The following is a 230,686-nucleotide window of genomic DNA, read 5'->3' on the forward strand; positions in this document are numbered from 1 at the left end:
CTGCTTTTCATGTGCCTGAGCAAACGATTGACTACTTCCCGCTGTTCGGGGGCAAAGAAACGATACACGTTGTACCGAAAGCCGGCGGGCATGGCGGTGGCGATCCGCTTATTTTGGAGGATTTATTCCTGGGACCTGATCCGCTGCGTCAATATGACATTATGGCGGGTGCAGAGGCAGGGGCGCTTGCGGTGTTAACTGGCGAAGCCGTTTGGAAATCTGCGGCTGCCAATCAACCTATACGTTTATCCGATCTGTTGATCGAGTCAGAGCTGGCAGAAGTGTCAAGAGGAGGAGGATCTCATCGTGTTTGAAAAGTTTGAAAATGTTCAAATCGCCCATTTTGATGTGAAAAGCCAGCTGCCAAGGTGGATTTACGAATCCGCCATGCGTGCAGCGGAGAGGGGCGAGCTTGCGCGTGGATCGATCGCAAATAAAGCCGATCTTATGCAGCGCCAGAAGGAGATCCGTGAAGGCATCCTCACGTGTATCGGTGGATTGCCTGCTTCGGACACACCGTTAAATCCACAAATAACCGGAACAATTTCAGGGAATGGCTTTCATGTAGAGAAAGTGATTTTCGAACCCAGACCGCTCGTTTATGCAACGGCAAATTTATATATACCAGATGGCGTAACCGAGCCACGTGGCGCAGTCCTTGTGTTGTGCGGACATCGCGAGCAGGCCAAACACTGCGATGAATATCAGACGGTATGCCACTATTTGGTTCATGCGGGTCTAATCGTATTGTCGCTTGATCCGGTAGGTCAAGGGGAGCGCTTCGGCTTCTATGATCCTGAAACAGGGCAAGCGCCAATGACGAGCGTAACCGAGCATGAAAATGTAGGGCGGCAATGCATGCCGGTTGGCGACAGCTTGGCGCGTTATATGCTGCACGATGCTATGCGAGCCATTGACTATTTGTGCACGAGAAAAGAAGTGGATTCGCAAAGGATCGGAGTGACGGGGCATTCAGGCGGCGGCACCCAAACATCGCTGCTTATGATGGCCGACGAGCGCATCGCTGCTGCAGCCCCGGGCGGATTTATCATGAACAGGCCGTATTTTCTCCTGACCGGCAAAGCGCAAGATGCCGAACAGAAGTGGCCTGGCTTCTCAGCGCTAGGCTTTGATCACGAAGATATCGTGCTGGCGATGGCGCCACGCCCTGTACGTGTGCTCGCTACGACGTATGATTCCGTCCCAATTGAAGCTCCACGCCATAACGTAGCGGTTAACCGTAGATTCTGGGACATGTATGACAAAGGGGAGCTGCTGGACATTTTTGAAGATGAAAATGCTCATCGCTTTTCGATCCCGCTCGCCCGTGCGGCAGCAGAGTTTTTTTCAGAACAACTGTTGGGTCGTAAGGTTACTCCGCAGGATGATGTTATTCAATTGCTGCCTGCGGATCAGCTTCACTGCACGCAGAGCGGGCAGGTGATCGGCGAATGTCCGAGTGCCCGCAATACACACGACGAGAACAACGAACGGCTGGCACAGCTGGAGAAGGCGCGCAATGAGCTGCCGGAAGATCTGCGCAAGAAGCAGGCGTTGAAGTGGCTGCGAAATGCCGTGTACTTCAATCGCAAGCCATGCGACCTGAATCCGCGTCTTTCCGGAGGCGGTGAGGTGGAGAATCTGTGGGCGCTTAGGACGGTATGGTGGAGCCAACGAGGTTTGCTCAATAATGCTTTGCAATTTTTCCCGGCTGAAGCAGCGGGCCGCAAGCTGCCGGTTACCATTGCTGTATGGGATGGCGGGACCAAACAAACGAATGCGCATGCCAAATGGATTGAGGAGACCTGCGCAGCCGGACGTATTGCCCTGGTGCTCAATCCAGTGGGCATCGGCTCGCTTTTGCCGCACGTAAACTCGCCAGAGGAAAGACCTTACAAACGTTTCGGCATGATGGACCGCTACACGGATGAGTTAATGTGGCTGGGCGATAGTATGGCGGCCGTACGAACCTACGATGTATTGAGAGCCATTGAATTAGCAGGAACGCTGAAAAATATCGATGCAGATGATATTGAACTTTACGGCAGTGGAAAGTATGCCATCTATGCGGAGTTAGCCGCATTGCTCGATTCACGCGTCCAACGCGTATGCTTGGAAAACCGAATGAGCAGTCTTGCGCAGTGGATTAGAGAACCATTTTATGATGAGAATGATTCTTTAAGTTTTATCTTGCCAGGAATGCTTCGCTATTTCGATATCCCAGATGCAGACAACTGGCTTGAGCAAGAAGGCAGACTGGGAACAGCCATCAAGTATAGGAATAACACCGCAAGCTAAAGGAGGAGAAGGCATGGCTACAGTTGTTGCTGTTTACACGGGTCAAGGGCTATCGGAACGTATTGGGCCGCTGTTTCGGGAGGAATTGCCGGGCTGCCGCCTCGTCAACATTATCGACGACAGTTTGATTGCCGATGTGATTCAGGCGGGTGGAGTGACTACAGCGGTAGTTCGCCGCTTGGTACAGTATTATCGACATGCCGAAGATATCGGCGCTGATGTCATCCTCAATACTTGCTCATCGGTAGGTGAAGCTGCGGACCGGGTACGATCATTGTTCAACATTCCGATCGTTAAAATCGATGATGACATGGCACGTCAGGTCACCAAAAATTTTAATAATATTGGTGTACTTGCTACATTACCTACTACACTCGAGCCGACCAGGCAGTTGCTGCAAAGAGAAGCGGACCTTCAAAACCGAAATGTCCGTGTTGTTGACGCCTTGGCGGAGGGGGCTTATCAAGCCTTAATTTCCGGTCAGCCTGAGGAGCATGATCGTTTGATCTATGAAGCGGCCAAATCAGTAGCCAAACAGGCGGATGTACTTGTGCTGGCACAGGGGTCCATGGCTAGAATGGAAAAAGCGTTAAGCGAGGAAACCGGTTTGCCCGTGTATGCTAGTCCGCGTCTAGGCATCATGGCTGTGCGCGCCGAATTGGAGAAACAGGGGAAATATCCATGTTGAAGAACGACCAAGTCATTGCCACTTATTGGCTCGAAACCGCATTTTCCTTAGAAAAGGCTTGTGAAATTATCGTCAGTGAGCAGTCTACGGGAACGTTCCTCCCGCTGCCAAACGAAACGGATAGTCTGAAGCAAAAACATCGCGCGCAGATTTTATCTATTCAAGAGTTGGAAAGCTCGCCTTTCCCTTCGCTCCCAGGCGCTAAGGTGCCTGCGGGCAGCAAAGGTGAATTCCGACGTGGCATTGTGAAGATTGCATTCCCTTATACGAATATTGGTCCATCGATTCCAAATTTGCTTGCAACAGTTGCAGGTAATCTGTATGAGCTGGAAGAGCTGTCAGGGCTTCGGCTGCTGGATCTGGATATACCGTTGGCGTTTCAAGAACGGTATGAAGGCCCGCAGTTCGGTATTTCCGGTACCAGGGAATTGACCGGTGTGCATGGGCGGCCAATCATCGGAACGATTATTAAGCCAAACATCGGATTGCCGACGGAACAGCTGCGGTTGATCGTGCGTGAATTGGCCTTGTCTGGCATTGATTTTATCAAGGATGACGAGGTGCATGGGAACCCGCTGTATGCTCCGATTGCCGAGCGCATCAAGGCGGTTATGGAAGAAATAGAACGTGCTGCGGACCGAACAGGCAAAAAGACGATGTACGCTTTTAATATTACCGATGATATCGATCCTATGAAACGTCATCTTGAAACCGTCGTGAAGGCCGGAGGCAGCTGTGTGATGGTCAGCATCAACAGTATCGGATTTGCTGGGCTAGCGCACCTCAGAAAGAATGCCTCCGTATGCATACACGGACACCGCAATCAATGGGGGATGATGTCACGTTATCCGTATCTTGGCATGTCTTTTGCAGCCTATCAAAAATTGTGCCGTCTGGCTGGCGTAGATCATCTTCATGTGAATGGGCTCAACAACAAGTTCTATGAAGACAATGCCTCCGTCGTTGATAGCGTGCGTGCTTGTATGACGCCAATGTTTGACCAATCGGACACTGTGCTTCCCGTGCTGTCATCGAAGCAATGGGCGGGGGCGGCGCCGGAAACGTACAGCACACTCGGCACCGTCGATCTGATGAATATTGCCGGCGGCGGTATTCATGGGCATCCGGGCGGACCCGGGGCAGGATTCCGCAGTCTCGTGCAAGGGTGGGAGGCAGCCTTGGAGGGAATTCCTCTGCATCTGCATGCCGATAAACATCCTGAGTTGAAGCAAGCTTTGGCAGCATTTGGTTAAAGCCGGTCTCGAAGGGATGGAAGGGAGATGATAACGAATGCGCATCTGTTTTTACGGCGATGACTTCACTGGTTCCACGGATGTGTTAGAGGCGCTCGCGACCGGCGGTTTGCGAATGATTTTATTTATGGATATGCCAGACGTATCGACTTGGCAGGAGACATTCAGCCAGTATGACGGATTTGGCGTGGCGGGCGTAAGCCGGACGATGAGTCCGGAAGAGATGGAGATTACGCTTCATCCCGCACTTACTGCCCTCAAGGCATTTCAAGCGCCAATCGTGCATTACAAAATTTGTTCCACCTTCGATTCCTCTCCGTTAACGGGCAGCATTGGTAAGGTTATTGACATCGGACGGCGTGTGTTTCCGAAACAACGATTCACACCTCTTCTCGCAGGCTCGCCCGCGTTAAAAAGGTATACGGTGTTTGGGAACCATTTTGCCGGGAAAGGGACGGAAATGCTGCGTTTGGATCGGCATCCCAACATGATGTTGCACCCGGTTACGCCGATGAGGGAAGCGGATCTGCGGGTTCATTTGGCTGAGCAGACGTCTTGCACGATCGGTCTGATGAGCGTTTTGGATTTGGAGCATCATGGAACGATGCTGAGAGAGCGATTGGATGAGAAGCTCAATCAAGCATCTGATGTTTTGCTGTTTGATGTGTTAACGGACGATCATCTTACCAAAATCGGTGAATTATTTGCGGAAGAGAGCAAGCATGAACCGATATTCGTCATTGGTTCTTCAGGGGTGGAATACGCGTTAGTCTCCCATTGGCAGCAGCGAGGCGCATTGCCCGCAGTGTCTGAGCAGAGGAGGGCAGAGCCTGCAGACCGGCTCTTGGTCCTATCAAGCAGTTGTTCGCCAGCGACTTGTGCGCAAATCGAATGGGCAATGGCGCACGGCTATGCGGGTATTCGCGTGCCAGCGCCTCTTTTTTTCGCAGAGGATTCGGAAGCGAAATCAGCACAGGCTTTGCTGCTTAGTGAAGCGGAACGCTTGCTGCAGTCTGGCAAGAACGTTATTTTATATACAGCGCTAGGTCCGAATGACGAATCTATTCCGGAAACTCAGCATCTGATGCGTTTGAACGGGCACAATCTGGCCGGAAGCGGTGAGCGAATTGGCGGACGCTTGGGTGAAATGGCGAGTGCGCTGGTTCAGTCTACAGGAGTCCGGAGAGTTGTTTTGGCTGGAGGGGATACCTCAGGTTTTGCCGTAAAACGAATGAATATGTACGCGCTGGAAATGATAGCTCCTGTTGTTCCTGGAGGGCCGCTTTGTCGGGCATTTTCGCAGGATGAATGGATGGACGGTTTAGAAATCGTTTTGAAAGGCGGTCAAGTTGGACCACCGGATTTCTTCGATCGGGTGCTTCGCGGGTTATCTTGACTGCCGATCCACGGAAAGAAAGAAGGTTTGATATGCAGAAGGACACAAAATCCCATCTCATACGACGTTATTTTAAGTTTCTAAAACCGTACCGGTACATGATCATGACCATTGTTGGGCTCGGTATTTTGCAATTTATCGTCCCCATGACGGTACCTTGGATGACCAAAGTTCTGATTGACGAAGTGCTTCCGCGTAAAGAAAGCTCATGGACTTTATCCAAGGTGATTGGGGTACTGGGAGGCGTTTACGTTTTCGGAACAGCGATCAATTATGTGCGTCAATGGGTGATGGCCAAAATGGGAAATTCCATGGTCATCGATATCCGCTTTCAGCTGTATGAACATATGCAAAAGCTTTCTCAGCGGTTTTACGACAGCCGTCAGGTCGGAAGCATCGTCTCCAGAATACTGAACGATGTGAACGGCGCTCAGAATCTGGTCGGCTCTGGCGTCATTAATCTGGCGATTGACTTCTTCCTGGTGCTGTTCGCCGGATTTATGCTGTTTCATATGGATTGGAAACTGGCGTTGTTGTCGCTGTGGCTGCTTCCTGTCTATTATTTAACGTTTACGAACATTAATGTGCATATTCGCTACGCATGGCGCTCTGTCCATCGGCAGATGGAACGAATGTCAGGCGTCCTTGTCGAGCGTATTGCCGGGATGAAGGTTGTGCAGGCGTTTAGCCGGGAACGCATGGAGCTGAACCGCTTCAAGAAGCAAGCATCCGCTCATTTTGGCTACGCGATGACGGCTCAATTTCTATCCAACACGCTTGGCCGCATTAGTCAAACCTTTCAGGATTTCGGCGGGCTGATCATTTGGTTCGTTGGGGGAACAATGGTCATTCGGGGCAACATGTCGGTAGGGGAATTAATTGCCTTCCAGGCTTATTTATCCCAGATGTATGGCCCAATTCAGCGTTTTTCTGATGTGAATGTTACGATTCAGAATTCACTTGCCAACGTGGAACGAATTTTTGAAGTGTTCGATATTGAACCGGAAATTCAGAACAATGACAATCCCTTGCCGCTGAAAACGTGTAAAGGCGACATCCAATTTGACCAAGTCGGGTTCGATTATGTGATTGAAAGGCCTGAAAAGCAGCAAGTTGAGGTCGATCAGAAGGATAAAGATTTGGTCGAGCGTCAAAGACCTGCCAAACGCTTTTATTGGATTCCGCCGAAAATGAGACCGGATCCGCCTCTCATGGTGTTGGAGACAAGAGCAGCTCTTAAAGGGATAAGCTTTAAAGCTTGCAGCGGGGATGTGATAGCGCTTGTGGGACCAAGTGGCGCAGGCAAGTCTACCATCATTAATTTGCTGCTTCGTTTTTATGATCCGGACGAAGGTTCCATTTTGCTGGACGGGGTTGACTTGCGAAATTATGATCTGCATGACCTGCGCAGCCACATGGCGCTTGTGCTTCAGGATAATATTCTGTTTTCCGGAACCGTTTATGAGAATATTGCTTATGGCAATCCGAAAGCTGCAAAAGAGCAAATTATCGCTGCGGCACAAGCGGCGAACGCGCATGAATTCATCGAAGAGTGGGAGCTCGGATATGAAACGATGATTGGAGAACGCGGCGTCAGGCTATCAGGCGGACAAAAACAACGTATCGCTATTGCCCGAGCGCTGCTTAAGAGTCCCCGGATCCTAATTTTGGATGAGGCCACGTCGGCACTGGATGCAGAATCTGAACATCTGGTCACGGAAGCGCTGGAGCGGTTAATGCAGGGACGTACGACGTTCGTCATCGCTCACCGTTTGGCAACTGTCGTCAGAGCCGATCAAATTCTTGTTATCGACCGGGGACGGATCGTTGAAAGAGGCAAACATCAGGTACTGCTAGCGCAACACGGGTTATATCGTGAATTATATGAAAAGCAGTTAAAAGCGATGCGGCCGGATGAGCTGATCGGCTTGGATGCATTGAAACACGAAGCGTAGAAAGGAAACTGCCGATGACCAGAATTTGTAAACGTTTCCCCAACCTCATGGCTTTGGCGATAGCCGTTTTCATTAGCCTGATGTTCCTGCCGGTATCCGCATTCGCAGATGGCGGTAAGCCAGATGATACCAGTACCGCATTCGAGCGAATCCCACTTGGCGGTAATTCTTATGCTGAGATCAAGCAGCTAAAACTTCTATCCGATCACACCGGTAATATCGTTACGTTCAGCCTGCATATTTCGAACGAAAGCTCAGAGAGTCTATCGCTGACTGATTATTGGATACGCTTGCTAGGTAAGAATGGGGATTCATTCATCGCCAAAATAATGCCACAGGACAAAGAAAAAACAAAAATTGCGGCAGGTTCCTCGCAAGAGTTCCTCTACTATGCCCTGGTTAATGAAGCTGCCTCGTTGCATGATTTAAAGTTTCTTTTCGGGAAATGGGATTTCTCCCGCAGTCCATTCGAACGTCAAATTGGCGAAATCTCAGTGCCGGATGATTTTACACAAGTGGCACCAGCAGGAAACTCTCAAGAGATCAAGATGTCAGGCACGATCGTGGAGGCTGAACTCTCCGATTTTAACCTTGGAAAAAATGAAAAAAACAGCTTGCCTAACGTAATCCTGAAACTGAAAAATTTGGGGAAATACAGTGTAACCGTGCCCGATTACCAGTTTAACGTTCGCACGTCGGAGGGATATACGTATCCGTTAATCGCAAAAGGGTTAACCGACCTCCTCATCAACTCGCAGGAAACGAAGGAAATTACGCTGACGGGAAGTGTCCCGGCGAACGTTTCAACCGAAGGCTGGGAGATTGTTGTTACACAATACATGCCCGATTTGAAGTTGAATGTGCCAATCGCTGACTTGGAGCTGCCGAAAGAATCGGAGCAAGAGGTGAGAAGCTCAGGCGAGGAAGTTGCGTTTACGGACGAAAATGGCTTGTACACGACAAGGATGAACGGGATGTACCGGTTACCCTGGGAAGACACGGACATTTTGACTGCAGACTTCATGCTGATGAATAAAGGCTCGGATTCGCTGCCAATTCCACAGTTGTCTGGTTACTTTTTATTGGATGGAAAAGTGAAGGTAGAGGCGAAAGTCATCATTCCGGCGAAAGTGCTGGGGCTTCCGAAAGACAGCTCCGTCGGTATGCAGATGGTGGATAAAGTGCCATATACGTATGCATTTTCAAATATAGAGCTCGTGCTGCAGGAAAAAACGTCCGATGGGAAAATCATCGACGTGTTGGATTTCGAGTCGCAGGCTGATCTCCTGCATGTGCCGATCCTTGATGCGGCTTCTTCCTTTGAATTGACGGATGTGGGCTATCAATCCAAGTTTTCCATTCAAAACGTGGTGAGCTATCAAGCGCAATCCACGGAACAATATACCGTGCGGGTGCTGATTGAGAATCAGGAGAAGAGATTCACGAACTTGGCGAAGCTGGTTGCCAGCTTTCGAGCGGCGAACGGAACCGTTTATCCGGCAAATGTGCTGGATGTGGAAGAGAAAGTGGGTCCCGGAGGGAAAGCACTGCTCATCGTTTCAAGCATGCTTCCTAAGGGCGTTGATAAGAACGGGATGAATCTTCTGCTTGGGGAGGCCGTTAAAGACGGCAAACTGCTAACGGAAGAACCTGCAAACGATGACGACGACGATGATAGCGAAGACTCAGGCGACGCTGACATGTATGTGAAGCCATTTGCCTTCTGGCTCCCGCAAGAGAAGTCGGAAGTGGGGACACCACTGAAGGGGGTATCCCTTGCCCCATATACGCTCTCCATGGATCATGTCAGCACGGCACTGGATAATAACGAACTATCTTTGAAGTTTAACTACGAGATTATCAAAGATATGAGCACGAGCGTAAATACGGAGGGACGTAAAATCGTCTTTCAGATTAACGACACGAACGGCTTGAGGGCGATTGAATGGTCGGCGGATTTGAGCAGTTTCGAGACCCGCGCCAATGAAACGCCAGAGACGCCGCAATCCAAGCTGAAAGTTGGTAAGCATAAGGATTTCAAAATCAGTTTGGCCAACGGAGACTTACTTTACAAGTTGTCCTTCCTGAAGACGTATGATTTTAACATTTACGAAGAGTATCAGGGCCATCGGCGCTTGGTGGGGAGCATGAAAAATGATTGGTTCGTCACTTCGGAGTGATACTTTGTTCAATGATCAAAGCCTGACGGATGAAACGCCGTCAGGCTTTAGTTTTAGCTACAAGATCTTTATTACTGCGTCAAAGCCAGCTCAGCAACATTTGAAATCACTTGCTTGCTGGCAAGCTCATCCCATACAAAGGCCTTCAGCTTATAACCGGCCGCATCTTCGGGCAGCTGGAAGTTTGCCGTTAGCGTTCTTATCCCTTGGCCTTCGACCAAGTCGCTGGTATAGGAATAGTTGACGATATTGCCGTCAGCATCATATAGCGCGATGACGAGTACGCCATTTTTATCAAGCTCGGAACGATTGCTAAATTGCACACTGACGGAAGGATCACCGTCATTCTCATTCAGCTGCAAATTCCCGGTGGTGAAGACTGCTCCCGTGATGTTATCTGTCCGCAGCTTCGTATTCCCAAATAGGGAGGAATTATAGTAATTAAAATTGTTCGTACTCTTCGTCGCATCGACGGCCATCCCGATATAAGCATGGTCCGGCAGATCCAGCGTGACAGAACCGACCACTTCCCAGTTAGCTCCGCCATCAATGGAAATCAAACCTTTGACTTCATTCCCATATCTGGAAATTTTCAAGAGTGCCGGCAATTCTACATTTGGCTTGGCTGTAGTTACAACCAAATCCCCTCGGGAAGATCTGCTCATAAAATGGATCCGTGTCCCGTAATATTCTTCCTTCATCACCGTAATCATGGCAAAAGGAGAATCGGCCGTCAGATCCTGACGGATCATAAGCCCTGATTTTACACCATTATCGTACTCGGAAGGATTCTGAAAGTTAATCGTAGAGCTTAACTCCATATCACCTGAAATATCACGGTATGTGTATTGAAACGCATCTTTCGATTGGATGCCATCGCTCGTTGCGCCAATTTTGCCGGTACCTTTTACGATGAAAGAACTGTTCTCAGCTCCTGATACGCTTGAAGTTCCCGGTATTGTCACGCTGCCGACGTCTGCGGATGTCCATGCTCCAATCCCGCCTGATCCATTAACATGAATAACAACCATACTTGAAAGTGTTTGAGTTCCTGAGTCGTCAGTTGCCTTGGCATACAAATAATGAGTTCCTTCCGGAGCGTTTGTCCATGTATACGAATAAGGTGCGGATGTAACCGTTCCTAATGGAATTAGTTTCATCGCTTGCGTATCGTAGTAGGAGAATTCAACCTTGGATACGGTGCCATCACTGTCAGAAGCTGTGGCATCAATGACAATATCTTGATTCGCTTGCAGCATCTCGTTCGTAGAAGGGCTTGTGATCGCTACAACTGGATTGTTGGACCCATTGCCAAGCAGTGAGTTCAAATATTTCTCTAAATAGGTAAAACCGTCACCGCTATCCGCTTTACCATCAGCTGTGTTACTGGCATCAAGACCGTGGGCTTCTTCCCAGCTGTTCGGGATGCCATCGTGATCACTGTCATAATCGGCTGACAAAGTCGTCTCTGTTAAAGCCGGAAACCCTCCGTCCCCATCCGGGGTATTGGCGAATTTCCCTAAGCCGTTTCTGACATCGTTCACGATACGCGCATCGAGAGAATCTCTTTTTGGTAAAATGGCTCCTGCGTGCTCAAGGACTTTGCTGTAAGTATCTGTCGCCGAGTCCGTTGTTACGGAAGTGTCGACAGTGGTGCCATCGGTATTCTTATAAGTAATAGGTACAGGGCTTTGCAGGCGATTGACCGTTCCTAAGCCATACTCGGGTTGAACGCCGCCGGCCCAGTTATTTGCGCTGATTTCCGGATAGCCGTCCACATAGTTGCCTTCAATATAGTAGTTTCCGGGCTGCTCGGACCAAGGATTGAAAATCCGGTTTTTCACATCATCAAAGGTAGCGGGACCCGCTTTATAGTAGTTGTTTACGACGTTGACGCCAGTCGCATTTTCACCGCCATATCCGCTGTTGGCTCCCCAGTTATAGAAGACGTTGTTTCTCAAGTCGAACAGCAGAGGTGCGTCTTTTTCAAGTCTAAAGTCACGGTCTAATCGAGGATTTCGGCTATTGTTGTTGGCAATTAAATTGTGGTGAAACGTCATATTGGTGCCGCCCCAAATACCGCCGTACCCGTGGGCGCCCTTGTCGTGAATCGACATGTTCAGAGAATCGCTGATGATTGACCATTGCACGGTGATGCTGCTCTTATCTTTGGATGAAAGGACCTCGTCGGTGCTCCAGCTAAAAGAGCAGTGATCAATCATCATTTTCGGAGCATTGGGTGAAAAGGTGTCGTCCAGCTCGGCAAAGCCTCCGCGGAAGCGAAGATAACGGAGGATGATATTGGATCCTCCCAAGGATACTGAATAGTTGCCGATGGCGATGCCGTCTCCAGGCGAGGTCTGTCCGGCAATCGTCAGATTGTAGACATTCGTTTTAATTTTCTCCTTCAAATGAATGGTGCCGGAAACCCGAAAGACAATAACGGTCGATTTGGAAGTGCTGTTCGCCACTTTAACAAGCCCGTAGCGCAGCGTTCCGGGGATCGGGGTCTCTGAGGACGTGTAATCATCGAGACTGGTGACCTCGTAAACATCCCCTCCGCGTCCCCCTGTTATATACATAGCGGCGCCTTCCGCTCCGGGAAAGGCAGTGATAGGTTCTGCTGCCGCCGCAAGCGAAGGGACCAGACTTGCTGCAATAAACAGGAATGATAGCATAGCAATTATCTTTTTCATCGTTGCCTCCTCGTGCCTACTGAATCGATATACTGTTCGACAATGGTTTCATGGTGATCAAGCTGTCCCAGATAAAAGCTTTGGCGTGATAGCCGGATAGGTTCTGTGGAACCTTAAATCCGGTATTTAATGTCCGTTTTTGCCCGGCGTGCGCCGTTACAGATGCGGACGTATACGTAACCAAGCGTTGATTGGCGTCGTATAATGCACAGATCACTACAAAGGATCGTTCCTCGGCGGTGTTATTCGTGACCTCGACTTTGGCGGTTGCGTTAATCCCCGGCGTTAATGCGGATAGCTTGTTGCCGTTCCAATCGATAAACTCAAAAGAGTTCAGTTGGATAGAACGCCCCCTAACGAGGATAAAATAGCCGTTGCTATCGGATTGCGCGATTTTGTTCAGAGTAACCTGCGAATTGGCCGCAAAGCTTTTCTTGTACAAATCGAATACCTTGGCGCCTCCGTCAAGCTCGATGGTATCCGCTGTTTTGGTCCAGGTTGACAGCCAAGCCAAGTTGGCTTCCATCGTTTCACGGCTTACAGCGACAAAAACATCCGTATCATTCGTTACCGCAAAAGTGGTGAGCACATCACTTGCTGTATAAGCACCTGATGCGTTCGACGTGCGAATCCAATCAATCCCTGTATAATTTGAAGAGAGTTTCGTTATGGTGCTTTCCGAATCGCCATAAGGTGTACTGCCTACAGCGAGATCGCTTTGCACGGACCAACCTGACATGTTTTTGGTATCGTTTACATACACGTTTTGGATGATGCTCGTCGTGGTGGATTCCAATGCTTGTCTAGGATTAGGCGTAACAGCAACGGCTTGAGACAAGGAGAGAGGGCTTTCTACTTCCGTGTCGGTGCCTTTGGACAGCAGCCTGGTGTTTTGTGTGATTTTAACATAATAGGTTTTCCCGTTCTCAAGCAGCGGGCTGGTGGAGGAGGTCCCAAGCTTTGTGATCGATACGTAATCGCTTGGCACAAACTTTTTATTATATTTGTCCATGACCTTCACATACTCTGAATCAGCAGCGTCGGGTTTGGTGGCCACGTAGACATTGTTCGATCTGGCGCTTGGTGAAGGTGCCCATTCGACATAGATTTCTTTATCCCTTGGATAGGCTGTAAGTCCAGCAGGTGCTTCCGGCGTGTTGGCAGGCGGCTTTGCAGAGACCTTGATTCGGGATACGTAGAAAGAGTTAATCGGATTAGGTGATTCGCCAGCTGTAAGCAATTCAATCATGGCAATGTTTTGCTTTATTTTCTCACTCGTCGTGGTACCGGCGCTCCGAACCTCAACCGTAGGCTGCTTGGAGAAACACAGGTTACCGTCCACATAAACCATCACTTGATCATTGACGATGTCGACAATAACCTTGATGTTATACCAGCGATTCGGCTCATACGGATACATGTTGTCCGGACCGGTTTTGGCGTCGAACACGAACTTTGCCTGGGAAGGATCTGCTGTGATTCTGGCGATGTAGTCGCCATTGCTGCTTAATAGATTCAAAACCTTCGCTCTTTCGCGCTGCGGCCCGGGCTGCATGAAAGAAACCTCGGCTACGACCACACCTTCCTGCTTTTCAAACGTTTTGACAATTCTCGTCGTGTTGCGATAGGCAACTTTGCTGACGGAATTATGGTCGTCGTAAACATAGAGGCTGTTGCCTGCTTTACCGGGAGCTTTGGCTACATAAGCGTCACCTTTAAGGCCGCCGGCGTTCCCTTCCTCAAGCAAGGGCTTGTATACATCATAGCCTTGATCCTCTGCTTTTGTGCCGAGCGAGTCGTTTTCAAAATTGTCGTCAACGAGCACTTGCCATCCATCGCCAACGGGTGTTTCTGCCGCCATCGCTTTTGTATCAATTGGATTGTTTCCGTAAACCCCGCTAATGAGCAGTAAAGCGAGTGTGAGGCGGAGTATCATCTGTCTGAACTTCTTATTCAAAATAACACCTCCGAAAGATCGTTACTTCGTTTTGCCGGATTGGTCATGAGGTACGGTTACCGTTGCGGTAGCCGTAGAACGATTTCCTGCTTTATCGGTCGCCGTGTAAGTGATGGTATATACGCGTTCGGAATGCTCTTTGGATTTCTCTGCACGAAGAGCAAAGGTCTTGTCCAAAGTGCCAAACTGCGCGTCTTGAACATCATCCGGTTGGATGGAATCATTACAAGTAATAGAAGTAAGGACAATGTTATCGATTTGCGAGATGGCGTCAGTTGCATACACATCGGCGGTCACAGTAACCATTTTCTTATTTGGCGGCCAGATGGTGTCCTGATCCAAAGTTACTTGGATGGAAGGCGCCTCTTTGTCCAGACGTAGAGTTAGGGATTGGACAACCTCTTCATTTCCGGCTTGATCAATACTTTTGTATTCAAATAAATAAATACCATCAGTTTCAGGTAATGTAACCGGCTGGACATATGGGCTCCAAGCGCCTCCATTCAATCGGTAGGTGGTTTGGGTGACCGATATGTTGTCTGTTGCGGAAAGTGTGATAGTCGGTGCGGAAACATACCAGCCATTGCTGCCGTCAACCGGGCTTGCTACGGCGGTTGTTACTGGCGCTGTCGTATCCAGCGAATTTACGGTAAAGGCCGTTTGGGAAACAGCGATATCGGCATCACCTGCGACGGAAACGGCATAGGTACCAGCAAATCTTGTATTCACAGTAAAATGAAACAGGTAGTCACCGTTTGCGCTGCTTTGGCCCTGATCCAAATAGGCAAGACGATTGTGTGGATCACGGACTTGCACCGTAATGAGGTGTTCTCCCGTCAATCCCGAGTTGCCGGAAACCGTTACAATACCTGTAGCTGAGTCTAACGATGCTGTTACTTCCGCGGGGGATGCCGATGCGATCTGCAGCGATAGGCTGAAGAACATTAGGAGCGACAGCAAGAATAAGGTCCATTTTCTCAAGTTACTTCCTCCTCTGGTTTGTTATCGAGTGGATAAGCCTAAGTCATTCATCCCCTTTCGGATTTTTGGTCAAAAAAAGTGAAATCGTTTTCAATGAAGCGAGTGGAAAAAAATAGCGTGAAAATAGCTATGCTAGTTAACTTTAATACATATTCCTCCAGGCATATTAGGGGAATGAGTTCATTTTTATAGGTTATTTCTTTCATTTAGGTGCATTCAATGAAGCAAGGTAGGGCATTACGTCACAAGGTTAATGTTTTTGCCCTATAAACTGTTATCGAACCCCCCATATCGGAGCAGGTTTATCCTTCTATAATACAAACTAGTACGATCTTAACTTAAGGGGGATAACAGTGAGCCTATCCATTATTGAATGTTTAACGGAGTATGCGAATAACCCGCTTGGGCTTGATGTCAGGCGGCCTCGTTTGTTTTGGAGGCTGGAGTCGAACGATCGGTCTGCTGCTCAAGCGTATTATCAAGTGTTGGTTGCTTCGTCAGAAGAGCGGTTGGATCAAGGTATGGCTGATCAGTGGGACAGCGGCAAAGTGGCGTCCGATCAATCGATTCACATTGCATATGCGGGAGATACGCTGATCTCTGAGCAAACGTATTATTGGAAAGTACGAGTGTGGGATTCGCAGGGAGAAGCGTCTGCCTGGAGTCAAACGGCTTATTGGTCGATGGGGCTGCTGTCACGCGCGGATTGGAAGGCCAAGTGGATCGGCCGCAAAGCAGAAAAAGGCGTTGATATGCAGCCTCCTCCATACTTGCGGAAAAGCTTTCAGCTTGCCAAGCAGGTGAAAAGAGCTTTTGTTTATGCAACTGCGCTTGGTTTGTATGATCTTCGGCTTAATGGAAGCAGGATTGGAGCGCTCTTTGCACCTGGCTGGACTGACTATGAGACACGCGTGCAAGTGCAAGCCTATGAGATTACGGACCAATTAACCGTAGGCGAAAATGTTTTTGGAGCCATTTTAGGTGATGGCTGGTACGCGGGTACGGTCGGTTTTCTCGGGAAAAATGTGTATGGGGAAAGGCCGTTTTTACTGCTTCAGGCACGGATTGAATACCACGATGGCACGAGTGAGCTCATCATGTCGGACTCGTCTTGGCAGGCAGCCAAGGGAGCGATTCTTTATTCGGATCTTATCAAAGGTGAAGCCTACGATGCTCGTCTGGAGCCGACCGGATGGGATCAAGCCGGCTATCAAGCAGCCGCCTTGTGGGAGGTTCCGGATGTTCGAACGGGCTATAATGGATTGCTCGTGGCAACGATTGAACCGCCGGTTCGCATTATGCAAGTACGTAAACCCGTCTCTTTCCGCCGCACGGAAGAAGGGACTTTCATTTATGATATGGGACAAAACATGGTGGGCTGGACAGAGTTCAAAGTTAGCGGGGCAGCAGGCCACCAAGTCACCGTCAGCCATGCCGAGATGCTGAATCCAGATGGCAGCCTATATTTGGACAACTTGCGGGTCGCCGTTCAGCAGGATCATTATGTGTTAAAAGGGACCGGGGAAGAAAAATATGAACCGCATTTTACATTTCACGGATTCCGCTACGTTGAACTGATTGGTTACCCAGGCGAACCAGATTTGGATACAATTGTTGGAAAAGTCGTTCACTCCGAAATGGCCGAGACGGGGCGTCTGGAGACAAATGATGAGATGGTGAACCGGCTGTATGCCAACATTACGTGGGGACAAAGGGGGAATTTCCTCTCGGTGCCGACGGATTGTCCGCAGCGCGACGAGCGGTTGGGCTGGACCGGTGATGCGCAAATTTTTGCCCGCACGGCCGCTTACAATATGAATGTATCTCGCTTCTTTACGAAATATATGCAGGATATGATCGACAGTCAGCTGCCGTCGGGGGCTTTCACAGATGTGGCGCCTGACGCCGGTTGGATTCGCCACAAAATGTGGAATGTCAATCTGAATTGGTTCGCACCCGATAATGCGGGATGGGGAGATGCCGGGATTATCATTCCATGGACCTTGTATCTCATGTATGGGGATATTCGCATATTGGAAAATAACTACCAATCGATGGCGAACTGGGTGAGTTATCTTCGGGACAACACGGAAGATCTCGTGCGTCCGGATTATGCCAACTATGGCGATTGGTTATCCATTGATGCGGATACGCCGAAAGAAGTGTTGGCTACGGCTTATTTTGCTTACAGCACTCAACTATTGGCTAAGATCGCCGGCGTTTTGGGACGCGAGCAAGATCAGACGCAATATGAGAACTTGTTTGTCTCGATTGCCCAAGCCTTCCGGGACGCGTTTGTCAGCAGTGACGGCCGAATTCACGGGGAGACGCAGGCGGTGTATGTCCTTGCGCTGCAATTCAACTTGTTGACCGAAGAATTGAATAGGATGGCTATCGAGCATCTGACAGCGGATATTTCCGCGCGTGGAGATCGGTTATCAACGGGCTTTCTCGGAGTCGGCTACTTACTGCCTGCATTAACGGATCATCAAAAGCTGGATGTTGCCTATACGCTGCTTACTCAGGAGGAGTTCCCTTCCTGGATGTATTCGATTAAACATGGGGCAACGACTATTTGGGAACGGTGGGATGGCTGGACTGAACACAAAGGGTTCCAAACACCGTCTATGAACTCCTTTAATCACTATTCCCTTGGCTCAGTAGGGGAGTGGATGTTCCGATATATGGCCGGTATCGAGGCTGATCCTGCGGCGCCAGGGTTTAAACACGCAATCATACGGCCAAGGCCAGGAGGAAAATTGGACCGGGTCAAAGCAAGCTACGATTCCTTGTACGGAACCATCGAGGTGGCTTGGCATTTATCCGCGTTGTCACAAGTATTCCGAATCGAAGTGTCGATTCCCGTTAATACGACGGCTACGATTTATGTACCTGGCCGGGTTAGTGCCATCGATGGGGTCGAAAAAACGTCAGGAACATGGGAGATCGAAGGCTGCCAGCCGCTTGACAGTACCGATGACGTAAGTTGCTTCAAGCTTGGAGCGGGTCGATACACGTTTGAAAGCGAATTGCTAGCCATCAAGGCATCCGTGTAGAATCGGTTTTTATAATTTATATAAAAAGGGTGAAAGACATGACGACGAGGAAAAAGTACGTATTGGTTGGCGCCGGCGGGCGAGCGCGGTTTTTTTATTCCGCCATGGCGGAGAACTTCCGGGAAACGACGGAGTTGCTGGCCTTATGCGACATTAACCAGACGCGCATGGATTATGCGAAGCAGCAATTGCAGATGAAGTTTGACCATCCGGAGGTGCGCACCTACAAACCGGAAGCGTTCGACCGGATGATCGAAATTGAGAAGCCGGATGTGGTTATCGTCACGAGTGTTGACCGTACGCACCATACGTACATCATTCGTGCGATGGAATTAGGCTGCGATGTGATAACAGAGAAGCCGATGACAATTGACGAGGAGAAGTGCCGTCAAATTCTTGAAACGGTGGAGAAGACAGGACAGAACGTGCGCGTTACGTTCAATTACCGCTACGCACCTCATCATACGAAAGTGCGAGAGTTGATTGAAGAAGGCGTAATTGGACAGGTTAACTCCGTTCATTTCGAGTGGCTGTTGAATACTAAACACGGCGCTGATTATTTCCGTAGATGGCATCGTGACAAGAAAAACAGCGGAGGACTGCTGGTGCACAAATCGACGCATCACTTCGATCTCGTCAGCTTCTGGATCGGGTCAGAGCCGGATACGGTGTTTGCTCTTGGCGATCTGCTTTTCTATGGCCGTGAAAACGCTGAAAAACGCGGAGTAACTCAATTTTACGATAGAGCAACGGGAAATCCGCTTGCTGAAGATGATCCTTTTGCACTCCATTTGGATCGTAATGGGCGATTGAAGGCATTGTATTTAGACGCTGAGCATGAGGATGGCTATCTTCGCGATCAGAATGTTTTCGGAGATGGCATCAGCATTGAGGACACAATGGGCGTTATGGTTCGGTATCAAAACAAAGCGATATTAACCTATTCGCTAAATGCCTATTCCCCTTGGGAAGGATACCGGATAGCTTTTAATGGAACGAAAGGCCGGCTGGAGATGACGATTATGGAGCAATCCTATGTCAACTCTGGTGGTGATAAAGCGCTCGAAGGAGCGATAAAAAATAAAGAGATCCGCGTCTTTCCGATGTTTGACCGGCCTTATGAGGTGAACGTAGAGACCGGTGTTGGCGGCCATGGCGGTGGAGATCCTGTGCTGCTGAACGATATCTTTGGTGAGCCGGCTGAGGATCGCTTTAAGAGGGCTGCGAATCATATGGACGGAGCCCGGTCCATTCTGGTCGGCATTGCCGCGAATCGCGCGATCCGGACAGGACAACCCGTCAGAGTTGCTGATTTGTTAAGATAAAAGATTACCCGCCCCTAGGAATCTCGGGGGAGGGTGGTGGCGGAGGGAACTACAGAGCGCTATTTCATGGGTAGCAGCCATTTAGGCAAACGAAATGGGAACCAGCAGCCGTTATTTTCTCGTTGTGAGCTGGAATGTGCTCAAAAGCCCTGAAATAAGACCCTGTAGTTCCGTCCCGACCGTCAAAACCCGTCAGTTTCGCGGAATAGCGGCTTGTAGTTCCTCTAAATTGCCGAGCCAAGCCAAGCCAAGTGGTGACCTCTTATCGGTTTATCCGAAAGTGCGAGGGACTTTTGCCCATAACGGTTTTAAACGCCCGGCTGAACGTATGAATGTTCGCAAACCCCAGCTGCTCAGCAATTTGACTTAGAGGTGTGTTGGAAAATTGAATGCTATTTTTAGCTCTTTCCATGCGAATGTATTGGTGGTATTGAATGGGAGTCATTTGAAACATCGTTTTGAATAGATGAATGAGATGAAATTTACTGACATGAAACTTCTCGGATAACTCCTCGAGTGTCACGTTCTGATTGACGTGGCGGTCAATATAAGTACGAATTTCGGATAGGAATTCAACCTGACCCTCTTTGTTTGTTTTGCCGCCATAATATTGTTCCCGCAGAAGGATCGCAAGCAGATCAAGCATAGCGCTTTTGACCCGGAACTCGTAATAGGGTGGTTTGGTTTCATGCTCACGGATGAGATCGAACAGCACCCGTTCCAAGTGAGTGGAATCCCGTGGACGAAAATGATTCGGAATGAAATACGGAGATTTGGAGAGCAGGTCCGTTCGAAACCATTCTTTTTCCTTCTCACTCATCTGCTCCATGGACTTGAACGATACGGTAACATCCGGGCTATCCGGCAAAACGTTAAGATCGAAATGGACATGTGGCTGGCGAATCGTTTGTGCCCCTTTTGATTGAATGGCGTGTCGCTCTCCCGGTTTAAAAAAGAAAACATCCCCTGGACGGCCTTCGTAAACTCGCTCTTCCACCCTCACTTCCAACTGACCTTCCATCAGAAACAGCAGCTCATAATCCCAAATCATACGTTCTTCAATCGTCCATGGTGTTTCGATCACACTATCCATCGCAACACGGATATAAGGGGAAATTTGACTTAATTCCATCATGGCACCTCAGCAATATATGGTAAGTAAATCGGCAATCTATGCTAAATAAATGGGGATAAAACGCTTTATAATGGAGGTAGGTACAACAATATATGATACAGAGGTGATGGACATGCTGCAACTGCATGGTTTGGGAAATGGCTTATCTACGGCTCCTCTCGTGACAAACGGGCGGACACGTTCCATTACGGCGGAAAATCCAATGGGAGAGAAAGGGGAGGGAGGCAAAGCCGCCAGCAATCTGGGAACGGCCAGAAAAGGGCGCCCTTGCATCGATGTAAAACAAGGCGAAACGGTTACGCTCGCACATATACAGGGCACTGGCGTGCTTCAGCACTTTTGGATCACGGTGACCGATAAAACAAGTGCCAAAGGACATCAAGCACAGTACGTACTTCGTGACCTCGTGCTCAGAATGTATTGGGATGACGAAGAAACGCCATCCGTTGAAGTACCGCTTGGCGACTTCTTTTGCAATGGTTTCGCCAGACGCAGCAACGTCAATTCCCTTCCGATTTCCGTTAACCCGACCGGCGGGATGAATTGCTATTTCGCCATGCCGTTCCGCACCTCTGCGAAAATTACGATTGAAAACCAACATGCCTATGACATTGGCGGATTTTTCTATACATTCAACTATACGCTTGTTGATGAACTGCCAGATAACGCGGCTTATTTTCATGCGCAATGGCGTCGAGAGCGCTTAACCGAGACTGGTAAAGACTACACCATATTAGACAATGTCAAAGGGGCCGGGCAATATGTGGGTACCTATTTGGCATGGGCAGCGCTGGAAAGGAACTGGTGGGGAGAAGGCGAGATGAAGTTTTATATGGATGGTGATGACGAGTTGCCGACGATTTGCGGGACGGGGACCGAGGATTATGTCGGGGGTGCTTGGTGCTTCTCCAATTTGAAGACCAATGAGCCGGAATCTTATTCAACGCCTTATTTAGGATATACGTACTACAAAGACACGACCGAGATTGATCCATGGTCCGGTCATCAGGTGCCGATGCATGGGATGTATCGCTGGCATCTGCCCGATCCTATCCGATTTGAAAGTGATTTGAAAGTAACGATTCAGCAAATTGGCCACGATCATTCGCGATTATTTGAAAGATCCGATGATCTTTCTTCCGTCGCTTACTGGTATCAAATGGAGCCTCATGCAGATTTTCCGGCGCTGCTGCCGGTGCAGCAAAGATGGCCTAGATAAAATCGCAGCAGGCACTTATTTTGAGCCGCGTTACTTGGTAGTTTTTTAATAAACGCTATAAGGTTGTCTCTGAAGGTCTTCATGGCCAAGGGGAGAACCTTTTTTGCGTATGACAAAAATCTTCATACCCAATTTAGTACATTGGTTTTATATTTATTGAGCAGAGAACTATGGTATAATTTACTAAAACAGGATTGAAATCAAGATCTGAATCAATGCCGTACCGAATGATGAGTGAAAATTGAGGAGAATCATATGGAACTATGGATCGAAGAATCCCGCCAAAGGTGCTTGCAGCAAGGTTTAGACCCTACCAAAATACCTCTACCAGGTTTTCAATTGACGGCCAAACAGCTTCAAGAAGAGAAGCATAAGTATCGAAAGATTCTAGTGGTAACTAATTATTTTGCAGAAAAATTATTAGCCTTCTTGTCAGGGACACCTCATCTCATAGTCGTAACGAATGATACAGGTTATATCCTGGATAATTATGGCGATGAGACCATGAAGACAACCATTAATCGGTTGGGCATTCAAGAAGGCATCAAGTGTGATGAAGAATTTATGGGGACGAATGTGGTAGCGCTTGCGCTCCTTGAACAAAAACCGATTCAGATTGTTGGGAAAGAGCATTATCATATGATGTTGGAGGATAGCGCCTGTTATTGCGTCCCCTTCCACTTTTCCAATTTCCACAACTTATCAGGTGCGATTTCCATTATGACGTCTGTTGAACATCACCATCCTACGTATCTAGCTTTGCTAGCGAACATGGTAGATTCTATCGAACGGGAACTGTCGCTGCGTCTTGTTAATCATAATCAGAACCTGATTCAGCAGCTTGTGGTGAATAATATGCGTAATGGGATCATTATGACGGATGAACGGGGAATCATCACCGAATTTAATGCGTATGCGGAGAAAATTACGGGAAGAAACCGGAAGAGTGTGACAGGCACGCCGGTATTTCCTTTTGAACATTTTGGCAGCTATTTCTATCAAGCTCTGAAGTATCGCAAGCAAAGTGAGAATATTGAGCTTACTTTCCGCTATTCTTTGGATCAAGAGAGTGTGTGTCTCTTTGATGTGCTGCCCATCCTGAATGAGCATGGCGAACTGCTAGGTGCCTTCGCACAGTTTCGTGATATTACCGATCGTGTAATTCTGGAGCGGCAGTGGATTAATTCGGAGAAATTCTCGGCCATCGGCAAGCTGGCGGCAGGTTTAGCGCATGAGATCAGGAATCCTCTTACGGCCATCATTGGTTTTTTTCAGCTGAGTAAGCAGTCCAACGACCCTACCAAACTATGGAGTTACGTGCATTTAATCGAAACAGAGCTTGAAAGCATGAAGCAGCTTGTATCCGATTTCGTCGTGATGGCCAAGCCTAGCACACCGGAACGAAGAGCTGTGAACATGCAGGAATTTCTGAAAGACATTGTACGATTTATGGATAGTCAGGCTATTCTAAAAAACACATCGATTACGGCGATAACGGATAATGCCCTATTGATTGCCATGATTGACCCTTCTCAAATCAAACAAGTCCTCATTAACCTTCTCCAAAATGCTATCGAATCAATAGGGAAAAATGGCATCATTCAGTTGTGCGCAGAATTGGCGCATGACAATCAAAGCTTCAAAATCAGCATTGAAGATAATGGCATTGGCATGACCAAGGAAGAATTGGATCAAATTCTGAATCCCTTTTTTACAACCAAAGAGAATGGATTAGGACTTGGCTTATCGATTTGTTACCGAATTATTGAGAATCATAAAGGAACCATAACGGCAACCTCTCGCAAAGGCTACGGGACGCGGTTTGAGGTTACGTTACCTTTAGAATGACGGCTCGATAACCGGGAAATAGGCACGCTCACTTCACGTTGAAGTGAGTTTTTTGTTTCCGCGATACGACCCTGTGTGTGCATGAAAAGGGAAATATGTATGGTCATCTCCCTAATTGTACCCTAGGCGATAATGTTCTGATTTTATATAATGAGTTGGGGAGTAAGCGCTCTCATAGAAGGGGGAGTAACCAGTGCCCAAGTTCTCAGGCGTGTTTCGTAAGTTTCTTTTTTCCTACATTCTTATTTTAATCATTCCTAGCATTGCGGGGTATATGTCATACCGCACCTCCATTGCTGTCACGCAGTCCATTTCCATTGAGAACAATGTGACACAACTGCAGAAGAGTCAGGAAATATTGGAGCGCAGGATGGCTGAGGTGGAAAGTTTCACCAGGCAGTTGGCTCTGAATCAAGATTTAAGTGTGCTATTAAATGAAAGCGTAGTGGATCAGAAAACGAATGTGTATGGGATTTGGAAAATCTCAAGGGACATTAAGGCTTATAGTCAGACCAATGATTTTTTGAAGCACTTTTTTATTTATTTCACCAACTTTAATGTGCTTGTAACGCCTGGCAACGCCTATTTTCGACCGGAACATTATTATGAGGCTTCACATTACAACAATCTTTCATTCGATGAATGGAAAAAGACGATTTTAGATAAAACGCACAGCAGTGAGATCCTGCCGTTGAGTCCTTTCGTTACAGGTGGTAACCAAACCTCCGTCATCACTTATATGCAATCGCTTCCATTGGATAGCTTCAGTGATTCATCTCCGGCAACCGTTGTCACGATTATAGATGAAAAAACGATCAACAGCGTGTTATCAGGCTTGCGGAATGAATCGGGCAGCTGGATGTATATCAGTGATGCACAAGGACATACCATTAGTTTGCAAGGCATTACCCAGCAGGAAATTGATCAGCTCTCGGTGGATCCGAAGTTTGATAAAACGTCCGTCAGCCAATTTTATAAAGATGATCTCGTGATCAAAATTCGCTCCAAAACAACGGGCTGGGTTTACAGTACGGGGATTCCAAGACATGTTTTAATGGAAAATGCGAATAAGATCAAATACATTACCTGGTCGGTGACAGGTGCGGCGCTGCTGATTGGTCTTCTTGTTGGCTACTTGCTTTCATACCGCAATACGCTTCCAATTACTCGGCTGCTTCAAGTTATGAAAGAGCATTTTGGCAAGGAAGCGGCGCTGGCGCGTAATGAATATGATTTTATACAGGGGAATATTTCCAATATTTTGATGAATAGCAAGCACCTAGAATCTGAGCTCAAACGACAGCTTCCCTTGATTCGGGATGCTTTCTATAAGCGGCTGATTGCAGGTGAGTTTCAAACCAGGGAAGAGATCATGTCTGCGGCTGCTCAGGCGGGCACGGGTGTTAGCTTTAACGCCGGCTACACAGGTATTTTGCAAATCAACGGGTATTCAGACATGGAAAGCGTTGAAATTTTGAACGAGCTGAGCGCTGCCCGATTGATTCTGAAGCAAATTGTGATCGAAGATGAAAGTCGCGTCTTTGTTCATATGACCGATTTGGGCTCGGATCGCGTGGTTCTCCTCTTTACCTCCGGGGATCCAGAAGCTGGGGAGCAAGTCAATAAAGATGAGGTTGAGCAGCTCGTGAACAGGCTAGTTAATCTGGCTTTTGGTGAGTATCGCATTACGATAACGGCAGGGTTAAGCGACCCCTTCAACTCCGTTATGGAGGTTAGCCGATCCTACGAGCAAGCAAGGCAGGCCTTGGAAAACGCTATTTATATGAACAAAAAAGGAGTCGTATGGTTAGGCGATACACGAATTGAGAGCAATACGTATTATTATCCGATCGACTTGGAGCTGCGATTAATTAGTACAATTAGAGCAGGTGATGAAGAGGAAGCAAGGCGTATCGTCAAATCGATGATTGAGCAAAACACGGAAAATCGCGAGCTTTCTATGGAGATGAAGCACCAGTTCATCGGGGAGTTGAAGGGAACGCTGCTCAAACTGCTCGATCAGAAGGCGATTATGGAATCCACATCATTCGAGAAAATCAAAAATCGGATCATTGCTATTGTGACCAGCGAATCCATTGAAATTATTTCCCAAGAAATAAATGGAATTATTGCGGACATGTGCGGCCTGATTACGAGTAAAAAGAACGATGCTCACTCTCGAACAGTGAAACAAATTAATGAATTTATCGCAGCCAGATATGCAGATCCGGACCTTAACTTATACCGGATTGCAGAACATGTCGAAAGGCCGGAGAAGTACATCTCCCAGCTGTATAAAGAGGTGACGGGGACGAATTTATCCGACCAACTGGAGAAAGTAAGAATGGATCACGCGGCGAGTCTTCTGAAAAGAAACCAGTACAACGTCGATGAAATTGCTTCGCATGTCGGCTATAACAGTTCGCATTCTTTTCGCCGAGCATTTAAGCGCGTAATGGGTGTTTCGCCAAGCTCGTTCCGACAATCTGTCGAGGAATAATATGCAAGAGGCTATTCTTCCGTCATTTTCATGATGCATGGGAGAAAGCCTCTTTTTTTGTCTGCACAGGTGATGAGGGTTAAATGGATGTTTAATAAGGCAATTGCCCGGCCTGATTCGGGCTTTATGTTCGGAATTTGACGCAAATGTACCTATACGATGGCCGTGGCAACAACCTATAATCAGCCATATAGAAAGCGCTATCACATTTTATCGGATTGTAGGAGGGAGCATGTGAAAAAGAGTTTTATCAAACATTGGCAGCTGTATCTGATCGTGATTCCACCATCGTTATTTTTTCTTATTTTCAAATATTATCCAATGCTGAATGCCGTCCTTGCCTTCAAGGATTACAACGTGACCAAAGGGATCTGGGGAAGTCCTTGGGTAGGTTTTAAGCATTTTGAGCTGTTTTTCGAGAATCCGATTTTCTGGACTCTAATGAAAAACACGCTGCTTATCAGCGGTTATTTGCTTCTCGCCGGCTTCCCGATTCCTATTCTATTGGCGCTGGCGCTGAATGAAATACGTAATGGCAAGTTCAAGCGGTTCGTGCAACTAGTTTCGTTTGCCCCATATTTTATTTCCACCGTTGTCATGGTTTCCATCATCATGCTGTTTCTGGCACCTCGACTGGGTTTTGTGAATGTGGCCATGAATTATTTCGGGATGGATTCGATTAATTTTCTCGGGCAACCGGGGATGTTTCGCTCGATCTACGTGTGGTCGGATATTTGGCAGACCGCCGGTTATTCCGCCGTTATTTTTCTGGCTGCGCTGGCCGGTGTCGATCCTTCGCTGTATGAAGCAGCCAAAGTGGACGGAGCATCGCGGTTTCAGAAGATCCGCCATATTGATCTGCCAGGCATCCTGCCGACGATCACGATCATTTTTATCTTGAATGTGGGCAGTGTCATGTCATTAGGATTTGAAAAAATTTATTTGCTGCAAAACCCGCTGAACAAAATAAATTCAGAAATAATAGCAACTTATGTGTATCAAATCGGCCTCTTAAACGCGAACTATAGCTTTGCTACAGCGGTCGGCTTATTTAATTCCTGTATCAACTTAATTCTGCTCGTAGTCGTTAATCGGGTTGCGAAACGGCTCTCGAATACGAGTATTTGGTGAGAATGGAGGAACCAATGCGATGAACACCGTGAAAACAACGATCCGAGAATCGGCGGGCGATAAAATATTTGTAATTTGCCTCTATGTGATCTTGAGTCTTCTGCTAGTGATCGTTTTATACCCGCTGATTTATATTGTAAGCTCCTCTTTCAGTTCACCGGCGGCTGTGACGTCGGGACGTGTGTGGTTATGGCCGGTGGAGTTTACCCTGAAGGGATACGCCCAGCTCATGGATAATCCGAAAATCATGACCGGCTATGCGAACTCTTTGTTTTATACGGCGGCAGGGACCTTGATCTCAGTAACGCTTACGATCATGATCGCATATCCGCTATCACGTAAAACATTTAAGGGCCGAAACCTCCTCATGATGTTAGTCACCTTCACGTTGTTATTTACCGGCGGACTTATTCCAACATATTTAGTTGTGAAACAGATGGGCCTCATCGATACCAGATGGGCTTTAATAATTCCCAATGCCATCTGGGTCTGGCAAGTTATCATCGCCCGAACCTTCTTTCAAACATCAATACCTGATGAACTTATTGACTCCAGTGAGCTTGATGGCTGCAGTGACCTCAGATTTATGTGGAGCGTCGTGATCCCGTTATCCAAACCCATCATCGCTGTTTTATTCCTCATGTACGCAGTGGGTCAGTGGAATGCTTACTTCGATGCGCTTATTTATCTCAAAACCGCCCAGCTGTTTCCGCTGCAGCTTATTTTGCGGAGCATTATTATTCTGAATAACAGCTCGAATGCGACGGATGCCCTGAAACTGGTTGAAAGACAGCAGCTGGCAGAACTTCTGAAATACTCGCTGATTGTTGTTGCGACGATTCCAGTGCTTATCATCTACCCGTTTGTACAGCGCTATTTTGTACAGGGAATGTTAGTGGGATCTGTGAAAGGGTAACGGAAAAAGGGATATGGCAGGGAACTGAAGAAATGAAAGGGGTGATCGACGAGAACTTGCAGGTTATAGATCAACCTATAAGTCAGCTTTTCAAATCAGTAAAGGGAGCGGATTTCATTGAAAAGAAGATCGGTCAGCGTTTTGATTTTTATTATCATGTGCAGTTTGGTTGTTGCCGCATGCACGAGTACACAAGAGGCATCGCCATCGTCAAAACCTACTACAGATACAGTCTCGCCAAGTGCTGGGCAAACAGGCAAACCTGTACAAATCAGCGTTTTTGCACAGCAGGCGAATGATATTGATTTAAATACGAATCTGTTCACGAAGCATTTGGAAAGTAAATTTAATGCGAAATTCAAGTTCGATGTGATTCCCTATGACGGTGCCAAAGAAAAGCGCCAAATCTCGTTAGCGAGCGGCGATTATCCGGAAGCGTACATGTTAACGGCTTATATCGACCAGTTCTCGCAAGCGGATCTTTTGAAATTCGGCAAACAAGGTGTCTTGCTGCCGCTGAATGACTTGATTAACCAATACGCGCCTAACATCAAAGCGGCCATGGAGAAGGATGCCACGTTCAAAAGCTTTATTACAGCGCCAGACGGTAAGATCTATGGGCTTGGTTCCTATACGCAATGCTTTCACTGCTCGTACCCGAACAAAATGTGGATCAACACAAACTGGCTGAAAAAATTGAACCTGGAGATGCCGAAAACGACGGAAGATTTCAGGAAAGTGCTGCAAGCTTTCAAAAAAAATGATCCGAATGGCAACGGCAAGGCGGATGAGGTGCCACTTAGTGGTTCAACCGAGGACTTCGGAGTACGTGTGATCCCGTTCCTGATGAACGGCTTCATCTATGATGACGACCGGAATTATTTGAATCTGGTTAATGGGAAAGCGGATACTGTGGCGAATAAACCGGAGTGGAAAGAAGGACTTACGTATATTAAATCCTTATATGACGAGGGTTTGATCGATCCCGGTGCGTTTACTCAAAATGCGGAAGCTTTTAAGAAAATTGGGGAGAACGGTTCAGGGCAGATTCTTGGCGCAGGCGCGGGCATGCATCCAGCCATCTTCGTTAATATTGATAAAGGCAATAAAAACTCAGCCGATTATAACCCGGTTCCGCCTCTTACAGGACCACACGGCTCTCTGTCAACGCATGATGGAGGCGGCTTGATTCCTGGGGCGAAGTTTGTCATCACCAATAAAGCGAGTCAAGAAGCGCAAGTTACTTTAATCAAAATGGTCGATTACATGTTCACGATGGAAGGTCAAACGAATGCAGCATCCGGTATGGAAGGCATTGACTGGAGAAAGCCGAAGGAAGGCGAAGTGGCGCTGGGCAAAGGGGTTACACCACAAATCGCGACGATTCCAGCGATTGATGGGCAGCCGCCTCGCAATGCGGGATGGAGCGGCATGGGCCATTTTTACCAGCCGAAAGAATATCGCGACAGCATCGTACAAGGCACGGATGTTTATGATTCCGCCAATTACGAACGCAGATTGTATGACGCGACACTGCTGTATCAAGGGCATGAACCGAAAGAGCTGTTCCCGATGTGGGCGATTTGGATCGATCCGGCGCTGACTGATGAGGCGAGCATTCTTCAAACCAACATCAAAAACTATATCGAGCAAAGCGCGCTCCAGTTTATTACGGGGAATAAAGATTTGAACAAGGATTGGGACGCATATGTGAAAGGGCTCGACAATCTGAAGCTAGGCAGATATCTTGAAATTCTTCAAAAAGCGTACGATGCGGCAGCAATTAAAAAATAAGACGTAGCGTGGGGCTGTCGAGATAGGTCAGGAATGATCTGTCGGATGGCCTCATTTTTGAATTGCGTCATCGGGGGGGATTTTAAATGACGGAAGACAAGAGAATCCTATTTCTGGGAGATAGCATAACGGCTGATGGAACGTTTATTGCTTTTTTGGAGGCAATTTTGTTTCAACACTCCCCTGGTCAGGGGTTCACATTAATCAACATAGGTGTGCCTAGTGAGACAGCTTCAGGTTTAACAGAGGGGGATCATCCATTTCCGCGGCCTTGTGTCCATGAACGGATTGAACGTGCGCTGCTAATAACTAAGCCCGATTGGGTCGTATTAGGTTACGGCATGAATGACGGGATCTATTCGCCTTTTTCCCAGGAAAGATTTTCAGCTTATCAAAAAGGGCTGCTTGAAGCCATACGGATCGTGCGTTTAATCGGTGCCAAGGCGATCGTGATGACGCCTCCGCCATTTGATTCATCCGCAATTAGACAAGAAACACTTCTGGCTGATAGCCATCATGAACATGCATACAGCTACTTAACTCCCTATGAACATTACAACGATGTACTCAAAACGTACGCGCGCTGGCTGCTTTGGCAGGAAGGGATCGCTGATGAAGTGGTGAATATTTATGATCCGCTGCTGCAAGCCAGGGAAAAAGCGCAAATGAACGATCCTGACTACCGCTCTGGAGACGGAATTCATCCACACGCTGACGGCCATTGGGTTATCGCCGAAACGCTTCTCCGCCATTTATTTCAAATAAGTTGTAAAGCAACTCCACGGTTCGTCGGGCAACCGGAGAGCTCGCCTTTCTTTCAGCTTGTTTGGCAGCGCCAAAAAGTGTTAAGTGCAGCCTGGAAGGAACATATTGGACATTCCAATCCGAACAAAGCAACAGCTTTACCTCTGGATGATGCATTGCTAGTAGGCGATAAGCTGGCAGAGCAAATTAAAAACCACCTTTCTATGTACTAGAGGGTGGTTTTATTTAGTTGCTTGACAAAAGTAAGTCTATAACGATATTATACGAACATAAAGTTCAATACTTTAAAAAAGTTAGCTTTGGAAGGGGAAGTATTTGAAGTGAAGAATTATCAGCAATTGGGGGCATTACTATTAAGAGTGCTGCTCGGAATTATCTTTTTATCCCATGGTGTTGCCAAATTCCAAGGAGGAATCGGCAATATTGCAGGTTGGTTTGAAAGCATCGGCATTCCCGGATCTTTGGCCTATGTCGTGGCTACCATCGAATTGGTAGGCGGGATTGCTCTGATTCTAGGACTAGGTACACGTATTGTGTCCGCAATATTGGCAATTATGCTGCTGATTGCGACGTTCAAAGTGAAGCTGGCTGTCGGTTTTCTCGGAAATGGGCAAATGGCAGGATACGAGCTTGATCTCGCTTTAATCGGTATGGCTGTTTATTTGCTAATCAACGGAAGCCAAAGGCTTGCCATAGATTCGCTCTTTAATAAAGGTCAAACATCAGCGCTATAAGCAATTAACTTTAAAACGGAGGATCCTATGATTCAGATTTATGCGGCAGAGAACCGTTATCAAGTCAATTTAGGATGGCTTCAGAGCCGATTAAGTTTCTCTTTCGGAGAGTATTATGACCCGAATAATACCGACTTTGGCGTTATGCGTGTATGTAACGATGATGTTGTAGCGCCGGGCCGAGGATTTGGCGCGCATCCTCACAGTGACATGGAAATTGTGACGATTGTGCTTGAAGGAGCAGTACAGCACTCGGATAATCTCGGAAACTCGGAGATTACTTCTGCAGGCGAAGTGCAGCGGATGAGCGCTGGCACGGGAATCGTGCATGCAGAATTTAATGCATCCAAAACAAAGTCGACCCGGTTTCTGCAGCTTTGGTTTGAGCCGAATGAGCTTGGGCTGTTTCCAACGTACGAAACCCGGCGCTACGATGCTGAGCAATTGCGAAACGCGCTCCTGCCCGTTGTGACGCCAGAAGGATCTGAGCAAGCGGTGATGATCAATCAAGACTTAAAGCTTTACTTAAGTCGGCTTGATCAAGGAAGTACGCTGTCTTTTGAGCAAAAGGAAGGGCGTCGTGCATTTATGTTTGCCATTGAGGGGCAAGTTACGGTGAGCGGAAAACAGCTTAGTGCAGGAGATACGGCTCGCATTGAGTCCGAATCCAATCTCATGATTGAGGCAGAGAAAGATGCCTTTTTCATGCTGATCGACCTTCCATAATGGTGCTGAGGAGGGATGTAATGAAAGAAGTACTCATTGTTAAACATGCCGTAGGAGGCCGTACCTTTATTCATTCGGAAACAGATGCGCTTCGTTATGAAGTCGTTCCGGATGGTGATGGCTGGCGAATCACGGTATCTACACCGAAGAGCGCGGCTGTCGAGGAGCTGCTGAAGTGGAAGCGTGAGCTTAATGTTTTTCTTTTTCAGGAGTTTGACGATCAACCGACACGGAAGATTTGGTTTTACGTCAAAGAGGGGCCGGTAGAATATGTAGACGGTCTTGAGCAACTGACGATCAAGGCTCAGTCCCGAATCGATTATGTGCCTGATGAGTTTGATATGTGAAAAGTAAAACCATATATATAGAAGAAAGCTGTCGCAAAGGTAGAATTTTCTGCTTTTGTGACAGCTTTTTTTGATTTATCAAGAGAACCCCAATTGTCATTTGAAAATGTTGATCGTATTGGACGAAATCCAACGAAACCCCCAATGGGGCACCTAAATTGCTGATCTCATTGGACGAAATCCAAGCTAACTGCCATTTCCGACGCTTTAGCGCCGCGATTAACGTATTCCATTGGAATTCATCCAATAGGATAGGTAATAAAGCCTTCAAAGCAATGGTTTCATTGGATTTCATCCACTGGAACCATTCCTATAGCGCCCCAAGAGCAGCTACTCTTGAGTTAATGAAGCGAGATCCTCGTAGCGATGCATGCCTTTAAACGTGTAAGGCGTGTAGCCGACATGCTTTTTGAACAGCTGGCAAAAGTAGGAGAAATTGCCCAGCCCGACGGCTTCCCCAATGTCTTGAACAGACATGTCGGTTGTTTTGAGCAGCCAGCAAGCCTGGCGAATGCGTCTGGCGGTCAAGTACTCGGTAATCGTACTGCCGATCGATTGCCGGAAGGTTGCCGACACGTGGTTCGGAGTTAGATGAACGGCCTGCGCTAGGTCCTCCAGCTTGAACGGCTTGCTGTAATTCTCTTCGATCCAAGAGAGCATGCGTTCAGCCGTTGTTGAGCTTTTGCGCGGATGCACCTGTGGAAGGTCTGTTTGAGAGGTGATGGTCGTCTCAAACCCTGTGCGCACTTGGTGGATAAATGCCGTTAGGAAAAGCAGCTGCTCTTCAAGCAGCCTTTCTGTGCCTTGATCAATAGCAGCCTCGATTCTAGGCGCATAAAGGCGGAATAATTGTTCGAGTGCCGTAAGATCCGAACACTGGAAGGATTGCGGAGATAACGGATCTTTCCACAATTTGCGCAAAAATTCTTGCAGCGAAGGAAAGGCGGCAAGCGCTGCCTCTAGGACCGCCGGCTCAAGCACGAAAAGAGAGCGGACGTAACTTTCCTGCGGAAGGTTATACATACGAAGACGATGCAGCTGAAACGGTCGAAAGCAAAAAATAGCCCCTGGCGTCATTTCAACGATTTGTTGCTCAATTATGGCGATGCCTCTGCCTTCATGGACGATAAGAAGTTCCATCCCCTGGTGAGCGTGAAAGATTTCCTCAAACTCATGCGTTCTATTTTTAAAAAACGATAGTTGCACCGGATGAACATTTAAATTCATGTAGTTCATTAGCTTCATAACGAAAACTCCTCATCGTAATCTAACAACATTTTATCATAAGAGGGCTACACATTATTCGCTTTTTTTTTGGTACGATGAAGATAGGTAATGGAGCAGCTAGAGGAGGAACGACTCGTTCATGAAAAAGCGCAGGTTAAACGAAAATTGGGAGCATTACCGTGGATCCTTAGGAGGTGCTTGGGAGGTTTGGCGGTCAGATAAGCTGCAAAATCACTATAATGTGCCATGGGAAACAGTCACGCTTCCCCACACCTACAATGGGTATGATGTAATGGACCCGGACAGCAAGTATTATCAAGGACAAGGCTGGTACCGAAGCCGGTTAAAAGTCGATAACCCGTATCCGAAGGGGAGGACTTTGCTGCATTTTGAAGGTGCCGGGCAGCGTACGGATGTTTATGTGTACACAGAGAAAGTAGATTCGCATCTGGGCGGTTACGATGAATTTACCGTTGACATTACGGAGGCTGTGAAGCGGGCTCAGGGAATAGAACGTTACGCAGGGCAAGTTCCATTGGCAATTGCGTGCGATAACAGCAGGGAGTTAGAGACGATTCCTTCTGATGCAAGCGATTTCAATCTGTATGGCGGGGTGTACCGCTATTTGAACCTTGTGTATGTGCCGCAGATTTCCTTGTCCAGCGTACATGTTCAGACTGATTTGGGTGCGATTGTTGGTGGAAAAGCGGATAACGGGAAAATCAAAGTGCGGGCGAAACTCTATAATCCGGATGCAATAGCCGGAAATGTTACTTTAACGATTAAGGTAACGCAGCAGGATGGTTTGGTTATCGGGCAGTCCGAAGTGACTTTACCGGCATGGCAGGGGGAGAAAGAGCTCGCAGCTTTGGAAGTACCCGGGCCGAAGCTATGGTCGGTGTCCGAGCCGAATCTATATCACTGTTCGGTGGCGCTGGTTTGTGAAGATGGCGAAACGGTGTTGACGGAGCAATTTGGTTTCCGCAGTTTTGAGTTTGTCAAACGGGGACCGTTTAAACTTAATGGCGAACGGCTTCTGCTGCGGGGAACGCATCGCCATGAGGATCATGCGGGCGTAGGCGCAGCGATGAGCGAGGACTTGATTCGTGAAGAAATGCAGTTGATCAAGGACATGGGCGCTAATTTTATTCGCCTCGGCCACTATCAACAGTCACGAATCGTGCTTGACTTATGCGATGAGCTTGGGCTCCTCGTCTGGGAAGAAATTCCTTGGTGCCGCGGAGGCCTTGGCGGACCGGAATACCGTCAGCAGTGTACCGACATGCTCACAGCAATGATTGAACAGCATTACAACCATCCTTCGATTATCCTATGGGGTCTTGGGAATGAGAATGATTGGGAATGCGATTTCGATTACTTCGATCAGCAGGAAATTCGCGCCTTCATGAAGGAATTGCATGAACTCTCGCATAAGCTCGACCCAAGCCGATTAACGTCGATTCGCCGCTGTGAATTTTGCAAGGATATCGTTGATGTTTATTCGCCTTCGATTTGGGCCGGTTGGTACCGCGGTGTCTATACGGACTATGAGACAAGCAGTAAAACAGCTTTCGAGAATGTGGACTCCTTCTTCCATATGGAATGGGGCGCAGATAATTTACCGACCCGGCATGTTGAGGAAACCTACACGGGCTTTACTTTCATGAAGCAATCCGAAGGGGCAACAGACGAGCGGGACGGGGATTACTTGCTGACCGGCGGTGAGCCGCGTGTATCTCGTGACGGCGACTGGTCAGAGACCTATTTCTGCGAAATGATCGATTGGTACTTGAAATCGCAAGAGAATATGAGCTGGTTGACGGGAGCGGCGCAGTGGTCGTTTAAGGATTTCTCCACGCCGGTGCGGCCGGATTCGCCAATTCCTTATTTGAATATGAAAGGGATTGTTGAGCGGGATCTGACGCCGAAAGAGGCTTATTATGTTTTCCAATCCTATTGGTCTGAGAAACCGATGGTGCGCTTATATGGTCATACCATGCCGGTACGCTGGGGAGCCGAAGGCGAGCAGAAGATGATCAAGGTGTATTCCAATGCGGAGGAAGTGGAGTTGTTCCTCAATGGCGAAAGCCTTGGCGTGAAGCGCCGCGACTCGCAAAATTTCCCATGCGCAGGCTTGCGTTGGGAGACGGCATTGCGTGTTGGTGAAAACCACCTGCGCGCAGAAGCGGTTCGTGGCGGGGTTACCGTGAGCGACGAGCTGAGTTTCCATTATCAAACGGAGACATGGGGCGAGCCGGCGCAGCTGGAGCTGACGACAACAACACTGGAAGACGGCAGGGTATATGCAGAAGTACTCGCTTATGATGCGGCAGGTGTATTTTGCCCGGATGCAGCGTCCTTTGTCCGATTTGGATTAGCTGGTGACGGCAAACTGCTGGACAATCTAGGCACGATTCGTGGCTCGAGGCTTACACAATTAGCATCAGGCCGTGCGGGGATTTATGTAGATCCGTATGGCGGTTTGCCGGCTGGGATTACGGTGACGGATTTTGTAAGTGCTGGTGGCCCGGCTTCGTCTTTGATTTCAAAGTCCGGTCGTGATGGGCAGCGCCCGTATACATCTGTTATCAGCGCGGCTTGTGAGGGAATGCCTACCGTTACTCAGGTAGTTGTAGTGAAGGGTTGAACGGTTGAAGAGTTGAAACCAATTACTAGGAGGTTATAACGATGAGTGTGAACCAAACAGCAACATGGAATAGTGCCCAAAAGTTTGAAGAAATTTTACCCCAAGTCTGGGAAGCGCTGCAGGTAAAAGTCGATCGTATGATCGAGCAGCTTGGAGACAAATCACCGCATGTAGCCAAAGAAGATGGACAGTACGATGACATGCGGATCGATTGGTGGACATCCGGCTTCTGGCCGGGAATTCTTTGGATTCTTCATGATCTGACAGGGAAAGAACATTATAAGGAAGCCGCATGGCGCTGGGATGAAAAGCTGGAGCAAGCTAGCATTCGGACCAACAATTTTCATCATGATGTTGGCTTTCAATATTTGCCGACAGCGGTTATTAAGCATAAATTGACTGGCGACAGCGATGGATTGCGCCGTGGCTTGCAGGCGGCTAATTTCCTGGCAGGCCGGTTTAACCTGGCGGGCAGCTTCCTTCGTGCATGGAATCAGGAGAAAATCGGCTGGTCCATTGTCGACTCCACCATGAACTTATCCATCCTGTTCTGGGCAGCGGAAATGACGGGCGACCCGCGTTTTGAGCAAATCGGCAGAGCCCATGCGGATACGGTTGTTGACAAATTTATCCGCGAAGACGGTTCGGTGAATCATATCCTTAGCTTCAATCCGAAGACGGGAGAGCTGATTGAATCCTTAGGCGGCCAAGGGGCAGGTCCGCAGTCAGCCTGGAGCCGCGGAGCCTCCTGGGCGCTGAATGGTCTCGCGAACGTCTACCGTTACACGGGAGAAGTGCGTTACTTGCGTGCGGCACAGCGTGTAGCGAATTATTTCCTGGCGTGCCTGCCGGAAGATCATGTGGCGCATTGGGATTTCCGCGCGGCAGAATCGCTGGATGCTGAGCCTAGGGATACATCGGCTGCTACTTGCGCCGCATCAGGGTTGATTGAGCTGGCGGACTTCTTGCCGGCCGTTGAAGGCAATGTATACCGCCGCGCTGCGGAGCGCATCCTGCTGTCGCTTACACAGAATTACGGGACATGGGATCAGCCGGAACATCAGGCTATTTTGCTAGAAGGCACTGGCAACAAACCGGCCGGGCAAAACATTAATGTATCACTTATCTACGGCGACTACTATTACGTTGAGGCAATCGCCAAGCTGCTGGGTTGGAAGCAGCGGATTTTCTAGGGGATATCATCTCCCCAGGCATGAATACAGCGACCGTTAGGGATGTTCCCTGACGGTTTTTTAATGCACTCCCTTCGCCAAGTGTCTCAGCAACACGGATTGTTCTCCATCCCGAAAATTCGCTCGCACCGGGCTCTTAACAAGCTAAAATGCGTAGGAGAAGTTAACTCCTCCCACAGGTATCTGAATTCAAGATATTTCACATCATCATTCTGTATTATGCAGAAGAGCAATAATCAAAGTATCATGGTTACGCGATCCAAAACTAACAAAGGAGGAACGCGTAATGAAAAGAAACACGCTTATTGTTCTTATAGGAGGCATTGCGGCAATGATGGTAGCAATGGGAATCGGAAGATTCGCCTTTACTCCGATCCTGCCGATGATGATGGAAAACCATTTATTCTCACCAGCGGGAGCGGGTTATCTGGCTTCAAGCAATTATTTGGGGTATTTGATTGGCGCGTTTCTTCTGACCCTGGTTCAAGTGAACAACCGTTCAAGGCTGCTGCTTGCAGGGCTAATCGCCAGTATTGTGACGACTTGGGGAATGGGGGGAATTCCACAGTCTTGAGATCTGGCTTTTGCTCCGGTTTTTGTCGGGTTTTGCCAGTGCGGTCGTGTTTGTCATCGCCTCCAGCATGATCATGGATCGCTTATCGCAGCTCCAAGCCGGCATATTTTATGGTGGCGTGGGAGCGGGCATACTGTTGACCGGAGTCTCGGTTCCGCTGCTTGCAAAGACCGGCGATTGGATCGAAGTATGGAAGGGATTGGGCTTGATCAGTCTACTACTTGGTTTGACAGCCTGGTATTTGCTGCGGGACAAGGACAAGCATTCCGGAGCGAAGACGGCTCAGTCGCCTCGCAACGAGCAAACTTCAGGGGTTCGTCGGATATTGATTTGGTTGACGATTGCCTATGGATTGGAAGGCTTGGGCTATATTGTTACGGGAACTTACCTTGTAGCGTACGCTAAGACGGTTTCCAGCCTCCCGAACATCGCATCGCTAAGCTGGATCTTGGTTGGTATCGCTGGAGCGCCTTCGTGCATCTTGTGGTCGAAGCTGGCTTCTCAATGGGGGAAAAAGTGGACATTGACTTTCTCTATGATCTTACAATCCGTTGGCATCGCGATTCCGGTGCTTATTCATTCTTCAACGGCCGTATTTGTTGGCGCATTTCTGTTCGGGGCAACTTTTATGGGGATCACGATGTTGACCGTTTCTTTTGCCAAGGATTTGTATCCGCAGAGTAATCGCAAAATAATTGGGCTGTTGACCACTTTCTTCGGGTTGGGGCAAATCATAGGACCACTCATTGCCGGTCATCTGATCTCGGGAAATGGCAGCTACTTGTCCGCTTTAATTGGAGCTGCACTTATCGTCCTCTTGGGCGCGGTAATCCTGCCGCTAGGTATTGGCAGCGCTGATCGGAAAAGGCTCAAACTGATTCGGTAATGTGAAAATGAAATGAGAAATGAGTGACCACTCCGCTCTGTATGGCTGCCTTGTGTCCACTATACTCCTCTGCAGACCTCACCTAGCGGAGGACACTCGCGCAATGTTTTGGTTGCACTTTCTACAATATATAACGGCTTTAAACCCTACCACCCAGTTCTTCATTGTATGAAATACACTGAGTTCATTCAAAATAACGTGAAAACCGCTCCATCCTGTTTTCTTCGCTGTACTTTTTACAGCGTAGAAGGCGGCAGCGGCCGAAATGAGGCTTCTATGTTGCACAGAGTACAGCATAGCTAGAGAAGGCATTGGCCATTATTGAAGGCTGCCATTACATGAATTCTAACGGAGCCCCTTAGCTATATGTATTTGAGATACTCGGTATCACGATTCTATATTATTCAGGATATCCGTCTTGTTATATGATGAAGGAGTAGATCAGCTCAGCAGATCTTATTTTTATAAATAACACCTACCTTTTAATAGGTATATAAAGGAGAATATAATCATGAATTTTCAAAACAAAACAGTAGTCATTACAGGTGGAAGCAGCGGTATTGGGAAAGCAGCAGCAATGGAATTTGTTAAACGAGGGGCTAACGTCGTCATCAATGGGCGCCGCGAACAAGAGCTGGCAGAAACAGCAAGAGAGGTTGATCCAACGGGGGCAAAAATCGGATATGTGGCTGGCGACATTTCAGATCCTCAAACAGCTGAACGTTTAATCAGCGAAACGCTTGCTCGCTTTGGACGTATCGACACACTCGTAAATAACGCAGGTATCTTTATTGCGAAGCCATTCACGGAAATTACGGAAGACGAATTTGGAGCGGTTCTAGCGACCAATGTGGAAGGATTTTTCCATGTTACCCAACGCGCGCTCTCAGTAATGCAGAAAGCAGGTTCCGGCCATATCGTCAACATTACGGCAAGCGGAGCAGCCGAGCAGCCGATTAAAGCCGTACCGTCCGTGCTTGCTGCACTTTCCAAAGGAGGCATGAACGCTGCCACGAAATCGCTGGCGATTGAGTATGCGGACAAGGGGATTCGCGTGAATGCTGTCGCTCCAGGGGTTACGAAAACGCCGATGCATGCGGTTGAGACCCATGATTATTTGGCTCAATTGCACCCTGTAGGCCGAATGGGCGAGGCTCAGGATATTGTTGACGCTATTATTTATCTAGAAACAGCACAATTCGTAACAGGTGAGATTCTTCATGTCGATGGCGGCCAAAATGCTGGGCAGTGGTAAGCTGTAAATAATTTTCTGCATCCGGACAAATACTGAATGATATAGGGGGATGGGTTTATGCTATATGAACTACGGATCTACGATGTGACTCCCGGGAAAATGGAAGCTATTTTGAATCGGTTTCGGGATGGTACGATTAGCATTTTTGCTAAACATGAGATGAAGGTAACGAATTTCTGGGTGGACGTAGACGATTCCAAAGAGCGGTTGTATTATGTGCTGGAGCATGCGGACATGGCTTCCCGTGAACGGAACTTCCAAGCCTTTTTCGAAGATTCGGAGTGGCTGGAGCTTAAGTCAAAATCTGAAGTAAACGGACCGCTGCATGAGAAAATAGAAGTCGTCTACATGAAAAAAGCGTCTTTCTTCGAGTAAAAGAAATCCATGGCAAAACATGAAATCATAGGTCAACCAGGATGTCTGGTTGACCTTTTCTGCGTTCGTCCATCCCTCATCCAATGATGGAAATCAACCAAAGAAATGGTAACATTTATGTACATGTTTACTGTTATTTCTTATGCTAAAATTCCAATTTTTTCATCCGCATACTCTGAAATGGAGCCCTCTTAACATTGTGCTTGATTTTAAACCGCACTCGGTCTTAATATGAAATAAATAGAATATATTGGTTTTAATCTAGTGTCGAAACTGAATCTCATATCATTTTCACCTGTCAGTATTCCTAGCATACGATGTAGGAAGGTGGTGGTGAAAAGTGATATTAACAGTTGCGGGCTGGATGATTTACACATTATGGGCCATATTCGGGCTAATGATTATCCATTTTCTAATTTCCTTCTTCAAAATGTTCTGGGAAGGAGCATTCGATGTTACATTCGTACTAGGTTATTTAAAAGATGTCCTCTATTATGTTTTACCTTTGAATGTGCTTGTAAATTTAGTTTCAATCGATCCCACAGGTTGGATTCTTGTGATCTTTTATTTCATCTGTGGGGTCGCTGTCATTCTCAAATATTTATTGGATATCAAAAGAATTTTCCAATAAATAACTAGCGGGCCTTCTTTAAGTTGGTCCCAGGAAAGGAAGTGAAGCCATGAGGAGATATCAATGGATTAGGTGGCGAAAATTCATCCTCTGGCTAGCAGCCCTCGTAATCATCGGTTTAGTTTTGTTCGTTGGAGGGCCGACCTATTGGAATGCCGCGTTAACCATCGCCAGCTTGTTATTTCAGTTGTTATTCGCAGTACTATTCATGATCATCCAGTTCGTAGCACTCTTCTGGTTTCTTGCCAGGGGACGCACCTACTGGATATTGCCAGGCGAGACCGGCGCAACCTGGGACGATTATCGGGGGAACCCCGAAATTGTTGAGAATGCGAAGCGGATTGTGACCCTGCTCAAAGGGGTCAAGGAGTTCAAGGAGATGGGTGGGGAGGCAATCCGTGGATTGCTGTTATGCGGGCCTCCCGGCACCGGAAAATCTTACTTGGCTCAGGTAATTGCCAATGAAGCGCAAGTGCCTTTCGCTTATGCTTCAGCTCCGAGCTTTCAGAACATGTTCTTCGGCGTAGGGAACCTGAAAGTAATGGGTATCTTCCGGAAGGCGCGGAAGCTCGCGAGAGTGTACGGCGCCTGCATTATCTTCATTGACGAGATCGATGCGATCGGCATGAGCCGTCAAGGAGGCGCTGGAGCAGGCATGATGGGTATGATGGGCATGGGCGGAGGCTCCGGTCTGCTCAATGAGCTTCTCTTGCAGATGGACCCGCCGAATATCGACAATTCCAAAATCGCCAAGCTGCTCCGTTCGTTGGGGCTGCGCCGCAAAAAGGCGGAGCGTCCAGCGGTATTGACGGTTGCGGCAACAAATTTGCCTGACGTCCTGGACTCTGCCTTGCTGCGGCCAGGTCGATTCGATCGGCAGCTGTGGGTCGATGTTCCCGACTATGACGGGCGGGTAGACATCTTCCGGTACTACTTGAAAAAAGTGAAAACGGACGCTTCGCTTACTGCGGAAGCAGCGGGACTTGACTCCATCGGATACAGCCCGGCGCAGATCAAGCATATCGTGAACGAAGCCGTAGTCATCGCGCATCAACGTGGCGCCCAAGTGGCCAGTTACGAAGACTTCCGAGCTGCGATGGAGACCTACGAGTGGGGTCTCAAACAGCCGCTTCGTTCGATGAGAGACGATGAGAAGCGGAATGTGGCTTACCACGAGGCGGGCCATGCGGTAGCGCAGTTCCTGCTCAAGCCGCATGAACGCGTGTGGAAGGTGACGATTATTCGCCGTGGCGGTGCGCTCGGACTCGCTGCAACTAAACCGACGCATGAGCGTTATAACCGAAGCGACAGCGAGATTTTAGCGGAAATTCAAGTCTGTCTGGCTGCTCGTGCCGTGGAAGAGGAATTCCTGAACAAGAAATTGAACGGAGTAACTTCGGATCTCCAGCAGGCAACATTGCTGGCAGGATCATACTTGGGCATGGTTGGGATGGGCGATGAACTGTTCAGTTTTCTCGCTATCGGCTCCCCTGCTGAAGGTTTGAAGGCGCTCCGACCTAAGATTAATGAACTGCTGAAAGATCAAATGCTCGAAGTGAAGAAGCTAGTCAAGGAATACGACGGTTTCGTTCACGCCATTGCGGAAGAGCTTCTGCAGCGCGGTGATCTGACCGGAGATGAAATTGAAGAAATCTTCGTGAAGTTGTATGGGCAAAGTCGGCCTATTCTACCTGATGTGAAGCCGCCGGTACTCGATGCTCCGAGCAAAGAGGTACCGGGATTCAGAATAGATGAGATGTCCTAGCGGATACCGCTGGGGCATTTTTTTTTCCTCCCTGGCAAAGAGGAACTACAGGGCGCTATTTCATCGAAATAGGCTCTTTTTCACGTGGAGAGGAACTGTGGGCTGCTATTTGTCCGTTTTCTATAAGAAATCGGGATTATGCGGTCAAATAACGCCCTGTAGTTCCGTTTGAACGCGGAAACGAGCTGAGTTTGCTAGTATAGCGGCCTGTAGTTCCACAAAAGTTGTATCGTTGATTAACTTAACTCATGCCACACCACACCTATATACATAATCACGCAAGAGAGGTAGCATGAAGAGGAAACCTGTCGATCTGGAGAGGATGTCATAAAATGAATGTTTTCACGAAACGCAAAAGAGAACTGGAACAATACGCTCCAGCACCAACGCTCGATAGGAACAGCATCGATACTTTTTGGAGCAGCACACTCGAAGCGGCATCCCGGCAGCCGTTATCGATCCGAAGGGAGCAGCAATCCCCGTTTTTTCCTTCTGTACGGATGGACAAGCTGACCTATCTCGGTCATGACGGCACGCCAATTCACGCGTGGTTTCTCGTCCCTGATAGTCCGAGTGCGAACCAGAAGCCGCCTTGTGTCGTCATGTTCCCCGGTTACACCGGAGACAGAGGCCTCCCTGAGCGGTACGCCGTCTGGCTGCTGCTCGGCTATGCTGTTCTGGCCGTTGACGCCAGAGGCCAAACAGGAGAAACAGGCAATCTCCTTCAGGATGATACTGGTTCGGCAAAAGGCTGGGTTTCGCAGAACCTGCTCACCAAGGAGCGCAGCTATTATTTGGCGCTTGCGCTGGATGTCGTTCGCGCCGTGGAAGCCGCACGGCAGCAGCCCGAAATCGACGCTAGCCGGATCGCAGTTGTCGGCGCAAGCCAGGGCGGCGGCATGGCGCTGCTCGCCGGAGCACTCAGCACTCATGTCAAGGCAGTCGTTGCCGACATTCCGAATATGTGCCATTTGGATTATGGCATTCTGCATTCCACAGGTTCCCTAACGGAGATCGCCAACTATTTGAAGCGCCATCCGGATAAGCTGGGACAAGCTCTGGAGTCATTGGCTTATTTCGACATTGTGAACCTTGCTCATCGTATTCAGGCTCTTGTGCTGATGTCGGTCGGTTGGAAGGACACCGTCTGCATGCCGGAGACGATATATGCTGCGTATAACCGGTTGACTTGTTCAAAACTTATCTACGATTACCCATTTTCGGGACATGAAACGAGTGAAGAGCATCACAGAAAAGTTATTCGCTTTTTGCAAGAATGCTTTAGTGAGTGAGTTGGAGGCGAAAATAATGACGGTTAACAGCCATTTACGATTAGATGTTCAACAATCCTGGTGGGCGATGTCGGGACTAGGAAACGGTGAGACCGAATGGTCCATGGAACAGAAATTTGAGAAGCTGGCGGAGGCCGGATTTACCGGTATTTTAGGAAGACTGCCACAAGGGGAAGAAGCGGATAAATGGCATCGTTTGCTGCAGGAGTATGGTTTTAGTTTTGGGGTGCAAATGGTTCCCTTCCCGCGTGCAGGAGAGGATATCAGGGTATTCCTGCAGGCGGCCAAACAATTCGGAGCCCGGTATATCAACGCGCAAGTGTTGGATCAATATACGGTCGGTGTCGAAGCCATCACCGGGTTGAATGGGCTCATTCAGCAAGCCGAGGAAGTAGGCATCCCTTTCTTCGTTGAAACACACCGCGGACGTGTGACCCAAGATCTGATTCGGACAGCAGAATATGTTGAGGCGCTTCCGAAACTGCGACTAACGAACGATCTGTCTCACTACATCGTCGGTTCAGCCATCAGCGAAGAAGGGGTTGACCCGGTGACAGAAGGCTTATTCGCCAAACTGCTCCAGCACACTTCAAGCATTCATGCCCGAGTATCGAACGGCAATCAAGTTCAGGTGGATATCGGGGAGCGTGGCGAGCATCCCATGGTGCAACATTTTGCCGGGTGGTGGCGTGAAGGGATGAGACATTGGGCGCAAACAGCTGCCGAAGGGGATTTTTTCCCGTTTGTGTGTGAGCTGGGACCGGCTTCCTACGCGATGGTCAGAGAAGATGGGAAGGAAATCTCCAATCGGTGGGAGCAAGCGCTCGTTTTCAAAAAAATTGCAGAGGAATTATGGCATGCCGTCCATTCGAATTGAACTGTTCATTCACGCACCGGCAGAAGTCATCTTTGACTTGGCCAGAAGCATCGATATCCATGCGAAGTCAACCGCTCAGACCAGGGAAAGACCGATCGCAGGCCGCACAAGCGGACTGATCGAACTGGGGGAGACCGTGACTTGGGAAGCGATCCATTTTGGGATCAAACAGAAGCTGACCGCGAAAATAACGGAAATGGAACGCCCATCTTATTTTGTTGATGAACAGGTTCGCGGTGCTTTCAAAAGTTTCAAGCACACCCACGAGTTTATCCCAGCCGAAGGCGGAAGAACACGGATGATTGATATTTTTGAGTACTGTTCACCGATGGGGATTTTGGGGAAATTAGCGGACAAATGGTTTTTGGAAGCCTATATGCGTGACTTTTTATTGCAGAGGAACCTGTATATCAAGTCTGAAGCTGAGAAAGCAATGAAGGAGAAATAAAAGGGAATCCCGCAAGCCGCGATAAGGGGCTGGGGATTCCCTTTTACTTTTTTTTGCAGATATCTTGACAGTTATATTGAGAAACATTATCATTTGATATATTAAGTGAAATTGAAAATCATTATCAATTAGTTCGAGCTATCAACCACATCACGGGGGTGTCCCATACATATGATTAACGCAAATGAAGTCGGAATGGGCATGGGAACCATGCAAGTGCTTGCTGATTATCAACTGGAGCGTTGGATTCGGAGCCATACGCAAGTGATCAGCAAGGGCCGGCCGGATGAACCGGATTGGAAACAGCTTACACAATATGCCGCCTATCACGCGATTAACGAATGGTACTCGCTGCCGCTCAAATCTCGGACGTTCCTGACCTTAACGAACTTATTTGAGCGTCGCTGGACGAATAAATTTCGCAAGTTTGATTCACTTGGTTTCTACGTGGATGTTAAGCGAAGCGTACTTATGCATTTGTACAAAGCGCTTACCGGGCCAAATGCTGTGGAATGCCCGCTGATGCTTTTTGAAAGCAGCAAGGTGTGGGTGGAAGAACTTAACTTGGGTTTGTCGATGATTATGCAAGTCATGGAGCCGACGAAAGCTTCGTTCGTCATTCATAAATATATGATGGAAGAAAACGAGGCAGCGGTGCAGATGTTTTTCCATATGACGGTCGTATATTGCTACAAAGCATTTGGTAAATTGCCGGAGCGTCTGCAAGTGTGGAATTTGATGAATGGCAAGCAATACCGGATGAACCCGGAGGATATGGATTTAAGCAGCTCCATGGACTATTTAAAACTTGTTTCAGAAGTCTATATGCAAAATGATAACTGTCCGTGCTGCTCCGGCCGGTTAGTCATGTAAAAAGTAGGGGGAGCTTCATGGATAGCAACCGATTTTGGCAGTCCAGCAATGATTTATTGCCGCTGCGTTTCACAACATTGACCACTTCAAATGAAGGGATTCTGTACGCGGGAACAGATGGAAAGGGTGTCTTTCAATTCACGCCTCTCCGCTCCTGGGAGAATGCTTCCCAAGGTTTGCCTGATCATCTGCATATTCACCGCTTGGACTGGGTGGATTCTCAATTATACGCTTCTACGAATTGTGGTTTATATGTGCTGGAAGATGAGGTTTGGAAACAAACCACTGTCGTCGATCCCTGCTACCGGGTGATCGGCTGGGGGGATCGTTTTGTGCTGACCTCCAAAGGGCTCCTTTGCGGCAACGAAGGCAAGTGGCAGCCACTTGCCTACCACAACAAGAAAACGTTCGACATGTTGGTAACTCCTCACTTTCTATTCCTTGGATATGAAGATGGCGTCGCGTTCTATGATTTATTGACAGGGGAATGGTGCGACCTTCACCTGAATCAAGCGGTGACCAGTTTGGCTGTCTTCAACCAAAAGTTGATAGGCACAACATCTCGTGGAGGTTTGGTGATGGGCAATAAGATGGGAGGTTTCCATCAAATACGTTTTGAAGGGATGCATTTGAACCGGTTAGTCTCGTATCAAGGAGATGTGTACGTATGTGCCAATACAGGGATCTATAAGTTGATAGATTTAAAAGGGCGCATCCTGCTGCATTCCTATAATGTGCAAGCTGAAGTGACCGATTTGCTGATTTGGAGAGGTATCATGATGATCTCCACGCTTCAATCCGGGATTAAATATAAAAATGAACATAAATCGGCATTTCAGACCATTTTATAGGGAGATAGGGGAGTATAGTGATGCGCAAGGTTGTTTTAAGGATTCATTTAATCCTTAGTTTAGTATTGGGGCTCTTCATTGTCACAACCTGCACGACGGGTAGTCTGATCATAGTTGAGCCTGAGGTGGAAAGCTGGATGTATCCAATCGGCCAATCGCCTACACCGAGTGACATGATGCCCCTTTTCCTGATGATTACGGGAATCGTCATTTGGCAGCTTAAGGCGCGCGGACGCAAACGTAATAAAAAGCAGCAAACCGCGGCTACGGCGGCGGCATAACACGACCTACATACAAATCCCCCTCTCAACGTTTCAGTTGGCAGGGGGATTTCTCATTGATGCAGGAGCAATTTACGATAGGCGCTTGGGGTTAGGCCGGTGTGCCTTTTGAACAGCCGGTTAAAATAATCGGCATTCTGAAAGCCTGAAGCGTGCATCACTTCATAGATTTTCATATCCGGAGATGCCAGAAGGCGGCAGCTATGCGTTATTCTTTGCTTTTGAACGAATCGCATGTAGCTGGTTCCCAGATGCCGGTGGCAGATCCGCAGAATCTGGCGCTCGCTCAGCTGGAATTTCTCAGTTAACATCGGTAACGTATAGTCATCGGGCATCGCATGAGTAAGAAAATCAAGGAATTGTTCAACGTTGCGGTTTGAGCTTCTAGTTGGGAGAAGGGTGAATGGCTCCTTTTTGGCGTCACTGATGTTCGCCAAGATAGGGGCAAACCGCCATTCGCTGCAGCGAATTAACAATACGAGCAGTTCAGTCACCAAGGCCATGGCCTGCGTTAAATAAGCAGCATCTCGTTTGGCCAGAATGTCCTGCATGCTTTCACTAATCCTGCGAATGGCGCCCAGGTGATCGGTTGCTTTGGCCCAGCGCTGCAGGGAGTCGGTGTGCTCCCCCTTACCAATCAGCCAATCGATCATTTGCTTGATAGATAAATCGGGAAGGCAAGCCTTCAGATGCTCGAGCCATTCCGAGCGAATGATGATATTGCGGACGATCAGTGGGGCGGCACGCTTGGCCGGCGAAGGACGAAAAACGTGAGAAACACCGATGGGCAGGGCGAAGACATCCCCCTCCTGAACGTGCATAGGCTGGCTATCGATATATTGGATGCCTTTGCCATCAAGCACAACAACGATCTCTATGAAATCGTGAACATGCTCTAGCAGCCATTGGGTTTCTTTCACTTCATTCACATAGAGAAATCCGTTCTCTTCGATGTATTCGGCGGCAGAATAGGAACCCAGCTTTCTTGGCATGGTCATTCAGTTCCCTCATTTCTTGGGACGATGTCCGAAATGGTGGTAGGCAGGTCTGTTTTGTAAGTGGTTGCAAGATTACTTCAATTATACAATATAGACAGGTTTCGAAAATATAGGATGGTCTATGAGGTGAGCGAAAAAATGGCAACTTATGAAGCAGCAGCCTATTATTTTCCCAATTACCATCGGGATAAGCGAAATGATGCATGGCACGGAGAAGGCTGGACGGAATGGGAGCTTGTGAAACGTGCGGAGCCTAAATTCCCCGGCCATCAACAGCCGAAAGTGCCTTTATGGGGTTACGAGGATGAAGCGGATCCGGCTGTCATGGCTCGTAAAATAGCAGCGGCGGCCGATCATGGCCTTACCGCATTCATCTTTGATTGGTACTGGTATGAGGATGGCCCCTTCCTGCAGCGAGCGCTGGATGAAGGATTCCTGCAAGCTCCGAATAATGACCGGTTGAAATTTTCCATTATGTGGGCGAATCATGATTGGGTCGACATTCATCCCGCTCAGCGCAGCCGACCTTACAATGTGCAGGCCGAGGGCCATATCAGTGAGAAGTGCTTCGTTGAAGCGACGGACCATATGATTCAGAACTACTTTTCACATCCTTCCTATTGGTGTGTAAATGAAGGGCTTTATGTCTCGTTCTACGAAATTCACAGTCTGATTCGTGGTTTAGGCGGAATTGCAGAAACGGCGCGAATTTTACAAGAGTTCCGTGAAAGAGTGCGGGCGGCCGGATTAGGGGAGCTGCACCTAAACGTCGTCGTTTGGGGGCTGCAAATTCTGCCTACGGAGCAAAAGATTGCGAATATCCATGAGGTGCTGGAGCAGCTTGGTCTGGACAGTATTTCTTCGTATGTATGGATTCATCATCAGCCTCTGGATCTGTTCCCGGAGACTGATTATGGAGCCATTCGTGAGAAGTCGCAGCTTGATTATGAGAAGTTCACGGCAGACTATAAGCTGCCTTATTATCCGAATGTGACGATGGGCTGGGATTCCTCTCCGCGAACGGTGCAGTCGGAATCCTTTGAAGATTTGGGGTATCCGTACATGGCTACCCTCGCAGGGAATACACCTCAAGCGTTTAAGCTGGCCTTGGAGGGTGTCAAAGCATTTCTCGATCGCGGCATGACGCAACCTCCCATCTTCACTATTAATGCGTGGAACGAATGGACGGAAGGCAGCTATTTGGAGCCGGATACGATCAATGGAATGGCCTATTTGGAAGCGATCCGAGATGTATTCGGCGGCAGGGCGCAAGAGGGAGAAGGAGCCTCTACGAAAAAAACACTTGAACGCTAAGTGGACTTGTCGTACAGTTTTAATAACCTTAAGTCGGAGCTGGCCCTTCATCTTGGAGGGCTGGTTATTCATATTTCTAGAAGGAAAGAAGGGGCTTACAACGAGACTTTACGCATTTATGTTGTTTTACGCAGTTATTTATATGGGGAATGCGGTATACGGCACATTTTTACCGGTCTACCTGTATAACGTCAAATTTTCTCAGGAGCAAATCGGCATGCTGCTCAGCCTTGGACCGCTCGTTGCCATGTTAGGTCAACCGATCTGGGGAGCGCTTGGTGATCGTTCCAAAACCAAAAATAGTGTGCTTGCTTTACTTTTAATCGGGAGCGGCATTTCCATTATGTTTTTCCCGCTTTCACATCAGTTCATTTATTTGCTTATATTAATTTGCGTGTTTATGTTTTTCCAAACGTCTATTTTCGCGTTAAGCGATGCAATAACATTGGAAGAATTGGATCGGCGTCCCAAATGGAATTTTGGTTGGATTCGCCTTGGTGGTACCATCGGTTTCGCCACGATGTCGCTGGTGTTCGGGATCGTCGCCAAATCGCATATTAACTCCATGTTCCCTGTCTATGCAGGAACGATGCTTGCGGGGTTGCTGCTGCTATGGTGTTTTCCGCCAGCGGCGAGCCGTCAGACCAACGTAACCGGCAAACGGTTTCGCGAGCTTTTCCGCAATGGCAAGCTGATGTTTTATTTGGGCATTAATTTCATTGTACAAGTTACACTGGGCTATTATTATGCCTTTTTCCCCATTTACTTCAAGGAAATGGGGGCCGATAGCTTGCTGCTCGGCTGGTCGATGGTCATTTCTTCGATGAGCGAGCTGCCGTTCCTGCTGTTTTCCGGCTGGATCTTCAAGCGCGTTTCGATCTCGATGATTCTGATCATTGCCGCACTTGCGTCTGGCATCCGGTGGTTCTTATTTTCCATCATTGATCAACCGCATTGGATTTTGCCGGTACAGGCGCTGCATGGTGTGATTTTCATCGTATTGTCTGTGACCTTGGCGACATTCATTAACCGTGAAGTGCCTGCCGAGTGGAAAGCCAGCGGTCAGACGCTGAATGGCTTGCTCAGCCTTGGAGCCGCCCGTATCATCGGCAGCTTCTTCGGTGGAATCATGAGCGCTGCTTACGGCATGAGACAAGTTTTTCTATACAGCTCATGGGTGTCTATGGCGACTGTGGTTGTATTCGGGCTCGTCGTTTGGCTGCGGAGGAAGCAGAATGTGCCGAGCCCATCGTTGACGAAGTGAGCTTGCTAACACCGAACCCTGATGGATTTGATCCGTCAGGGTTTTTCTTGACCAAGGTAAAAATCGTGCACAAATAAGTAAAAATAATGCTTGATTTTGTGTGTTCACTTGCTTCCGCTTGGATAGTCGCGCATTTATTGCGACAGATCGACAAAATCATACAAATTAGACTCCTTTCCGATACAAGTAAAGACTTGTATAATATTAGGAAATGAAGCATCCATAGCTGTGGCCGGATTCCTGACATGATCGGAAATCCGTTTTTTTATGTAGAGACAGGGGTGTATACGATGTATAAAATCGTGATCGTTGATGACGAAGTGGAAGTCAGAGAAGGCATCAAAGAGAGCATCGATTGGGAGCGGCACGGCTTTGAATGTATTGGAGACTACCGAAATGGCAGTGAAGCGTTGGAAGCCATTGCAGAACTTCGGCCTGATCTCGTTTTGTCGGATATCTGCATGCCTTTTATGGACGGAATTGAATTAACCAGGCAGATCCACTTGAATTATCCTTATATTAAGGTGATTATTCTAACGGGTCATGACGAATTCGATTATGCCCAGAAAGCACTGCGCTTGAAGGTGCATGATTATATCGTCAAACCAATAACGGCAAACGAGCTTCGCCAACTGCTGGATAAAGTCAAAGATGAGATGGATAAGGAAGCTGAAAACCGTGAGAATCTTTCACTTCTGAAGATGCAGCTTCATCAAAGTTTGCCTTTGTTAAGAGAGCGGTTTCTTGAGCAGTTAGTGGGCGGTACAATGCGGGATGACCGGGTACAAGAGAGGTTCGCGTATTTCAGCTTGCCGCCTATTGCCCCGCCATATCTGGTTGTTGCGATTGACATCGACGACTTTGACGATATCAAGAAAGAGAAATGGCAAAACGATCCGGAGCTTTTCCGATCCGCAGCCTTCAATATTGTGCAAGAAGTGACGGAGGGGAAAAACGCCATCGTCTTTCGGACGAGGGAGGAGCGAATGGTTGTCATTTTCTCCGGCGAAGCGGAAGAAGGGACTTATGAAACTGCGCTTCATGTATCGGAAGTGATCCGTTTCTGCATGGAGAAATATTTGAAATTCACTGTGACGGTCGGTGTAGGCACGTTGTGCGGATCTTTCCATGAGCTCCCGCAATCTTATAACGGAGCGATTTCTGCACTGGATTACCGGTTTTTGCATGGGAAAAATAAGGTCATTTCCATCCAGGACATGGAAGGTGCCAAGAAACCGACACAGCAGCTGGATATCGAGTGGAATCGCAGGTTTGCAACGCTAATCAAAACGGGGACGCTAGAGGAAGCTCACCTATTGACGGGGCAGTTAATAAGCAATTTAAAGGCATCTTTGATGCCGATAGGAGCTTGTTATCTCCAAATTCAGGCGATTATTATTGCCATAATGACCACCATTCACGAGCTTGCTGGACATGACAGTGCGCATTTTCAAGGCCATGATATTGTGATCAAAGATATTAATCGGTTTAAAACGCTGGATGAGATTGAAACTTGGCTGAAGTCGATTTGCAGGGAAGCCATTTCGTATATTTCGGAGCAAAGAAACGATCAGACGAAAATGCAAGTTCGGAGTGTGACCGAATATATCGACGAGCACTATTCCGACGAGAACCTCACGGTCGATGACCTCTGCCGCCATGTGCATTTGAGCCGAAGCTATTTCAGCACCGTTTTCAAGCAGCACAAAGAGCAGACGATCATGGAATATGTAACGCGGGTTCGCATTGAAAAAGCAAAGGATTTACTGCAGCATACGGTGCTGAGATCCTATGAAGTCGGGGCGAAAGTAGGTTATTCCGATCCGCAATACTTTAGTGTGTTGTTCAAGAAAAACACGGGAACATCCCCTAAGGAGTACCGAGAAAAGCTGTTAAGGGAGAAAATCCAATGAGAAAAGAAAAGGATGTCGGCATGTTTCTTTTTAAATTTAGAAGCATCCAATCCAGTATTTCTGTCGTCTTTTCTTGCTTGATTTTATTTTTGATAACGATTACAAGTTATATTTCCTATCAACTCTCGGCTGACGCGGTAGAAATGAATTCCAAGCACTACATCGCTGAAATTATTCAACAGGTTAATATCAACATTCAATCCTACATAACCAACATGGAAGATATCTCTATGCTGGCCTCCACGAATAAAGATGTGAAGTATTATATTACGGGAAACGGCTTCATTAGCGAAGAGGAACGCAGACCGTATGAGAAACGAATCTCGGATTTATTTCAATCCATTTTAATTACACGGAAAGATATTGCCTCGATCATGGTTTTTGGCTATAACAACCGTTTTGTTTCTGACCGCAGGATTACAAGTTTGAATACGAACTCCGGGTTCGAGGAGCAGCCGTGGTATAAAAACGCGAAAGCGGAAGGAGGCAAATCTGTTATCTCTGCACCGCATGTCCAGAACCTTATCCAAAACGAGTATCGTTGGGTGGTATCACTCAGCCGGGAGTTAAAAAGTGCAGACGGTATAACGGGAGAAGGTATTTTCCTTGTTGATCTCAATTTGAGTGTTTTGAATGAAATATGCAGCCATATTAACTTGGGCAAAAGAGGTTATGTATTCATCATCGATAAGGATGGAAGCCTCGTGTACCACCCCCAGCAGAAGCTGATTAACAGCAATCTCAAGACAGAGATGATCGATCAGGTGAAGCAGTCCGGCAGCGGCAGCTTTGTTACGGGGGAAGGGAACAAGAAACGGATCTATACGATTCAAGAAACACATTTCGGCTGGAAAATCGTAGGGGTCGCCTATGCCAGTGAGCTGATCGCCAACCAGAATCAAATTAATCTGTCTTATTTTTTATGGACGATTCTAGCCTTAGTCATCGCGTTATACCTCTCCTTTTTCATTTCTCGTCATCTATCCAGACCCATCAAACTTCTTCAGAGCAGCATGAAACAAGTGGAAAAAGGAGATTTCAGCATCCGTTCGGAATTTCGGAGCGGCAATGAAATCGGACAATTGGGTCAGACCTTCAATATCATGGTTGGCCGGATCAAAGATTTAATGAATCAAATCATTCAAAACGAAGAAAGCAAACGCAAAAGCGAAATGAAGCTGCTGGAAGCGCAAATTAATCCTCATTTTTTATACAATACACTGGATTCGATTATCTGGATGGCAGAGCGAAAAAAACACGAGGAGGTCGTTCTGATGACTTCATCGTTAGCTAAGCTATTTCGCGCGATTATTAATAAAAACAATGAAACCGTGCCCGTTCGAGTGGAAATTGAACATATCACCAACTATTTGTTGATTCAAACGTTACGGTACAAAGATAAGCTTGATTTTCAAATCGACGTAGATCCCGGGATTCTTGATATTCATATCCCCAAAATTATCTTGCAGCCCATTGTTGAAAATGCGATCTATCATGGCATCAAAAATAGCTTGGAGCCTGGTTTGGTTCACATAACGGGGAAAGAAGACGGGGATACGATTGTTTTTGTAGTTGCGGATAACGGGGTCGGCATGGAGCCGGAGAAGCTGGATCAGATTTTGAAAATGAAAGATGGCATCGTCCGAGGGATTGGGGTTAGCAATGTTCATGAACGCATTAAACTTTTTGGCCATGAGTTCGGTTTAAGTTTTCACAGTGAGAAGTGGGAGGGGACGGAGGTTACGATTGTGCTTCCCAAATGTGTCCAGAAAGGAGCGCTAGATGGTTCTTAAAAAGCCCGTGTTTTTGGCCGTGCTGCTCGTCATTGTGATTGGCTTCTTAGTGGTCTACAGTGTGGAGATGCTGCGCATTACGAATCAGAGAAAGTTTGAGATCGCCGTCGTATTGAAAACGAACAATATTCGCTCGGATTACTGGCAGATGGTGAGTTCAGGGGTAAAGGCGGCAGCCAAGGAGTTGGCTGTCAACATTGATATTACGGGGCCGTTATCTGAGACGGACACAGCTGGCCAAATTCGTAATTTGGACGAGGCTCTTGCAAAGAAACCTGATGCGATTATTTTGGCAGCGACCGATTACGAAAGACTTACACCAACGGTAGATAAAATAAGAGCGGCCGGCATCAAGGTGATTCTGATTGACTCTCCGATTCAAACGCACGTAGAAGCAAGTCTTATTGCTACTGACAATATCGAAGCGGGAAGAAAGGCTGGCAAGATATTGGCCGGTGGGCAGAACGGAAGCTTATACCGTGTTATGACACTCAGCAGCAGGAAAGGCTCCATCGTCGAAAAGGATCGCGAGGACGGCTTTAAAGACACGATCGCTGACTTTCCGGGAGTTGAATACGCTGGCAATTATGCATTTGACGGGACGGAAGATGGTGCTTATGACAGTGTGAAAGATCTGCTTGCACAGTATCCGGACATCCGAGGGATTGCTGGCTTGAGTGAAACAGCCGCTCTGGGAGCAGCCAGGGCTGTGAAGGAGAAGCAAAGATTAAATCAAATTAACATCGTCGGCTTCGACAGCTCCATTTACCAGATCAAACTATTGGAGGAAGGCAGTTTACAGGCAACGATCGTTCAAAAGCCATTTAATATGGGGTATTTGTCCCTGGAAACGGCTGTACAAGCTTTAAACGGGATTAAAGTGAATCCAAAGGTGAATATTGATGCTGTTGTTATCACGAAAGAAAACATGTATACGCAGGAAAATCAAGAGCTTCTCTTTCCATTGGTAGAAAAATAGGGGTAGAACGGAAGGGTGAGTCGAACCGGTGAGAAACTTACATAGACGTACAAAAGTATCTTTGCTAATACTCCTTCAAATGACGACCACGCTGTTAACGGGATGTATGTGGAGAGATGCGCGCCTTCCAGTCTCCACCGATCATGAGGCTCAAGCGACTATTTCGTTTGTGGCCCCTGAATATAGCGCGTCTACAAGACCTTATTTTGAAAATGTCGTGAAGGAATTCGAAGTCAAGTATCCCACTATCAAGGTGGAGCTGCAGGTCATCAATTGGGACATTCTGGACAGTGCCTACAATACAATGATTAGCCGCAATCAACCTCCGGATTTACTGCTCACGAACATTTACGCACATTTCGCGAAAGATGGACTTCTCAACAACATGGATGAACTTATCTCCCCGGGATTGAAGGAAAAATTTTACCCCTATCTGATGGACAGCAGCAAGATGAATGGCGTGCAATATACGGTTCCTTATGTAACAACACTCCGGGAATTGTATTATAACAAAGATATTTTCAATGATGTCGGTCTGACGGAGCCTCCTACAACATGGACGGGTCTAGAAGAAGGAGCACGCCTCATCAAAGATAAGAAGCAAGTGGACGGTTTCGGCGTCGATCTGACGGATAATGAAATATGGGCTTACCTCTCCTATTTCTTCTACGGTGCAGGAGGGGGCTGGATGAAGGATGGCGAATGGACGATCAATTCTCGTGAAAATGTGGAAGGATTGACGTTCCTCAAGAGCTTGTATGACAAGGGCTTAACGGATCCAGAGCCGGCGATTACGACGCGTGATGAAAAACAGCGAATTCTAGGGAACGGCAAACTCGGCATGCTGATCTCGGGTAATTATTTCGAGGCTGTCGTACCGCAGGAGTTCCCGGGTTTAAAATGGGCCAAAGGGCCGATCCCCGTAAAAGAAGGCCAGACGCCTATGGTGCTTGGCGTACAGGATGTGTGGATGTCGTTCAAATCCGATCATACCAATAAGGACGCGTTGTCTAAATTTCTTGATTTTATTTATGAAGACGCCCGGTATGAAGAATTTGTTCTCAGGGAGGGATTTCTGCCTACGATTCGGACAGTGGGGGATAAAATGGCGGCAGATGATACCTTGATAAAACAAAATTTAAATGCGATTAAAAATGCGAAGTTCTACCCAATTAATCATCCGGCATGGTCTGCGGTCCTTAACGCAACTAGAAATATGGGGCAGACGGTGCTACTTGGTCAAATGACGCCCAAACAGGCACTTGACAGGCTGCAGCATATTGCGTTGGAGAAGAGTCGCTAATTTTATATATGTTGCACAAAAGTCAGGAAATAATTCCTGACTTTTGTTTCGTCGTCCAAAAAACAAAGAAAAGACAGTACATTTTCACCTATTTACAGTACTAAATTCAATGGTTGTATAGGCGGGAAATTACTATGATTAAAGTGTGTAAAGGAATTGCAAATACCAGAAGCGGACGCTTTCCTGCACGTTGGCTCCGCAAAAATCTTGGGAGGTCTATACGATGATGAAGCCAAAAAAAGCAATGACATGGGGTATGGTGTTATCGACGGTGCTGCTGATAACGGCCTGCGGAAGTAATAACGCGAATACGACTACGGCATCTGTGAAGCCAGCTGAAAGCGTAAATCCGGTGGAAAGCGCGAAACCGGCTGACAGCGCCAAACCGGTGGGAACGAAACTTGCCGGTGACTTTGAAATTCAATATTTTGTCGGCGGCTATGGCGACGCTTGGTGGAAACAAGCCATTGCCGATTTCCAAAAACAAAATCCGGACTTGAAGATTAAAGAATCCGCAGGAGCGAAAATTAATGATCAAATGAAGCCCCGTTGGCTGCAAGGCAACCCGCCCGATTTTGTTTACATCGACGGAGCTGGCTCTAACACAAGGCAAATGGTAACGGACGATCAGCTTATGGATATTACGGACTGGCTGAAGGATGCCAAAAACGTAGATGGTAAAAAGATTCTCGATCTATTGATCGCTCAGCCGGAAGAGTATAAACCAGGCAAAGCCTTTGCTGTACCGCTTGTTTTTGGATCATGGGGCACGTTCTACGATAAAGCATTATTCAAAAGCAAGGGCTGGCAAGCGCCTGCTGACTTCGAAAGCTTCATGGCTTTAGGAGAGAAAATTAAAGCAGACGGTCAAATGAGCGATTACATTCATACAGGGGTGTACCCTTACTACATCAATGGGGGATTATTGGACCCGACGATTATCGCTATGAACAACTACGATACTTCAATCTTCAAGAAAATTAATGGTCTTGAAAAAGGGGTTTGGAAGAGCGAACCGGTCATGAAGTCACTCGCCAAAATCGTGGAAATGAGAGACAAAGGGCTTATCGACAAAGGGTCTCCGGCGCTGAATCACACGGATTCCCAGTCCCAATGGCTGCAGCATAAAGCAGCGTTCATCCCGACAGGCATCTGGGTTGAAAGCGAAATGGCCAAGGATATTCCAGCTGGATTCGAGTTCGGATTCCTGCCATCCATCGGCCAAGACAAAGGCGGCAAGTTCGTAGCGAACCCTTACACTTCCACAGTGGCGATTGCGAAGAAAGCGAAAAATCCTGATGCAGCCAAAGCCTTCATGCAATTTATTTTCACTGAAAAGCAAAGCAAGGCATGGGCAGAGCTTTCCAAAGCTCCTTCCAACATTAAAGCAGATCTGGAAGGTACGAATGCACCGGCTTTAACCAAAGAAGCAGCCAAGTTCTATAACTCTCCGAACACCGTTGTTGCACCTGAAATCGTGATCCCAGAAGAACTGGTAACAGCGAGAAACAATGCGACGATCGCGCTTACCAAAGGTGAAATTACGCCTCAGCAGTGGGCGGATCGCATGGAAGAAGCGACAGACAAAATCCGTTCGAAAGAAAAGAAATAAGTCACCATAAGGAGCTGGCTGATAAACAGGGAAGATTGTCTGCTTCCCCCTTATCAGCCGGAATTTTAGATAGGAGGGAAGTATGAAAGAGAGAAAGACAGCGGCAGCTGGCCCAATGGATCGGAAAATGAGTGGTAGAACCGGAACTGCGAAGATGAAGCGGAATATGTTCATTCTTTCCTTTATCCTTCCAACTTTGCTTCTTTATCTCGTATTTACCGTCTACCCGATGTTCAAAGGTATTTATCTAAGTTTGTTTGATTGGTCGGGCGGTTCGGAAACCTATAATTTTATTGGTCTCGGCAATTTTAATGATATGTTCCATGACAGTGTGATCTTGAAAACCATTCGAAACGACTACATTCTCGTCATCGGTAAAGTCATTGGCTTTATGGTTTTGTCCATGTTCTTCGCGGTAGCGCTTACTCGGCTCAACATCAGAGGTTCTGGCTTCTATCGGATCATTTTCTTTTTGCCCAATGTGCTCTCCGTAGTTGTCGTAGGGGTTCTCTGGCGGTATGTGTATAATCCGAACCTTGGATTTCTGAATTCCTTTATCTCTTTATTTACGGACAAAAAGTTCGATTTCGCTTGGTTAGGCGATAAATGGTCGATATTCGCGCTTCTGCCGCCTTCCATCTGGGCAGGGATCGGATTTACCATCATTTTGCTCGTCGCAGGCATTCTTAGCATTCCGTCTTCCTTATTTGAATCCGCTGACATCGACGGCGCCTCACAGTGGGAGCAATTTTGGCTCATTACTCTTCCTCTTTCGTGGGAGCAGATCAAGACATCCGTGGTCTGGATTGTGATGACGACACTGAATGGCTCATTCGTCATCGTGACAATCATGACCTTTGAAGGCGGAGTGGATAATGCCACACAGGTTATGGGCTCCTATTTGTACTTGAATGCCTTCAAATTCGGCAAATTCAGCTATGCGTCTGCGATTGGCGTTCTCATTCTGGTTCTTTCTTTGATCACGACAGCAACCCTGCAGAGACTAATGAAGAGAGAAACCATTGAATTAACGTAGAGGAGTAATGGTTATGAGTCAACGTATGATGAATCCGGCATTTCGCGTGTTTTTCAAAGTGTGTCTGATCGCTTGGTCCATTTGCATTTTGTATCCGCTGCTCTGGACCATTTTTAGTTCCTTGAAAGATAATCAGCAGTTCTTTATTGGCAAACCGTGGGACTTGCCAAACTTCCCTTTACTCTGGTCGAATTTTTCGTTCGTGTGGGGAAAATATCATTTTGGCCAAAATTTTATGAACTCTCTTGTTGTGACAGTAGTCAGCACTGTCCTGGGTGTGCTCTTGTCGGCTACGACCGCTTACGTCATTGCTCGGTTTACTTTTCGAGGAAACGGTTTACTGTACTATTCGTACCTTTCCTACATGATGATACCAACGTTTCTGGGGATCATTCCCTTGTTCTTTTTGCTGAATGATCTTCATCTAACGAACAATTTATTCGGTCTCATGTTAGTCTACATGGTTACTGCCGTGCCGTTTGCCGTTTTTGTTCTCGTCAGTTTTTTTAAATCGCTGCCAAGTGAACTTGAAGAAGCGGCTTCGATTGACGGGGCTTCTCATTATGGCATCTTCTTCCGGATCATGCTTCCGCTTGCCAAACCGGGATTGATGTCCGTAGCGATCATTACGGTGCTGAATATTTGGAATGAATACGTGTTCGCGCTTGTACTGATCAATGATCCAACCAAATATACGATCCCGGTAGCCATTGCGGTTATGCAGGGGGAAATGCAGTACAGAACGGAGTGGGGCCCCCTCTTTGCAGCCCTGATTATCTCCATGGGGCCGACCATTGTATTCTATAGCATTTTTCAAAAGCAGATTACAGGAGGAATTACGGCTGGGGCATTAAAGGGTTAGCGGCAACATGGTATCCCTCGGTCGTTTTGCCATATGAGGTTGAAAATGAAGAGGAGAGTGTAGGAAGTGAAGACGCTTAAACACGCATTCGGTTTTGTTTTTTGCCTGATGTTCGTCGTAGCCATCATCTTCTTGGGCGGGACCACGACACATGCGGCAGCGGTTGGCGACATCACGAACTTCGAGAAGACGGACGCGAAGACGTTCACCATCACATCGGGCTCCGATAAGGTGAAGGTCATTTTTAATCGCGACGACATGGTTCGAATCTGGCTTGGTGTAGGCGGGAATTTTCAAACGCTAGCGGGCAGAAGCTCGTCGGCACCGAAAGAGCCAATCGTGGTTAAGGAGGATTTCGGTCCGGTCGCTGTGGATTGGACAGATGAGGGCAGCTACTACAAAATGACAACAGGCAAATTCGTTTTACGTGCTTACAAAAGTCCGATGAAATTCGCGATGTACAAAAGCGACAACGCGACCGTTGTTTGGCAAGAGGAGTCGCCGTTAAACTACAGCTCATCCTCTACAACTCAGAAGCTTGTCAGAGGTACTGATGAGTACTACTACGGCGGCGGCATGCAAAATGGATTTTTCTCTCACCGGGATAAGACGATCAAGATCGCCAAAAACTTTGGCGATTGGGGCAGCGGTACGGTCTCCAATCCATCTCCGTTTTACTTGAGCACGGCTGGTTATGGCGTACTGCGGAATACGTTCCAAGACGGTACCTACGATTTCGGCAGTCCCGCACAATTGACGCACAATGAAAATCGTTTTGATGCGTACTATTTTTACGGCGATACCATGAAGGATATCTTGAACGGTTATACAGATTTGACAGGCAAACCTTCGCTGATTCCTAGATGGGGGATGAGCATGGGGGATGCGGATTGTTACAACACAAGCAACACCGGCGCCAACAAGCCGAATAAGCTGACGACACCGGATGTTCTGAAGGTGGCGCAAGGCTTCCGCGACAATGACATGCCGGGCGGTTGGCTGCTGCCGAACGACGGTTATGGCTGCGGGTATGTGCAGCTGCCGAGCACCGTAGCGCAGCTTCATGATTTGGGCTTTTACACTGGTTTGTGGACGCAAAACGGTCTTGCGAATATCGCCACTGAAGTAGGCGTGGCCGGAACTCGTTTGAATAAGCTGGACGTAGCGTGGGTCGGACCTGGATACGACTTTGCGCTGGATGCAACGAAGCAGGCGCATCAAGGCGTTGAGAGCAACTCCGACTCTCGCGGATTTGTATGGTCCGTTGGCGGATGGGCAGGCACACAGCGCTATTCAACCGTTTGGTCCGGCGATCAATCCGGGAACTGGGAATACATCCGCTTCCACATTCCTTCAATGATCGGCGCCGGTTTGTCAGGCATGACCTACGCAACCGGTGACGTGGATGGGATCTTTGGCGGCAGCGCGCAAACCTATGTCCGCGATTTACAATGGAAAGCGTTTACACCAATTCTGATGAGCATGTCCGGTTGGGCATCCGTAGATAAACAGCCATGGCGCTATGGGGAGCCTTATACAAGCTATAACCGTGATATTTTAAAACTTAGACAGCGCTTAACGCCTTATTTTTACACCTATCTGAATGAAGCTTATGAATCGGGAGCCCCGTTCACGAGAGGGATGGTCTATGAATTCCCGAACGATCCGAATACGAAAAATACATTAACACAGTATCAATTCATGTCTGGGCAGTCCCTGCTCGTAGCACCGGTTTACAAAGATACGACCGTTAGAAATGGTATTTACTTGCCAAAAGGCAAATGGATCGACTACTGGACGGGTGCGGAGCATTACGGTTCCAAAATGCTGGACGAATACAGCGCTCCGCTGAGCCGTGTGCCGCTGCTTGTCAAAGCCGGCGCCATTATCCCGATGTATCCGGAAACGCTTTATGACGGCCAAGTGCCGCCTAATCCGATTACGTACGATATCTATCCTTACAAAACGTCATCTTTCACAATGTACGAGGATGATGGGGTAACGAGAGAGCACCGCAATGGCAAATTTGCGAAAACGTTAATTACTTCCATCGCTCCGGAAGCTGGAACAGGCGATTTGAAGGTTCAAGTAGGAGCAAGCGTTGGTGATTACAACGGCAAGCTGGCGGCACGCACCAATCAATTCCAAATTCACATGCACGTGAAACCGGCTAGTGTGGCTGTTGGCGGTTCCGCTTATACGGAGCGTGCAAGTAAAACGGAGTTGGCGGCTTCAGCAAGCGGCTGGTATTATGATGCGGCAGATAAAGGCGGTATCCTCTATGTGAAAACGCCGGATATGCCGTCGAATCAAGGATTTGAATTGAAAGTAGCCGGTTTTGAAGCGGATACTACGCCATTGACCGATGCAGCGGTTATTACACTGCCGGAACCGGATAATGATCCAACGAAAATCCCGCAAGGAGACATTGTGGCAACAGCAACAAGTACAGATGCGACTTCTCCTTTGGCGAATGCACTTGACGGAAGCACGGAAACGGTGTGGAGTACGAAGCTGGATGGCAGCGCACCATTGCCACAGTCCATTACACTGAATTTAGGCACGAAATTCTCTGTGAATAAACTGAAGTACCTGCCAAGACAGTATCTGGGCACGGATGGCATTATTACAGCTTATAACATCTATGTGAGTACAGATGGAACCAATTATACGAAGGTAACCAGCGGCACATGGACGGCGGATAAGCAGGAGAAAACCGTGACGTTCCCTACTGCCGAAGCGCAATACGTAAGATTGGAAGCAACAGCTGGCGTTAATGGTTTTGCGGCAGCGGCTGAGCTGAATGTGTACCGGGATGGGACCGTGCCTGTACCTCTGGCGATTCCGAAAACTCAGCTGAAGGCTTCAGCGTTAAGCTTCCAGCCGGGCAGCGAAGCGTCCAAAGCCATTGATGGCGACGCCAACTCCGTCTGGCACACGAAATGGGATGGCTCTGACAAATTACCGCAATCGATTATTGTTGATTTGGGCAAGGTGCGCACCATTAGCCAGTTCCGTTATGCACCGCGTACGGACGCTGGGAATGGCACGATTCAAACCTATAATTTGTATGTCAGCACCGACGGCACAAATTATACAAAAATTAGTTCGGGTTCTTGGACTCGAAATAATATCAAAAAGTATGTTCAATTCGAAGCGGTTGACGCCCGCTATGTGAAGTTAGAGGCTGTAGTCGCCGTAGGCGGGTTCGCCTCAGCATCTGAACTTGATGTGTATGAAACGCCGCAAGCACCACCAACCTTGGGAGATATTTTGAAAGGTAAACCGGCATCGGCAGACAGCTCAGATCCATCCTTCGCGGCAAGTAACGCCAACGATGGCCAAATGGATACGATGTGGGTGGCGGGTGATACGAACGCTAACCACGTATGGTCCGCTGATTTGGGCAGCATGCATGCCATTCAAGGGCTGGAGATCGCGTTCGGACAAAGCGATAAAGTGTACAAATACAAGCTGGAAGTCCGTGAAGCGGGCAGCAGCAATTGGATTCAAGTACTAAACCGTATGAACAATACGGAAGCAGCACCAGTCCTCAAAGATACATTTGGCAGCCAAGGGCGTTATGTGAGAATCACAATTACAGGACTGCCTGATGCGAATACGAAGGCTAGCATTGCGGACGTGAAGCTGATCGGCTTGCCGATTGTCGGAACGGCGCCGGTAACGGGCATTACGCTTGATCGTTCGGCGATGACGATGAATGTACTTGATGCGCCGATTGCCTTGGAAGCGACTGTGATGCCTCTGAATGCAGCCAACACAGGCGTGACTTGGAGCACAAGCAACCCTGCGATTGCCATGGTAAATGAGAACGGTGTCGTATCTGCAAAAGGCACAGGAACAGCTACGATTACCGCAACTACGGCAGAAGGCGGCTATAAAGCTACGGTAGAGGTTACGGTAACGGGACAAACCGGTTTGGTGAAAATTCCGCAAACGCAAATGACGGCGACGGCTGCAAGCTTTCAGGCCGGTAACGAGCCGAACTTGGCGATTGACGGAGATCCGAGCACTTGGTGGCACATCAAATGGTTTAACGTTGATCCGCTGCCACAATCGATCGTTTTGAATTTAGGCGGAACTTACAAAATCAGCAAATTGGAATACACGCCTCGTCAGGATGCAGCTAATGGTACAATTACTGGTTACAACGTATATGTCAGCGACGACGGCAATCAGTATACGAAAGTAGCGAGTGGAGCATGGCTGCAAAATAACAGCCTGAAAGAAGTGAATTTTGCACCTGTTCATGCTGCATTCATCAAGCTTGAAGCAACGGCTGGCGCAGGCAACTTCGCTTCTGCTTCAGAGCTGAATGTGTATAAGGTGGATGTAGTACCGGTGCCTACTTTGCAAACGATTGCTTTTGATGCAGCAAGCTATGAAGTGCAGCAAGGGCAATCCATACCTGTTAAGGTTACTGCACAGTATTCGGACGGAACTAATCAAGATGTGACAACTGCATCCGTGTTGGAGAGTGGCAATTCGCTGCTGGCTACGATAGCAAACGGTACGATCACGGGTGTTTCCCAAGGGGAAACGGTCGTTACGGCAACGTATGGCGGGAAGCAAGCATCTGCACCTATCAAAGTGACAGTAGTTGCACCACAAGCTCCATATACAACACTAACGGGAAGTAGTTCCAGCATTCAAGGCGGACAGCCGCTCCAAGTCGCTTATGGCGTAAATAATGTGGCGCAGCAAGCTTATGCGGAAGATATCACATTAACCTATGATCCGAATGTCATGGAATTCGTATCGGTGGAGCCGGTGTATCCAAACCTGAGCATTGTTAAAAAAGTGATTGATGGATCGGGTAAAATCCGCTTGATTACCGCTAGCGAAGGCGCAGGTCACGCCGTAACAGGCAATGCGCAATTGTTAAAGCTTACTTTTAACTCCAAAGTGACTTCTACGGCTATTACGACGTTCATTGAAGTAACGGACACTACGCTTGGGAATGAGCTGGGCAACGAGTTCAAAGCATTAAATTCCTCCCTAAGCGTTCAAGTAACACCAATTCCTGCTGGCACTCCTGGTGATTTGAACAACGACGGAAGAGTGTCGATCGGCGATTTGGGCATGCTGGCAGCTAACTACGGTAAAAATACGTCAAGTCCAGATTGGGCGAGCATTAAACACTTGGATTTCAACAATGACGGAGAGATTGAAATTTCAGATCTGGCCTTCATTGCTTCGAAAATCATGGAATAGTATCTAAGTTAAAAGGAGGGACTCTTGAACTGCCGGTTCGAGAGGTTCCTCCTCTTCCACTTAACTGACAATGAAAAGGAGTAAATTCCAGATGCATGCCAAGTCATTTGCAAAAATCCGGAAATCAGCCGTAGGTTTACTCGTAATCGGCGCTTTGACACTTAACAGTTTGCCGGGGAAAACAAACGGAGTAGCAAGAGCTGAAAGCATCGATTTGCCAGGGGTCAGCCAAACGGTAAATAGTGCAACGCTATCAGCCTCCGTGACCGATGACGTCTATACACCACGCAAGCGTTCCGACGGAAACTATCTCGTTTTTCCCGTTATTAGCGATTTGCAGATGGGCAACCGCGCGACAGACGCTCCCAAGTTCGAGCAAGCGATGGATCAGCTTCGAACGTTGGTGCCTGACTATGACGCCATCGCCATTGCAGGCGACCTGACGGAGCACGGGGCCATTTCCGAATACGATTCGGTCATGAACATCTTCAATCGAAAAAAAGTGCCCTCAGCCGCCAATTTGTTCGTCATCGGCAATCACGAGTACATCAATGGCCTGACGCCTCAGCTTGCGCAAGACCGCTTTGAACAAAAGACGGGCACAGAAAACTATTATTACGATAAATGGATTAACGGTTTTCATTTTATTATGTTAGGAACGGAAGATTCTACGAGAGACGGCAAAATGTCAGATGCCCAGATCGCCTGGCTGGAGCAAAAGCTGGCCGAAAATGCGGATCCGAACAAGCCGATTTTCGTCTTTCATCACCAGCACATCAAGGACACCGTTTACGGCAGCGATCTTTGGGGTTATTTCAATACCAAGTTATATAACGCATTAAGCAAATATCCGCAGGTCGTGACGTTTACGGGACATTCCCATTATCCGATTGACGATCCCAGGTCGATTCACCAGCAGGATTTTACCTCACTAGGCACGTCAGCTATCAGCTACCCAGAACTTGAACCAGGGAAAATACAGGGGAATTTCCCAGACGATCATATCATGCAGGGATTAATTGTTGAGGTACAGGATGGTCAGGTTGTCATTAAGCGCAGAGATTTTCATGCTAATAAGTGGACTGGCGAAGATTATGTGGTGCGTTATCCAGCAGACAAATCAAAATTCACCTATACAAACAGTCGCGATCAGGTGAAGCCGGCTTTCCCTGTAAGCGCACATGCCAGCGTAGATCCGTCTTCAATTCAAGCGCAGAAAGTCAAATTGAAATTCGATCAAGCAACGGATAATTTGATGGTGCACTCGTATGAAATCAATATGATTAAAGCGGATACGAATGTACAGTCCATGTCGCTGAAAGCATTTTCAGAATGGTACTACGACCCTGTTCCGAGCTCGCTGTCACTGGACATTGCCGGCCTTCGTCCAAACACGCCTTACAGAGCTGAAATATGGGCGCTTGATTCCTTCAACAACCGCAGCGACACAGCGCTAACGACGGAGTTTAGAACGGCCCCGGCAGCTTCGATTGATGAAATGGCTGTCATCGACATCGACTTTGCCGACGGCACAGGCAAGGATCGGTCTACAGCTCACAATGATGCTGTGGCGAATGGCAGTGGTGCGACGATTGTGTACAGCAACGTGTTCAAAAAATATGTGGGCAGAATGAACGGAACCAACGATCAGTATTTCCGGATCGCGCCAAGCGACTCCATTAAACAGGTCGTCGGCGAATTTACGCTGGAAGCAGACTTCATCATGAACGCTGTGCGCAATCAGGCGATTTTCGGTAATACGGAGAGCGGAGGTCTCTCGTTTGAATCGACAAGCGGTGGCAATGTGGAGTTGTGGGCATACATCGACGGGGCCTATAAACGGATAGGGGTCACCCTGTCGGCAGGAATACCCTATCATCTGGCGGCTACCTATGACGGTACCCAAATCGTGCTTTACTTAAATGGCCAAAAAGTGAAGACCTTGAATGCAACAGGCCAACTTAAGCAGCCGAATATGAATTTTGCCATTGGAGCTGACCCTTCCAGCGGTAATAAGGGCGGTATCGTGCTAAATGGCGATGTCAGCGTGGCCAGACTATTCAGCACCGCTCTTACTGCGGATGAAGTTCAAAAGTCGTATCAGGAGCAGGCCAACCGGATGGCTATTACCGAATTTGACCAGCTATACGCTGACTTAAATCAAGCTCGGGCGCTTGCTGACAACCCGAATGTTATAGGCAGCAGCCCAGGGCAGTATCCGCAGGCAGCAATGGAGGAATACCGCTCTGAAATCGTTCGGTCAACGGGGACGTTCCAGTCATGGTCGACGACCAAGGAGCAGGCTGTAAATGCGATCGCTTCCCTTCAAGCTGCAAAAACGCTGCTGGATAGCAGGAAAAATCAAGCTGCGCCTACCTTGCAAACCATATCTTTTGATGCGTTGAGCTATGAAGTGCAGCAAGGACAATCCACACCTGTTAAGGTAAAAGCGCAGTATTCGGATGGAACCAACCAAGATGTGACAGCTGCATCTGTGTTGCAGATCGGCAATACGCTGCTGGCTACGCTAACAAACGATACGATTTCCGGTGTTTCCCAAGGGGAAACGGTCGTTACGGCAACGTATGGCGGGAAGCAAGCGTCTGCATCCATCAAAGTGATTGCGGCTACGCCGCAAGCTCCCTACACGACGCTTACGGGAAGCTCCAGCGTTCAGGGCGGACAGCCGCTCGAAGTCGCTTATGGCGTAAACAATGTGGCGCAGCAAGCTTATGCAGAAGATATCACATTAACCTATGATCCGAATGTCATGGAATTCGTATCGGTGGAGCCGGTGTATCCGAATCTTAGCATCGTACGAAAAACGAATGATGGAACGGGTAAAATTCGGTTGATTACCGCCAGCCAAGGCGCAGGTCACGCCGTAACAGGCAATGCGCAATTGTTAAAGCTTACTTTTAACTCCAAAGTGACTTCTACGGCCATTACGACCTTCATTGAAGTGACGGACACTACGCTTGGGAATGAGCTGGGTAACGAGTTCAAAGCGTTAAATTCCTCTCTAAGCGTTCAAGTAACACCAATTCCTGCCGGTACTCCTGGCGATTTGAACAACGACGGAAAAGTATCGATCGGCGATTTGGGCATGATGGCAGCAAACTACGGTAAAAACACGTCAAGTCCGGATTGGGCGAGCATTAAACATCTGGATTTCAATAATGACGGAGAGATTGAGATTTCCGATCTGGCCTTCATTGCTTCGAAAATGGTGGAATAAACAGAGGAAGGAGACCCTTGTTAGATTCATTGAGGGTCTCCTCTTTTGGGACTATTTTCGTGCATATAACGGCCGTTGTGTCCGAAAGACTTAGGGAGTGCAGTATGAAAAGTTGAAAAAATACGAATGGTAGGAACTTTTGTCGAAGGTCTTGCCATCGCTAATTATCTCGAATAAACTGACAGGTTAATAGGTTGTTATTATGTGTATTTACATTGTTTTAGTTTTGTAAAATTCGGTTTAAGTACTTGTCAATTGCCCTTCTCTCGCATAAGATCACAGAGTAACAAGTTGTTATTGTGTGTTTTTGTATTGTTTTAGTTTTGTAAATATGTTGGCAAGCAGCAAAAACTATTACTTTATTTCGGGAGGATGTCCAAGTGAAAGTAACGTTTAAGCAAGTGTTCATGTCTACGTTAACAGCTACGCTTTTAGCAACTTCCAGTTTGTCGGTTACGCTGCCATTTGTGGCGGAAACCGCCTATGCCGCAGTCGTTGCTTCGGACTTTGCGCTTCAATTGAAGTTTGAGGACAATGCTGTCGACAACTCCACAAACGCAACCAATGTCACAGCAGCGGGGAATCCAACTTATGTGGCGGGAAGAGAAGGGAAAGCACTCAATCTCAACTCGACAAGTGCGAACAGGCAATATTTGAATCTGGGCAAGCCGGCTAATTTGCAATTCGGAACAGGTACAAATTTTACATTAGCTTTCTGGGTGAAGTCTCCTGGTGTAGCAAGCGATCCGCCGGTTATTGCAAACAAAAATTGGGCTAGCGGCAGCAATGTAGGTTATGCCTTATCATTACAGCCGAATAATAGTTTGAAATGGAACTATAACACACAGGGCGGGTCGCGAGCGGATGCGGAGATTCCGAATGTAGCTGACGGAAAATGGCATCATATCGTCGTCTCCCATGATCGAGCAACCGGGCGCGCGGATTTCTATAAAGACGGAGTACCGGTAGCTATTTCAGTGAAAACTGGCTCGTTATATCAAAGCATATCGAGCAGTATGAATATTGCCGGCAGAACAGGAACGATTGATTCGGGATTGTCCACGATGATCGGCAACGATGGCACAGGGAATTACGAGGTAAGCACGTTTGACATGCAAGTGGATGAAATGCAAGTCATTAAACGAGCTGTAACTGCACAGGAAGCCGGGGATATGTTTAACAGCGCGCCTCCGATAGAGGTGAATGAGAATTTTAAAGGTTCCTTGAACTTGATTGGGGCTGAACATGCTGTACAAGGGGGTACATTCCGGGTCAATTTGGATCTGCGTACGCCAACGATGAGCACGGCGGTGGATAAATCAGTTATTGAACTCGCTTATGACAGCAACTTATTCGAGTTTGTAAACGCAACGAACGCGGTATCCGCAGATACATCCACACCTGGGATCGTGAAGTTGACCATTCCGGGAGGCATCGTCTACGGCCAAACAAATCCGCTTGAATACAGCAAATCGAGAATTTCTGAAGTGTTTTTCAAAACAAAAGGGGCTTCCGGGCAAGGACAGATTCAAGTAAGCAAAGCAGAGTTTTATGCCGGCACGACCAAAATGGTGAATGAAACGTTTAATACGCAGCCGGAGACGGTTCAAATTCATCCGAAAGCCACAGAAGACTTGAATAAGGACGGCGTTGTCACGGTTGGCGACCTTGCCCTTGCACAAGGTAATTCCGCCGAACTGCAGAACTCCATTGCCAGCAACGCGCAATACGTTCCGTATAAAAGGGTTGTCGTCATCGGCATGGATGGCGGCGGTTTGTCTGTGATGCCCAATGCGCCGTATTGGGAGACGCCAAGCTCCCTGAAGGAGCAGGTCGGCAATAGGCAGATTGCGCCTAACCTGCGTAGTCTAATTGAGAAAGGCGCTGTAAGCTACACAGCCAAAACGACACTGCCATCCAGCTCATCCCCGAACTGGGGCGCTATGTTGAATGGCGTTGACTTTAGCAAACATCAAATCAACAACACGGAAAGCGGAATTTATTATTATTCAGAGACCTCTCCATATCCGTCCGTTTTCAAAAAGGTACGAGAAGCATTGCCGAACAAGAAAATGGTCGCTTTCGCGCAGTGGAAAAACATTTTGGACGGGCATATCGAACCGTCTGTGGGCGTTGAAGTCGGAACAGGAAACGATGAAGCGGACGCAGCTGCTTTCGCGCAGTATGTGGCTAGCGGTAAAGCGCTCGACACTTCGCTTATGTTCATCCAATTCGACGATATGGACCATGCGGGACACGGTATTGGCTTCTACACGAAGCAATATTATGAGCAGCTGACGAAGACGGATCTGAACGTAGGAACAGTTGTCAATGCGCTTCGAGACAAAAACTTGCTGGATGACACCTTGATTGTCATGCTGCCGGATCACGGCGGAGGCACGGAGAACGCCAATACGACGCTGGGAAGCGCGACTTCACACGGACAGGATTCTCCGCTGGCGACAACGATTTTCTTTGCGGCAAACGGAAGAACGGTGGCAACCGATGTGGGCAAGGAGAAAATTTTACAAGGTGGAACGACCAAAGATTTGGCTGCCACGGTGTTGAAGGCGCTGGGCATTAACAGTACCATCGGTGATTCCCAAGGGATTAACGGCATGTTCGTCGCACAGAAAGATCAGAATAAAGCGGATGCGCCTAATTTACAGCTGACGAAAGTGGTAGCTCCAACAACGCAGCAGCTTAAGTATTATGAGTTGGCTGTCAGCAATACGGCGTCCCCTGCCAAAGCGATGGACATTGTTGTTGCAACGAACGGACTGAACGTAACGGCGGTAGAATCCGTTCAAGAAGGCGTGAAGGTTATCCGAAGTGAGTCCGCTAATGGACAAACAAGAGTCGTGCTCAGCGCAGACAACGGCATTACACCGGATGCAGCTTTGTTGAAGATCCAAGCGACAGCGCAAGATGTGTCTGCTACTGCTTCATTGGAAACAGCCGTAGTTGCCAATACGCTAGGACAAGAGACGCTTCCGAATTTGAAGAGCGCAGTGCGCGAGGATACAAGCGTTCAAGTTCCAGTTACGGGTTTGCAGCTTGATAAGTCTTCGGCAACGGTCAAACAAGGGCTGACGACAGAGTTGACGGCTGCGATAATGCCAGTGAATGCGAGCAATAAGAACGTCACATGGAGCAGTAGTGATGCAACGATAGCAAGCGTGAAGAATCAATCGGGTAAGGGAATTGTAACCGGAATTAAACCAGGGACAGTGACAATTACAGCCACGAGCGTTGACGGAGGTTTTCAGGCGACAAGCCAAGTGACTGTGGAAGCAGGCGTACCTTCCAGTGCGGAGACGACGCTTAGCAGTGTTTCTTCTGTCACGCCAGGCAGTGAATTCGTTGTTCGTTTAGGTTTGAACAATGTGACGAGTCAAGTTTATGCCGAAGATTTTGTGATCAATTATGAGGATAGCTTGTTAGATTTTGTGTCGGCCAAGTCGGTGAAAGATAAAGTAAGCCTAGTCGTTACGAAGAATACGTCAGGTAAATTACGGCTTATTTTAGCTAGCGAAGGGGCAGGGAACGCGATTACGGGGGAGACACCGCTGGTTGAGGTAACCTTCCGAGCAAAATCGATCTCGCAGTCGGCATCTACAACAATCACAGTAGCAAGTGCTATGCTCGCAGACAGCACGGGCACGGAAACAGCAGCAGCTGTATCGTCCGTTGGAGTGAAAATATCGGTGGGTACTCCAGGTGATATTAACCATGATGGTAAAGTAAGTATTGGTGACCTTGCTTTTGCAGCTGCGAATTATGGTAAATCAACAGCAAGCCCAGATTGGCAGGATGTGAAGGCAGCCGATGTAAGTGGCAATGGCGTCATTGACATCGATGACCTTGCAGCGATTGCAACGAAAATCATCCAATAATTGAACATGCAAAGATCAGAGAAGAGCCTTTCAAGAGCCTTTCTCTGATCTCCTTTTACCCTCTTTTCTAAACGTGTACGAATGTGTGTGACTTCCGATACAAAATGTGTCATTATTCTACAAAAGTTCATGTTTACAGAAAACTTTGTCGAATCCATTCTGTGAAACAAGTAAAGAAATTAAACGAAATAGTAAAGATAATGCACACGATTTGGACAATACGTACTGTATCATATGGAGAAGACAATCGCTTCTCATACGATACAAAGGAGCCGTGAATCATGCACTTTATTAAAACGTTTAAACGCACTGTTTCTCTAGGTGCTGTTGCGCTTTTGGCCGCCAATGTGGTGAATGTTCCTCTCGGAAGCAGCAGCCAAAAAGCCTATGCGGCAGTCATTCCTTCGCCATCAGCCATACCCACGGTTGTAAGTACCTATGTGGTTGCTGACAAAGCGCAGATCGCGACGCTCGGCGAGCAAGTTCAGTTGAAGGTAATGGCCCGCATGAGCAATGGTACGGATGTAGAGTTGAAAAAGACGACCGCCTCCAACTCGACAGACCCTGAGCTGGGCAGCGTTCATTATACGTCAACCGTACAAGGTGTAACGATTGATGATGCAACAGGTATTTTGACGTACGATGGCTCTTCGGGCAATGTGCCTGTGGATGTTAAAGCGGACATCAAGTATTTGGATGTAAAATATTTTGAAGGTTTTGAAGGCGGGAATATTGGCAGCTTTACCTATGACCCGAGTGCCACGACAACGACATCAACAGCGGTAGTGGCCAAAACAGGGGCAGGTGTTCCAGCGCATAGCGGCACGTATAGTGCCAATCGTACTGGACCAACAACGAATACCGTTAGAGTTGATATGGGTGCAGCGCTGAATGGGGTAGTTACGGCATGGTTTTATAATGGTTCTGCTGGGGCAACTTCTCCTTCTGACCAATCCAGAAACAATATCTATGTCGGTACAAAAACGACATCCGGAGGCGTGAATGTATCAGCCGGCCTGCTCATGGGAGAACATTGGGACGGTGCCACAGGTTCGGGGACTAAATTTATTACGAGATTGATGAGCTCGTCTTTCTCTCCGACATCCGTAAATCGTGGAACAACACCAGCCTGGCATGAGTTCAAATGGGACCTAAATTCGGGTACGGATGCCAAAATGTACATAGACGGGACTTTGGTTGGCACAACAACAGCGGAAACGAAATATCAATACGTCGCTCTGCTGGGCAATTGGTTGCCCAATAATGCAGTAACTTACTACGACGATATCAAAACAACGCAGCTTGGAACCAGTCTCTCGACAACTCTTTCGATCCCGGTTACAACCGCTGATTTGGAAGGATTAACAGTAGCAGGTCAAGGTGGAGCGGCAGTAATTACAGCAGATGCAGGTACATTACAAATGCTAGCTGCTGCAAATCCGGCCGGCGCTCCTGCCATCGTCACATGGAAAGTCGAAAATGCAGACGGTACGCCAACGAACCTCGCAGAGATTTCGGCAGCGGGTTTATTGTCTGCGAAGGGGAATGGGACGGTCAAGGTAACGGCGACTTCTACGGTTAAGCCGGAACTATCTGATAGCGCTTTAATTACGATCACAGGCCAGACGATTAAAGCAGCAGCTATTTCGATTCAAGCGCCAGCAGGAGCAACCAGCTTTACAACGCTTGATCCTGTTTTACTGAGCGCTGAAGTCATACCAGTTGGTACGGCGGATCCAACGGTGACTTGGGCGATCCTGCAAGGGGCGGATGTTGCAACGATTTCGAGCGCGGGCGTTCTTACGCCAGTCAAAGCCGGCACCGTGCAAATTCAAGCGACAGCCAATGATCCTAGCGGTGTAAAAAGCAATATTTTGCAGCTAACGTTCGATGTCAAAATGACTTCCCTGACGGTGACAGGAGCAGGCGGAGCGACAGAGATCACTTCGCGTGCCGGACAGCTTCAAATGGGAGCGACCGCTCAGCCTGGAGGAGCGCCAACCACCAATGTGGCTTGGACGGTAGAGAATGGAACGGGAAGTGCTTCAATTAGCAGCACCGGTTTATTGACAGCCATAGACAATGGTTCTGTGACGGTCAAAGCAACGGCGCAAGACGGCAGCGGTGTTGTCGGTCAAACGAACATTCAAATCTCGGGTCAAGGAAGCCATACCTTCTATGTCAGTTCCTCCACAGGCGATGACACGAATGATGGATTAAGCGCAGCTGCACCATGGAAAACCTTGAATAAAGTCAGCGGGACGACATTTATTCCTGGCGACAAGATTTTGCTCAAAGCCGGCGATTCATGGGACGGTCAATTATGGCCGAAAGGTTCAGGAGCGGAAGGCAATCCCATTATCATCGACCAATATGGCACAGGCAGCAGGCCTATTATTAACGGTAAGGGAAATAATTTCGATCAAACGATTTACAACTCAACCACGATCTACAACTCAGGAGCTGTTTTTCTGAAAAATCAGGAATACTGGGAGCTTAACAATTTAGAAGTAACGAATGATGACAATTTTGCGGTCGAAAATAACGATTCTGCTGCGCTTCGTGCAGGTATTTTCTTTACCATCGATGCCAATGAAAGCGATCGGGTGTATAACCACATTTATATCCGCAACTGTTATGTTCATGATATTGACGGCAACAACAATGCAGGTCCTAAAGAAAATGGCGGCATTATCGGCGTCGTCAAAGGAACGGCTCCAACAAGCCAAGTGACGAAGGCCAGATTCAATGATGTGAAGGTTGAAAATAATACGATTCGCAAAGTCGATCGCGTTGCCATTCGTGTTGCGGCTCATGCGAACTACGTTGGCGATGATTCCTTCTCAACGACAGCCACATTTAAATATGGCAATTGGAACACGGGCTTTTACATTGCCCACAACACGATGGAGGATGTAGGCGGCGACGGGATTATTTTACGGGATACGGATGGGGCTGTACTGGAATATAACTATTTGAACAAATTCGGTACGCGGGTTGCGAGCAGCAATGCCATTGCAGGAATTTGGCTGGCAGTCGCCAAGAATACGCTCATTCAGTACAACGAGGTTACGGGAGGCCCTGCGAATAATCAGGACGGATGCGCCTTTGACTTCGACGAATTCCTGATTAATACGGTTTACCAATACAATTACAGTCATGACAATCCGATGGGCTTTATGCTCTTGATGGGAACCAATGAGAATGATGTTTTGCGCTACAACGTAAGTCAGAACGACGGCATTATATTCAGACACTTTGCTTTTGACGAAAAGACAACGGGCTCTATTTACAATAATGTGTTTTATTATGATGGTAGTAAAAACCAAATTATGGGCTCAGGCAACACAGTGAAAAGCGGCTATAGCTTCTATAACAATATTTTCTATAACACAAACACGACGACACCAACGAATTGGCTGAACAACAGCTGGAGCAATGCATTATTCAGCAACAATGTGTTTTACGAAGCGGGAGGCGTTCATCCTGCCAATGAGCCTAACGATGCCAACAAGGTGACCGCTGAACCTAAGTTTGTGAATCCAGGTGGTGCAGGAGCAGGGTTGGCTTCAGCCAATGCTTACGAGCTGCAACCGGACTCGCCTGCGATTAATGCAGGGATGGCGATAACGAATAACGGCGGTAAAGATTATAAAGGCGATTCGTTATACAAAGGATTCGCGGATATTGGAGCTTTCGAATACCAAGGAGAGACAACGGGAGTGAATCACCGTCCTTTGATTTCGAATGCGAAATACAGCGTGAAAGTAGACCGCCCAGTTACAGGCAAGCTTTCTGCAAGCGACCCTGATGGCGATCAGCTGCAATTTTCAATTGTGAGCAATGGGTCTTTAGGTACGGTTCAACTGTTGAATAGTACGACAGGCGATTTCGTCTATACACCTAACCCAGGCGCTACAGGGAATGATAGCTTCACGTTCAAAGCATCCGATGGCTTGCTCGATTCCAATATCGGAACAGTAACGGTAGCGATTGCGCAGTCGAACTTGCTCCAAAACGGCGGATTTGAAGCCGGCACAACAACGCCGCCTCCTGGTTGGACTTCATTTTATGGTACGGGAGCCGCCATCATAAGCGATCCTGCCCATGTGCATTCCGGCAGCAATGCCGTGAAATTCATGAGCAACAATTCTGGCGCAGAACAAGTGGTAAGCGGTTTGACGCCGAATACGAACTATGTAGCCAGAGGTTGGATCAAAGTTATGGATGCCGGAAATACGCAAAGCATCGGCGTCAAAAATTATGGCGGCAGCCAGATTTCAAAATCAATCAGCACACTGGATTACTCAGAAGGTAAAATCATTTTCAAAACAGGAGCTGCAAATACATCGGCCAACATTTATTCATGGAAAAATACGAATGCGAGCAATGATGGAAAAGTAGCGTACATCGACGATTTCTCCCTCTCCTTATATGAGAGCCCTACAGCAGTAAGCTCAGCTGTCAACACCGTGCAAGACGCTGTTTATACAGGCAACTTATCGGTCAGCCGTTATGATGGGGATGCCTTGACGTATGCGATTGCCGTTAATGGCACGAAAGGGACAGCGGTAATTACGGATCCGGCAACAGGTGCGTTCACGTATACACCGAACCCGGGCGCTACTGGAACAGATACGTTTACGTTCAAAGCCAATGACGGTATAGCCGATTCTGAAGAGGCTGTTATTACGGTAAACATTGCGGCTTCACCGATGACGCTCTCGACAGAGCTAACGGGAGGAAGCACCGTTCAGTCCGGCGACCCGTTCATAGTCACATACGGTTTGAAAAGCGTAGCAACAGCGGCATTGGCCCAAGATGTGACCGTTCAATATGATGCCAATGTGATGGAGTTTGTCTCTGCGAAATCTGTGATTGAAGGCGTCACCATTATCGAGCCGATCACGCAATCAGCAGGCAAGCTGAGAATGATCATTGTAAGTCAAGGTACAGCTCATGCGGTTAGCGGTAATGCGCTAGTGGCGGAGCTGACTTTCCGAGCGAAAGCCGTCACGCAAAATACGACGGGTATCGTCACGATATCGAAGGCCGTTCTTGGGGATGCACAAGGAGGAGAAGCGGAAGCAGCGGCTTCCAGCTACAGCGTATCCATTATTGCACCGACTCCAGGCATGCCGGGCGACCTTACGAATGATATGAAAGTGACGATTGGCGATTTGGCTATTGTAGCAGCTAACTATGGCAAAGATACGAACAGCCCGGATTGGGAGCAAGCGAAAAAAGCAGACGTTGTGGCCAACGGTAAAATCGATATTGACGACCTAGCGTTTGTAGCATCCAAAATAGAGTAATAAATAGATGGGGAGTCAAGTGCTCCCCTCTTTTTTAGCTTTTCGCCAAGGTGATGTCCAGCTTAATTAACGGAAGGTATCCGCCTAAGGAGGTACGAATGAAACACAGAGTCCAATTTCACCTCATTCTTACGCTGCTCGTTCTCATCTTTGTTATCCCATTTGCTCCATATGCCGCAGCAGCATCCAACCCCACAGACGAATTCGACGCGCTTCGTACTAAAATGTTGACCTATTTCACGGGTGGAAACGGTTATGATCCGAATGATCCGGATATTTCCGTGAACATCAAGTTTAAGAGCGATGCCGTAAGCAATGAGAACTTGACCGGCTACTGGGACACGATGAATAAGGCGGCGAATAGAAGCTACTTATGGGCTGATTTGCAAAGCACGACGAAATCAAGTGAAGTCTCCTCCCACTATACGCGTTTAAATCAAATGGCCATTGCTTATTCGACGATTGGTTCACCTCTCTATCATAATGTAAATCTTAAAAATGATATCGTCAGCGGTTTGGATTGGGCTTATGCCAATCGTTATAAGGAATCCAAAAGCGAATACGACAATTGGTGGGACTGGGAAATCGGCACGCCTCAGCTCGTTAATAGCACGCTCGTGCTTATGTATGAGGATTTGACGCAGGCTCAAATTGATAATTACATGCGGGCTATTGACCGATTTGTGCCTAATCCCAGCAAACGAACCGCCAGCTCGGTCGTTGAAACAGGCGCCAACTTACTAGACAAAGCCTATGTGGTATCTCTTCGCGGCGTAATTGGCAAATCGAGCGCCAAAATTACCCAAGGCCGGGATTCTATGAGTCCGGCATTTCTATATGTGAAGAGCGGAGACGGCTTTTATGATGACGGATCGTTTATTCAGCATACGTATGTAGCCTATACAGGCGGATATGGGGATGTGCTGCTCGGAAGAATGGCGGATCTCATGTACTTATTAAGCGGATCTTCTTGGAGCATTACGGACCCGAATGTGGCTAATGTGTACAGATGGGTCGATGAATCCTACAAGCCGCTTATTTATATGGGAGCCAGCATGGATAACCTGAAAGGACGGGGAATCTCAAGACAAAGCGGTAACGATCATACGACAGGACGCTCCATTATCCTGAGTATGCTTCGTCTGGCAGAAGGAGCGCCGCCCGAACAAGCACTGAAAATCAAGCGGATGGTTAAGGAATGGATCTCTACGGATACAACGTTCGTAAACTATTATACAGGAGCAAGTATGTTTGACATGATCCTTGGCAAAAAGCTGATGAGTGATGGGGCGATAACGCCTCAAGGCAAGCTGGTAGGCCAATTTCAATTCCCGGGAATGGATCGTGTCGCCCAGCTTCGTGAACATTTCGGCCTGGGCATCAGCATGTTCTCGCCTCGTATTTCCGCCTTTGAATATGGCAACGGTGAAAATATCAAGGGCTGGTATACGGGTGTCGGCATGACGACCTTGTACAACAATGATTTGAAACAGTACAGCGACAATTACTGGGCTACTGTCAATATGTATCGTCTTCCTGGAACGACAACAGACGGTTCTGGAAGCGGCACACCGGTTGACTGGAAAAACTATGCGAACCCGAACACATGGGTGGGAGGATCATCAGTCGACCAACTTTACGGTTCTGCGGGAATGCAGTTCTCGCTTACTCAAAATACGGGAAGTCCCTTGCAAGGGAAGAAGTCATGGTTCATGCTCGGTGATCAAATCGTCGCTGTAGGTTCCGGCATTGTAAGTACAGATACGGCACGTACGGTTGAAACGATTGTTGAGAACCGCAAGTTAAATGCAAGCGGAGATAATCCGCTAGTGGTAGACGGCGTGACCAAAGCAAGCGGCCTTGGATGGTCGGAAACAATAAATAATGCGCGTTGGGCGCATTTGGCCGGGAATGTGCCAGGCTCCGATATCGGTTATTATTTTCCAGGAACAGCATCCATAACTGGACTGCGTGAATCCAGATCTGGTACATGGAAACAGATTAATACAGGAGGAAACACGGATCAAGTGACGAATTCTTATCTTAGCCTGGCATTTAATCATGGCAAAGCACCTGCAAATGCGACTTACGCTTATGTCGTGCTGCCAGGTAAGGATAGAGCAGCAACAGCAAATTATGCGGCTAATCCGGATATTCAAATTCTGGAGAATTCAGCCGACGCCCATGCAGTGATGGATACAACTTTGCATGCGGTTGGGGCTAATTTCTGGAACGATGTAACGAAAACCGTTTATGCCAACAATGAACCACTGATCACAAGCGACAAGAAGGCATCAGTTACAATGCTGGAAGCGGATGGGGAAATTCACATCGGGATTTCCGATCCGACGAAAGCGAACACAGGAACGATTCAAGTGGAATTGAACCGCAGCGCAACAGGAGTCCTTTCCCTCGATCCTGGGATTACGGTTACCCAAGTCAGTCCGACGATTAAAATGAGCGTTCGAACCAACGGGGCTTTCGGCAAGACACTAGCAGCCAAGTTTAGTATGAAAGCGCCTTCTACGACCGAGACGCCCGTCTTGGTCCGTGCCGAAGGCGGCGCTTCGCAAGTTGTGTTGTCTTGGACGGGGGTACAAGGAGCAGCTGGTTACCGAGTGAAGTATGGCACTTCGCCAGGTGACTACACCAAAACGCTCGATGTCACATCGGTTAGTTCCACGAATCAAGTTGCCGTAACTGGCTTGGAAACGGGGCGAACCTACTATTTTGCCGTGGCGGCCTATCAGGCATCCGGTGAAAGCGGACTTTCAAATGAGCTATCCGCCACACCGGTTCCGATCGTTACGATCTTCCCTGAAGCCGATGTGTATGTCCGTGACGGCTCTTACGCCGGTACAAACTATGGGACGGCAGATACTCTGATCACCAAGCAGGATGCTGCAGGATACGCCCGGCAATCGTACTTGCGATTTGATCTCGCTTCCATCTCAGGCGTCATAGAGAGCGCTAAGGTTACGCTCGTTCCGGTTGGAGTGAGTATGTCCGGCACAACGAATCAGGCGCAGCTTGTGGCGGATAACAGCTGGGGTGAGTCGGCCGTTAACTGGAATAATAAGCCTGCAGCAGGAGCGGCATTTGCGACTTGGACACTGACATCGGCCTATACGCCGGCTCAATTTGATGTAACAGATCAAGTGAATGGCGCGCTTGCAGCGGACAAGAAAATGTCCCTGTTAATTGCCTCAACCTCGAATCAGGGAGCGAAAGCTGACGTAAGTTACGCTTCCAGGGAGCATGCCAATGCCGCTTATCGTCCTGTTCTTGAGGTTACGTTAAGTACGCCTCCAGCAGCATTATCCACGGAGCTTACAGGCGGCAGTACGGTAGCGAGCGGAGAAACATTTAAGGTCACATTTGGGCTAAAGAACCTGGCACAGCCTGCATTTGCGCAAGATGTCACCTTGAATTACGATGCGAATGCGATGGAATTCGTATCTGCCACCTCAATGATTGAGGGTGTTTCCATTTTGGAGCCGATTAGGCAATCAGCAGGTAAGCTTCGACTCTTCATTGTCAGTAAAGGCGCAGCTCATGCTATTAGCGAGGACGCGCAAGTTGTGGAGCTAACGTTCAGAGCCAAAGCAGTTACGGAAAATAAAACGGGGAATGTCGAGATTTCGAAGGCGGTTTTAGGCGATTCAGCAGGGGGCGAAGCGGAAGCGGCGGCTTCCAGCTATCGTGTAGCGATAGTGGCTCCAATCCCTGGCATTCCTGGTGATCTTACGAACGATAGGAAAGTGACGATCGGCGATTTGGCCATCGTAGCAGCCCACTACGGGAAAGATACAAACAGTCCGGATTGGGAAGAGGCTAAGAAAGCGGATGTGATTGGCGATGGTCATATCGATATTGACGACCTTGCCTTTGTAGCCGCAAAAATAATCCAGTAACTAGAAGAGGATGACGTATAATGAGACGTAAAATCGTACTTGCTACTTTAGTCTGCAATCTTGGTTGTTCCTTGGCACTACTCGCTCCGGCCTATGCGGAGGAAGCTTCCCAATTCGTGATGAAGACCTCGGATGCCGAGTCTACAGGCGAATTCACCGTTACGCTGCAGGGGGAAAATCTGCAGGATTTATATGCCTATGAAGCCAAATTCTCGTTTGATGCCAGTAAGCTTGAAGTGGTCAAGGCGGATACCAAAATAGAAGGCTTCTCCGTGTCGCCTATTGTGAAAAATAACGAAGTGACATTTGCGCACACCAAAGTGGGGAAAGTGGATGGCGAGAAGGGGAATATAGACATCGGTACCATCACCTTCAAAGCCAAGAAGGTAGGAACCTCTCAAGTGACATGGACCTCCATGAAAATTGTGGATCACAATTTGAAAAATCAATCAATTGCGCTTACGAAATCCGCCGATTTCACTAAAATCTTCAGCGATCTTAACGGTCACTGGGCCAAGCCGGATATTATGTTAATGGTCGATAAACAGATCGTGGAAGGCATGGATGACGATCATTTCGCACCGGATACGAACGTCACACGAGCACAGTTTGCTACCTTACTTGCCAAAGCATTGAACCTGAAGGATGGCGCTGGAGTTAATCCTTTTACGGATGTCGCGGCAGGCTCCTGGTATGAGGACACCGTGAAGAAAGCTTATGCGGCAGGACTGATCAACGGTGTTGCTGACGATACATTTGCCCCGGAGAAGAACATTACGCGCGAAGAAATGACAGCCATGCTCATGAGAGCCAAGGCTCAGGTGACGGGGACGAAAGTCGAAGAGATGACGGCAGGCGCCTCGATCCAGTTCTTGGATGAAAGTTTAGTCAGTGATTGGGCCAAACACGTTGTCGAACTTGCTGTGGACGCTGGCTTAATGAATGGCCGAACCGAGCAAGAGTTTGCCCCACAGGAACATGCCACAAGGGCCGAATCCGTGGTTGTGCTGAAAAGGTTACTAGCTGGAGTAAACGTAAAATAGTTTATTGAATTGAAGAGATTGCTTTCTACCCGACCGTTGAGGTCAGGTAGTTGGCAATCTTTTTCATTTATAGATAATAAAGTAAAGATTTTTACTTTTGCGTCGCCCTACCTTGACTCAACCTTTATTTAACTTATTTTGTAAAATCTAAGTAGGGAATCGAATCTACTCAAACAAATATTTTTCGTTGTAAAGATGGCTGTGCAGCAAAGTTGAAGGGCTAAGTTGCATTACATACAACGTAATGGTGTTGTCAGACCGCGATTGCGGTCTTTCGTTGCATATCATACAACCATTTGTTGCAAAAGGTGAATTGTAAGCGGTTTAAATGCAACAATCGTTGTATAGAGTGCAATATAGAGGCGAAGTGAGGCCCCTTTACGGCCAAATGGTTGCGCAAAATACAACATAGCTGTCACAGTCGCTGTTATTGCTCCAGCGGTTCCTCTCTGAGGAGAACTACAGGGCGCTATTTCATCGAAATAGCCTCCTCTTCACGTGGAGGGGAACTGACGTCCTCTATTTGTCGGTTTTTTTGAAGAAATCGGGGTTAGGCGGTCAAATAAGGCCCAGCAGTTCCGCGTGAACGCGGAAACGGGCTTAATTTGTTAGAATAGCTCCCTGTAGTTCCTCTAGGTGGCTAGCCAGCTTACCTCTCCTATGAGGTATGCTCCCTCCGCTAAAATTCGCTCCTACTGGGCTCTTAGCAAGCTAAACTACGGACGGAAATTAACTCCTCCAATGATTCCTTTCTCCTCAACGAGGAACTACTGGGCACTGAAATAGGTCCAAGGAGATCCTACATTCCTCCATTCGATTTTTTCCTGTGCAATCCATGCTGCATCAGCACAATTGGCGGTGCTCAGCTTTTTCATTTACTGGAGCAAAAAGTAAAAATATTACACAAATCAGTAAAATATCAGATTCATAAGTGAAATTGAAAAGGCCTTATAGTAGATCTATACAATGATACCTAAGTAGAGAGGTGAACCGTGTGTTGATCAATAACTCAGAAAGGGTTGCTTTACCTTCGTCTGCGTCAAGGCCAAAAAGAGCTTTCTGGAACCAACCGAGAAAAGAAGCGTTTGCGGGATGGTTATTTCTATCTCCTGTGTATGTATGCATACTGATTCTAGGCGTGTTTCCGGTCTTGTTCTCACTCTTTTTAAGCTTTTGCCAGTGGAATTTGGTTGGCGGACTTTCAAGTATTAAAGTCATTGGATTGGATAATTTTAAACTGCTATTCGAAGACGATAAGTTTTATATGGCTTTGAAAAATAACTTAACGTATACGGTTATTACAGTGCCGATCGGACTTGTTCTAGCCTTGATTTTATCGGTCCTTATACATGCCAGAGTGTTTGGGCAAAGCTACTTTAAAATTGCTTTTTTCATCCCGTACATTTCTTCGATAACAGCTCTTGGCGCGATATGGAGCGCTTTGTACCATCCCTCCTTAGGTCCAATTAATCAGTTTTTGCTTCGCCTAGGGGTCACCAACCCGCCGAAATGGTTAGCGGATACGCATTACTCGTTAACTTCGATTATGATTATCGCGATTTGGGCAGCGTTAGGTTATCAAATTATTATTTTTATTGCTGGTTTGACGAATATCCCGGATGAGCTTTATGAAGCAGCTAATATGGATGGCGCCTCTTCCTTCCAACAATTTTTTCGGATTACACTTCCCTTGCTGGCTCCGACAACTTCGTTCTTAACAATAACAACACTGATGTCATCCTTTAAGGTGTTTGATTTGATAGCATTCCTCACGGGAGGGGGGCCGAACGATTCATCTACCGTGCTTGTCTATCGCATTTATGAGGAAGGCTTCCAGAATTTCAGGATGGGGTACGCTTCAGCGATTTCATGGGTGTTGTTCCTCATTATTGGCGTCGTAACTTTGCTTACTTATCGGCTGCAAAAGCATTCCGCTTACGAATAGCAGAAAGGAGAGAGCTAGCTTGTTATTGAAAAAGATAGATATACCCAAATGGATCACTACGCTGTTGATGGGATTATTTTCGTTCCTGTTCCTTCTGCCTTTGCTTTGGATGCTCTCGGCGGCTGCGAAGTATGAGAAGGATGTGATGGTATTCCCCATTCAGTGGATTCCAACCAAGTGGAACTTAATCAGCAACTTTCAGGAAGTTTGGCTGAGCAGCGTCCCGTTCACTTTGTTTTATTATAATTCGCTGAAGTTAGCGCTTACGATCACCTTTGCAACGCTGCTTTTCTCTTCCATGGCAGCATTTGCTTTTACCAAGCTGCAATTTCGTGGACGTAACATGGCTTTTGGGATTTTACTTTCTTTGATGATCATCCCTTCCGAATCTACGCTTGTGCCTCGTTATCTGCTGCTCAAGTGGCTTCACTTGTACAACACGCATGCGGGATTAATGCTCATGGGGATGTTCTCGACGATCTATTTTACCTTCCTGCTGCGGCAGTTCATGGTTTCCATTCACAGTGAATATTTGGAAGCGGCGAAAATAGATGGAGCGGGATATGTTAGAATGTACGTGCAAATCATCCTGCCGTTGTCGAAACCGATCCTGGCAACGGTAGCCATTATTAAATTTATCTGGGTTTGGAACGATTATCAGAATCCGCTGATTTTCCTTATCTCGAAGCAATTGTATCCGATTCCGCTGGGTTTGCAGCTTTTCAAAAATGAATTTGCCGACAATTACGCCGTCCTGATGATGGCCTCTGTGGCTGCTATTTTACCTCTATTAATGATCTTTATCATCCTGCAAAAGCAAGTGATTAAAGGCATCGCGCTTGGTGGGGTAAAAGGTTGATTACGGCCGATAGGAAGTAAAGATATGACACAAAGAGCGCAAAATATTATACCATCTTGGGGAAATAATCCGTGTAAAATTCTGGATATCACCAAAAAACTGAACTATTGGGGGGACGTCATATGAAAAAAAAGCAGGCCATATTGCTCAGCAGCGCCTTATTGACGATGTCAATTTTAAGTGCGTGCAGCTCGGGTTCAAATCAAGGAAATACAGGATCAACAGCGGTTACAACAAGCGCAGCACCTGCGGCAACACAAGTGGATGCGAAGCCGGTAAATCTTAAATTTTACACGTGGGATAATGAAACGAATCAAGTTGCCCGACAAAAGATGATTGATGCATTTCAAGCCAAATATCCGAATATTAAGGTGCAGAATATTTCTTTAGTTCCCGGGAATTCCGTAGAAAGCATGAAGAAAATGGATGTATTGATGTCATCCGGAGAAGAAGTGGACGTTCTTGAGTACGGGAACATTGATGAGACGTTGGCGAGAGCGGCTGCAGGCGTCCTTGCTCCCCTGGATGAATTTTATGCCAAAGGGAATGTAAAACCGGAAGAAGATTACTACATTAATCCAAAAGTGAATGGGAAATATTACGCAACGATGCTGACATCAAGTCCCTACTTTGTGTTGATTAATGAGGATGCCTTGAAGGAAGCCAATCTGTCTCTGCCATCGTTCGATTGGACCTGGGATGACTTTCGAGATTATGCCAAAAAACTTTCGAAAGGCGAAGGCAACGATAAACGATACGGTGCTTATTTCCACACGTGGGGTGAGTATACGAATCTAATTGCTTATTCCGATCTTAAGAGCCCTTATCTGACAAGCGATCTCAAGCCTGGGTTCAATGATCCGTCGTTCGCTTATTTCTTCAATCTGCGTCGTGCCATGGAGAAAGATGATAAATCCGTCAAACCTTTAGCTGATGTTGTTGGAGCGAAGTTAAGTTATATCACGGAATATTTGAACGGCAAAGCGGCTATGCTGGCAACGGCGCCATTCATGCTAGACAATGTCATGAACAAAGAGAAGTATCCGCACACATTCAAATCGGTTATTGCCCCGCTGCCTCGCGCATCCAAAAGTGGAGAACAAGGCATTACCAACATCGGAGGATCTTACGTCTCGGTTGCCTCCAATTCTAAGCATAAGCAAGAAGCTTACGATTTCATTCGATATATGACGACAGAGCAAGAGGCAAGACTCGAATTGTCCGGGTACAAAAAGGCTGATCCCAAAGCGATCGTAGATCGGCTGTATGGCAAAGCGGCGGATATTATCGACGTAACGTCGCTGCAAACAACCATTTTTGATAAGCGGATAAAAACGAATTTCGATCCTGCGATCTCCGTTTCATACGGTAACCAGTTGAAGGCTGTATTGGAAAAAGGCTTTAGCAAATTCATGCTGGATAATACGACAGCCGAAGAAGCGCAAAAGTGGATGATGGATGAATCGGATAAAATCGCCAAACAAAATGCGAAATAGGCAATTGGGTCCTCATGGACACACGGGTAGAGGGCGTAATAACGTCCTCTATGTTTTCGTTCATAGGGTAACAGTCGTTATGCTATGATAGGGGTAGTTGAATGTTAGTTAAATGCTTAGCATCCAGAAGGCAGAAGGAGCTCCTATGAGAATAAACTCACTATTTCGATTTTCCTTTTATCGACGCATTCAAATCTCATTTCTCTGTTTTATTTTGCTGCCGACTGTCGTTGCCTCGTTTCTCAATTATTCGATTACGCATAACAATGTGAAGGAGAAAATCTTTCTCAGCAATCAAACGGTGCTTACCGTCATTGCCAAGGATATATCCAAAACAATTGATGATATGACCTATGCCTCCAACTTTTTTGTACAGGATGAAAATGTGAAAAAACAGCTGCGCAATTTTATGGCAATGAAGCGCATAGAGAGTTTCCATGATTTTGAAACTTATTTGCAAATCAAAGATTTTTTCAGCCTGGTGGATGTCAAAACGATGAATCCGGATATTCTGATGTACGTGTCCAATCAAGCTGGATTTATCGTACAGTCCAGTGAGATCCAGGGAGCGGACCCGGAAATGACGAGGCAGCAATACGAAATCGTCAAGTCGCGAGTGGATCAGTCAAAGCCGAATATTCTACAATGGCTAGGGACTGTGCCAACACAGGGGACAAACGCATTAACCAACAAGGCCTATTTGCTTGCAAGGGTCATCAAATCTCCAAGCGATACGCAGCAGTTAGGTACTTTGTTTATCTCCATACCGGAGCGTTATTTTATGAAAGCGTTCACTCAACTAAGCGCTTCGAAACTGGCCTTGTTTGATGCCGAAGGCAAATTGATTGCGGGTGATCCGATTGTCTCTTATGACATGGACGCTACCGCGAAAAATAACATTAGAAATGAAAGTCTGATTCAATACTCAGGCTGGAAGCTCATCAGTGAGACGCCGGACGCGCAAGTGACCGGTCAAATTACGAAGACATTTTTCATTACGCTGCTGCTGATCATCCCTTTTTTTCTGATCTTCTTTGTTGTCTCCATGTACGTAGCGAAGCGGCTTCATCGGCCCATCCGGCAGCTTCAAGCGGGGGTTAAGCAATTCGGCAATGGCAATCGCCGGATTCGGTTTGAACAAGATGGCAAAGATGAAATTTCGGACTTGGGCCGAACCTTGAATATTATGCTGGAACAAATCAACCAGCTGATTGTGGAAAATGAACAGGAGCAAGAGCAGAAACGTGAATTAGAGCTTCAAGCGCTTTATTCGCAGATCCGTCCTCATTTCCTGATGAATACGCTAAACTCAATTAAGTGCAATTTGGCACTGGATAACGAGATGGTCCATAGTCAAAAAATTAATTCATTAATGAGCTTGTTAAGGGCTTATATGAAGTTCAATGAACCATCTAGTCTAGGTAATGAGTGTAAATTGCTGTTTCATTATGTGGACATTATGCAAATGCGCAGTGATCTGGTGGTTCAGTTGGATATTGAGCTTCCTCCGCTGCTTGCAAATTTAGGTTTCCCGAAACTCCTGCTTCAACCTATTGTGGAAAATGCCTTTGTGCATGGTTTTAAGAAAGCCGTTGATCAACCACGGATTGTCATACGAGCTAAGCAAAACGAACATCGCGTGGAGATTTCTATCTCCGACAACGGATTAGGAGTGAGTGCGGAGAAAATAGATCTGCTCAACGCCGAGCTGCAAAGCTCGCAGGATACAGAAGCCTGGCAAGCGGATAAGCGAGTAGGGTTGTGGAATGTTTTTCAACGTCTGAAGATGACCTATGGCAGCGCCTCATCCATGATATGCTCACAAAGCGAACTCGGCGGCTTGACTGTTACACTCGGATTTAAAGAGAAATTACCTACAGGGGGATCTGCATGTTGAATGTCATGTTGGTAGATGATGATGTGCCGATGATCAAATATTTAACGAAGCTGATTTCTTGGGAATCGTTGGGGCTGCGGCTTGCTGCGACGGCAAACTCGGGAGAAAGTGCCATGCAGATTTTCCATGAAACACAGCTCGATTTGGTGATTACGGATATTGGGATGCCGCAAATGGATGGCTTGGAGCTGGTCGCTCAGCTGAAAGCGCTGAAGCCCGAGCTTCAGGTGGTATTTTTGACCTGTCATGAAGAATTTCATTATGCCAGAAAAGCCGTGCAACTAGATGCTGTCGATTATTTAATAAAAGATGAATTAACCTCTGAGCAGCTCGATGAAAGCTTGCGCAAAGCGATCCAGCTGTTGACTGAGGCCAAAAATCAAGTAGAAGACATCGTGTATAAGCAGGATTTGATCAAAAATAAAGATTTGCTCAAGCAGACGTACTTTCAGCAGCTTCTTACAACGTCCTCTGCCCCGGAGATGCTCAGTTATGGGAAACGGTTAGGCATTAACTGGGGGCATTCACACTTTCTTATGGCGATTGGCTCCTTTCATAGAGCTTCGGTCTATAAGCAGTATAGATTTGAAGATATGAATTTGCTGCTGTACGCAGCCGGGAACATAGCGAATGAGTTGTCGCTGCAATCGCAGCAGCAGGTTACTTTATTCTCCGATGCGGACGGTCAATTGATATGTATTTATAATTATCAGCCGAACTTGAGCTTGAATACGACTACCTTGTTTAAGGATTATTTATTGTCTTTACGCGAACTGATTAAACAGTATTTGAAGATGGATGTGTTCCTTCATTACGGAACTCCTTTTAAAGGCGTGGAAGGGGTAAGCGCGAATTACAAGACGATGAAGATGTGGCAGAAGTCCTCGTTTTATGAGGATGATACGTTTGGAGCGATCAAGTTGCTGGAAGTCCCCTTGTGGAATGTCAATCATTCGTTGGAAGAACAATGGGATCGGATTACGGAGGCGGTCAAAGACGCCACTACGAATGGGATTACCCAATCCCTGTGCGCTTTGGAAACCTTCGTTCGTGAAGAGCGAATGGAGTCGGGGATGTTCCTTGCAACGTGCTCGCATCGCATTCGGCTGATTGAATTGGATGCTAAGCATAAAAGCGAAGAAACGTTCCATAGCTGCTTATTGAGGTGCAAGCGGTTAAAAGAAAGCCTTGAATTAATCAGCTGCAAATTGGAAGAGCTGCATGCGGCCTCGACACATATGGCGATAGATAAAAAGCCGAAGCTTCAGCAAATCGACCGGTATATAACGGATCATTTGGCAGAGAATATTTCGATGGTGGATATCGCCGATTATTTGTTTCTGAATCCAAGCTATTTTTCGCGGTATTTCAAGCAGGAGACCGGCGTGAATTTCGTTGACTACTACCATCAATTCAAAATGAAAATTGCCTGCGGCTTGTTAAAAGAAAAGCAATACAACATTGAAATGATAGCGCTAAAGTTAGGCTATATGGAACGGACGTATTTTTCAAGAATATTTAAAAAGTATGTAGGGGTTAGCCCTAAGCATTATAAATAAGGCCCGATTGGCGGGACTCGAAACTTTTTAGGACTGATAAGGGAACGCTGAGGCACTATTTCAAGGGAAATAGTTTGCCAGAGTGGACGATTCCAGTTGTAAGCGTGTACACTGGTAGATAGACGCAAAAAAGGCAGAGGCATCCAAACGAACTGAACTCCGCTTTGCTCACCGTCGACATTCCGTTTGAACAATGGAGGCTGAACATGAGGAAAACGCTATTTAATCGGCTGCTGTTATCTTATATGCCGATTTTTATTATCGTGGTCACGTTTACGTTTTTCGTGTTTTTTCAGGTGCTGAGTGAACAAAGCCGCAAAGAGGCGCTGAATGCCAATAAAATGTTGTCCTTGCAGGCGATGCGCTTAATCGACACATCGCTGAAGGCGATTGACAACATGGTGATGATGGAAACAATTAATAATAAAGAATTGGCCGATTTTTTCAATAATGAATCCAAAAGTAATGTGTTCACCAATATTAGCGCGGTAAAAAAAATGCGCGAGATGATCGCTTCGTACCCTATGATTGATTCGATCTATTTGGTGCGGTTTGAAGACAATTTTGTGCTCAGTAATGCGACAAGCGATCAGCTAAGCAACTATAAGGATGAGCCGTTTATTCAGAGCGCCAAGGACCCGCTAGGCAGCAAAAAATGGTCAGGCGTAAGAGACTTCGAGCAGTTTTCTGTCAAAGGCAGCAAGCCTGTAGTCAGTCTGGTACGGGGAGCACCATTCATCACAGGCGAGAAGGGAATGATCGTCGTCAATGTGGCGACGGATTCGTTGCGGACCAGCATTGCGGACTTGTATGATCCCAAAACAAGTTATATCGGCCTTCGCGACGCCGTGGGCAACGAGTTGTTTCGTGATTCCCGCTCAAAGGAACAAACAAGGATTTTCTCGAATTATGTGTCCAGTTATACGGGATGGTCCTATCAAAGCGGGCTTGTGAACGGCAAGGTGTTTCATGTGATTTCCTCCCTCTATAACGTTTGGTTTATTATCGGAATTGCGATGATTGTGGTTGGATTTGTGTGGTTGCTCTATGTGACCAGGCGCAATTCGAAACCGTTGGAACAAATCGTGGCGCGTATTCGCGGTTACCGTCTCCCATTGTCCAAGGAAGGGGGAGATGAATTCTCGTTCATCGAATCTGCTTTATCCAATATCATTGAACAGTCCAATCAATATCAACAAAAACATGAAGAAGACAGGCATCTCCGGGCGAGATACTTGTTTCATCAGCTCATTGAAGGCGACACGGGTTTAACGCATGAGGAATGGGTGGAAGAAATAAGCAGCCTGCAGCTTCCCTACGTTTCCAACCGCCAAGTGGTGCTGGTGATAGAAATGGATAAATACAGCGATTTCTGCTGTCAGTACTCACGCAAGGATCAAAACCTTCTCAAATTTGCGCTGCGCAGCGTTATTCAGGAGCTTGCTCCGAAATATGAGCTCGTGCTTTGGGCCGAGTGGACGTCCGCTTCTCAGCTTAGCGTTATGGTGTTTATGGGGAACGAGGAGGAAGCTGGCGTTTCCTCGATCCTTCAGCTTTTTGATCATGTGCGTGAGTGGGCTCAAGAGAACTTGAAGTTTACGGTAACGGTGGGGATCGGTGAGCAGGTCGTACAGCTTGCGAGCGTTGCAAACTCGTATAAAGAAGCGCTAAGAGCGCTTAAATATAAAATTGCGCTTGGTGAAAACAGGTTGATTACCAGCGAACATATCGCCAATCACGGGCAGGCCGAAGTATTTTCACATCTCAATGCCATTCGATCTATGATTCAGTCGTTCAGACTTCTTGAAGATGAGTGGAAGACGAAATATGACGAGCTTTTCGGCGAAATGAAGCTTGGGCTATTAACCAAAGATGAAATTACGAATCTGATGAACTATTTAATTTATTATTTGGGCCGGGAAATGGCGGGGATGACGAAAGAGTCTCAAGAAATGTGGATGGGGGACGGCCTGCCGAGGCTTAGTAAAGTTATGGATGTCTGCCATTCTCTTGAACAAATGCGGGAAGAATCCCTGAACGTATTGGACAGCTTATACGCTGGTCTACTGGAAGCGCAGGACAGGCGCCTGCATGCAGCAACGATTCGCGACATGCGGAAGTTCATCGAAGAAGAATATGCCAATCCGAATATGTCACTGGATTACCTCAGTTCAACCTTCAACATTAGCAGCAAATATGTGAGCAAGCTGTTTAAAGAAGAGACGGGACAGAAGTTCGTCGACTTCCTGATCGATATCCGCATCCAGGCAGCACAGCGATTGCTTGCGCAATCGAATGCTCCGATGCAAGAAGTTGCGGAGCAGATCGGTTATACAAGCGCAATCTCTTTCAGCCGTGTGTTTAAGAAAGTGATAGGCTGTTCGCCTAGCGAATACCGCGAGGATGCGGTGCGCAAAGAGACCGGGTGAATTTCGTTAAACGGTAGAAAATAGTTTGCTTGGCTGCAGCAGCTCCGGAGAACCTCCGGGGCTGCGCGTTTTTTCAGACGATGCGAAAACGGTTAAGGGCACGATTCTTGTTTCTTGCAGCTGGCTGCAATCGCCTTTACGATGAAGGTGTGAAAGCGCATTCCATCCAGACGAAAGGAGAAGGAGCCTATGTTAAGCATGCAGAAGGAATTAGGAATGTCCATGAAAAAGATGAAGCGGCACTGGCAGTTATATCTGGTTGTCTTTTTACCGCTGCTGTATTTGGTCATTTTCAAGTACATTCCTATGGCTGGCGTCGTCATTGCTTTCAAAGACTACAACGTCATCAAAGGTATTTGGGGCAGCCCGTGGGTGGGTCTGAAATACTTCGAACAGTTTTTTGAATCGCCGAATTTCTGGCTATATTTGAAAAACACGCTGGGCATCAGTATGTACGGTTTGCTTGTGGGCTTTCCAGCTCCGATCCTATTGGCGCTCGCTTTGAATGAGATTCGTAACGGTTTCTTCAAAAGCAGCGTGCAAATGATTACCTACGCGCCTTACTTTATATCGACGGTTATCATGGTTTCGATCCTCATTGTCACCTTATCGCCAAACGTCGGTATTATCAGCAAGTTCCTGCATACGCTCGGTGTGGAAAATACCAATCTCATGGGAATTCCGAGTTTGTTCAAATCGATCTACGTTTGGTCGGATGTTTGGCAGCATACGGGTTATGGCGCCATCATTTACATTGCGGCTTTGTCAAGTGTGAACCCTGAGCTTTATGAATCGGCCAAAGTAGATGGCGCCTCCCGGATACAGAAAATCATAAACATCGACATTCCGAGTCTGATTCCGGTTTCCGTCATCCTGCTAATCCTCAATCTAGGCAACATCATGAAGCTTGGCTTCGAAAAAATATATTTGATGCAAAATCCGCTCAACGTGAGCACATCGGAAGTCATTTCAACCTATGTGTACAAAGTAGGGCTGCTCAGTTCCAGCTTCAGCTTCTCGGCGGCGATTGGTTTCTTCAACTCGGTTGTTAATTTGATTCTTCTCGTAGGGGTCAATTACATTGCCAAAAAGTTGTCCAGTTCAAGCTTGTGGTAACCACCGGCCCCTTAGTCCGTAGTAAGGAGGATCTTCTATGATCAAAACGTCAAGCATTCGCGAATCGCAAGGCGACCGATTGTTTCTGCTCTGCATTTATATCTTTCTGATCGCGGTGTTAATTGTCGTCTTGTTTCCGCTCATTTTCATCGTTAGTTCATCGTTTAGCTCACCGCAGGCCGTTGTCTCCGGCAAAGTTTGGCTGCTTCCTGTGGACGTTACGCTGGAGGGCTACAAAGCGGTGTTCCGTAATCCGCAAATCGTAACCGGCTACATGAATTCGTTTATTTATGCCGTGGTTGGTACGGTCGTCAACGTCGCATTAACCGTCATGCTGGCCTATCCCATCGCCAGAAAAACGTTCTATGGCCGCAATGTCATCATGGTGCTGCTGGTGATTACGATGATGTTCGAGGGAGGACTAATCCCATTCTATCTCGTAGTCAAAAATCTGCATCTGCTCGATACTCGGTGGGCGATGATTTTGCCTGGCGCCATGGCGGTGTTCCAAGTCATTATCGCTCGAACCTTTTTTCAAACATCGATTCCTGATGAAATTGCAGAAGCAGCGGAGTTGGACGGATGCAGCGATATCCGATTCATTACGAGTATCGTACTTCCACTTTCCAAGCCGATTCTGGCTGTGCTGACATTGATGTATGCGGTTGGCCATTGGAACGCCTACTTCGATGCCTTGATTTTCCTGAAATCACCGAATTTGTTCCCGCTGCAGATCGTTCTGCGCAACATTCTTATTCTCAATACGATAGATCCGACCATGGTGTCCAAAGTTGATCAGATGCTGGCCCAGCAAGGGCTGAAGGACCTGCTTAAGTACTCGCTTATCGTTGTGGCAAGCGCACCGGTTCTCATTATTTATCCGTTTGTGCAGAAGCATTTTGTTAAAGGCGTCATGATTGGTTCATTAAAAGGTTGAAGGAATAGGATTGTTAAATTGGGAGGAGTTGTTACGATGAAAAAATGGCATCAATCATACACAGGTTTGGTGGGAGTTGCACTTTGTTTCTCTCTTGTCTTGAGTGCCTGCAGCACAGAGTCCGGCACACCAGCTGGTGACGCCTCTACGGGCAGCGCGCCAACCGCAAGCGAAGATTTCACCCCTGTTGGGCAATATCCGATCGTGAAGAAGCCCATGACGATTAAAATGTTCGCCCCACAGCTGGCCAGCATCGAAAACATGGAGACGAACTCTTTTACCAAATATCTGCAGGACAAGACGAACATTCAAATTAAATGGGACCTCGTGCCTGACAAAGCGTTGAACGACCGCAAACAGCTCATGCTTGCAAGCGGTGATTATCCTGAAGTGATTTTGCAAGGGGCTTTAACGAAAGATGAGCAGATGAAGTACGGCAAACAAGGCGTATTTATTCCGCTGAACGATTTGATTGATACCTATGCGCCTAACTTCAAGAAAGCAATGGCTGACCTGCCCTACTTGAAAAGCTCCATCACATCGCCGGACGGCAACATTTATGCCCTTCCGCAAGTGAACGAGTGTTATCACTGCAACTATGCTCAAAAGCTATGGATTAACCATGCCTGGCTGGATAAGCTCGGACTGAAAATGCCGACGACAACAGATGAATTTTATGAAGTATTGAAAGCATTTAAGGAAAAAGATCCGAACGGCAATGGGAAAAAAGATGAAATCCCGCTGACCGGTTCGGATGACATGTGGGCAGGCAACATCGCGTCTTTCCTGATGAACGCCTTCATTATTGACGATCAGATCGATAAAGACAGCGGCACTTTCCTGCAGTTAAAGGATGGCAAGGTGGATTTAACTGCCAATAAGCCAGAATGGAAGCAAGGTTTGTTGTACCTGAACAAGTTGTACAAGGAAGGCTTGATTGATCCAGCATCCTTTACACAAAACTCCGATGCGATTCAGCAGTTGGGTAACCGACAAGACGCAAATGTGATGGGCGGTATAACGACGGCGCTGATCAGTTACGCGCACTCGCCGGACGAGAAGCACCCGCGCCACAAGGATTATGTTACCGTGCCTCCGCTCAAAGGACCTAACGGTGTGCAGCAGGCCGGCTATTTTGCAGGTATAGGCAGTTCGCAAATGGCGATTACCAATAAAGCGACCAAAGAGCAGCAAATTGCTGCGATTCGCTTGGCCGACTATTTGTACACCGAAGAAGCGATTGTTTTGGAAGAGCGCGGTACTGAAAACGTTGGATGGCGCAAGGAGAAGGACGGCGAGCTGGATATGAACGGCAAGCCGGCGAAATATGCGGTTATTCCTAAGGTCGACAACAAACCTACGCATAATGATGGGTGGGAACAAATTGGGCCGTCGCTCCGTACGTTCCAATATCGCGATTCATGGGCTGCACTGCAAGATCCACTTGCAGAAGGAGCGTATGAAGTGCGTTTGAAACGTGAATCAGCGAAATATGAGCCTTTCCAATCGAAAGTGATGTATCCACCCAGCGTGTTCATCGCATTGGAAGATGCCGAAGTTGCGGCACAGTTGAAAACAACGATTCGTGATTACATCAAGTCGAACATGGCGCAGTTTATTACGGGCAGCAAAGACATCGATAAGGAATGGGATAGTTATGTAAAAGGCTTTGATGGCTTGCAGCTTGGTAAATATATTGAAATTTATCAGAAAGCTGTTGCTAAAAAGTAACATCCGAGAGAGCTTACACCCTCATCTGGAAAAAAACAGAACAGTTGTACAGCTTTAATGTAGAAGATTATGAGCGATTATACCAAGGGAATGAGAAAGGTCGGATGAGATGAATCTTGTTCAGAAGTTAACCCCCACAGCCAGACAATTAGCTTATCAGAACTGGGAATTTGGCTTGTTTCTTCATTTTGGGCTGCGCACGTTTTATGAAGGTTACGTTGATTTCGATGAAAGGCGGATGGATCCGGCTGCATTTAACCCCGCTCAACTCGATTGCGAGCAGTGGATTCGAACGGCTAAAGAGGCGGGAATGAATTACGCTGTTCTAACTGCGAAGCATCATGATGGATTTTCCAACTGGCCTTCCCGGTTTAGCCAATTTAGTGTGGCCGCTTCTCCGTGGAAGGAAGGGAAAGGGGATGTCATTCGCGAATTTGTTGAGGCATGCCGCAAATATGATGTGAAACCGGGGCTGTACTATTCGCCGTTTGATGGCTCTGCCGATTTTTACACCCAGGATGCGAAAGCTTATGATGATTATTTCGTCAATCAAATCACCGAACTGCTTAGTACGTATGGTGACATTGACATCCTGTGGTTTGACGGTTGCGGCTCTGAAGGGCATTCGTACGATTGGAATCGCATCATTGGTGAAATTCGGCGTTTGCAGCCACAGATTTTAATTTTTAATATGGGGGATCCCGATTTTCGCTGGGTAGGCAACGAGGACGGTATTGCCCCGGTGCCCTGCTGGAATGTCGTAGATGCAACAGAGTTTTCCATTTTGACGGAGAAAAAGGAGCAGTTAGGCGATCGTTTGTGGCTGCCTGCGGAATGCGATGTTCAGATGCGGGGGAATTGGTTTTATAGCGACAGCGATGAACATACCCTGAAAAGTGTGGAAGAACTCATGGGCATTTATTTGCATTCGGTTGGCAGAGGCGCAAACTTGCTTCTCAATATCGGGCCGGATCGAAACGGTTTGCTTCCTGAGAAGGACGTGGAAAGGCTGCTTGATTTCGGTGCGGAAATTCGCAGACATGTAGGGAGTCCATTTGCAACGCTGGCGCAATGCGATAGAAGGGACCACCATACGTGGGTTTACGAGACGGAACAAGCACAAATGCTTGATCTTGTTGTTTTGGAAGAGGATTTGACAGAAGGCGAACATGTAAGAAGTTTTAAGATTAGTATCATCACGCAAAAGTCGAGACGACCTGTCACGATTTATGAGGGACAACATATCGGCCACAAAGCTATCGTTCGCGTCCCCGCCATCAAAGTCCGTGGGATTCTGGTTGAGATCACGGAAAGTGATCAAGAAGCCAATCTTCTAGGACTAAGTTTTCATCATGTGGGCAATGGAAATGAAAACGGGAGGTAAGCAGATGAAAATCGGATTAAGTTCGTATAGTTTGCTGCAAGCGTTGAAATCAGGGAAAATGACTATTTTGGATGCGGTTGATTGGGTGAAAGATAATGGCGGCGAACATTTGGAGCTTGTTCCTTACGGGTACACGCTGGTTGATAATCTGGAACTCGCGGATCAGCTTAGAAATAAGGCAAAAGAGGTCGGCATCGACCTATCCAACTACTCCATTCCAGCTAATTTCGTGCAGGAATCGGAGGCGGAATTCGAAGCGGAAATGGATCGCGTCAAGCAGCATGTTGATCTTGTGCATCGTTTGGGCATTCAGCATATGCGCCATGATGTTACCGCTTTCACTTTACCTCCTGAGAAAATGACAATAAAATACTTTGAAGACAGCTTACCGCTTATTGTTCGCGGTAGCCAAATCATCGCTGACTATGCCGCTGAATATGGCATTACGACGACGATTGAAAATCACGGCTTTTCCGTGCAAGCCAGCGATCGCGTACAGCGTGTGCTGCTCGAAGTCAACCGCCCCAATTTCAAAACAACATTGGATGTAGGCAATTTTATGTGTGTAGATGAAGCGCCGTTGGTCGGCGTGCGCAAGAATTTGCCATATGCTTCCTTAATACACTTTAAGGATTTTTACTTCAGACCTTACTTCCAGAACCCGGGAGAAGGCAATTGGTTCCGGACGTCGAACGGGAATTATTTAAGAGGCGCGATCGTCGGCCAAGGAGATATCGAGATCCGGGAGGTCATCAAGCTGATCAAAAGCTCAGGTTACGACGGCTATGTAACAGTGGAATTCGAAGGCATGGAGGATTGCGAATTGGGGTCCCGGCTCGGCATGAACAACTTGAGACGATTGTGGAATGAGAATTAATTTGAAGTTAAACGGCTGCCAACCTGCTTGCTACAAGCGGTTTGGCAGCTGTTTTTTTAGCTGCGAACCTGGAGCCCGAGCGCCGGAACCGTGGAACCCCGGAACCGTGGAACCCGAAACCCGTAACCCGTAGCCCGAAACCCGAAACCCTTAACCCGTAACGCCGTAACCACGGAATCTTGAACCCCCCGCCGTCCGAACGTCGACCCTCCCAAACCATTATGCATGTTCATCGACGCTAACTTCTACATATAGCGCATTCCGCCTAGGTTACCGTTGAGAACCAACATCTCAGCTGGAACTAACCGGTGCTGCTCCCCTCATATGGGAACTACAGGTCGCTATTTCACGGAAAAACGGCATATGAGTCGGTGAAGGGAACTGGGGTCCACTATTTTGCCATTTTTAGAAGAAATGGCGCTCTTTTAGATGAAATAAGATCCTGTAGTTCCCCTACAACTCACGAACCTCCTATTTTTACCAAAATAGCGTCCAGTGGTTCCCTTAAATAGTATTCCGCACAGCTGGACAGCTTGTTACGCGACCCAGACCAACTCGGTCAGCATCGTCAGCCCCGTCAAGATGCTAACACATCAAGACTGACACCCCGCCAATCTCACAAACTCCGCGAATACTTCCACTATAGTGCTGAAAACCAACGTATCAGTCTCCGCTATTCCCTTCGGCTGGCATCTCTTCGTATTAACTCCGCTTGCGGTAATGCTTGGGCGCGAGGCCGCCATATTTTTTAAACAATCGGGAGAAGTAGCTTTCGTCGGGATAGCCGAGGGCGTCGGCGATTTCCTTAATTGGCAGGTCGGTGCTGAGCAGGAGCCGTTTCGTCTCCTCCATTTTCAAGCGGTGAATGTAATCGTGCAAGGGGTAACCAGTATGTTGGCTGACTAATCGGCGCAGCGTGGACACGGCCATATGATGTCGATGGGCTAACTGCTCCGCGTTAAGCGGGGTATACAAGCTCGTGGCGATATCCTGCAGCACATCCACTGCCTTGGAAGTGGCCGCATGGCCCTGCGGGAGTTTGGATCTAGCCATCCAATTGAACAGCAGCGCCTCAAGCTGAAGAGCGGCTTGATCGATCTGCGTAGGAGATCCGCTCTCAAGAAGCAGGAACATGGCTTCGAGCTGCGCAATCCAAGCTTCTTCAAACCCGACGTGCTTCACGATGTCGATCTGTACGAGCCAACTGTCAAGCCATTCCTGAATGCGGCTGCCTTCAAAACGCACATAATATTCGTCCCAATGTCCGCCCTCCTCCGGGCCGAAATCGACTACACTTCCGGGAAAGACAAAGAATAGGCACCCTTTCTCGACTTGCTGTAAAGGTCCCTGATTCAAGCGGTAAAAGCCGCTGCCACCGGCGATATACAGAAATGCCCAACTATCGAAGGCGGCCTGGCTGCGCTGCAGCGTTCGCCCCGGCAAGTGTCCCATTCCCTTTATTGTGAGAGAGGGGATGCTGAGCTTGGACGATTCGATTTTGAGATCCACGATGCGAATTGGCTGCGGACTGATCATATAGTCCAAGAAGCGTGTCATGGGTGTCATTCCTTTCTGTCAGATAGCAAGGTAAACTGAAGCTGTATGATGAAAATTCCATGTGGCCAACCCACTAGTCAAAAGTTACAGGAGTCATGAAGTGCTATTTATAGTATAAGTGAAGGAGACCTATCATGCCAACGTTACAACCGCAATTCGAGACACGCTGTCTTTCCTCTTTGGTAAAAGTTTTTGCAGACGAAGAGCTTCAATCCGCAGCATACCACGCCGCCTCTGCCTTGCAAGGCGAAATTTACTCCTTTCAAGTTGCCTATCGGAGCCAAGTTCACCTGCCTTTCTCTTTGGCGGTAACGTCAACTTTGCAAGAAGGCATCCGTCTGAGCAGTGTACAGTTGGTGCCGGCTGAATTTCCCAACAACCCGAACCATGACGGAGATGTGCTGCGCGATACGCCGGGGTTATACCCGGATTTGCTCGTTCCTGTGCCGGATTCGGGTATGCTTAAGGCAATTCCCAAACAGTGGCGCTCGATTTGGGTCACCATGGAGGTAGGCTATGACGTGCAGCCGGGCTCGCACGCGGTAAGCATCGTCTTCGTCGACACGGCAGGGGAGACGCTATCCAGCGAAACGTTTACGCTCACCGTGCTGCCTGCCGCACTGCCGGAACAAAAGCTGCTCCATACAGAATGGTTTCACACAGACAGCCTGGTCGTCTATTACGGCTTAGAGGTGTTCAGCGAGCGATATTGGGAAATCGTTGAATCGTATGTGCAGACGGCAGTAGCGTATGGCTGCAATATGCTGCTGACGCCGATTTTTACACCTCCGCTCGATACGGAGGTCGGTGGGGAACGTCCGACGGTTCAACTGGTGGATGTCTGGAAGAACGGCGAATCCTACACGTTCGGTTTCGAACGGCTGAAGCGCTGGGTCGAGATGGGGAACCGTAACGGAGTGAAGGTGTTTGAACTCTCGCACCTGTTCACGCAGTGGGGGGCTAAGCATGCTCCGAAAATTATGGGCACCGTTGATGGCAGTACGCAGCGCATTTTCGGCTGGGAGACGGATGCGGCAGGCGAAGCATATCAGGGCTTTCTGGCACAATTTTTACCGGAACTGGTCGGTTTCCTCAAGGAAAATGACTTGTTGAATCGCACCTATTATCATATCTCGGATGAGCCTACGTTCGAGCATTTGGCGTCCTACAGCAGCGCCAGTCTTTGGGTGCGGCAGTTTATGGGGGACGTCCCGTCTCTGGATGCACTTTCGGACATATCGTTCTATGAGCAGGGGCTTGTTCAGACGCCGGTTGCGGCGAACAACCATATCGAACCATTTTTGGAGCGTGGAGTTGAGCCCTTATGGACCTATTATTGCTGCTCCCAATATGAAGCCGTCTCTAACCGCTTTCTCTGTATGCCATCTGCGCGCAACCGCATCTTAGGCTTGCAACTCTATAAATTTAACATCGCAGGTTTCTTGCACTGGGGCTATAACTTCTGGTTCTCGCAATATGCCAAATTCCCGATCGACCCGTATCGGAATACGGATGCGCATTATGCGTTCCCTGCCGGCGACCCGTTTGTCGTGTACCCGGGACAAGAAGGAACACCTCTCGTCTCCTTGCGGTTGGAAGTGTTCCGCGAAGCGCTGCAAGACATGCGAGCTTTGGAACTGCTCGGCTCTCTCATCGGCCGGGAACAGACGATTGCGTTGATGGAGGAAGGCGCCGCCGAGCCTATTACGTTTGCGTCCTATCCAAGGGACGAGGCGTGGCTGCTCGCTTGCCGGGAGCGCATCAATGCTGCGATCGGGCAAGCTGCAGCGAGTGGCGTGAAGGTAGAACAGTAGGTGCTGTCCACGAATTGGGGTCACGGCTCGGTACGAACAACTTGAGAAGAATGTGGCACAAAAATGAAGTAAAAAGGCTGCCTCCGCTTGATTTAAGCGGTTTGGCAGCTGTTTTTTTACATGTTTAACGACGTTGTCCCCCTCATAGGGGAACTACAGGGCGTTATTTCAGCGAAAAACGGCGTGTGAGCCGGCGGGGGGAACTGTGGTCCGCTATTTTGCCATTTTTAGGAGAAATGGCGCTCTTTTAGCCGAATTAAGACCCTGTAGTTCCCCCACTGCTCACGAACCTTCTATTTTCACCAATATAGCGTCCTGTGGTTCCCTTAAAAAAGTTCCACACAGTCGCCCAACTCGTTAAGCGCCCCAGATGCGCGGCATCGGCATCGATTCCTTGCCCAGCTCGGCCCAAATGTATCGCAGCAGCAGCTCGGATTTAAGCGCAGCGTACTTAGGATCGTTCCACAGGTTCCGAATTTCACCCGGATCTTCTTGCAGATCAAAAATCTCACCGTAGGTTTGATTATAATACACGGTAATTTTGTATCGCTCGCCAACATACGTTTTCTGATGAATGGTTGTTGGCTCATGCCGGAATTCGCAGATGGCGTGGTCGCGAGCCATGCTGGCTTTGCCGGTCCATACCCGGCTTTGATCAACTCCCGTCATATGGTGAGGAACAGAAATTCCTGCCATGGATAGGAAGGTAGGCGCCAAGTCGACGAGCGATTGGATGGCCGGCGATGTTCGACCCGCAGGCACATGTCCGGGATATCGAACGATAAACGGAAGCTTGATAAGATCCTCGTAATGAAAGCCGCCTTTATACTGCAGGCCGTGCTGCCCGAAGAAATGTCCATGATCGGTGGTAAACACCACGATGGTGTTATCGGCAAGGCCGAGTTCATCCAACCGGTCCAGGATGCGCCCAATGTATTTATCCATACAGCTAATCATGCCGTAGTAGGTTGCAACTAATTGCTTGCGCTCACTTTCAGGCAGCTTCGTATGCGAATGATACCCGTGGATACCAAATCCACTTTCACGCAAATGGGAAAAATCAGGCTCTGTCTCTTGCGTTAATCCGAAATGCGGCGGATTCTGATCATGCTCCCCAGGTGTAACGGCAGGGATCGTCAACTGATTCGGATCATACATTGTATCCCAAGGGGCCGGAACGAGATAATCCGGATGAGGGTCAAAAAAACTAGACCACAAAAAGAAGTTCTCTTCTGAATTTTTGTATTGCTCCAGTAGCGCGTTCGTTCTTTCAGCGATCCAAGTGTTGTAATGGTACTCCTCCGGGATATCCCAGTGATGCAGTTGGGAGGGATCCATCGTACCTGTTGGAGCGAGGAAATAATCTCTCCAGTTCGTGCATCCTTTTTCCTCCATCCAAAGCGCATAATGTTGACCGACTAGGAATTCATTCGTATGATTGCGTGCTAGCTCTACATGATCAAAGCCATAGAAATCTTGGTCGAATGTTCGCCAGAATTCAAGATCCTGCAGAAGCGGGACAGACTCAAGAGAAGAATAGGCTTCAGTTGCTCGCAGGGGCTGGTAATGTGCCTTGCCGACTAAAGCGGTACGGTAAGAGGCTTCTTGGAAATCTTCGCCGACCGTATGGCGGTTCTCGAAAAGCTTGGTGCCGAGTGACCAAGCCCCATGCTGGCTGGGGTGCATACCGGTGATGATGGAAGCACGGGTAGGCGTACAAGTTGGATTCGGGCAGTAGGCACGCGTAAACGTTGTGCCCTCCTGCACCAAACGATCCAGATTGGGAGTGGAAATTTCAGAATTAAAGGCACCCAGGGTGTCCCAATGTTGTTGATCACTTGTGATCAAAAGTATATTAGGTCTTTTCAAAGTGTCTTCTCCTTTCTAATATGTAGATAAGAGTGATTGATTTAAGTATAAGATTGATGGGGATATAACTAAATATCAATATGTTTTGCACTTGTCATTATGTTGTATTCATTATCTTGGCCAAGGAGGAATAAGAAGCCATGCAAGAATATGCGTTAGAATATGCGGATTATTGGTATTCTCTGCCACACCCGTTACAAACGGCGGGAGGCTGCTGGATTGTGAGGGCGGGACGGAATGAGGCAAAACCGAATTATATGGCAGGTCCCAAAGTCATTAACCAGACCAGCATCCATTGGATACTGCAGGGGAAGGTGAGGGTTGCCACCAACAATCGGACAATTGAACTTGTGAAAGGCGATTTGTTCTGTTTGTTTCCTAAACAAACGTATACGTACGAAACGATTCATGAGTCAGACGAGAAACCGCTCAAAATGGTGTGGCTGGCGATGGAAGGCAGTCAGCTTCCTTACCTTACAGCACAATTAGGGCTCACTACAGAAATATTTTGGTTGCAACAGATTATCAACTCGGAAGTCGGAGAGGCTTTGCAGAATGTCCTCGAAGCGGTCAGTCAACCGGAAAAAGACGCTCTTCAAGAGCAAAGCTTAATGTACAATTTGTTTTGGAAAATGAACAGCGCCTCCACGCTTTTAGTACGGGCAAGAAAGGCAGACTGGCTTGATGATGTGAAGGAGTATCTGGATTTGCACGCGACAGAGCATATTCGAATTGAGGATGCTGCGCGTTTAGTTGGCGTTCATCGTTCCCATCTGTTCGCCTCCTTTCGCAAAAAATACGGCGTCTCGCCGCAGCAATATTTACAGAAGATCAGACTCACGAAAGGGGCAAGCTTGCTGAGAGAGACGACATTATCCGTGACAGAGATCGCATTATCGCTCGGATATCCGGAGCTTTATTCTTTTACTCGCTCGTTTACCAAATACTTTGGTAGTTCGCCTAGCGCATACAGAGAGACTTCCAAAAGAATAATTTGCTAGAAATTAGACTCTTCACGAAGATAATAAAGACTTGTATAATGAGGGTGAACTACGACAAAAACAACGTAAATCCACAATGCTTCGAGTGTGTTTTCGTTGTTGATCATCCTTTTTACATAAAGAAAAAGGGGGGGCTCCATGTACAAATTAATCATTGTCGACGATGAAGCGGAGGTTAGAGAAGGAATCAAGGAGAGCATTGCGTGGGAACAGCATGGTTTTGAATGTATCGGAGACTTCAGGAATGGCAGCGAGGCACTGGAGGCTATTTCTGATCTTAGGCCAGATCTTGTATTGTCTGATATTTGTATGCCTTTCATGAACGGGATTGAGCTGACCAGGCAAATTCAGTTGAGCTATCCTTACATCAAGGTTATCATCCTTACCGGTCATGATGAGTTTGATTACGCTCAGCAGGCACTGCGCCTCAAAGTTCATGACTTTGTCCTCAAACCGATTACGGCGAACGAGCTTCGCAGTCTACTGAACAAAGTAAAAGATGAAATGGATCAAGAAGCGGAGAGTCGCGAAAATGTATCCCATCTAAAGATGCAGCTTACTCAAAGCTTGCCCTTATTGCGAGAGCGGTTCTTAGAGCAATTAATCGGGGGCACGCTTAAGGAGACCAATATCAGGGAAAGGCTCGATTATTTCGGACTTGCACTAATGGCTCCGAATTATCTTATCGTAGCGGTGGATATTGACGACTTGGACGAAATTAGCAGAGAAAAGTGGCATAACGACCCTGAACTTTTTCGATCAGCGGCTTATAATATTGTGCAGGAAGTGATGGAAGGCAAAGAAGCCATCGTCTTTCGTACGAGAGAAGAGCGAATGATCGTCCTCTTTTATGGGGAATCAGAGGATAAACTCGTGGAAGCTGCACTTAACTTGTCAGAAGTCATTCGTTATTGTATGAAGAAATATTTGCATTTTACAGTTACGGTTGGTGTCGGAACACTTTGCAGCGCCTTAGCCGAGCTTCCCATCTCCTACAAAGGGGCAATCGCAGCGCTGGACTACAGGTTTTTGCTCGGTAAAGACAGGGTGATCAGTATTAAGGATATGGAAGGGCATCATAAACCTGATCTTTATTTGGATTTGGAATGGAATCTGAGGTTAGCTACACTGGTCAAAACGGGGACTTTCGAACAAGCTGAGCTGTTAATCGAACAAATTATAAGAAGCTTAAAAGCTTCCATGATGCCCCTCGGAGCCTGCTATTTGCAAATTCATTCGATTCTTCTTGCAATTATCCGTACGATTCACGAGTTTACAGGAGAGGATATCGAACAATTTCAAGGATACGAGATGCTGCACAAGGAGATCAGCCATTTCAAAACATTGGACGAAATTGAAGATTGGCTCAAAATCATTTGTCAGAAAGCCATGCAATATGTATCGGAACAGCGAAGCGATCAAACCAAAATGCAAATCCTGAGCGTAATCGCATACATTGAGGAGCATTATGCCGATGAGAATCTTTCTGTCGATGAAATTTGCCGCCATGTCCATTTGAGCAAAAGCTACTTCAGTTCCCTATTTAAACAAAATAAAGATCAAACCTTAATGGAGTATGTCACGCGTGTCCGGATGGATAAAGCCAAAGATTTATTGAAGCTGACTTCCTTGAAATCATACAAAGTAGCGTCAGAAGTTGGCTATAGCGATCCTCAATATTTCAGTGTGATCTTTAAGAAACATACGGGAGTATCACCTACGGAATACAGAGAAATGCTGTTGAGGGAGAAATGAGGATGAAAAAAGAATGGTACATGGGATCATTTTTATTCAAATTCAGAAGCATTCAATCCAGTATCTCTGTTGTCTTCTCTTGTCTGATTCTACTTCTAATTATAATTACAAGCTATATTTCCTATCGCCTTTCAGCTGAAGCCGTAGAATTGAATTCCAAACATTACATTTCAGAAATTGTCCAGCAAGTAAATATTAACCTTCAATCTTACATCACGAACATGGAGGATATTTCCATACTTGCGTCGACGAACAAGGATGTAAAATATTACATTACCGGTACGAGCTTTCTCAGCGATGAGGAACGCAGGCCTTATGAGAAACGAATTTCTGATTTATTTCAGTCGATTTTGATTACCCGTAAAGATATTGCTTCGATTATGGTATTCGGCTACAACAACCGGTTCGTCTCAGACCGTAGAGTGACAAGCCTTAATATGAACACGAATTTCAAAGATCAACCCTGGTACAAACAGGCAGTGACAGAGGGAGGAAAATCCGTTATTTCCGCTCCGCACGTCCAGAATATGATCCAGAATGAGTATCGATGGGTTGTTTCCTTAAGCCGTGAGCTCAAAAGCGCGGACGGCATTACAGGCGAAGGAATCTTTTTAGTCGACTTAAATTTGAGCGTCATTAACGAAATTTGCAAGCATATTAACCTTGGAAAACGAGGGTATCTCTTTATCGTGGATAAAGATGGCAACATCGTGTATCATCCTCAGCAAAAATTGATTAACAGCAATCTCAAAATGGAAATGATTGAGAAAGTCAAACAATCCGGAAGCGGCAGCTTTACGACCGGTGAAGGAAACAGGAAACGCATCTACACGATCCAGGAGACGCATTTTGGTTGGAAAATCGTCGGGGTCGCCTATTCCAATGAACTTATCGCTAACCAGTATCAAATTAATGTCTCTTATTTCTTTTGGACGCTTTTCGCTTTAGCCATCGCATTGTCCCTCTCATTTTTTATTTCCCGCCACCTCTCTCAGCCAATTAAACAGCTACAACGAAACATGAAACAAGTGGAAAAAGGAGACTTCAACATCCGCTCGGAATTCCAAAGCAGAAATGAGATTGGACAATTAAGCCGTACGTTCAATATCATGGTAGGCCGCATTAAAGATTTAATGAGCCAAATTATTCAGAATGAAGAAACCAAACGCCGAAGCGAAATGAAGCTGCTTGAAGCGCAGATCAATCCGCATTTTTTGTATAACACACTGGATTCCATCATTTGGATGGCTGAACGAAAAAAGCTGGATGAGGTCGTTCTGATGACTTCTTCACTCGCCAAATTGTTCCGGGCTATTATTCATAAAAATGAGGAAACCGTTCCCGTTCGAGTCGAAATCGAACATATTACGAATTATCTCTTGATTCAGTCGATGAGGTATAAGGATAAGCTCGACTTCGTGATCGACGTTGATCCTCAGATTCTGGACCTGCATGTTCCCAAAATTATTTTGCAGCCTATCGTGGAGAATGCCATTTATCATGGGATCAAAAATAGTTTGGAGCCTGGTCTGATCAAAATAACAGGGAAAGCGGTAGGGGATACCCTCTTATTTGTCGTCGCGGATAATGGCGTTGGCATGGAACCGGACCAACTTCAGCAAATATTGAAAGTGCGAGATGGCGTTATCAAGGGGATTGGAGTCAGCAATGTCAACGAACGCATTCAATTATTCGGAAATGAGTTCGGTCTTTCCTATAAAAGCGAAAAGTGGGAAGGCACAGAGGTCAGCATCGTTCTGCCCATGACCATTCGGAAAGGAGTTAGCCATGCCCCTTAAAAAGCCGCTTATTTGGGCCGTTCTGCTTGTCATTGTACTTGGTTTTGTGGTTGTGACCAGCATGGAGTTGCTGCAAATTACGAATCCCAGAAAGCTTGAAATCGCAGTGATACTGAAAACGACGCATATCCGTTCTGATTATTGGCAGATGGTTAGTTCCGGTGTGAAAGAAGCAGCCAAGGAATACACCGTAAACATTAACATTACGGGGCCTTTAACGGAAACAGATACGGCAGCACAAATTCGCATGGTAGACGAAGCTCTGCTAAAGAAGCCGGATGCGATCGTTCTCGCAGCAACGGATGATGAGGGGCTTTCAACATCTGTTGCAAAGATCAAGAAGTCGGGAACCAAGCTCATTTTGATCGACTCTCCTGTTCAGGGAACAGCAGCAGAAGCAAGTTTGATCGCTACTGACAATACGGAAGCAGGGAGAAAAGCCGGAGAGTTTCTGGCAGGAGGCTACAATGAACAAGTGTCTCGCATAATATCCTTAAGCGGAAGCCAGGCTTCGAGAGCGGAGAAGGAACGTCAGAATGGCTTCCAGGAAAAGCTCGCAGCTATATCATCGGTAGCTTATGAAGGGAACTTCGCGCTTGAAGGAAACGTAGATGCCGCCTATGAGCAAGTGAAAAATCTGCTAACCGTCTACCCGAATCTTCAAGGGATTGCCGCATTGAATGAAACGGCCACATTGGGAGCAGCTAGAGCCATTAAAGAGAATCAAAGGGGGAAAAGCATTCAACTCATCGGTTTCGACAGTTCTGTGCATCAAATAAAGCTTTTGGAAGAAGGTATTTTACAGGCGATTATTGTGCAAAAACCATTTAATATCGGCTATTTGGCGGTTGAAACGGCGGTTCAGGCTTCAACAGGAATTAAGGTAAACCCCAAAGTAAGCATCAGTGCCCAGTTGATTACCAGAGAAAATATGTATACCCAAGAAAATCAGGAGCTTCTCTTTCCATTGGTGGAATAGTAGAGAAAGGATCGAAGGGGGTCAAACGATGCGTTTATTCGAAAACAAGACGAAGAATACGGCAACTATCCTACTGTCAGTTACGGTTTTACTCATTACAGGATGCTTGAAGGAAAGCCGGGATACCGCTTCTACCGAACCCGAGGCTAAAGCTTCGATTACTTTTGTAGCCGCAGAGTACAGCTCAACAACGAAGCCTTATTTTGAGAGTATAGTGAGAGAGTTTGAGACGCTTTATCCGAATATTAATGTCGAACTGCAGGTCATTAATTGGGATATTCTCGATAGCGCCTACACAACCATGATCAGCCGCAACCAACCTCCGGATTTGCTGCTCACGAATATTTATGCGCATTTTGCTAAGGATGGGCTGCTCAATAAGATGGATGACATTGTTTCTACGGAGTTAAAAAACAAAATGTATCCCTACTTGCAAGATAGCACGAAAGTGGATGGCACTCAATATACGATCCCTTATGTATCAACGATTCGCCAGTTGTATTTTAACAAAGATATGTTTAATGAGGTCGGATTAACGGAATCGCCCAAAACCTGGCAAAGTCTTGAGGAAGACGCACGTATAATAAAGCAAACCAAGCAAATTGACGGCTTTGGGGTCGACTTAACGGATAATGAAATTTGGGCGTATCTGTCTTATTTTTTTTATGGGGCAGGCGGAGGTTGGATGAAGAACGGCGAGTGGGCGATCAACTCCCCTGAGAATGTGGAAGGCATAACCTTCCTGAAAAATTTGTATGACAAAGGGTTAACAGATAGCGAGCCGGCCGTAACAACACGGGATGAGAAGCAGCGTATCCTTGGAAATGGGCAGCTGGGGATGCTGATTTCCGGTAATTATTTTGAGACGGTCGTCCCCTCTGAGTACCCGGGATTGAATTGGGGCAAAGGTCCGATACCGGTCAAAGAGGGGCAAACTCCTCTGGTTCTTGGCGTAGAGGATGTTCTGATGTCTTTCAAAACCAATCATACGAACAAGGAGGCTTTGTCTACATTTCTCGATTTTTTGTATGAGGATGCACGATATGAGCAGTTTGTCCTGCGGGAAGGGGTTCTTCCAACCACGCGTACGGTTGGCGATAAGCTGGCAGCTGCGGATCCATCCATGAAGCAAAATTTAGACGCGATTAAAACTGCAAAGTTTTACCCCATCAATCATCCGGCTTGGTCGGCCGTTCTGAATGCAACTAGAAACATGGGGCAAACCGTGTTGCTCGGTCAGTTAAGTCCGAAACAAGCACTTGACCGGCTTCAGCAAATTGCTCTCGATAACCAAGATTAAGTTGTGCATGAGAACAAGGCCATGACATAAATAAGGGCCTTGTTTTGTTTTTTTCGACAATAGGGGCATAAAGACAATACGTTTTTAGACTATTTATAGTGTTTTAATCAATGGTTGTCTTCCGCGAAAGTCACTATGATTAAAGTGTAAGAACAGATCAACATTAACGCTTGGGAGGTCATTTCAAATGGAAAATTCAAAAAAAGTCATGGCATGGGGTATGTTGTTGTCGACAGTGATGTTCACACTGAGTGGCTGCGGAAGCAATAAGGCAAGTACGATTTCGGCGTCCGTGGAGCCCGTTCAGAGCGCCAAACCGGCTGACAGCGCAGCGCCAGGGGGAAGTAAGCTTACAGGAGATTTTGAAGTGCAATATTTTGTTGGCGGATATGGGGATGCTTGGTGGAAGCAAGCGGTTGCTGATTTCCAGAAGATGAACCCGGATTTGAAGATTAAGGAGTCTGCCGGGGCGAAAATTAACGATCAGATGAAACCGCGATGGCTGCAAGGCAACCCGCCTGATTTTGTGTACATCGACGGAGCAGGCTCCAACACAAGGCAGATGGTCACAGATGACCAACTGATGGATATTACGGACTGGCTAAAGGATGCCAAAAATGTGGACGGGAAGAAAATTCTTGATCTTCTGATTGCTCCTCCTGAGGAGTACAAGCCTGGAAAAGCTTACGCGGTTCCGCTCGTTTTCGGGTCTTGGGGAACGTTCTATGATAAAGCATTATTCAAAAGTAAGGGCTGGGAAGCGCCGGCTGATTTCGAAAGCTTCATGGCATTAGGCGAAAAAATCAAAGCGGATGGACAGATGAGTGATTATATCCATACAGGCGTTTATCCCTACTATATCAATGGAGGTTTGCTGGACCCAACCATCATTGCGATGAACAACTATGATACCTCCATTTTCAAGAAAATCAACGGTCTTGAGAAAGGTGTTTGGAAAAGTGAACCTGTTATGAAATCGCTTGCAAAAATTGTGGAAATGAGAGATAAAGGCCTCATCGACAAAGGATCACCTGCGCTTAACCACACCGATTCCCAGTCGCAATGGCTGCAGCATAAAGCGGCGTTTATCCCGACAGGCATTTGGGTGGAAAGTGAAATGTCCAAGGACATTCCAGCCGGATTCGAATTTGGATTTTTGCCATCCATCGGCCAAGAAAAAGGCGATAAGTTCGTAGCGAACCCCTACACGGCAACTGTAGCCATCGCTAAGAAAGCCAAAAATCCTGAGGCTGCTAAAGCGTTTATGCGATTCATTTTTACGGAAAAACAAAGTAAATTGTGGGCGGAGCTTTCCAAGGCCCCATCGAATATCAAAGCAGACTTAGAAGGAACGAAAGCACCTGCACTTACCAAAGAAGCTGCCAAATTCTACAACTCTCCTAATACCGTCGTTGCGCCGGAAATCGTCATTCCAGAAGAGCTTGTAACGGCGAGAAATAATGCCACAATTGCGCTTACCAAAGGTGAGATTACACCGCAGCAATGGGCGGATCGCATGGAAGAAGCGACGGAAAAAATTCGCGCGAAAGAAAAGAAATAACGTGAGCATGAGAGTGGAGGAAGCCATGAGAGAGATAAATACGCCAGTAACTGTCATGACGAATCAGAACAAGCGAAGTAGAACAGGGAGTGCAAGAATGAAGCGCAATATCTTCATTCTTTCCTTTATCCTTCCCACTTTGTTATTGTACCTGGTCTTTACCGTTTATCCGATGTTTAAAGGCATTTATCTTAGCCTTTTTGATTGGTCCGGGGGCTCTGAAACCTATAACTTTATCGGTCTTGGTAATTTCAAAGATATGCTGCATGACGCAGTGATTCTTAAGACCATTCGGAATGACTACATTCTGGTTATCGGCAAAGTCATTGGATTTATGATCTTATCGATGTTCTTCGCCATCGCACTAACCCGCTTCAACCTGAAAGGCTCCAACTTTTATCGTATCGTTTTCTTTGTGCCCAATGTGCTTTCTGTTGTTGTGGTTGGGGTTCTCTGGCGTTATGTCTATAATCCAAACCTGGGATTCCTCAATTCCTTTATCTCCTTATTTACCGATAAAAAGTTTGAATTCGCTTGGTTAGGCGATAAATGGTCGATTTTCGCACTATTACCGCCGTCGATTTGGGCAGGCGTAGGTTTCACGATTATTTTGCTGGTCGCTGGCATTCTTAGTATTCCATCGTCGTTGTTCGAGTCAGCAGACATCGACGGTGCGTCACAGTGGCATCAATTCTGGTTGATAACCCTCCCTCTTTCGTGGGAGCAGATCAAAACATCCGTGCTCTGGATCGTCATGACGACGCTGAATGGATCGTTTGTTATCGTGACGATCATGACCTTTGAAGGCGGAGTGGATAATGCCACACAAGTAATGGGCTCCTATTTATATCTCAATGCCTTCAAGTTCGGCAAGTTTAGTTATGCGTCTGCCATTGGCGTTCTTATTCTGGTCCTTTCATTGATCACGACAGCAACACTACAGAGGTTGATGAAGAAAGAAACCATTGAATTAACGTAGAGGGGTCATGTTTATGAGTCAAACAACGGTTCATCCTGTCTTTCGTTTGTTTTTCAAACTATGTCTTATTGTCTGGTCCATTTGCATTTTGTATCCGCTGTTATGGACGGTTCTAAGTTCATTGAAAGATAATCAGCAGTTTTTCCTGGGAAAACCTTGGGATCTGCCGAAACTTCCCTTAATCTGGTCGAATTTTTCCTTTGTATGGGAGAAATATCATTTCGGCCATAACTTTTTAAATTCTCTATTCGTAACCGTAGCAAGTACGCTTATCGCCGTCCTTTTATCAGCGACGACAGCCTACGTGATTGCACGATTTACGTTTAGAGGCAATGGGTTACTGTATTATTCCTACCTTTCTTACATGATGATCCCCACGTTCTTAGGCATCATTCCCTTATTTTTTCTTCTGAATGATTTGCACCTAACGAACAATTTGATTGGATTAACCCTCGTTTACACGGTAACAGCTGTCCCCTTTGCTGTATTCGTCCTCGTTAGTTTTTTCAAAACGCTGCCAAGCGAACTCGAAGAAGCGGCATCTATAGATGGGGCCACCCACTATGGCATCTTTTTTCGAGTGATGCTTCCTCTCGCTAGGCCGGGATTGATTTCAGTTGCTATTATCACGGTGCTCAATATTTGGAATGAATATGTATTTGCACTAGTGCTTATTAGTGACCCCACGAAATATACGATCCCGGTTGCCATTGCTGTTATGCAGGGTGAAATGCAATACAGGACGGAATGGGGGCCCCTTTTCGCTGCATTATTGATTTCGATGGGGCCGCCGATCTTATTTTACAGTCTGTTTCAAAAACAAATTACAGGAGGAATCACGGCTGGAGCTTTAAAAGGTTAATAAGAAAACGATAAAAATGGAGGAATTCAACGTGAGATACTCTTTTTTTAAAAGAAGATCAGTCATAGCTCTACTGGTATTTTCCTTACTAGTTTCCTTATTCCAATTGCCTTCTGTCTCCTATGCAGCAAATGCGGCTCCCAATGTAGTTCCCAGCTTGCGAGAGTGGATAGGGGGAACGGGCGCTTTTCAATTAAAAGACTCCTCGCGAATTGTGATCGATCCCTCCTACAGTGCAGAGCTTGCGGATACGGCAGCAACTTTCAAAGATGAACTCTTGTTGGTTGCCGGCAAAGATGTTTCTGTTGTTCAGGCAAGTACAGCCAATGCAGGTGATATATTCTTGACACTGAATACCACAGATTCGGTAATCGGCGACGAAGGATACGTGTTGGAATCAGCAGCCTCTATTTCCATTAAAGCGCATACGTCCGGCGGTGTCTTTTACGGGACACGGACGATCTTGCAAATTTTACAGCAAGATGCTGTAAGATCAAATATTCCTCGAGGCGTAGCCAAGGAATACCCGCAGTATGCTCAACGTGGCATTATGCTTGACGTCGGCCGCCGATATTATTCCATGAGCTACTTGGAAGATACGATCAAACGGCTTGCATGGAATAAACTGAACACGTTTCAAATTCATTTCAGCGAATGGAACGGATTCCGGCTGCAAAGCGATACCTATCCTGGACTTGCTTCGACGAAGTCGTACAGCAAAGCCGATATCGTGCGATTGAATGAAATCGCGGACCGCTATCATGTCTTGATCATTCCCGAATTAGAAATGCCAGGCCATGCGGCCATCCTCAACAAATACAACCCAACTATGAAATTCGCCTGTTCTTCCATGGATAAAGATACGACAGGTTGGGATATTCCACAATTTACAGTCGATTATACGAAGCCGGAAACACGTGCATGGATCAAAACGCTTCTTGATGAGTTTGTTCCGTTGTTTAAAGGACCTTACTTCCATATCGGCTCCGATGAAATTCAATCAGAATCCAAAATGAATGCTTGTCCAGAGCTTGTTTCTTATAAAACAACGAACAACTTGCCAAAGGTCGGAGACAGCTTCATCCAGTTCATTAACGAAATGAGCGAACATGTGAAACAGCTTGGGAAAACGCCTATGAACTGGAACGGATTTGAAGATTACCATCCGAGCATAGCTCTGAATACGGATAATGTAATTACGGTTTGGAGTGATGAGGCAAGCTCCTCTAAGCAGGCTATTGATTTTGCCAGGGATGGATATAAAGTGTACGCCTCTCCGGGTGATGTGTTGTATGTAACGGCAGGTAAAGGCCTATTGCCAAAAACAACATCCCTGTATGAGACTTGGGCTCCGGCTGTTCATGCCAATGTGATGGGTTATTTCCTCTCCATTTGGTCCGATTATTGGAATCTGGTCAAGACACCGGATGGAAGAACCGGGTATGAAAGTGGCAGTGCGTTCAATGGTCCGGAAGTGGGTGATGGTGAATATATCATTCCGGAATCCAACTTTGAGGATGCATCCAGAAAGCCACGGCAAGCGCTCTCTGAAAGAATGTGGGGAGGACCTAGATCGGCCAGCGTTGCTGAGTTCTTCAACCGAGTGAGTCTGATCGGAGATGCTCCTTCTGTCGTTAACCCTGCGCAAGCAGATCCTTTAGGAATCACAGTAATCAATAACGATGCGAAAGGAACAGATATCAATAAAATTAATTATTCACCCATCAGTACAAGTGGCAGCACAGGTTGGGTCGTTTCATCGGATAGTTATTCGGGCTTGGCCAATAGCTATTTTGAAATCAAATTTATCGGGACACAGATTAAACTGCTTGGAGGAATAGCTCCAGGGCATGGGATTGCGGCCGTATCAATCGATGGCGGCGGTGAAGTAGATGCGGATTTGTACGCACAATCTCGCCAAAATACGACGGCTTGGTATACTTCGCCAGTGCTGCCGTATGGTGAACATATCGTCAAAGCCAGAGTAACGGGAAGAAAAAATAGTTCGTCTACGGGTACATTTCTTTCACTTGAACGTGCCGAAGTTTACAATCGGACAGTGATTGAGAACAGCACGAGCGGAGTAAACAATAAAGAATTCAATTTTACAGGTACGTGGAATCATGGCAATATCAGTGCCAGCGCAACAACGAATGATGCTTATGAAATAAAGTTTGAAGGAAAACAACTCATTCTGGTTGGCACGAAAGGACCTGATCAAGGAATTGCGGGCATTTCCATTGATGGTGGCGTGGAGCAAATGATTGATTTATATGCTTCATCTGCTCAGAGTGGAGTTAATTCGTACGTATCACGGATTTTAGGTAAAGGTCAGCATACAATCAAGGTTCGAGTCACGGGAACAAAAAATAGTGAATCAACAGGCAATAAAGTTTCTGTTGACCGGGCGGAAATCGTTCCTTTTGAGCAAGTTGCCGTCACAGGTGTACGTATGGATCAGGAACAATTGCGTCTGAAAGCTGGAAAATCGGGCGAGCTTGAAGCCATTATAGCACCTCTTCAGGCAACGAACAGAAACGTGACATGGAGCAGCAGCGATGAGACCGTAGCCACTGTCGTTGACAGCGGAGATGGCAAAGCTGTTGTCACCGGGCTCAAAATGGGCAGCGCGACGATTACCGCCACTACGGTTGAAGGCAGTTATACAGCTGTTAGTCAGATAACCGTAGATGCTGCAGATCCTGGAACTACGCTCAGCGGTGCAAGCTCCGTTAGCCCAGGCCAAACATTCACGGTTCGTCTGGGATTAAGCAATGTGACACACCGTGTATATGGTGAGGATATTAAGCTTACTTATGATACGAACGTTATGGAATTTGTATCAGTTGCTTCAGCGAAAGCGGGAGTGAGCCTTGTAGGGTCGAAGGATCAAGCGGGTACGCTTCGACTGATTCTTGCAAGCGAAGGAGCGGGCAATGCGATTACGGGCACAACGGACATCGCAGAAATCGTCTTTAAAGCGAAGAATTTGCAGCAGTCGGCAAACGGTCTGATCTCGGTCACCGATGCAACACTGGGCGACGAGAATGGGATCGAATCCAAAGCTGATCTTTCGTCAATGACCATCCAAGTAACGACAGTACCTGTGGGCATCCCGGGAGATGCGAACGGAGACAACAAAGTAAGTGTCGGCGACCTTGGTTTCGCAGCAGCCAATTATGGCAAGAACTCCTTAAGTCCGGATTGGGATATTGTCAAAATCGTAGATATGAACAACGACAATGTGATTGACATTATTGACCTAGCAACCCTCGCACGCAAAATGGTTCAATAACCTGATAACTAGAAATGCACGCAAGTTTATACTTTGTGGTATTGGGGGGTATTTCATTGAAAATTACATGTAAGCAAGTTTACCTATCTACGTTCATGGCGACACTCTTGACTACAGCGAGCCTTCCCTTCGGGGGTCCCTTTATGGGACAAGCTTATGCAGCTGTTGTTGATTCGGACAATGGGGTTAAATTGAAGTTTGAGAATAACACGGTTGATAACTCTGCCCATGCAACAAGTGTTACCTCACATGGGAATGTGACCTATGTACAGGGAAGAGATGGACAAGCCATTAAACTCAACTCCACTAGTTCGGATAGGCAATACCTGGATTTGGGGAAACCGGCGAATCTGCAGTTCGGCACGAACACCAGCTTTACCTTGGCATTTTGGATTAAATCACCCGGTGTATCCAGCGATCCGCCGGTGATTTCAAACAAAAATTGGGATAGCGGAAGCAGCGTGGGCTACGTATTGGCATTAATGCCGAATAATAGCTTGAAATGGAACTATAACACGCAGGGCGGCTCCCGTATGGATGCCGAAATTCCGAATGTGGCTAATGGAAAATGGCATCATATCGTTGTTTCTCATGACAGAGCCACAGGAAGGGTAGATTTCTACAAGGATGGCCTTCCCGTCGATATTGCTGTGAAAGCAGGAGCTTTGTATCAAGGAATCACGAATAGTATGAATATTGCCGGACGGACAGGGACCATTGATGCTGGGTTAAACACTATGATCGGTAACGACGGAACGGGCGCCTATGGGGTCGATACGTTTCAAATGCAAGTTGACGAAATGCAGATTATCAATCGGGCCGTAACAGAGCAAGAAGCCGGGGAATTGTTCAGCAGTGCACCAATAGAAGAGAACTCAAACGAACCATTTAAGGGTTCCTTAAACTTAATTAGCGCCGAACATGCCGTGCAGGGAAGTACGTTCCGAGTAAATTTGGATCTTCGTACGCCGCTAATGAGTACTTCCATTGATAAATCCGTCGTTGAACTCAGTTATGACAGCAATTTATTTGAATTTGTAAATGCAACGAAAGCCGTTGCGGCAGATACATCCATGCCAGGTATTGTCAAGTTAGAAATACCCGGAGGTATCATCTACGATCAGACAGATCCGCTTGAGTATGCCAAATCAAGAATTTCCGAAGTGTATTTCAAAACGAAAGCTGCTTCCGGCCAAGGGCAAATTAAAGTCAGCAAGGCAGAGTTCTATTCTGGCACCGCCAAGTTAGATAATGAAGTCTTTCAGTCACAGCCGAAGACAGTTCAAATCCATCCCAAAGCAACAGAAGACTTGAATCAGGACGGCATTGTTACAGTAGGAGATTTGGCGCTTGCACAGAGCTCTTCCGAAGCGTTGCAGAACCAAATTGCCGCAAATGCGAAGTATGCCCCCTATAAGCGGGTTGTGGTTATCGGAATGGATGGTGGCGGAGTATCCGTAATGCCGAACGCACCGTACTGGGAGACGCCAAATTCGCTCAAAGATCAGGTTGGCAATCGATTGGTTGCGCCGAATATACGAAACCTGATTGAACATGGCGCTGTCAGTTATTCGGTCAAAACCACGCTCCCTTCAAGCTCATCTCCCAACTGGGGGGCTATGCTGACCGGTGTTGATTACAGCAAGCATCAAATCGGCAATTCAGAAAGCGAGCTTTATTATTATTCCGAATCATCGCCATATCCTTCTATTTTCAAAAAGTTAAGGGAAGTTATGCCGGATAAGAAATTGGCAGCTTTCGCCGGATGGCCAAATATTCTGAATGGGCATATTGAACCATCCGTGGGTGTTGAGATCGGTACTGGAACGGATGAACAGGACACGGCTTCCTTCGTAGACTATGTCAACAGCGGCAAAGCGCTTGATACATCGCTAATGTTCATCCATCTGGATAGTATGGATCATGCAGGACATGATTACGGTTTCTATACCAAGAAATATTACGAACAACTAACGAAAACGGATCTGAACGTAGGAGCGATTATGAACTCTCTGCGGGATAATAACATGCTGGAAGATACGTTGGTTGTAATGCTGCCCGATCACGGCGGAGGGACGGAGAATCCAGATACAACACTAGGAAGCGCTACTTCTCATGGTCAAGATTCAACGCTGGCGACAACGACTTTCATTGCGGCGAACGGGAGAACCGTTGCAACCGATCAGGGCAAAGAGAAAATTTTGCAAGGCGGGACAACCAAAGATTTGAACGCAACGGTTTTAAAAGCATTAGGTATTAACGCGATGGGCGATTCAAAAGTGATTAACGGCATGTTCATCGATCAGAAGGATCAAAACAGAGCGGATGCCCCGGAACTAATGTTGACCAAAGTGCTGGTTCCCGAAACGCAGCAGTTTAAGCATTATGAATTGGCCATTAGCGGCCAACAGTCGCCAGCGAAGGCGATGGACGTGGTACTAACGACTGTTGGGATGAATGTCTACGGGGTCGAATCGCTTCAAGCTGGCGTAAGCGTGGTTCGCAGCGAGTCGGCGAATGGCCGAACAAGAGTTATTCTGAACTCGGAAAACGGGATAACGGCGGATTCAGCTTTATTGAAAATCCAAGCTACACCTGTGAGCGAAAATGCTTCAGCTTCGCTGGAAACAGCCGTGGTCGCTGACTCGGCAGGAAGAGAAGTATTGCCAAATCTGTTAAACGAGGTGCGGGAAGATGTGCCTGCAGGTCCATATACAAGACTCAATAGTGTGAAGGCTGTGGATGCAGGCGAGGAGTTCGTTGTACGTCTAGGAGTCGCAAGAGTGACGGATGCCGTGTATGCGCAAGATTATATGTTAAACTACGACGCGAACCTGCTTGATTTTGTTTCGGCTAAGTCTGTGAAGGAAAAAGTGAGTTTGATTGAAACGCAGGACACAGGAGGTAAGGTGCGTTTTATTCTGGCCAGCGAAGGACCGGCAGGTGCTGTTACGGGGAATGAGCAGATCCTTGAAGTAACGTTCAGAGCGAAGACGATCTCACAGTCGGCTAGCGCAGCGATTACGGTAGAAAGCGCTAAGCTTGCTGATGCAGCTGGGGTAGAAACGTCGATTGGCGCATCCACCATCAGTGTTAATATCGAGTCTGCCCTCCTTGGCGATGTGAATGGTGATGATAAAGTTAGCATCGGCGACATCTCAATGGCTGCTGCTCATTATGGTAAAACAACGAGCAGTCCGGATTGGCAGACCGCGAAGGCAGCAGATGTAAACAGAGACGGCAAAATTGACATCAGTGACCTATCTGCCATTGCGATGAAATTGTTAGAGTAACCGGAAGCGAGGCGAGGAGATCAGATAAGGTTGATGTTCTGGTCTCCCTCCTTTGGACACGAGAGGATGGATTAGGATGAGGCATAAAATCATTTTTGGTACATTAGTCTGCAATCTGAGTTGCTTCGCAGCCTTATTATCCCCTGCTTATGCGGAAAATGCATCGCAATTTGGTCTAAAGACTTCGGCTGCTGAATCGACAGGTGAATTTACCGTTACGCTGCAAGGTACAAATCTTCAGGATTTGTATGCTTACGAAGCTAAAATCAGCTTTGATGCGAGCAAGCTTGACGTTGTCAAAGCAGATACAAAAATTGAAGGCTTCTCGATTTCTCCCATCGTCAAGAATAATGAAGTGATTTTTGCTCATACGAAAGTCGGCAGTGTAAGTGGTGAGAAGGGGAACCTCGACATTGGCACGATAACTTTTAAGGCTAAAAAGGCGGGGACTTCCCATCTTACTTGGACGTCTGTGAAAATCGTGGATCACAATTTGCAGAATCAATCCATTGCACTTGATAAATCTTTTGATTTTACCAAAATCTTCAGTGACCTTGTAGATCATTGGGCCAAATCAGATGTGATGTCAATGGTTGATAAAAGCATAGTGGAAGGAATGGACGACGATCATTTCGCTCCGGACGCCACGGTAACAAGAGCACAATTTGCAACCCTGATTGCCAGAGCATTAGATTTGAAAAGCAATACTGTACAGCTACCTTTCTCAGATGTTGCAGCGGGCTCCTGGTACGAGGATACTGTGAAAAAAGTATATGCAGCAGGACTTATCAACGGCGTTTCCGAAAGTGAATTTGCTCCGGAGAAGAACATTACGCGTGAAGAAATGGCAGCGATGCTGATGAGAGCGAAGTCGTCTGTGACGGGGATCCGAATTGAAGATATGACGAGCAGCTCATCTCTCCAATTTAAAGACGAGGAGTTAATCAGCGATTGGGCGAAAAAAGTAGTTCAACTTGCTGTGGATGCCGGCTTGATGAATGGTCGTACGGCTGAGGAATTTGCTCCGCAAGGACAAGCAACGAGAGCGGAAGCTGTGGTTGTACTGAAAAGACTGCTAGCAGGAACGGAATAGCAACATAAAGGCTGCCATCGCGGATATAAGCGGTTGGCAGCCTTTGTTAGGTTAGACGGCGAAAAGCGCTGGGCGACATACCGAACTTCCTTTTAAACAGCTTGGAAAAGTGAAATTCATCATAAAATTGCAAATGAGCAGCGATTTCTTTGACAGATAAGCTTGTTGTCTCCAGCGATACCTTGGCCGATTCGAGTTTTAGATTCAACATATATTCGGTGGGGGATAGGCCTGTTATCGAACGGAAGCGGGAGAAAAAAGTCGTCCGTGACATGCCGCTTTGGTCGATAAGTTCATCAACCCGGATGACTTTTTCCAAATTTCGGTGGATGTAGATCATAATTTTATTAAGCTCTGTATGGCGGGCGGGAAGGGCCGCAGAATGCTCCTTAGCGAAGAGAAGCATCACTTCCTGTAAGATGATATTTGCAGAATACGCGTATCCGAATGGCTCAGCAATCAACAGATCGATGATCCGTTCACAGAGTTGAATGGCATCGGCTGCTTTCCCTGTCGAAACCACCTTGTTTACGGGAAGCTGCAGAGCGTGCATGGCATCCATCGAACTGAAATCAAGGAAATAAAATTTCCAGTCATTGCCCTGGCAACTGTACGTAGTAGGTATCCCATCTGGTACGAAAAAATAAGTGCCTGCGTGCAACTCAAAGTGCTGCTCATCTTGCGTAAGAAGTCCTTTCCCTTCATAGGTGATAAAAAGGCCAGGAACCTCGAATCCTTTTCCTTTCGTTATATGGTAGGAATCGTTTGCTTGCACTTTCCAGATTGAAATAAAGGATGTAAGTGGGATTGGCGTACTTCCTAATCCATAAGGGATATTCATGAAGGACATGAAACAACGCTCCTTGCTTAATGTTCTAATGTACATTTGAAGAGGTAGATAATAGCGGAAATGGATCATTTATTTGTACAATTATACATGAGTTTATGCCGTCAATCCATGGATGGAAATCCATATTTCCTCTAAACTTAAATCAATACAACAAGTAGAGGAGTGTATGGACAATGATGGTGAAAGTAGGAAATCGCGAATTAGAGCTGAATGGCGAGCAATTGACGGAGCTTAGAAGCTCCAATGATATTTTGCATGACAAGCAGGCGTTGCGAGAGCGAATGGAAGAAGACGGTTATTTATTGATCCGCGGATTTCATGAGAGAGACAAGGTGTTGGCAGCTCGGACGAGCATATTGGAGAAAATGGCACTAATGGGCAAGCTGGATCGCGACACGCAGTTGGAAGAGGGTGTGATGGCCGACGGCAGCAAAACCATTTTCATGGGAGGCACGAATGAAGATCTGCCCGCCCTGTTGAATGTATTAAATGGCGAGCATATCATGCGCTTTTTCGACGAATTCATTGGGGAAGAGTCGCTTACTTATCACTACAAATGGCTGCGTGCAGTAGGCAAAGGGGATTTCACCGGAGCGCACTACGATATTGTGTATATGGGTAGAGGAACAAAAAATGTCTACACGGTATGGTCGCCCCTTGGAGACGTTTCGTATGAAATGGGGGGATTGGCTATTTGCCTGGGTTCTCACCGTTTCGAAAAATTGAAAGCATCGTACGGATCCAAGGATTCAGACCGCGATGGCATCGGCCATTACACCGATGATCCGCTAGTCATTACGGAGAAATTTGGCGGTAAATGGGCAACCACCGAGTTTCAAGCTGGGGATGTACTGATTTTCGGTATGTTTTTGATGCACTGTTCCCTTGAAAATACGACGAACCAGTATCGCATTAGTGTTGATGCGAGATATCAATCGGCTAGTGAGCAGGTTGACGAGAGATGGAGCGGCAAAAAGCCGAAGGGCCATTTTAAATAAAAGAAGAGGCTGTCTCAGAGTCAGAAATGACTTAGGAGATAGCCTCTTCTTTTTCCGCAGTGACCAGGTGTCATTGGAATTGAATGACGATAGAGTCCATGATCGGTTCATATCCAATTTGCCTATAGACATAATTCGATGTTGGGTTGCTTTGATCTGCGTATAAGCTTGTTGTTTGATACCCGCGATTCAGCAGCCGCTGCGTAAGGTCTGATACACAATCGGAGGCATATCCTTTTTTTCTTTGATTGCTGGGCGTGTATACGTAGGAGATGGTAATATTGTGTCTAGTAGGGCGAGTGGCAGTAGCCATGGAAACCAACTCTCCATTTACTTCCCATGCCACTAAATTTCCTTTATTAATGAGAAAGGTGGCTTTGATAGAAGCGTCATCTGAACTAATAGGTTGATTCGTTTCCAGGCAGAATTGATAGACCCATTCTTTTATAACAGGATGGTCGCTAGCTATTACTCGCCGAAGTTTTCCGTTTGTTTGTAAGGTATTTTTAACTTTTTCTAGTTTGTAAATGATTTGTTCCATGTGGACATTGGCACGGGTCCCCTGATCTTGTGAAACATACCTAGCAAGTTCGGTGGTTAGTTTCTTTTCGCCAATTAAACCCAGGATGGGTTGAACGGTCTGCACCAACTTTTCTCCAAGTTCCTGTATGTCCTGAGAAGATAGTGCTGTGGGTTTGGATAAAATAATTTGTTTGGGTTGTGTCTGAAGCAAAACCAATCCTATGTCATCATTTTTCCGTACAGCAGCCATGAAAAGAGGAGTTGTATCTTGCTCGATCAGAGTTTGCAAAACACCTAGCAATAAATTGTTGGCGGCTTCATCTTGTTCCAAGAAAGAGCTCACCTCTTTTTTAAATGCGGTCACACTCTCATACTTGTCAAAACGTATCAACGGCACCATCCCCTTCGAAATATCAGCGATTATGAATAAAAGGTTAATACATCATAAGTTCCCACATATACTCAAGTAACATTTTGTAAAAAGCTGCTCGTTATTACCTAACCGAAGGTGAGGCTGTGTCCATGCATAAGAGGTTGGAATCTGATGCGGATCTGTTTATCGCAGCTTTATCGCAAACACCGGTCTCTGTGCTGCAGACGGATGCTGAAGGAGTTTACTGTGAAGTAGACCGCGGAATTATAGAAAAGTTCACCAACAAATCCGTCCGCTTAAGCACGATTATGGATGAAATTGCTTATTACTACCGAGACGATGGGACCATTTTTCGGGTGGAAACGAACTAAAAGCGTAAGTATCTTGCGAATAATTTAATGTTAGGCGAAAGAATCCACAATATCAATAGGGAAATGGGAGAGTGACCATACATTGGGTAAATGGAAAGCGGGAACCGTCGGCTTCGTTTGTGGCGCCTTATTTTTCTCAGGGCTTACTTACGCGGCGACGGATTCGGTCGGCATAGACGTTTATTTTCGGAAATTGCAGTATTATTTCGATGGTGAGAACAAGCAGCCTCCGAAGGATCTACAAGGGTTTATTTACAAAGATACCACGTACGTACCGCTAAGATTTTTGTCTGAATCGCTGGGGAAACCGGTAAGTTGGGATGATGCAACAAGCTCTATCTATGTTGGGGACAAGCCGGTGCAGAATCCAACGTCAGGATCGGGAGTATTGCAAGTATTTCCAAAGGATAACCCATGGAATACCGATATTTCCAGCTACCCTGTCCATCAGAAATCAGCGCAGTACCTCTCCTCAATAGGCCTAGGTGCAAGTCTGCATGCGGATTTCGGGACGATGTGGGAAGGCGCGCCAATCGGCATTCCTTACACGATCGTTGGCGGTGATCAGCCGAAAGTTAATGTGACATTCACAGACTATGGCGATGAGAGCGATCCAGGTCCCTATCCGATCCCGCCAAATGCGCCAATCGAAGGCGGACCTAACAGCGACGGCGACCGTCATGTTATCGTAGTTGATAAAGACAATCAATACCTGTATGAATTATACAATGCTCACCCGACTGCAGACGGTTGGCAGGCTTCGAACGGCGCCAAGTGGGACTTGAAATCCAATGCCATGCGGACAAAATACTGGACATCTGCTGATGCAGCCGGTCTGCCGGTTTTCCCTGGTCTCGTCCGGTATGATGAAGCTTCTACCGGTGAAATTAACCATGCCCTGCGGTTCACCGTGCGCAAAACACAAAAGGGCTTCATCGCCCCAGCCACCCATTATGCATCGAGCAATACGGACCCTAATCTTCCGCCCATGGGACTGAGGCTGCGGCTGCGGGCCGATTTTGACATTTCCGGCTACTCGATGGCGAATCAAGCCATCCTTCGCGCGATGAAGAAATATGGCATGATCGTCGCGGACAACGGCAGCGATCTCTATGTTAGCGGCGCGCCTGATCCGAAATGGGATGACGATGACTTAAGCAAGCTGAGCAAGCTCAAAGGCAGCGATTTTGAGGTTGTGGACACCGGTCCGATTGAAAAATAGAAGTCTAGCGGGACCAACAATAAAAAAACAGCTGTCCAAAGTACCCTTTGAACGGCTGTTTTTTTTGTTTTCGATTATTTCAGGACCTTCATCATCGCGGAGATCATGCCAAAATGATTGGCTTCATGCATGATACTGAAATTTATTAGCTGTTCAATTGTTGCAGCTTTCATCATATTCTCCTTGACTGCAACATCCAGCTTATCACCCAAGGATTCACGGATTTGGGCAGGCTGCTCCTTCAGCTGCGCGATGATCACATCCCACGCAGGAGGTTCTTCTTGCCAATCCGCAGGTTTTGTGCCATTGCCAAAAAAGGAGATATAGTTCGCCGGAACTAACGAAGGTTGTTCGGAAAGCGCGAAGATGAGGCGATCCGTCACCGCAAGTACGTGACCGATTTGCCAATGAATGCTGTTGTTAAACCCAGCCGGCACGACATTTCTTTTGTCCTCAGGACATCCTTCTACTAATTGCAGTAATCGATTACGGTATCTGTCCAATGCTCCGAATAAAAAGGTATCTTGCATTCTAATCCATCCTCCTGATAATTTGAAATGAAAAGCGATCGGTTTCTATTGTACCACTCGCAGCAGCTTCCTGACATATTCCTTCGGCGTGCAGCCATTATAACGTTTGAACAGCTCATAAAAGTGGGCCATATTCTCGATCCCAACAGCAACGGCAATATCGGTGACAATGTCGGTTTTGGTAATGAGCAGCTGCTCGGCTTTTCGAATCCGCTGCCGGTTCACATAATCCGTGAAGGAGACGCCAACGCATTTTTTGAAAAATTTAGAGAAGTATGTATAGCTCATTCCTGCGCTCCGGCTAACTTCTTCCATGTCGATTTTTTCTCCTAGATGGGCTTCGACATAATCGAGAATGGGCCTCATAACGGCCGCGTCCACAAAGCCGAAAGGCTGCAGCAGCTCACGCCGGTCATGGCGCAGCAGCGTTAACAGCAAATGTTTAATGTGCATGCTCATAGCAATTTCATAGCCTTTGGTTTTGTCCATCATTTCGGCATGAATGTCGACGATGATGCGGCCGATTTCCTGCTTGGCGCGCTCATTTTCAAGAAACATATAGTTCAGGTCCTCGAGTGGGCGCACCATTTCCGAAAAATGCCGATAATACATCATCATCGCAGGATCAAAATAGGGCTGAAGATCGACGTGGAGCACGATATAGACGAGAGGTTCGTCTTCCGGCTTATGACTGTGATGAAGCTGGTTAGAACCGATAAGGACGACTTCTCCCGGAGAGAGGTGATAAAGATTGTCCGGCGTACGAATATCCAGTTTACCTTCTTGCACGATAATCAGTTCCACCTCTTTATGGTAATGCCATTGCTGCGCAAGCTGTCGACTCTTCGGATTGGTATTGGTGAACTGCCAAACCTTCATGCATAGATGTTCATTCTGATAATAAATGGGTTCTTTGAACGTTTCCATAAGTAATACCACCTAATCATCACTGCAAATTTGGATATAAACAAGACAAACCTTGTCATTTTTGAAAAGCTGTCGAATCGGTATGATTGCTTTAATTAGTATACAACAATTGAAAGGGCGAGTGAGAGATGAAAGTAGCAGTAGTCGGCTGTGGCGGTATGGGTCAGTGGCATGCGAAGTGTTATGCAAAGATGCCCGGTGTAGAGTTGGTTGGCGTATGTGATGTTCAGTTGGAGTCTGCGGTAGAAGCTGCCAATAAAGTAGGGACGGCAGCGTTCAGTTCATTTGAAGAGATGCTTTCGGCGGTCTCGTTTGACGTGGTTAGCGTCGCAGTACCAACCTTTGTACATAAAGAAGTTGTGCTTCAAGCCGCAAGAGCGGGGAAGCATGTTATTTGTGAGAAACCGGTTGCGCTTAATCTGGAAGATGCGCAAGATATGATTTCCTGCTGCGAGGAAAATGGGGTTCGCTTATTCATTGGTCATGTCGTGCGGTTTTTCCCTGAATATGCGCAGATGAAGCAGCAGATGGATGCAGGCCAAATCGGCAGAGTTGGTGTTGCGAATGCCCGGCGCGTGGGCAGTCATCCGGGAGAAGCCAGACCTTGGTTTCTGGATGCTGACAAAAGCGGAGGCGTAATCGTCGATTTGATGGTGCATGACATCGATTTTATGCGTTGGACACTCGGCGAGGTCAAATCGGTTTACGGGATGAACAAATGTGAGGGAACGATGGATTATGCGCTTGTTACGCTAGTTTTTGAAAGCGGCGCAGTGGCTAATTTGGAGGCCTTCTGGGGATATCCGGGCTCCTTCCGTTATGCGGCGGAGTTTGCAGGTTCCGAGGGACTTGTCCGGACGGACAGCATGAGCGCGCAATCTTTGCAAATACGCAAGGCAGCTCCTCCAGAGAGCGGGGGGAAAGCGGTTGAAATTCCGCAAAGTCCGAACTTCTTTGATCCGTATTACATCGAGCTTGAACATTTTCTGAGTTGTATCCGCGACGGCAGCCAACCGATTGTAACCGCTCAAGATGCATGCGAAGCATTAAGAATCGCCAAAGCTGCGCTTGACTCGATTCAATCCGGCAAAGTCGTGCTGCTGTAAAAAAGAGCCAAACAATCAGGGAGGAACTTATCATGGATTTATTGAAAATTGGCATGATTAGCTTCGCGCACGGTCATGCATTCAGTTATTTTAATAGCTTACTAGAACTGCCTGAGGTCAAAATCGTTGGGATTGCCGATGAAGTAACAAGCCGGGTTGAAGATCTTGCCCAGCGCCACGAAGTACCGTATTATGCGGATTACCGCGATCTGCTCGCACAAGATGTGGACGCTGTGGTCATTTGCTCGGAGAATGTTCACCACGCCAAGCTTGTGATCGATGCGGCCAATGCAAAGAAGCACGTGCTTTGTGAGAAGCCGCTCGGCACGACAAAAGAAGAAATGGAGCAAATGATTGCGGCCTGCAAGCATAACGGAGTGCAGCTTATGACAGCATTCCCTTGCCGCTACCTGGCTGCAGTCGTACGGGCGAAAGAAGCCATTGAGCGCGGTGACATCGGTGACATCGTCGCGATTAAAGGGACGAATCACGGAGGGAATCCCGGCGGATGGTTCATCGATAAAAGCTTGTCGGGAGGCGGGGCCGTTCTTGACCACACCGTGCATGTGATGGACTTGATGAACTGGTTCCTACAGTCCGAAGTGAAGGAAGTGTACGCTTATGCAGCTACGCTTTTCAGAGAAGAGCTTGAAGTGGAAGATGCCGGCATGCTGCACATCAAGTTCGAGAACGGCGTATTCGCGGTTCTGGATACGAGCTGGTCGCGTCCGAAATCGTTCCCGACCTGGGGAGACGTGACGATGGAGATCGTCGGCACACAGGGGGTCATCACCGTGGACGGCTTTGCGCAGAAGAATGACCTGTTCAGCAATGCAGCAGGTAAAGGGCAATACACCTTCTGGGGAGACAACATGGATGCGTTTATGATCCGTGACTTCGTTAAGGCGCTGCGCCAAGGCGAGCAGGTACCGGTCACGGGTGAGGATGGATTGAAAGCGGCGCAAGTGGCGCTTGCCGCTTATGAGTCTGTTAAGCTTGGTCAGCCTGTGGCGATGTAGGAAGCGAGTTCGTTTCATTTAGTTCCTTGGACTAGATGAAACGGGCTTTTTTTGCTATCGCTCGAGCAATTCCTCCTTGGTCAGGGGAACTACAGGGCGCTATTTCATCGAAATAGTCTCTTTTTCGAACGGAGGGGAACTATGATCCGCTATTTGTCCGTTTTTCAGAAGAAATTGGGATTAGGCGGTCAAATAAGGTCCTGTAGTTCCGCTTGAACGCGGAAACGGCGGAATTTGTTAGCATAGCGGCCTGTAGTTCCTCAAGCTATAGAAATCGCTCATTTTTACACACTTGATTATAGAAATCCAATACTCTTGATGTTTAGAAGAGCGGGGTATTGGAGCTATGATTAAAATGAGCAGTCTGGCATTTTTTATCGTGCCGCTGAAATTATCTTGTTGGGGGAATAGGTATGGAAAGTGAGCGAATCCGATTTGGGTTAATGACTGATATTCATCAGGATTTGATGTATAAAGCGAGTGAACGGCTTCAGGCCTTTATCGACGAGTCGATTCAAGAAGACGTGGATTTTATCATCCAGTTAGGTGATTTCTGTTTTCCGCTTCCGGAAAACAAGCCATTCCTTGATATATGGCAGCAATTTGCCGGGCCGAATTATCATGTGCTGGGGAATCATGATATGGATAAATGTGATAAACAGATGATGATGAGTTTTCTCGGTATGAAATCCAATTATTATTCGTTCGACTGCGGGGATTACCATTTCGTTGTTCTGGATGCCAACTATTTCCGCGTGGACGGTCAATATGTGGATTATGCGTTTAGCAATTATTCAAAAGAGGGGCATACCGTCAGTCATGTGACGGATGAGCAGTTAGCGTGGTTGAGGATGGATTTGTCCCAAACGGACAAACCTACGATTTTGTTCAGCCATCAAAGCCTGGAAGAGATATATGTTGGATCTAATGTCGGTATTCATAACAGCGACAAACTTCGTGAGATTTTGCGAGAAGCCAATCAATTAGCGGGTTTCCGTAAAGTGATTGCTTGTATGAATGGCCATAATCATCTTGATGGCGTTAAAGTGATCGATAATATTTATTTCATTCATATAAACAGTAGTTCTTATTATTATCTAGGGTCTCAGTTCAATACAGTGCGGTATTCCGAGGAAATCACAGCGATGTATCCGATTCTCAGGCAATCTGTTCCCTACGAAGAACCCCTTTATGCCATAATCACACTGGAGCCTGGACTCCTGACGATAAAGGGAAAAGAGTCAACGTATGTAGGCGCTGATCCGCTTGAAATGGGGCACAATAATGCCAATGCGGGTCATGTAGTATCAGCAAAAATATCAAGCAGGGAATTGAAATTTTAAATGAAGCAAGGGAAAATGCGGCGTTTACTCTCACAATGTGGGGGAAACGCCGTATTTTTGTATAGCATTTAATAGAGCGCGCACGCCTCAATTCTTTTTTATAAACCCCAAAAATGATCATTTGAAAAATCTACTACCCTAATTACTATTATATTAATGGACTTGAAAATACTTACAGGGCCGTTTCTGTAGAAATCACTCGTTTTTACATACCGAATTATAGAAAAACCAGATACTTGTTGTTTAGAAAAGATAGGTATCGGGCTATGATGAGGTCACACCAAAGACAACCTGCTAACAACAGGCCAGCGAGGGTAAATACGAAACGAGGAGTGTTTTACATGGAGAGAGTACCTGTTACTTTAAAGGCCAGAGGAGGTTCCACAGCGCATAAACTTCCTGCTTTTTGGAAGAAGCTTAGGCAGTCGCATCAGTTACTGGTTTTAGCTTTTCCAGCTTGTATCTTTGTTTTTGTTTTCCACTATATTCCCTTATACGGACTGATTGTCGCTTTTAAAAATTACAATTACAGGGATGGTATCCTCCACAGTCCATGGAGTGGATTTGAAAATTTCAAATTCATCTTTACTTCCAGCAATGCTTGGGACATTACTCGAAATACGCTCCTATACAACATAGCTTTTATTTTTTCCACATTAATCGTTTCGGTTCTTCTTGCACTTCTTTTGAATCAAGTCTCGAAAAAGTTTGTCAAATTCCATCAGACGGCGCTATTTTTCCCTTATTTTATCTCGTTCGTGATCGTGAGCTATGTATGCCTTGCTTTTCTGGATATGAGTCACGGGTTTCTAAACACGATATGGTCCTGGTTCGGTAAGGAACCTGTTCTTTGGTATAACGAGCCGCAATATTGGCCTTATATTTTAGTGCTAGTTAATTTATGGAAAAACGCCGGTTATTACGCCATTATCTATTACACGGCTATTATCTCCATAGACTCTGAGTATTTTGAAGCGGCGGAAATAGATGGTGCAAACATCTGGCAGCAAATATGGTCAATTACTCTCCCGTTACTTAAACCTTTAATGATTTTGCTTGTCCTGCTTCAAGTCAGCCGCATTTTCTTCGGGAACTTCGATCTGTTTTATAACGTTACGATGAACTCTACGCTCCTATATCCAACTACGGATATCATCGATACGTTCGTGTTTAGAGCTCTAAGGGTTAATGGAGATATTGGCATGGCATCGGCTGCCGGTTTCTATCAATCTATTGTTGGTCTTGTCATTATCTTACTTACAAATTACGTCATTCGAAGGGTTAGTAAAGAAAACGCCATGTTCTAAGGAGGTTCTTCTCAATGATAATCAAATCGCGTATTAGTCTCTTCATGATCCACATGGCATTATTATTATCGTCGATTGCCTGCATCATTCCAATTGTGCTTGTCCTCACTGCATCATTCACAAAAGAAAGTACCATCTTAACAGAAGGGTACTCCTTATTTCCAAGTGAAATCTCGTTAGAAGCGTATCAGTTTATTTTTAATAATCCCAAACAAATTATTAATTCTTATATGGTCACGATTTTTGTAACCGTAACCGGTACTCTGCTGAGCATCCTGGTTACAGCTATGGTTGCTTATGTGATATGTAGAAAAGACTTCTTTTTAGCGAATAAAATTTCATTTTTCATCTTTTTTACACTCTTGTTCAGTGGCGGTTTGGTGCCGTGGTACATTCTCGTTTCGCGGATTTTACATCTAAAAGACACCCCGTTAGCTCTTATCTTACCGTATGTTGTAACCCCTTTCTTAGTCTTGTTAATGAAAGGATTTATGTCTACGATTCCATTTGCATTAATCGAATCCGCGAAAATGGATGGCGCAAGCGAATATCGCGTATTTTTCTCCATTATTATTCCTGTTAGTAAATCCGGATTAGCAACAATAGCTTTGTTTTCAGTGCTTATCTATTGGAATGATTATTGGTTAAGCTTATTGTTTATTGACACTGGGAAGTATGTCAGTTTGCAACTTCTGCTTTACCGAATCATGTCTAACATTGATTTTTTAAATAGTGCACTGGCCGTAGCGAATACATCTTCTGTTGTGTTGCCAAGCCAATCGGCTCGTTTCGCGCTGGCGGTCGTTGCGGCAGGTCCCATGTTATTCATTTTTCCATTCTTTCAACGATTTTTTGTTAAAGGAATTACAGTCGGTTCAATTAAAGGCTAAACGCGTAACGTTGGTTTGATACCGTATGGTTTCAAATAATATCAAATTGTATGATTCAGGGGAGGAAAAACACATGAAAGCAAAGAGCATGAAGAAAGTGTTTGGAAGCGTATTCTCGATTGTTTGTGCAGTATCCTTAATTAGCGGATGCAGCAGCGGAAAAACGGGAGGGCCTACACCAGCGGTTTCGCCGGCGGAGAGTGCGAAAAGCGGAGCAGAAGCGTCTAGTCCTGCTAAGCTTGCTCCTGTGAATTTAACTATCTACAGAGTGGGTACACCGCAGCCAGATGAGAAAGCTGTTATCGATGCCATGAACAAGATTACGAAAGAAAAAATCAATACGACGATCACAATGAACACCATTGATTGGGGTAACTTCGATGACAAAATGAAAGTGATTATTTCGGCAGGCGAGGATTGGGATTTAACGTACACCGCTTCATGGACCAATAATTTTTATAACAATGTGGCAAAGGGCGCTTTCCTGCCGTTAGACGATCTTCTGAATAAATATGGTCCGCATATCAAGGAAACCATTCCTGCCCAATTTTTTGACGGGGCGCGTGTGAATGGCAAGCTATATGGGATAACAAGTTATCAGATTATGGCAACGATGAAAGGGTTTTCGATTAAAAAGGATCTAGCCGATAAGTACAAACTGGATAAATCAAAGATTAAAACATTGCGAGACTTGGAACCATTTCTGGAAAATGTGAAGCAAAATGAACCGGGTATTGTGCCTACGACAAGCGGTGCATCGGTTTCCACTGAACTTCTTTCCAGAATGGATACTGGACTTATGTATGACACCGTTACGGGCGATACAGCTAATCCTCTTGTGATTAATGTAAAAAATAATGATTTTAAAATTAAGAACTTGTATGAACTTCCGGAAACGATGGAACTGGCCAAAATGAATCGTGAATGGTACAACAAAGGATACATTCGCAAAGATGCAGCTACGATTAAAGATTATAAAGCGGAACAAAAAACAGGGAAATATGGGATGTTTGCAGCAGGAGCTGTGAAGCCTGGCAATGAAGGCGATACAAAAGGATGGGCAGGATACGATGTAACCGATGTTCAGTTAAGTCCGTCTTACGTTTCAAATACGAGTTTAATTTCGTCTTTGGCAGCAATTAACCAAAACTCCAAAAATCCCGAACGTGCGATGATGTTTCTGGATCTATTATTTGCCGATAAAGAATTATATCAATTATTGTGTGTAGGCATTGACGGCAAACATTACAAAAAAGTGGACGACAAAACCATTGAATCGTTGGCAAACGGCGGATATAATCCGGGAACGGATTGGGAATTCGGCAGTCAGTTTAATATGTTCCTTCGTCCAGGACAGCCAAAAGACGTGTGGGAGCAAACGAATAAAGTAAACAAAGAAGCGATTGTTTCCCCATTGATTGGCTTTGTTTTGAATCGAGATCCCATTAAAACCGAGATGGCTCAAATCGATGCAATTATCAAACAGTACAATGGCGTAACGAACTCGCTGCTAAATTTTGGTACTGCTGAACCAGAAAAAGTTATCGCTGAAATTAACGATAAATTGAAGAAAGCGGGATTGGATAAAGTTACTGCGGAAGCTCAAAAGCAGCTGGATGAATGGCGCAAGGCAAATAAAAAGTAAAAATCAAATGACCGCTCATAGCTTATTCCAGCTATTGAGCGGTTACTTTACCATATAGTAGATTATTCTTTTCAATTTATTTGAATTACTATATTATGGATATACAAGAAATATATTGGGGGTAGCGCTCGTGAGCCAGTTAAAACTTCCTCGGTCTATGTTTATACGTATGTTTACTTCCTTTACGTTTGTATTTATCTGTATCTTACTGGCGCTCTCTTATATTTTATATGTTAATTTTCAAAAAATTGGTGTGAACTTCGTTTCTGGCGCAAATACGAATGCGCTTTCACAAATCAGCTATAGTTCAACTTATTTGAACGAAGCTTCAAAAACATTCGCGATATCTTTATTGACCAATTATCGAGTACAGTCGGTTATGTACAATGCGAATAATGACTACAAAGATATCCAAGATGCATTGTTAGATGTGTCCAAATTGAAGGACGCGAATCAATTCGTTCATTCCGTCTATGTGTTTAATGGTACGAGCAATCAATTTTATTCAACTTGGCTTCAATCCAGCAATACCAGGGATTCTTTTTTTGATCAAGGCTTAGTTTCTATCATTGATGAGAAGAAACAGGTAACACGAGGAAAGTTTTACCCTATATTAAGGAAAATCCCTGTCTTTATTTCGGCTGATGGGAAGGATATTGACAGTAATCAGAAGATGAGTGTTTTGACTTATATTTTCTATGAGTATGAGGATACAGCGAATCGCGTAAAGGGCGCTATTATTGTCAACGTGAAAGTAGACTATTTGAAAAACTTAATTCAATCTCTTTCCTCTAGTGGAAATAATCAAGGAAGTACATGGATACTAGATGAGAAGGGACAACCGATTCTTGGAAACATGGATCAATTATCGGTAGAGGAGAAATCGGCTGTTCTCGAACCAATTCAAGAAAACGGGAGTAATGCCTATTTTACAACAACGATTCAAGGAAAGAAAAATTTGATCACCTATGTGACATCCGAGGCTTTGAATTGGAAATTTATTCATATCGTCCCTTATTCCATTATTTTTCATGATATGGAGCGACTTGGCTGGATTACGTTTGCTTTTTGTTTAGGGATATTAATTCCTGGGATATTTATCGTATTCTATGTATCCAAAAGATTGTATTCTCCTATTCGCGGTCTGGTCGGTAAAGTTTCAGCGTTGCCTCGTTTACCATCTTCGTCAGTCGAAAACAAGGATGATATTGGCTATTTAAGCGATGTCATTTCGATGGCCATTCAACAGAACGAAGTATCTATTGACGATAAGAAAACAGCCTTTTTCACTAGGAAATTAGAGTTCTTGCGAAGGTTAGTCAGCCAATCCTTGGATGATGACCCTACGGATCTGCAATCACGTCTCGATCATTATCAAATAGGCTTGTTGGCTGATAAACGCCATTTTGCCGTTATTTTCATGATTGACCGTTATGAGCAATTTATAAGAACTTACAGCGCGGCAGATCAACAACTCTTTCGTTATGCGATCGGGAATGCCGCGGAAGAAATAGCATCGCGTTCCACGAATAATTGTGCGGTTGATTTGGGGGACGAAGTCGTCTTCATTCTGGAAGCATGTGACGAATCCTATGAGAAACAGCTTCGCGATATTAGTCTCATCATTGCAGAGCTACAAAACTGGATTCAAAGCAATCTAAAACTTTCTATGACAGGCGTAATCGGGTATTCGGTCAAACAACTTCAGGATATATCCATTTCTTATCAAGAAGCGGTTCAGTTTAGCAAGTACAGGTTTATTTTCGGACAAGGATCGATCATCTCGTCGGATGAGTTAAAACATATGAAAACGGATGACTTCCGACCGCCGCTACAACTGGAAAAAACATTTGACGAGCTTCTTGTTTATGGAAAATATGAGGAAGCAATTCAAGCCTATGAACAGATTGTCGCCTATTTAAATCATTATTCCTATGATATTGTTATTAGTTACTTATATTATTTGGCATTTAATATCTATAAGCGGATCAAAGAAATTGAATTGAATGGATCGACCACGTTCAATATTCAATATAGTACGTTCGTACGTATGATTAGTAAAATGGAAACCATTGGAGAAATCAACGCCGAGTTCCATGTGCTTATTCGTCAAATTGCTGAAAGCATGGTGGATTCCAAGGTAAACCGAAATCAGCAAATCGTGAGTAAAGTTATTGGCATCATAGAAGCCAACTATATGGATAAATCGTTATGTCAGGATAGCATTGCTTTATTATTAAACCTGTCCAAATATCACTTGGGTAAAATATTTCGCAATGTTCATGGCAAAGCAATCGCTGAATGGTTGATGGATTATCGATTAAGTATTGCTGCAGAACTCATTACCAAACCCAATACTAACGTGGCTGAGATCTTGGATTTAATTGGTTGGGAGAATCAAAATTATTTCTATAAAATGTTTAAGACGAAGTATGGGGTCACGACGTCTGAATACAAATTGCGGAATACGACTAGTGAAAGCAAGATGTATGATAATGGATTTCCATCATGAATAAGAGTAAGCCGCCTATATTAACAAATTGGCGGTTTTTTTGCTTAAATAGGAAGAATTTACTGAGTGTTTTATAGAAATCACTTCTTTTTGATGTTTACTTGAAAAAATAGATGCAATATGTTGGGGCAAGGAGGTGAATGTAAGGGCTTACAAAAACGTTTGAATGACTGCTGGTTGTACGAAATAACCGACGGTACGGGCGATAAAGGTCGGTAGTGTTAATTTGCAGCGAATGCAGATCTAATGAAAAGGAGATGTTTTGATGAAGAAATTAATGAAGCTTGCGGCAGTATCGGCTACAACTGTTATAATCTGCGGCTTACTTGCGCCATTCAATGCTCATGCAGCAACGACGTATCAGCCCACATGGGAATCTGTTGATCAGCATATGGCTGCCCCAGAATGGTTTCAAGATGCTAAGTTTGGCATTTACTATCATTGGGGCGTGTTCAGCGTTCCCGCTTATGGAAATGAATGGTACCCTCGTAACATGTACGTACAAAATGGTAAAGAATACAACCACCATGTTAGTGTGTATGGATCTCCTGCTTCGTGGCCGTATCACAATTTTATAAATGGTGCACAGGATAAGAATGGGAATTGGGTTAAGTTCGCTCCCAAGTTGAAATCAGCTGGAGGTCAATTTGATCCTAACGAATGGGCGCAATTGTTCGTTGACGCGGGGGCAAAATTTGCCGGTCCTGTTGCTGAACATCACGATGGTTATTCGATGTGGGACAGCTCTGTCAACGAATGGAATTCGGTGGACAAGGGACCCGGGCTGGATCTCCTTGGAACTTTTGCAACCGCGATCCGCAACAAGAATTTGAAGTTGTTGACAGCATTGCATCATGCTTATAACAGTAACGGTTACTATCAATACGCTCCTGCACAATCCGACCCCAGTTTGATGAAATTATACGGTCAACTGCCGAAAACGCAGGAGGATCAACTATGGTACGATAAATTGAAAGAAGTTATCGATACGTATCAGCCTGATATTCTTTGGCAGGATTTTGCTTTAACGAAGATTGATGAAGCGCAGCGGCTCAAGTTCCTGTCGTACTACTATAACAAAGCGATTGATTGGGGCAAAGAGGTTGTCGCAACCTATAAAACGAGCGGCGGATTCAACTTGAATGGTGAAGTTGTCGACTATGAAAGAGGAGGGCCGGCAGAGTTAACTTCTAATTACTGGTTAACGGATGACAGCGTCGGCGGTTGGAGCTATACGCCTGGTATGAGCTACTATTCAGCCCCTGCGTTGCTTCATTCCCTCATCGATCGTGTAAGCAAAAATGGCAACTTGCTGCTTAATATTGCGCCCATGGCAGATGGAACCATTCCACAGGAGCAGAAAAATATTTTGCTTGGGATGGGGGATTGGTTAAAACGCTATGGCGAAAGCATCTACTCGATGCGTGCTTGGACGAAATATGGCGAAGGTCCAACACAGCTTGGCGGCGCGATTCATTCAAGTCCTATTGTTGGTACGGAAACGGACATTCGTTTCACTCGCAACAAAAACAACAACACGTTATATGCCATCGTTCTGGGGTGGCCGGGGAATGGCGCCAATTTGAACATAAGCACACTTAATTCAAATCAGATCAATTTGAATACGCTTTCAAATGTGCAATTGCTAGGAGAGACTGCCGGCACCTATATTAATTTGCCAAACAGAGTCCAAAATCAGGAAGGTTTGAAAATTACAATGCCGGCAAGCAAACCATTCACTGCAAGCGCTTATGTGGTAAAACTAACGTTCACAGGGAATATCCCCGATTTGCATCAAGTGTCGGGTCCAACTTTTTATAAACATGTGCAATATGAAGGAAATCGAATTCCTCTCTCTTTGGGCAATTACACAAAATCAACTTTGCAAGCAGCTGGAATTGCAGATAATAGTATTTCCTCCATCCAAGTGCCGTCAGGTTACAAGGTAACTGCCTACGCAGAAGACAATTACAGCGGAACTTCGTGGACCTTTACAAGCAACAATAACAATCTCATCGATACTTACAATAACGATTTAATTACCTCACTCAAGATAGCTCTGGATTCCAATACGTACTTCAAGCTTGCAAATCGCACGACAGATTTGGTGCTCGATGGAGGAGGGAATGTGTCTTCAGGTTCGAATGTGAAGGAAAGTGTGTGGAACAGCAGTAATGATGCTCAATGGAAGTTCGTCGATCTCGGTACGGGATATTATCAGATTCTTAACCGGACCAATGGTCTGACACTGGACGGTGCAGCACCAGGCACGAATACGAAAGAAACAACGTGGACAGCCAGCGAGAGTCAACAGTGGCAATTGGCGGATCTGGGAGACGGATTTTATAAAATTACGAATCGTGCCAATGGTTTGGTCTTAACAAGCAGCGGTAACTTTAAGGGGGAATTTACCCCTCCTGTGTATGTAAACAGGATTTCAACTTGGAATGGGAGTACACTTCAGCAGTGGAAGATTGTGAAAGTCAACTAACTAGGAGGAGATGTTATGAAGAAAGTAAAAGCAGGTTTCATAAGCTTGATGGTTAGTTCTCTTCTTGTAATAAGCTTGATTTCAGTTGGAGCATCAAATCAAGCTTATGCTAATGTAGGAAGTACGGCACTGCTTGTCCAGAAAACAGGCAATTGGGATGATTTGAAAATCAATTGGATAACGCCGGCCAGCGGGACAGATTTTAGCGGAGCACCTGTCGGAAATGGTTTCTTCGGCGCCAAAGTTTCGGGAGGTGTTGCGACTGAGATTCTTCAACTTAATGACAAAACGTTTCATTCTGGCGAACCCTTTAACAATTATAATCCAAGCCGCAAAACAGCTTTAAATAGTACAAGAAGCCTGCTGGCAGAAGCGGATACAGCAACAACAGTAACGTATCGCGAACAAAAGTTAAAACAAGCTGAAACGGCTGCCAATGGGATGTGGGGATATGCGTATATGGCTAACTTTCTGCCCATCGGCAATATTGTCTTGGATGTTCCCAATACGACGGGATTTACGAATTACAATCGAGAACTTCATTTGGATAAAGCTGCTGTGACTACCACGTATAAAGTGGGTAACACGACTTATAAGCGCGAAGTATTTGCGAGTTATCCGGATCGTGTGATGGTTGTCCGTATGACCAATGACAGCGGACTGCCGATGAGTATGACGGCCAAGATGACATTGCCGAATGAGATGAGTGGACATGGAACCGTCTCTTCATCTGGCAACGAGATCCAAATGACAGGAACAGCTCCTTATGCTTACGCTCAGTACCCAACCACCCTGTGGGCGGACGGGAGAGGCATGACGTTCGATGCTCGTCTTCGCGCCAGAACGACGGGAGGAACCATAACAGCAACCGGAGGCAATTTGAACATTTCAGGCGCTTCGGTCATTGAACTCCTGTATGCCGATGCGACAAGCTACAAGGATCCGTTTACGAATCCGAATCCAAGCCAAGGCGGCAACAATCCTACTCCAATCGTAACGGGGATTATGAATGCGGCGTTTGCCAAAACCTATGACCAGCTCCTGAGTGCCCACCAGACTGATTATCGGAGCTTGTTCCGCAGGTTATGGACGGAAGTGAACGGGAACATAGGTGATGCCAGAGCCAATGTGCTCTCCTATCAATATGCTCGTTACGTTTCCATTTGCACTTCCAGAGCGAATACATTTGACCGACCGCATAATCAGCAGGGAATGTGGAATTACATGTGGAGTCCTCGCTCGAATGGAGCGCATTACTTTAATGAAAATGTAGAGAAGATGTATGCATTGATTGAGACAGGGAATCTTGCTGAGAACGGCGATCCGCTGTGGAAGTATATTAAAAATTTAGCTATCAACGGAGCAAAAACCGCGCAATCCGATTTTGGCTTTGATGGGTGGGTGGTGCCGCATGCATCCGATGTGTGGGCAAAAACAGCGCTTGGCGCAAATGATAATGAGTGGGCGATTTACCCAACGGGTGGCATGTGGCTCATGTTTAATGTATACGATCATTATCGGTTCACACAGGACAAAACATTTCTTCGAGACACGGCGTTTCCTCTCATGAAAGGTTCAGCGGAGTTTGCTTTGGATTTACTTGTTGCTAATAAGGATGGTTATCTCGTGACATCGCCTTCTACGTCACCAGAAACGAAGTATGTCTTGTCCGATGGCACAAAAATTGCCGTGAGCCAAGGTTCGACGATTGATATGACAGTCATACGAGAACTGTTTGAAAATGTTCTTGAAGCGGGGAGTATATTGGAAACAGATTCTCCTGCGGATGTTGATTTGCTGAATCGTATTCGAACGGCTTTGCCGAAGCTGCTTCCTTATCAAATTGGAACTGGCGGTCAAATTAAAGAGTGGAATAATGATTACGCGAACGTAGATCCAAGTCATCGCCATGCTTCCCATCTTATCGGTGTCGGTTTCCTGGATCAGATCACGAAGAGAGGCACGCCTGATTTATTTCAAGCAGCTAAAGTATCGCTAAACATGCGCGGTTCAGGCGGATACCACCCGGATAGCGGGTACATGTGGGCAAGACTAAATGATGGGAATAAAGCCGCCTCCCTGGCAACCATTTATCCTACGGATCCTTCGGTAAACGAATGGCAAATAAAAAACTCATATTATCCAGAATTGTTTGTACAAAGTCATACCGGGGAAATTGAACTTCTCCCTTCGCTGCCTACAGCCTGGACGAGTGGCGAAATAACGGGTGTGAAAGCGAGAGGCGGGTATGAACTCAGCATCAAATGGGCGAACGGGCAGCTCGTATCTGCTCAAATTGATTCCCCAAGCGGCACGATACCTGTGATCCGATACGGTAATCAACTTCTGAATCCGTTTACGGATTCGAGGATTACATTTGTTCGTGGAGCTACACAATCTGCATTCAATCAAATTGAAGCAGAGAACTACGATAGCCAATCAGGTGTTCAGCTTGAGAGCGCCTCTGACAAAGGCACGGGTTATAATCTCACATCGATTGACAATAATGACTATACCGTCTACAACAATGTTGATTTTGGAAGCGGCGCAGCTTCATTTTCCGCCAGAGTTGCGAGCAATGGACCTGGAGGTACCATTGAAATTCGCTTAGGGAGTGTGACGGGGACGCTGGTAGGCACTTGTACGGTACCGTCTACTGGAGGAGGACAAATTTGGCAAACGGTAGGCTGCGGAGTAACAGGCGCCACGGGCGTGCAGAGCGTATATCTCGTTTACAAGGGAACTGGCGGCTCTCTCTTCCATCTGAACTGGTTCCAATTTAGCCAGTCTGCTTTGGTAGGAGGCGTCTATAAACTTATCAATGTCGGGAGCGGCAATCTTGCCATGGACGTGAAGGGGAATGCGACGGCAAATGGGACGGCAGTCATTGTGTCACCAGATAACGGCGCTGCAAGCGAGCAATGGAATATTAGCGACAATGGCGACGGCACATTCAGACTCCTTGGCGTCCCAAGCGGCAAAGCGCTGGATGTTTCCGCAGCCACAACGACGGACAACTCGAAGACGATTATATGGCCCTATGGGGGTTCACCGAATGAAAGGTGGAAATTCAACGCTAATGCGGATGGTACCTATACCATTGTTGGAGTTCAAAGCAACAAACCGTTGGATACGCTTCTAACCGGCACGGAATATTCGGTGGTTATTAAGACGGCGAATGGAATGGCGAGTCAGAAGTGGAGACTGGTTAAATTGCAATGATCATATTGGTTAAAAGGTGCCCCTTGGGACACCTTTTTTAAATTTTAAATTTATGGATTCTCCCTGAATCTTAAAAATGCTTAAATGAAAAGAATTTGCTGATCGTTTTATAGAAATCACTCTTTTTTAATGTATACGTGACCTATCAAGGCAGAGTAATTTAGGGCAAGGAGGTGAATGAAAGGGCTTACATTGTAAAATGGATAAGTCAGGTTATTATATCAAGTAGCGGGAGGTACAATCATGAAAAAAGCAGGTTTAGTAGGCTTGCTAGTCAGTTCTCTGCTTGTAACAAGCTTAGTTTCAGTGGGGGCATCTAATCAAGCTTATGCAAATGTAGGAAGTACAACACTGCCTGTTCAGAAAACAGGCAATTGGGATGATTTGAAAATCAATTGGACAACACCGGCAAGCGGGACGGATTTTAAGGGAGCACCTGTAGGGAATGGCTACTTTGGCGCGAAAGTTTCTGGAGGCGTTGCTACCGAAATTCTTCAATTAAATGACAAAACGTTTCATGCTGGCGAACCCTTCAACGATTATAATCCAAATCGCAAAATAGCTCTAAATAATGCAAGAAGCCTGTTGGCAGAAGCGGATACAGCTACGACAGTAACCTATCGTGAAGAAAAATTAAAATTAGCTGAGACTGCAGCCAAAGGGATGTGGGGAGCGCTGACAATGTCCAAATTCCTGCCGATTGGCAACATTGTCCTCGATGTTCCAAACACAGCAGGATACACGGACTATAATCGAGAGCTTCACTTGGATAAGTCGATGGTAACAACAAAGTATAAAGTGGGGAACACGACGTATACGCGTGAAGTATTTTCCAGCAACCCGGATCGGGTTATGGTTGTCCGAATGACGAATGATGGGAATCAGCCGATGAGCATGACGGCCAAGATGACGCTGCCCCCGCAAATGAACACACACGGAACGGTCTCTTCATCAGGCAATGAGATTCAGATGACAGGAACAGCTCCTTACGATGAGAACGGAAACACATGGGCAAACGGGAGAGGCATGACGTTTGACGCCCGACTTCGCGCCAGAACAACGGGAGGAACGATTACAGCATCTGGGGGTAATTTGAACATTTCGGGCGCTACGGTTATTGAACTTCTGTATGCTGACGCGACAAGTTACAAGGATCCATTCACCAATCCGAATCCAAGCCAAGGCGGCATTAATCCTACTCCAATCGTAACGGAGATTATGAACACGGCTTTTGCCAAAACGTATACACAGCTCCTGAATGCTCATCAGACCGATTATCGCAGTTTGTTTCGCAGGTTATGGACAGAAGTAAATGGGAATACAGGTGTTGCCAAAGACAATGTGATCTCCTATCAGTATGCCCGTTACGTTTCCATATGCACGTCCAGAGCCAATACATTCGATCGTCCCCACAATCAACAGGGAATGTGGAATTATTCGTGGAATCCTTCCTCAAAAGGAGCGCACTTCTTTAATGAAAACGTAGAAAAAATGTATACATTGATTGAGACAGGGAATCTTGCTGAAAATGGCGACCCACTCTGGAAGTATATTAAAAATTTGGCTGTAAACGGGGCGAAAACCGCACAATCCGATTTCGGCTTTGACGGATGGATGGTGCCGCACTCTTCAGATGTTTGGGCAATTACAAGTATTCAAGGGGGGGATAATGAGTGGGCGATCTGGCCCACAGGCGGCATGTGGCTCATGTTTAATGTCTATGATCATTATCGGTTTACACAGGACAAATCCTTTCTTCAGGATACGGCGTTTCCTCTTATGAAAGGGTCTGCAGAATTTGCTTTGGATTATCTCGTTACCAACAAGGAAGGCTATCTGGTGACGTCGCCCTCCACTTCGCCTGAGACGAAGTATGTCCTGTCCGATGGAAAACCCATTGCAGTCAGTCAAGGTTCAACGATCGATATGACGTTAATTCGAGAGTTGTTTGAAAATGTGCTGGAAGCTGGGCAAATACTGGAAGCAGATTCTCCTGCGGATGTTGATTTGTTGAATCGCATTCGAACGGCTTTGCCGAAGCTGCTTCCTTATCAAATTGGAAATAACGGAGAAATAAAAGAATGGAATAATGACTATTCAATTGTAGATCCGAGTCATCGTCATGCATCTCATCTCATCGGGGTTGGTTTCCTGGATCAAATTACGAAAAGGGTTACACCTGATTTATTTCAAGCTGCTAAAGTTTCGCTAACTATGCGTGGTTCAGGAGGATTTCATCCGGATAGTTCGTTTATGTGGGCGCGACTTAATGATGGGAATAAAGCGGTCTCCAATGCAGACGTTTATCCGATTGATAATTCGATAAACGAATGGCAAATAAAAAACTCGTATTATCCAGAATTGTTTGTGCAAAGTCATACCGGAGAAATTGAACTTCTCCCTTCGCTGCCTTCCGCCTGGACGAGTGGAGAAATCACCGGTGTGAAAGCTAGAGGTGGGTATGAGCTGAGCATAAAATGGGCGAACGGGCAGCTTGTATCCGCTCAAATCGATTCCCCGACGGGTACGGTACCTGTAATTCGGTACGGCAATCAACTTCTGAATCCGTTTACTGATTCGCGGATTACCTTCGTGCGCGGAAGTAGTCAATCTGCGTTCAACCAAATTGAAGCAGAGAACTATGACAGTCAATCTGGCGTCCAACTGGAGAGCGCCTCAGATAAAGGCACAGGTTATGATCTCACATCGGTTGACAATAACGACTACACCGTCTACAACAATGTTGATTTTGGAAGCGGTGCGGCGTCAATTTCCGCAAGGGTTGCGAGCAACGGACCTGGAGGGACCATTGAGATCCGCTTAGGTAGTGTGGCGGGTACGCTGGCAGGCACTTGTACGGTTCCGTCTACTGGAGGTGGACAAATTTGGCAAACGGTTAGTTGCGGAATAACGGGTGCCACGGGAGTGAAGAACGTATACCTCGTTTACAAAGGAACTGGCGGCTCGCTCTTTCATTTGAACTGGTTCCAATTTAGCCAGTCTGCTATGGTTGGAGGGGTGTATAAACTCATTAATGTGGGCAGCGGGAACCTTGCCATGGAAGCGAAAGGCAATGCAACGGCGGATGGTACGCCAGTCATTGTGTCGCCCGATAGCGGTATTTCAAGCGAGCAGTGGAATATTAGCGACAATGGCGATGGAACGTTCAGATTGCTAGGCGTCCCAAGCGGCAAAGCACTGGATGTATCCGGAGCCAACACGGTTGATAATTCGTATACCATTATATGGCCCTATAACGGATCACCCAACAAAAGGTGGAAATTCAACGCTAATGCGGATGGGACCTATACCATTGTAGGTGTTCAAAGCAACAAACCGTTGGACACACTTCTAAGCGGTGCGGAATATAAGGTAGTTATTAAGACGGCGAACGGTACGGCAAGTCAGAAGTGGAGACTGGTCAAGTTGCAATAATCATATTGATTTGGTTAAAAGGGGGCCTCTTGTGGCTCCCTTTTGTCATTAATGCTTATTTGTAAAGATTTTGATGATAGTTTTATAGAAATCACCTTTTTTTGATGTTTACTTGAAAAAACAGATGACATATGTTTAGGCAAGGAGGCGTGACGGTATGATCAATAAAATAAGCGATAATCTTCAAACAACTAAGGAGTGTGAAAAGCAACAATGAAAATTCATTTTCTTGGGACGGCAGCGTCTGAAGGTTTTCCGAACGTATTTTGCAGATGTGAGGCGTGCTTCGCTGCTCGACAGCTTGGTGGAAAAAACATTCGTACGAGAGCTTCCGTTATCGTTGACGATACTTTGAAGTTCGATTATTCGGCGGATTCACAAATGCAAGCCCTTCGTGATGGAATAGACTTGGGGCGTATAGAGCATTTGCTGGTGACCCATACGCATTATGATCATTTCTATCCGGGAGATTTGACAAGCCGAATTGAAGGCTTTGCTCATGGTATTGAACATCCACTCTGGATCCATGGCAACGATCTTGTTATGTACCATGCCCGGCAGGCTCTCGGGAAATTCGAAGGTGCCCGATTCCGCTTTAATCGAATGAAGCCTTTTCAAAAAACAATAGTGGGATCAGCTTGGGTAACGCCACTTCCTGCTGATCATGATCCTATGGAAACGTGCCTGTTATACTTTGTGGAGAAAGACGGAAAAACTCTGCTCTACGGAAATGATACGGGGTGGTTTCCAGACGATACTTGGTCATGGCTTAGGAGCAAGAAGATTGATATGGCGATACTTGACTGCACGCATGAAAAAACAGGAGTTAAACAGAAGAGCAATCATATGAACGTGGACACGATTCTGGAAGTACACGATGTATTTGTTAAGGAACGAATCCTTAATGATACTGGACAAATCTTTGTCACTCATTTCACCCACAATTCTGCTCTTCTTCATGACGATTGGGTGACCATCTTCGAACCTCACGACATTCGCGTAGCGTACGACGGTCTTACTGTTCATTTCTAAGCTTAAGGAGAAAATATGATTATTGCATCCGAAGATCAACTTAGGAAGAATCAGCGTCCTGTCACGATTATTGCGATCGTTACCGCGATATGTTTGCTCGGAGATTCCATGCTGTATATCGTACTTCCTATCTACTGGAAAGAAGTCGGGCTCAATGCTTTATGGGAGGTCGGAGTACTCCTTTCCATCAACCGCTTTATTAGGCTGCCAATGACCCCGCTGATTGGTTTGCTTTATAAAAGAATGTCATTGCGCACAGGTCTTGTTCTGGCCATACTGCTGGCAGCAGCGACAACTATCGGCTACAGCATGTTCAAGGGTTTTATCATTTGGCTCGTTCTCCGCAGCTTATGGGGGATCGCCTGGTCCTTCCTGCGCATGGGCGGCTATTTAACCGTTATTCGCTACTCGGATGATACAAATCGCGGCCATCTGATGGGACGATATAACGGAATATTCCGTCTAGGAAGCTTGGTCGGCATGCTTATCGGCGGTGTGCTTGTTCCACTCGTCGGGATGTCGATTGTTTCCATTGCTTTCGGGGTGTTTATGCTGTTAGGGCTTCCTTATGTCGCCGCCTACATTTCCGGTGCTAATGCGAACCAGTCCGACGTTTCTCTTCTGCGTAAGGAGCGTATCGACAATCGGGCGGTAATTTGGAAGAAGCCTGTACTTAAAATCGTTGCAACCGGACTTTTCGTTTATCTCCTCCAGACTGTTCTAAGCGTCACGTTGAGTTTGCAGATCGAAACCAACTATCCGCAGCCGATGACGTTGCTCGGTATTGTCGTGACAAGCACGATGCTATCTGGCGTGCTCCAGTCAGCTCGCTGGGGGTGGGAACCTTTTCTTGCCTCATGGATAGGCTTGCGCTCTGACGGCTCCAAAGGGCGTCTGCCTCTTTTTTGTCTCACTCTGATTATCTCTGCGGTCGGGTATGCCTTGATACCCTGGCAGCTTCCGATTTATCTGTGGTGCGCGGTTATTTTACTTGTTTTGGCGGCAAGCACAGCCGTCTCGACGCTAGTGGACGCTTTGGCATCGGACGTCGCCCGCTTTTCATCCGTCGTTACGGTTATGACTGCTTATTCGGTTGCGACAGATATGGGCTCCGCACTTGGTCCTATGCTGGTCTATTTAGCGGTCAGCTTGCCTAATGGCATAACGTACATTTATTTGGGCAGCGCACTCATGTTCCTGCTGATCGCATTATGGTACAGGCCAAATGTCAAACCGAAAATGAATGTCTTACCAAGTGAACGCGATTTTGCGAAAACCGAATAACCATGCTTTCTCGAATAAAATATGAAGACAAGATCAAAGAATTTCACTGTTTTAAAATGGTTTATCCCATTCATCTCGGCTCGCGATTTGATTATACTGAGCATTATTGAACTGAGCTAATGGACAAGGGACTAATTTGGTCTTAATTACGTAGGCATAAGAGGAAAGGAATGAATGATGTGCGTCAACGATTCAGCATGGATAAAGACTGGTTGTTTCATCTTGGTGAAGTTGATGTTCCTGCCAACAAATCGCATAACAGCATTTACGGCAGGGCCAAAGCAGGAGGCGCCATTGGACCCGCCGGCATGGAGTGGAATGATTCGACATGGCAGACCGTGCAGCTTCCACACGATTGGTCGTATCAGCAGCCATTCGACCGGGAAAATGGTGTACCCAATTTCGGCTTTAAACCGCGTGGCATCGGCTGGTATCGGAAGAAATTCAGATTGCCCGCAGAGGATCTGGGAAAGCAACTGACGTTGGGGTTCGACGGCATCGCAACCGAAGCTTCGATCTATTTGAACGGAAGCTTGTTGGAAAGAAACTTTAGCGCGTATACCAGTTTTACAGTTGATATCTCGGATCGAGCCTATTACGGTGATCGTCCCAACGTACTCGCCATCCGCGTTGATGCTACAGAGGCCGAGGGGTGGTGGTACGAGGGAGCCGGTATTTATCGTCATGTCTGGTTAACAACAAAATTGCCGCTGCACATGGCAGAGCGCGGGGTCTGGGTCAGACCTGAGAAAATCAATGATACACTTTGGCAGACGCATATTGAAACTGTTGTTGGCAATGAATTGGAGCACGATGTGCATTACACATTAACAACTTATATTCAGAATGCTAAGAATGATGTGATTCAAAAAGCCAGGACGGAGAGTAAGTGTGCCGCAGGCAGCAAAAATACGGTCGTTCAGAAGTTAAACGTAATCAATCCTGCCATATGGGATATTGATACTCCTAATCTATATCAAGTGCATTCTGTTTTGACAGTAGAAGGAAAGCTTTATGACACTACGGTGACTTCTTTCGGCTACAGAACGATTCGCATTTGTCCAGATGAAGGGTTTTTCCTAAATGAACAACCTTTGAAATTAAAAGGAACCTGCAACCATCAGGATCATGCCGGTGTTGGTGTAGCACTTCCTGATGGGTTGCAGGAATACCGAATTCGGCGGCTTAAGGAGATGGGCAGCAACGCCTATCGTGCGGCGCATCATAATCCGACACCGGAACTGCTAGACATATGTGACAGGCTTGGCATGCTTGTTATGGATGAAAACCGCAATTTTGAAACTTCAGGAGAAGGTCTGCGCCAACTTGAAAATATGGTTACCCGCGACCGCAATCATCCTTGTGTGGTGTTCTACAGTCTGTTCAATGAAGAGCCGCATCAAGGAACGCCAATCGGCCGACGTATGGTTAAACGAATGATGCGGACAGTCAAACGTTTGGATCCGACTCGCCCTGTTCTTGGAGCTCTGAACGGTGGGGTGATGGAGGACGACGGAACAGCAGATATTCTGGAAATCACAGGGTTCAATTATATGCATGCGAGCTATGATAAATTTAAAGCGAAGCATCCGGCGCAGCCGATCATCGGTTCCGAGACCGTGAGTGCGTTCTCGACACGCGGCAACTATTTGGGCGATTCGATCAAGCAGGTATTTGACAGCTACGATCAAGAGAAAGCTCCTTGGGGAGCTACGGTGCGCGAGGCCTGGCAAGCGGTAGCTACTCGTGATTTTGTTATGGGGACTTTCGTTTGGACAGGCTTTGATTACCGTGGGGAGCCGACACCGTACGAATGGCCCAGCATCAACACGCACTTCGGCATTATGGATACCTGCGGCTTCCCCAAAGATGCGTACTATTTGTATCAAGCATATTGGCTCGATGAACCGATTCTTCACATGCTGCCACATTGGAACTGGCAGGGACGTGAAGGGCAGCCAATAAAGGTAATGACGCACACCAACTGCGAAGAAGTGAGCTTATATGTGAATGGCCAATTTATCAGTAGAGAGCATGTTGACCTATACAAGCAATTGGAGTGGGAAGTTCCTTATGAGCCGGGTATCGTGCGCATGGAAGGCTACAACAACGGTCAACTTGTGAATGTGACGGAAGTTGCAACGACTGGAGAAACAGCTTCACTCCGACTGGAACTGCAGAAACCCTATCTCTATGGTGACGGGAAGGATGCCATTGCCGTTAATTTGTACGCGATCGATGCGCAGCAGCGTTTTGTTCCGACAGATAGCCGATTTGTAACGTTTACGCTTAGCGGTTCTGGCAAAATATTAGGCGTTGGCAACGGTAATCCTAATTGTCACGAGGCTGATGCCGCTCAGGCAAGAAGTTTATTTGCCGGCTGCTGCCAGCTGATTGTGCAAAGCGTCCCCGGCTCTGACCCCATTGTGTTACGAGCGGAAGCTGCTGGCTTGGCACCGATGACATGGGTAATCCCGGTGAAGGAAACGGCCGAATCTCCTTACATCCCTTCCGTCAAGGAGACTTATGTGAATGACTGGCATGTAACGCAGGAGCCTTACCGTGAAAGGCCTGATCCCCTCATGATTATGGATCCGACGGATATGAACACTTGGGAAAAGGTAGATGTCAGTTATGGCGCCTTGAATATGCTGAAAGGGATATCCGGGTACGTGGTGTTTCGGAGTCAATTGCGCTTGTCGGAACAAGAAAGGTCAAGTAGCGCCACCCTTCTGTTTAATGAAATTGAAGGTGATGTTGAAATCTACGCGGATATGGAATTGTTATTGGTGGCTTCGCTCGTTGAGCCGACTACATTGGAAATTCCGTTGCGAGAGGTTGACTTGAATGGGAAGAACGCGATTACGTTATCTGTTCTTGTTCATATGACGAAGCAGATGAGTAAGCCGGGTATCAGCGGTTCGGTTTGTTTATTAACTTAGCAAGACTCTCCAAGTGTAATCTCTGTATTCCTCGATTGAGATCCCCTTCATTTATCCTAAAAAACCGGCTGCGCAACTTGGCTCCCCGCCAAGTACGGCTGCAGTATTTAAAAACGAAGAAGGCTGCCGATGACAAATTGGCAGCCTTTTCATGTCAGCTTTTCATGGCAACTCAAGAAGCCATTTTTGAAGACATTGGCAGGATCAGCCTCGCTTATATTATCCTGCGAGTTACTCGCACCATTCGGAACTCATGCAGCAACGACGTATCAGCCTACATGGGAATCCGTGGATCAGCATAAGGCTGCCCCAGAATGGTTTCAAGATGCTAAGTTTGGCATTATAAACTCATGTGCGGTTGCTTTATCCTGGTTCAAAAATAATCATGAATAGAACAAAAAACATCATGAGCCTTCCTCGCAGGAATCGCTATAATTTACTTGAGAACACGCTTTTGTATTTATATTTGTAAGCGTTTGCATAATTTGTCGAATGAAAAGAAGGGGATGAACCAAAATGAAACGTAACATGATGATGGGGACAATCGTTTGCACTTTTTGCAGTATGTTAGCCATAGCCTTCACACCTGCAGCCTATGCGGAGGACGCGACTCAATTTACGATGTCGACGTCCGATACGGAATCAACGGGGGAATTTACTGTCACGTTGAAAGGGGAGCAGCTTACTGATTTATTTGCCTATGAAGCCAAATTCAGTATCGACGCAAGTAATCTGGAAGTGGTTAAGGCGGAAACGAAAATTGAAGGTTTCTCGATCTCGCCTATTGTGAAAGATAATGAAGTCACCATAGCACATACGAAAATCGGTAAGGTCGATGGCGAAAAGGGAGATGTCATTCTAGGCACGATCACTTTTAAAGCGAAAAAAGTAGGGACAACGAATGTGAAATGGACGTCCCTGAAAACGGTCGATCACACGTTGAAAAATCAAGTTTTCACAATGAATGCCTCTCAAGATTTCACTAAAGTCTTCAGCGATTTGGCAGGGCACTGGGCGAAACCCGACATCATGGAGATGGTCGGCAAACAAATCGTGGAAGGTATGGATGACGATCATTTCGCACCGGACACGAATGTGACAAGAGCGCAATTCGCGACACTGATTGCCAAGGTTTTGAATCTAAAGGACAGCACCGGTCAAACGCCGTTTGACGATGTCGCTTCAGGCTCTTGGTACGAGTCTACGGTGAAAAAGGCATATGCGGCAGGTTTGATTGATGGCATTTCCGAGCATGAGTTCGCCCCGGAGAAGAACATTACCCGTGAGGAAATGACCGCCATGCTCATCCGAGCAAAAGCGCAGGCTGCTGGGATCAAGGTGCAGGATATGCCTGCGAATGGAGAAATTCCTTTTCAAGATGAGGCCGAAGTTAGCGAGTGCGCTAAGCCATTCGTTCAGCTCGCCGTGGAAGCGGGATTAATGAACGGAAGATCGGAGCTAGCCTTCGCTCCACAAGAGCATGCTAGCCGAGCCGAAGCCGTGGTCGTGTTAAAGAGGCTTTTAAAAGAAGTTGCCAAATAAGCGCAACCGAATTGAATTGCGCACCAAGTCATGTCGAAATACAAGAATATTTGTCGAATTCAAAAGAGAAAAAAGGACATTACCTCAAAATGACCGAATGTATGGTGAGAAAGTCATCTAATGTATTTTGACATGGCGGGGTGCCCAGGATGAAGTTGTTTGCTAAACCGTGGACGTTTTCGGCGACGCTCCATGTTTTGTTAGTTGTGATGGTGGTGTTCCCCATCGTGATTATTTCGACCATGATTCTGCAAGTATATAAACGTGATCTGCTGCAGCAAACGACAGAACGTTCCCTGCAGACGCTGCATGCGGTCACCTATTCCGCCCAGCAAGAGATTAGCAAAATCGAGTACGTGACGGCGGCAGTCGGCGTCGACCGGGATATTTTATCGATTGCAACTGGGCTGCATCAAGCGGATGAAAGCAATCGCTACACGTACATTAATGCGATGGAACGTGCGCTAAGTCGATATACGTACTCAATGTCAAGCCAGCTTCTGGCTATTCATTTTTTTTACAAAGATGGCGGTGTGTATTCGTTCCAGCAAAATCTGTCCACAGATGAGCAGGAGGTTCGCGCTATGGAGTGGTATCGGAGAACGTTGAAGCAAACGGATAACGTCCAGTTTCTAGGCCTGCAGCGTATGATGTTGTTTGGCCAGACTGAACCATCAGGGTTATCTGCGGCCATTGCGCCGAGTGCTTTTCATACGTTGAGCGACGTTGAGATGGTTTGTTTTACATTAAATGAAGAAGCGTTTGATAAAATTTTTCTGCAGCAGCCCTATGATAAATCCGCTTTTGTCATTGTGACCGGGGAAGGGCAAGTGATTGCATCGAGCAGCAACTGGGATGAAACGAGTGTGAGTCTTGAACGGCTTGAGCAAATAAAGTCAGCTAGTGAAGGCCATTTTATCGATAAAGCCAGTGAGACGGAGATGCTTGTCACATATGCAGCGGTTGGGCAAACAGGGTGGAAAGTCGTGCATGAAATTCCATATAGCGAGTTGACCGCCAATTATAACCGGATATATAAGATCGTGCTGCTTGCTACATTTGCGGTTATTGCCGTATTTTTGCTCATTTCATTCTATTTGGTAAAAGGCCTTACGAGACCCATTCATGTGCTGGTACGCAAGATGTCCCTGGTCATGGAGGGGGATTTGAATGCCAAAATCGGCACATCGGGCATCGCAGAAATGGCTACGCTTGGGCGCACATTCAATCATATGCTGGACCAAATTAAGCTGTTGATTCGCCAGCGCGAAGAAGAGGAGCAGATGAAAAGGAAAGCGGAGTTTGCCGCCTTGCAGTCGCAAATCAACCCTCATTTTCTGATTAATACGCTGAATGCGATTAAATTGATGGCGCTTATCAGCAAGGTAGATAATATTCGGAACATGACCAATGCCTTGATGCGGCTTGTTTCTTCTTCTTTTAACCGGGGAGGCATTCTTACACGCTTTTCCGATGAAATTGAAAATTTAAAGCATTATTTATACATCATGGAAATCCGATATGGCCATAAATTCGAAGTCGAATGGCAGATTGATCCGCAGGCAGAGTCGAAGTATTTGCTCAAGCTGCTGCTGCAACCGGTTCTGGAAAACAGCATTGTACACGGGATGGCTGGTAAGGAATCGCAAGGAAAAATCGTTATAGCCGCTAATGTTCATGAAGGCAGCTTGTACATCGTCATTGCTGATAACGGTGAGGGAATGACCGAGGAACAGTTAACGCAATTCCGTGCGAAAAGCAGTCCTCATACGTTCTCAGGGATGGGGTTTGCCAATGTGCACCACCGCATTCAGCTGCACCACGGAGAGGATTACGGCTTAACCCTGGCAGCGAATGAACCGGAGGGAACGAAGGTCACGATGAAAATTCCGCTTATTTTTAAAAATAAAGATGAGGAGCCGCTGTAGTTCAAAAAAGATCAACTCTATAGCCGAAAAGATCATTTGGATGCGTTTACATCGCGGGTATGATAAGAGTAGAACAAATGATTATAGAATCAATCATTGGAGGGGTAACGAAGATGGGAAAAAGAAGATTAATGGGTACCGCATTAGTTAGTGGGATTGTGATGTTGAGTGCATTAACAGGCTGCGGCAAAGATGCGGCTACACAGCCTGCAGCATCAACCAAACCGACAGAAACCCAAGCGGCTGCTGCGCCAACTGCGAAACCGGCTGATCCGGTTAAGCTGAAGCTGGCGATGTGGGATGCTAAGGGAGACATTACTTTTTGGCAGGAGAAAGTGAAAGATTATACCAAATTGAAGCCGAATGTTACGGTTGAAGTGGAAAAAGTGCCGGACAACGGCGGCCAATATTTAAAGGTTCGTTTAGCTGCAAATGATTTACCTGATCTGTTCTACCTAAAACCAGCCCATATGCAAATTTATAAGCAGTCGCTGCTTCCACTCGATGATCTGAACGGGGCCAAGAATAATAAATTCCCGGCAAAAATCGATGGGAAAATATTGGGAGCACCACTCGTTTCCTTCTCCGAATTCGTTTACTTCCATCCGAGCGTGTTCAAGGAATTGAACCTGGAAGTGCCAAAAACATTGCCTGAGTTGATGTCAACGATGGAGAAAATTAAAACAAACGGCAAATACACGCCGATTGCCATTGGAGGTAAGGAAGATTGGACGTTCTATCCGTTCATGGAATTCGGACCGCATATCCTCTCCGGGGATGAGAATTACTTGGCTACTTTGGCGAAAACGCCTGAACCGTTTGGCGATGGCAGCACATTTGATAAAGTTGGAAAAGTGATTAAAGAAATGTCGAGCAAAAAATTAGCAGGACCAGATGCGCTCTCGATCTCCTTCGATCAATCCACGCAATTGTTCGAATCGAAGAAGGCGGCAATGATTGCTGCCGGTCAATGGTACTACGGCGATTATGTGAACCGTGTAAAAACGGACGATGACGTTGGCGTATTCCCGCTTCCTTTTAGAAGCACAGAAAGTGAGCCGTTAACAGCTATGACGTTGTCCGATATGAATATCGGGATCAACAAGAACAGCAAAAATGCAGCAGAAGCCAAAGCGTTTTTCGAGTGGATGTTCAGCAAAGACGTGTATCAAGGTTATATCAATAACGCCCAACAGTTCTCTACCATCAACGGCGTGAATTCGGAAATTCCTTTCTTCAATAAGTGGACGGAAAAGTATCCGTTTAAACCGTTCATTTACAACGCGACAGATGAGGCTTTTGCGAAAGTAAGCGGCGCAGCTCAATTTGATTTCAAAAAAGCGGCACAAGAAATTTACTCTGGCAAACCGATCGAAACCGTGGAAAAAGATTTAAACAACAAGTGGAAAAAAGCAGTTGAATCGAACAAATAAGTTTGGAAGAGAGGGCACTACCTAGGCGACTGGCATAGTGTCTTCTCTTATATACAGGAGTGATCATATGAATTATCGCATGCAGCAAAAAGTCGTAATTTTTTCGTTTCTACTTGTACCGGTTTCACTCTTGCTGTTATTTCTAATCTATCCGACGCTGCAGCTATTTCGTTACAGTTTCACTAGTTGGGATGGCTACAGCCCTAGCTTCAAATACATCGGCTTCGAGAATTATGTCCGGATGCTGTTTGATTTCCCTGAAGCGTGGCAAGCGATTAGGAATAACGGTGTGTATTTTTTGCTCCATACCATCGCGATTCCACTCGAATTGACAACAGCCGTGCTGCTGAACAGAGTGCTGCGTGGGAGTGCATTCTTTCGTTTTTCCGTGCTAATGCCTTACATTATTAACGGAATTGCTGTGGCGTATATGTTTAGCTACATCTACAATCCAATTAACGGTCCGCTGAACGAGTTGTTAAAGGCAGTCGGGTTAGAATCATGGATTCAAAGTTGGCTGAGCGACTCCAACGTCGTTAATTATTCCTTGGTGGTTGTCTCGCTTTGGCGTTACAGCGGTGTGCATGTTGTCTTGTTTCTAGCCGGTCTGCAGTCGATTCCGAAGGATCTGTATGAAGCGGCTGAAATCGATGGAGCGAACTTTTGGCAGCAGCAGCGTTTTGTTACACTGCCAGGCATCCGTCGGGTCGTAGAAATTATCTTGTTTATGAATGTATCAGGGGCTTTGCTGCAGTATGATATTCCGCTTGTCATGACAAACGGCGGTCCGGGCAGCGCAAGCTCGACATTCGGTTTATATTCGCTTCAAACGGCGTTTACCTATAACAATTACGGTTTGGCCTCCTCGATGGCCGTTATGCTTTTGTTATTAATTATTATTTTTTCAGCGCTGCAGGCTTGGATTGTGAAAGACAGGAGTGAAGCTTGACATGGAACGTACACAGCTATTGAAACAAACCTACAAGCCGGAAGTGCCGAGCAGGACTCGTTCGATGAGCACACAGCGATTAGTTGGCCATATCGTTTATTATGTCTTGTTTACCTTAATGGCGGCGATCGTTTTCGTCCCCATTCTGCTGGTCGTATTTGGTTCTTTTAAAACAAATCTGGAGCTGGCCGAAACGTCGCCTTTTTCGCTGCCCCAAAGCTTTCTCCATATCGATAACTACGTTAGCGCCTTGAAAGAGGGCAATATGATACGCGGTCTGGGCAATTCTGTGCTGCTCGTTGTGTTGAGTATGCTCGGGAATATGCTGCTCGGTACGATGACGGCTTATGTGCTTAATCGCTTTCAGTTCCGGATGAAAAAAGTGATTCTCATGATGTTTATGGCTGCGATGATTATTCCTGCCTATACGACGGAAATTGCCAGGTTTCAGCTCATACATGCTCTGGGTGTCTATAATACACTAGGCGCGCCTCTGCTAATTTATATCGGAACGGATATTATGCAGATCTACATTTATATGCAGTTTCTCGAAAAGATTTCCGTACAGCTCGACGAGAGTGCGATGTTGGATGGCGCCTCTTATGTGCGCATTTTCCGCTCGATTATTTTCCCATTATTGCTGCCAGCAACGGCTACACTAGCTATACTAAAAAGTGTTACAATAATGAACGATATCTTTGTCCAACAGTTATACATGCCAAGCGCGAAACTGGCGACTTTGGCGACCTCATTGACAGCGTTTGTCAGCACACGCAGTTCCGATTTATCACAGCTTTGCGCAGGGATTATTATCGTGCTGCTGCCTAGCGCCATTTTCTACATCGTGTTTCAGCGTTATATTTTCAAAGGTCTCATGGATGGGGCTGTTAAAGGATAAGGTGGAAGCAGTCAACTTGGCCATTGGAGGATGAATCGGTTGCTTAAAATGATGATTGTTGACGATGAACCGCTTGTTCGCCTTGCGCTTCAACATATGATCGATTGGCCAAGTATGGGGATTGTGGTCGAAGTCGAGGCCGCTGACGGTGCGGAGGCGCTTGAGATTTTGAAGCAGCGTGGCGATATTGATCTCATGCTCCTTGATATCGAGATGCCGAGGCTTAGCGGAATTGAACTGCTGCGGGCCTACTCGCCCGTTATGGAAAAGCGGAGACCCGTCACGATCATGTTAAGCGCCTATAGCGATTACAGCTATGTGCGGGAAGCTTTTTTGCTCGGTGCGATAGATTTCATCGTGAAGGCGGATATGGATGAGGAGCATCTTGTACCTGTCATTCTGAAAGCGGTCAACGAACTGAGTAAAGAGGAACCTCCGTTAAATTCGCTTCCGACAAGTGAGATTGAAGACGACATTGATGCGAAAAGCGAAATCCTCCGTCAGCTTATCACGTTTGATCCGAATCAGCAGGAAGAGGCGACTGCCATAGCAACAACAGGTATTCACGAATGGCTTGGTGAAGTGAATCAGTTGGTTGCCGTTATGACCGTTTCGCAAGGTTCACTGGGCAGCAGGCAGGAACGAAGCTTGAATGATGCGAAAACGCAGCGTTTTATTACGCAGTCGGTGCAAACCGTATTGGACGCCATGTCGATTCGGCATTTCATCTACCGTAAAAGCCAAACGGAATACGTGCTTTTCTGCACCCTGGTTCAGTATCGAAGTGAAAGCGTAATACGCGAAAAGGTGCAATCCGCTTTTACCATGATGCAAACCCGGCTGATTCAGTATGTGAACGTGTCGATTTCTATCGGTGTGAGTGAACTGGCCAGCGGAACAAAACATTGGTACCGTCTGCACCAACAGGCTGCGCATTTGGCGGCGATGAGCTTTTATGCCGGATGGAACAAAGTGTTTTATCCTGAAAGCTGTATGGATCATGGAAGATCTGGGTCGGGATCTGGAGCTGGTGGGAATGCCGGTCAGGACCATGTTCGCAAGCTGCAGCTGACGCTGAAAGCGAATGGGGCAGCCATCACTCAACTGCTCGAACAGGACAATTCGGAGTTGTGGGGCAAGGAGTTTGAGCAAATGCAGCTGCTGCTCGGGCAAACATGGGGTTGGCGGCCTCAGGATGTTCAGGCTGCACTTGAGAATTTGCTCTGGGAACTGGGCGGCTTATTGCACCGCAAAGGGATACGTTGGGATGAGCTGGAGGAGGAGCTTCAGCATCCTTTTGAATATATGAGAAGTTTGGAGACTTTGGAAGAAACGAAAAGCTGGCTGTATCGGATCTGTACGAATTTGTACAGCTGGCTTCATGGGAAGGAAAAAGCGGATAGCAGCTACAGTACTGTGGTGGCGACGGCTAAGCAATTCCTTGATCTTCATTATATGGAAGACGTCAACCTGGCGTTGATCAGCGAGATGGTGGGCGTTAGCGAAAGCTATTTGAGCAAGCAGTTTACGAAGGAAGTCGGCAGCAATTTCATTCAGTACTTAACGCATTTGCGTATCGAAGAATCCAAACGATTGATGAAAAAGAAGGGCTTTAAAATTACCGACATAGCCGAAAGCGTCGGTTATTTGAATGTTGAGCATTTCAGCCGCATGTTCAAAAAAACGACGGGGTACAGCCCTAAGCTGTACCGGGAGAGTTTGTTGAAGTGAGGCTGGGGTGCGAGGTGTGAAGTGCGGGGGGCTGAGTGCGAGTGCCGAGTGCTGAGTGCTGGGTGCGGGGTGCGGGGTGCCGAGTGAGGTGTGCTAAGCGCAGAGTGCACAGTGAATTGCAAATAAGGGAACGCTAGGGCGCTATTTCAGCGATATTAGCCGTTTGAGCGAGCTAGAGGGAACTCAGGTCCGCTATTTCGGCATTTTCGCTGAAAAGGGGCTTCATTTGCAAAAATATGACCCTGTAGTTCCGCTCATCGCGGAAATCTGCACAGTATCTTCGAAATAGAGGACGCCAGTTCCCTTATGATTTGCTCTAGCGGAAATCTCCGCTAGTCTTTCTGTGTCTGGTGATGTGGAAGGTTGCAGCATGGTGAGTACAGTAGTTGGATCGTGGCAGGTGGGTAAAGTAGCTTGATTTTGAGAGTTCCCCCTGGGGAAGGGCAGGAAAGCGCAGGGCTCAAACAATAGCGTTCGTCCTACGACGATGACGTTTATTCCTGCATGCCCATGATGATACAAGTCGTATCGTGGAATAATGTGTCACATTTTGTCTGACGACTAAAATAGGAAAAAAATCAACTTTTTACGTAAAATTTTCAATAGTTAGAAGAAAAAACTGCTGCTACGATTTGTAGTGTTCACTGGCAAGGCAACACAAATACAGAAAGGGTGATAGTTTTGCGCAAATTATTGAAGACGCCTCTCAAAAAGAAAGCTTTATTAAGTGTCATGATGGCAGCTTGTATTTCTTCCGGCTTTACCGGCATGACAACTCTCTTCCCGTTAAATACGGCACATGCGGCAGCAGCGATTACTTACACAGGATCCGCCCCAGCCCCGGCTCATAACCTGGCCTTATGGTACCGGCAGCCGGCAACGGATTGGGAAACACAAGCGCTACCAATTGGGAACGGTTACATGGGTGGGATGGTTTTTGGCGGTGTGGAACAGGAACATCTCCAGTTTAACGAAAAGACGTTATGGACCGGTGGACCGCGTTCCAAAGCTGGGGGAGGTAGGGACGGCAACCGGGATAGTGCTGCTGATCATTTAGAGGACGTCCGGCAGAAGTTGGCGAGCGGGGATGTTGCCGGGGCTACGTCTATTGCCGAGCAATTTTTAACGGGGACATTAAATGATTATCCGCAATTCGGCAATTATCAAAATTTCGGCGATATGTATTTTGATTTTGCGCTGCCAGCCTCTGTAACGGTGACCGACTATCGGCGAGAGCTCGATCTCGAAGATGGCATTGCACGTGTGACCTACAAGCAGAACGGAATTGACTATACGCGTGAATATTTTATGAGCTATCCGGATAACGTGATGGCCATGCGGCTTACGAGCAGTCAACCGAATCAATTGAACTTCGATGTCAAGGTTACAAGTCCACAAACGTCACCTTCTATTACAGCAATAGGCAATACGCTGACCCTTAGCGGAAAGCTATCCGATAATGGAATGGCGTACGAATCCCAGTTCCGTGTTCAATCGGATGACGGGACCGTTACGGCAGGCAGCGGAAAATTGACGGTTGCAGGGGCAAGTGCTGTGACCATTCTCATGTCGGCAGCAACGGATTATGCCAACCATTATCCCGATTATGTCGGAACGAATCCGCACCTAACCGTAAACAATCGACTGGCAGCAGCTTCAGCTAAAACGTATGAATCGCTGCGGACTCGGCATCTGGCTGATTATCAGGCGCTTTTTAAGCGGGTATCTCTGAATCTGAATGATCAGATTGCAACGATACCGACGGATCAGCTGCTGGCCAGTTACAGAAGCACTCGCACCAGTGCGCTGGAGTCACTTTTTTTCCAATACGGCAGGTATTTGCTAATCGCTTCGTCCCGAGAGGGATCGCTTCCCGCCAATCTGCAAGGTGTCTGGAATAATTCCACCACACCGCCATGGGGAGCGGATTATCACACCAATATTAATCTTGAGATGAACTATTGGCCTTCGGAAGTAACGAATTTGAGCGAAACAGCTATCCCTTATGTTGAATTTATTGACTCCTTGCGGGCGCCAGGCCGGGTTACAGCCCAGAAACATCACGGAGTAACCGGATCCGGATGGACGATCCATACGTTTACAAGTGTTTTCGGCTATACAGCGCCAGGTTGGGATATCAGCAATTGGGGCTGGCAGCCGGCGGCAGGAGCGTTCCTTTCCCAACAGCTGTGGGAGAAATATTTGTTTACGGGCGATAAGACTTATTTACAGAATAAGCTGTACCCCATTATGAAAGAAGCAGCAGAATTTTGGACAAAAACGCTTGTTACGGATAAAGATGGCACATTGGTATCAACGCCAGGGGTTTCGCCTGAACATGGGACGTTAAGTATCGGGGATTCCTATGATCAAGAACTCGTTTGGCAACTATTTACGAATTGCATTGAGGCGAGCGATGTACTTGGGATTGATGCGGATTTCCGAAATGAGCTCATGGATAAACGCAGCAGGCTTTCTATGCCGAAAATTGGTAAATACGGCCAAGTGCAGGAGTGGAAAGAAGATATTGATGATCCAAACGATCAGCATCGCCATATCTCTCATCTTGTAGGCTTATATCCCGGCAATCTGATCAATAAGGTGACAACGCCTGATCTATTTAATGCGGCGAAAGTGACATTGATACAGCGAGGAGATGAAGCAACAGGTTGGAGCCGGGCGAACAAATTGAATTTGTGGGCTCGTATGCTGGATGGCGATCATGCTGAGAAAATTTTGCAAGGGCAGCTTGATGCGAACACGAATACCAATTTGTTCGATACACATCCACCTTTCCAAATAGATGGTAATTTTGGGGCCACGTCAGGCATTGCGGAAATGCTTTTGCAAAGTCATACGGGAAGTATCGATTTGCTGCCGGCTCTACCCATGGCATGGTCCAAAGGGGATGTGAAGGGTTTAAAGGCAAGAGGCAATTTTGACGTGGATATGAGCTGGGACGGTACGATTTTGAAGAGGGCTTCGATTACTTCTTTACAAGGAAATGTCGCTTCAGTGAAGAGTAAGACTTTTACGCATACCGGGCAGTATCAAGTTTTAAAAGCGGACAACACACCAGTCAGTTACACCGTCAGCGGAGATACGATCACGTTCAATACCGAAGTTGGGCAAAAGTACGTCATTAACTCCAGTGTAACACCACCGCCACTTCCGCCGACGAATGTGGAATCGCCTGCGCATACGGATACCAGCGTTGATCTGAAATGGACGGCTCCGAGCAGCGGTTCTAACATAGCGGGCTATATTGTTGACGTATATCAAGGTGCGAATAAAGTGAAAAGCATTGAGGTGGCGGCTGCTAGCACAAGCCTTCAAGTAACCGGACTTAGCGAGAAGCAGCTTTATCGTTTCGTTGTTTGGTCCAAAGATGCGAACGGGATGTTATCTGCCACGAGTGCGGAAACGACGGCCTATACCTTTGTAGGCGATGTTTATTTGCAAAATTTTGATAGCGGAGAGGTTGGAGGATGGAAGAAGACGTCAACGACAGGAAACGCTACGTTCAGCGTGGAGAATAATGCTTTGAAAGTTTCCTCTGCCCCTGTAGCTATTATGGTGGACGATAACTCGCCTGTGTATAAAGATGCTGATTTGGCCATGAAGTTGAAGGTTCAGACGGGAACGGGCAGAGTCGGGATACTGTTCCGATACAACGATGTCAACAACTACGCCGGTGTCATCTATGATTTGGGCAAGTGGCTGTGGTATTACATGAAAGACGGTACTGAGCATTATGGTGATCTGTCTTCAGTTGCGATTACGAATGGTCAAACCTATGATGTCAAAGTAAGCTTTGTTGATTCGGATATGAAGTTATGGATCGATGGTCAACTAGTCGGATCAGCCACCGTCGGAGATATTCTCAATGTCCCTGGAAAAATAGGTCTGAGAACGTGGTTCGATAATAAAGTACTGTTCATTGATGAAGTCACGTATACGAACACAAGGCCGGCCTCCAATATCTCAGTAACAGGCATTACGTTGGATAAATCGGCTGTTGCACTTAAAGAAAATGAGACGGCGCAGTTAACCGCCACGATTCAGCCTGGGAATGCGACCAATCCAAACATTAGCTGGGCAAGCAGCAATTCATTAGTCGCCAAAGTTGAGGTTGTCGGCGGCAAAGCAATTGTGACGGGACTGAAAGAAGGCACAGCCGAAATTACGGCAACATCAGCGGATGGAGGCTTCAGGGCGGCAGCTCAGGTAACTGTTACAAAGGCTAGTGGTGTCGTCGCAACGGTAAAAGTCGATGATCGCGATGCAGCTGTTGTGTACACAGGTTCGTGGAACAATTACAGCGATGGCGGGGACTACAGCGGTACTGAGAAATACAGCAATACAGCAGGCGACTCTGCGCAATTTACGTTTACCGGCACCTCCATTCAGCTAATCAGCATGAAACAGAGGAATATGGGGAATATCGATGTGTATCTGGACGGCGTGCTGGTTCAAGCGGATATTGATTGTTACGCGCCTAGTACGATCAAACAGGTTGTTCTCTATAGTAAGACAGGGCTAACGGCAGGGCAGCATACGATTAAAGTTGTCGTAAAAGGAACAAAAAGTGCGCAAGCCGTGGACAAAATTGGCGCAATCGATGCATTTGAGTACACGCCTGCCATAGCAGCACCAAATGTATCAGCTGATGACACGAGCAATGTCATTGTTGGCGCAGACGAAAACATGGAATATTCCGTAGACGGCGGGCTGAGTTACACTTCGTATCAAGCAGATCCAATTCCGACTTTTAGCGGAAATCAAACCGTATTGGTTCGTGTTGCAGCCAATGAAACAAATGCAGCAGGTTTGACGAAGTCGCTTACGTTTACAGCGAATCCGGTTGAATTGGCAGCTTCTTTGACAGGCCCGGGCTCAGTTGCAGCAGGTGATTCATTTACCGCAGCGTATGGACTGACTCATGCAGGGGAGGTGTATGCGCAGGATGTAACGATTACGTATAATCCTGATCTTGTGACTTTCCTTTCAGCAAAACCGCTTACAGATGGTATGGTCATTGTCAAACAAGCGGAAAAACCTGGCCAGATTCGTTTTATTACAGCAAATACGGATGTGAATTCGGCTAATGCGAACGGCGACATGCTGCAGCTGAATTGGAAAGCGCAGGCGATTTTACATGCACAAAGCGCAAATTTCACACTATCTAACCTGAAAATCGCAAGTGGTGAAGGCGTAGAAACTTCCGTGCCTGACAGCTCCCTAACTGTTCTAATTACCGTTAATTCAATCGTCGGCGACTTGAACGGAGACAGCAAAGTATCAATCGGGGACTTGGCTATGGTAGCCGCAGCCTATGGAAAAACGGATGCAGATGCGGACTGGAATCAATACAAATCAGCGGATATTAATCATGATAAAAAAGTAGATATTGATGATCTTGCGGCAGTTGCAGCCAAAATTTTGAAATAATCACCGAGGCTATCCTCTCCTTCCGGGAGGGTGGCCAGGTTCAAAAAACATCAAAACTAAAGCAAAAAAGATCATTTGTATGCGCTTGCAAAGAAAGTATGATTAAGGCATGCCAGAGAAGCAATTCAGTGTTACATCGCGCCTTCAATGATACATGTCGTATCATGTCGGAATTTCGCGAAAGTTTGGGAACAGGGGAACCTAATCAGGGAGGGTGAATGGTTGTATGAAGTCCAGTAGTCGCAAGTTGAAAAAAAGCGTTACAGTTTCGTTAGCTTTACTTACAGCTTTGCAAATGTATGCCGCAGTCCCGGGAGGTACAGCATTAGCTGCCGATGGGGATGCTTATTTCCAGGATTACAATAACGGACAGGTTGGCGGTTGGAAGAAAACATCGGGCAACGCGACTTTTAGCGTCGTCAACAATATGCTCAAAGTTGTTACATCCGGGGTAACCTTGATGGTGGATGATAACTCGCCCTCCTATCAGAACGCCGAATTGGAAACAAAGCTGAAGGTCGAGAGCGGGCAAGGCCGTTATGGCTTTTTGTTCCGGTATGTTGATGTGAATAACTTTGCTGGTATTGTCTATGACAACGGGAGTTGGCTTTACTTTTATTTGAAAAACGGAACGGAATATTATGGCACGATTGCTTCCAAGTCTATGTCTACCAACCAAACCTATGATATTAAACTGAGATATGTGGACTCGGATATTATTTTATGGATTGACGGAGAAAAGGTTGCTGCTGCAACCGTTGGGGATATGCCTTCTGCTCCAGGAAAAATTGGGATGAGAACATGGTTCGACAGTAAAACAATGTACCTTGATGATACGAAAGTAACCCCGTATACGAAGCCTACGCCGCCTAAGCAGGATCCGAATGCCGTTAATTTTGTATCGGAATCGGCTACGATGAAAGCCGAACTGGATAGTACGTTCCCACGTGTAGATAACTACGTATGGAAAGCAACCGGCGCTGTCATGAACGGGCAGAAAAATTATCTTTACGCTGTGAAAATCAATGGAGAAGAGTATTGGCCGAAGACGACGGCGGAAAAAGTAGGCAACAGCGTGATCTACACGATGAATGTAGAAGAGCTGGCCGTCCAACTGAAGGTGAAAATGGAAGTGGTGGACAATACGCTCGATATGAAGTTCACCGAGATCCAGGAAAACGGTTCGACTAAGGTTAAAAGTATTGAATTCCCGAACCATAGTCTAGCCTCCGTCTCTTCGACACAGCCGAAAGCACAGGAGACGGCAGCCTGGTTCACCGGTGAGTGGAATAAAGTATTTGAGGAATACAACGACCTGAAAAACGGAGCGCAAAACTTGAATCCAAGCGGCCGTACATTCGGATTCGTCAACTCCGATAAGCTGGCAGCCACGATTGTCAATAATGTCATCAATGGCAACGATAAAGTACGCACGAGTGTTTCGGATGGGGCACCAGGCGAGAAAGTTGCTGCGCTGGCAAACGGTGCTTGGACGTACCGTGAAAGCATGGTTGCTCCGGCTCCGGAAGAGCTGCCATGGTCGAAAGTCATTATTACGCCGGATGCGAATAATGACGGTGTTCTCGACTGGCAGGATGGTGCCGTCGTGTACCGCAGCCATTCCGATATGCCTTACGGAAGCGACATGATTAAAGATAACATCTCGTGGATTAGCATGAACATCGCAACAACAGGTATGCCGTTTCTGCGTTCGCTGGACCACGCCAAGAAAATTGCGCATCTGACTGACGAGTTCGGCCAAATTGTCCTGCAGAAGGGTTATCAAGCGGAAGGACACGACGATTCGCACCCGGATTACGGCGGGCATATCGGTATTCGCCAAGGCGGGAAGGATGATTTCAACTACTTCCTGACGGAAGGCAAGAAGTATAACATCAAAGGCGGTGTGCACATTAACGCCACGGAGTACCATCTGGACGCCTTCCAAACGAAGATGGCGAACATGATTGCACCGCTGAGCAAAGGCTGGGGCTGGCTCGATCAAGCGTATTATGTTGACCAACGCAAAGACATTGAGTCCGGCGAGTTGAAACGTCGCTTGGATATGTTGAAAGCAGATACAGGCGATAATCTGGACTTCGTGTATGTCGATGTTTATACAGGGGCAGGCTGGAATGCGAAGAAGCTGGCCGATTATATTAACGGCAACGGCTGGATGCTTGGCACGGAATTTGCTGGCCCGCTGCAAGAACAAGCCTCTTGGGTTCACTGGGGAACAGACCCAGGGTATCCGAATCAAGGCGATGACAGTAAAATTGTCAGGTTCATTCGCAACACGAATGTGGACGGCTTCATGAGCGATGCGCTTTTGAAAGGCAACAAGCAGTCCGGTGTCGGTTATTGGCAGCCTAACTCCCAATTCTACAGCTATCAAGAAGTGACGAAAACGTTCTTTAACCAGAACTTACCGACGAAGTACATGCAGCATTTCCCGATTATGAAAATGACGAACGATCGCGTCGATTTTGAAGGTGACGTATCGGTTGCACGCGCTGGAGACGGAAAAATTCATCTGACGAAAGACGGCAATGATATCGCAATTATGACGGATTCCACTGATATCAGTAACAGTACGATCTTCATCCCATGGGATCCGGTGAAAGAAGATAAGATTTACCACTGGAATCCAGCTGGCGGCAGCACGACATGGAAGGTCCCTGCGTCATGGAGCGGCGTGCAAACTGCGAAGCTGTATAAGCTTACGGATACAGATCGTCAGTTCGTCGGGGACGTGAACGTAACGAACGGGCAAGTGACGCTAAGCGCCGAATCCAATGTCGGTTATGTGCTGTACAAGACAGCGGCGCCGCAAGAGGCGGAAACGATCTGGGGCGATGGCAGTCCGGTTAAAGATCCCGGATTTGACAGCCATAAGTGGGCAACTTGGAGTAAATCGTCTTCCGCTGGAACAACGGATCACATCAGCTTCAAGAAAAACAGTAACGCTGACGATTATCTGGAAGTGAAAGGGCCTGACGATGCGAAAGTCGAGCAAGTTATTACAGGACTTGAGCCAGGCAAAACCTACAGCGCATCCGTCTGGATGAACGTATATGGAGTGGATCGCAAGTCGTCGATTAGCGTGAAACAGGGCGACATGGAAGTATCCAACTACTTGGAAGATACGAAGCTGAAATATTTCGCTCCACAGCACAAATATTACAATACGAATTTCCAACGTGTGAAAGTGAACTTTGATGCAGTAAGCGATAAAGCAACACTTGCACTTAACGTAGCGCCAGGTGCTGGAACGGTATCTTTCGACGATGTACGGATATGGGAGAATCCGGGGAAAACAGATCAAGCAGGCACTGTTCTGAACGAAGATTTCGAGAATGTCGATGAAGCTTGGGGGCCTTTTGTTTATGCGAAAGCAGGCAATGTGCAGACGCATATGGTAGAAAAAGGCGAAAATCAAGTGAAATCCTATGTGTTGGATGGCAACTTCTCGCTGAAAACAAATGAAGGCGGAGCAGGCGAATGGCTGCGTACATTGCCGCAAACACTGCGTCTCGAGACGAATGAAAAGTACCATTTGACGATGCAGGCCAAGGCAGATGTGGCTAATCAGTTCACAGTTGCCGTTCGTGTGAATGATAACGGCACAGTGAGAGATCTGGCGACCAAAACGTTGCCAGCGGGAGCAAGTACGGTTGATTTGACGTTCACGACAGACAATGCCAAAAATGCTTACCTCGCCATCCTGAAGGGAGCAGATAACAGCAGTGCCGAGCTCGGAGGCCAGCTTGTTGTAGATAACATCCGAGTAACAGATGAGACCGTACATGCGGTGACTGGCGTAGTGCTCGACAAAACGGATGTTTCTATTGCTGAAGGTGGCACCGTGGAATTGAAGGCGATGGTGCAGCCGGAGAATGCGACGAATAAAAATGTGACCTGGTCCAGCAGCGATGAATCGGTTGCGAAGGTTGAAGTTGTCGAAGGCAAAACGATCGTAACTGGTATAAAAACAGGTAGTGCGAGCATTACAGCGACAACTGCTGATGGCAATTTCCATGCGACAGCAAAAATTACCGTAACGAAAGTAGTGAGTGTACCAGCAACAACGCTTATCGCACCTAGCTCGGTTCAAACGGGGCAAACCTTTACGGTAGGTCTGGGCTTATCCAATGTTACCGAAGCGGTTTACGCTCAGGATTTAACGATAAGCTATGATACTTCGCTAATGGAACTTGTTTCAGCGAAGCCTGCTCAATTGGGTATCAGCTTGGTGTCCAAATCAGAAACAACACCAGGCAAAGTTCGCTTCATCGTTGCGAGCGAAGGAGCGGGTCATGCCATCATCGGCAGCGGCGATGTGCTGGAGTTGACTTTTAAAGCGAAAGACATCACGCAGCCGGCAACAGCTCGATTGGCCGTTGAATCGGCGGTACTCGGGGATGCAACGGGGCACGAAACGAGCGCAACGCTTGGATCGGCGAACGTCTCGATTACAATCCCTGCTCCAGGTACGCCGGGCGATATTAATGGCGACAACAAAGTGTCGATTGGCGACCTTGCCATGATCGCAGCCAACTACGGTAAAGATTCGAGCAGCCCGGATTGGTTGCTTGTGAAGAAAGCCGATGTTACTGGAGATAACAAAATTGATCTAGATGATCTTGTGAAAGTGGCTAGTCAGATTATCCAATAGCTAACAATAAATACCGTCAGGATGGAACTTCATCCTGGCGGTATTTTTAGTTTCGCGCTACCTGTTCGCTGGCGAGCAACTGGAAATTGTGCAGGTAATTCAGTCGATTCACCTCATTTCGGACGAAAGTTGAAGAATTAGCTGGATAATTTCCAACTACTGGCGAGAGAGCAGCAGATATGAGCAAATTAGCAGTACAATTTCCTGTTGAAAGTTAAGTGATGGGAGTTGGGGGGAGATGGTTTTGTGTGACAAAGGTTTGGCGGGATGAGGGAAGGTGATGGGTGATTAGTAGTGTGCCGTTTGGTGAAGGTGATTAGTGATGGAGCGTGTCAGGTAGGATGATTGAAATGAGTAACAAATGGTGTGGTGGGATGAGGGAAGGTGATGGGTAATTAGTAGTGTGGCCGTTTGGTGAAGGTGATTAGTGATGGAGCGTGTCAGGTAGGATGATTGAAATGAGTAACAAATGGTTGTGGTGGGATGAGAGAGGGGGTTAAGTGGTTAATGGTGTGATGGGCTGGGTGTAGGTAATGGTAATGGTGATTAGTGATTAGTGATCAGTGGTGTAGCGGGATGGGGACTAGTGATAAATGTATGAGGAATGAGGTGACAAAGGGACGGCTGAGCAGCAAAGGTGAAGTCTAATTCAAATTTTAAGGCTTACCTTGCATTATATACAACGTAATGGCCTGGTCTGACCGCAAATGTGGTCTTTTGTTGCACAATATACAACCATTTATTGCGAAAAGGTGGGATGTAAGCGTTTTAGTGCTTAAATGCTTGCACAAACTGCAACATAGAGGCGATCTTTGGCCCAATTACAGCCAAATGGTTGCATTAAGTACAACATGGATACTGTTGCAGGCTCCACTTGGTGAAGGGGCAATGGGGTGTGATAAATAATGTGACCTGACCGCTAATGAGGCATTTCCTGTTTCAATATCGGGTATGGAACGAGACGGCACAGGGAGCAACTGTAAAGTAACTACAGGGCGCTATTTGAGCGAAAAAGGACATCTGTGCAAATCAGAGGGAACGCTGGGACCTTATTTTGGCCTATTGGGCAGTGAAGTGGCGCATTTCACTGAAATAAGATCCTGTAGTTCCCATTCAGCTGCGGGACTCCCGATTTATAACGAAATAGCGCCCTGTAGTTCCTTTAGATGCTAGTCTCATCGGCTAATTTTACTAATATTCGGGTTAGTTTGGTAAAAGAGATCAGCTTTCAGTATCTCATAATTAGTATGTCATATATATTCATTCCTAATCAAAATGAATATCAACAGCCCTTTTTAATCCAAATAAACAAATATATATTGTGTAATATATATTCTTATGTTACATTTATGACGTACTAAACGAGATAAGGGGGATGGAGATGCGAGTTGGACTCAGCGGTACTGGAAGAATTGGAAGGCTCGTCTTGAGAAAAGCGTTGACTGGTTCGCAGCAGGATTTCCAAATAGCAGTAGTAAACTCAACTTGTCCCATTCATGTATTAGCCCATTTGTTGAAGTACGATTCCGTGCATGGCACTTGGGACGCCAAAATCGAGGTTACTCCGGATAACGTGTTGATTATTAACGGACAATCCATTCACGTTGTTTGCGAGAGAGAGCCGGATCTATTGCCTTGGAGAGAACTAGGCGTTGAAATGGTTGTCGATGCCACGGGAAAGTTTAACCATCGGCATGGAGCTGAACGCCACCTGTTCGCAGGTGCCAAGAAAGTTCTGATTACGGCTCCCGGAACAAATATGGATCTGACGATGGTCATGGGGGTCAATGAAGGCACATACGATCCTTTGCAGCATCACTTGATTTCCGCGGCCTCTTGTACAACGAACTGTATTGCTCCTATTTTGCACATCTTAGATCAGGCATTTCAGGTCAAAATGGGATGGATGACAACGGTGCATGCCTTCACGAACGATCAGAACCATTTGGACAATCCGCATAAAGATTTACGCCGTGCCCGATCTTGCACGAACGCCATTATTCCGACTTCCACCGGGGTGGGGAAAGCGCTGACGGATGTTTTGCCGCATCTTGCTGAACAGATTCAAGGTGTATCGGTGCGTGTGCCGACACAGGATGTCTCGTTGTTGGATCTTCAAGTGGCGGTTGGGCGCAACGTGCATATTGAGGAAGTAAAATCAGCCATGAAACAGGCAGTTGCCGGCCCAATGGGGGACTACGTAGACTACAACGAGCTGCCACTTGTATCCGCGGATTACATCGGCAATGCGAAATCCGCTATTATAGATGGTCTTACTATGATGACGAAAGATAATCAAATTAAGCTTTTAGCCTGGTATGACAATGAATGGGGTTACGCTAGTCGAGTCATAGACGAAGTGGCTTATATCTCTCGTGCAGAAAGCACGCTCGAAAAGGAGGGAACGTCATGTCTCATACAATCAGTGTAACAATGGAAGCGGGAGTAGCTGCCCAGCCAAATGAACTTGGTCTCATTATTTGTAAATCTTGTAACGAAGTACTTGCAACGCTGCCTACGGATGGGTACAAAAAGTTTTATGTAGTTTGCCCAGGTTGCGCACGGAAAGATAACAATAAGGAGGCATCCGAATGACAACGCAGAAACAGGTGGTCCCCTTTCAGGAGGGAGACGCCTCAATGATAGCTCTTCTTGGCGGAAAGGGGGCCAATCTAGCGGAAATGACGCGCGCCGGCCTTCCCGTTCCACCTGGCTTCACCATCACGACTGAAGCTTGTTTAGCCTTTTTTGAAAAGGGAAATCGCCTCTCGGACTCACTGCTTGAACAAGTTGAAGCTTCGCTTAATCAGCTGGAGAAACAGAAAAATCAAACGTTCGGTGATGCAGACAATCCGCTGCTGGTTTCTGTGCGTTCCGGTTCGGTCAGCTCGATGCCGGGGATGATGGATACGATACTGAATTTAGGCTTGAACGATAAAACGGTCCGAGGATTGGCTGCGCATACAAAAAACGAAAAGTTTGCTTACGACTGTTACCGGCGCTTGCTGCAAATGTTTGGCAGCGTCGTGCTTGGCATAGAGTCTGGCCATTTTGAAAACTTACTGCATCGCTTGAAAGAGAAGGAAGGCGCTCACCAGGATCAGGATGTGACTGCTAACGGGTGGAAGGAGCTAATTGAGGCGTATAAGGCTTGCATTTTGAGCAAAACGGGCCGGGCCTTCCCGCAGAATGTTTATGAGCAGTTGAAGCTGGCGATTGAAGCTGTTTTCAAATCGTGGAACAATGCCAGGGCACAAATTTACCGGAAACTGAATCGGATACCGGATGAGCAGGGAACGGCTGTTAATGTTCAGAGTATGGTTTTTGGCAATATGGGAGGGAACTCAGGCACAGGTGTTGTTTTTACGAGAAATCCGTCTACGGGAGAAAATACCTTTTTTGGCGAGTATTTAATTAATGCGCAAGGAGAAGATGTCGTCGCCGGGATTCGCACACCGCTGGTTATTGCCGCACTTCAAGAGGAAATGCCTGCTATTTATGAGCAGCTTCTAGACGCCTCCAAGCAGCTTGAGAAGCATTACAAGGACATGCAGGACATCGAATTTACGGTGGAAAACAATAAATTGTACCTGCTTCAGACGCGAAGCGGCAAAAGGAACGCCCAAGCTGCGCTTAAGATCGCAGTTGATTTGGTCCGTGAAGGTGTATTGACCAAGCAGGATGCCGTCAGCCGTATTGAAGTGCTTCATCTGGATCAACTGCTGCATCGAGGGATTGATGAAGCAGCGGTCATCGATGTGTTGGCGCTGGGACTTCCGGCTTCACCTGGGGCAGCGGTTGGCCAGCTTGTTTTTGATGCCGATACGGCGGAAGAATGGGTGCGGGCTGGCAGGAGCGTTATCCTGGCCAGAACGGAAACGACGCCGGAGGATATTCATGGCGTTATCGCTGCGGAGGGCGTGCTTACAAGCCGAGGCGGAATGACAAGCCATGCGGCGGTTGTCGCCAGAGGGATGGGGAAGCCATGCGTGTGCGGTTGTGAAGAGATGCGAATCGTGCCGGAAGAGAAGCGCATGTTTGCGCAGAACCGACTCCTGGAAGAAGGGGAATGGGTCACCTTGGACGGCGCGACCGGTCGTGTTATTGCAGGGGCTATGCCTTTGCTTGAAGCCCGAATGACAGATGAGCTGCTCATTATGCTGGAGTGGGCGGATGAAATTCGTAAGCTGAAGGTGTTTGCGAATGCGGATAATCCGCACGATGCCGGTATAGCAAGGCAGCTTGGCGCCGAGGGAATTGGCTTATGCCGAACGGAGCATATGTTTTTCTCCCCGGCTCGTCTGCCTGTTGTTCAGCGCATGATCCTTGCAGAAGACAAGGAAGCGCGCTTAAAGGCTCTTGCCCAACTGCTTCCGATGCAGCAGTCTGATTTTGAAGGGATATTCGAGCAGATGGATGGCCTGCCGGTAACGATTCGTCTGCTGGATCCACCGCTGCATGAATTTCTGCCTAACCTCGATGAGTTGCAAAAAAGGCATGCTCAACTGACGTACGAACATGGTGGATCCATCAAGGAAAAAGAGGAAGTCGCATCCTTGCTCCGCAAGGTGCAAGCGCTGCATGAAGCGAACCCGATGCTGGGACAGCGTGGCTGCCGCTTAGGGATCGTATATCCAGAAATCTATGATATGCAGATTGAGGCCATTTTTCGCGCAGCTTCCACATGTATTGACGCAGGTGTCCGGGTGCATCCGGAAATCATGATTCCGCTCGTCGGCCATGCCAACGAGTTAAAAATTCTAAGAGAACTGGTTGACTTCGTGGCGCAGCAGGTACTGGGGAAAGAGAAGCTGCGCGAATGTCCTTACCAAGTTGGGACGATGATAGAGGTGCCGCGAGCTGCATTAACGGCACGTCAAATTGCAGCGCATGCCGATTTCTTCTCATTTGGCACGAACGATTTGACGCAGATGACGTTTGGCTATAGCCGTGATGATGCGGAAGGGAAGTTCCTGACCCATTATGTCAATCACAAGCTGCTGCCGCATAATCCGTTTCAGGTGCTAGACACCGAAGGCGTCGGTCAATTAATTGAACTGGCGGTGAATGTAGGAAGAACCGTGAAGACGTCTTTAAAAACAGGCATTTGCGGGGAGCATGGCGGAGACAGGGAGTCGATTCTTTTCTGTCACCGAATCGGATTGGATTATGTAAGCTGTTCGCCATACCGGATTCCTTTGGCTCGGATGGCCGCTGCTCAAGCGTTTCTTTTATACGGGGAACCTGGAGCAAGTGACGTCGCACAAGCGATTTGAAATAAGAAACAAAAAAAGGACCTTCCTTTGTAGATAAATCTACTCGGGAAGGTCTTTTTTTGATTACTTCGTAAGTTTAAATTGTTTCAATAGGCTAGCGATTGTGTCTTGGTTCAAGTTCAATTCGCTCATTTGACCAGTCAAAATTCCTTCAATTTGAGACACAAGTCCACGAAGTGCTGCCAAGTTTGCGGAGATCGTTTCTGGAGTCGGATTTGTTACATTGAGTTGTGCTACAAATTGACGTACGGCATCAAGAACTGCAGGAATAACTGTTCCCGGAAGAACGTTAGTACCGGAAAGATTCGTGATTTGGTTAAGAATGTTTTGGATGTCTGTCATTGTGTTTTCACCCAAGTTCAATTTGCCAATTTCGGCTTGAAGCTGGTTCAGCCATTGGGAGCTTGTCGGGTTATCCATGTTTGCATCCATAGCGGCTTGGAGTTCACCAAGTTTTTGTAAAACAGCGCCAACAGGTCCTTCAGTCACTCCACCTGGAAGTTGTTTAAGCATTTCTTCAAGTTTCTCTAAAAGTTGACTCATTTGCTATCCCTCCTCTCTAGTATCTATGTTATGTAAGTTTTCGCAGATGTGATTGGATGATAGCTTATTATTATTATTTTCATAGACTAGATTTTTGCCGCTTTCGGGTTTGCTCTAGCAATCATACGATATTTTGATATGAAAACATTCGATAGAATCTGTTTCTCTATCAAGATGTTCGAATGGGAGGAGGGAGAAACATGCCAGACAACCGGATTCGGATTAACGCCGACTTCTGGAAGGGCAAGAACGTATTTGTCACAGGTCATACAGGGTTCAAAGGAACTTGGCTCAGCTTATGGTTGCAAGGCATGGGAGCTAACGTGACCGGATATTCCTTACAGCCGCCGACGGAGCCGAGTTTGTTTGAGCTTTGCCGAATGAAGGACGTGGTATCGTCTTATATTGCTGATATTCGCGATATGACGGCGTTATCTGAAGCTATTGTAGAAGCAGCTCCGGATATCGTTTTTCACTTAGCGGCTCAACCGCTGGTTCGAGCCTCTTATTTGAATCCCATAGAAACCTACGAGATTAATACGATGGGAACCATTCATTTACTAGAGGCTGTACGTCAAGCTAAGAGAAACAATGCCCCCATCAAGGCGGTTATCCATGTTTCAACCGATAAGGTATATTCGCAATTGGATGAGGGGAGAGGATACCGGGAAGATGACCGTTTAGGCGGCGGCGATCCTTACTCGAACAGCAAAGCTTTAACGGAATTGATCGTAACCAGCTATCGACAACTGTATGAAAAGGAAGAACAAGCATGGGCCGTGCCGGTTGCGCTAGCGTCGGCGAGAGCCGGCAACGTAATTGGCGGCGGAGATTGGGCCGAAGATCGGCTGATTCCCGATTGCTTCAGAGCTATTCTTCGAAATGAGCCGGTTAAGCTCCGATATCCGCAAGCCGTTCGCCCTTGGCAGCATGTCCTTGAGCCGCTTCATGGTTACCTGCTGCTGGCCCAGCATCTTTATGATGACAAGCAGTATGCAGCAGCGTGGAATTTTGGTCCTAATGAGGAAGATACGATCTCAGTCGAGCAAGTCGTAAGCAGCTTATGCCAGAAATGGGGAGATCAAGCGGCCTATCTAATTGATTCGGCGGAGCATCCGCATGAGGCTCCTGTATTACGATTAGATTGCACCAAATCGCGCGATTTACTAGGGTGGTCACCTCGCTGGAATCTCGATATGGCGATTACGAAATCGATTGAATGGGTCAAAGCCTACGACCAGTCGGGAGATTGCAGGGAGATTTGCAGCAAACAAATACAGGAATATGTAGAGGGAAGTGAACAGCATGATCATTAAACCCGGCAATCTCCAGGGCATTTATGACATTACGTTAGCTCCCAATACCGATCACCGGGGTTATTTTACCCGACTCTATGATGTCAATATCATGAAGGCGCATGGCCTTCACCGTAATTGGGTGCAAGAAAACCGCTCATTTTCCAAACAGAAAGGTACGATTCGTGGGCTGCATTTTCAACACGGACCCCATGCAGAAACGAAACTCATTTGGGTTAGCAAAGGAGCCATTCTGGATGTGTTTGTCGATGTACGGCAAGACTCTCCCACCTTTGGCTGCTATGAAAGCAGAGTTTTAACGGAGGAGAATTTTGCCATGGTTTATATTTCACCCGGTTTTGCGCATGGTTTTTGTACCTTATCGGACAATTGCGAGGTTGTTTATAAGGTAGACAATGTCTATTCACCGGCGCATGAAGGCGGGATTTTATGGAAAGATGCTTCGCTTCAAATTCCATGGCCTGTCGATCAGCCGATTATGTCGGCGAAGGATCAGGTGCTTCCAACGTTAGATACTTTGAAAAGGAGAGATTGAGATGAATCCACTTGTTAGCATTCTAATTCCAACCTATAACAGGCCTCATTATTTTGAATTAGCGCTGCAGAGTGCTTTTAATCAGACGTATGACAATATTGAAATTATCGTTAGCGATAACAGCGACAACAATCAGACGCAGTTGGTCGTCCAGAAATATCAAGAGATGCCTGGCGGTGCTAAGATCAAATATTTCAAAAACCCTCAAAACCTGGGTCCGATTGCGAATCAGCAGCAATGCTTAAATTTGGCAAATGGCGAATTTATTAACTATCTCATGGACGATGACTTGTTTCACCTGCGAAAAATTGAAAAAATGATGGCTTACTTAATCCAGTATCCCGATGTCACGATGGTCACATCGCAGCGAAGAGTGATTAACGCTGCAGGCCGTCAGTTATATGTTCCGCCAATTGGAACGTTTAAACAATTGTACACGAAAGATACGGTTGTCGACGGCCGAGTGCTTACAAAGAGGATACTTGAAGACCGAATTAATTATTTAGGCGAACCGACGACAGTTCTGTTTCGAAGAAAAGCTCTGACGGAGCCCTTTGGCGTGCTGCTGGGCAGACAGACATATTTTGCTGTGGACATGGCGAGTTGGTTGAGTTTGTTAAGTAAAGGGAAAGGCGTTTATATGGTTCAGCCACTCAGCTATTTGCGATACCACACAGAGCAGTTGTCGCAGCATGAGATGGCCAAAGAAGTAGCCATGATGGATATCGAAACCTTTAAATTTTTTGCCGTCAACCAAGGCTATGCGACACCGCAACAGATCAAAGAATTTGAGAAACAGCAAGGGAAGATGAAAAAGTCTGGCAATCAGAAGACGAACCAACAGACACTTGAGCAGATCAATCAGCAACTGCTTCAGGGTGGGGACAAGAAAACGAACCAAATGTCGAACCAAAAGTCGAATCAAAAGTCGAATCAAAAGTCGAACCAAAAGCCGATTCAGCCATTCAATGCTGCAGATCTTCAAAAAACAATCAATAAATTGATTAAACATACGAATGCGAAAAAGAAAGGGTGATTCATCGGTGAAATCGATTCTACGAGAATATAAACAAGCGGGAAGCGACCAAATCTCGTCGTATTGTTTGCCGATCATCGTCGATGGCAAGGTGCTCGGACAACTTAAGCCGCTAACGATAGAATCCATTGAAAATGAAGAAGTCATCAAAGCGTTAATGGACTGGAGGGTTGCTGCCGGCCAGTGGTTTGCCACACAATTCCCTGCGAATGAGGAAGGCACAAGGGCATGGGCACAACATCAGATCCTGGAAGTGGATGACCGGATTTTATTTATTCTGGAGGATGAAGAGCAGACGCCGATCGGCCAGATTGGGTTAATGCACTATGATGAAGTCGCCCATTCTTGTGAGTATGATAATTTGCTAAGAGGCCGCAAAGGACGTTATGGCAATATTGTGATGCATGCTCTTCTTACTTTAGGGGCATGGAGTTTGCGTGAACTAGGTTTACAGAAAGGATATTTGAATGTACTTTCGGATAATGCCCGCGCGATTCATATTTATGAGACTTTAGGGGCTGTAGAAGTGAAGCGCACACCACTACGCAAAGAAGTAGAGGGCGAAGTAATCCGCTGGGTACCTGTAGAAGGCCAGCTGTCAGGTGAGCCTGAACGGGAAATGGTCACAATGGTTGTTACCCGGGAAGCTTTTATGAGCAGATTCGGTAAAATGATAGAGCTTGAAAACGGGGAGGGGAAATCGTGGATATAAGGCTGTTCAAGCCATCTGTTGGCAATGACGAATTGGAAAGTATTCAGCAAGTTTTCAATAAAGCGTGGCTTGGGCTTGGTCCTCGGGTAGGCGAGTTTGAGAAAAAATGGAGCGACTATATCGGCAGCGCGGAGTCGGTAGGGGTCAATTCCTGCACGGCGGCACTGCATCTGGCTCTATCTGCTTTTAAATTCCCCAAGGGTAAAAAGGTGCTGGTTCCAGTCGTCACTTTTGCGGCAACGGCGATGGCTGTTTTGTACAATGGGCTGGTACCGGTGTTTGTGGATGTGGATGAGACGACCTTTGGCATGAGTATGGAAGATTTGGAGCGCAAATATGATTCGGATTGCGTAGCGGTCATTCCCGTTCATTTTATGGGCCATCCAGTTCCCATGGACCAGCTGATGCCGTGGGCTAGAGCACGCGGCTTGAAGGTTATTGAGGATACGGCACATTCGGCCGGAGGGAAATATTTGGGCAAAGCCCTCGGAACTTGGGGCGATATCGGATGCTTTAGTTTTGAGGAGAAGAAATGTATGACAACCGGTGATGGCGGGATGATTTCGTCGAATGATCCTGAGCTGCTGAGGCCTTTGCGCCATTCACGTTGGGTTGGGATTAACAAAGATACATGGGAGCGTTATGAAGAAAATGCCTCGTATCATGCGGATGCCAACAGCTGGTATTATGAAATCTCCGATATTGGCTACAAATATAATATGAACGATCTCATGGCCTCTATTGGTCTTGTTCAATTGGCTAAGCTCGATACGATGAACCGCCGAAGAGAAGAGATCATTCGTCAGTACGTCGACGGACTTGCGGGCAGCAACCTTGTCCAGCCGGCAATCCCCTACAATTTGAACGACTCCTCGTATTGGGCATTTGTTGTTCGTGTGAAGGAGAGAGAATCGTTTATTTTGCATATGAAGAAAAAAGGGGTGTCGACCGGTGTGCATTACATGCCGCTGACCATGCATCCACTCTTTGTTCCTTATAAGGCGGAAACGCCGATAGCGGATACGCTTTGGCGCGAGCTCGTTACCCTCCCATTGTTCCCTGACTTGACGGATGAAGAGGTCGCGTATGTCCTTGAGAGCGTGGCATCGTATGCTCCATAAGGAATAGCAGTATGCGGCGGGAATCCTTGCAGTTAGCGTGAAAAATAGACCGAATGCCTGTGCCTTGTGCAGGAGCGGTCTATTTTTTTTGAATATAAGCCGACAATCGCCTGAGCATACAAAAAAGACCTGTATAACAGCAGGCCTTCATGCGTGTTCCTCTAGAGGCGGACGAATTTTGCAATGTCGCAAGTCATTTGTTACTAGGCTGGTTTCCTTTGAGCTTCGAGCTGTTGTATGAGTTTTTTCAGATCCTTGGCGAGTGAGGATAGCTTTTTGGTTTTCTCACTGACGACAGCCAGTTGATGCGCTCTATCCAATAATTCATTCAGATATAAACCTTGAGTGGCTTCATTCCAATTCGAAAAATTGTCCAGTACTATTTTTCCCAGCCTGCTAATCATTTTGACAAATGTGGATGAGTCATCAAAGATACGCTGCTTTTTTGCCAAGAGGGTGGCGTCGATCCAATCGCACTGGCATCCCATTCTCGACAATAAAGTATTGGTTAATTGGGTAGGATGTTTGCGAAATGAGCTCAAAGGTTCTTCAAGAAAAACAGCATCCTTGTTGACAAGCAAAGCGATCCAGGAGGCAACATCAACGTTGTTATACGCTTGTTTGCCGCCAAAGGTACCAAAAGGCTCAAGCAGATCCGATTTTCTGAAAAGCACCGTTGTCGGCTCGCCAATATAGTTTGTAGCGTCGGTCAGCATTCGTTGGATTAAGGATTGCCCATTGATGGTAGGCTTTTTCAGAGTTGACAGCTTGAAAGGGGGAGTTTTGGATATTCGGACCGGTTCCCCGAAATGATCAATAATTTGCTTCAGCGAGGTGACGAGTCCAATATTAGGGTTGCCAATCAGGTAGGGAAGCATGCGCTCGATTTTACTCGGATGGAGCAAGTCGTCATCCATTAAGTAGTTGATATACTCACCTTTGGCGAGTCGAAAGCACTTCTGTTGGTTGGCCGTAGGACCGATGTTTGCCTTGTTTCTTACGTACTTGATTTTACTGCCGTTCGGTGAGGTCAAGTACGAATTCACCACTTGCTCTGTCGCATCATTTTGGCTATTATCGCAAATGATAATTTCAATATGAGGATAAGTTTGGTTTAGTGCGCTGACTAACGCTTGCTCCAGAAACTGTGGACGATCAAAGGTTGGCAACAAAATACTGACAAGTGGCGTCATCGTACTCCTCCTTTTTCACCGTTCTTTTTGTCTGGTTCTGCCGTGTATTACCAAATTTTCCACGGAGCTTGTCCCGAGTCCCAGAGCTTCTGCAACTGCTGTTGATCGCGAAGCGTGTCCATTGCGTACCAGAAGTCAGCATGTTTAAACGCATGCAACTGCCCTGAGGCAGCTAACTGCTCCAAGGGTTCCTTCTCGAAATGGGTGGGGTCACCGTCAATATAATCGAAAACCTGAGGCTGTAAGACGAAGAATCCGCCGTTTACCCAGCCGCCTTCACCTTTGGGCTTTTCTTGAAATTTAGTAATTTCTGTACCATTTCCAAAAATAAGCGAACCAAACCTGGCCGTAGGCTGAACCGCGGTCAGTGTGGCGAATTTACCGTGATCCTGATGAAACTTCACGACTTCGGGAATGTTCACATTGGTTAATCCATCTCCGTACGTTAAGAGAAACGGTTCATCGCCAATATATTTCTGAATTCGCTTAATACGTCCGCCTGTCATCGTCTCCTCGCCTGTGTGCACGAGTGTAATTTTCCATGGTTCTACTGGCGATGAAAGATACTGAGTGGTATTCTTTTGCAGATCAACCGTTATATCGGATGCATGCAAGGGATAGTTGGCAAAAAAGTCTTTAATGACGTGCCCTTTATAACCTAGGCATATAATAAACTCATTAAATCCGTAAAATGAGTAGATCTTCATAATATGCCACAGAATGGGCTTATCACCGATGAGGATCATCGGTTTAGGCTTGGAATGGGTTTCTTCTCGAAATCTGGTGCCAAGTCCGCCAGCTAGAATTACGACTTTCATCCTCATTCCTCCTTTCTATGTTTCTAAAAACTAGCTTGCTATATCATATGTAAATCTCGTTGAAATGACAGTGGCAACTATAAATAGATACATAGAAATGGGTTTACATGTAACGAAAGAGTAAATTGGATGGTTGAAAAAACGTTAAAGTGGAGGATGAAAGTCAGACCACTTTTCGCTATAATGAGGACATCAGGGCTTCTACTAAATATAAAATGGGGTAATCACAATGAACATGTACATCTACTATGCGATATTCTCGCTTATCTTGTTATTTGGATTGGTTACAACCTTTATGATTGGTTTTTCACGTAAAAACAGGGAAGGCGACACCACGTATTTTCAGAAAACCGGGGTCAAATGGGCACGTCTCACTTCTTTCTACGTCGTTTCGATCGCAGCAGGCTTACTAGCTTTGGTGGCTTATATAGTGTATTTAATTCGATAAAAAAGACCGTATCTTTGCGCTTTTTGGCAAAGATGCGGTCTTTTTTGAGGTGCGACGAATTGTCTCTGTAAGTGACGCCGTTTCTGCACTTAGTTCGGCATCCTCACGCGGCCTTGCAAAGCTGATGCTCATTGGCGTAGATGCCGCGCGGCACATCACTTGCATGCCACTTTTTTTGTTTTCGCTAACGGACCTGGCAGCCGCTATTTCAGCTAAATTGGCTCTATCCAATTTTTAACGGACTCCATGCGGCTAGAATTAGAAGTGGACACATCGTTAAGTGACCCCAATAATAGACTTAACGAATAGGAGGGTGTCCGCCCATGGGAGAGCAACGCCAACGATATAATGAAGAATTTAAAAAACAGGCAGTAAAATATGTTCAGGAACAAACAAAGACATTGCCGGAGATTGCAGAGGAAATGAACATTCCAGCCGGAACATTAAAGAATTGGATGACAAAATATCGCTCCTTTGAAAACGAGCCTGTAGGTAACCCAGAGAAACTACGGGACATCGAGAAACGCCTGCAGGCCTCTGAGCGGGAGAAAGAGGATCTCCGGGAGGAACTGGCCATTCTAAAAAAGGCACTGCACATCTTCAGCAAAGAAAGGAACTAAGGTTCCAGTTCATCGAAGATCATCGCTCTGAGTTTCGGGTGGCGAAGATGTGCAGGGTCATGCAGGTATCGAGGAGCGGTTTCTACAAGTGGCAACAGGCGCTACCCAGCGAGCAAGAACTGCATAAAGCAGCGGTACTGAAGCGAATTGGTTATCACTTTCATGATTCCGGGGAGCGTTATGGCAGCCCCAAAATTACTCGTATGCTGTGGAAAGAGGGTTTAACCATCTCAGAGCGTACCGTCAGTGTTTACATGAAAGAGCTAGGACTACGTTCCTGTGTATCTCGCAAGTTTAGAGTACAAACGACGGATTCCAATCACAACCTACCAACTGCGCCAAATGTACTTGATCAGAAGTTTGCAACCGATACACCGGAGAAGGTCTGGGTAGCAGACATTACCTATATCCCTTGTCGAGAAGGTCGATTGTATCTAGCAAGTGTTTTGGACTTGTGCACCAAAGAAATCGTAGGCTGGCGGCTTCATGATCGAATGACAACAGAGCTCACTCTGAGCGCTCTAGAAGCCGCTTATCAGGCTAAAAGGCCAGGCAAAGGGCTTATTCATCATTCCGATCGCGGATCACAATACGCCTCCAAAGAATACAGAGAAAAGCTAGCCTCATACTATATGCAAGCAAGCATGAGCCGCAAAGGAAACTGCTACGACAACGCCTGCATAGAGTCGTTCCACAGCATTTTAAAGAAAGAACTCATCTATTGCACGAAATTCAAAACCAAGCAGCAGGCATACGAAGCCATTTTTCGGTATATTGAGTTCTTCTATAACCGCAAAAGAGTTCATAGTGCCCTTGGCTATGTTTCGCCTGTTCAGTTTGCAGCGACCTTTGCAGAAACCGCGTGATCGGCACTTAATGGTGTGTTTACTTTCTTGACAGAAGTCCACCAGAGCCGTTATTGCTCAATAAACTAGCCATTTCTCATGTTATTTAGGTAAATAGCGGCATTCGGGTCCGTTAAAATTTCAGATAGCCCGTTTTTCGCCGAATAAGGTCTCCTCAGTCCGTAAGACAACCAATGCGCACTGCAATTCCGCTCTCAACCATTCGAAACTAGTCGGAACTTCACTATCACTAGCACACCACATTCGCAGTAATACATTCAGCACCTTAGCAGTTCGCAGAACGGTACTCAGCGCCATAGCGCCACAGTAATCTCACAAGCGAAATTAGCCCCACAACAATCAGCAGTACAGGAACCAGTCCTTTCAACCAATGCCTTTCAACCAATGCCTAGCCGGATCCCAGCTAGGTTATTTGAAATTTGTGATTGGCGCTAGAGGTGGAAGTTAGGTGTACGATGATTAGGTGGATGATATGGTGGGGCTAGTAAAGTAGCTGAAACACAGCCTGGCGAAGTTTGATCCGTCAGGCTTTTTGATGTGTAAACGCCTCATACAGCCGAGCAATTTCTACACGATAGTATGTTCCAAAATGATGAACATGAAGAACCTACTTCCCACTACCATACTTGTATGGTAGTATGGTAATAACATTTGGACACGGGAGGTGAATCACAACGTTGAAAATCAAACCCATAACAAGCACGACGCGCGATGCGGTTTATCAGGCTCTGAAAGAGCAAATTCTTATGCTGGATTTGCTGCCGGGAACAGGTATTTCGGAGAAGGAAATCTCCGTTCAATTTGGTGTGAGCCGAACGCCGGTGCGTGAGAGCTTCGTTCAGTTATCGCAAGAAGGGTTGCTGGATATCTATCCTCAGCGCGGTACGGTTGTTTCCCTTATCGACCTGGAGCGTGTGGAGGAAGCTCGTTTTATTCGAGAGCAGCTGGAACGGGCTGTTATTTCCTTAGCTTGTGAAAGCTTTCCGGCGGATTCCTTGCAGCTACTGCGTACCAATCTCGCTTATCAGCAAGTTTCCATGAGCGAGAAGGATTTTAAGAAGATGTTTGAATTGGATGAAGCTTTCCATCGGACGATCTTTGAGGGATGCAGAAAACTGAATACCTGGGCAATCATCCAGCAAGTGAATGTTCATCTGAATCGGACTCGCATGCTCAGATTAGCCGCCGATCACAGGTGGGATGAGCTCTACGAGCAGCACGAACAGATGGTGGATGCGATTGAACATCACGAAGCCGGCAAGGCTGAACAAGTGATGAATACACATCTTCACCTCACGGTTACGGATCAAACTGTATTAAAGGAGAAATTTCCGACGTATTTCAAATAAGGAATGACAGGAGGCGCTATCTGCAATGAAAATGGTATTTCGCTGGTTTGGCGAAGGCAATGACACGGTAACACTTGAGCAAATCAAGCAAATCCCTGGTGTAGAGGGCATTGTTTGGGCGCTCCACGATGTTCCGGCTGGTGAAGAGTGGCCGATGGATAAAATCTTGCAGGTTAAGGAAGCCGCAGATAAGGCCGGTCTTCATATGAAGGTCGTCGAAAGCGTTAACATTCATGAGGATATCAAGCTCGGGCTGCCCAGCCGCGATCTCTACATAGACAATTATAAGAAAACGATCGTTAAGCTGGCTGAGGTCGGCGTGAAAGTGATCTGCTATAACTTTATGCCCGTTTTTGACTGGGTAAGGACCGATCTGCATAAGGAATTGGAAGATGGATCCACTGCACTCTTTTATGAAAAAGAGAAAGTTGCCCATCTGAACTTGGAGGAACAGGTGCAGCGAATTAATGCCAATCCGAACTTCACGATGCCGGGCTGGGAGCCGGAACGTCTGGGACGCCTGACAGAATTATTTGATGCCTACCGCGATGTGACGGAAGAGCAGCTTTTTGACAATGCCAAATATTTTCTTGAAGCCATCATACCTTTTGCCGAAAAATATGATATCCGAATGGCGATCCATCCGGACGACCCGCCTTGGCCGATTTTTGGATTACCGCGCATTATTACGAGTCAAGCCAATATCCGCCGTTTCCTGGGACTAGTAGATAGTCCATATAATGGGCTGACGATGTGCAGCGGATCGCTTGGTGCAAATCCGGCGAATGATATCGTTGGAATCGTCAATGAATTCGCTGATCGGATTCCATTTGCGCATATTCGCAATGTACGTGTGTACGAGAATGGCGATTTCATTGAAACTTCACATCGGACAACAGACGGCACTGTAGATATCGCCGGCATTGTAAATGCGCTGCATGAGAAGGATTATGAAGGATTTTGCCGTCCGGATCATGGACGACATATTTGGGACGAGCAATGCAGACCTGGTTACGGCCTGTATGATCGTGCGCTTGGCATTATGTACTTATGGGGATTGTGGGACGCAAACCGCAGAAAATTACAATCCGGAAGGATGGGGGACTAGACATGAAAGGCATTACGAATTTTCCAGCATTGCAAGGTAAAGTTGTCGTTATTACAGGAGGAGCCGGCGTATTGTGCCGGGTTATGGCCTTGGAACTCGCACGACAAGGCGGGCGAATCGCCATTCTGAACCGTACCGTGGAAAAAGGGCAGGAGGTTGTGGCTGAGATTGCCGCAGCAGGCGGCGAAGCCATTGCTTTGTCCTGCGACGTAACGGATGCAGAGAGTGTAGCACAGGCCGCAGAAGCGATCCTGGAGCAGCTCGGACCGTGCGATATCTTGATCAATGGCGCCGGAGGCAATCATGCCAGTGCGAATACGACGAACGAAACGTTCAAGCTGGAAGACTTGGCGAATCCGGATATTCAGACCTTCTATGATTTAAGCGTGACCGGATTCCGCAATGTGCTTGACTTGAACTTTGTCGGGACGTTGATTCCGACGCAGATTTTTACAAAACAAATGATCGGCAGACAAGACGCTACCGTCATCAATATTTCGTCCATGAGCGCGCCGTCGCCGATGACGAAAGTTCCGGCTTATAGCGCTGCTAAGGCCGCCATTGATAACTTCACGCAGTGGTTAGCCGTGCATTTGGCGGAAAGCGGCATTCGCGTCAATGCGATTGCGCCGGGCTTTTTCTTGACGAAGCAGAACGAGAAGCTGCTGCTGAAGGAAGACGGTACGCTCACGGAGCGTTCGCACAAAATCATTACCCATACGCCGATGCGCCGATTCGGGAAACCCGAAGATCTGCTCGGCACGCTGCTTTGGTTGACGGACCCTAACATGTCCGGCTTCGTAACCGGCGCCACCATTCCGGTGGACGGCGGATTCATGGCCTATTCGGGCGTATAGGGAATTTGCTGCTATCGCTTGGGCGATTGCTCCCTGACAGGGAAACTATAGGGCGCTATTTCATCTGAAATAGCGCTCTTTTTTTGTGGACGGGAACTGTGGGCCGTTATTTGTCCGTTTTCTAGAAGAAAACAGGATTGCCTTACAAATAAGGTCCTGTAGCTCCGTTTGAACGCGGAAACGGGCTGAATTGCTAGAATTAGCGGCCTGTAGTTCCCTAAAGCTGTATCGCCCGCCGCCAAGTGTCTCAGTGACGCTGGCTTGTTGTTTAAGCGCCAATTATCGCAAGTTCAAAAATTTATTCAAACGCGTGCAACCTTTTTTGAAACAGCTCCGTTTAATAGGTAACTCGAAAGGGTGATAAAAAATAACTTGTTAAAAGGAGAATAGTTACTGTGAAAAAATTAGCTACTGCCGCACTATCGACTGTTTTATTGGGAGCATTGTCATTTAATACTGCATTTGCCTTCTCGGATGTTGAAAGTGGACAAGCCGAGGCGATTAATGCACTGCGTGATCGTGGCGTTGTAAGTGGTATTGATCACGAACATTTTGCTCCAAAAGGAAAAATCAGCTATGCGCAATCCGTCCAAATCATTGTAAAAGGCTTGGGACTGAACATGGATTTGCTCCGTTTCGTCAAGCAGCCGCTTGCTTCTGATTTCTATACAAACGTCCAAAATGACTCTTGGTATGCCGAAGCGTTCATTATCGCTCATTACAACGGCGTTGATCTTCCGAAAGATGTAAATCCGAATGCTAGCATTACACGTGAGCAATTCGGGGCGTTACTCATGACTGCGCTTGAGAAAAAAGGCAATTTCCCACTGATTAACATCAAACCGGCGGACATTAAGGATGCTGACCAAATTACACCGGAGTATCAAGGTTCTCTGCAGCGTATGCTCGCTTATAAAATTGCCGCACTCGATAACAACGGCAAGCTAAGCCCAAAAGCGGAAATTACACGCGGCGAAGCAGCGACTTGGGTATATAACGCAAGCAAAGTGTTGGACGCGCACACTCAGGTTCCAGCGCCAACAGAAACCGTTGCCGTTAATGTTGAGAAAGTTTCCGATGATGTTAACAAGGTGACATTGTCTCGGGAAACGAAACCAACTGGGGGATATGGGATTGAAATTACAAGTATCCAATTTGGAGAAGATGGCAATGCCGTTATTTCTTACAAACTGGTCGATCCAGAGCCGGATGCCATGAACGTTCAAGTGATTACGGAACCGAAAGCGGTCACGTATGTCTCTTCCAAATACAAAGCTGTAGCTGAACCGGCTGCAAAATAATAAAAAGTGCTTCCTCGTCATACCTGATGAGAGAAGCACTTTTTTATTGCGAGTGGGATGGTTGGAGCGATTCTTTCCGGAATGTTCCAGGAGCCAGACCGGTCGCTTTTTTAAACAAATTTTGAAATGCCGTGACGCTCTCATACCCGACTAATCGCGCGATTTGTTCCACAGAGAACTCGGTAGTAGTCAAATAACGGCGAGCCGCGTGGATGCGCTGGTGAATGGCGAATTGAATCGGGCTCTCCCCGTAAGCGTCTCGAAACAAGTGGCTTAGATGCGATGGGCTCAGATAAACATGGTCGGCAATTTGTTTGATCGTGAGGGGTTCATGGTACCGCTCTTCGATGTATCGTCTTGCTTTTGTTATCACGGTTTGCGAGGACAAGCGCGCTGTCTTCCCAGGGGCATGATGTTTCGATCGATGCACCTCCAAAAGCAGTAGTTCTAACAGCAAGCCACTGGAAGTTAACACCTCCGACCAACCTTCATTAACCTCGTCACAGAGCTCTTGAAAGAGATGTTTGATTCGCTCAGCATTGGAACTTACAGAGAATACCGGCTGTTCATCCTCCTCCAGAAGGTAATTCGCCGGCAATCCTTCCACCTGAAGAGAGTGAAATCCTGCATAATAAAAGGAAAAGGGGGCTTCGATGCGCGAGCGCTCTTCGTGCCACACCAGAGGATGAAAGATGACCATATCTCCGGCCCGCGCTTCATAATGCTTACCATCAATCCAATAGTCCGCTTCTCCCTCAGCTATAAAAAGAATCTCCATCATGGCTTCATGACGGTGCAGGGGAAAATGACAGCTTTCACCGGTTTTGCGATGAAATGCGATCGCGCCTTCCAAGATCGGCCGCTTTATAAAAATAGAGCTCATTTGTCATCCCCTTTTGCAAGATTGAATAGGTATGCCGCAGCTCTCAGAATCGATAATTCCATATGATTAGCTTAGCATATAAGTATCAAATCGAACAATGATTCAGGAGGTGCAAGCATGCATCCAAACACGTCGATTCACAAGATTGAAGAGGCTTTGTTGGCTTTGGGTGTTACAGACGATCTATTGACGGCTGAAGAGAAGAAGAGTCTCGATGAGCGAGGTTTCGTCTTGTTTACCGGGATGTTAAACACAGATGAGCTAGAAACGTTTCGCGCCAAGTATGAAGAGTTAATGGACAAAGAGGGGATGAACGCGGGGAAAGAGGTTCATCAGGAGGAAGGGACACGGAGGCTCTCCGATTTGGTGAATAAAGGCGAATGCTTCGACCGGGTCTATACGCATCCGAAGCTATTGGCTGCCATCTATCACGTGCTGCAACGGGAGTTCATGCTTTCCTCGCTGAATGCGCGTGATGCCATTCCTGGCGCGGGATTGCAGGCGCTTCATGCCGATTGGGGCGCACGCAAAGAGCACGAGCCGTTCCACGTGTGCAATTCGATCTGGCTTATTGACGACTTCACGCCAGAGAACGGAGCTACTCGCGTCGTACCCGGAACGCATAAGCTGCCTGGTTATCCGCGTGAGTACGGCATCGATCCTCTTGCGCCTCACCCGCAGGAGGAGTTGATTGTCGCGCCTGCCGGCTCCGTCGGCGTCTTCAATTCGCACCTCTGGCACGGCGGTACGCTGAACCAAACAGCCAAGACGAGGCGTGCTCTTCACGCGTATTTCACGGCCAGAGAACACAAGCAGCAGCTCGACCAGGCTGCCTATATTCGCAAGCGGACTTACGACCGAATAAGCCCTGCCGCGCGTTATATATTGAATGTATAATTACATTCATTTCAACAGAAAAAGACCTGACGGATGAAGATCATCCGTTAGGTCTTTTTCACAATCTGCGAGCCTTCCCAAGCGCTACCGATGTTCGATGAGGTCAATAGCCCCTAGAACGACATGAGCTAGGCCAAATCCGAGCACACCAGTTGCTGCAAGCTTATACTTGCTACCGAGTAAGGAAGCAGCAGAAGCCGTTACGACAGTTCCAAGAACAGCAGGGATCAAACCTTCACGCATGTGTATCACTCCCACCAGTTTATTTGGAAAGACAAAGCTTATTTTAGATCAAAAGAAAGGAAATTATCCGTCTGGAAGCATTGGGGATCCTTGGGGCTGACGATTCAAAAAAACGGTTGCAAAAGCAGGAAGATCAACTTATGATAATAATTGAATTTATGAAATTACTTATTGATTAATGAAAATATTAATTTAAGGAGCGAATTTCTGTGACTAACCGGATAACTGTTAACGCCGATCGAGCGAAAGGCACAATTAATCGCAATATTTACGGACATTTTTCCGAGCATTTGGGAAGATGCATTTACGAAGGTTTATGGGTGGGCGAAGATTCAGAAATTCCTAACACGAAAGGGATTCGGAACGATGTCGCCGCTGCGTTAAAAAAGATGAAAATCCCGGTATTACGCTGGCCAGGCGGCTGCTTCGCAGACGAATACCACTGGAAGGACGGCATCGGTCCGAAAGAAAACCGGAAACAAATGATTAATACCCATTGGGGCGGCGTGGTGGAAAATAATCATTTTGGGACGCATGAATTTATGATGCTCTGTGAGATGTTGGAATGCGAGCCGTATATCAACGGCAATGTAGGGAGCGGAACCGTTCAAGAGATGGCCGATTGGGTCGAATATTTGACCTTCGAAGGTGTGTCGCCTATGGCTGAATTGCGCGAAGCAAACGGGAGACCTGAGCCGTGGAAAGTGAAATATTTCGGTGTGGGTAATGAGAATTGGGGCTGTGGAGGGAACATGCGGCCTGAATATTACGCAGACTTGTACCGTCAATTTCAGACCTATGTCCGCAATTATGGCAGCAATCGCATACATAAAATTGCTTGTGGGCCGAACACGGACGACTATCATTGGATGGAAACTTTGATGAAGCAGGCTCATCGTTTTATGGATTCTATTACGGTGCATTATTACACGGTTCCCGGTGATTCCTGGCAGGAGAAAGGGGCGGCAACCGGATTCCCTGAAGACATGTGGCGCGTAACGTTGAAGAAAGCCTTGTTCATGGAAGAGTTGATCAGCAAACATTCCGCTATTATGGATCAGTATGATCCGGACAAGCGAATTGGGCTGCTCGTTGATGAGTGGGGGACGTGGCACGATGTGGAGCCGGGAACGAATCCAGGCTTTCTGTATCAGCAGAATACGATTCGTGATGCGTTAGTCGCCGGGATTTCGCTGAACATTTTTAATGAGCATTGTGATCGCGTACAGATGGCGAACATTGCGCAGTTGGTGAATGTACTGCAGGCTGTGATCCTCACCGAAGGGGAGAAAATGGTACTTACGCCAACCTATCATGTATTCGACATGTATAAGGTTCATCAGGATGCGCAGCTGTTGGATGTGCATCAGTCCATTACGGAACTTGGCGAGGGGAAACAAGCCATTCCACAAATCTCCGTTTCGGCTTCCAAAGATGAAGAGGGCCGGATACATATCAGCCTTTGCAATCTGGATCATCAAGCTGGCGCAAAGGTTGAGGTTGAGCTGCGCGGCTTGGTCGACAAATTGGTATCTGTGCAAGGTACAACATTAACTTCAGACGCAATCGACGGTCACAATACCTTCGAAGAGAAAGATAATGTAGCGCCAACGGAATTCACAGCGTTCAACTTGATCGATCAGGTGATTCATGCGGAGCTTCCTCCGATGTCTGTCACGGTTTTGGCATTGACCGCGGAGTAAGCTGTGATGCTTGAGAATCGCCAGAGCAAAGGATGCCGCGAGGATTTCAAGATTACAGCCTCGCAAATTGACAAGATGCTGCAAGCACCTATGTTTCAGTTGGCAGAAGCCTGCGTCCCCGATTCGGTGTACCGCGAGCGGTTAAGCCGGTGCAGCGAGTGTCCTAAGCTCGTCGGCGGTCATACGTGCTCGCTATGCGGATGTATTGTGCGAATTACCGCCAAGCTGCGGGACAAGAGCTGTCCATATCCAGGCGGGACGGGATGGCAGCGATATGAGGCTTAGAGAGGGCGTACGCGTACAAACTCTCAAGTAAAATAGGCCGTCAGGGAAGAAGTAGGATATCTACTTCCCTGACGGCCTATTCATTATTCAGGAACTGATTGAAGACCTATTTCTTAATCAACTTCAATTGGATGGCCTGCTCTTCGGTCAAAATGAATTCCTCTTTGGGCCATATCTCTTCATTTTTATCCCGACCGAAGAGACGTAAAATCTCATTCCATACGCCTTTTTCAATGGCTTCCGCGGCTGAAATCATGATTTTCACATTCATCGCCTCCAAGTGTTGTTTCTATACTTCTACGAACTCGTTTTGCAGAATATGCTGCTCTCCCCAGGCACACATGGCATCGAGGATCGGCTTGAATGACCAACCATACGGTGTTAAAGAATAGACAACTTTGGGCGGTACTTGCTCATAGCTCGTTCTTTTCACCATTCCGTCCTGCTCAAGCTCGCGCAGCTGCTGCGTGAGCATTTTCTGCGTGATATCAGGCATCAATCTTTTTAATTCGCTTGTACGTTTGTCGCCTTTATCCAAATGGCATAAAATGACGACCTTCCATTTGCCGCCGATTACATCAAGCGTAGCTTCAACGGGAACATTATAGGGCATAGTTTACCTCCGTATTTAGGGTAGGAACTTTTAAGTACCTATAGTACTTTGGAGTATCTATAGAACTTCAAAGTGCGTACTTATCAAATAGTTCTTGTGATCCTATAATAACACTCAGACAACAAAAGTAAAGTGTTGCTGCAGGTCACATACATTCAAATAGGAGGATATTATGAGTCAAACTATCGCACCAGCTGCATCTATACAGAAAGATAAGCTGCTTACAGGGAAATGGGCGCTCCTTGCGCTGGCCATCAGTGCGTTCGGGATTGGGACGACCGAATTCGTTCCCGTTGGCCTTCTGGCATCGGTCGCCGATGACTTGCACATCGGGATCACGCTTGCCGGACTTCTGATCTCCGGTTATGCCATCGGGGTTGCGATTGGCGCGCCAATCCTGACTGCACTTACAAACCGGATGAACCGCAAGACATTACTGATGCTTCTCATGGTCATATTCATTGTAGGAAATGTCGCTGCCGCGCTTTCCACATCATTCTCATTTCTGCTGGTTGCTCGCTTTATAACCGCCTTTTCGCATGGTGTCTTCTTCTCGATCGGCGCGACGATTGCCGTCCAGCTCGTTCCACCGCAGAAAAAAGCCAGCGCCATTGCCTTAATGTTCACTGGGCTGACAGTCGCAACGGTAACCGGGGTACCGCTTGGAACGTTTATTGGACAATCGTTAGGCTGGAGAGCCACGTTCTGGGGAGTTGCCTTGCTTGGTGTTATTGCAATCATCGCCATTTCAATATTAATTCCAAAAAATCTGAAACAATCGCCTCCTGCCAAGTTTTCGGATATGCTCCGTTTGGTAACGAACTCTCGATTGATTCTGGGTTATGCCATCACAGCGCTTGGATATGGAGGAACATTTGTTGCTTTCACTTATTTAACCCCGATTTTGCAAGATGTAACAGGACTTAATACAAATGTCGTTTCTATCGTGCTGCTTGTCTACGGGGTTGCAGTAGCGATCGGTAACTCGGTCGGCGGAAAATGGGCGAATCACAATCCGCTTCGTGCCTTATTCTGGATGTTCATTGTTCACGCGGTTATTCTGATTGTGTTAACGTTCTTGCTGCCGTTCAAAGTGGCGGGTTTGATTGGTGTCTTTCTAATGGGGCTGCTCGCGTTTATGAACGTGCCAGGTCTTCAGTTAAATATCGTTCAACTCGCTGAAAAATATGTGCCATCTGCCGTAGACGTTGCTTCCGCGTTGAATATTGCGGCCTTCAACGTAGGGATTGCTATAGGCTCATTAGTTGGTGGCTTGGTTGTCGACACGATCGGACTGCAACAAACACCATGGATCGGTGGTTTAATGGTCTTGGTAGCTGTTGTTCTCACAGCCGTATCAGCCAAGTTGGAGCGAAAAAAAATCCAGGCATGAATCTAACAATTCAGGAGAAAATATCCATAGAACTCACTTGTAAAGGATGAAATCTGTGGATCAAACAATAACGTTATATGAAAAAATTGGCGGAGAGCCCGCAATCGCTAAAGTAGTCGACTACTTCTATGAACTTATTTTAGCTGATGATACGGTGAATGAGTTTTTTAAGAACACGGACATGGAGAAACAAAGGAAGCATCAAACTAAATTTATTTCCTTTGCTTTAGGTGGCCCGAATCAATATTCGGGTTTATCGATGGCTAGAGCCCATAAGGGAATGAATTTACAGCCGGTGCATTTTAATGCCGTAGCCAACCATCTCTCCGAAGCTCTTGCGCATTTTGAAGTGCCCAAACCTGAGATTGATCAAGTAATTACGCATGTTGCTTCGCTCAAAGACGATATTCTTTATAAGTAGCCAGATTTGGTTAAAATGAGAAGGGGACTGTCCAATAATTATGGACAGTCCCTTTTTCAAAAGATTCAAATCGCTTTACTTGTGAATCCAAATCAATCCGGCAGAATTATCTTTCGCTTCGCCGATGACCCGGAATTTCAATCCGAATTTCGGCACCAAGCGGCCCGCGTCTGGAATCAGCTCATTCGAATACAACTTGGCATCGGAGAATTCCTCAACTCCCGGCAAAGATTTGTAGTTGTATTCGCCTCTCGTTTCATTATTGACGTACCATGCCGGTGTTTTATCCAGTGAAAAGGCTGCATCCGCAACTTGATAGCGGGTTGTTTGTGAGACGGAATCCTGTCCGTCTTTCTTGAACACCAGCGCTGCGGCATGAGAGTCTACAACACCGAGGAAACCCTGTCCTGGATGAACACCAACCCAGTTATCCAGATAACTGTCATCGGCATACCATACGACGAGTCCAGTGTTGTACTTAACTCCGCGGCTGAATGCCAGCGCTTTGTCAGCTCCTTCGTAGTTTCTCCACTCCAGATAATAGTAGTGCTTCTTCAATTCCATCCCGTTCGATTGAACGAAGCCGTCCAGGTTAAAAGCGGAAGCTCCTTCAGCGTCATCGGAGAACGCTACTTTCCCATCAACGGTTAATTTGGCGTTATCCATGGCAAAACCGTTCAGAGCCAGCCCGCCATCGGTCACATAGTCGAAGTTCAGCTTCACTTTTTTGCCAATGAATGGCGCTAAGTTGTAGGACTTGTCCACCCAAACCCCATTCGAGGTTTCTGCGCGTGCGTCTCCGTTCGTATCATCGTCCCCAATGACATCGAGCGTCACTTCTTGTCCATCATAGGTAGCCGCCGTTACCGTCAGATAGTCGTATTCGAATTCAACCTCATACAAGGATTTGAAATCAAACGTCGCCGTTTGCGCATTGGTCAAGTCAAATTCCGGCGTCGATAGAGTCGTATGCAGGTTATCGCCTTTTGTACTGTAATAGTAGCGGGAGCCAAAAGCGGGCTGAATGCCTTGGACGGCTTTATCCGGCAAATTGACTTTGACGATTCCTGGATTTTTCGACTTCGTTACGCTTTGATCAATAATGGCCGCCTTCCCTAATTGGTTAATGTCCGAAGCGTTAACCTCGGTGACGTTAGCCCAATTGCCGCCCATCGTTTTTTGGAAAAAATCTTTATTCTGCGGTGAAAAAGAGGTCGGAGTCGTACCGGCAATATTTCCGTTCCAGCTGCCGCCGCTCATAATCGACCAAGAAGCAATCGGCTCGCCTTGCCCGCTGTATTGGGTATCGTATTCATCCGGCAGTCCCAAATCATGCCCGAATTCATGGGCGAATACGCCGACTGCGCCGTCCTCAGGCTGTATCGTATAATCGTAAGCGGCCATCTTGCCGCCCCAATAGCTGACGGGGGTTGACGTTCCCGCAATCGGGTACACGCCATCCAGCGTCCAACGATGCGACCAAATGGCATTGTCGCCTAAGGCGCCGCCGCCGGCTTCTTGCCCCGTACCCGCATGGATAACCATGAGATGGTCGACTAAACCGTCGGGTTCATTTTGATTACCATCGCCATCGAGGTCGTACAAATCGAATTTATCATAATCAGCCAAGTTAATGCCTTTGGCAACAGCGGCGTTAAGCGCATCTTTGACGAGATCGCGAGGACCAAGCGGGGCCAGGTTATCATGACCGCCAGCAGGGTTATCGTCTCCATACTGAGCGGCAGTGCCGGGAACCGTTAACCAGTCAGAGACGTAGCCATCAACCGTATAGCTGCCGCCGGACTGTTCTTCGTAGTATTGTTTAAAGGTTTGAATTTTTGATCCATCGAACAATTTAAAATCTTTATCGCCAAACATGAGCTTACGATAATGCTCGGGACTGAAGTCTTTGGCGTACATGAAACCAGGTTCTTGTTTCACATTGTTATGTTTTACGTCGGCAAATTCGGTCAACAGCACAAGGACTTTGTCCTCTCGAACAGGTCCGTTATAGCGATCCTGCTTGGCGGATGGAATAGGGATGCCGTTGCCGTTTCCGATTTTGAGATTATCCATGCCATGGTTCATTTGCGATAATAATTTCACTTTTTGTTTCGCGACAAAATCTTTCGACTTTTTATCCATTTCATCATGCAGTCTATTCTTCTGATCTGCTTTGGCGTTTACTAGTTTCTTATTTTTGACAGATAAATAGCTTTTTACTGCTTTGGATATTTGTTCGGGTGTAGCGCTTTTGTTCAAAAGACCACGATCCATCAGCCCCTTGGCCAGGCGTTCGTCGTTCACGATCATCGCATCGATCGGTGGTGCGTCCAGTGCCTCCAGTGCTTCCGAGTAGCCGGTTTCTGCGGCGGATGCCGTGGTTGCAAATAGTCCTACCGTTAAACTTGTTGCGAAAAACACGTTCGTCATTTTCATGATGGTCTTATTCAATCATCAAACCTCCTAGTAGATAAATTAATTGACCGTTGTACAGTTAAATTAAATAATAGATTCCCAAATCTAGTAAGTGCTGCTAGACCTGCACAATTCGACCTACCACTTATTTCCTTATTCGACTTTTCCTGCTTTTCGGAACAGTGGAATTTGTAGAATAAAAGAAGATAAAAGAGGTTAATTTATCCAAAAAAGGTTTTCAAGGAGGCTGTTATTATGTCGTTCGACCCAAGTAAGGACCCATTCCCGCAGTTTCCCAAATCGGTTTGGCTAAGCGAGACCGAGATGCCAACTTTTCCAAAGCTAGCAAACGACATTGAAGCTGACGTGGCTGTGGTAGGTGCAGGGATCACGGGGATGACAACCGCTTATTTGCTTGCGAGCAAAGGGTTTAAGGTTGTCCTTCTTGATGCTGGCAAAATTGCAAACGGCACAACGGGGCACACGACGGCCAAAGTCACCGCGCAGCATGATTTGGTGTATGACGAATTTATTTCTCATTTCGGCGAAGAGAAGTCGCGGCTTTATTACGAAGCGAATCGTGACGCTTTGAATTTTATAAAGAATTTGGTCGTTGAGCAGACGATCCCCTGCCAGTTCAAAGAAGAGGATGCCTACATCTATACCGTTGAGGAAGCAAATGTGGCAAAGATAGAGGCTGAAAGTAAAGCTTACGAAAAGCTCGGAATTCCTGGAGGTTATTTGGCGCAACCGCCGCTGCCGTCCCAGACCCAGGCGGCGATTGTGATGAAACATCAGGCGCAGTTCGATCCGATTCCCTTCCTGAAACATATCGCACAATTGTTCATTCAGCTTGGCGGACAAATATTTGAACAAACGACCGTTGTGGGTGTGGATAAAGGAACTCCGGCAACCGTGAAGACAAGCGAAGGTTTTCATATTACATGCAACTTTGTTGTATCATCTTCCCATTTTCCGTTTAATGACCGAAACGGTTTTTACTTTGCAAGGCTGCACGCGGAGAAATCGTATGCCCTTGCGGCTAAAACCGAAATAAGTTTGGCTGGCGGCATGTATATCAATGCGGATACGCCTGCACGTTCGCTTCGCACGGTGATGGTGAATGGGGAGGAGCTGCTGTTAATAGGCGGAGAGAGCCACAAGACGGGACAAGGGATTTGTACGTTTCAGTATTACGAGGCGCTTCGGCAGTTTGGCATTGAACAATTCAACTTGCAGGAAGTCAGGTATCATTGGTCGGCACAAGATTTGTTAACCCTCGACAAGCTGCCTTATATTGGGCGGGAGGTCTCTGATGAGCCGAACATTTTGATCGCGACTGGCTTTAAAAAGTGGGGAATGACCACCAGTGTCGCGGCGGCGATTCTCAATACAGCCCTCATAGCAGGTGAGAAAAGTCCCTATGAAGAGCTCTTCTCACCATCCAGATTTCATGAGGACCCTATGATCAAAACCTTTATCATGTCGAATGCCAATATCGCCAAGCATCTAATAGCCGGGAAGTTCGATATCGTCCATCGGCAAGTAGAGGAGCTGCAAAACGACGAAGGCGCTGTAGTTCGAGTGAACGGAAAACGAGCAGGCGCCTACCGGGATACGAGCGGAGAGCTGTATGTTGTTGATACGACTTGTACGCACATGGGCTGTGAGGTCGAGTGGAACGAGGCGGAGAGATCATGGGACTGCCCATGTCATGGCTCACGGTTTTCTTATACGGGCACTGTGATCGAAGGGCCAGCCAAACAACCGCTAACACAGGTGGGTGTACTCGACGATCAAAAAAAATAACAATTCCCCCCTGTTTGTTCGGTATAATATAGGCAAGCTATATGATTTCTGTAAATGGGGGACTGATATGAACATCGCAAAGAAAGTAACGTGGTTAGAGCTTTTTTATGACTTGCTGTTTGTAGCTGCCGTGTCTAAGGCAACACATGTGCTGCTGCATGCTGACCACGGGACGGTTTCACTGGAGTATATCATCAAATTTGTGCTTATTTTTATTCCCATCTGGTGGGCATGGGTAGGGCAAACGCTGTTTAATAACCGATATGGGCAGGACGTCTTCGCTCACCGCATCTACATGATTCTGCAACTGTTTTTTGTGCTCATCATGACGTTTAGTTTATCGCCGGATTTTGATCGGTATTACGTTCCATTTTTTATAGGTTACATAGGTTCAAGGGTGTTAACAGCTCTTCAATACTTAGCGATTCATAAAAAGGAAGAATCCCACCGTGCTGCGACGGCGCGATTTCTAGGGACGCGGTTTTGGATCGGCATCGTGATTTCGAGCGCATCCTTATTTTTCGATTCCTGGGTGAGGTATCTGATTCTCTACGCGGGAATTGCCATCGATGTATTTCTACCGGTCATTGGTAGACGATTCTTGGTACATACGCCTATTAACACGCACCACTTATTGGAACGGTTTGCCTTATTTACGCTCATTCTATTAGGGGAATCAGTCGTGAGTACGTTGGCTGTTTTACAGAATAGCAATGGCACGTGGGCATCGATTTTATTTGCCGCGTTGGCTTTTATTCTAGTTATTGGGATTTGGTGGCAGTATTTTGAGAATATCGAGCGAAAAGTGGATAAGGCGCTGCAAACAGCCGGACAAACGATTATTTATGGTCATTTGCTCGTTTATTTATCGCTAAGTACAATCGCGGCATCGATTCAACTGCTCTTTATGGAGCAAGTGGACTACCACTTTATTTTGGTGATGGTATTTCTCTCCGTTCTGTTGTACTTCGTCTCGACGACGATCATTTTCCATCGGTACCGGCATAAGCACCTGCAGCTGAGACCCATTCATTTGGCACTATTTTTAGGAATCTTAGGCGTTTTTTTTGTTATCGACTTGTTTATTGTTGTACCTAACTATGTGATTATGGCTGAAATGGCCTTGTTTTTTCTGGTTTATGCGAGATTAGCAACCCGTTAGTTGTCCAAGCAAACAAGCATTCAAGGGAGGCACCGCTCAATGATTTCATTTCCGAAAATAACGCAAGAAAAGCTGCTGCAGCGCTTAGCTCATCCTGGCAAAAAAGTCCGCATGGTGCTGGATACGGATACTTATAATGAAATCGACGATCAGTTCGCTGTCGTTTATGCATTGAAATCCCCTGAGCAGCTGCAGATTGAAGCTTTTTATGCGGCGCCATTTCATAATGAATTATCAGACGGGCCAGCCGATGGCATGGAGAAAAGCTACCGCGAACTGCAGAAAATTTCTGCACTGCTGCCGGAAATGTCCGGCATTCCGATCTACCGCGGATCGACGGGATATTTATCCGGAGCCGAGACGCCGCAAGAAAGCGAGGCGGCGAGAAATTTGGTGGAGCGGGCGATGGCCTCTCCTGAGGACGATCCGCTTTATGTAGTGGCGATTGGCGCCATAACGAACGTCGCTTCCGCGATCTTGATGGAGCCGCGCATCATCGAGAAAATCGTCGTCGTTTGGCTCGGCGGACATGCTTTGCCTTGGCCAGATACAAAAGAATTCAACCTTGCGCAGGATTTGCACGCATCTCGAACTATGCTCAATTGCGGCGTGCCGCTTGTGCTAATTCCTTGTATGGGCGTCACTTCGCACTTGCTTACAACGCTGTCGGAAGTGCGGGAGTTTGTGAAGGACCAGGGAGAGATTGGTAAGTATCTCTATGAAACTTATGAGAATTGTGCGAAAGACCATTTTGCCTATTCGCGTGTTATTTGGGATATTGCGACGATCGCATATCTGATCAATGAAAGCTGGCTGCCCAATGAGCTGGTGCACAGCCCGATTCTGTCGGAAGATTTTCGCTACAGCTTCGATGCTTCGCGGCATTTTATTCGTTATATTCACTTTGTTCGGCGTGACCGTGTGTTTAAGGATTTCTTCAGCAAGTTGGGAAGCTGACAGAGGTATGCTTTATGGGAATCCCTCCATCCCTTGGATGCGGGGGATTTTTTGCGGTGAGGCCATTTGTATTTGAGAGGAGCAAGCTTATGTACTTAGCCGGAATTGATATAGGCACAACTTCCATATGTCTCATCGTGGCCAACGCTGAGGATGGGCGCGTCATCCGCATGGCGTCCACCAAAAATGATGCGGCGCTTCCTTCGAAGGAATTTTGGGAACGTACCCAACAGGCGGACAGAATTGTCCAGTTGGTTCAATCGTTAATAGAAGAATGTCAGGACGACTGGGATGCTGTGCGAGCAATCGGGATCTCCTGTCAAATGCACGGCGTGCTGTATGTAAGCAAAGAAGGCAAGGCAGTTAGCCCGCTTGTGACTTGGCAGGATGGCCGAGGCGAGCTGCTTTTGGAATCAGGCCGATCGTATGCCACGGAGTTAAGTGAACTTACCGGCTTTGATTTACATACCGGATATGGCTTAGTGACTCATTATTATCTGACCAAACAGGGAAATCTTCCGAGCGGTGGAGTGAAGCTGTGCACGATTGGCGATTATGTGGCCATGCAGCTATGTGATGAGAAAACACCTCGCATCGACAGTTCCAATGCGGCAAGCATTGGTCTATTCACGCTGCCGAACAGGCAATTTGACAAAGATCAGTTAATCGCAGCCGGGATGGATGCTGAATTCCTGCCGGAACTTGTCCACCATACGGCTATCGCGGGAGATACGGCAGATGGGAAAAAAGTGCTGTGGGCAATCGGCGATAACCAAGCCAGCTTCTTGGGTGCAGTATCTTCCTTTCAAGGAACCTTGCTCGTGAATATCGGGACAGGCTCACAAGTGTCCGTCTACTCGTCGGCATATTTCGAAAGCCCTCATTTGGAAACACGTCCATTCATGGATGGCGGGTATTTGCTTGTGGGAGCTTCGCTCAGCGGTGGGAAATCGTATGAGCTGCTGGAGCAATTTTTCCGTGAGGTTTGCCGCACATTCGGTTTACTGGATGATAGAAGCTTCTATGAAACTATGAATCGACTGGCGGAAGAAGCTCTCATAGAGTCAGTGCCTGCCCTCAAGGTAGGGACCCAGTTTTACGGAACCAGAGAACATCCGTATAAGACGGGAAGCATCGAAGGGATCAGGCCGAATAATTTTCATCCTCAGCAGCTGATTGTCGGCTTTCTTCATGGCATCTTGGATGAGTTGGATGGATTTACGAAGTGCCTCCCTGCAGAGCTCCATGAGCAGTTAACAAGATTGGCCGTATCCGGTAATGGGATACGCAAGAACAGAGCTATGCAGCAACTGGCCAGCATCAAATGGCAATTGCCGCTTATGTTCCCCAGGGTGAAAGAGGAAGCGGCATTTGGCGCTGCTGTTCATGCCGCAGTGGGAAGCGGCCTATATAGCGACTATGCGGAAGCACTTCAGAGGATGCAAAAGAGCGATTCGGATGATCGCTAAACTGGCCAGTAAGCACGCAGCGTCGGGGAGCCATGCTACTGACTCCCCTTTCTTTTAAAACGCGTAACGATCAGCATCACGGGGATGAACACGGCAGTGAAGTAGATGCCCGTCAAGCCATAGAACGAATTCGTTAATTGCAATCGTTCATGATCTTTGACAATTAGCTGCCCGGCGATAAACAACACAAGGATGATGATCAAGGATATGCGAGGATTCGCACGGATTGAAAGCTTCAAGCTGTGAGTAGCCGACCACAAGCCCAGCGAGATATTGGCCAGCATTTTAACAAACCAAATGGAGATTATAATATATTCCACTCTTTGCATCAAAGGAAATTCAACAATCGAAATCATATTCAGCGTAGGCCAAATGGTGTGAATAATTTGGCCTTCGCTGTAGTACATAAATGCAACGAGAGCGACCAGCATGTACATACCAATGGCGATGACAATGGACAATTGCGCCCATTTTTGTGATTTGGCTTGCTGCTCGATAAATGGATACATGACCAAAAGCACTTCAAATCCTAGAAAGTGAGGAAACATGGTTTCGGTAGACTTGAGGATTTGCACCGTCGAATGATTGAAGACAGGAAGCATGTTTTGCGGATGCAAATAGGGAATAACCATAAGTGTCAGAGGTGCAATAAATAGAAAAATACTGCAAGTTGCCCAGAAGCTTAAGCCGGTAACCGTTCGAAAACCACCAGACACCGTATAGTAAATGAGTACAAGCGCAACCAGCGTAAGTGGCATCATTTGCATGTAGGGAAATATCCAAACCTGTACGACTTCAAGGTAGGTTCTAAATGTACAGAAAGCGCCAAAACTGAAATACAACGCAATGGCCAGGTTAAAACCAGTCCCAACAATTTTACCGAAATAGCGGCGGTTAATGGACACAATCGTTGTATCTGCTTGATTACTGCTCGATAGAATCTTATACATCATCCAAATAATGAGATGCACGGTAGCGGCCGCAATTAAAATAGAAAGCCAAGCATCATACCCGGCATCTTGGACCAGATCACGCTGAAAATACATCATACCGGCATCGATCACACTGGAATAAATAATGAAGCTAAGCAGGTAAGGAGAAACAGTGAACTTTTTATTTATTTGTTGATGCATGGTTGTCGTTTCCCCCTTGTAACGTAAAGGCCTGCTTATAATTCCCCAACACCGCTTTGCTCGATAGACAAATGAACAGTAACTTGTGTCCGCAGCTTCGGGTAAGTGGCATAGAAATCTTTTTCATTCCAGGTCCTTGTCCGGCTTCTGACGAAATCGCCAAGTCCGATCGGATCTACCTGCTTGGACTGGCACAGCGCAATAAAGTCCTGGGCTTCTTTTTCTAAATAGCTGCCTAATTGCCGTTCGAATGCATCCCTTTGTTCCTTCGTATTCAAGTGCAGCCAGGAAGGGGTATCCTTGATTAATACTCTGACCCTAAGCCCTATCTCAACGATTGGTTCAGAGGCCGATGTGTTGTAATGGTAATTTGCTTTTGAAGCAATGCTTTTCATTAACACATAATCGTGAATCGTCGAATTGTCGTTGTCCGCTTTCATTGGCATGAGTAAGTTTCCATTTCGAGAAGATTCCGTCAATAACTTCAGCAGGAAGGCTTCCCGAATGCTGACTTTTGTCACGAATTTATCTTGTTTAAATAGCGCTAAACCGTCAATTTTCACTGAGCCTCTTTCAACGTTGAAGTAGGGCAGGAAAATATCGCGACCCTCCCCGTAATAATTAAATAAGAGATATTTAAAATTCATTTTGGGCAGATTGCCCGTTTGAACGTTTTGCTCAACCATTCGCATCAGATAAAGCGATTCCTGGGCTTTGTTGGCGACTTCCATCATTTTAGAAGCTTCTTTATCCGTTACACCCATTTGAACTTTGCTGGCAATCTTCGGATCTCGGCAGAAACCGCTGATCACAGGGCCGATGCCCATCTCTGCATACGTTTTTGAGAAAAGCACCATGCCCATCTGTCCGTATTGAATCGTTTTGCTGGTTTTGGTGTTTAACCGGGGGATCATATCGAAGCTGGAGTCAGATTCGGTCAGCAAGAGCTGCGAGCTGGCTTTACCTTTTTCTATATAGCTGGTCAAGATGACCGAGCAAAGTGAACGATCACCCACTTTATCATAACCGGCTGTTTGAACAAGCTGTATTTTATTGATGATTTGCTGGTTGCTGCTGCATCCAACGGCAATTACACAGGAAATCAGCGCCATAGCTGCTTTATAGACCATTCACGCACACTCTCCTTTCCAGCTCGTTCACTCCTGCTCCCAATCGGTTTTCTTTTTCCTGGGTTTAGGCATATATCGGAGTATGGTTTCCGGCTTTAGATAGGATTGTCTTTTATTTGTATATTGATAGGAGGAACGGATAAAGCTGTCTCTTAGATCCTTGGGCCGCAGCGGATATAGGGGTACGGTGTAAGGACTTCCCAACGATGTCAGTCTTGTAATATGAATCAGGATAAAGCAGATCCCGAATATCATACCGATCGCTCCCCAGTACGAAGCCATAATAATGACAGGAAATCGAAGGAATCGGATCGTATTTGACATTTTGTAAATAGGTGTTGCAAATGAAGCCAACGCGGATAAAGACACGATGATGATTAAAATGTTACTTGTTAATGCGGCTTCAACGGCCGCTTGTCCGACGATGATACCGCCGACGATACCGAGCGTTTGACCGATCTTGGTGGGCAGCCTGGCTCCGGCTTCGCGAAGAAATTCAATCGTGATCTCCAGAAATAGCACCTCTAGAACCGGAGAAAACGGCACATTTTGCCTGGAGAAAATAAGGGGCTGCAACAAATCCTTGGGAATGACTTCGTAATGGAACGTTGTAATCGCCGTATACAAAGCAGAGGCAAAAAGCGAGAAAGCAACACCCAATATGCGAATGATCCTGAAAAACGAACCCAATATCCAAGGCAAGTAATAGTCTTCCGGCGAAATGAAGAAATCGTACAACGTCGAAGGTCCTGTAATAAAATAGGGGGACCCGTCGCTAATGACGGCAACCTGGCCGGAAATTAAGGAATAGATGACTCGGTCCCTGCGCTCTGTTGATACAAATAAGGGGAAAGGGGACAACGAGTTGTCAGAAATAATCTGATCCAACTGTGCAGTATCGAAGACCACTTCAAAGTCGATACTGCTAAGCCGCTGTTCAATAATAGCCACGTTTTCCTTGCTCGTGATCCCGTCGATATAGATAATAGCCACTCTGGAATTGGATAAACTGCCGATCGATATCGTTTTTATGATCAGGTTAGGCAGTGCGAACTGGCTGCGAATCAGGTGCAGGTTGATGTCAAGGTCCTCGACAAAGCCGACCTTAGGCCCAACCACACTGAATTCATTATCCGTATCATTGCTTTTTCGCAGCCCTGCTTTGCTGATTAATGGAATAAGGGCGCACAAAGCATCATGCTCATGCTTTTGGATAATGGCATATCCCTGGTAAAGTTTCGATTGGATATCCGCAATTTGGTCGGTAATCTGGATGCCTTCAATGGTTATGAGCTGTTTTAAATCATTCAGTTGTTGAATTTCCGCTCCAGCCGCGTTATTTTCAATTGCACGAAGCAGCTGCTCTTGTAGAAGGTGCTCATCAATCAGAGTTTTATAATAATGAATGATTAGCGGAGGTTCCGTGAATGCAATCGTGCTGCTGATAAAGTCGCTGGACCTTTGAGCAAGCAGGAGCAATTGTTCTATGTCTTCGGCCTTCGTATTCAGCATCGCGCATGTCATCCATTCTTCCTTTTTGTTGGTATTTTTTGTTATTTGCTGTTTTTTATGCATCTTCCTTCATCTTCGTTTCGACTTTGACCTTAACATACGCTAACTTCTAAGTAAGATAAGATGAGTCCTCACCCTGCATCAGAAGTATAGTAAACATGTAAGCAATGCGAAGCTAGGGAGGCATGTTGAGATGAGCCAATTAACGAAGGAAGAAGTCGCTTTTTATAAAAAGAATGGGTACCTGCTGCATCATAAACAGCTGTTTTCTGCGGAGAAGCTGGCTGAATTAACCGCTATTTTCGAGGATCAACTGGCCCAGAAAGGAAGCAAGCTGTCCGATGAATTAGATACGCCTCATTTTCGCGACGAAAGACTTCTCAAGTTCCTGCTGTCGGACGAAGCGCTCGATTTGGTGGAACCGCTGCTAGGACCAAATATTGGATTGTGGTCCAGTCATTTTATATGCAAAGATCCATTGCTCGGTCGAGCAACGCCTTGGCATGAAGATTCCGCTTATTGGCGGGGACGTGTAGACCGGCTAGACAAAATCGTAACCATTTGGCTCGCCATTGATCCTAGCAGCAAAGCGAACGGATGCATGCAGGTGATTCCCGGCACCCATAGTAATGGATTCTCCGAGTATGAGTCGGTTGACAGCGCGAAAAATCTCTTTAGCACGCAAATCAAAAATTTGGATACCTCCAAAGCCGTTCACTTTGAACTGGGCAGAGGAGAGTGCTCGCTGCATGATGCGCGGATCGCACACGGTGCCGACCCGAATAGGAGCGCTGACCGGCGCTGTGGATATACGATGCGCTATTTTGCAACAGATACGAAGGTGTTTCCAGAGAAAAACAAAAATTTCAAGGTGTGGTTGGCTAGAGGGAAAGATGTAGCAGGAAATCAATATGCCAATGTGTAATAGTGCTTAAAACGAGAGGAGCAGGAGCGGATGCGGATGCGTAGAAAAGATCAGCCAGAGCGATTAACAAGCGAAAAGTTTATTCATCCGTCCAAGTCCTTTCATATCTACACACAGCATGTGGATCGGCTCTGCGAGCTGCATTGGCATGAATTTTATGAACTTTGCTTTGTATGTGCGGGGCATGGAAGAAATGTTGTCAACGGTGTTTCTTACGACCTGCGTCCCGGCAGCTTGTTTCTGCTGACCCCGGCTGATTTTCATGAAATCGGCCCTCTTGAGAGCGAAACGCTGCATTTGTACAACCTCGTGTTCTCCGACAATTTATTTAGCGGGGAGCTGAAAACGTTATTTTTCCAAGAAGCGGGAGACTTTCGGAATGCGGATATGCGGGAGAGTTTTGAGAAAATCGAAGATGAGTTTCGTTTGATTTGGGAAGAGTCCCAGCATCAAAAGATGGGGCATACACATATCGTGAAAGGGTCGCTGGAACGTATTCTGCTCTATATCGCCAGAGCAACTTCCGCAGCCAAACGGCAGGAGGAGAAGATTGCGCACCAGAAGCATCCCGATGTGCAAAAAGCGCTTCTTCATATCCATCATCATTTTCGGGAAGGAATATCCCTAGAAGAAGCTGCCAAGCAGGCTGGTCTGGCTCCGAATTATTTCTCCCATGTTTTCCGCAAAACAACAGGTATTCCGTTCCAAACCTATTTACAGAATCTCCGCTTGAAATTTGCCAAGTCATTGATTATTTCCTCCGATTATCCGATTACGGAAATCTGTTATGCTTCGGGTTTTCAAACTTTAACGCATTTTGAACGCGTATTTAAGCAGCGCTTTGGGCAAACGCCGAGAACGGTTCAGAAATTGCGCTCCTCCGAATGTTGACTAGATTATTTAGTCAGATGTTACAATTGATAGCCCTTATAGCCTGTGCTATACTCTAGGCAACTTTTGGTAAATTCCAAAAGGGTCAAGGGATAAAGGGGAGGAAACATTCACATGTCAGCATGGATTGGTCAAGGGGATGTCGTTTTATTTCAAGGGGACAGTATTACGGATGCAGGACGTGTTCGCGACAACGGGAATGATTTGGGTAGAGGTTATGCCTTGATGGCAGCGGCTCAATTCTCGGCTAAATACCCGGAAAAACAAGTGCAGTTCCTTAATCGCGGAATATCAGGCAATCGTGTTGTGGATTTGCAGAAGCGCTGGGATCAAGACTGCTTGAATTTGAAGCCTGATTTAGTATCCATTTATATTGGGATTAATGATACGTGGAGACGTTATGATCGTAATGATCCGACCTCGACGGAGAGTTTTGAAGCGGGATACCGTGATTTGCTGACGCAAACAGCCGAAACAGGCGCAAAAATTGTGCTCATTGAACCTTTCGTGCTGCCCGTACCCGAAGATCGCAAGCAATGGAGAGAAGACCTCGATCCCAAAATCACGGTCGTCCGTGAATTAGCCAGAGAGTTCGATGCACGTCTAGTGTGTTTGGATGGCTTATTTGCTCAAGCTTCTACGAGAGCTGAAAGCGCATTCTGGGCGCCGGACGGCGTACATCCATCTCCTGCTGGACATGCTTTGATTGCCAAAGCTTGGCTGCAGGCTGTTGGCGCTATCGAGTAAACAGAAGCCTCTATTCATTCAGCCATAAACCGTACTGCTGGCGGTATTGCATCGGAGTTAGACCGGATTTGGCTTTGAACATTCGTGTAAAATAGTTGGCATTCTCCACGCCAAGCTCATAAGAGATTTGAGAGATCGGCTTCACGCTTGTAGCGAGGAGCCTTTTTGCTTGCTCTATTTTTAGGCTATGTACAAAATGGAGCGGGGCTTGGCCGGTTTGTTTAATAAACAACTTGCGCAAGTGGGAATCGCTAAGCTGAACCAGCTCGGCAAGTTCCCTGATCTCAGGCATGCGGCTCGGATGCGAGAGCAGATAATGAATAATCGTATGAATGCGGTTGTCCATGTGGGTATAAGGTGAAATCGGCTGCTCCGGCATCTCGCGATTCATTAATTCATAGAGAATACGCAGGAGAGAAGACTGCATGAGCAGGGAAATCACCGGGGAGTTGTCCCCGATATGGGTCAGCATATCACGAATCGGGGATTGCACATTGTGCAGTGCCTGATCGAATACGACAGGTAAATTAAGTACATGCCCCCAGCTCCGATTGCTAAGGAGAGAAATTTCGGCGTCAAAATTAATGCTCGTTAGCGCAAGCTCGCCGGTAATCGCATGGTAACTGATATCTGTATGAGCGGGCAGGATGCAGATATGGCCTTCCTTACAGGTGTACCGGATATGATCGACTTCCAGCAGAAAACTGCCTTGCTGGACAATCCATAGAACGGAATGATGCAGCGTTCGGTGGCTGGCCTGCCATTTGTAATCCAGCTCATACTGTTTAATATGCAAAAAACGAATGTCCAGAGAGTCAATGATTAATTGATAGGAGTTCAATGTACCAGCCACCTCGCTTCGAGTTCCGTTTGTCTTTTTAGCCCATTGTAGCATGAGGGTTTGCATGAAAAAAGAACTTCTTATCCCCCTATTTCTGCGGTACGACGCCTCGAATGGCTTCATTCCGGTTAGGTCTGTCTTCGCCGTGTACCAGATAGGTGCGGATACGCGTTGTATCGCCGCCCCACTCCTCCATCAGGAACTTCACTTCAGGCGTTGTATAGCGCACAGAGAAAGCTACGCGTGGGATGTTGGAGCTGTTTTTTTCAGAGCCATGGAACGTTGCTTCATTGAAAAAAGCGATTTGACCAGGGGACATTTCGAGGTCAACGGCTTTCGACTCATCGATCGCTTCCGCTGGCAAGCCTTCCGAGAAGGCACTCTGATCAGTGCCTGTTGAGACATGCGCAACATGCGCTTTGTGAGTTCCTGGTATGACTCTTAAACAGCCGTTCTCACGGATGGACCAGCCGAGGCTTACCCAAGCGGTTGCATTAATCGCAGGCTCCATGGGCCAATAATTGATATCCTGATGCCACGGAATAAACTTATCGTTATTAGGTTCCTTATACCAGAAATGCATCGCCCACAGAACGAGGTCCTCGCCAAGTATTTGCTTCATTGCTGCAATAATGCTTGGATGGGTGGCTAATTCGTAAGCCCAATAATGGTTTTGATGCCAGGCCGATAGGTTTATTTTGGTTGGACCGGGTTCGTACTTCGACTGCTGGATGACATCAAAAAAACGATTATAGTACATATCGGCTTCTTGCAGCGATAATCCTTGCGTGGGACCACTGTAGCCTTCCTCGCGAAATTGCTCAATAGAAAACGGATTTCCTTTAGTAATCATTCGCAAAACCTCCATTAGGATTAGTTTGGAATTACTTATAAACTTATTGTAAGGCGACACATTCGGAAAAATAAGTGATGAAAACGATTATGAATAGCACAAAACGATTATTTGCAAGGATCCTGGTGAAAGTCGCCAATCGCCAAAATGGGAGGAATAACGATCGTGCTTGGCGAATCGTATAAGTTGCAATTTTCAAGCTTTAGATGAGGACGTTGTGATGGGTAAAGGGGTCAACGAATGAATAAATTACTAGATGCAAGCTTACTCCTACACATGCTGGATGATATTGAAGACTCGATTTACATCATGAAGGTGGAAGGCGCTGATTTGAGGTACTACTATGTAAATCGGGCAGCTACACACTTCAGCGGGAGAACAATGGAAGACGTAGGGCTGACATTTTTTGATACGAATGCAAGTCATATGGCCAACTATTTACATAAGAAATATATGCGGGTGGTCAAAGAGCGGCGTACGGTTAAATATGAAGATGGTTTTGTGCTGCCCAACGGTATGTTAAGCGGGGAAAGCATTCTCACTCCTATTTTTGATGAAAATGATAATCTGACCTATATCTTCACCGTAACGCGTGACATCACAGAACGCAAAATCCATGAGAATTTGCTTTATGATTATGCTTATCATGACGAACTCAGCAGGCTGTACAACCGGAGATACTTGTTGGAACATGTGATGCATCCAGCTACCTTATATTTACTTGACTTGGACGACTTCAAAAATATCAATGATATGTTCGGACATGATGTAGGGGATACCGTTCTCGTAGAGGTTGCGAATCGTCTCATTCAACAGTTCGGCACGGATTATACACTGGTGCGTCTAGGCGGAGATGAGTTTATTGTTGTTGCTAATCAGGAATCCGGGCCAGCGGAGCAGACGGCAAGTACCATCATTCAGCTCTTCCAGAAGCCTTTTAACGTAAATGATCGGCAAATGAAGTTAAGCGTAAGTATTGGCGTATCACTGAGAGTCGAAGAGGAGACCATTCAGACCCTGCTTAAGCAAGCGGATATTGCTTTATATAAGGCGAAAGGGGCCGGCAGAAAAAGCTTTCATATTTACGAAGCCGCTTACAAATATGATCATGTCGAAAATTTTATCCATGAGCTTGCGCTCTCTCAGGCGATTGAAAAAGAGGAGCTGTATCTGCAATATCAGCTGATCTATCATCCGGCGAAGCAAGCGGTGATTGGAGCGGAGGCGCTTTTGCGGTGGCATTGCGGCAGTAGGGGGATCGTTCAGCCCAATAGCTTTATCCCGGTTGCTGAAGAAACAGGGTTAATTGTCGATATCGGGTACTGGGTTATTCGGCAGGCCTGCAAGGATTGGCATCTTTTAAAAGAGATATATGGCGCTGAGTTTAAACTATCGGTCAACATTTCCAGAGTTCAGTTGAATGAAGAGGATTTCGTTGAGCAGCTTTTGAACATCATAGGGGAAGAGGAAGTAACTCCTCATTCCATCGAACTTGAAATCACGGAAAGCACGACAGTGCATTCCATGCAAGAGGTTCAGCAAACCCTCCATCAGCTGCGTGCGCATGGTTTTACCCTTGCTTTGGACGACTTTGGAACGGGTTATTCGTCGCTGAGCATGTTAACCTTACTGCCGATTGATAAATTGAAAATTGACAGATCTTTTATTGCGGATGGGAATGCGCCGTTAATTGCAGCGATGCTCGCTATGGCGAACGCGCTTAAGCTGCAAGTGATCGCTGAAGGCATTGAAACGTATGAGCAGTACGTGATGCTGAAGGAAATGGCCTGCTGGGGTATCCAAGGCTATTATATCAATAAGCCGACTGATCTTCATTTGCTTCCGAAGCATGTGGAGTTGGGGGCGGGATAGTGGTGTTCAAAAAGACCTTCCAAGGTAAAGTGTGACCTTGGAGGGTCTTAGCTGCTCATCCCCTCTCAAAAGTAGCAAATAGCGTCATCTCAGTCCGTTAGCCGACAGCAACTTATGCTCGCGGGCGTAAGAGGGGCTAAACAGAAACAGGAATCAAAGAACACCACCACCACCAATAATAGCCAACTAGTTAAAGTACCCCGGATCCCATCAATAGTACCTCTCCCGTCACCACTCCCCAAGTAGCTAATATTCTGTAACGGACCCAGCAGCCGTTATTTTGCCAAATTCGACTGAATTTGAGGGCTAACGGACTGAGGCGTCGTTATTTATGGATTTTGACACTGTTTTAGGCGGGTTTATGCTCAATAACATCTCTGGAGTCCGTTAGCTGCTCATTCTCTCTCAAAAGTAGCAAATAGCGTCATCTCAGTCCGTTAGCCGAAAACAACTTATGCTCGCGAGCGTAAGAGGGACTAAACAGGAATCAAAGAACACCACCGCCACCAATAAAAGCCAAAAGCCAACTAGTTAAAGTACCCCGGATCCCATCAATAGTACCTCTCCCGTCACCTCTCCCTATGCGACTACTACTGGGGTGAAATCCGGTGGGGGGTATTCGCGTGTGTGCCAACGAACATAAATCTGACAGGCGCTCACGAATTAGAAAGCAGGACTGCTTGCACTATAGCAAGTCTCATTACGTGCAGGAAACTTAGTTACCTCGAGGTAAGTCATTTTCTAACATCTGGCTATCAGTTATACTCGTGAAGGTAGGGCATGTACTGATGACAAAGGAGGCTTTTCAAGTGGGGACAAATGAGAAAATAGGCGGCGGTGGCTTTCACCACCTTGCGTTAAGAGCGAATGATTTTGAAGCGACGGTGAAGTTTTATACCGAAGGCTTAGGTTTTACGGAAAAGACAAGCTGGGGCGAAGGGGATAAGCGAATTACTTTGCTGGACTCCGGGGACGGCAACTATATGGAGGTTTTTGCTGGTGGATCAGGCGAAGTGAAACCGGAAGGTTCCTACTTCCACGTTGCTTTCCGCAGCAATGACGTAGACAAAGCAGTTGCAGCAGCGGTGGCTGCTGGTGCGGTGGTGACGGTGGAACCGAAAGATGTTGTCTTAGGCAGCAATCCTTCGACACCGGTTAGAATCGCCTTTGTCAAAGGCTTGAATGGTGAAATCCTTGAGTTTTTCCAAAGCACGGGAGAAAACCCGTTGTAACATAATGAGCTCTCCTCTTCAGTTCAACTGGATTGGAGGGCTTTTTTTGTAATAAAGAGGGGGTGTGATACAATTTTGACGATAGACGAGTCATTTGGAGGGAAACGATGAAAGCATTAATATTTGAACAATTTGGCGGACCGGAAGTGCTTCGGTATGCAGAGATTCCTGACCCTGGCCTGGCGTTAGGACATATTATTGTTAGGACCAAGGCAGTTGGACTCAATTTCGCTGATGTTTATCGTAGACGGGGAAACTATCATTTGGCGGGAAAACCCCCTTTTATACTAGGATATGAGGGTGCTGGGGTCGTTGAACAAGTTTCACCGGATGTGACGCATATTCAGGTTGGCGACCGTATCGCCTTTTGTGATGTTCCTTTTGCGAACAGCGAATTGGTCGCTGTGCCTGTTGACCGGGCAATACCGGTGCCATCCGATATTACCTTCGAACAAGCCGCCGGCCTCCTTCTTCAAGGGATGACGGCGCATTACTTAGTCAATGACAGCTATGCCGTTCAGGCAGGCGACGATGTCGTCGTTCATGCCGCGGCAGGAGGCGTGGGACAATTATTGATTCAAATCGCCAAGAGCAAAGGGGCAAGGGTCATCGGCTTGACTTCCTCGGAAGCCAAACAGGCGGCCGCGCTGCAAGCTGGCTCAGATGTTGTATTCGGTTACGACACGGAGTGGACGCAGGAAGTGATCCGCTTTACGGAGGAGAAACAAGGCGCTAACGTTGTTTATGATTCCGTTGGCTCAACGTTAATGGAGAGCTTTGCGGCTGTAAGAACGAAGGGGACTGTCGTGTTCTATGGCATGGCGGGAGGAGATCCGCCGCATGTAGATCCAAGAATGCTCATGGATTCTTCGAAGACGTTAACCGGGGGCGATTTGTGGAACCATGTGACCACTTTGGCCAATCGGATCGAGCGTGCAGAGGCGCTGTTTCAAGCACTGCGCGAAGGCATCATTCAGATGGGCGGCCTGACGAGCTTTCCTTTGAAGGATGGCGCTGAAGCGCATCGCCTCATTGAAAGCAGGCAGAGCACCGGGAAAATTTTACTCATCCCATAACCAATAGGCCATTTCATCACGAAGTGAATGTACTTCTTCGGGATGAGATGGCCTTATTTTAATAGGGGACTGCAGTTCCGCCTATTCTTGCATGAACCCTCTGCGAACCTCAAGCCCTTGCTCAGAATACCTCGCAATTAACTGATCGTCGGCCCCGGTATCAGTAATCAATAGATCAATCTCTTTCAGCGAAGCAAATGAAATCAGCGCAGTTTGATCAAATTTCGTATGATCGGTAAGTAGAATCTTTTTCTTCGAGGCTTTGATCATTCGCTTCTTCAGCTCCGCCTCATCCCGGTGAAACACGGAGATGCCTCGTTCCAAGTCGATGCCCGTGCATCCCAGGAAAGCAATATCGACATTAAGCTCGTCGACCATTTGGATGGCGCTTGGCCCAATAATCGTATAAGTGCCTTTGCGCCGGTAACCGCCTAACATGCACAACTCGATATGAGCGCTTTCCGCCAAAGCAGCGGCAATCTTCGTATCGTTCGTAATCACAGTTAGCGCGCGGTGTTGGATGAGCTTCGCAAGCTCCAGCGTCGTTGAGCCTCCATCGAGCAGGATGATTTGGCCGTCCTCAATCCACTGATAAGCCTCTGCGGCGATCTGTTCTTTCTCTGCTTGCTGGCGAACTCTTCGTTTATGAATCGGCAGCATCGAATTCGAGCTTTCGACGAGAACGGCCCCACCGTGTACTCTTTTCAAAATACCGGAAGCTTCTAATTTCTCTAAGTCCTCACGAATCGTTTTCTCGGTTACCTGATAGGCTTTGCTCAGCTCAGAAACCTTGATTGAACCTGCCTGATTCAGCAGCTCGATGATTTTGGAATGTCTAACCTCGGATAACATCGTTCCCCCGCCTTCTATTGTATTCCCTGAAAAATTGTTACGTGCATTTGTGTTTGTTCTTGTTTGTTTGATTGGTCATTTGAGTATATCAAAATTGGCAGCAATAATATACCCAAGCTCACACAAAGAAAGCCCATAGGCAATCCACTTCGAATCAGGTATCTTGTTGAGATTGACACATCGCAGACGGAAACGAGGTACTTCATGATGAATCATCTTTGGAAAAAGCTTACGGACATTAAACTGCCCTTTTGGGTCATGTTTATGAATACTTTCAGCATGGCGGTTGGCTTTTATATGATGATTCCGCTGCTAGCTTCCTACTTGCTGCACGATTTGCTGCTGAGTGTGACGATCGTGGGCGTCATTTCGGCTATACGCAGTCTTAGTCAACAGGGGCTTTCTGCCTTTTGCGGCACCTTGGCTGATCGGCTTGGTTATAAGCGGACGATTTTGGTCGGATTGTTGATTCGGACCTTTGGATTCGGAATGTTCGGCTTCGTTGATCATGTGCCTGGCTTGATTATTGCCTGTTTTTTCTCCGGCTTGGGCGCGGCGTTGTTTCAACCTGCCAGCTATGCGTATTATGCAGCGCTATCGACACCTCAAAATCGGATCACCGTTTATGCGATTCGTGAAATGCTGAGCAATTTGGGTTTTGTCGTGGGACCCGTTGTGGGCGCACTTTTAATGGGGTTTCATTTTAAATATGTGAGTATGACGGCGACGCTGATTTTTGTCTTTTCCTTTTTTTTAAGCCTTCTTTTATTGCCGCGAATTAAAATTGAACAAAAACCGCAGGACGCTCGCATGCTGCCGCAAATGAAAAAAGTGCTTCAAAATCGTGCTTTCCGCCGCTTTATGGTGTTCACCATGATATCGTGGTCGCTTGTCGCGCAGCTCTATATGGCCATTCCTTTCCGCGTGAATCAAATTGCGCCAGATGCAAATATCGGCCTGATATACTCTTGCGGAGCCGTCGTTATGGTGCTGCTTCAGGTTCCATTTGCCAAGCTGGGCCAATCGAAAATGCAGCCCTTCGGCGTGCTGTCACTCGCAACATTGCTGCTTGCTGCCGGACTTTTCACCATTGGGATGACGGGGTCCATGATCGGGATTTATGCTGGGGTTATTGCGTTTATGATTGGCCAAGTTTTTTTGCAGCCGATGATGAATACGATGGTGTCTGAGTTTGCAGGGAGCGGGAGTATAGCCAGCTATTTCGGTTTTAATAGTTTTGCACTGTCTATCGGCGCTATGCTCGGTAATGTGGGAGGCGGTTATTTGTACGATTTGGGGACGGTGCTTGGCTGGCGTGCACTTCCTTGGATTTGTTTCCTGCTGTTTGGTCTTATGAATATTTTCTTTATGCTAAAAGAGCAAGGACGCCGGACAGACTCGAAAACGGTGTCGGTGTAGATCGAGAAATGGATCTGGCGTAGCTTTCTAATGACGCTGGGTGATTTTTGATTTTGAACAAATAGTCCATGCTCTTGCTCATCCTATACATTCAACCTGGGCGAAAACCATGGTATCCTGAGTTTATAAGACAACCAAGGAGGCAAGAAATTGCTATGAGTATGAACAAGTTGAATATTGGTGTAATTGGAGCAGGTTCGATTTCCGAAATGCATTTCGAGTCCTACGTGAAACAGGCAAACGCTAATTTATACGCGGTGTGTGATCTTAATCGTCAAAGAGCTGAAGATAAAGCAGCCAAATATAACATAGAGAACATCTACACGGATTACCATGAATTGCTCGCTAATCCAGAGATCGATGCCGTTAGTATTTGTACATGGAATAATACGCATGCTGAGATTAGTATTGCGGCTTTGCGCGCAGGCAAACACGTTCTAGTTGAGAAGCCGCTCTGTAAAACCGTTGAGGAAGCGCTCCGCATTCAAGACGCTGTACGTGAATCGGGGAAAACGCTGCAAGTAGGTTTTGTCCGCCGGTATGATGCCAATGCTCAATTGGTCAAATCGTTCATTGATCACGATAATTTAGGTGAAATTTATTATGCAAAAGCGTCTTGTATTCGCCGTTTAGGCAACCCTGGCGGTTGGTTCGCGGATTCGGAACGTTCTGGCGGCGGGCCTTTGATCGATATCGGCGTGCATGTCATCGACTTATGCTGGTATATGATGGGCAGACCGAAACCGGTTTCCGTCAGCGGGAATACGTATAATAAGCTTGGGAACCGTGCGAATGTTCGCAATCTTTCCTTTTACAAAGCGGCTGATTATGATGTAGCCCACAATACAGTTGAAGACATGGCGAATGCCTTGATTCGTTTTGAAAATGGTGCATCTTTGCTGGTTGATGTCAGCTTTACGCTGCATGCCAAAAAAGATGAGATCGCCGTTAAGCTTTATGGGGACAAGGGTGGCGTGGAAATTGAGCCTGAGCTTGTTTTTATCACGGAAATGCACGATACGATTCTGAATGTATCTCCACAAACGGATGCGAAATCGATCAATGTGCCGCAGGCTTTCCAAAATGAAATTAATCACTTCATCGAGAGCTGCCAAACGGGCAGTACCCCGATTAGTCCTGTTGAAGACGGCGTTAACATGATGAAAATGTTGTGCGGTATTTATGAATCAGCTGCGAAAGGCCAAGAAATCAAATTATAGTCCGGTAGAAACTAGCATGGAGGTACTCACATGAAATTGGGCGTTAGTACGTATAGTTTATTTCAAGCGCTGAAGTCCGGCGAAATGGACATCATGGCGGTCATCGATTGGATTGCGGATCAAGGCGGAGAGCACGTTGAAATCGTGCCTCTGGGCTATGATTTGCCCGGTAATTTTGAGTTGGCGGATCGCATTCGCGAAAAAGCGGCATCACGCGGCATCGAAATTTCCAATTACGCGATTGGCGCTAATTTTCTAACGGATTCCGAAGAAGCTTATCAGCAGGAAATTGAGCGGGTAAAAGGTGAAGTGGATCTCGCGGCGAGACTCGGCGTCAAAAAGATGCGCCACGATGTCGCGCAAAGCGCGGACCGTTCGATTGCCAATTTCAATAAACAGCTGGATCGTATGGCCGAAGCTTGTCGTCAAATTGCTGACTATGCGCTGACTTATGGCATTACGACAAGTGTTGAAAATCATGGTTATTTTGTGCAGCACAGTGACCGGGTTCAAGCGTTAATCCAAGCGGTTGACCGTCCGAATTTCCGGACGACACTGGATGTGGGCAATTTCATGTGTGCGGACGAGAACTCAGTGGCAGCTGTGAAAAATAACATTTCCTTTGCCTCAATGGTCCATATCAAAGATTTTTATCTGCGTCCGTCTCATCAAAATCCAGGTCAAGGCTGGTTCCAGACTTTGCAGGGGAATTACCTCCGCGGCGCTATTGTAGGACACGGAGATATCGATATGAGAGCAGTGCTGCGCGTTATCAAGGACTCTGGTTACGACGGTTACATTTCCTTGGAGTTTGAAGGGATGGAAGAGTGCAGAACGGGTACGTTGATCGGGTTGCAAAATATTAAAAGACTATGGGAAGATATGGAATAGGCAGTCATTCATAGCTTTCTGAAAGGTGTTGACAATTCGAATGAATCCAATTGGTATCATGGTGGACAGTCTCCGGCTTGGCGTGCGGGACGGTTTGAAGAAAGCGAAAGAGCTTGGCGCTGACGGGGTGCAGATTTATGCCGTTTCCGGCGAGATGGACCCGGCTAATTTATCATCAGGAGCACGCAAGGAGCTGAAAGATTACATTGCCTCTTTGGGGCTTGAAATCTCAGCACTGTGTGGAGATTTGGGCGGTCATGGTTTCCAGGATGCTTCTGTGAATGCGGAGAAAATTGAAAAATCCAAGCGTATTCTGGATCTTGCCGTTGAGCTTGGCACCAAAGTGGTCACAACGCATATCGGTGTCGTACCTGAGCAAACCAACGATCCGATCTATGAGACGATGCACCGGGCTTGTGAGGAATTAGGGGTATATGCCAAAAGCTTGGACGCTTATTTTGCCATCGAAACCGGTCCAGAACCTGCAGCGCATTTGAAAAGCTTCCTGGATTCCCTGTCTACCAACGGAGTTTCGGTTAACTTCGACCCTGCGAATATGGTTATGGTAACAGGGGATGATCCTGTTCAAGGTATTATCACGCTGAAAGATTATATCGTCCATACGCACGTAAAAGACGGCGTTCGCTTGCGCCAGGTTGACCCGCGAGAAGTGTACGGCTCTCTGGGATACAAGCCGATGAGCCATGAGCAAATCGCCGAGGACGCTACGTCCGGGCTTTATTACCGTGAGCTTGCGTTGGGCGAAGGGCATGTTGATTTCGCGCGATACTTCCAAACGCTGCGTGACATTGGCTACAAAGGCTACTTGACGATTGAACGTGAAGTTGGCGAGCAGCCGGAGAAGGATATTGCCAGCGCTATTGCATTTATACGGAAATATCAATAATAAAAGTAGGACTGAGGATATGATGTTATCCTCGGTCTTTTTTTGTGTGCAGGTCTGGACTTTTCCCCACTTTTTTAAGACTGAAGCCCAAGCGTTTAGGAGTTAATTGATGGTAAAGTGGTTCTATAAACAATTAATCTTATGGGCTTGTGTATATAAAAAGGAGCTGAATTTTCTTGACATTATCAAACACTGCGCAAAAGGTTTGGCAGGAAATGTTGCAAGATCACACCGGAAATTGGGGCATGGACATTGAGCATTGGGATTGGGTGCCGGGTGTCGGGTTGATCGCGATGCTTGACTATTATGAAGCTACAGGTAAGCCAGAAGTTCTGTCTTACCTGAAGCAGTGGATCGAGCGGAATAAGGAGAAGGCGAAAGGAACGAAGGTGATTAATTCGATCGCCCCGTTTGCCATTTTCCCTGCCCTGTACCGGCTTGAGGAAGACGTATGGTTCCGGGACGAGGCCGTTCGGATCGCGGAGTGGATGATCGCGGAGGCGCCTCGTACGAGGGAGATGGCCTTTGAACATACGGTAACGGAAAATGCGGTATTCTCCGAGCAGGTGTGGGCAGATACCCTATTTATGGCCGTATTGTTCCTGGCTCGGACAGCGTCTCTTGTTGGCAGTACGAAATATGCCGAGGAGGCGCTGCAGCAGGTGCTTATTCATCTCAACGTGCTGCAAGATGAGAGCAGCGGTGTGTTGTTTCACGGATGGAACTGCGACTCCGCGGATCATATGTCCGCTGCACGGTGGACACGGGCCAATGCGTGGGTTGCCGCAGGTGTTCCATTGATCGTGAAGGAGATCGGGCAGCTCACACCTATTCCTGATGAACTTAAAAAGAGATATGAACGCTTAATCTCCGGTCTTATTTCTTATCAACAAGAGGACGGTTTGTGGAGCACAGTGATGGATCATCCTGACTTTTACCGGGAGGTTTCCGGTAGTGCGGGGATCGGCTATGGCATTCGAAAAGCGATGGAAATCGGTCTCATCGAACGTAATGACCGTTATCAGGCTGCTGCTGATCGGGCGTTGGCCGCAGTACTTACCTCCATTTCGGAGGATGGTGTCGTGTCTGGCGTGTCTGGAGGCACTCCGGTCATGAAAAGCATCGCAGCGTACCAAGAGATTCCGCAGTATCCGACTTTGTATGGGCAAGGACTTGCGCTCATGCTGTTAGCTGATACTTGCCGGGATTCGGGAGAGTAAAGTAAGTAAATAAGCCAGAAGGTCTATTCAGACTTTCTGGCTTGTTTTATTTGAAGTTGTATTTTCAATTTAAAGTTCGGGTACCACTTACTGTTTCCTTGCGATACTGTTTGGGAGTAAGGGCAGTACTTTTTTTGAACACGCTAAAAAAATGCGAAATATCACCGAATCCTGTGGCCGCCGCGACTTCGGTGACAGGTAAATCCGTTTCAGCAAGCAGTCGTTTTGCCTTATTCAATCGATAGTCGGAGAGGAACTGTTTCATTGTGCTGCCTGTGGTTTCTTTGAACAAGTTAAACAATCTGGAGCGCGAAACGGGAAAAAACTCTAGCAGGTCTTCAACATGCAAATCCTCTTGATAATGCGCAATCAAGTAAGAGAGCACATTACCGATCAACTGCTCATCTTCCGACCTATGGGAGCTTGCAGCATCATGATGTAAACCAAGCAGCAGGAGGAAAAATTCTGCCAGGCATTTTAGCACATTGAGTTCGAAGTGCGGCTTCTTGTCTTTTAGCGTTTGTTCCAGCTCGGCTAGCAGCATTTGCAGCTGATCCAACTGTTGAACGGACAAAAAGTGATGGCTTGACTCAGGGTGCATCGCTTTTAAGAATCCAGAGATCGACAAGTCTGTCGTTTGACAAAGCGCGTGAATGCCCTCCATATAAGATTCATCGATGGAAAGGACATATCTGTGGAAATCCTGATCTAGCACATGATAGGGACGATGAATGACGCCTGGTTGGATGACTGTCAGTGTGCCGGCGTGCAGGGGATACAATTGATCACCGGCAATGTAAGAGCCTGTCCCTCGGAGTACAAAATAAAACTCATACCCATTATGGGCATGCAGCAGCTGTTGATGAAGCGGCGACTTGCGGAGCTCGCAGTGCACAGGATAATTCGCCAGAAAATGATTCGTAAAGTCGTCAATGGCGTAATTACGAACTGTTGCGGGAATCGTTGTGCTCACGAAGATCGCCTCCTTGTTCTCACTAGCTGCATTTACTATACGAGATTGGTTTGCGAGTAGACAAGCTTTTTTTAGTAGCTCCTGAATTTCGGCTAACGGACCGAGCGGCCCTTATATGGAAGAAATATGGCTCTGCGGAATTCTAACGGACGCCAGAGCCGCTATTCAGCTAATATCGTGAAAATTGGCTATGGATTGGCCAAATAACGACACTGGAGTCCGTTAGAGTTGAGAAATGCTCGATTTAGTGCGAATAACGGCTGTGAGGTCCGTTACAGAGCAGTGGCTACTTGGGTGGGGCAGACGATTGAGTCACTGTGGGTTGCATACGAAGGGTTGGTGGGTTGGGTCACTGTTGCTCGCATATGGAGGAGTGCGGTTGAGTTACTGCGGGGAGTGTGGGAGGGAGGGGGGAGTAGCTGAATGAGTGGGACGGTGGAGTTGATGGACGAACTGCTAATTGGTGGGTTCATGGCACTTAAACTAGTTGGCTATTTAAGCGGTATTCTTACTTAAACCGCAAACCTTACCTGCTGCGAGCCGGAGCTGAATTTCAGCTAACGGACCGAGCAGCCCTTATTTGGAAGAAATATGGCTCCGCGAAATTCTAACGGACGCTAGAGCCGCTATTCACGCTAATATCGTGAAAATTAGCTATGGATTGGCCAAATAACGACACTGGAGTCCGTTAGAGCTGAGAAATGGTCAATTTAGTGCGAATAACGACTGTGAGGTCCGTTACAGAGCAGTGGCTACTTGGGTGGGGCAGACGATTGAGTCACTGTGGGTTGCATACGAAGGGTTGGTGGGTTGGGTCACTGTTGCTCGCATACGGAGGAGTGCGGTTGAGTTACTGCGGGGAGTGTGGGAGGGAGGGGGGAGTAGCTGAATGAGTGGGACGGTGGAGTTGATGGACGAGCTGCTAATTGGTGGGTTCATGGCACTTAAACTAGTTGGCTATTTAAGCGGTATTCTTACTTAAACCGCAAACCTTACCTGCTGCGAGCCGGAGCTGAATTTCAGCTAACGGACCGAGCAGCCCTTATTTGGAAGAAATACGGCTCCGCGAAATTCTAACGGACGCCAGAGCCGCTATTCACGCTAATATCGTGAAAATTGGCTATGGATTGGCCAAATAACGACACTGGAGTCCGTTAGAGCTGAGAAATGCTCGATTTAGTGCGAATAACGGCTGTAAGGTCCGTTACAGAGTAGTGGCTACTTGGGTGGGGCAACGATTGAGTCACTGTGGGTTGCATATGAAGGGTTGGATGATTGTCATCGTAATGACCCGCGGCGAACAGGAGGCGTGGGAGCTGCAGAGGAACTGGGGCAGCTGCCCACTCAACCCGCCAAATAAATAGAAGCCAAAAAAACAAGCTGCAAAACCGTGCGGACCGGTAAGGAAGGCGTAGGCTCCCCGCCAATCGTTAATTTATGGCGAGCAGCCCGCACATTGGCGGGGAACATGGCGATGAGCAGCACCATCAGGCAAATGGAGGCGATACGGGATGTGGCTGGAAACAGGATGGCGATTGCAGCGGCAATTTCCAACCAACCCGTGACGGTGACGATCAAATCAGGTCTTGGGAAAGCCGGGGGCACCATGCGGATGAGGTCCGGCCGTCTTTTTCCCCAATGAGCAGATGCTGTTAGCAGCAGCATGACAGCGACAGCGCCCTGCATAGGCGTATGCCAGCCTTCAAAATGGGAGACGCCAAGCAATCCGAGTACCCAAAATATCAGATAGGAGACAATCAAGGCATAAAAAGGAATCATTGCAAATCCTCCTTCTATTTTTTCAGTAATTGTGTCATCATCCTGGCGAAATCCTCGAGTTGAAACCCCGCAGTCACCATCGGAATTGTGGAACGGACGCGTAATCCGAGAGAAAGAAGAACAAACAAATCGGCTGTTTTATCGGCATCCACCGATTCCGGAATAACTCCATGTGATTGGCCGGTAACGATCCATTCCTTAGATACCTGCACGGAGCGTTCATAGTACAGCTTAAGCGTTTCGGCAACTGCCGGCTGATCTTCTTTACCGAGCAAATAGATCAAAACTTTGTTGGTCACTTCCTGTGCATCGTCCAGTGCTCGGAGATTTTCAAGGATTTTCTGCATCGGTCCTTCGAACGTTGCGCCGCCTTGCTGCACGACAGCCTGAAAGCGTTCATTGGTTGTATCCAATCGTTCCTGCAGCACCCAGGCGAAGATTTCATCTTTACTTTTCACATAATGGAAAATAGCGCCTTTGGACAAACCGGAGCGGTCCATAATGTCCTTCATGGTGATCGCCTCACACCCTTTTTCCCGGATGAGCTCTTTGGTTGATGTCAGCAGAACTCCCGTTGTTTGCTGCCTGCGCTCCTCTTGTTTCAATAAAATCACTCCTTTTCATGTTTCTACAATATCTCCATTATAAATACCGACCATCGGTTTGTAAAGACCGAGAATTCGGAGGAATAACTTCCACAAATTGGATTGGTTTTTGAGCATCTCGGACGGACAGAAAGGTGGTATCAACTTCGAAGAGTATACGTTGTCAGGTATAAACAACATACTGCAGCATATAGGGGTCGTACATCTTGCAAAGACGAAAAGCAATTCGTGGTATATTAGAAAAAATGCTGTGGTTCTGCCCTGTACTTATTATCGCTATCGGAAGTCTTCCAGACGTTGCGGGAAGCATGTGGTGGGATGCGTTCGGGGTGCTTTTATTTGTAGCTATCCTCATCATTTGCGGAACAGGTTTGCAACAAAAAGAAGAAAATTAATATATTTATAATAAAAAATTAATGTTTATACTCTATCATGGATCTAAGGGAGTGATAGATTATGACATCTTCTTACTTCGATCAATGGTTGGATGAGTATAATGATTATCTTAGGCTCTATGAGATATTTGGAGATAAGGAATATTTAGACGAAGCTGTAGAAATTCGCAATAGTTTGCAAGTGATTGTAGCTAGGGCCGAAAAACATAAATCAATCGTTTCGAAGGTGATGAGCAGCCAGATGCACGCATATGGCAACGCCTAACTCTTTTGAAACGAAAAACAGACTCTAGCGCTTCTATTGCGCAGAGTCTGTTTTCATAGACACCTTTATTCGGTGGCAGCTTCGGATTGTGCATCGGCCTCAGGGGTCGTGTCCAATTTTTGTGTGCCAAGTATGGTGACAAGAACAGTCTCAGGATCTGAGAGAACTTCAACGTTCTTGGGTACTTTAAGATCAGCTACGGTGAGATGTTCACCAATGCTTAGTGTACTGATGTCAAGTGCAAGGGATTCTGGCAGCTTATTAGGCATACATCGTATCATGACTTCATGCGACTCTACTTGGAGAATACCGCCTTCCTTCGTGCCTTTGGCTTCTCCAATAAATTGGATGGCAATCGCGGTATCCAGTTTTTCTTTCATATCAATTTGCAAAAAGTCGACATGCAGCAATTGGCCAGTCAGAGAATCCTTCTGGACGTGATGGATGATGACGGATTCCTTTGATTTCGAGGGCAAAGCTACATTCAAAATGGCATGCGGATTCCGTTTCAGGGATGCTCGGATTTCTTTTTCCGGGACGGTGACATGTTCGGAATCCATACGAGAGCTGTAAACTACAGCGGGAACTTGACCTTGTTCTCTCAGTTTCTTCACGGGACCTGTTCGTTCAGATAGTAAAATCGTTGTGCTCATGTTCGGCACCTCCGTAGCGTAGTTAGAGCGGCGTTCAGCCCTATATTCATTTACCCGCTAGCGTGAGGAGTGAAACAGGAAATAAATAGGAAGATTTTTTTTATTTTGGGCTTCTTTATCTTTCCATTTGAGAGTAAAATAGAGGACAAGAGGAGGATTGATAAAGGATGAGTACACTGAAAAGTTTCACTGATTCTGATCAACATATTTCGTTGGAGTTAAGAGATGATCATCTGACTGTGCTGCGTTTACACGGTGAAACGTCTATTTACCCTTTCAAAAATATTACTCTTGCCTCTGAGCCGATTCCAGAGTATCCCTTGAACCGCGTGGCGCTCACGGTTATTGATTTCAACACTGGTGTAACCGATTTCAAATTTTCTTCTAGTAAAAATGATTTTGAGATTTTCGTCCAAACATTGATTGAAATTCATAGTGAGTTTGTGCCAAATCATTAAATCTATAATAAGCGATGGAAACTATCAGGATAGGCGAGGCGACTCGGTCTATCCTTTTTCTATTTGATTTTTATGATATTGATTTCTGAAAACCTCAGGGGTTAAACCTACGGACTTACGAAAAGTTGAAATAAAATGCGAAGCATCCAGAAAACCCGTAGTTTCCGCGATCTGCTTAATCGTCAGGTTATGCCCGGTAATGAGCAATTCTTTGGACTTCTGAAGTCGCAGCTGCAGCAGGTATTGATAAGGGGATAAGCCAAATGCTTTTCGGAAAAGCGTATTGACGTGCTGCGGACTGACGCCCAGCTCATTAGACATCCAGGTAAGGCCGACATCGGCGGAACCAAAGTTTTGCTCCAATTGAAATAAGAGCGGCAATAAGCGCTCATGGCTCTGCGAGAAGGAGGCGCTTTTGTTGACGTTGCCGTGTTTTTTGAGCAACGTGAGAAATTGATAAACCTCCAGCGAACCGTTCATTCCCGTGAAATCATAGCTATAACGATATTTTTCGTAAAAATATTCGTGTATGTTAGCCAGCGGAGTCTCTGTTCCCCAGCTGATTTGCGTGGATAACGGGAACTCCAGGGCATAAACGATAGAGGCCGCGAGTGCGCCGTCAAAGGTTAAGTACCAAGTCGACCATTTGGAAGAGAGAACTTTGTACTCATGCGGAATGCCCGCGGCGAGCAGCATACCTTGATTCTCGCCAAGCTTGATGGATTGATTGTCGAGGATGATTTCTCCGGCGCCTTCAATCGTTTGCAGCCAATGAAAGCAGGGATAACCGTCCTCGCGTTTATAATAGAGCTGCTGACTCTCATAGCCGACCGTTTCGAGGATCAGTGGCAGCTTGCGGTCCGTTTCGGTGATGACGAAAAACTTCCTGTAGTCTATAGCCATATCAGATAGCCATCTCTTTCATTTTTTAATATGTCATGCGTAGTATCTTATATTTTAAAAGAGATTATTGTCAGTTACAATAAATACATCGTTGATGATAATTATACAACACCAATAAAGTGAGGTATTAATCCATGGCTAATAAATATGTCTATACAGCGCCTTTGAACGGTTATCCGGAATGGAATAACAATCCGCAGATTTTTCAACTGAACCGTTTGGAAGCGCATGCAACGTTGATGCCTTACCGGTCGGAAGCAGAAGCGCTTGCAGGAGTTCGGGAAGCCTCTGACTTCTATCAAACTTTGAATGGAACGTGGAAGTTTCATTTTGCAGAGAATGCTGAGGGGCGGCCTCAGGAGTTCTATAAGAACGGCTACGATTACAGCGGCTGGTCCGACATTGCGGTGCCGTCTCATTGGCAGCTGCAAGGTTTTGATTTTCCGCAATATACGAATATTATCTATCCATGGGTAGGTCACGAAGAGGTGAAGCCTCCTTATGCGCCTGTGAAATATAATCCTGTAGGCTCGTACTCCCGGAGTTTTACGATTCCGGCATCTTGGGCGGAGCAACCTGTATACTTGAGTTTTCAGGGTGTTGAATCCGCTTTTTATGTATGGGTAAATGGGGATTTCGTTGGGTTTAGTCAAGACTCATTCACACCCGCGGAATTTGATATTACGCCTTACTTGGTTGAGGGTGAGAACAAGCTCGCGGTTGAAGTCTATCGGTGGAGCGATGCAAGTTGGTTGGAAGATCAGGATTTCTGGCGGT

At 46.8% G+C, this 230,686-nt stretch carries 166 protein-coding genes (2 of these 166 only partly in view); 135 read left to right on the forward strand and 31 right to left on the reverse strand.

The window, feature by feature from the left end; all coding sequences use genetic code 11:
• The 7 genes in view from ACKTT9_RS12765 to ACKTT9_RS12795 are tightly spaced (at most 37 nt apart) and all read left to right on the forward strand, a layout consistent with a single transcriptional unit that may run on beyond the window.
• Window positions 1–314, forward strand: partial view of a Gfo/Idh/MocA family protein gene (locus tag ACKTT9_RS12765; protein ID WP_407871867.1) — the 3' end only. The gene continues 1,012 nt to the left of window position 1, outside the view; only the last 314 of its 1,326 coding nucleotides appear in the window; the start codon falls outside the window, past its left edge; its stop codon occupies window positions 312–314.
• Window positions 307–2,298, forward strand: coding sequence for an alpha/beta hydrolase family protein (locus tag ACKTT9_RS12770; RefSeq protein ID WP_407871868.1), 1,992 nt, complete (start codon window positions 307–309; stop codon window positions 2,296–2,298). The genes ACKTT9_RS12765 and ACKTT9_RS12770 overlap by 8 nt, the downstream gene beginning before the upstream one ends.
• Window positions 2,299–2,311: 13 nt before the next feature.
• A complete protein-coding gene (locus tag ACKTT9_RS12775) occupies window positions 2,312–2,986 on the forward strand; it encodes an aspartate/glutamate racemase family protein (protein ID WP_407871869.1) in 675 nt (224 codons plus the stop codon).
• A complete protein-coding gene (locus ACKTT9_RS12780; RefSeq protein ID WP_407871870.1) occupies window positions 2,980–4,239 on the forward strand; it encodes a ribulose-bisphosphate carboxylase large subunit family protein in 1,260 nt (419 codons plus the stop codon). The genes ACKTT9_RS12775 and ACKTT9_RS12780 overlap by 7 nt, the downstream gene beginning before the upstream one ends.
• Window positions 4,240–4,276: 37 nt before the next feature.
• The gene (locus ACKTT9_RS12785) at window positions 4,277–5,635 is read left to right on the forward strand and encodes a four-carbon acid sugar kinase family protein (protein ID WP_407871871.1); all 1,359 of its coding nucleotides are present in this window, start codon (window positions 4,277–4,279) and stop codon (window positions 5,633–5,635) included.
• Between the two features lie 32 nt (window positions 5,636–5,667).
• Window positions 5,668–7,590 carry an ABC transporter ATP-binding protein gene (locus ACKTT9_RS12790; protein ID WP_407871872.1) on the forward strand — a complete coding sequence of 641 codons (1,923 nt, stop codon included), beginning with the start codon at window positions 5,668–5,670 and terminating at the stop codon, window positions 7,588–7,590.
• 14 nt (window positions 7,591–7,604) lie between these two features.
• Window positions 7,605–9,770 carry a hypothetical protein gene (locus tag ACKTT9_RS12795; protein WP_407871873.1) on the forward strand — a complete coding sequence of 722 codons (2,166 nt, stop codon included), beginning with the start codon at window positions 7,605–7,607 and terminating at the stop codon, window positions 9,768–9,770.
• 71 nt (window positions 9,771–9,841) lie between these two features.
• Here the strand turns inward: ACKTT9_RS12795 and ACKTT9_RS12800 are convergent, their stop codons facing one another.
• From ACKTT9_RS12800 to ACKTT9_RS12810, 3 genes are read right to left on the reverse strand one after another with little or no spacing between them, the layout of a single operon-like run.
• Complete coding sequence (locus ACKTT9_RS12800; protein ID WP_407871874.1) at window positions 9,842–12,466, reverse strand: Ig-like domain-containing protein; 2,625 nt, start codon at window positions 12,464–12,466, stop codon at window positions 9,842–9,844.
• 16 nt (window positions 12,467–12,482) lie between these two features.
• A complete protein-coding gene (locus ACKTT9_RS12805; protein WP_407871875.1) occupies window positions 12,483–14,423 on the reverse strand; it encodes a hypothetical protein in 1,941 nt (646 codons plus the stop codon).
• A 21-nt stretch (window positions 14,424–14,444) separates the two neighbouring features.
• Window positions 14,445–15,404 carry an OmpL47-type beta-barrel domain-containing protein gene (locus tag ACKTT9_RS12810; RefSeq protein WP_407871876.1) on the reverse strand — a complete coding sequence of 320 codons (960 nt, stop codon included), beginning with the start codon at window positions 15,402–15,404 and terminating at the stop codon, window positions 14,445–14,447.
• A 353-nt stretch (window positions 15,405–15,757) separates the two neighbouring features.
• Here ACKTT9_RS12810 and ACKTT9_RS12815 point away from each other — a divergent pair, with 353 nt between their 5' ends.
• Window positions 15,758–18,460 carry a family 78 glycoside hydrolase catalytic domain gene (locus ACKTT9_RS12815; protein WP_407871877.1) on the forward strand — a complete coding sequence of 901 codons (2,703 nt, stop codon included), beginning with the start codon at window positions 15,758–15,760 and terminating at the stop codon, window positions 18,458–18,460.
• Between the two features lie 38 nt (window positions 18,461–18,498).
• Entirely contained in the window at window positions 18,499–19,785 is a 1,287-nt protein-coding gene (locus tag ACKTT9_RS12820) for a Gfo/Idh/MocA family protein (protein WP_407871878.1), read from the forward strand.
• Between the two features lie 262 nt (window positions 19,786–20,047).
• On the opposite strand, the gene ACKTT9_RS12825 is transcribed toward ACKTT9_RS12820, so the two are convergent.
• A complete protein-coding gene (locus ACKTT9_RS12825) occupies window positions 20,048–20,920 on the reverse strand; it encodes a helix-turn-helix domain-containing protein (protein WP_407871879.1) in 873 nt (290 codons plus the stop codon).
• Between the two features lie 112 nt (window positions 20,921–21,032).
• Here ACKTT9_RS12825 and ACKTT9_RS12830 point away from each other — a divergent pair, with 112 nt between their 5' ends.
• The 10 genes from ACKTT9_RS12830 (at window position 21,033) to ACKTT9_RS12875 (ending at window position 32,900) form a co-directional block, all read left to right on the forward strand.
• On the forward strand, window positions 21,033–22,139 hold the full coding sequence (locus ACKTT9_RS12830) for a glycoside hydrolase family 172 protein (RefSeq protein ID WP_407871880.1): 1,107 nt from the start codon (window positions 21,033–21,035) through the stop codon (window positions 22,137–22,139).
• Window positions 22,140–22,394: 255 nt separating this feature from the next.
• Window positions 22,395–23,987, forward strand: coding sequence for an ATP-binding protein (locus ACKTT9_RS12835; protein ID WP_407871881.1), 1,593 nt, complete (start codon window positions 22,395–22,397; stop codon window positions 23,985–23,987).
• A 193-nt stretch (window positions 23,988–24,180) separates the two neighbouring features.
• Window positions 24,181–26,487, forward strand: coding sequence for a helix-turn-helix domain-containing protein (locus ACKTT9_RS12840; protein ID WP_407871882.1), 2,307 nt, complete (start codon window positions 24,181–24,183; stop codon window positions 26,485–26,487).
• A 234-nt stretch (window positions 26,488–26,721) separates the two neighbouring features.
• Entirely contained in the window at window positions 26,722–27,618 is an 897-nt protein-coding gene (locus tag ACKTT9_RS12845) for an ABC transporter permease subunit (protein WP_309491892.1), read from the forward strand.
• Window positions 27,619–27,637: 19 nt separating this feature from the next.
• Window positions 27,638–28,534, forward strand: a complete 897-nt coding sequence (locus ACKTT9_RS12850) for a carbohydrate ABC transporter permease (RefSeq protein ID WP_407871883.1) — start codon at window positions 27,638–27,640, stop codon at window positions 28,532–28,534.
• Window positions 28,535–28,651: 117 nt separating this feature from the next.
• Window positions 28,652–30,328 (forward strand): extracellular solute-binding protein, encoded by a 1,677-nt coding sequence (locus tag ACKTT9_RS12855; protein WP_407871884.1) that lies wholly within the window; start codon window positions 28,652–28,654, stop codon window positions 30,326–30,328.
• Between the two features lie 86 nt (window positions 30,329–30,414).
• The gene (locus ACKTT9_RS12860; RefSeq protein WP_407871885.1) at window positions 30,415–31,305 is read left to right on the forward strand and encodes a GDSL-type esterase/lipase family protein; all 891 of its coding nucleotides are present in this window, start codon (window positions 30,415–30,417) and stop codon (window positions 31,303–31,305) included.
• Window positions 31,306–31,413: 108 nt separating this feature from the next.
• A complete protein-coding gene (locus ACKTT9_RS12865) occupies window positions 31,414–31,827 on the forward strand; it encodes a DoxX family protein (protein WP_407871886.1) in 414 nt (137 codons plus the stop codon).
• A gap of 27 nt (window positions 31,828–31,854) precedes the next feature.
• Window positions 31,855–32,553 carry a pirin family protein gene (locus ACKTT9_RS12870; protein WP_407871887.1) on the forward strand — a complete coding sequence of 233 codons (699 nt, stop codon included), beginning with the start codon at window positions 31,855–31,857 and terminating at the stop codon, window positions 32,551–32,553.
• Window positions 32,554–32,573: 20 nt separating this feature from the next.
• Window positions 32,574–32,900, forward strand: a complete 327-nt coding sequence (locus ACKTT9_RS12875; RefSeq protein ID WP_407871888.1) for a hypothetical protein — start codon at window positions 32,574–32,576, stop codon at window positions 32,898–32,900.
• Window positions 32,901–33,230: 330 nt separating this feature from the next.
• On the opposite strand, the gene ACKTT9_RS12880 is transcribed toward ACKTT9_RS12875, so the two are convergent.
• Complete coding sequence (locus tag ACKTT9_RS12880) at window positions 33,231–34,145, reverse strand: helix-turn-helix domain-containing protein (protein ID WP_407871889.1); 915 nt, start codon at window positions 34,143–34,145, stop codon at window positions 33,231–33,233.
• 121 nt (window positions 34,146–34,266) lie between these two features.
• Between ACKTT9_RS12880 and ACKTT9_RS12885 the strand changes: the two genes are divergently transcribed.
• The 14 genes from ACKTT9_RS12885 (at window position 34,267) to ACKTT9_RS12950 (ending at window position 48,075) form a co-directional block, all read left to right on the forward strand.
• Window positions 34,267–36,774 (forward strand): glycoside hydrolase family 2 TIM barrel-domain containing protein, encoded by a 2,508-nt coding sequence (locus tag ACKTT9_RS12885; protein ID WP_407871890.1) that lies wholly within the window; start codon window positions 34,267–34,269, stop codon window positions 36,772–36,774.
• 41 nt (window positions 36,775–36,815) lie between these two features.
• Complete coding sequence (locus tag ACKTT9_RS12890) at window positions 36,816–37,967, forward strand: glycoside hydrolase family 88 protein (RefSeq protein ID WP_407871891.1); 1,152 nt, start codon at window positions 36,816–36,818, stop codon at window positions 37,965–37,967.
• 286 nt (window positions 37,968–38,253) lie between these two features.
• A complete protein-coding gene (locus ACKTT9_RS12895; RefSeq protein ID WP_407871892.1) occupies window positions 38,254–38,541 on the forward strand; it encodes a YbfB/YjiJ family MFS transporter in 288 nt (95 codons plus the stop codon).
• Between the two features lie 10 nt (window positions 38,542–38,551).
• Window positions 38,552–39,427, forward strand: coding sequence for a YbfB/YjiJ family MFS transporter (locus ACKTT9_RS12900; RefSeq protein ID WP_407871893.1), 876 nt, complete (start codon window positions 38,552–38,554; stop codon window positions 39,425–39,427).
• A gap of 511 nt (window positions 39,428–39,938) precedes the next feature.
• Window positions 39,939–40,682 (forward strand): SDR family NAD(P)-dependent oxidoreductase, encoded by a 744-nt coding sequence (locus tag ACKTT9_RS12905; RefSeq protein WP_407871894.1) that lies wholly within the window; start codon window positions 39,939–39,941, stop codon window positions 40,680–40,682.
• Window positions 40,683–40,739: 57 nt separating this feature from the next.
• Window positions 40,740–41,057 (forward strand): NIPSNAP family protein, encoded by a 318-nt coding sequence (locus ACKTT9_RS12910; RefSeq protein WP_407871895.1) that lies wholly within the window; start codon window positions 40,740–40,742, stop codon window positions 41,055–41,057.
• A 340-nt stretch (window positions 41,058–41,397) separates the two neighbouring features.
• Entirely contained in the window at window positions 41,398–41,688 is a 291-nt protein-coding gene (locus ACKTT9_RS12915; RefSeq protein WP_161407345.1) for a hypothetical protein, read from the forward strand.
• Between the two features lie 49 nt (window positions 41,689–41,737).
• Window positions 41,738–43,453, forward strand: a complete 1,716-nt coding sequence (locus ACKTT9_RS12920; RefSeq protein WP_407871896.1) for an AAA family ATPase — start codon at window positions 41,738–41,740, stop codon at window positions 43,451–43,453.
• A 332-nt stretch (window positions 43,454–43,785) separates the two neighbouring features.
• Entirely contained in the window at window positions 43,786–44,745 is a 960-nt protein-coding gene (locus ACKTT9_RS12925; RefSeq protein ID WP_407871897.1) for an acetylxylan esterase, read from the forward strand.
• 16 nt (window positions 44,746–44,761) lie between these two features.
• Window positions 44,762–45,622 carry a sugar phosphate isomerase/epimerase family protein gene (locus ACKTT9_RS12930; RefSeq protein ID WP_407871898.1) on the forward strand — a complete coding sequence of 287 codons (861 nt, stop codon included), beginning with the start codon at window positions 44,762–44,764 and terminating at the stop codon, window positions 45,620–45,622.
• Window positions 45,603–46,070, forward strand: a complete 468-nt coding sequence (locus ACKTT9_RS12935; protein ID WP_407871899.1) for an SRPBCC family protein — start codon at window positions 45,603–45,605, stop codon at window positions 46,068–46,070. Before ACKTT9_RS12930 ends, ACKTT9_RS12935 begins: the two co-directional genes overlap by 20 nt.
• 171 nt (window positions 46,071–46,241) lie before the next feature.
• Entirely contained in the window at window positions 46,242–46,943 is a 702-nt protein-coding gene (locus ACKTT9_RS12940; protein WP_407871900.1) for a hypothetical protein, read from the forward strand.
• A 17-nt stretch (window positions 46,944–46,960) separates the two neighbouring features.
• Window positions 46,961–47,794 carry a hypothetical protein gene (locus ACKTT9_RS12945; RefSeq protein WP_407871901.1) on the forward strand — a complete coding sequence of 278 codons (834 nt, stop codon included), beginning with the start codon at window positions 46,961–46,963 and terminating at the stop codon, window positions 47,792–47,794.
• Window positions 47,795–47,814: 20 nt separating this feature from the next.
• Window positions 47,815–48,075: a PepSY domain-containing protein gene (locus tag ACKTT9_RS12950; protein WP_407871902.1), complete on the forward strand. Its 261-nt coding sequence runs from the start codon at window positions 47,815–47,817 to the stop codon at window positions 48,073–48,075.
• 53 nt (window positions 48,076–48,128) lie between these two features.
• On the opposite strand, the gene ACKTT9_RS12955 is transcribed toward ACKTT9_RS12950, so the two are convergent.
• Window positions 48,129–49,073, reverse strand: a complete 945-nt coding sequence (locus ACKTT9_RS12955) for a helix-turn-helix domain-containing protein (RefSeq protein ID WP_407871903.1) — start codon at window positions 49,071–49,073, stop codon at window positions 48,129–48,131.
• A 138-nt stretch (window positions 49,074–49,211) separates the two neighbouring features.
• On the opposite strand from ACKTT9_RS12955, the gene ACKTT9_RS12960 reads away from it, so the two are divergent.
• From ACKTT9_RS12960 to ACKTT9_RS13085, 26 genes are all read left to right on the forward strand, one after another.
• The gene (locus ACKTT9_RS12960) at window positions 49,212–50,387 is read left to right on the forward strand and encodes a glycoside hydrolase family 99-like domain-containing protein (protein ID WP_407871904.1); all 1,176 of its coding nucleotides are present in this window, start codon (window positions 49,212–49,214) and stop codon (window positions 50,385–50,387) included.
• Window positions 50,388–50,439: 52 nt separating this feature from the next.
• Window positions 50,440–51,651 carry an MFS transporter gene (locus ACKTT9_RS12965; protein WP_407871905.1) on the forward strand — a complete coding sequence of 404 codons (1,212 nt, stop codon included), beginning with the start codon at window positions 50,440–50,442 and terminating at the stop codon, window positions 51,649–51,651.
• A gap of 290 nt (window positions 51,652–51,941) precedes the next feature.
• Window positions 51,942–53,564 carry a response regulator gene (locus ACKTT9_RS12970; protein ID WP_407871906.1) on the forward strand — a complete coding sequence of 541 codons (1,623 nt, stop codon included), beginning with the start codon at window positions 51,942–51,944 and terminating at the stop codon, window positions 53,562–53,564.
• A complete protein-coding gene (locus ACKTT9_RS12975; RefSeq protein ID WP_407871907.1) occupies window positions 53,561–55,357 on the forward strand; it encodes a sensor histidine kinase in 1,797 nt (598 codons plus the stop codon). Before ACKTT9_RS12970 ends, ACKTT9_RS12975 begins: the two co-directional genes overlap by 4 nt.
• Window positions 55,347–56,336, forward strand: coding sequence for a substrate-binding domain-containing protein (locus tag ACKTT9_RS12980; protein ID WP_407871908.1), 990 nt, complete (start codon window positions 55,347–55,349; stop codon window positions 56,334–56,336). The genes ACKTT9_RS12975 and ACKTT9_RS12980 overlap by 11 nt, the downstream gene beginning before the upstream one ends.
• A gap of 28 nt (window positions 56,337–56,364) precedes the next feature.
• The gene (locus ACKTT9_RS12985; RefSeq protein ID WP_407871909.1) at window positions 56,365–57,639 is read left to right on the forward strand and encodes an ABC transporter substrate-binding protein; all 1,275 of its coding nucleotides are present in this window, start codon (window positions 56,365–56,367) and stop codon (window positions 57,637–57,639) included.
• Between the two features lie 223 nt (window positions 57,640–57,862).
• Window positions 57,863–59,251, forward strand: coding sequence for an ABC transporter substrate-binding protein (locus ACKTT9_RS12990; RefSeq protein WP_407871910.1), 1,389 nt, complete (start codon window positions 57,863–57,865; stop codon window positions 59,249–59,251).
• A 127-nt stretch (window positions 59,252–59,378) separates the two neighbouring features.
• Window positions 59,379–60,287: a carbohydrate ABC transporter permease gene (locus ACKTT9_RS12995; protein WP_407873028.1), complete on the forward strand. Its 909-nt coding sequence runs from the start codon at window positions 59,379–59,381 to the stop codon at window positions 60,285–60,287.
• A 13-nt stretch (window positions 60,288–60,300) separates the two neighbouring features.
• A complete protein-coding gene (locus ACKTT9_RS13000; RefSeq protein WP_157318142.1) occupies window positions 60,301–61,149 on the forward strand; it encodes a carbohydrate ABC transporter permease in 849 nt (282 codons plus the stop codon).
• Between the two features lie 66 nt (window positions 61,150–61,215).
• Window positions 61,216–66,384: a discoidin domain-containing protein gene (locus ACKTT9_RS13005; RefSeq protein ID WP_407871911.1), complete on the forward strand. Its 5,169-nt coding sequence runs from the start codon at window positions 61,216–61,218 to the stop codon at window positions 66,382–66,384.
• 91 nt (window positions 66,385–66,475) lie between these two features.
• The gene (locus ACKTT9_RS13010) at window positions 66,476–69,622 is read left to right on the forward strand and encodes a LamG-like jellyroll fold domain-containing protein (protein ID WP_407871912.1); all 3,147 of its coding nucleotides are present in this window, start codon (window positions 66,476–66,478) and stop codon (window positions 69,620–69,622) included.
• Window positions 69,623–70,002: 380 nt separating this feature from the next.
• Window positions 70,003–73,518, forward strand: a complete 3,516-nt coding sequence (locus ACKTT9_RS13015) for an Ig-like domain-containing protein (RefSeq protein WP_407871913.1) — start codon at window positions 70,003–70,005, stop codon at window positions 73,516–73,518.
• 281 nt (window positions 73,519–73,799) lie between these two features.
• Complete coding sequence (locus ACKTT9_RS13020) at window positions 73,800–78,833, forward strand: Ig-like domain-containing protein (protein WP_407871914.1); 5,034 nt, start codon at window positions 73,800–73,802, stop codon at window positions 78,831–78,833.
• A gap of 98 nt (window positions 78,834–78,931) precedes the next feature.
• Window positions 78,932–82,747: a polysaccharide lyase family 8 super-sandwich domain-containing protein gene (locus ACKTT9_RS13025; RefSeq protein WP_407871915.1), complete on the forward strand. Its 3,816-nt coding sequence runs from the start codon at window positions 78,932–78,934 to the stop codon at window positions 82,745–82,747.
• A gap of 20 nt (window positions 82,748–82,767) precedes the next feature.
• On the forward strand, window positions 82,768–83,790 hold the full coding sequence (locus tag ACKTT9_RS13030) for an S-layer homology domain-containing protein (RefSeq protein ID WP_407871916.1): 1,023 nt from the start codon (window positions 82,768–82,770) through the stop codon (window positions 83,788–83,790).
• A gap of 1,000 nt (window positions 83,791–84,790) precedes the next feature.
• Window positions 84,791–85,735, forward strand: coding sequence for a carbohydrate ABC transporter permease (locus ACKTT9_RS13035; protein WP_407873029.1), 945 nt, complete (start codon window positions 84,791–84,793; stop codon window positions 85,733–85,735).
• Between the two features lie 67 nt (window positions 85,736–85,802).
• Window positions 85,803–86,594, forward strand: coding sequence for a carbohydrate ABC transporter permease (locus tag ACKTT9_RS13040; RefSeq protein ID WP_407873030.1), 792 nt, complete (start codon window positions 85,803–85,805; stop codon window positions 86,592–86,594).
• A 122-nt stretch (window positions 86,595–86,716) separates the two neighbouring features.
• Window positions 86,717–88,090 carry an ABC transporter substrate-binding protein gene (locus ACKTT9_RS13045; RefSeq protein WP_407871917.1) on the forward strand — a complete coding sequence of 458 codons (1,374 nt, stop codon included), beginning with the start codon at window positions 86,717–86,719 and terminating at the stop codon, window positions 88,088–88,090.
• Window positions 88,091–88,235: 145 nt separating this feature from the next.
• Window positions 88,236–89,987, forward strand: coding sequence for a sensor histidine kinase (locus ACKTT9_RS13050; protein WP_407871918.1), 1,752 nt, complete (start codon window positions 88,236–88,238; stop codon window positions 89,985–89,987).
• A complete protein-coding gene (locus ACKTT9_RS13055) occupies window positions 89,981–91,546 on the forward strand; it encodes a response regulator (RefSeq protein ID WP_407871919.1) in 1,566 nt (521 codons plus the stop codon). Before ACKTT9_RS13050 ends, ACKTT9_RS13055 begins: the two co-directional genes overlap by 7 nt.
• A gap of 206 nt (window positions 91,547–91,752) precedes the next feature.
• Window positions 91,753–93,975: a helix-turn-helix domain-containing protein gene (locus ACKTT9_RS13060; RefSeq protein ID WP_407871920.1), complete on the forward strand. Its 2,223-nt coding sequence runs from the start codon at window positions 91,753–91,755 to the stop codon at window positions 93,973–93,975.
• A gap of 189 nt (window positions 93,976–94,164) precedes the next feature.
• Window positions 94,165–95,091, forward strand: a complete 927-nt coding sequence (locus ACKTT9_RS13065) for an ABC transporter permease (protein WP_407871921.1) — start codon at window positions 94,165–94,167, stop codon at window positions 95,089–95,091.
• Between the two features lie 37 nt (window positions 95,092–95,128).
• On the forward strand, window positions 95,129–96,028 hold the full coding sequence (locus ACKTT9_RS13070) for a carbohydrate ABC transporter permease (RefSeq protein ID WP_407871922.1): 900 nt from the start codon (window positions 95,129–95,131) through the stop codon (window positions 96,026–96,028).
• A 36-nt stretch (window positions 96,029–96,064) separates the two neighbouring features.
• Window positions 96,065–97,759 carry an ABC transporter substrate-binding protein gene (locus ACKTT9_RS13075; RefSeq protein ID WP_407871923.1) on the forward strand — a complete coding sequence of 565 codons (1,695 nt, stop codon included), beginning with the start codon at window positions 96,065–96,067 and terminating at the stop codon, window positions 97,757–97,759.
• Between the two features lie 109 nt (window positions 97,760–97,868).
• Complete coding sequence (locus ACKTT9_RS13080; protein WP_407871924.1) at window positions 97,869–99,143, forward strand: alpha-L-fucosidase; 1,275 nt, start codon at window positions 97,869–97,871, stop codon at window positions 99,141–99,143.
• Between the two features lie 4 nt (window positions 99,144–99,147).
• Complete coding sequence (locus ACKTT9_RS13085) at window positions 99,148–100,020, forward strand: sugar phosphate isomerase/epimerase family protein (protein ID WP_407871925.1); 873 nt, start codon at window positions 99,148–99,150, stop codon at window positions 100,018–100,020.
• 702 nt (window positions 100,021–100,722) lie between these two features.
• Here ACKTT9_RS13085 and ACKTT9_RS13090 read toward each other — a convergent pair.
• On the reverse strand, window positions 100,723–101,577 hold the full coding sequence (locus tag ACKTT9_RS13090; protein ID WP_407871926.1) for an AraC family transcriptional regulator: 855 nt from the start codon (window positions 101,575–101,577) through the stop codon (window positions 100,723–100,725).
• 134 nt (window positions 101,578–101,711) lie between these two features.
• Between ACKTT9_RS13090 and ACKTT9_RS13095 the strand changes: the two genes are divergently transcribed.
• Window positions 101,712–103,391 carry a DUF4091 domain-containing protein gene (locus ACKTT9_RS13095; protein WP_407871927.1) on the forward strand — a complete coding sequence of 560 codons (1,680 nt, stop codon included), beginning with the start codon at window positions 101,712–101,714 and terminating at the stop codon, window positions 103,389–103,391.
• 357 nt (window positions 103,392–103,748) lie between these two features.
• Here the strand turns inward: ACKTT9_RS13095 and ACKTT9_RS13100 are convergent, their stop codons facing one another.
• Window positions 103,749–105,260 carry a sulfatase gene (locus tag ACKTT9_RS13100; RefSeq protein WP_407871928.1) on the reverse strand — a complete coding sequence of 504 codons (1,512 nt, stop codon included), beginning with the start codon at window positions 105,258–105,260 and terminating at the stop codon, window positions 103,749–103,751.
• Window positions 105,261–105,400: 140 nt separating this feature from the next.
• Between ACKTT9_RS13100 and ACKTT9_RS13105 the strand changes: the two genes are divergently transcribed.
• The 11 genes from ACKTT9_RS13105 (at window position 105,401) to ACKTT9_RS13155 (ending at window position 123,177) form a co-directional block, all read left to right on the forward strand.
• Complete coding sequence (locus ACKTT9_RS13105; RefSeq protein WP_407871929.1) at window positions 105,401–106,261, forward strand: AraC family transcriptional regulator; 861 nt, start codon at window positions 105,401–105,403, stop codon at window positions 106,259–106,261.
• A 138-nt stretch (window positions 106,262–106,399) separates the two neighbouring features.
• Complete coding sequence (locus ACKTT9_RS13110) at window positions 106,400–108,016, forward strand: response regulator (protein WP_407871930.1); 1,617 nt, start codon at window positions 106,400–106,402, stop codon at window positions 108,014–108,016.
• Window positions 108,017–108,018: 2 nt separating this feature from the next.
• Entirely contained in the window at window positions 108,019–109,815 is a 1,797-nt protein-coding gene (locus ACKTT9_RS13115; RefSeq protein WP_407871931.1) for a sensor histidine kinase, read from the forward strand.
• Window positions 109,805–110,794 (forward strand): substrate-binding domain-containing protein, encoded by a 990-nt coding sequence (locus ACKTT9_RS13120; RefSeq protein WP_407871932.1) that lies wholly within the window; start codon window positions 109,805–109,807, stop codon window positions 110,792–110,794. Before ACKTT9_RS13115 ends, ACKTT9_RS13120 begins: the two co-directional genes overlap by 11 nt.
• A gap of 28 nt (window positions 110,795–110,822) precedes the next feature.
• Window positions 110,823–112,094 (forward strand): ABC transporter substrate-binding protein, encoded by a 1,272-nt coding sequence (locus tag ACKTT9_RS13125; RefSeq protein ID WP_407871933.1) that lies wholly within the window; start codon window positions 110,823–110,825, stop codon window positions 112,092–112,094.
• A gap of 187 nt (window positions 112,095–112,281) precedes the next feature.
• The gene (locus ACKTT9_RS13130; RefSeq protein ID WP_407871934.1) at window positions 112,282–113,655 is read left to right on the forward strand and encodes an ABC transporter substrate-binding protein; all 1,374 of its coding nucleotides are present in this window, start codon (window positions 112,282–112,284) and stop codon (window positions 113,653–113,655) included.
• Window positions 113,656–113,710: 55 nt separating this feature from the next.
• Window positions 113,711–114,634: a carbohydrate ABC transporter permease gene (locus tag ACKTT9_RS13135; RefSeq protein WP_407873031.1), complete on the forward strand. Its 924-nt coding sequence runs from the start codon at window positions 113,711–113,713 to the stop codon at window positions 114,632–114,634.
• A 13-nt stretch (window positions 114,635–114,647) separates the two neighbouring features.
• Window positions 114,648–115,496, forward strand: a complete 849-nt coding sequence (locus ACKTT9_RS13140; protein ID WP_407871935.1) for a carbohydrate ABC transporter permease — start codon at window positions 114,648–114,650, stop codon at window positions 115,494–115,496.
• 31 nt (window positions 115,497–115,527) lie between these two features.
• Complete coding sequence (locus tag ACKTT9_RS13145) at window positions 115,528–118,791, forward strand: family 20 glycosylhydrolase (RefSeq protein WP_407871936.1); 3,264 nt, start codon at window positions 115,528–115,530, stop codon at window positions 118,789–118,791.
• 143 nt (window positions 118,792–118,934) lie between these two features.
• Window positions 118,935–122,084 (forward strand): alkaline phosphatase family protein, encoded by a 3,150-nt coding sequence (locus ACKTT9_RS13150; RefSeq protein ID WP_407871937.1) that lies wholly within the window; start codon window positions 118,935–118,937, stop codon window positions 122,082–122,084.
• 76 nt (window positions 122,085–122,160) lie between these two features.
• Window positions 122,161–123,177 (forward strand): S-layer homology domain-containing protein, encoded by a 1,017-nt coding sequence (locus ACKTT9_RS13155; protein WP_407871938.1) that lies wholly within the window; start codon window positions 122,161–122,163, stop codon window positions 123,175–123,177.
• 46 nt (window positions 123,178–123,223) lie between these two features.
• Here the strand turns inward: ACKTT9_RS13155 and ACKTT9_RS13160 are convergent, their stop codons facing one another.
• On the reverse strand, window positions 123,224–124,027 hold the full coding sequence (locus tag ACKTT9_RS13160) for an AraC family transcriptional regulator (RefSeq protein ID WP_407871939.1): 804 nt from the start codon (window positions 124,025–124,027) through the stop codon (window positions 123,224–123,226).
• 173 nt (window positions 124,028–124,200) lie between these two features.
• Here ACKTT9_RS13160 and ACKTT9_RS13165 point away from each other — a divergent pair, with 173 nt between their 5' ends.
• Window positions 124,201–125,025 (forward strand): phytanoyl-CoA dioxygenase family protein, encoded by an 825-nt coding sequence (locus tag ACKTT9_RS13165; protein WP_407871940.1) that lies wholly within the window; start codon window positions 124,201–124,203, stop codon window positions 125,023–125,025.
• Between the two features lie 70 nt (window positions 125,026–125,095).
• On the opposite strand, the gene ACKTT9_RS13170 is transcribed toward ACKTT9_RS13165, so the two are convergent.
• The gene (locus ACKTT9_RS13170) at window positions 125,096–125,878 is read right to left on the reverse strand and encodes a GNAT family N-acetyltransferase (protein ID WP_407871941.1); all 783 of its coding nucleotides are present in this window, start codon (window positions 125,876–125,878) and stop codon (window positions 125,096–125,098) included.
• A gap of 191 nt (window positions 125,879–126,069) precedes the next feature.
• On the opposite strand from ACKTT9_RS13170, the gene ACKTT9_RS13175 reads away from it, so the two are divergent.
• Both ACKTT9_RS13175 and ACKTT9_RS13180 read left to right on the forward strand, forming a co-directional pair.
• Window positions 126,070–126,291 (forward strand): hypothetical protein, encoded by a 222-nt coding sequence (locus ACKTT9_RS13175; RefSeq protein ID WP_407871942.1) that lies wholly within the window; start codon window positions 126,070–126,072, stop codon window positions 126,289–126,291.
• 82 nt (window positions 126,292–126,373) lie between these two features.
• Entirely contained in the window at window positions 126,374–127,513 is a 1,140-nt protein-coding gene (locus tag ACKTT9_RS13180) for a stalk domain-containing protein (protein WP_407871943.1), read from the forward strand.
• Window positions 127,514–127,587: 74 nt separating this feature from the next.
• Here ACKTT9_RS13180 and ACKTT9_RS13185 read toward each other — a convergent pair whose 3' ends face one another.
• Together ACKTT9_RS13185 and ACKTT9_RS13190 are read right to left on the reverse strand one after the other, a co-directional pair.
• Window positions 127,588–128,043: a DinB family protein gene (locus tag ACKTT9_RS13185; protein WP_407871944.1), complete on the reverse strand. Its 456-nt coding sequence runs from the start codon at window positions 128,041–128,043 to the stop codon at window positions 127,588–127,590.
• A gap of 45 nt (window positions 128,044–128,088) precedes the next feature.
• Window positions 128,089–128,970, reverse strand: a complete 882-nt coding sequence (locus ACKTT9_RS13190; protein ID WP_407871945.1) for an AraC family transcriptional regulator — start codon at window positions 128,968–128,970, stop codon at window positions 128,089–128,091.
• Between the two features lie 128 nt (window positions 128,971–129,098).
• Between ACKTT9_RS13190 and ACKTT9_RS13195 the strand changes: the two genes are divergently transcribed.
• The 25 genes from ACKTT9_RS13195 to ppdK all read left to right on the forward strand — a co-directional run bounded on the left by ACKTT9_RS13195 (window position 129,099) and on the right by ppdK (window position 177,081).
• Window positions 129,099–130,076 (forward strand): Gfo/Idh/MocA family protein, encoded by a 978-nt coding sequence (locus tag ACKTT9_RS13195; protein ID WP_407871946.1) that lies wholly within the window; start codon window positions 129,099–129,101, stop codon window positions 130,074–130,076.
• Window positions 130,077–130,108: 32 nt separating this feature from the next.
• Entirely contained in the window at window positions 130,109–131,095 is a 987-nt protein-coding gene (locus ACKTT9_RS13200) for a Gfo/Idh/MocA family protein (protein WP_407871947.1), read from the forward strand.
• A gap of 413 nt (window positions 131,096–131,508) precedes the next feature.
• Window positions 131,509–132,438, forward strand: a complete 930-nt coding sequence (locus tag ACKTT9_RS13205; protein WP_407871948.1) for a metallophosphoesterase family protein — start codon at window positions 131,509–131,511, stop codon at window positions 132,436–132,438.
• 341 nt (window positions 132,439–132,779) lie between these two features.
• Window positions 132,780–133,745, forward strand: coding sequence for an ABC transporter permease (locus tag ACKTT9_RS13210; RefSeq protein ID WP_407871949.1), 966 nt, complete (start codon window positions 132,780–132,782; stop codon window positions 133,743–133,745).
• Window positions 133,746–133,759: 14 nt separating this feature from the next.
• The gene (locus ACKTT9_RS13215; RefSeq protein WP_407871950.1) at window positions 133,760–134,635 is read left to right on the forward strand and encodes a carbohydrate ABC transporter permease; all 876 of its coding nucleotides are present in this window, start codon (window positions 133,760–133,762) and stop codon (window positions 134,633–134,635) included.
• A 73-nt stretch (window positions 134,636–134,708) separates the two neighbouring features.
• The gene (locus tag ACKTT9_RS13220) at window positions 134,709–136,280 is read left to right on the forward strand and encodes an ABC transporter substrate-binding protein (protein WP_407871951.1); all 1,572 of its coding nucleotides are present in this window, start codon (window positions 134,709–134,711) and stop codon (window positions 136,278–136,280) included.
• Between the two features lie 130 nt (window positions 136,281–136,410).
• Window positions 136,411–138,792 (forward strand): helix-turn-helix domain-containing protein, encoded by a 2,382-nt coding sequence (locus tag ACKTT9_RS13225; RefSeq protein WP_407871952.1) that lies wholly within the window; start codon window positions 136,411–136,413, stop codon window positions 138,790–138,792.
• Between the two features lie 265 nt (window positions 138,793–139,057).
• On the forward strand, window positions 139,058–141,283 hold the full coding sequence (locus ACKTT9_RS13230; protein ID WP_407871953.1) for an alpha-L-fucosidase: 2,226 nt from the start codon (window positions 139,058–139,060) through the stop codon (window positions 141,281–141,283).
• A 15-nt stretch (window positions 141,284–141,298) separates the two neighbouring features.
• Entirely contained in the window at window positions 141,299–144,505 is a 3,207-nt protein-coding gene (locus ACKTT9_RS13235; RefSeq protein ID WP_407871954.1) for a glycosyl hydrolase family 95 catalytic domain-containing protein, read from the forward strand.
• Window positions 144,506–144,748: 243 nt separating this feature from the next.
• The gene (locus ACKTT9_RS13240) at window positions 144,749–147,940 is read left to right on the forward strand and encodes a glycosyl hydrolase family 95 catalytic domain-containing protein (RefSeq protein WP_407871955.1); all 3,192 of its coding nucleotides are present in this window, start codon (window positions 144,749–144,751) and stop codon (window positions 147,938–147,940) included.
• 213 nt (window positions 147,941–148,153) lie between these two features.
• Entirely contained in the window at window positions 148,154–148,972 is an 819-nt protein-coding gene (locus ACKTT9_RS13245; protein ID WP_407871956.1) for an MBL fold metallo-hydrolase, read from the forward strand.
• Window positions 148,973–148,987: 15 nt separating this feature from the next.
• The gene (locus ACKTT9_RS13250; protein WP_407871957.1) at window positions 148,988–150,256 is read left to right on the forward strand and encodes an MFS transporter; all 1,269 of its coding nucleotides are present in this window, start codon (window positions 148,988–148,990) and stop codon (window positions 150,254–150,256) included.
• 170 nt (window positions 150,257–150,426) lie between these two features.
• On the forward strand, window positions 150,427–153,198 hold the full coding sequence (galA, locus tag ACKTT9_RS13255) for a beta-galactosidase GalA (RefSeq protein WP_407871958.1): 2,772 nt from the start codon (window positions 150,427–150,429) through the stop codon (window positions 153,196–153,198).
• 129 nt (window positions 153,199–153,327) lie between these two features.
• Window positions 153,328–153,591, forward strand: coding sequence for an alpha-L-fucosidase (locus ACKTT9_RS13260; protein ID WP_407871959.1), 264 nt, complete (start codon window positions 153,328–153,330; stop codon window positions 153,589–153,591).
• A 123-nt stretch (window positions 153,592–153,714) separates the two neighbouring features.
• On the forward strand, window positions 153,715–154,740 hold the full coding sequence (locus tag ACKTT9_RS13265; protein WP_407871960.1) for an S-layer homology domain-containing protein: 1,026 nt from the start codon (window positions 153,715–153,717) through the stop codon (window positions 154,738–154,740).
• A 149-nt stretch (window positions 154,741–154,889) separates the two neighbouring features.
• Window positions 154,890–156,668 (forward strand): sensor histidine kinase, encoded by a 1,779-nt coding sequence (locus ACKTT9_RS13270; protein WP_407871961.1) that lies wholly within the window; start codon window positions 154,890–154,892, stop codon window positions 156,666–156,668.
• Window positions 156,669–156,781: 113 nt separating this feature from the next.
• Entirely contained in the window at window positions 156,782–158,101 is a 1,320-nt protein-coding gene (locus ACKTT9_RS13275) for an ABC transporter substrate-binding protein (RefSeq protein ID WP_157318182.1), read from the forward strand.
• 67 nt (window positions 158,102–158,168) lie between these two features.
• Complete coding sequence (locus tag ACKTT9_RS13280; RefSeq protein WP_407871962.1) at window positions 158,169–159,050, forward strand: carbohydrate ABC transporter permease; 882 nt, start codon at window positions 158,169–158,171, stop codon at window positions 159,048–159,050.
• 1 nt (window position 159,051) lies between these two features.
• Entirely contained in the window at window positions 159,052–159,948 is an 897-nt protein-coding gene (locus ACKTT9_RS13285) for a carbohydrate ABC transporter permease (protein ID WP_246068904.1), read from the forward strand.
• Between the two features lie 30 nt (window positions 159,949–159,978).
• On the forward strand, window positions 159,979–161,679 hold the full coding sequence (locus ACKTT9_RS13290; RefSeq protein WP_407871963.1) for a helix-turn-helix domain-containing protein: 1,701 nt from the start codon (window positions 159,979–159,981) through the stop codon (window positions 161,677–161,679).
• Between the two features lie 681 nt (window positions 161,680–162,360).
• Entirely contained in the window at window positions 162,361–167,130 is a 4,770-nt protein-coding gene (locus tag ACKTT9_RS13295; RefSeq protein WP_407871964.1) for a DUF4073 domain-containing protein, read from the forward strand.
• Window positions 167,131–167,356: 226 nt separating this feature from the next.
• Window positions 167,357–171,805, forward strand: a complete 4,449-nt coding sequence (locus tag ACKTT9_RS13300) for an endo-alpha-N-acetylgalactosaminidase family protein (protein WP_407871965.1) — start codon at window positions 167,357–167,359, stop codon at window positions 171,803–171,805.
• 1,375 nt (window positions 171,806–173,180) lie between these two features.
• On the forward strand, window positions 173,181–174,236 hold the full coding sequence (gap, locus tag ACKTT9_RS13305) for a type I glyceraldehyde-3-phosphate dehydrogenase (protein ID WP_407871966.1): 1,056 nt from the start codon (window positions 173,181–173,183) through the stop codon (window positions 174,234–174,236).
• Complete coding sequence (locus tag ACKTT9_RS13310; RefSeq protein ID WP_127449361.1) at window positions 174,215–174,400, forward strand: GapA-binding peptide SR1P; 186 nt, start codon at window positions 174,215–174,217, stop codon at window positions 174,398–174,400. Before gap ends, ACKTT9_RS13310 begins: the two co-directional genes overlap by 22 nt.
• Complete coding sequence (gene ppdK / locus ACKTT9_RS13315) at window positions 174,397–177,081, forward strand: pyruvate, phosphate dikinase (protein WP_407871967.1); 2,685 nt, start codon at window positions 174,397–174,399, stop codon at window positions 177,079–177,081. Before ACKTT9_RS13310 ends, ppdK begins: the two co-directional genes overlap by 4 nt.
• 63 nt (window positions 177,082–177,144) lie before the next feature.
• On the opposite strand, the gene ACKTT9_RS13320 is transcribed toward ppdK, so the two are convergent.
• A complete protein-coding gene (locus tag ACKTT9_RS13320) occupies window positions 177,145–177,624 on the reverse strand; it encodes a hypothetical protein (RefSeq protein ID WP_407871968.1) in 480 nt (159 codons plus the stop codon).
• A 200-nt stretch (window positions 177,625–177,824) separates the two neighbouring features.
• Here ACKTT9_RS13320 and rfbG point away from each other — a divergent pair, with 200 nt between their 5' ends.
• The 5 genes from rfbG to ACKTT9_RS13345 are packed head-to-tail and all read left to right on the forward strand — an operon-like array spanning window position 177,825 to window position 182,344.
• Entirely contained in the window at window positions 177,825–178,940 is a 1,116-nt protein-coding gene (gene rfbG / locus ACKTT9_RS13325; protein ID WP_407871969.1) for a CDP-glucose 4,6-dehydratase, read from the forward strand.
• Window positions 178,930–179,475, forward strand: a complete 546-nt coding sequence (rfbC, locus tag ACKTT9_RS13330; RefSeq protein ID WP_407871970.1) for a dTDP-4-dehydrorhamnose 3,5-epimerase — start codon at window positions 178,930–178,932, stop codon at window positions 179,473–179,475. Before rfbG ends, rfbC begins: the two co-directional genes overlap by 11 nt.
• Window position 179,476: 1 nt before the next feature.
• The gene (locus ACKTT9_RS13335) at window positions 179,477–180,511 is read left to right on the forward strand and encodes a glycosyltransferase family 2 protein (RefSeq protein ID WP_407871971.1); all 1,035 of its coding nucleotides are present in this window, start codon (window positions 179,477–179,479) and stop codon (window positions 180,509–180,511) included.
• Between the two features lie 7 nt (window positions 180,512–180,518).
• Window positions 180,519–181,223: a GNAT family N-acetyltransferase gene (locus ACKTT9_RS13340; RefSeq protein ID WP_407871972.1), complete on the forward strand. Its 705-nt coding sequence runs from the start codon at window positions 180,519–180,521 to the stop codon at window positions 181,221–181,223.
• Window positions 181,214–182,344, forward strand: coding sequence for a DegT/DnrJ/EryC1/StrS family aminotransferase (locus ACKTT9_RS13345; RefSeq protein WP_407871973.1), 1,131 nt, complete (start codon window positions 181,214–181,216; stop codon window positions 182,342–182,344). Before ACKTT9_RS13340 ends, ACKTT9_RS13345 begins: the two co-directional genes overlap by 10 nt.
• Before the next feature lie 203 nt (window positions 182,345–182,547).
• Here the strand turns inward: ACKTT9_RS13345 and ACKTT9_RS13350 are convergent, their stop codons facing one another.
• A complete protein-coding gene (locus ACKTT9_RS13350) occupies window positions 182,548–183,537 on the reverse strand; it encodes a glycosyltransferase family 2 protein (RefSeq protein ID WP_407871974.1) in 990 nt (329 codons plus the stop codon).
• Window positions 183,538–183,584: 47 nt separating this feature from the next.
• Window positions 183,585–184,355 carry a glucose-1-phosphate cytidylyltransferase gene (rfbF, locus tag ACKTT9_RS13355; RefSeq protein ID WP_407871975.1) on the reverse strand — a complete coding sequence of 257 codons (771 nt, stop codon included), beginning with the start codon at window positions 184,353–184,355 and terminating at the stop codon, window positions 183,585–183,587.
• 229 nt (window positions 184,356–184,584) lie between these two features.
• Here rfbF and ACKTT9_RS13360 point away from each other — a divergent pair, with 229 nt between their 5' ends.
• The 7 genes from ACKTT9_RS13360 to ACKTT9_RS13390 all read left to right on the forward strand — a co-directional run bounded on the left by ACKTT9_RS13360 (window position 184,585) and on the right by ACKTT9_RS13390 (window position 190,904).
• A complete protein-coding gene (locus tag ACKTT9_RS13360) occupies window positions 184,585–184,803 on the forward strand; it encodes a hypothetical protein (RefSeq protein WP_127449381.1) in 219 nt (72 codons plus the stop codon).
• Window positions 184,804–185,126: 323 nt separating this feature from the next.
• The gene (locus ACKTT9_RS13365; protein WP_407867563.1) at window positions 185,127–185,423 is read left to right on the forward strand and encodes a transposase; all 297 of its coding nucleotides are present in this window, start codon (window positions 185,127–185,129) and stop codon (window positions 185,421–185,423) included.
• Between the two features lie 11 nt (window positions 185,424–185,434).
• Window positions 185,435–186,289 carry an IS3 family transposase gene (locus ACKTT9_RS13370; protein WP_407872978.1) on the forward strand — a complete coding sequence of 285 codons (855 nt, stop codon included), beginning with the start codon at window positions 185,435–185,437 and terminating at the stop codon, window positions 186,287–186,289.
• Window positions 186,290–186,966: 677 nt separating this feature from the next.
• Window positions 186,967–187,638: a GntR family transcriptional regulator gene (locus tag ACKTT9_RS13375; RefSeq protein ID WP_407871976.1), complete on the forward strand. Its 672-nt coding sequence runs from the start codon at window positions 186,967–186,969 to the stop codon at window positions 187,636–187,638.
• A gap of 25 nt (window positions 187,639–187,663) precedes the next feature.
• On the forward strand, window positions 187,664–188,746 hold the full coding sequence (uxuA, locus tag ACKTT9_RS13380; protein WP_407871977.1) for a mannonate dehydratase: 1,083 nt from the start codon (window positions 187,664–187,666) through the stop codon (window positions 188,744–188,746).
• Between the two features lie 2 nt (window positions 188,747–188,748).
• Window positions 188,749–189,603, forward strand: a complete 855-nt coding sequence (locus tag ACKTT9_RS13385; RefSeq protein ID WP_157318197.1) for an SDR family oxidoreductase — start codon at window positions 188,749–188,751, stop codon at window positions 189,601–189,603.
• 395 nt (window positions 189,604–189,998) lie between these two features.
• A complete protein-coding gene (locus ACKTT9_RS13390) occupies window positions 189,999–190,904 on the forward strand; it encodes an S-layer homology domain-containing protein (RefSeq protein ID WP_407871978.1) in 906 nt (301 codons plus the stop codon).
• Window positions 190,905–190,947: 43 nt separating this feature from the next.
• On the opposite strand, the gene ACKTT9_RS13395 is transcribed toward ACKTT9_RS13390, so the two are convergent.
• Window positions 190,948–191,787: a helix-turn-helix domain-containing protein gene (locus tag ACKTT9_RS13395; protein ID WP_407871979.1), complete on the reverse strand. Its 840-nt coding sequence runs from the start codon at window positions 191,785–191,787 to the stop codon at window positions 190,948–190,950.
• 117 nt (window positions 191,788–191,904) lie between these two features.
• Between ACKTT9_RS13395 and ACKTT9_RS13400 the strand changes: the two genes are divergently transcribed.
• The gene (locus ACKTT9_RS13400; protein ID WP_407871980.1) at window positions 191,905–192,684 is read left to right on the forward strand and encodes a phytanoyl-CoA dioxygenase family protein; all 780 of its coding nucleotides are present in this window, start codon (window positions 191,905–191,907) and stop codon (window positions 192,682–192,684) included.
• 84 nt (window positions 192,685–192,768) lie between these two features.
• On the opposite strand, the gene ACKTT9_RS13405 is transcribed toward ACKTT9_RS13400, so the two are convergent.
• Window positions 192,769–192,927: an asparagine synthase gene (locus ACKTT9_RS13405; RefSeq protein WP_127449393.1), complete on the reverse strand. Its 159-nt coding sequence runs from the start codon at window positions 192,925–192,927 to the stop codon at window positions 192,769–192,771.
• A gap of 209 nt (window positions 192,928–193,136) precedes the next feature.
• On the opposite strand from ACKTT9_RS13405, the gene ACKTT9_RS13410 reads away from it, so the two are divergent.
• Window positions 193,137–194,630, forward strand: coding sequence for an alpha-N-arabinofuranosidase (locus ACKTT9_RS13410; protein WP_407871981.1), 1,494 nt, complete (start codon window positions 193,137–193,139; stop codon window positions 194,628–194,630).
• A 6-nt stretch (window positions 194,631–194,636) separates the two neighbouring features.
• A complete protein-coding gene (locus ACKTT9_RS13415; RefSeq protein ID WP_407871982.1) occupies window positions 194,637–194,915 on the forward strand; it encodes a DUF6171 family protein in 279 nt (92 codons plus the stop codon).
• A gap of 106 nt (window positions 194,916–195,021) precedes the next feature.
• Here ACKTT9_RS13415 and ACKTT9_RS13420 read toward each other — a convergent pair whose 3' ends face one another.
• Window positions 195,022–195,180, reverse strand: a complete 159-nt coding sequence (locus tag ACKTT9_RS13420; protein ID WP_164819394.1) for a hypothetical protein — start codon at window positions 195,178–195,180, stop codon at window positions 195,022–195,024.
• Window positions 195,181–195,204: 24 nt separating this feature from the next.
• The gene (locus ACKTT9_RS13425; protein WP_407871983.1) at window positions 195,205–195,528 is read right to left on the reverse strand and encodes a winged helix-turn-helix transcriptional regulator; all 324 of its coding nucleotides are present in this window, start codon (window positions 195,526–195,528) and stop codon (window positions 195,205–195,207) included.
• Window positions 195,529–195,700: 172 nt separating this feature from the next.
• Here ACKTT9_RS13425 and ACKTT9_RS13430 point away from each other — a divergent pair, with 172 nt between their 5' ends.
• Both ACKTT9_RS13430 and ACKTT9_RS13435 read left to right on the forward strand, forming a co-directional pair.
• The gene (locus tag ACKTT9_RS13430) at window positions 195,701–196,921 is read left to right on the forward strand and encodes an MFS transporter (RefSeq protein ID WP_407871984.1); all 1,221 of its coding nucleotides are present in this window, start codon (window positions 195,701–195,703) and stop codon (window positions 196,919–196,921) included.
• A 55-nt stretch (window positions 196,922–196,976) separates the two neighbouring features.
• Window positions 196,977–197,342 (forward strand): group I truncated hemoglobin, encoded by a 366-nt coding sequence (locus ACKTT9_RS13435; protein WP_407871985.1) that lies wholly within the window; start codon window positions 196,977–196,979, stop codon window positions 197,340–197,342.
• Window positions 197,343–197,417: 75 nt separating this feature from the next.
• Here ACKTT9_RS13435 and ACKTT9_RS13440 read toward each other — a convergent pair whose 3' ends face one another.
• Window positions 197,418–199,796: an immune inhibitor A domain-containing protein gene (locus ACKTT9_RS13440; protein WP_407871986.1), complete on the reverse strand. Its 2,379-nt coding sequence runs from the start codon at window positions 199,794–199,796 to the stop codon at window positions 197,418–197,420.
• Window positions 199,797–200,015: 219 nt separating this feature from the next.
• On the opposite strand from ACKTT9_RS13440, the gene ACKTT9_RS13445 reads away from it, so the two are divergent.
• From ACKTT9_RS13445 to ACKTT9_RS13460, 4 genes are all read left to right on the forward strand, one after another.
• Entirely contained in the window at window positions 200,016–201,569 is a 1,554-nt protein-coding gene (locus ACKTT9_RS13445; RefSeq protein ID WP_407871987.1) for an FAD-dependent oxidoreductase, read from the forward strand.
• A gap of 67 nt (window positions 201,570–201,636) precedes the next feature.
• Window positions 201,637–202,731: a low temperature requirement protein A gene (locus ACKTT9_RS13450; protein ID WP_407871988.1), complete on the forward strand. Its 1,095-nt coding sequence runs from the start codon at window positions 201,637–201,639 to the stop codon at window positions 202,729–202,731.
• A 39-nt stretch (window positions 202,732–202,770) separates the two neighbouring features.
• Window positions 202,771–203,688: a nucleoside hydrolase gene (locus ACKTT9_RS13455; protein WP_407871989.1), complete on the forward strand. Its 918-nt coding sequence runs from the start codon at window positions 202,771–202,773 to the stop codon at window positions 203,686–203,688.
• 89 nt (window positions 203,689–203,777) lie between these two features.
• The gene (locus tag ACKTT9_RS13460) at window positions 203,778–205,157 is read left to right on the forward strand and encodes a sedoheptulokinase (protein WP_407871990.1); all 1,380 of its coding nucleotides are present in this window, start codon (window positions 203,778–203,780) and stop codon (window positions 205,155–205,157) included.
• A gap of 35 nt (window positions 205,158–205,192) precedes the next feature.
• Here the strand turns inward: ACKTT9_RS13460 and ACKTT9_RS13465 are convergent, their stop codons facing one another.
• The 3 genes from ACKTT9_RS13465 to ACKTT9_RS13475 are packed head-to-tail and all read right to left on the reverse strand — an operon-like array spanning window position 205,193 to window position 208,944.
• Window positions 205,193–206,290, reverse strand: a complete 1,098-nt coding sequence (locus ACKTT9_RS13465; protein ID WP_407871991.1) for a GerAB/ArcD/ProY family transporter — start codon at window positions 206,288–206,290, stop codon at window positions 205,193–205,195.
• A 35-nt stretch (window positions 206,291–206,325) separates the two neighbouring features.
• On the reverse strand, window positions 206,326–207,420 hold the full coding sequence (locus ACKTT9_RS13470) for a Ger(x)C family spore germination protein (RefSeq protein WP_407871992.1): 1,095 nt from the start codon (window positions 207,418–207,420) through the stop codon (window positions 206,326–206,328).
• A gap of 27 nt (window positions 207,421–207,447) precedes the next feature.
• Window positions 207,448–208,944 carry a spore germination protein gene (locus ACKTT9_RS13475; protein ID WP_407873032.1) on the reverse strand — a complete coding sequence of 499 codons (1,497 nt, stop codon included), beginning with the start codon at window positions 208,942–208,944 and terminating at the stop codon, window positions 207,448–207,450.
• Between the two features lie 181 nt (window positions 208,945–209,125).
• Between ACKTT9_RS13475 and ACKTT9_RS13480 the strand changes: the two genes are divergently transcribed.
• The 3 genes from ACKTT9_RS13480 to ACKTT9_RS13490 all read left to right on the forward strand — a co-directional run bounded on the left by ACKTT9_RS13480 (window position 209,126) and on the right by ACKTT9_RS13490 (window position 211,495).
• Window positions 209,126–209,857: a phytanoyl-CoA dioxygenase family protein gene (locus ACKTT9_RS13480; protein ID WP_407871993.1), complete on the forward strand. Its 732-nt coding sequence runs from the start codon at window positions 209,126–209,128 to the stop codon at window positions 209,855–209,857.
• Window positions 209,858–209,893: 36 nt separating this feature from the next.
• A complete protein-coding gene (locus ACKTT9_RS13485; protein ID WP_407871994.1) occupies window positions 209,894–210,748 on the forward strand; it encodes a helix-turn-helix domain-containing protein in 855 nt (284 codons plus the stop codon).
• A gap of 114 nt (window positions 210,749–210,862) precedes the next feature.
• A complete protein-coding gene (locus ACKTT9_RS13490; protein ID WP_127449419.1) occupies window positions 210,863–211,495 on the forward strand; it encodes an SGNH/GDSL hydrolase family protein in 633 nt (210 codons plus the stop codon).
• Window positions 211,496–211,505: 10 nt separating this feature from the next.
• Here the strand turns inward: ACKTT9_RS13490 and ACKTT9_RS13495 are convergent, their stop codons facing one another.
• Both ACKTT9_RS13495 and ACKTT9_RS13500 read right to left on the reverse strand, forming a co-directional pair.
• Complete coding sequence (locus tag ACKTT9_RS13495) at window positions 211,506–212,336, reverse strand: helix-turn-helix domain-containing protein (protein WP_407871995.1); 831 nt, start codon at window positions 212,334–212,336, stop codon at window positions 211,506–211,508.
• Window positions 212,337–212,424: 88 nt separating this feature from the next.
• On the reverse strand, window positions 212,425–213,189 hold the full coding sequence (locus ACKTT9_RS13500) for a phytanoyl-CoA dioxygenase family protein (protein WP_407871996.1): 765 nt from the start codon (window positions 213,187–213,189) through the stop codon (window positions 212,425–212,427).
• 240 nt (window positions 213,190–213,429) lie between these two features.
• Between ACKTT9_RS13500 and ACKTT9_RS13505 the strand changes: the two genes are divergently transcribed.
• The 3 genes from ACKTT9_RS13505 to ACKTT9_RS13515 all read left to right on the forward strand — a co-directional run bounded on the left by ACKTT9_RS13505 (window position 213,430) and on the right by ACKTT9_RS13515 (window position 217,369).
• Window positions 213,430–215,061: a putative bifunctional diguanylate cyclase/phosphodiesterase gene (locus ACKTT9_RS13505; protein WP_407871997.1), complete on the forward strand. Its 1,632-nt coding sequence runs from the start codon at window positions 213,430–213,432 to the stop codon at window positions 215,059–215,061.
• Window positions 215,062–215,870: 809 nt separating this feature from the next.
• The gene (locus tag ACKTT9_RS13510; protein WP_127449426.1) at window positions 215,871–216,293 is read left to right on the forward strand and encodes a VOC family protein; all 423 of its coding nucleotides are present in this window, start codon (window positions 215,871–215,873) and stop codon (window positions 216,291–216,293) included.
• Window positions 216,294–216,400: 107 nt separating this feature from the next.
• Window positions 216,401–217,369, forward strand: coding sequence for a quinone oxidoreductase family protein (locus ACKTT9_RS13515; protein ID WP_407871998.1), 969 nt, complete (start codon window positions 216,401–216,403; stop codon window positions 217,367–217,369).
• Between the two features lie 81 nt (window positions 217,370–217,450).
• Here the strand turns inward: ACKTT9_RS13515 and ACKTT9_RS13520 are convergent, their stop codons facing one another.
• The gene (locus ACKTT9_RS13520) at window positions 217,451–218,221 is read right to left on the reverse strand and encodes a DeoR/GlpR family DNA-binding transcription regulator (protein ID WP_407871999.1); all 771 of its coding nucleotides are present in this window, start codon (window positions 218,219–218,221) and stop codon (window positions 217,451–217,453) included.
• Window positions 218,222–218,425: 204 nt separating this feature from the next.
• Between ACKTT9_RS13520 and ACKTT9_RS13525 the strand changes: the two genes are divergently transcribed.
• The 5 genes from ACKTT9_RS13525 to ACKTT9_RS13545 all read left to right on the forward strand — a co-directional run bounded on the left by ACKTT9_RS13525 (window position 218,426) and on the right by ACKTT9_RS13545 (window position 223,878).
• A complete protein-coding gene (locus tag ACKTT9_RS13525) occupies window positions 218,426–219,640 on the forward strand; it encodes an MFS transporter (RefSeq protein ID WP_407872000.1) in 1,215 nt (404 codons plus the stop codon).
• 161 nt (window positions 219,641–219,801) lie between these two features.
• Entirely contained in the window at window positions 219,802–220,860 is a 1,059-nt protein-coding gene (locus tag ACKTT9_RS13530) for a Gfo/Idh/MocA family protein (RefSeq protein WP_407873033.1), read from the forward strand.
• 30 nt (window positions 220,861–220,890) lie between these two features.
• Window positions 220,891–221,751, forward strand: a complete 861-nt coding sequence (locus ACKTT9_RS13535; protein WP_407872001.1) for a sugar phosphate isomerase/epimerase family protein — start codon at window positions 220,891–220,893, stop codon at window positions 221,749–221,751.
• Window positions 221,752–221,791: 40 nt separating this feature from the next.
• Complete coding sequence (locus ACKTT9_RS13540) at window positions 221,792–222,658, forward strand: sugar phosphate isomerase/epimerase family protein (RefSeq protein WP_407872002.1); 867 nt, start codon at window positions 221,792–221,794, stop codon at window positions 222,656–222,658.
• Window positions 222,659–222,834: 176 nt separating this feature from the next.
• Window positions 222,835–223,878 carry a glycoside hydrolase family 105 protein gene (locus ACKTT9_RS13545; protein WP_407872003.1) on the forward strand — a complete coding sequence of 348 codons (1,044 nt, stop codon included), beginning with the start codon at window positions 222,835–222,837 and terminating at the stop codon, window positions 223,876–223,878.
• Between the two features lie 64 nt (window positions 223,879–223,942).
• Here ACKTT9_RS13545 and ACKTT9_RS13550 read toward each other — a convergent pair whose 3' ends face one another.
• The 3 genes from ACKTT9_RS13550 to ACKTT9_RS13560 form a co-directional block, all read right to left on the reverse strand.
• Window positions 223,943–224,851, reverse strand: coding sequence for an AraC family transcriptional regulator (locus tag ACKTT9_RS13550; RefSeq protein WP_407872004.1), 909 nt, complete (start codon window positions 224,849–224,851; stop codon window positions 223,943–223,945).
• A gap of 1,344 nt (window positions 224,852–226,195) precedes the next feature.
• On the reverse strand, window positions 226,196–226,630 hold the full coding sequence (locus ACKTT9_RS13555; RefSeq protein WP_407872005.1) for a hypothetical protein: 435 nt from the start codon (window positions 226,628–226,630) through the stop codon (window positions 226,196–226,198).
• A 14-nt stretch (window positions 226,631–226,644) separates the two neighbouring features.
• Window positions 226,645–227,244, reverse strand: coding sequence for a TetR/AcrR family transcriptional regulator (locus ACKTT9_RS13560; RefSeq protein WP_407872006.1), 600 nt, complete (start codon window positions 227,242–227,244; stop codon window positions 226,645–226,647).
• Window positions 227,245–227,441: 197 nt separating this feature from the next.
• Here ACKTT9_RS13560 and ACKTT9_RS13565 point away from each other — a divergent pair, with 197 nt between their 5' ends.
• Complete coding sequence (locus ACKTT9_RS13565; RefSeq protein ID WP_315949026.1) at window positions 227,442–227,630, forward strand: hypothetical protein; 189 nt, start codon at window positions 227,442–227,444, stop codon at window positions 227,628–227,630.
• Between the two features lie 61 nt (window positions 227,631–227,691).
• On the forward strand, window positions 227,692–227,895 hold the full coding sequence (locus ACKTT9_RS13570; RefSeq protein WP_407872007.1) for a hypothetical protein: 204 nt from the start codon (window positions 227,692–227,694) through the stop codon (window positions 227,893–227,895).
• A 65-nt stretch (window positions 227,896–227,960) separates the two neighbouring features.
• Here the strand turns inward: ACKTT9_RS13570 and ACKTT9_RS13575 are convergent, their stop codons facing one another.
• Window positions 227,961–228,548, reverse strand: coding sequence for a 50S ribosomal protein L25 (locus ACKTT9_RS13575; protein ID WP_407872008.1), 588 nt, complete (start codon window positions 228,546–228,548; stop codon window positions 227,961–227,963).
• Window positions 228,549–228,715: 167 nt separating this feature from the next.
• On the opposite strand from ACKTT9_RS13575, the gene ACKTT9_RS13580 reads away from it, so the two are divergent.
• On the forward strand, window positions 228,716–229,006 hold the full coding sequence (locus ACKTT9_RS13580) for a hypothetical protein (RefSeq protein ID WP_407872009.1): 291 nt from the start codon (window positions 228,716–228,718) through the stop codon (window positions 229,004–229,006).
• 48 nt (window positions 229,007–229,054) lie between these two features.
• Here ACKTT9_RS13580 and ACKTT9_RS13585 read toward each other — a convergent pair whose 3' ends face one another.
• The gene (locus tag ACKTT9_RS13585) at window positions 229,055–229,909 is read right to left on the reverse strand and encodes an AraC family transcriptional regulator (protein ID WP_407872010.1); all 855 of its coding nucleotides are present in this window, start codon (window positions 229,907–229,909) and stop codon (window positions 229,055–229,057) included.
• Between the two features lie 134 nt (window positions 229,910–230,043).
• Here ACKTT9_RS13585 and ACKTT9_RS13590 point away from each other — a divergent pair, with 134 nt between their 5' ends.
• Window positions 230,044–230,686 carry the 5' end (the start) of a glycoside hydrolase family 2 TIM barrel-domain containing protein gene (locus tag ACKTT9_RS13590; RefSeq protein WP_407872011.1) on the forward strand. It continues 2,501 nt past the right edge of the window, so 643 of the gene's 3,144 nt are visible here — the first part of the coding sequence; it begins with the start codon at window positions 230,044–230,046; its stop codon lies off the right edge, out of view.

It is taken from the genome of Paenibacillus sp. P36 (genome assembly GCF_045866505.1).
Lineage (GTDB): Bacteria > Bacillota > Bacilli > Paenibacillales > NBRC-103111 > Paenibacillus_E > Paenibacillus_E chondroitinus.

What these genes read in the sequence shown, in the direction of transcription:
- ACKTT9_RS13200 (WP_407871947.1), top strand. Translation starts at nt 130,109, where the DNA reads ATGGATTTATTGAAAATTGGCATGATTAGCTTCGCGCACGGTCATGCA.
- ACKTT9_RS13395 (WP_407871979.1), bottom strand. Translation starts at nt 191,787, where the DNA reads ATGAGCTCTATTTTTATAAAGCGGCCGATCTTGGAAGGCGCGATCGCA.
- ACKTT9_RS12885 (WP_407871890.1), top strand. Translation starts at nt 34,267, where the DNA reads ATGAAAAAGCGCAGGTTAAACGAAAATTGGGAGCATTACCGTGGATCC.
- ACKTT9_RS13260 (WP_407871959.1), top strand. Translation starts at nt 153,328, where the DNA reads ATGACAAATTGGCAGCCTTTTCATGTCAGCTTTTCATGGCAACTCAAG.
- ACKTT9_RS13455 (WP_407871989.1), top strand. Translation starts at nt 202,771, where the DNA reads ATGATTTCATTTCCGAAAATAACGCAAGAAAAGCTGCTGCAGCGCTTA.
- ACKTT9_RS13415 (WP_407871982.1), top strand. Translation starts at nt 194,637, where the DNA reads ATGCTTGAGAATCGCCAGAGCAAAGGATGCCGCGAGGATTTCAAGATT.
- ACKTT9_RS13240 (WP_407871955.1), top strand. Translation starts at nt 144,749, where the DNA reads ATGAAAAAAGCAGGTTTAGTAGGCTTGCTAGTCAGTTCTCTGCTTGTA.
- ACKTT9_RS13250 (WP_407871957.1), top strand. Translation starts at nt 148,988, where the DNA reads ATGATTATTGCATCCGAAGATCAACTTAGGAAGAATCAGCGTCCTGTC.
- ACKTT9_RS13070 (WP_407871922.1), top strand. Translation starts at nt 95,129, where the DNA reads ATGATCAAAACGTCAAGCATTCGCGAATCGCAAGGCGACCGATTGTTT.
- ACKTT9_RS12790 (WP_407871872.1), top strand. Translation starts at nt 5,668, where the DNA reads ATGCAGAAGGACACAAAATCCCATCTCATACGACGTTATTTTAAGTTT.
- ACKTT9_RS12835 (WP_407871881.1), top strand. Translation starts at nt 22,395, where the DNA reads ATGGAACTATGGATCGAAGAATCCCGCCAAAGGTGCTTGCAGCAAGGT.
- ACKTT9_RS12945 (WP_407871901.1), top strand. Translation starts at nt 46,961, where the DNA reads ATGGATAGCAACCGATTTTGGCAGTCCAGCAATGATTTATTGCCGCTG.
- ACKTT9_RS12795 (WP_407871873.1), top strand. Translation starts at nt 7,605, where the DNA reads ATGACCAGAATTTGTAAACGTTTCCCCAACCTCATGGCTTTGGCGATA.
- ACKTT9_RS13430 (WP_407871984.1), top strand. Translation starts at nt 195,701, where the DNA reads ATGAGTCAAACTATCGCACCAGCTGCATCTATACAGAAAGATAAGCTG.
- ACKTT9_RS13175 (WP_407871942.1), top strand. Translation starts at nt 126,070, where the DNA reads ATGCATAAGAGGTTGGAATCTGATGCGGATCTGTTTATCGCAGCTTTA.
- ACKTT9_RS12925 (WP_407871897.1), top strand. Translation starts at nt 43,786, where the DNA reads ATGAATGTTTTCACGAAACGCAAAAGAGAACTGGAACAATACGCTCCA.
- ACKTT9_RS12895 (WP_407871892.1), top strand. Translation starts at nt 38,254, where the DNA reads ATGAAAAGAAACACGCTTATTGTTCTTATAGGAGGCATTGCGGCAATG.
- ACKTT9_RS13230 (WP_407871953.1), top strand. Translation starts at nt 139,058, where the DNA reads ATGAAGAAATTAATGAAGCTTGCGGCAGTATCGGCTACAACTGTTATA.
- ACKTT9_RS12995 (WP_407873028.1), top strand. Translation starts at nt 59,379, where the DNA reads ATGAGTGGTAGAACCGGAACTGCGAAGATGAAGCGGAATATGTTCATT.
- ACKTT9_RS13010 (WP_407871912.1), top strand. Translation starts at nt 66,476, where the DNA reads ATGCATGCCAAGTCATTTGCAAAAATCCGGAAATCAGCCGTAGGTTTA.
- ACKTT9_RS12955 (WP_407871903.1), bottom strand. Translation starts at nt 49,073, where the DNA reads ATGACCATGCCAAGAAAGCTGGGTTCCTATTCTGCCGCCGAATACATC.
- ACKTT9_RS13575 (WP_407872008.1), bottom strand. Translation starts at nt 228,548, where the DNA reads ATGAGCACAACGATTTTACTATCTGAACGAACAGGTCCCGTGAAGAAA.
- ACKTT9_RS13400 (WP_407871980.1), top strand. Translation starts at nt 191,905, where the DNA reads ATGCATCCAAACACGTCGATTCACAAGATTGAAGAGGCTTTGTTGGCT.
- ACKTT9_RS13335 (WP_407871971.1), top strand. Translation starts at nt 179,477, where the DNA reads ATGAATCCACTTGTTAGCATTCTAATTCCAACCTATAACAGGCCTCAT.
- ACKTT9_RS13505 (WP_407871997.1), top strand. Translation starts at nt 213,430, where the DNA reads ATGAATAAATTACTAGATGCAAGCTTACTCCTACACATGCTGGATGAT.
- ACKTT9_RS13055 (WP_407871919.1), top strand. Translation starts at nt 89,981, where the DNA reads ATGTTGAATGTCATGTTGGTAGATGATGATGTGCCGATGATCAAATAT.
- ACKTT9_RS13385 (WP_157318197.1), top strand. Translation starts at nt 188,749, where the DNA reads ATGAAAGGCATTACGAATTTTCCAGCATTGCAAGGTAAAGTTGTCGTT.
- ACKTT9_RS13000 (WP_157318142.1), top strand. Translation starts at nt 60,301, where the DNA reads ATGAGTCAACGTATGATGAATCCGGCATTTCGCGTGTTTTTCAAAGTG.
- ACKTT9_RS13080 (WP_407871924.1), top strand. Translation starts at nt 97,869, where the DNA reads ATGAATCTTGTTCAGAAGTTAACCCCCACAGCCAGACAATTAGCTTAT.
- ACKTT9_RS12990 (WP_407871910.1), top strand. Translation starts at nt 57,863, where the DNA reads ATGATGAAGCCAAAAAAAGCAATGACATGGGGTATGGTGTTATCGACG.
- ACKTT9_RS13320 (WP_407871968.1), bottom strand. Translation starts at nt 177,624, where the DNA reads ATGAGTCAACTTTTAGAGAAACTTGAAGAAATGCTTAAACAACTTCCA.
- ACKTT9_RS13285 (WP_246068904.1), top strand. Translation starts at nt 159,052, where the DNA reads ATGGAACGTACACAGCTATTGAAACAAACCTACAAGCCGGAAGTGCCG.
- ACKTT9_RS13050 (WP_407871918.1), top strand. Translation starts at nt 88,236, where the DNA reads ATGAGAATAAACTCACTATTTCGATTTTCCTTTTATCGACGCATTCAA.
- ACKTT9_RS13150 (WP_407871937.1), top strand. Translation starts at nt 118,935, where the DNA reads ATGGGACAAGCTTATGCAGCTGTTGTTGATTCGGACAATGGGGTTAAA.
- ACKTT9_RS12820 (WP_407871878.1), top strand. Translation starts at nt 18,499, where the DNA reads ATGACGACGAGGAAAAAGTACGTATTGGTTGGCGCCGGCGGGCGAGCG.
- ACKTT9_RS12875 (WP_407871888.1), top strand. Translation starts at nt 32,574, where the DNA reads ATGAAAGAAGTACTCATTGTTAAACATGCCGTAGGAGGCCGTACCTTT.
- ACKTT9_RS13310 (WP_127449361.1), top strand. Translation starts at nt 174,215, where the DNA reads ATGTCTCATACAATCAGTGTAACAATGGAAGCGGGAGTAGCTGCCCAG.
- ACKTT9_RS13490 (WP_127449419.1), top strand. Translation starts at nt 210,863, where the DNA reads ATGTCAGCATGGATTGGTCAAGGGGATGTCGTTTTATTTCAAGGGGAC.
- ACKTT9_RS13155 (WP_407871938.1), top strand. Translation starts at nt 122,161, where the DNA reads ATGAGGCATAAAATCATTTTTGGTACATTAGTCTGCAATCTGAGTTGC.
- ACKTT9_RS12775 (WP_407871869.1), top strand. Translation starts at nt 2,312, where the DNA reads ATGGCTACAGTTGTTGCTGTTTACACGGGTCAAGGGCTATCGGAACGT.
- ACKTT9_RS13290 (WP_407871963.1), top strand. Translation starts at nt 159,979, where the DNA reads ATGAATCGGTTGCTTAAAATGATGATTGTTGACGATGAACCGCTTGTT.
- ACKTT9_RS12905 (WP_407871894.1), top strand. Translation starts at nt 39,939, where the DNA reads ATGAATTTTCAAAACAAAACAGTAGTCATTACAGGTGGAAGCAGCGGT.
- ACKTT9_RS13030 (WP_407871916.1), top strand. Translation starts at nt 82,768, where the DNA reads ATGAGACGTAAAATCGTACTTGCTACTTTAGTCTGCAATCTTGGTTGT.
- ACKTT9_RS13485 (WP_407871994.1), top strand. Translation starts at nt 209,894, where the DNA reads ATGCGTAGAAAAGATCAGCCAGAGCGATTAACAAGCGAAAAGTTTATT.
- ACKTT9_RS13585 (WP_407872010.1), bottom strand. Translation starts at nt 229,909, where the DNA reads ATGGCTATAGACTACAGGAAGTTTTTCGTCATCACCGAAACGGACCGC.
- ACKTT9_RS13360 (WP_127449381.1), top strand. Translation starts at nt 184,585, where the DNA reads ATGAACATGTACATCTACTATGCGATATTCTCGCTTATCTTGTTATTT.
- ACKTT9_RS12785 (WP_407871871.1), top strand. Translation starts at nt 4,277, where the DNA reads ATGCGCATCTGTTTTTACGGCGATGACTTCACTGGTTCCACGGATGTG.
- rfbG (WP_407871969.1), top strand. Translation starts at nt 177,825, where the DNA reads ATGCCAGACAACCGGATTCGGATTAACGCCGACTTCTGGAAGGGCAAG.
- ACKTT9_RS13210 (WP_407871949.1), top strand. Translation starts at nt 132,780, where the DNA reads ATGGAGAGAGTACCTGTTACTTTAAAGGCCAGAGGAGGTTCCACAGCG.
- ACKTT9_RS13515 (WP_407871998.1), top strand. Translation starts at nt 216,401, where the DNA reads ATGAAAGCATTAATATTTGAACAATTTGGCGGACCGGAAGTGCTTCGG.
- ACKTT9_RS13525 (WP_407872000.1), top strand. Translation starts at nt 218,426, where the DNA reads ATGATGAATCATCTTTGGAAAAAGCTTACGGACATTAAACTGCCCTTT.
- ACKTT9_RS13500 (WP_407871996.1), bottom strand. Translation starts at nt 213,189, where the DNA reads ATGATTACTAAAGGAAATCCGTTTTCTATTGAGCAATTTCGCGAGGAA.
- ACKTT9_RS12980 (WP_407871908.1), top strand. Translation starts at nt 55,347, where the DNA reads ATGGTTCTTAAAAAGCCCGTGTTTTTGGCCGTGCTGCTCGTCATTGTG.
- ACKTT9_RS12975 (WP_407871907.1), top strand. Translation starts at nt 53,561, where the DNA reads ATGAGAAAAGAAAAGGATGTCGGCATGTTTCTTTTTAAATTTAGAAGC.
- uxuA (WP_407871977.1), top strand. Translation starts at nt 187,664, where the DNA reads ATGAAAATGGTATTTCGCTGGTTTGGCGAAGGCAATGACACGGTAACA.
- galA (WP_407871958.1), top strand. Translation starts at nt 150,427, where the DNA reads ATGAATGATGTGCGTCAACGATTCAGCATGGATAAAGACTGGTTGTTT.
- ACKTT9_RS12910 (WP_407871895.1), top strand. Translation starts at nt 40,740, where the DNA reads ATGCTATATGAACTACGGATCTACGATGTGACTCCCGGGAAAATGGAA.
- ACKTT9_RS13425 (WP_407871983.1), bottom strand. Translation starts at nt 195,528, where the DNA reads ATGCCCTATAATGTTCCCGTTGAAGCTACGCTTGATGTAATCGGCGGC.
- ACKTT9_RS12950 (WP_407871902.1), top strand. Translation starts at nt 47,815, where the DNA reads ATGCGCAAGGTTGTTTTAAGGATTCATTTAATCCTTAGTTTAGTATTG.
- ACKTT9_RS13185 (WP_407871944.1), bottom strand. Translation starts at nt 128,043, where the DNA reads ATGCAAGATACCTTTTTATTCGGAGCATTGGACAGATACCGTAATCGA.
- ACKTT9_RS13460 (WP_407871990.1), top strand. Translation starts at nt 203,778, where the DNA reads ATGTACTTAGCCGGAATTGATATAGGCACAACTTCCATATGTCTCATC.
- ACKTT9_RS13445 (WP_407871987.1), top strand. Translation starts at nt 200,016, where the DNA reads ATGTCGTTCGACCCAAGTAAGGACCCATTCCCGCAGTTTCCCAAATCG.
- ACKTT9_RS13535 (WP_407872001.1), top strand. Translation starts at nt 220,891, where the DNA reads ATGAAATTGGGCGTTAGTACGTATAGTTTATTTCAAGCGCTGAAGTCC.
- ACKTT9_RS13475 (WP_407873032.1), bottom strand. Translation starts at nt 208,944, where the DNA reads ATGACATGCGCGATGCTGAATACGAAGGCCGAAGACATAGAACAATTG.
- ACKTT9_RS13220 (WP_407871951.1), top strand. Translation starts at nt 134,709, where the DNA reads ATGAAAGCAAAGAGCATGAAGAAAGTGTTTGGAAGCGTATTCTCGATT.
- ACKTT9_RS13195 (WP_407871946.1), top strand. Translation starts at nt 129,099, where the DNA reads ATGAAAGTAGCAGTAGTCGGCTGTGGCGGTATGGGTCAGTGGCATGCG.
- ACKTT9_RS13060 (WP_407871920.1), top strand. Translation starts at nt 91,753, where the DNA reads ATGAGGAAAACGCTATTTAATCGGCTGCTGTTATCTTATATGCCGATT.
- ACKTT9_RS13025 (WP_407871915.1), top strand. Translation starts at nt 78,932, where the DNA reads ATGAAACACAGAGTCCAATTTCACCTCATTCTTACGCTGCTCGTTCTC.
- ACKTT9_RS13540 (WP_407872002.1), top strand. Translation starts at nt 221,792, where the DNA reads ATGAATCCAATTGGTATCATGGTGGACAGTCTCCGGCTTGGCGTGCGG.
- ACKTT9_RS13165 (WP_407871940.1), top strand. Translation starts at nt 124,201, where the DNA reads ATGATGGTGAAAGTAGGAAATCGCGAATTAGAGCTGAATGGCGAGCAA.
- ACKTT9_RS13135 (WP_407873031.1), top strand. Translation starts at nt 113,711, where the DNA reads ATGACGAATCAGAACAAGCGAAGTAGAACAGGGAGTGCAAGAATGAAG.
- ACKTT9_RS13090 (WP_407871926.1), bottom strand. Translation starts at nt 101,577, where the DNA reads ATGACACGCTTCTTGGACTATATGATCAGTCCGCAGCCAATTCGCATC.
- ACKTT9_RS13205 (WP_407871948.1), top strand. Translation starts at nt 131,509, where the DNA reads ATGGAAAGTGAGCGAATCCGATTTGGGTTAATGACTGATATTCATCAG.
- ACKTT9_RS12960 (WP_407871904.1), top strand. Translation starts at nt 49,212, where the DNA reads ATGGCAACTTATGAAGCAGCAGCCTATTATTTTCCCAATTACCATCGG.
- ACKTT9_RS13235 (WP_407871954.1), top strand. Translation starts at nt 141,299, where the DNA reads ATGAAGAAAGTAAAAGCAGGTTTCATAAGCTTGATGGTTAGTTCTCTT.
- ACKTT9_RS12850 (WP_407871883.1), top strand. Translation starts at nt 27,638, where the DNA reads ATGAACACCGTGAAAACAACGATCCGAGAATCGGCGGGCGATAAAATA.
- ACKTT9_RS13040 (WP_407873030.1), top strand. Translation starts at nt 85,803, where the DNA reads ATGGGATTATTTTCGTTCCTGTTCCTTCTGCCTTTGCTTTGGATGCTC.
- ACKTT9_RS13045 (WP_407871917.1), top strand. Translation starts at nt 86,717, where the DNA reads ATGAAAAAAAAGCAGGCCATATTGCTCAGCAGCGCCTTATTGACGATG.
- ACKTT9_RS13405 (WP_127449393.1), bottom strand. Translation starts at nt 192,927, where the DNA reads ATGCGTGAAGGTTTGATCCCTGCTGTTCTTGGAACTGTCGTAACGGCT.
- ACKTT9_RS13020 (WP_407871914.1), top strand. Translation starts at nt 73,800, where the DNA reads ATGCACTTTATTAAAACGTTTAAACGCACTGTTTCTCTAGGTGCTGTT.
- ACKTT9_RS13450 (WP_407871988.1), top strand. Translation starts at nt 201,637, where the DNA reads ATGAACATCGCAAAGAAAGTAACGTGGTTAGAGCTTTTTTATGACTTG.
- ACKTT9_RS12935 (WP_407871899.1), top strand. Translation starts at nt 45,603, where the DNA reads ATGCCGTCCATTCGAATTGAACTGTTCATTCACGCACCGGCAGAAGTC.
- ACKTT9_RS12880 (WP_407871889.1), bottom strand. Translation starts at nt 34,145, where the DNA reads ATGAAGCTAATGAACTACATGAATTTAAATGTTCATCCGGTGCAACTA.
- ACKTT9_RS13280 (WP_407871962.1), top strand. Translation starts at nt 158,169, where the DNA reads ATGAATTATCGCATGCAGCAAAAAGTCGTAATTTTTTCGTTTCTACTT.
- ACKTT9_RS13265 (WP_407871960.1), top strand. Translation starts at nt 153,715, where the DNA reads ATGAAACGTAACATGATGATGGGGACAATCGTTTGCACTTTTTGCAGT.
- rfbF (WP_407871975.1), bottom strand. Translation starts at nt 184,355, where the DNA reads ATGAAAGTCGTAATTCTAGCTGGCGGACTTGGCACCAGATTTCGAGAA.
- gap (WP_407871966.1), top strand. Translation starts at nt 173,181, where the DNA reads ATGGAGATGCGAGTTGGACTCAGCGGTACTGGAAGAATTGGAAGGCTC.
- ACKTT9_RS13075 (WP_407871923.1), top strand. Translation starts at nt 96,065, where the DNA reads ATGAAAAAATGGCATCAATCATACACAGGTTTGGTGGGAGTTGCACTT.
- ACKTT9_RS13350 (WP_407871974.1), bottom strand. Translation starts at nt 183,537, where the DNA reads ATGACGCCACTTGTCAGTATTTTGTTGCCAACCTTTGATCGTCCACAG.
- ACKTT9_RS13125 (WP_407871933.1), top strand. Translation starts at nt 110,823, where the DNA reads ATGCGTTTATTCGAAAACAAGACGAAGAATACGGCAACTATCCTACTG.
- ACKTT9_RS12825 (WP_407871879.1), bottom strand. Translation starts at nt 20,920, where the DNA reads ATGATGGAATTAAGTCAAATTTCCCCTTATATCCGTGTTGCGATGGAT.
- ACKTT9_RS12870 (WP_407871887.1), top strand. Translation starts at nt 31,855, where the DNA reads ATGATTCAGATTTATGCGGCAGAGAACCGTTATCAAGTCAATTTAGGA.
- ACKTT9_RS13105 (WP_407871929.1), top strand. Translation starts at nt 105,401, where the DNA reads ATGCAAGAATATGCGTTAGAATATGCGGATTATTGGTATTCTCTGCCA.
- ACKTT9_RS12860 (WP_407871885.1), top strand. Translation starts at nt 30,415, where the DNA reads ATGACGGAAGACAAGAGAATCCTATTTCTGGGAGATAGCATAACGGCT.
- ACKTT9_RS12920 (WP_407871896.1), top strand. Translation starts at nt 41,738, where the DNA reads ATGAGGAGATATCAATGGATTAGGTGGCGAAAATTCATCCTCTGGCTA.
- ACKTT9_RS13190 (WP_407871945.1), bottom strand. Translation starts at nt 128,970, where the DNA reads ATGGAAACGTTCAAAGAACCCATTTATTATCAGAATGAACATCTATGC.
- rfbC (WP_407871970.1), top strand. Translation starts at nt 178,930, where the DNA reads ATGATCATTAAACCCGGCAATCTCCAGGGCATTTATGACATTACGTTA.
- ACKTT9_RS13215 (WP_407871950.1), top strand. Translation starts at nt 133,760, where the DNA reads ATGATAATCAAATCGCGTATTAGTCTCTTCATGATCCACATGGCATTA.
- ACKTT9_RS13270 (WP_407871961.1), top strand. Translation starts at nt 154,890, where the DNA reads ATGAAGTTGTTTGCTAAACCGTGGACGTTTTCGGCGACGCTCCATGTT.
- ACKTT9_RS13065 (WP_407871921.1), top strand. Translation starts at nt 94,165, where the DNA reads ATGTTAAGCATGCAGAAGGAATTAGGAATGTCCATGAAAAAGATGAAG.
- ACKTT9_RS12890 (WP_407871891.1), top strand. Translation starts at nt 36,816, where the DNA reads ATGAGTGTGAACCAAACAGCAACATGGAATAGTGCCCAAAAGTTTGAA.
- ACKTT9_RS12780 (WP_407871870.1), top strand. Translation starts at nt 2,980, where the DNA reads ATGTTGAAGAACGACCAAGTCATTGCCACTTATTGGCTCGAAACCGCA.
- ACKTT9_RS12930 (WP_407871898.1), top strand. Translation starts at nt 44,762, where the DNA reads ATGACGGTTAACAGCCATTTACGATTAGATGTTCAACAATCCTGGTGG.
- ACKTT9_RS13300 (WP_407871965.1), top strand. Translation starts at nt 167,357, where the DNA reads ATGAAGTCCAGTAGTCGCAAGTTGAAAAAAAGCGTTACAGTTTCGTTA.
- ACKTT9_RS13095 (WP_407871927.1), top strand. Translation starts at nt 101,712, where the DNA reads ATGCCAACGTTACAACCGCAATTCGAGACACGCTGTCTTTCCTCTTTG.
- ACKTT9_RS13365 (WP_407867563.1), top strand. Translation starts at nt 185,127, where the DNA reads ATGGGAGAGCAACGCCAACGATATAATGAAGAATTTAAAAAACAGGCA.
- ACKTT9_RS13580 (WP_407872009.1), top strand. Translation starts at nt 228,716, where the DNA reads ATGAGTACACTGAAAAGTTTCACTGATTCTGATCAACATATTTCGTTG.
- ACKTT9_RS13520 (WP_407871999.1), bottom strand. Translation starts at nt 218,221, where the DNA reads ATGTTATCCGAGGTTAGACATTCCAAAATCATCGAGCTGCTGAATCAG.
- ACKTT9_RS12970 (WP_407871906.1), top strand. Translation starts at nt 51,942, where the DNA reads ATGTATAAAATCGTGATCGTTGATGACGAAGTGGAAGTCAGAGAAGGC.
- ACKTT9_RS13120 (WP_407871932.1), top strand. Translation starts at nt 109,805, where the DNA reads ATGCCCCTTAAAAAGCCGCTTATTTGGGCCGTTCTGCTTGTCATTGTA.
- ppdK (WP_407871967.1), top strand. Translation starts at nt 174,397, where the DNA reads ATGACAACGCAGAAACAGGTGGTCCCCTTTCAGGAGGGAGACGCCTCA.
- ACKTT9_RS13275 (WP_157318182.1), top strand. Translation starts at nt 156,782, where the DNA reads ATGGGAAAAAGAAGATTAATGGGTACCGCATTAGTTAGTGGGATTGTG.
- ACKTT9_RS13555 (WP_407872005.1), bottom strand. Translation starts at nt 226,630, where the DNA reads ATGATTCCTTTTTATGCCTTGATTGTCTCCTATCTGATATTTTGGGTA.
- ACKTT9_RS13085 (WP_407871925.1), top strand. Translation starts at nt 99,148, where the DNA reads ATGAAAATCGGATTAAGTTCGTATAGTTTGCTGCAAGCGTTGAAATCA.
- ACKTT9_RS12940 (WP_407871900.1), top strand. Translation starts at nt 46,242, where the DNA reads ATGATTAACGCAAATGAAGTCGGAATGGGCATGGGAACCATGCAAGTG.
- ACKTT9_RS13480 (WP_407871993.1), top strand. Translation starts at nt 209,126, where the DNA reads ATGAGCCAATTAACGAAGGAAGAAGTCGCTTTTTATAAAAAGAATGGG.
- ACKTT9_RS13115 (WP_407871931.1), top strand. Translation starts at nt 108,019, where the DNA reads ATGAAAAAAGAATGGTACATGGGATCATTTTTATTCAAATTCAGAAGC.
- ACKTT9_RS13160 (WP_407871939.1), bottom strand. Translation starts at nt 124,027, where the DNA reads ATGTCCTTCATGAATATCCCTTATGGATTAGGAAGTACGCCAATCCCA.
- ACKTT9_RS13130 (WP_407871934.1), top strand. Translation starts at nt 112,282, where the DNA reads ATGGAAAATTCAAAAAAAGTCATGGCATGGGGTATGTTGTTGTCGACA.
- ACKTT9_RS13140 (WP_407871935.1), top strand. Translation starts at nt 114,648, where the DNA reads ATGAGTCAAACAACGGTTCATCCTGTCTTTCGTTTGTTTTTCAAACTA.
- ACKTT9_RS13465 (WP_407871991.1), bottom strand. Translation starts at nt 206,290, where the DNA reads ATGCATCAACAAATAAATAAAAAGTTCACTGTTTCTCCTTACCTGCTT.
- ACKTT9_RS13470 (WP_407871992.1), bottom strand. Translation starts at nt 207,420, where the DNA reads ATGGTCTATAAAGCAGCTATGGCGCTGATTTCCTGTGTAATTGCCGTT.
- ACKTT9_RS13110 (WP_407871930.1), top strand. Translation starts at nt 106,400, where the DNA reads ATGTACAAATTAATCATTGTCGACGATGAAGCGGAGGTTAGAGAAGGA.
- ACKTT9_RS13570 (WP_407872007.1), top strand. Translation starts at nt 227,692, where the DNA reads ATGACATCTTCTTACTTCGATCAATGGTTGGATGAGTATAATGATTAT.
- ACKTT9_RS12830 (WP_407871880.1), top strand. Translation starts at nt 21,033, where the DNA reads ATGCTGCAACTGCATGGTTTGGGAAATGGCTTATCTACGGCTCCTCTC.
- ACKTT9_RS12800 (WP_407871874.1), bottom strand. Translation starts at nt 12,466, where the DNA reads ATGAAAAAGATAATTGCTATGCTATCATTCCTGTTTATTGCAGCAAGT.
- ACKTT9_RS13245 (WP_407871956.1), top strand. Translation starts at nt 148,154, where the DNA reads ATGAAAATTCATTTTCTTGGGACGGCAGCGTCTGAAGGTTTTCCGAAC.
- ACKTT9_RS13530 (WP_407873033.1), top strand. Translation starts at nt 219,802, where the DNA reads ATGAACAAGTTGAATATTGGTGTAATTGGAGCAGGTTCGATTTCCGAA.